The organism is Stenotrophomonas sp. YJH_SMC_81 (assembly GCF_059370875.1).
Genome location: NZ_JCAFUB010000002.1, coordinates 111,513 through 335,030, shown reverse-complemented (window position 1 = coordinate 335,030; position 223,518 = coordinate 111,513). Strand labels below are relative to the sequence as shown.

At 66.9% G+C, this 223,518-nt stretch carries 208 protein-coding genes, 3 tRNA genes and 2 riboswitches (1 of these 213 cut by a window edge); of the genes, 91 read left to right on the top strand and 120 right to left on the bottom strand.

Features of this window, described 5'->3' with window-relative positions; genetic code table 11:
• The 5 genes from AC5P8U_RS05135 to AC5P8U_RS05115 form a co-directional block, all read left to right on the top strand.
• Positions 1-11, top strand: the end of a protein-coding gene (locus tag AC5P8U_RS05135) for an ABC transporter permease (protein WP_072167216.1). The gene continues 1,288 nt to the left of window position 1, outside the view; 11 of the gene's 1,299 nt are visible here — the last part of the coding sequence; its start codon lies off the left edge, out of view; the stop codon is at positions 9-11.
• A gap of 20 nt (positions 12-31) precedes the next feature.
• Entirely contained in the window at positions 32-1,249 is a 1,218-nt protein-coding gene (locus AC5P8U_RS05130) for an ABC transporter permease (protein ID WP_072167217.1), read from the top strand.
• A gap of 16 nt (positions 1,250-1,265) precedes the next feature.
• On the top strand, positions 1,266-1,637 hold the full coding sequence (locus AC5P8U_RS05125) for a PDZ domain-containing protein (protein ID WP_172412113.1): 372 nt from the start codon (positions 1,266-1,268) through the stop codon (positions 1,635-1,637).
• 123 nt (positions 1,638-1,760) lie between these two features.
• Positions 1,761-3,107, top strand: a complete 1,347-nt coding sequence (locus AC5P8U_RS05120; RefSeq protein WP_072167219.1) for a sigma-54-dependent transcriptional regulator — start codon at positions 1,761-1,763, stop codon at positions 3,105-3,107.
• Positions 3,104-4,456: a sensor histidine kinase gene (locus tag AC5P8U_RS05115; RefSeq protein WP_005419497.1), complete on the top strand. Its 1,353-nt coding sequence runs from the start codon at positions 3,104-3,106 to the stop codon at positions 4,454-4,456. Before AC5P8U_RS05120 ends, AC5P8U_RS05115 begins: the two co-directional genes overlap by 4 nt.
• Before the next feature lie 56 nt (positions 4,457-4,512).
• Here AC5P8U_RS05115 and AC5P8U_RS05110 read toward each other — a convergent pair whose 3' ends face one another.
• Together AC5P8U_RS05110 and glmU are read right to left on the bottom strand one after the other, a co-directional pair.
• Positions 4,513-5,046, bottom strand: a complete 534-nt coding sequence (locus tag AC5P8U_RS05110; protein ID WP_072167220.1) for a GNAT family N-acetyltransferase — start codon at positions 5,044-5,046, stop codon at positions 4,513-4,515.
• Complete coding sequence (glmU, locus tag AC5P8U_RS05105) at positions 5,015-6,382, bottom strand: bifunctional UDP-N-acetylglucosamine diphosphorylase/glucosamine-1-phosphate N-acetyltransferase GlmU (protein ID WP_072167221.1); 1,368 nt, start codon at positions 6,380-6,382, stop codon at positions 5,015-5,017. Before glmU ends, AC5P8U_RS05110 begins: the two co-directional genes overlap by 32 nt.
• Positions 6,383-6,465: 83 nt before the next feature.
• Between glmU and AC5P8U_RS05100 the strand changes: the two genes are divergently transcribed.
• Positions 6,466-6,849: a GtrA family protein gene (locus AC5P8U_RS05100; RefSeq protein WP_061479886.1), complete on the top strand. Its 384-nt coding sequence runs from the start codon at positions 6,466-6,468 to the stop codon at positions 6,847-6,849.
• 19 nt (positions 6,850-6,868) lie between these two features.
• Here AC5P8U_RS05100 and AC5P8U_RS05095 read toward each other — a convergent pair whose 3' ends face one another.
• The 10 genes from AC5P8U_RS05095 to AC5P8U_RS05050 form a co-directional block, all read right to left on the bottom strand.
• Positions 6,869-9,073, bottom strand: coding sequence for a putative glycosyltransferase family protein (locus AC5P8U_RS05095; protein ID WP_111007815.1), 2,205 nt, complete (start codon positions 9,071-9,073; stop codon positions 6,869-6,871).
• Positions 9,074-9,145: 72 nt separating this feature from the next.
• Positions 9,146-9,568, bottom strand: a complete 423-nt coding sequence (locus AC5P8U_RS05090; protein ID WP_005419509.1) for a F0F1 ATP synthase subunit epsilon — start codon at positions 9,566-9,568, stop codon at positions 9,146-9,148.
• Between the two features lie 113 nt (positions 9,569-9,681).
• Positions 9,682-11,088 (bottom strand): F0F1 ATP synthase subunit beta, encoded by a 1,407-nt coding sequence (atpD, locus tag AC5P8U_RS05085; protein ID WP_005419510.1) that lies wholly within the window; start codon positions 11,086-11,088, stop codon positions 9,682-9,684.
• 37 nt (positions 11,089-11,125) lie between these two features.
• The gene (atpG, locus tag AC5P8U_RS05080; RefSeq protein WP_005411129.1) at positions 11,126-11,989 is read right to left on the bottom strand and encodes a F0F1 ATP synthase subunit gamma; all 864 of its coding nucleotides are present in this window, start codon (positions 11,987-11,989) and stop codon (positions 11,126-11,128) included.
• A 97-nt stretch (positions 11,990-12,086) separates the two neighbouring features.
• The gene (gene atpA / locus AC5P8U_RS05075) at positions 12,087-13,634 is read right to left on the bottom strand and encodes a F0F1 ATP synthase subunit alpha (protein ID WP_005411130.1); all 1,548 of its coding nucleotides are present in this window, start codon (positions 13,632-13,634) and stop codon (positions 12,087-12,089) included.
• A 44-nt stretch (positions 13,635-13,678) separates the two neighbouring features.
• A complete protein-coding gene (locus AC5P8U_RS05070; protein WP_005411131.1) occupies positions 13,679-14,206 on the bottom strand; it encodes a F0F1 ATP synthase subunit delta in 528 nt (175 codons plus the stop codon).
• Between the two features lie 2 nt (positions 14,207-14,208).
• On the bottom strand, positions 14,209-14,679 hold the full coding sequence (locus tag AC5P8U_RS05065; RefSeq protein ID WP_005419512.1) for a F0F1 ATP synthase subunit B: 471 nt from the start codon (positions 14,677-14,679) through the stop codon (positions 14,209-14,211).
• A gap of 106 nt (positions 14,680-14,785) precedes the next feature.
• Positions 14,786-15,091 carry a F0F1 ATP synthase subunit C gene (gene atpE, locus AC5P8U_RS05060; protein WP_005411133.1) on the bottom strand — a complete coding sequence of 102 codons (306 nt, stop codon included), beginning with the start codon at positions 15,089-15,091 and terminating at the stop codon, positions 14,786-14,788.
• A gap of 73 nt (positions 15,092-15,164) precedes the next feature.
• Complete coding sequence (gene atpB, locus AC5P8U_RS05055) at positions 15,165-15,965, bottom strand: F0F1 ATP synthase subunit A (protein WP_447897175.1); 801 nt, start codon at positions 15,963-15,965, stop codon at positions 15,165-15,167.
• Between the two features lie 31 nt (positions 15,966-15,996).
• On the bottom strand, positions 15,997-16,362 hold the full coding sequence (locus tag AC5P8U_RS05050; protein WP_014648497.1) for a hypothetical protein: 366 nt from the start codon (positions 16,360-16,362) through the stop codon (positions 15,997-15,999).
• 458 nt (positions 16,363-16,820) lie between these two features.
• Here AC5P8U_RS05050 and AC5P8U_RS05045 point away from each other — a divergent pair, with 458 nt between their 5' ends.
• Positions 16,821-17,639, top strand: coding sequence for a hypothetical protein (locus AC5P8U_RS05045; RefSeq protein ID WP_005419516.1), 819 nt, complete (start codon positions 16,821-16,823; stop codon positions 17,637-17,639).
• Between the two features lie 642 nt (positions 17,640-18,281).
• Here the strand turns inward: AC5P8U_RS05045 and lpdA are convergent.
• From lpdA to AC5P8U_RS05030, 3 genes are all read right to left on the bottom strand, one after another.
• Complete coding sequence (gene lpdA, locus AC5P8U_RS05040; RefSeq protein WP_072167222.1) at positions 18,282-20,090, bottom strand: dihydrolipoyl dehydrogenase; 1,809 nt, start codon at positions 20,088-20,090, stop codon at positions 18,282-18,284.
• A gap of 106 nt (positions 20,091-20,196) precedes the next feature.
• Entirely contained in the window at positions 20,197-21,918 is a 1,722-nt protein-coding gene (gene aceF / locus AC5P8U_RS05035; RefSeq protein WP_447897173.1) for a dihydrolipoyllysine-residue acetyltransferase, read from the bottom strand.
• Between the two features lie 167 nt (positions 21,919-22,085).
• Positions 22,086-22,601 (bottom strand): DNA-deoxyinosine glycosylase, encoded by a 516-nt coding sequence (locus AC5P8U_RS05030; protein WP_447897172.1) that lies wholly within the window; start codon positions 22,599-22,601, stop codon positions 22,086-22,088.
• A gap of 186 nt (positions 22,602-22,787) precedes the next feature.
• On the opposite strand from AC5P8U_RS05030, the gene AC5P8U_RS05025 reads away from it, so the two are divergent.
• From AC5P8U_RS05025 to glpK, 3 genes are all read left to right on the top strand, one after another.
• On the top strand, positions 22,788-23,423 hold the full coding sequence (locus AC5P8U_RS05025; protein ID WP_005419535.1) for an OmpW/AlkL family protein: 636 nt from the start codon (positions 22,788-22,790) through the stop codon (positions 23,421-23,423).
• A 193-nt stretch (positions 23,424-23,616) separates the two neighbouring features.
• On the top strand, positions 23,617-25,101 hold the full coding sequence (gene glpD / locus AC5P8U_RS05020) for a glycerol-3-phosphate dehydrogenase (RefSeq protein ID WP_088496545.1): 1,485 nt from the start codon (positions 23,617-23,619) through the stop codon (positions 25,099-25,101).
• Between the two features lie 102 nt (positions 25,102-25,203).
• Positions 25,204-26,703 (top strand): glycerol kinase GlpK, encoded by a 1,500-nt coding sequence (gene glpK / locus AC5P8U_RS05015; RefSeq protein WP_049413243.1) that lies wholly within the window; start codon positions 25,204-25,206, stop codon positions 26,701-26,703.
• 177 nt (positions 26,704-26,880) lie between these two features.
• Here the strand turns inward: glpK and AC5P8U_RS05010 are convergent, their stop codons facing one another.
• Both AC5P8U_RS05010 and AC5P8U_RS05005 read right to left on the bottom strand, forming a co-directional pair.
• Entirely contained in the window at positions 26,881-27,675 is a 795-nt protein-coding gene (locus AC5P8U_RS05010; protein ID WP_049413241.1) for a MetQ/NlpA family ABC transporter substrate-binding protein, read from the bottom strand.
• A 26-nt stretch (positions 27,676-27,701) separates the two neighbouring features.
• Positions 27,702-28,673 (bottom strand): helix-turn-helix transcriptional regulator, encoded by a 972-nt coding sequence (locus AC5P8U_RS05005; RefSeq protein WP_061479894.1) that lies wholly within the window; start codon positions 28,671-28,673, stop codon positions 27,702-27,704.
• Positions 28,674-28,753: 80 nt separating this feature from the next.
• Between AC5P8U_RS05005 and AC5P8U_RS05000 the strand changes: the two genes are divergently transcribed.
• Positions 28,754-29,356 carry a LolA-like protein gene (locus tag AC5P8U_RS05000; protein WP_188240593.1) on the top strand — a complete coding sequence of 201 codons (603 nt, stop codon included), beginning with the start codon at positions 28,754-28,756 and terminating at the stop codon, positions 29,354-29,356.
• A gap of 106 nt (positions 29,357-29,462) precedes the next feature.
• Positions 29,463-30,239 (top strand): DUF481 domain-containing protein, encoded by a 777-nt coding sequence (locus AC5P8U_RS04995; RefSeq protein ID WP_049413237.1) that lies wholly within the window; start codon positions 29,463-29,465, stop codon positions 30,237-30,239.
• 75 nt (positions 30,240-30,314) lie between these two features.
• Here AC5P8U_RS04995 and hemC read toward each other — a convergent pair whose 3' ends face one another.
• The 5 genes from hemC to mdoH form a co-directional block, all read right to left on the bottom strand.
• Complete coding sequence (gene hemC, locus AC5P8U_RS04990; RefSeq protein WP_072167227.1) at positions 30,315-31,226, bottom strand: hydroxymethylbilane synthase; 912 nt, start codon at positions 31,224-31,226, stop codon at positions 30,315-30,317.
• Between the two features lie 563 nt (positions 31,227-31,789).
• A complete protein-coding gene (locus AC5P8U_RS04985; protein ID WP_061478104.1) occupies positions 31,790-32,521 on the bottom strand; it encodes a LytR/AlgR family response regulator transcription factor in 732 nt (243 codons plus the stop codon).
• A gap of 10 nt (positions 32,522-32,531) precedes the next feature.
• Entirely contained in the window at positions 32,532-33,575 is a 1,044-nt protein-coding gene (locus AC5P8U_RS04980; RefSeq protein WP_181503449.1) for a sensor histidine kinase, read from the bottom strand.
• Positions 33,576-33,578: 3 nt separating this feature from the next.
• Positions 33,579-34,238: an alpha/beta hydrolase gene (locus tag AC5P8U_RS04975; RefSeq protein WP_334271766.1), complete on the bottom strand. Its 660-nt coding sequence runs from the start codon at positions 34,236-34,238 to the stop codon at positions 33,579-33,581.
• Positions 34,239-34,288: 50 nt separating this feature from the next.
• Entirely contained in the window at positions 34,289-36,214 is a 1,926-nt protein-coding gene (mdoH, locus tag AC5P8U_RS04970) for a glucans biosynthesis glucosyltransferase MdoH (RefSeq protein ID WP_072167230.1), read from the bottom strand.
• Between the two features lie 497 nt (positions 36,215-36,711).
• Here mdoH and AC5P8U_RS04965 point away from each other — a divergent pair, with 497 nt between their 5' ends.
• The gene (locus tag AC5P8U_RS04965; RefSeq protein ID WP_447897218.1) at positions 36,712-38,745 is read left to right on the top strand and encodes a TonB-dependent receptor domain-containing protein; all 2,034 of its coding nucleotides are present in this window, start codon (positions 36,712-36,714) and stop codon (positions 38,743-38,745) included.
• 60 nt (positions 38,746-38,805) lie between these two features.
• Here AC5P8U_RS04965 and AC5P8U_RS04960 read toward each other — a convergent pair whose 3' ends face one another.
• On the bottom strand, positions 38,806-38,976 hold the full coding sequence (locus AC5P8U_RS04960; RefSeq protein WP_181452461.1) for a hypothetical protein: 171 nt from the start codon (positions 38,974-38,976) through the stop codon (positions 38,806-38,808).
• 214 nt (positions 38,977-39,190) lie between these two features.
• On the opposite strand from AC5P8U_RS04960, the gene AC5P8U_RS04955 reads away from it, so the two are divergent.
• Positions 39,191-39,577, top strand: a complete 387-nt coding sequence (locus tag AC5P8U_RS04955) for a DUF2628 domain-containing protein (RefSeq protein ID WP_014648516.1) — start codon at positions 39,191-39,193, stop codon at positions 39,575-39,577.
• 77 nt (positions 39,578-39,654) lie between these two features.
• On the opposite strand, the gene AC5P8U_RS04950 is transcribed toward AC5P8U_RS04955, so the two are convergent.
• From AC5P8U_RS04950 to AC5P8U_RS04940, 3 genes are all read right to left on the bottom strand, one after another.
• The gene (locus AC5P8U_RS04950) at positions 39,655-42,186 is read right to left on the bottom strand and encodes a methyl-accepting chemotaxis protein (RefSeq protein ID WP_447897217.1); all 2,532 of its coding nucleotides are present in this window, start codon (positions 42,184-42,186) and stop codon (positions 39,655-39,657) included.
• A 211-nt stretch (positions 42,187-42,397) separates the two neighbouring features.
• Positions 42,398-43,291 carry an NAD-dependent epimerase/dehydratase family protein gene (locus AC5P8U_RS04945; protein WP_072167234.1) on the bottom strand — a complete coding sequence of 298 codons (894 nt, stop codon included), beginning with the start codon at positions 43,289-43,291 and terminating at the stop codon, positions 42,398-42,400.
• Positions 43,292-43,389: 98 nt separating this feature from the next.
• Positions 43,390-44,301, bottom strand: a complete 912-nt coding sequence (locus AC5P8U_RS04940; RefSeq protein ID WP_447897216.1) for a S41 family peptidase — start codon at positions 44,299-44,301, stop codon at positions 43,390-43,392.
• A gap of 50 nt (positions 44,302-44,351) precedes the next feature.
• Here AC5P8U_RS04940 and AC5P8U_RS04935 point away from each other — a divergent pair, with 50 nt between their 5' ends.
• Positions 44,352-44,816: a MarR family winged helix-turn-helix transcriptional regulator gene (locus AC5P8U_RS04935; protein WP_072167236.1), complete on the top strand. Its 465-nt coding sequence runs from the start codon at positions 44,352-44,354 to the stop codon at positions 44,814-44,816.
• 4 nt (positions 44,817-44,820) lie between these two features.
• Here the strand turns inward: AC5P8U_RS04935 and AC5P8U_RS04930 are convergent, their stop codons facing one another.
• Positions 44,821-44,955 carry a hypothetical protein gene (locus AC5P8U_RS04930; RefSeq protein ID WP_255299123.1) on the bottom strand — a complete coding sequence of 45 codons (135 nt, stop codon included), beginning with the start codon at positions 44,953-44,955 and terminating at the stop codon, positions 44,821-44,823.
• Positions 44,956-45,136: 181 nt separating this feature from the next.
• Here AC5P8U_RS04930 and AC5P8U_RS04925 point away from each other — a divergent pair, with 181 nt between their 5' ends.
• The gene (locus AC5P8U_RS04925; RefSeq protein WP_088496115.1) at positions 45,137-45,439 is read left to right on the top strand and encodes a KGG domain-containing protein; all 303 of its coding nucleotides are present in this window, start codon (positions 45,137-45,139) and stop codon (positions 45,437-45,439) included.
• 125 nt (positions 45,440-45,564) lie between these two features.
• Here AC5P8U_RS04925 and AC5P8U_RS04920 read toward each other — a convergent pair whose 3' ends face one another.
• Complete coding sequence (locus AC5P8U_RS04920) at positions 45,565-45,915, bottom strand: VOC family protein (protein WP_072167239.1); 351 nt, start codon at positions 45,913-45,915, stop codon at positions 45,565-45,567.
• Between the two features lie 396 nt (positions 45,916-46,311).
• A complete protein-coding gene (locus tag AC5P8U_RS04915; protein ID WP_072167241.1) occupies positions 46,312-46,830 on the bottom strand; it encodes an SLOG cluster 4 domain-containing protein in 519 nt (172 codons plus the stop codon).
• A gap of 174 nt (positions 46,831-47,004) precedes the next feature.
• On the opposite strand from AC5P8U_RS04915, the gene AC5P8U_RS04910 reads away from it, so the two are divergent.
• Complete coding sequence (locus AC5P8U_RS04910) at positions 47,005-50,355, top strand: autotransporter domain-containing protein (protein ID WP_447897215.1); 3,351 nt, start codon at positions 47,005-47,007, stop codon at positions 50,353-50,355.
• A 69-nt stretch (positions 50,356-50,424) separates the two neighbouring features.
• On the opposite strand, the gene cml is transcribed toward AC5P8U_RS04910, so the two are convergent.
• Both cml and AC5P8U_RS04900 read right to left on the bottom strand, forming a co-directional pair.
• Positions 50,425-51,612, bottom strand: coding sequence for a CmlA/FloR family chloramphenicol efflux MFS transporter (cml, locus tag AC5P8U_RS04905; protein WP_072167243.1), 1,188 nt, complete (start codon positions 51,610-51,612; stop codon positions 50,425-50,427).
• Between the two features lie 253 nt (positions 51,613-51,865).
• Positions 51,866-52,318, bottom strand: coding sequence for a PA2169 family four-helix-bundle protein (locus AC5P8U_RS04900; RefSeq protein ID WP_088496113.1), 453 nt, complete (start codon positions 52,316-52,318; stop codon positions 51,866-51,868).
• A gap of 467 nt (positions 52,319-52,785) precedes the next feature.
• On the opposite strand from AC5P8U_RS04900, the gene AC5P8U_RS04895 reads away from it, so the two are divergent.
• Entirely contained in the window at positions 52,786-53,427 is a 642-nt protein-coding gene (locus AC5P8U_RS04895; RefSeq protein ID WP_151354724.1) for a glutathione S-transferase family protein, read from the top strand.
• Positions 53,428-53,450: 23 nt separating this feature from the next.
• Here the strand turns inward: AC5P8U_RS04895 and AC5P8U_RS04890 are convergent, their stop codons facing one another.
• Together AC5P8U_RS04890 and AC5P8U_RS04885 are read right to left on the bottom strand one after the other, a co-directional pair.
• Positions 53,451-53,858 carry a hypothetical protein gene (locus tag AC5P8U_RS04890; protein WP_447897214.1) on the bottom strand — a complete coding sequence of 136 codons (408 nt, stop codon included), beginning with the start codon at positions 53,856-53,858 and terminating at the stop codon, positions 53,451-53,453.
• 49 nt (positions 53,859-53,907) lie between these two features.
• On the bottom strand, positions 53,908-54,327 hold the full coding sequence (locus AC5P8U_RS04885; protein WP_111008293.1) for an H-NS histone family protein: 420 nt from the start codon (positions 54,325-54,327) through the stop codon (positions 53,908-53,910).
• Positions 54,328-54,445: 118 nt separating this feature from the next.
• Between AC5P8U_RS04885 and AC5P8U_RS04880 the strand changes: the two genes are divergently transcribed.
• Positions 54,446-54,838: a DoxX family protein gene (locus tag AC5P8U_RS04880; protein ID WP_019660763.1), complete on the top strand. Its 393-nt coding sequence runs from the start codon at positions 54,446-54,448 to the stop codon at positions 54,836-54,838.
• 18 nt (positions 54,839-54,856) lie between these two features.
• Here the strand turns inward: AC5P8U_RS04880 and AC5P8U_RS04875 are convergent, their stop codons facing one another.
• On the bottom strand, positions 54,857-56,632 hold the full coding sequence (locus tag AC5P8U_RS04875) for a serine hydrolase domain-containing protein (protein WP_245885064.1): 1,776 nt from the start codon (positions 56,630-56,632) through the stop codon (positions 54,857-54,859).
• Between the two features lie 61 nt (positions 56,633-56,693).
• Positions 56,694-57,335: a hypothetical protein gene (locus tag AC5P8U_RS04870; protein WP_447897212.1), complete on the bottom strand. Its 642-nt coding sequence runs from the start codon at positions 57,333-57,335 to the stop codon at positions 56,694-56,696.
• Positions 57,336-58,179: 844 nt separating this feature from the next.
• Between AC5P8U_RS04870 and AC5P8U_RS04865 the strand changes: the two genes are divergently transcribed.
• From AC5P8U_RS04865 to AC5P8U_RS04855, 3 genes are all read left to right on the top strand, one after another.
• Complete coding sequence (locus tag AC5P8U_RS04865) at positions 58,180-59,043, top strand: SEL1-like repeat protein (protein WP_227836840.1); 864 nt, start codon at positions 58,180-58,182, stop codon at positions 59,041-59,043.
• 1,501 nt (positions 59,044-60,544) lie between these two features.
• Complete coding sequence (locus tag AC5P8U_RS04860; protein WP_065196868.1) at positions 60,545-60,949, top strand: hypothetical protein; 405 nt, start codon at positions 60,545-60,547, stop codon at positions 60,947-60,949.
• Between the two features lie 27 nt (positions 60,950-60,976).
• Entirely contained in the window at positions 60,977-62,113 is a 1,137-nt protein-coding gene (locus tag AC5P8U_RS04855; RefSeq protein WP_088496107.1) for an XVIPCD domain-containing protein, read from the top strand.
• Positions 62,114-62,201: 88 nt separating this feature from the next.
• Here the strand turns inward: AC5P8U_RS04855 and AC5P8U_RS04850 are convergent, their stop codons facing one another.
• From AC5P8U_RS04850 to dtd, 6 genes are all read right to left on the bottom strand, one after another.
• Positions 62,202-63,212 (bottom strand): phage portal protein, encoded by a 1,011-nt coding sequence (locus AC5P8U_RS04850; RefSeq protein WP_088496106.1) that lies wholly within the window; start codon positions 63,210-63,212, stop codon positions 62,202-62,204.
• Entirely contained in the window at positions 63,212-64,033 is an 822-nt protein-coding gene (locus AC5P8U_RS04845; protein ID WP_245885063.1) for a phage terminase large subunit family protein, read from the bottom strand. The genes AC5P8U_RS04850 and AC5P8U_RS04845 overlap by 1 nt, the downstream gene beginning before the upstream one ends.
• A gap of 188 nt (positions 64,034-64,221) precedes the next feature.
• Positions 64,222-64,297 (bottom strand) — tRNA-Ile (locus AC5P8U_RS04840).
• A gap of 40 nt (positions 64,298-64,337) precedes the next feature.
• Complete coding sequence (locus AC5P8U_RS04835) at positions 64,338-64,649, bottom strand: hypothetical protein (protein ID WP_088496105.1); 312 nt, start codon at positions 64,647-64,649, stop codon at positions 64,338-64,340.
• A gap of 265 nt (positions 64,650-64,914) precedes the next feature.
• Positions 64,915-66,768, bottom strand: a complete 1,854-nt coding sequence (gene rpoD, locus AC5P8U_RS04830) for an RNA polymerase sigma factor RpoD (RefSeq protein ID WP_088496104.1) — start codon at positions 66,766-66,768, stop codon at positions 64,915-64,917.
• Between the two features lie 90 nt (positions 66,769-66,858).
• Entirely contained in the window at positions 66,859-67,299 is a 441-nt protein-coding gene (gene dtd / locus AC5P8U_RS04825) for a D-aminoacyl-tRNA deacylase (protein WP_005419588.1), read from the bottom strand.
• A 61-nt stretch (positions 67,300-67,360) separates the two neighbouring features.
• Here dtd and AC5P8U_RS04820 point away from each other — a divergent pair, with 61 nt between their 5' ends.
• The 4 genes from AC5P8U_RS04820 to AC5P8U_RS04805 all read left to right on the top strand — a co-directional run bounded on the left by AC5P8U_RS04820 (position 67,361) and on the right by AC5P8U_RS04805 (position 71,616).
• Positions 67,361-68,281, top strand: a complete 921-nt coding sequence (locus tag AC5P8U_RS04820) for a lauroyl acyltransferase (RefSeq protein WP_005419590.1) — start codon at positions 67,361-67,363, stop codon at positions 68,279-68,281.
• Between the two features lie 87 nt (positions 68,282-68,368).
• On the top strand, positions 68,369-69,505 hold the full coding sequence (gene ribA, locus AC5P8U_RS04815) for a GTP cyclohydrolase II RibA (protein WP_088496103.1): 1,137 nt from the start codon (positions 68,369-68,371) through the stop codon (positions 69,503-69,505).
• A gap of 75 nt (positions 69,506-69,580) precedes the next feature.
• On the top strand, positions 69,581-70,081 hold the full coding sequence (locus tag AC5P8U_RS04810; RefSeq protein WP_005419594.1) for a PH domain-containing protein: 501 nt from the start codon (positions 69,581-69,583) through the stop codon (positions 70,079-70,081).
• Complete coding sequence (locus AC5P8U_RS04805; protein WP_069139680.1) at positions 70,078-71,616, top strand: PH domain-containing protein; 1,539 nt, start codon at positions 70,078-70,080, stop codon at positions 71,614-71,616. Before AC5P8U_RS04810 ends, AC5P8U_RS04805 begins: the two co-directional genes overlap by 4 nt.
• A gap of 131 nt (positions 71,617-71,747) precedes the next feature.
• Here AC5P8U_RS04805 and AC5P8U_RS04800 read toward each other — a convergent pair whose 3' ends face one another.
• Positions 71,748-72,806 carry a CDP-glycerol glycerophosphotransferase family protein gene (locus AC5P8U_RS04800; RefSeq protein WP_495213946.1) on the bottom strand — a complete coding sequence of 353 codons (1,059 nt, stop codon included), beginning with the start codon at positions 72,804-72,806 and terminating at the stop codon, positions 71,748-71,750.
• Here AC5P8U_RS04800 and AC5P8U_RS04795 point away from each other — a divergent pair.
• Entirely contained in the window at positions 72,805-73,611 is an 807-nt protein-coding gene (locus AC5P8U_RS04795) for a glycosyltransferase family 2 protein (protein ID WP_188240583.1), read from the top strand. The genes AC5P8U_RS04800 and AC5P8U_RS04795 overlap by 2 nt on opposite strands.
• Before the next feature lie 30 nt (positions 73,612-73,641).
• On the opposite strand, the gene AC5P8U_RS04790 is transcribed toward AC5P8U_RS04795, so the two are convergent.
• The 5 genes from AC5P8U_RS04790 to def form a co-directional block, all read right to left on the bottom strand.
• Entirely contained in the window at positions 73,642-74,898 is a 1,257-nt protein-coding gene (locus tag AC5P8U_RS04790; RefSeq protein WP_072167254.1) for an O-antigen ligase family protein, read from the bottom strand.
• Positions 74,899-75,050: 152 nt separating this feature from the next.
• Positions 75,051-76,760: an ArnT family glycosyltransferase gene (locus tag AC5P8U_RS04785; RefSeq protein ID WP_188240582.1), complete on the bottom strand. Its 1,710-nt coding sequence runs from the start codon at positions 76,758-76,760 to the stop codon at positions 75,051-75,053.
• Positions 76,761-76,782: 22 nt separating this feature from the next.
• A complete protein-coding gene (rsmB, locus tag AC5P8U_RS04780) occupies positions 76,783-78,114 on the bottom strand; it encodes a 16S rRNA (cytosine(967)-C(5))-methyltransferase RsmB (protein ID WP_065196856.1) in 1,332 nt (443 codons plus the stop codon).
• Between the two features lie 3 nt (positions 78,115-78,117).
• Positions 78,118-79,041 carry a methionyl-tRNA formyltransferase gene (gene fmt, locus AC5P8U_RS04775; RefSeq protein ID WP_072167257.1) on the bottom strand — a complete coding sequence of 308 codons (924 nt, stop codon included), beginning with the start codon at positions 79,039-79,041 and terminating at the stop codon, positions 78,118-78,120.
• Between the two features lie 120 nt (positions 79,042-79,161).
• Positions 79,162-79,674: a peptide deformylase gene (gene def, locus AC5P8U_RS04770; protein ID WP_005419619.1), complete on the bottom strand. Its 513-nt coding sequence runs from the start codon at positions 79,672-79,674 to the stop codon at positions 79,162-79,164.
• A 126-nt stretch (positions 79,675-79,800) separates the two neighbouring features.
• Between def and AC5P8U_RS04765 the strand changes: the two genes are divergently transcribed.
• The 9 genes from AC5P8U_RS04765 (at position 79,801) to AC5P8U_RS04725 (ending at position 89,340) form a co-directional block, all read left to right on the top strand.
• Entirely contained in the window at positions 79,801-80,931 is a 1,131-nt protein-coding gene (locus AC5P8U_RS04765; protein WP_072167258.1) for a LysM peptidoglycan-binding domain-containing protein, read from the top strand.
• Positions 80,932-81,041: 110 nt separating this feature from the next.
• Entirely contained in the window at positions 81,042-82,169 is a 1,128-nt protein-coding gene (dprA, locus tag AC5P8U_RS04760) for a DNA-processing protein DprA (RefSeq protein WP_072167259.1), read from the top strand.
• 43 nt (positions 82,170-82,212) lie between these two features.
• A complete protein-coding gene (locus AC5P8U_RS04755; RefSeq protein WP_005419622.1) occupies positions 82,213-82,686 on the top strand; it encodes a DUF494 family protein in 474 nt (157 codons plus the stop codon).
• A gap of 39 nt (positions 82,687-82,725) precedes the next feature.
• Positions 82,726-83,484: a pilin gene (locus AC5P8U_RS04750; RefSeq protein ID WP_053496977.1), complete on the top strand. Its 759-nt coding sequence runs from the start codon at positions 82,726-82,728 to the stop codon at positions 83,482-83,484.
• A gap of 49 nt (positions 83,485-83,533) precedes the next feature.
• A complete protein-coding gene (locus AC5P8U_RS04745; RefSeq protein ID WP_005419625.1) occupies positions 83,534-84,463 on the top strand; it encodes an RDD family protein in 930 nt (309 codons plus the stop codon).
• A gap of 193 nt (positions 84,464-84,656) precedes the next feature.
• Entirely contained in the window at positions 84,657-87,140 is a 2,484-nt protein-coding gene (locus AC5P8U_RS04740) for a DNA topoisomerase I (RefSeq protein WP_188240579.1), read from the top strand.
• A gap of 131 nt (positions 87,141-87,271) precedes the next feature.
• Positions 87,272-87,862: an L-threonylcarbamoyladenylate synthase type 1 TsaC gene (gene tsaC, locus AC5P8U_RS04735; protein WP_005419629.1), complete on the top strand. Its 591-nt coding sequence runs from the start codon at positions 87,272-87,274 to the stop codon at positions 87,860-87,862.
• Between the two features lie 43 nt (positions 87,863-87,905).
• Positions 87,906-88,595 carry a DUF4124 domain-containing protein gene (locus AC5P8U_RS04730; protein ID WP_188240578.1) on the top strand — a complete coding sequence of 230 codons (690 nt, stop codon included), beginning with the start codon at positions 87,906-87,908 and terminating at the stop codon, positions 88,593-88,595.
• 34 nt (positions 88,596-88,629) lie between these two features.
• Positions 88,630-89,340 (top strand): hypothetical protein, encoded by a 711-nt coding sequence (locus AC5P8U_RS04725; RefSeq protein WP_088496606.1) that lies wholly within the window; start codon positions 88,630-88,632, stop codon positions 89,338-89,340.
• A gap of 96 nt (positions 89,341-89,436) precedes the next feature.
• Here the strand turns inward: AC5P8U_RS04725 and AC5P8U_RS04720 are convergent, their stop codons facing one another.
• A complete protein-coding gene (locus AC5P8U_RS04720) occupies positions 89,437-90,213 on the bottom strand; it encodes an SDR family oxidoreductase (RefSeq protein WP_014038643.1) in 777 nt (258 codons plus the stop codon).
• A gap of 111 nt (positions 90,214-90,324) precedes the next feature.
• Between AC5P8U_RS04720 and AC5P8U_RS04715 the strand changes: the two genes are divergently transcribed.
• A complete protein-coding gene (locus AC5P8U_RS04715; protein ID WP_005419638.1) occupies positions 90,325-90,537 on the top strand; it encodes a hypothetical protein in 213 nt (70 codons plus the stop codon).
• A gap of 125 nt (positions 90,538-90,662) precedes the next feature.
• On the opposite strand, the gene sppA is transcribed toward AC5P8U_RS04715, so the two are convergent.
• The 4 genes from sppA to AC5P8U_RS04695 form a co-directional block, all read right to left on the bottom strand.
• On the bottom strand, positions 90,663-92,585 hold the full coding sequence (sppA, locus tag AC5P8U_RS04710) for a signal peptide peptidase SppA (protein ID WP_061478137.1): 1,923 nt from the start codon (positions 92,583-92,585) through the stop codon (positions 90,663-90,665).
• A gap of 115 nt (positions 92,586-92,700) precedes the next feature.
• Complete coding sequence (locus AC5P8U_RS04705) at positions 92,701-94,065, bottom strand: MATE family efflux transporter (RefSeq protein ID WP_005419642.1); 1,365 nt, start codon at positions 94,063-94,065, stop codon at positions 92,701-92,703.
• A 207-nt stretch (positions 94,066-94,272) separates the two neighbouring features.
• Positions 94,273-94,854, bottom strand: a complete 582-nt coding sequence (locus tag AC5P8U_RS04700; RefSeq protein WP_072167263.1) for a DUF3106 domain-containing protein — start codon at positions 94,852-94,854, stop codon at positions 94,273-94,275.
• Complete coding sequence (locus AC5P8U_RS04695; protein WP_072167264.1) at positions 94,847-95,851, bottom strand: hypothetical protein; 1,005 nt, start codon at positions 95,849-95,851, stop codon at positions 94,847-94,849. The genes AC5P8U_RS04700 and AC5P8U_RS04695 overlap by 8 nt, the downstream gene beginning before the upstream one ends.
• A 411-nt stretch (positions 95,852-96,262) precedes the next feature.
• Between AC5P8U_RS04695 and AC5P8U_RS04690 the strand changes: the two genes are divergently transcribed.
• Positions 96,263-98,440 carry a primosomal protein N' gene (locus AC5P8U_RS04690; protein WP_072167302.1) on the top strand — a complete coding sequence of 726 codons (2,178 nt, stop codon included), beginning with the start codon at positions 96,263-96,265 and terminating at the stop codon, positions 98,438-98,440.
• 82 nt (positions 98,441-98,522) lie between these two features.
• Here AC5P8U_RS04690 and AC5P8U_RS04685 read toward each other — a convergent pair whose 3' ends face one another.
• Both AC5P8U_RS04685 and AC5P8U_RS04680 read right to left on the bottom strand, forming a co-directional pair.
• Positions 98,523-99,143: a glutathione S-transferase family protein gene (locus tag AC5P8U_RS04685; protein ID WP_072167265.1), complete on the bottom strand. Its 621-nt coding sequence runs from the start codon at positions 99,141-99,143 to the stop codon at positions 98,523-98,525.
• A 133-nt stretch (positions 99,144-99,276) separates the two neighbouring features.
• A complete protein-coding gene (locus AC5P8U_RS04680; protein WP_049470953.1) occupies positions 99,277-100,056 on the bottom strand; it encodes an NYN domain-containing protein in 780 nt (259 codons plus the stop codon).
• Between the two features lie 123 nt (positions 100,057-100,179).
• Between AC5P8U_RS04680 and AC5P8U_RS04675 the strand changes: the two genes are divergently transcribed.
• The gene (locus AC5P8U_RS04675; protein ID WP_188240577.1) at positions 100,180-101,460 is read left to right on the top strand and encodes an NAD(P)/FAD-dependent oxidoreductase; all 1,281 of its coding nucleotides are present in this window, start codon (positions 100,180-100,182) and stop codon (positions 101,458-101,460) included.
• A gap of 80 nt (positions 101,461-101,540) precedes the next feature.
• On the opposite strand, the gene AC5P8U_RS04670 is transcribed toward AC5P8U_RS04675, so the two are convergent.
• From AC5P8U_RS04670 to AC5P8U_RS04660, 3 genes are all read right to left on the bottom strand, one after another.
• A complete protein-coding gene (locus tag AC5P8U_RS04670; RefSeq protein WP_111008368.1) occupies positions 101,541-101,993 on the bottom strand; it encodes a hypothetical protein in 453 nt (150 codons plus the stop codon).
• Between the two features lie 3 nt (positions 101,994-101,996).
• Positions 101,997-102,428, bottom strand: a complete 432-nt coding sequence (locus tag AC5P8U_RS04665; RefSeq protein WP_072167268.1) for a nuclear transport factor 2 family protein — start codon at positions 102,426-102,428, stop codon at positions 101,997-101,999.
• Positions 102,429-102,499: 71 nt separating this feature from the next.
• A complete protein-coding gene (locus tag AC5P8U_RS04660; RefSeq protein ID WP_111200433.1) occupies positions 102,500-102,766 on the bottom strand; it encodes a GIY-YIG nuclease family protein in 267 nt (88 codons plus the stop codon).
• 40 nt (positions 102,767-102,806) lie between these two features.
• Positions 102,807-102,896, top strand: a riboswitch (glycine riboswitch).
• 13 nt (positions 102,897-102,909) lie between these two features.
• Positions 102,910-103,013: riboswitch (glycine riboswitch) on the top strand.
• Positions 103,014-103,097: 84 nt separating this feature from the next.
• Between AC5P8U_RS04660 and AC5P8U_RS04655 the strand changes: the two genes are divergently transcribed.
• Positions 103,098-103,715 (top strand): trimeric intracellular cation channel family protein, encoded by a 618-nt coding sequence (locus AC5P8U_RS04655; protein ID WP_447897425.1) that lies wholly within the window; start codon positions 103,098-103,100, stop codon positions 103,713-103,715.
• Between the two features lie 206 nt (positions 103,716-103,921).
• Here the strand turns inward: AC5P8U_RS04655 and AC5P8U_RS04650 are convergent, their stop codons facing one another.
• From AC5P8U_RS04650 to AC5P8U_RS04625, 6 genes are all read right to left on the bottom strand, one after another.
• Positions 103,922-104,995: a 3-deoxy-7-phosphoheptulonate synthase gene (locus tag AC5P8U_RS04650; RefSeq protein WP_072167272.1), complete on the bottom strand. Its 1,074-nt coding sequence runs from the start codon at positions 104,993-104,995 to the stop codon at positions 103,922-103,924.
• A 295-nt stretch (positions 104,996-105,290) separates the two neighbouring features.
• On the bottom strand, positions 105,291-105,548 hold the full coding sequence (locus AC5P8U_RS04645; protein WP_005419663.1) for a hypothetical protein: 258 nt from the start codon (positions 105,546-105,548) through the stop codon (positions 105,291-105,293).
• 185 nt (positions 105,549-105,733) lie between these two features.
• On the bottom strand, positions 105,734-106,474 hold the full coding sequence (locus AC5P8U_RS04640) for a DNA alkylation repair protein (RefSeq protein ID WP_088496615.1): 741 nt from the start codon (positions 106,472-106,474) through the stop codon (positions 105,734-105,736).
• A complete protein-coding gene (locus AC5P8U_RS04635) occupies positions 106,471-106,971 on the bottom strand; it encodes a MarR family winged helix-turn-helix transcriptional regulator (RefSeq protein WP_072167274.1) in 501 nt (166 codons plus the stop codon). The genes AC5P8U_RS04640 and AC5P8U_RS04635 overlap by 4 nt, the downstream gene beginning before the upstream one ends.
• Positions 106,972-107,042: 71 nt before the next feature.
• Entirely contained in the window at positions 107,043-108,341 is a 1,299-nt protein-coding gene (locus AC5P8U_RS04630) for a sensor histidine kinase (protein WP_088496619.1), read from the bottom strand.
• A gap of 32 nt (positions 108,342-108,373) precedes the next feature.
• Positions 108,374-109,081, bottom strand: coding sequence for a response regulator (locus AC5P8U_RS04625; protein ID WP_447897426.1), 708 nt, complete (start codon positions 109,079-109,081; stop codon positions 108,374-108,376).
• A gap of 106 nt (positions 109,082-109,187) precedes the next feature.
• Here AC5P8U_RS04625 and AC5P8U_RS04620 point away from each other — a divergent pair, with 106 nt between their 5' ends.
• Positions 109,188-110,111: an aspartyl protease family protein gene (locus tag AC5P8U_RS04620; protein ID WP_447897427.1), complete on the top strand. Its 924-nt coding sequence runs from the start codon at positions 109,188-109,190 to the stop codon at positions 110,109-110,111.
• A 68-nt stretch (positions 110,112-110,179) separates the two neighbouring features.
• A complete protein-coding gene (locus AC5P8U_RS04615) occupies positions 110,180-111,340 on the top strand; it encodes a serine hydrolase domain-containing protein (RefSeq protein ID WP_061478147.1) in 1,161 nt (386 codons plus the stop codon).
• Positions 111,341-111,411: 71 nt separating this feature from the next.
• On the opposite strand, the gene AC5P8U_RS04610 is transcribed toward AC5P8U_RS04615, so the two are convergent.
• From AC5P8U_RS04610 to AC5P8U_RS04600, 3 genes are all read right to left on the bottom strand, one after another.
• A complete protein-coding gene (locus tag AC5P8U_RS04610) occupies positions 111,412-112,023 on the bottom strand; it encodes a DUF6445 family protein (protein ID WP_061478148.1) in 612 nt (203 codons plus the stop codon).
• 137 nt (positions 112,024-112,160) lie between these two features.
• Positions 112,161-113,810, bottom strand: coding sequence for a chaperonin GroEL (gene groL / locus AC5P8U_RS04605; RefSeq protein ID WP_005411226.1), 1,650 nt, complete (start codon positions 113,808-113,810; stop codon positions 112,161-112,163).
• 81 nt (positions 113,811-113,891) lie between these two features.
• Positions 113,892-114,179 (bottom strand): co-chaperone GroES, encoded by a 288-nt coding sequence (locus tag AC5P8U_RS04600; RefSeq protein ID WP_005411227.1) that lies wholly within the window; start codon positions 114,177-114,179, stop codon positions 113,892-113,894.
• Between the two features lie 311 nt (positions 114,180-114,490).
• Here AC5P8U_RS04600 and AC5P8U_RS04595 point away from each other — a divergent pair, with 311 nt between their 5' ends.
• From AC5P8U_RS04595 to AC5P8U_RS04575, 5 genes are all read left to right on the top strand, one after another.
• A complete protein-coding gene (locus tag AC5P8U_RS04595; protein WP_065196843.1) occupies positions 114,491-116,281 on the top strand; it encodes an endonuclease in 1,791 nt (596 codons plus the stop codon).
• Between the two features lie 68 nt (positions 116,282-116,349).
• The gene (cutA, locus tag AC5P8U_RS04590; protein WP_065196842.1) at positions 116,350-116,688 is read left to right on the top strand and encodes a divalent-cation tolerance protein CutA; all 339 of its coding nucleotides are present in this window, start codon (positions 116,350-116,352) and stop codon (positions 116,686-116,688) included.
• Positions 116,685-119,066 (top strand): protein-disulfide reductase DsbD family protein, encoded by a 2,382-nt coding sequence (locus AC5P8U_RS04585; RefSeq protein WP_072167278.1) that lies wholly within the window; start codon positions 116,685-116,687, stop codon positions 119,064-119,066. The genes cutA and AC5P8U_RS04585 overlap by 4 nt, the downstream gene beginning before the upstream one ends.
• The gene (locus AC5P8U_RS04580; protein ID WP_111007871.1) at positions 119,063-119,626 is read left to right on the top strand and encodes a TlpA family protein disulfide reductase; all 564 of its coding nucleotides are present in this window, start codon (positions 119,063-119,065) and stop codon (positions 119,624-119,626) included. Before AC5P8U_RS04585 ends, AC5P8U_RS04580 begins: the two co-directional genes overlap by 4 nt.
• 717 nt (positions 119,627-120,343) lie before the next feature.
• Positions 120,344-122,866, top strand: a complete 2,523-nt coding sequence (locus tag AC5P8U_RS04575; protein WP_495213942.1) for a PepSY domain-containing protein — start codon at positions 120,344-120,346, stop codon at positions 122,864-122,866.
• A gap of 44 nt (positions 122,867-122,910) precedes the next feature.
• Here the strand turns inward: AC5P8U_RS04575 and AC5P8U_RS04570 are convergent, their stop codons facing one another.
• Complete coding sequence (locus AC5P8U_RS04570; RefSeq protein ID WP_111008100.1) at positions 122,911-125,499, bottom strand: methyl-accepting chemotaxis protein; 2,589 nt, start codon at positions 125,497-125,499, stop codon at positions 122,911-122,913.
• A gap of 207 nt (positions 125,500-125,706) precedes the next feature.
• Between AC5P8U_RS04570 and AC5P8U_RS04565 the strand changes: the two genes are divergently transcribed.
• The 3 genes from AC5P8U_RS04565 (at position 125,707) to AC5P8U_RS04555 (ending at position 128,315) form a co-directional block, all read left to right on the top strand.
• Positions 125,707-126,432: a hypothetical protein gene (locus AC5P8U_RS04565; protein WP_188240571.1), complete on the top strand. Its 726-nt coding sequence runs from the start codon at positions 125,707-125,709 to the stop codon at positions 126,430-126,432.
• 54 nt (positions 126,433-126,486) lie between these two features.
• Positions 126,487-127,326, top strand: a complete 840-nt coding sequence (locus tag AC5P8U_RS04560; RefSeq protein WP_072167282.1) for an arylamine N-acetyltransferase family protein — start codon at positions 126,487-126,489, stop codon at positions 127,324-127,326.
• Positions 127,327-127,598: 272 nt separating this feature from the next.
• Positions 127,599-128,315, top strand: a complete 717-nt coding sequence (locus AC5P8U_RS04555) for an ABC transporter substrate-binding protein (RefSeq protein WP_061478210.1) — start codon at positions 127,599-127,601, stop codon at positions 128,313-128,315.
• Here AC5P8U_RS04555 and AC5P8U_RS04550 read toward each other — a convergent pair.
• Positions 128,299-129,210 carry a LysR substrate-binding domain-containing protein gene (locus tag AC5P8U_RS04550; protein ID WP_032954576.1) on the bottom strand — a complete coding sequence of 304 codons (912 nt, stop codon included), beginning with the start codon at positions 129,208-129,210 and terminating at the stop codon, positions 128,299-128,301. The genes AC5P8U_RS04555 and AC5P8U_RS04550 overlap by 17 nt on opposite strands.
• A 98-nt stretch (positions 129,211-129,308) precedes the next feature.
• Here AC5P8U_RS04550 and AC5P8U_RS04545 point away from each other — a divergent pair, with 98 nt between their 5' ends.
• Entirely contained in the window at positions 129,309-129,452 is a 144-nt protein-coding gene (locus AC5P8U_RS04545) for a hypothetical protein (protein ID WP_172412150.1), read from the top strand.
• A 7-nt stretch (positions 129,453-129,459) separates the two neighbouring features.
• On the opposite strand, the gene AC5P8U_RS04540 is transcribed toward AC5P8U_RS04545, so the two are convergent.
• A complete protein-coding gene (locus AC5P8U_RS04540) occupies positions 129,460-130,026 on the bottom strand; it encodes a GIY-YIG nuclease family protein (protein ID WP_164230137.1) in 567 nt (188 codons plus the stop codon).
• 133 nt (positions 130,027-130,159) lie between these two features.
• Here AC5P8U_RS04540 and AC5P8U_RS04535 point away from each other — a divergent pair, with 133 nt between their 5' ends.
• Complete coding sequence (locus AC5P8U_RS04535; protein ID WP_494534409.1) at positions 130,160-130,942, top strand: D-alanyl-D-alanine carboxypeptidase family protein; 783 nt, start codon at positions 130,160-130,162, stop codon at positions 130,940-130,942.
• 13 nt (positions 130,943-130,955) lie between these two features.
• On the opposite strand, the gene AC5P8U_RS04530 is transcribed toward AC5P8U_RS04535, so the two are convergent.
• Both AC5P8U_RS04530 and AC5P8U_RS04525 read right to left on the bottom strand, forming a co-directional pair.
• The gene (locus AC5P8U_RS04530) at positions 130,956-131,549 is read right to left on the bottom strand and encodes a TetR/AcrR family transcriptional regulator (RefSeq protein WP_065178823.1); all 594 of its coding nucleotides are present in this window, start codon (positions 131,547-131,549) and stop codon (positions 130,956-130,958) included.
• A 16-nt stretch (positions 131,550-131,565) separates the two neighbouring features.
• On the bottom strand, positions 131,566-132,162 hold the full coding sequence (locus AC5P8U_RS04525) for an NAD(P)H-dependent oxidoreductase (RefSeq protein WP_072167285.1): 597 nt from the start codon (positions 132,160-132,162) through the stop codon (positions 131,566-131,568).
• Between the two features lie 125 nt (positions 132,163-132,287).
• Here AC5P8U_RS04525 and AC5P8U_RS04520 point away from each other — a divergent pair, with 125 nt between their 5' ends.
• Positions 132,288-132,821 (top strand): hypothetical protein, encoded by a 534-nt coding sequence (locus AC5P8U_RS04520; protein ID WP_151355412.1) that lies wholly within the window; start codon positions 132,288-132,290, stop codon positions 132,819-132,821.
• 33 nt (positions 132,822-132,854) lie between these two features.
• Here the strand turns inward: AC5P8U_RS04520 and AC5P8U_RS04515 are convergent, their stop codons facing one another.
• Positions 132,855-133,682 carry an isocitrate lyase/PEP mutase family protein gene (locus tag AC5P8U_RS04515; RefSeq protein ID WP_072167287.1) on the bottom strand — a complete coding sequence of 276 codons (828 nt, stop codon included), beginning with the start codon at positions 133,680-133,682 and terminating at the stop codon, positions 132,855-132,857.
• A 165-nt stretch (positions 133,683-133,847) separates the two neighbouring features.
• On the opposite strand from AC5P8U_RS04515, the gene AC5P8U_RS04510 reads away from it, so the two are divergent.
• The 4 genes from AC5P8U_RS04510 to accC all read left to right on the top strand — a co-directional run bounded on the left by AC5P8U_RS04510 (position 133,848) and on the right by accC (position 137,228).
• Positions 133,848-134,576, top strand: coding sequence for a DOPA 4,5-dioxygenase family protein (locus tag AC5P8U_RS04510; RefSeq protein ID WP_111008097.1), 729 nt, complete (start codon positions 133,848-133,850; stop codon positions 134,574-134,576).
• Between the two features lie 291 nt (positions 134,577-134,867).
• On the top strand, positions 134,868-135,311 hold the full coding sequence (aroQ, locus tag AC5P8U_RS04505) for a type II 3-dehydroquinate dehydratase (RefSeq protein WP_053498267.1): 444 nt from the start codon (positions 134,868-134,870) through the stop codon (positions 135,309-135,311).
• A 59-nt stretch (positions 135,312-135,370) separates the two neighbouring features.
• Positions 135,371-135,850, top strand: coding sequence for an acetyl-CoA carboxylase biotin carboxyl carrier protein (gene accB / locus AC5P8U_RS04500; protein ID WP_019660824.1), 480 nt, complete (start codon positions 135,371-135,373; stop codon positions 135,848-135,850).
• Between the two features lie 10 nt (positions 135,851-135,860).
• Complete coding sequence (gene accC, locus AC5P8U_RS04495) at positions 135,861-137,228, top strand: acetyl-CoA carboxylase biotin carboxylase subunit (protein ID WP_065178826.1); 1,368 nt, start codon at positions 135,861-135,863, stop codon at positions 137,226-137,228.
• A gap of 133 nt (positions 137,229-137,361) precedes the next feature.
• Here accC and AC5P8U_RS04490 read toward each other — a convergent pair whose 3' ends face one another.
• Entirely contained in the window at positions 137,362-137,736 is a 375-nt protein-coding gene (locus AC5P8U_RS04490) for a hypothetical protein (RefSeq protein WP_072167288.1), read from the bottom strand.
• Positions 137,733-138,698, bottom strand: a complete 966-nt coding sequence (locus AC5P8U_RS04485) for a hypothetical protein (protein ID WP_072167289.1) — start codon at positions 138,696-138,698, stop codon at positions 137,733-137,735. Before AC5P8U_RS04485 ends, AC5P8U_RS04490 begins: the two co-directional genes overlap by 4 nt.
• A gap of 164 nt (positions 138,699-138,862) precedes the next feature.
• On the opposite strand from AC5P8U_RS04485, the gene prmA reads away from it, so the two are divergent.
• The 3 genes from prmA to fis all read left to right on the top strand — a co-directional run bounded on the left by prmA (position 138,863) and on the right by fis (position 140,984).
• Entirely contained in the window at positions 138,863-139,783 is a 921-nt protein-coding gene (gene prmA / locus AC5P8U_RS04480) for a 50S ribosomal protein L11 methyltransferase (RefSeq protein WP_072167303.1), read from the top strand.
• 42 nt (positions 139,784-139,825) lie between these two features.
• Positions 139,826-140,593, top strand: coding sequence for a DUF3426 domain-containing protein (locus AC5P8U_RS04475; protein WP_447897303.1), 768 nt, complete (start codon positions 139,826-139,828; stop codon positions 140,591-140,593).
• 115 nt (positions 140,594-140,708) lie between these two features.
• On the top strand, positions 140,709-140,984 hold the full coding sequence (gene fis / locus AC5P8U_RS04470; RefSeq protein ID WP_005419706.1) for a DNA-binding transcriptional regulator Fis: 276 nt from the start codon (positions 140,709-140,711) through the stop codon (positions 140,982-140,984).
• Between the two features lie 95 nt (positions 140,985-141,079).
• Here the strand turns inward: fis and AC5P8U_RS04465 are convergent, their stop codons facing one another.
• Genes AC5P8U_RS04465 through AC5P8U_RS04440 form a run of 6 tightly spaced genes read right to left on the bottom strand, consistent with a single transcriptional unit; the run spans position 141,080 to position 146,880 of the window.
• Positions 141,080-142,075 carry a phosphatidate cytidylyltransferase gene (locus AC5P8U_RS04465; RefSeq protein WP_061478167.1) on the bottom strand — a complete coding sequence of 332 codons (996 nt, stop codon included), beginning with the start codon at positions 142,073-142,075 and terminating at the stop codon, positions 141,080-141,082.
• Positions 142,072-142,701 carry a lysophospholipid acyltransferase family protein gene (locus tag AC5P8U_RS04460; protein ID WP_005419712.1) on the bottom strand — a complete coding sequence of 210 codons (630 nt, stop codon included), beginning with the start codon at positions 142,699-142,701 and terminating at the stop codon, positions 142,072-142,074. Before AC5P8U_RS04460 ends, AC5P8U_RS04465 begins: the two co-directional genes overlap by 4 nt.
• A 13-nt stretch (positions 142,702-142,714) precedes the next feature.
• Complete coding sequence (locus AC5P8U_RS04455) at positions 142,715-143,152, bottom strand: hypothetical protein (protein ID WP_095378195.1); 438 nt, start codon at positions 143,150-143,152, stop codon at positions 142,715-142,717.
• A complete protein-coding gene (locus AC5P8U_RS04450; protein WP_447897302.1) occupies positions 143,149-144,477 on the bottom strand; it encodes a phosphatase PAP2/dual specificity phosphatase family protein in 1,329 nt (442 codons plus the stop codon). Before AC5P8U_RS04450 ends, AC5P8U_RS04455 begins: the two co-directional genes overlap by 4 nt.
• Positions 144,477-146,228 (bottom strand): bifunctional alpha/beta hydrolase/class I SAM-dependent methyltransferase, encoded by a 1,752-nt coding sequence (locus tag AC5P8U_RS04445; RefSeq protein ID WP_072167295.1) that lies wholly within the window; start codon positions 146,226-146,228, stop codon positions 144,477-144,479. The genes AC5P8U_RS04450 and AC5P8U_RS04445 overlap by 1 nt, the downstream gene beginning before the upstream one ends.
• Positions 146,229-146,262: 34 nt before the next feature.
• Positions 146,263-146,880: a CDP-alcohol phosphatidyltransferase family protein gene (locus tag AC5P8U_RS04440; RefSeq protein ID WP_072167296.1), complete on the bottom strand. Its 618-nt coding sequence runs from the start codon at positions 146,878-146,880 to the stop codon at positions 146,263-146,265.
• A 206-nt stretch (positions 146,881-147,086) separates the two neighbouring features.
• On the opposite strand from AC5P8U_RS04440, the gene purH reads away from it, so the two are divergent.
• Complete coding sequence (gene purH / locus AC5P8U_RS04435) at positions 147,087-148,670, top strand: bifunctional phosphoribosylaminoimidazolecarboxamide formyltransferase/IMP cyclohydrolase (protein WP_227836826.1); 1,584 nt, start codon at positions 147,087-147,089, stop codon at positions 148,668-148,670.
• 61 nt (positions 148,671-148,731) lie between these two features.
• Positions 148,732-150,015, top strand: coding sequence for a phosphoribosylamine--glycine ligase (gene purD / locus AC5P8U_RS04430; RefSeq protein WP_445391303.1), 1,284 nt, complete (start codon positions 148,732-148,734; stop codon positions 150,013-150,015).
• 134 nt (positions 150,016-150,149) lie between these two features.
• Here purD and rpoH read toward each other — a convergent pair whose 3' ends face one another.
• From rpoH to rhlB, 6 genes are all read right to left on the bottom strand, one after another.
• Complete coding sequence (rpoH, locus tag AC5P8U_RS04425; protein ID WP_005411269.1) at positions 150,150-151,025, bottom strand: RNA polymerase sigma factor RpoH; 876 nt, start codon at positions 151,023-151,025, stop codon at positions 150,150-150,152.
• Between the two features lie 278 nt (positions 151,026-151,303).
• Positions 151,304-152,017, bottom strand: a complete 714-nt coding sequence (gene ung / locus AC5P8U_RS04420) for a uracil-DNA glycosylase (protein ID WP_088497438.1) — start codon at positions 152,015-152,017, stop codon at positions 151,304-151,306.
• Positions 152,014-152,856 carry a response regulator gene (locus AC5P8U_RS04415; RefSeq protein WP_005411271.1) on the bottom strand — a complete coding sequence of 281 codons (843 nt, stop codon included), beginning with the start codon at positions 152,854-152,856 and terminating at the stop codon, positions 152,014-152,016. The genes ung and AC5P8U_RS04415 overlap by 4 nt, the downstream gene beginning before the upstream one ends.
• A gap of 7 nt (positions 152,857-152,863) precedes the next feature.
• Positions 152,864-153,811: a permease-like cell division protein FtsX gene (gene ftsX, locus AC5P8U_RS04410; RefSeq protein WP_005419726.1), complete on the bottom strand. Its 948-nt coding sequence runs from the start codon at positions 153,809-153,811 to the stop codon at positions 152,864-152,866.
• A gap of 3 nt (positions 153,812-153,814) precedes the next feature.
• Positions 153,815-154,501, bottom strand: a complete 687-nt coding sequence (gene ftsE, locus AC5P8U_RS04405; RefSeq protein WP_005419728.1) for a cell division ATP-binding protein FtsE — start codon at positions 154,499-154,501, stop codon at positions 153,815-153,817.
• A 115-nt stretch (positions 154,502-154,616) separates the two neighbouring features.
• Entirely contained in the window at positions 154,617-156,341 is a 1,725-nt protein-coding gene (rhlB, locus tag AC5P8U_RS04400; protein ID WP_072167299.1) for an ATP-dependent RNA helicase RhlB, read from the bottom strand.
• Between the two features lie 509 nt (positions 156,342-156,850).
• Here rhlB and trxA point away from each other — a divergent pair.
• The 3 genes from trxA to AC5P8U_RS04385 all read left to right on the top strand — a co-directional run bounded on the left by trxA (position 156,851) and on the right by AC5P8U_RS04385 (position 160,941).
• The gene (gene trxA / locus AC5P8U_RS04395; RefSeq protein ID WP_005411275.1) at positions 156,851-157,180 is read left to right on the top strand and encodes a thioredoxin; all 330 of its coding nucleotides are present in this window, start codon (positions 156,851-156,853) and stop codon (positions 157,178-157,180) included.
• Between the two features lie 228 nt (positions 157,181-157,408).
• Complete coding sequence (rho, locus tag AC5P8U_RS04390) at positions 157,409-159,157, top strand: transcription termination factor Rho (protein ID WP_053498291.1); 1,749 nt, start codon at positions 157,409-157,411, stop codon at positions 159,155-159,157.
• Between the two features lie 209 nt (positions 159,158-159,366).
• Complete coding sequence (locus tag AC5P8U_RS04385) at positions 159,367-160,941, top strand: sensor domain-containing diguanylate cyclase (RefSeq protein ID WP_005419756.1); 1,575 nt, start codon at positions 159,367-159,369, stop codon at positions 160,939-160,941.
• 39 nt (positions 160,942-160,980) lie between these two features.
• On the opposite strand, the gene AC5P8U_RS04380 is transcribed toward AC5P8U_RS04385, so the two are convergent.
• The 11 genes from AC5P8U_RS04380 to AC5P8U_RS04330 all read right to left on the bottom strand — a co-directional run bounded on the left by AC5P8U_RS04380 (position 160,981) and on the right by AC5P8U_RS04330 (position 172,786).
• Positions 160,981-161,883, bottom strand: coding sequence for an energy transducer TonB (locus AC5P8U_RS04380; RefSeq protein ID WP_072169177.1), 903 nt, complete (start codon positions 161,881-161,883; stop codon positions 160,981-160,983).
• 80 nt (positions 161,884-161,963) lie between these two features.
• Positions 161,964-163,694 (bottom strand): bifunctional isocitrate dehydrogenase kinase/phosphatase, encoded by a 1,731-nt coding sequence (gene aceK, locus AC5P8U_RS04375; RefSeq protein WP_072169178.1) that lies wholly within the window; start codon positions 163,692-163,694, stop codon positions 161,964-161,966.
• Positions 163,695-163,840: 146 nt separating this feature from the next.
• Complete coding sequence (locus AC5P8U_RS04370) at positions 163,841-164,200, bottom strand: hypothetical protein (protein ID WP_005419760.1); 360 nt, start codon at positions 164,198-164,200, stop codon at positions 163,841-163,843.
• Between the two features lie 53 nt (positions 164,201-164,253).
• Entirely contained in the window at positions 164,254-164,670 is a 417-nt protein-coding gene (locus AC5P8U_RS04365) for a roadblock/LC7 domain-containing protein (RefSeq protein ID WP_061478181.1), read from the bottom strand.
• Positions 164,663-165,211 carry a GTP-binding protein gene (locus AC5P8U_RS04360; RefSeq protein ID WP_072169179.1) on the bottom strand — a complete coding sequence of 183 codons (549 nt, stop codon included), beginning with the start codon at positions 165,209-165,211 and terminating at the stop codon, positions 164,663-164,665. Before AC5P8U_RS04360 ends, AC5P8U_RS04365 begins: the two co-directional genes overlap by 8 nt.
• Positions 165,204-166,169, bottom strand: coding sequence for a hypothetical protein (locus tag AC5P8U_RS04355; protein WP_088497440.1), 966 nt, complete (start codon positions 166,167-166,169; stop codon positions 165,204-165,206). The genes AC5P8U_RS04360 and AC5P8U_RS04355 overlap by 8 nt, the downstream gene beginning before the upstream one ends.
• Positions 166,170-166,484: 315 nt before the next feature.
• The gene (locus tag AC5P8U_RS04350; protein ID WP_188240563.1) at positions 166,485-168,707 is read right to left on the bottom strand and encodes an NADP-dependent isocitrate dehydrogenase; all 2,223 of its coding nucleotides are present in this window, start codon (positions 168,705-168,707) and stop codon (positions 166,485-166,487) included.
• A gap of 315 nt (positions 168,708-169,022) precedes the next feature.
• The gene (locus AC5P8U_RS04345) at positions 169,023-169,535 is read right to left on the bottom strand and encodes a hypothetical protein (protein ID WP_072169182.1); all 513 of its coding nucleotides are present in this window, start codon (positions 169,533-169,535) and stop codon (positions 169,023-169,025) included.
• Between the two features lie 43 nt (positions 169,536-169,578).
• On the bottom strand, positions 169,579-169,872 hold the full coding sequence (locus tag AC5P8U_RS04340) for a LysM peptidoglycan-binding domain-containing protein (protein ID WP_049410686.1): 294 nt from the start codon (positions 169,870-169,872) through the stop codon (positions 169,579-169,581).
• Between the two features lie 284 nt (positions 169,873-170,156).
• Complete coding sequence (gene queF / locus AC5P8U_RS04335; protein WP_439426445.1) at positions 170,157-170,975, bottom strand: NADPH-dependent 7-cyano-7-deazaguanine reductase QueF; 819 nt, start codon at positions 170,973-170,975, stop codon at positions 170,157-170,159.
• Positions 170,976-171,466: 491 nt separating this feature from the next.
• Entirely contained in the window at positions 171,467-172,786 is a 1,320-nt protein-coding gene (locus AC5P8U_RS04330; RefSeq protein ID WP_006473586.1) for a M20 family metallopeptidase, read from the bottom strand.
• Between the two features lie 186 nt (positions 172,787-172,972).
• Between AC5P8U_RS04330 and AC5P8U_RS04325 the strand changes: the two genes are divergently transcribed.
• From AC5P8U_RS04325 to AC5P8U_RS04280, 10 genes are all read left to right on the top strand, one after another.
• Positions 172,973-174,217, top strand: coding sequence for an efflux RND transporter periplasmic adaptor subunit (locus tag AC5P8U_RS04325; protein WP_353762327.1), 1,245 nt, complete (start codon positions 172,973-172,975; stop codon positions 174,215-174,217).
• A 74-nt stretch (positions 174,218-174,291) separates the two neighbouring features.
• A complete protein-coding gene (locus AC5P8U_RS04320) occupies positions 174,292-177,525 on the top strand; it encodes an efflux RND transporter permease subunit (RefSeq protein ID WP_072168924.1) in 3,234 nt (1,077 codons plus the stop codon).
• Positions 177,526-177,556: 31 nt separating this feature from the next.
• Positions 177,557-180,679 carry an efflux RND transporter permease subunit gene (locus AC5P8U_RS04315; RefSeq protein ID WP_151354874.1) on the top strand — a complete coding sequence of 1,041 codons (3,123 nt, stop codon included), beginning with the start codon at positions 177,557-177,559 and terminating at the stop codon, positions 180,677-180,679.
• Between the two features lie 286 nt (positions 180,680-180,965).
• Entirely contained in the window at positions 180,966-183,035 is a 2,070-nt protein-coding gene (locus AC5P8U_RS04310) for a TonB-dependent siderophore receptor (protein ID WP_495213941.1), read from the top strand.
• A gap of 95 nt (positions 183,036-183,130) precedes the next feature.
• On the top strand, positions 183,131-185,308 hold the full coding sequence (gene yccS / locus AC5P8U_RS04305) for a YccS family putative transporter (RefSeq protein WP_495213940.1): 2,178 nt from the start codon (positions 183,131-183,133) through the stop codon (positions 185,306-185,308).
• Between the two features lie 140 nt (positions 185,309-185,448).
• A complete protein-coding gene (locus AC5P8U_RS04300) occupies positions 185,449-186,243 on the top strand; it encodes an SDR family NAD(P)-dependent oxidoreductase (protein ID WP_111200489.1) in 795 nt (264 codons plus the stop codon).
• Between the two features lie 98 nt (positions 186,244-186,341).
• Positions 186,342-188,231: an MFS transporter gene (locus AC5P8U_RS04295; RefSeq protein WP_061478191.1), complete on the top strand. Its 1,890-nt coding sequence runs from the start codon at positions 186,342-186,344 to the stop codon at positions 188,229-188,231.
• A 229-nt stretch (positions 188,232-188,460) separates the two neighbouring features.
• Complete coding sequence (locus tag AC5P8U_RS04290) at positions 188,461-188,748, top strand: CD225/dispanin family protein (RefSeq protein ID WP_005419784.1); 288 nt, start codon at positions 188,461-188,463, stop codon at positions 188,746-188,748.
• Between the two features lie 34 nt (positions 188,749-188,782).
• Entirely contained in the window at positions 188,783-189,061 is a 279-nt protein-coding gene (locus AC5P8U_RS04285; RefSeq protein ID WP_005419785.1) for a CD225/dispanin family protein, read from the top strand.
• A gap of 43 nt (positions 189,062-189,104) precedes the next feature.
• On the top strand, positions 189,105-189,530 hold the full coding sequence (locus AC5P8U_RS04280; protein ID WP_151355416.1) for a DUF2752 domain-containing protein: 426 nt from the start codon (positions 189,105-189,107) through the stop codon (positions 189,528-189,530).
• A gap of 583 nt (positions 189,531-190,113) precedes the next feature.
• Here the strand turns inward: AC5P8U_RS04280 and ampE are convergent.
• The 5 genes from ampE to AC5P8U_RS04255 form a co-directional block, all read right to left on the bottom strand.
• Positions 190,114-191,001 (bottom strand): regulatory signaling modulator protein AmpE, encoded by an 888-nt coding sequence (ampE, locus tag AC5P8U_RS04275; protein ID WP_072168916.1) that lies wholly within the window; start codon positions 190,999-191,001, stop codon positions 190,114-190,116.
• Between the two features lie 146 nt (positions 191,002-191,147).
• Positions 191,148-192,053: an NAD(+) diphosphatase gene (gene nudC / locus AC5P8U_RS04270; RefSeq protein ID WP_088497350.1), complete on the bottom strand. Its 906-nt coding sequence runs from the start codon at positions 192,051-192,053 to the stop codon at positions 191,148-191,150.
• Positions 192,054-192,172: 119 nt separating this feature from the next.
• Positions 192,173-192,565: an iron-sulfur cluster insertion protein ErpA gene (erpA, locus tag AC5P8U_RS04265; protein ID WP_252744863.1), complete on the bottom strand. Its 393-nt coding sequence runs from the start codon at positions 192,563-192,565 to the stop codon at positions 192,173-192,175.
• A gap of 31 nt (positions 192,566-192,596) precedes the next feature.
• The gene (locus AC5P8U_RS04260; protein ID WP_053497672.1) at positions 192,597-193,061 is read right to left on the bottom strand and encodes a bactofilin family protein; all 465 of its coding nucleotides are present in this window, start codon (positions 193,059-193,061) and stop codon (positions 192,597-192,599) included.
• A 4-nt stretch (positions 193,062-193,065) separates the two neighbouring features.
• Entirely contained in the window at positions 193,066-193,809 is a 744-nt protein-coding gene (locus AC5P8U_RS04255) for a DUF6776 family protein (RefSeq protein ID WP_005419791.1), read from the bottom strand.
• Positions 193,810-193,988: 179 nt separating this feature from the next.
• On the opposite strand from AC5P8U_RS04255, the gene AC5P8U_RS04250 reads away from it, so the two are divergent.
• The 3 genes from AC5P8U_RS04250 to AC5P8U_RS04240 are packed head-to-tail and all read left to right on the top strand — an operon-like array spanning position 193,989 to position 198,776.
• Positions 193,989-194,606, top strand: coding sequence for a DUF4126 domain-containing protein (locus tag AC5P8U_RS04250; RefSeq protein ID WP_252744862.1), 618 nt, complete (start codon positions 193,989-193,991; stop codon positions 194,604-194,606).
• Between the two features lie 44 nt (positions 194,607-194,650).
• Positions 194,651-196,540, top strand: a complete 1,890-nt coding sequence (locus AC5P8U_RS04245) for an EAL domain-containing protein (protein WP_495213939.1) — start codon at positions 194,651-194,653, stop codon at positions 196,538-196,540.
• A 1-nt stretch (position 196,541) separates the two neighbouring features.
• Positions 196,542-198,776 (top strand): ATP-binding protein, encoded by a 2,235-nt coding sequence (locus tag AC5P8U_RS04240; protein ID WP_111008327.1) that lies wholly within the window; start codon positions 196,542-196,544, stop codon positions 198,774-198,776.
• A gap of 1 nt (position 198,777) precedes the next feature.
• Here the strand turns inward: AC5P8U_RS04240 and bfr are convergent, their stop codons facing one another.
• The 3 genes from bfr to AC5P8U_RS04225 all read right to left on the bottom strand — a co-directional run bounded on the left by bfr (position 198,778) and on the right by AC5P8U_RS04225 (position 200,427).
• Complete coding sequence (gene bfr / locus AC5P8U_RS04235) at positions 198,778-199,248, bottom strand: bacterioferritin (protein ID WP_005419804.1); 471 nt, start codon at positions 199,246-199,248, stop codon at positions 198,778-198,780.
• Between the two features lie 142 nt (positions 199,249-199,390).
• Positions 199,391-199,600: a (2Fe-2S)-binding protein gene (locus AC5P8U_RS04230; protein WP_005411309.1), complete on the bottom strand. Its 210-nt coding sequence runs from the start codon at positions 199,598-199,600 to the stop codon at positions 199,391-199,393.
• A 203-nt stretch (positions 199,601-199,803) separates the two neighbouring features.
• A complete protein-coding gene (locus AC5P8U_RS04225) occupies positions 199,804-200,427 on the bottom strand; it encodes an RNA pyrophosphohydrolase (protein WP_005419809.1) in 624 nt (207 codons plus the stop codon).
• 121 nt (positions 200,428-200,548) lie between these two features.
• On the opposite strand from AC5P8U_RS04225, the gene AC5P8U_RS04220 reads away from it, so the two are divergent.
• A tRNA-Met gene (locus AC5P8U_RS04220) sits at positions 200,549-200,625 on the top strand.
• Between the two features lie 55 nt (positions 200,626-200,680).
• Positions 200,681-200,755, top strand: a tRNA-Gln gene (locus tag AC5P8U_RS04215).
• Between the two features lie 325 nt (positions 200,756-201,080).
• On the opposite strand, the gene rpsI is transcribed toward AC5P8U_RS04215, so the two are convergent.
• The gene (gene rpsI, locus AC5P8U_RS04210; RefSeq protein WP_005411311.1) at positions 201,081-201,473 is read right to left on the bottom strand and encodes a 30S ribosomal protein S9; all 393 of its coding nucleotides are present in this window, start codon (positions 201,471-201,473) and stop codon (positions 201,081-201,083) included.
• A gap of 2 nt (positions 201,474-201,475) precedes the next feature.
• On the bottom strand, positions 201,476-201,904 hold the full coding sequence (gene rplM, locus AC5P8U_RS04205; RefSeq protein WP_005414692.1) for a 50S ribosomal protein L13: 429 nt from the start codon (positions 201,902-201,904) through the stop codon (positions 201,476-201,478).
• A 196-nt stretch (positions 201,905-202,100) separates the two neighbouring features.
• Here rplM and coq7 point away from each other — a divergent pair, with 196 nt between their 5' ends.
• Positions 202,101-202,745, top strand: a complete 645-nt coding sequence (gene coq7, locus AC5P8U_RS04200) for a 2-polyprenyl-3-methyl-6-methoxy-1,4-benzoquinone monooxygenase (protein ID WP_072168912.1) — start codon at positions 202,101-202,103, stop codon at positions 202,743-202,745.
• An 82-nt stretch (positions 202,746-202,827) separates the two neighbouring features.
• Here the strand turns inward: coq7 and AC5P8U_RS04195 are convergent, their stop codons facing one another.
• Together AC5P8U_RS04195 and speD are read right to left on the bottom strand one after the other, a co-directional pair.
• Positions 202,828-203,148: a DMT family transporter gene (locus AC5P8U_RS04195; RefSeq protein ID WP_005419816.1), complete on the bottom strand. Its 321-nt coding sequence runs from the start codon at positions 203,146-203,148 to the stop codon at positions 202,828-202,830.
• A 168-nt stretch (positions 203,149-203,316) separates the two neighbouring features.
• Entirely contained in the window at positions 203,317-204,111 is a 795-nt protein-coding gene (gene speD / locus AC5P8U_RS04190) for an adenosylmethionine decarboxylase (protein WP_005411315.1), read from the bottom strand.
• A gap of 149 nt (positions 204,112-204,260) precedes the next feature.
• Between speD and crp the strand changes: the two genes are divergently transcribed.
• Positions 204,261-204,950, top strand: a complete 690-nt coding sequence (gene crp, locus AC5P8U_RS04185; protein WP_010482649.1) for a cAMP-activated global transcriptional regulator CRP — start codon at positions 204,261-204,263, stop codon at positions 204,948-204,950.
• A gap of 134 nt (positions 204,951-205,084) precedes the next feature.
• The gene (locus AC5P8U_RS04180; protein WP_072168911.1) at positions 205,085-205,846 is read left to right on the top strand and encodes a sulfite exporter TauE/SafE family protein; all 762 of its coding nucleotides are present in this window, start codon (positions 205,085-205,087) and stop codon (positions 205,844-205,846) included.
• Positions 205,847-205,943: 97 nt separating this feature from the next.
• Here the strand turns inward: AC5P8U_RS04180 and AC5P8U_RS04175 are convergent, their stop codons facing one another.
• The 10 genes from AC5P8U_RS04175 to AC5P8U_RS04130 all read right to left on the bottom strand — a co-directional run bounded on the left by AC5P8U_RS04175 (position 205,944) and on the right by AC5P8U_RS04130 (position 214,409).
• Positions 205,944-206,660 (bottom strand): haloacid dehalogenase-like hydrolase, encoded by a 717-nt coding sequence (locus tag AC5P8U_RS04175; RefSeq protein WP_005419826.1) that lies wholly within the window; start codon positions 206,658-206,660, stop codon positions 205,944-205,946.
• On the bottom strand, positions 206,657-207,451 hold the full coding sequence (gene trpC / locus AC5P8U_RS04170) for an indole-3-glycerol phosphate synthase TrpC (protein WP_005419828.1): 795 nt from the start codon (positions 207,449-207,451) through the stop codon (positions 206,657-206,659). The genes AC5P8U_RS04175 and trpC overlap by 4 nt, the downstream gene beginning before the upstream one ends.
• 74 nt (positions 207,452-207,525) lie before the next feature.
• A complete protein-coding gene (trpD, locus tag AC5P8U_RS04165; protein ID WP_049443905.1) occupies positions 207,526-208,557 on the bottom strand; it encodes an anthranilate phosphoribosyltransferase in 1,032 nt (343 codons plus the stop codon).
• Positions 208,558-208,573: 16 nt separating this feature from the next.
• Positions 208,574-209,161 carry an anthranilate synthase component II gene (locus tag AC5P8U_RS04160; RefSeq protein ID WP_005419831.1) on the bottom strand — a complete coding sequence of 196 codons (588 nt, stop codon included), beginning with the start codon at positions 209,159-209,161 and terminating at the stop codon, positions 208,574-208,576.
• Between the two features lie 2 nt (positions 209,162-209,163).
• Positions 209,164-209,943, bottom strand: coding sequence for an SIMPL domain-containing protein (locus AC5P8U_RS04155; protein ID WP_065197061.1), 780 nt, complete (start codon positions 209,941-209,943; stop codon positions 209,164-209,166).
• Between the two features lie 67 nt (positions 209,944-210,010).
• Entirely contained in the window at positions 210,011-211,486 is a 1,476-nt protein-coding gene (gene trpE / locus AC5P8U_RS04150; RefSeq protein ID WP_188240557.1) for an anthranilate synthase component I, read from the bottom strand.
• Between the two features lie 200 nt (positions 211,487-211,686).
• A complete protein-coding gene (gene yegS, locus AC5P8U_RS04145; protein ID WP_111008326.1) occupies positions 211,687-212,622 on the bottom strand; it encodes a lipid kinase YegS in 936 nt (311 codons plus the stop codon).
• Positions 212,623-212,876: 254 nt separating this feature from the next.
• Complete coding sequence (locus tag AC5P8U_RS04140; RefSeq protein ID WP_065178874.1) at positions 212,877-213,359, bottom strand: GNAT family N-acetyltransferase; 483 nt, start codon at positions 213,357-213,359, stop codon at positions 212,877-212,879.
• Positions 213,360-213,371: 12 nt separating this feature from the next.
• Complete coding sequence (gene rpe / locus AC5P8U_RS04135) at positions 213,372-214,049, bottom strand: ribulose-phosphate 3-epimerase (RefSeq protein ID WP_072168909.1); 678 nt, start codon at positions 214,047-214,049, stop codon at positions 213,372-213,374.
• 30 nt (positions 214,050-214,079) lie between these two features.
• Positions 214,080-214,409: a J domain-containing protein gene (locus tag AC5P8U_RS04130; RefSeq protein ID WP_495213938.1), complete on the bottom strand. Its 330-nt coding sequence runs from the start codon at positions 214,407-214,409 to the stop codon at positions 214,080-214,082.
• Between the two features lie 144 nt (positions 214,410-214,553).
• On the opposite strand from AC5P8U_RS04130, the gene AC5P8U_RS04125 reads away from it, so the two are divergent.
• From AC5P8U_RS04125 to AC5P8U_RS04090, 8 genes are all read left to right on the top strand, one after another.
• Positions 214,554-215,480, top strand: a complete 927-nt coding sequence (locus AC5P8U_RS04125; RefSeq protein WP_032954595.1) for a phosphoribosylaminoimidazolesuccinocarboxamide synthase — start codon at positions 214,554-214,556, stop codon at positions 215,478-215,480.
• A gap of 199 nt (positions 215,481-215,679) precedes the next feature.
• Positions 215,680-216,165 carry an Mpo1 family 2-hydroxy fatty acid dioxygenase gene (locus AC5P8U_RS04120; RefSeq protein ID WP_053497697.1) on the top strand — a complete coding sequence of 162 codons (486 nt, stop codon included), beginning with the start codon at positions 215,680-215,682 and terminating at the stop codon, positions 216,163-216,165.
• Positions 216,166-216,496: 331 nt separating this feature from the next.
• A complete protein-coding gene (locus AC5P8U_RS04115; RefSeq protein WP_495213937.1) occupies positions 216,497-219,325 on the top strand; it encodes a monovalent cation/H+ antiporter subunit A in 2,829 nt (942 codons plus the stop codon).
• Positions 219,325-219,717 (top strand): Na+/H+ antiporter subunit C, encoded by a 393-nt coding sequence (locus AC5P8U_RS04110; RefSeq protein ID WP_072168906.1) that lies wholly within the window; start codon positions 219,325-219,327, stop codon positions 219,715-219,717. The genes AC5P8U_RS04115 and AC5P8U_RS04110 overlap by 1 nt, the downstream gene beginning before the upstream one ends.
• A complete protein-coding gene (locus AC5P8U_RS04105) occupies positions 219,714-221,249 on the top strand; it encodes a monovalent cation/H+ antiporter subunit D (protein ID WP_072168905.1) in 1,536 nt (511 codons plus the stop codon). Before AC5P8U_RS04110 ends, AC5P8U_RS04105 begins: the two co-directional genes overlap by 4 nt.
• Positions 221,246-221,752, top strand: coding sequence for a Na+/H+ antiporter subunit E (locus AC5P8U_RS04100; RefSeq protein ID WP_005419867.1), 507 nt, complete (start codon positions 221,246-221,248; stop codon positions 221,750-221,752). Before AC5P8U_RS04105 ends, AC5P8U_RS04100 begins: the two co-directional genes overlap by 4 nt.
• Positions 221,749-222,033, top strand: coding sequence for a K+/H+ antiporter subunit F (locus AC5P8U_RS04095; RefSeq protein ID WP_005411334.1), 285 nt, complete (start codon positions 221,749-221,751; stop codon positions 222,031-222,033). The genes AC5P8U_RS04100 and AC5P8U_RS04095 overlap by 4 nt, the downstream gene beginning before the upstream one ends.
• Positions 222,030-222,419, top strand: a complete 390-nt coding sequence (locus AC5P8U_RS04090) for a Na+/H+ antiporter subunit G (protein ID WP_005419868.1) — start codon at positions 222,030-222,032, stop codon at positions 222,417-222,419. Before AC5P8U_RS04095 ends, AC5P8U_RS04090 begins: the two co-directional genes overlap by 4 nt.
• Before the next feature lie 83 nt (positions 222,420-222,502).
• Here AC5P8U_RS04090 and AC5P8U_RS04085 read toward each other — a convergent pair whose 3' ends face one another.
• Positions 222,503-223,468 carry a sodium:calcium antiporter gene (locus tag AC5P8U_RS04085; RefSeq protein ID WP_049415459.1) on the bottom strand — a complete coding sequence of 322 codons (966 nt, stop codon included), beginning with the start codon at positions 223,466-223,468 and terminating at the stop codon, positions 222,503-222,505.
• Positions 223,469-223,518 lie beyond the last annotated feature (50 nt).

Here is a 223,518-nt window from a genome sequence, read left to right as displayed (position 1 = left end):
AGTCGCAGTAAGCACCCGAACGAGGACTCCCATGGACATCCGCCCCATCCTCAGCACGCTGCGCCGGCACAAGACTGCCGCTGCCCTGATCGTGCTGGAAGTCGCACTGACCTGCGCCATCGTCTGCAACGCGCTGTTCCTGGTCAGCCAGCGCGTGGAGAAGATCAGCATGCCCAGCGGCATCGCCGAGAACGAACTGGTGATGCTCCGCGTCAGCGGCATCGGCAAGCAGACCGATGCCATGGCCCGCACCCGTGAGGACCTGGCGTCATTGCGTGCGCTTCCCGGCGTCAGCAACGTCACCATCATCAACCAGGTGCCTTTCCGCAACGGCTCGTCCAGCAGCAGCATCTCGCGCGAGGTCGACCAGGAACGGCCGACCACCAACGCTTCGATGTACACCCTCTCGGAGAACGGGTTGGCCACGTTGGGCATCAACCTGATCGCCGGCCGTGACTTCCTGCCCGGCGAGTACCAGAACTTCGAAGACGTCAGCAAGGGCGGCGCCAAGGAAAAGGCCATCCCGGTGATCTTCACCCAGTCCACTGCCGCCAAGATGGAACCCAACGGCAGCGCGCTGGGCAAGACCTACTACATGGGCAAGCAGCCGCTGCACGTGGTCGGCATCGTCGACACGCTCAGCACGCCCAATGGCTGGAATGACAACTGGACCAACTCGATGCTGCTGCCGGTGCGGCGCACCTTCGACGACGGTGGCACCTACATGCTGCGCACCTCGCCGGAACGCCGCCAGGAAGTGCTCGACGCCGGTGCAGTCGCGCTGGAGCGCAACGACCCCAACCGGCTGATGCGCGACAAGCTGACCTATGAAGACCAGCGCAAGGACTTCTTCAAGAACGACCGCGCGATGGTTGGCCTGCTGATCACCGTCAGCATCTCGCTGCTGGTGGTCACCGCATTGGGCATCATCGGCCTGGCCAGCTTCTGGGTGCAGCAGCGCAGCAAGCAGATCGGCATCCGCCGCGCGCTCGGTGCCACCCGCGGGCAGATCCTGCGCTACTTCCAGACCGAGAACTTCCTGCTGGCCTCGCTGGGGATCGTGCTGGGCATGCTGGCGGCCTACGCGATCAATCTGGCACTGATGAACCTGTACGAGCTGCCACGCATGCCCCTGTACTACCTGCCGCTGGGCGCGCTGCTGCTGTGGGTGCTGGGCCAGGTCGCGGTGTTCGGGCCGGCCAGGCGCGCAGCAGCGGTCCCGCCCGCAGTTGCAACGCGGGGCGCGTGAGATGCGTGCCTGCCGGATGCTGTTGATGGCACTGCTGCCACTGCCGGCGCTGGCCGGCGGTGGCAGCTCGCAGACGCTGGAATGGCGCCAGGATGATGCCCGCCTGGCGCTCCGCTCGACCGAGGGCCAGGTACGGGTGGAAGCCGCGCGTCCGGAAGCCCGCTTCGGCGTGCGCAGCGGCGACCGCATCCTGCGCCTGGACGATACGGCTGTGCGGCGGATCGAGCATCTTGCCGATGCACTGCGGCATTCCAGTGCCCCGACTGCGTACCTGTTGCTGCGCCGCGACAAACGCGAGCTCACCGTGCCGGTGGACGCCGCCTCGTGGCGGCTGGCGCTGGTCGCTCCGCCACCGCCGGCACCACCGCCTCCACCAGCGCGGCGCTGAAACCAGCCCGCCCTCGTCGCCACGGCTTTGGCTATGCTTGATGGGTGGCGCCGGGCTCTCCCGGCGTATGGATACGAACACGGCTCCATCGGCGCCGCCCATCCCTTTCTGCAGAACTGCTTGATGCCTTCGATCCTGATCATCGACGACAACGCCAGCGTGGGCACCGCGCTGGACGTGCTGTTCTCCCTGCATGACATCGACACCCTGCAGGCGCAGAGCCCGGCCGAAGGGCTGGCCCTGCTCGAGTCGCAGCCGGTCGACCTGGTGATCCAGGACATGAATTTCAGCGAGGACACCACCTCCGGCGAAGAAGGCGAAGACCTGTTCGCACAGATCCGCGCGCGCCACCCGGACCTGCCGGTGATCCTGCTCACCGCCTGGACCCACCTGAGCAGTGCGGTGGACCTGGTCAAGGCCGGTGCCGCCGACTACCTGGCCAAGCCCTGGGACGACCGCAAGCTGCTGACCACGGTCAACAACCTGCTCGAGCTGTCCGAGGCGCGGCGCGAGCTGGACCGCCGCCGCAGCCGTGAGCTGCGCCAGCGCAATGCGCTGGAAGAGAAGTACGAGCTGTGTGGTGCGGTCTTCGCCGATCCGGCCAGCGAGCGCGTCATCGCGCTGGCCTGCCAGGTCGCGCGCTCCGAACTGCCGGTGCTGATCACCGGCCCCAATGGTGCCGGCAAGGAGAAGATCGCGCAGATCATCCAGGCCAACTCGCTGGTGGCCAAGGGCCCGTTCATCACAGTCAACTGCGGCGCCCTGCCCTCGGAACTGATCGAGGCCGAACTGTTCGGTGCCGAGGCCGGCGCATATACCGGCGCCAACAAGGCACGCGAGGGCAAGTTCGAAGCCGCCGACGGCGGAACGCTGTTCCTGGACGAGATCGGCAACCTGTCGCTGGGCGGCCAGATGAAGCTCCTGCGTGTGCTGGAAACAGGGCGCTTCGAGCGTCTTGGCTCCAATCGCGAGCGCCAGGTCAAAGTCCGTGTGGTCAGCGCGACCAATGCCGACCTGCCGGCGATGATCCGCGACGGCACCTTCCGCGAAGACCTGTACTACCGCCTCAACACGGTGGAACTGGTACTGCCACCATTGGCCGAGCGCCCGGGCGACATCGTGCCCCTGGCCGAGCGCTTCCTGACCGCCGGCAAGCCACTTTCCAGCGCCGCCACCGCGGCCTTGCAACGGCACCCCTGGCCCGGCAACGTGCGCGAACTGCGCAACGTGATCCAGCGGGCCGAGCTGCTGGCGACCGGCAACCGCATCGAAGTGGCCGACCTGAACCTGCCGCGTGCCGCACCTGCGCCGCGACCGGCACCCAGTGCCGGCAATGATCCCGACCGTGCGCGCATCGAGGATGTGCTGGCGCGCAACCACGGCGTCATCGCCCAGGCCGCCGCCGAACTCGGCCTGAGCCGCCAGGCACTGTACCGGCGCATGGACCGGCACGGCATCCCACGCGAATGAAACGGCGCTCGTTCACCTTCCGCCTGTTCCTGCGCCTGCTGCCGGTGCTGGCGCTGGCCGCCGCGTTGCCGTGGCTGCTGGCCTACTGGATGGACCATGGCTGGGTGGTGACCACGGTGTCGGCGCTGATCCTGCTGTCGCTGATGTGGTGGACCCTGCGCCGTGCCACCGCGCCGGTACGTTCATTGATGCGCGCCTTGGCCGGCACCACCAGCAGCTACCGCGACGGTGAGTACAACTTCGGTGTGTACTGGCCGGGCAACGACGAACTGGGTGACCTGGTGCAGGCGCACCGCGAACTGGGCGACGTGCTGCGCGAGCAGCGGCAGGGCCTGGTGCAGCGCGAACTGCTGCTGGACACCATGGTACAGAACACCCCGGTGGCGATGCTGCTGATTGCTTCCGGCGGCGATGGCATCGCCCGCGTGGTGTTCTCCAACCTGGCCGCGCGCAAGCTGCTGCATGGCGGCTGGAAGCTGGAAGGCCAGCGCCTGGAAGAGGTGCTGGAACAGGTGCCGGTGGAGCTGCGCGATGCCATCGCCCGTGGCGGCGACAGCCTGTTTGCGGTGCATGCGGAAGGCGAAGACGGCGATGAGGACGACGAACAGGTCTATCACCTTTCACGCCGATCTTTCCAGCTCAACGGCCGCCCGCACGACCTGCTGCTGGTACGCCTGCTCACCGCCGAACTGCGCCGCCAGGAAGTGCAGACGTGGAAGAAGGTGATCCGGGTGATCAGCCACGAGCTCAACAACTCACTGGCACCGATCGCCTCGCTGGCCCACTCCGGTGGCGTGCTGGTGCAGCGCGAGCGCTTCGATCGGCTGCCGGAGATCTTCACCACCATCGAAGACCGCGCGCGCCACCTGGAAGGATTCATCCGTGGCTATGCGCGCTTCGCCAAGCTGCCGCAACCGCAACTGCAGACCGTGCACTGGGCGCCCTTCCTGTCCAGCCTGCGCCAGCAGATTCCGTTCAGCATGGAACGTGAACCGGACGAGGAACTGAGCAGCCGGATCGACATCGCGCAGTTCGGGCAGGCGCTGTTGAACCTGCTGAAGAACGCGCATGAAGCCTGTGCCGAAGCCGATCCGCCCAATGATGACGTGCAGGTGCAGCTGACGCGGTTGCCGCAATGGCTGCGCCTGGATGTGCTGGACCGTGGCAAGGGCATGAACGAGCAGGTGCTTCAGAACGCGCTGATGCCGTTCTACTCGACCAAGCGCAACGGTACCGGGTTGGGACTGGCACTAACCCGCGAGATCGTGGAGGCGCACGGTGGGCGGGTGTCGCTGCAGAACCGCGGTGATGGCGGGCTGTGCGTGTCGATCCTGTTGCCGGTGGGGTGAGCGGGCCAATCGGGTAGATCCACGCCATGCGTGGATGTGCCGACCGGGGTCGGCACCTACCAGACCCGCCGCATCGCCACCCGCAGGTGCATCGGAAACCCGAGCGCAGCCTCTTCGGCCATGACGGCGCGCAGGCCATCGTTCCACTCCGCCTCCGGCACTTCAACGAATCCTTCGCTGGCATAGAAGGCTGCATTCCACGGTACATCGCTCAAGGTGGTCAGCACCGCTGCAGCAAAGCCGGTGGCCCTGGCCTGCGCCAAGGCATGCCGCAGCAATGCACGGCCATGGCCACGACGCGCGTGCGCTGGATCCACATCCATCTGCAGGACATGGAACTCGCCTGCCAGGTCGCCGGCCAGCAGGTAGCCGGCAATGCCGCCGCCGGCGCCATCCACCACCCAGAGCTGTCCACGCTCACGGCCTTCCTGCAGCGTCGGCAGGTCCAGGCCGTGGCCGGCAAACACCGGATAGGCCTCGTGGCCCCTCAGCAGTTCACCGGCACGCTGTTCGATCGTCGGCAGCACACCCAGCTCATCGGTGCGCGGCACCCGTGGCTCAGGACTTCTTGACCGGGCGCTTCCAGCCATCGATGGTTTCCTGTCGTGCACGTGCCAGCGTCAGCTTGCCGTCCGGCGCGGTGCGGGTGATGACCGACCCGGCAGCGATGGTCGCGCCCTCGCCGATGGTGATCGGCGCCACCAGCGAGGTGTTGGAGCCGATGAAGGCGTTGTCGCCGATGGTGGTGGTCGACTTGTTCACGCCATCGTAGTTGCAGGTGATGGTGCCGGCACCGATGTTCACCCTGCTGCCGATCACCGCGTCACCCAGGTAGGTGAGATGGTTCGCCTTGCTGCCGACGCCGAGGGTGACCTTCTTGGTTTCGACGAAGTTGCCGACGTGTACGCCATCGGCCAGCACGGTACCCGGCCGCAAGCGTGCGAACGGGCCGATCTGCGCGGCACCTTCGGTGACCACGCCTTCCAGGTCGCAATGCGCGCGCACTTCGGTGCCGGGCCCCAGGTTGACGTCCTTCAGCCGGTTGAACGGGCCTACGGTAACGCCGTCACCGAGCACGACGTTGCCTTCAAGAACAACGTCGACATCGATCAGCACATCGCTGCCCACGGTGACGGTGCCACGGATATCCAGGCGTGCCGGGTCGCGCACGCGCGCGCCCTGAGCGCACAGAGCACGCACCGCACGGCGCTGCCAGGCGCGTTCCAGCTGCGACAGCTGCCACGGATCATTCGCGCCCTCAGCCTCCTGTGCATCGGCGACCAGGGCCATCTCGGCCGGGGTGTACTCATGCGCGGCGAACGCGAACACATCGGTAAGGTAGTACTCGCCCTGCGCATTGCTGTTGGACAGCTGCGACAACCAGCGGCGCAGCGCGGTCGACTCTGCGGCGATGATGCCGGTGTTGATCGTGCGCACGCGCAGCTGGTCGTCGGTGGCGTCCTTCTGCTCGACGATGGAGCCCACCTTGCCCTCTGCATCGCGCAGCACGCGGCCGTACCCGCTCGGGTCATCGACATCGGCCACCAGCACTGCCAGCCGGCCCGGCTGCGCGAGCAGGTCGCGCAGGGTCTGCGCGCGGATCAGCGGCACATCGCCGTACAACACCAGCACCTGCGCAGCGTCGGGAACCTGCGGCATTGCCTGCGCCACTGCGTGGCCGGTACCGAGCTGCTGGGCCTGTTCGGCCCACTGCAGGTCGGGCTGGCCGGCGAAGTACCGACGCACCGCCTCGCCACCATGGCCGTAAACCACGTGGATGGCCGCCGGCTGCAGCTCGCGGGCCGCATCGATCACGTGCGCCAGCATCGGCTGGCCGGCGATCGGCTGCAGCACCTTTGGCAGCACCGACTTCATGCGCTTGCCGGCGCCGGCGGCGAGGATGATGACGTGCAGGGCTTGGGTCATGGGAGCAGCAGTCCGTAGTTCGTTGCCGGTGATTCTAGAGCGTGGGCCGTTAACATGGGCATCCCTCCTCCTTCACCATGCCGATGAGCCTGCTCCGCCAGGGAAGCACCTACCTTGTGATCGGGCTCGTGCAGCTGCTGGTCGATTGGCTGGTGTTCGTGGTCGCCACCGCGCTGGGCATGCCGGTCGCGCCGGCCAACATCGCCGGTCGCCTGGCCGGCATGCTGCTGGGCTTCTGGCTCAACGGCCGCTACACCTTTGCCGAGGCCGGTGCCGGCAAGCTGGGATGGAAGCGCTTCGCACGCTTCTTCGGGCTGTGGCTGCTGCTGACGGCAGCGAGCACGCTGCTGGTCAGCCTGGTCGACCAGGCGCTGGGCCTGCAGTACACGTGGCTGGCCAAGCCGCTGGTGGAAGGCGGGCTGGCGTGCGTGTCGTTCCTGTTGATGCGCCATGTGGTGTATCGCTGATCGCGGTCAGCGGTCAGCGTCACGGCTCTGGCACAGGCGCGCCGAGTCCCTCACGCCACAGCTGCAGCGCGCTGTAGCGCAACCGCACCTGATGCTGCCCGGCCGGCACGCACAACGCATGGAAGAGGCCATTGCCGCGCAGCAGCGGCAGTACCTGGCCATCCTCAAGCTGCGCCTGCCAGCCACGACCGGTGGTTTCGTTGATCACCACCCATGCTGCGTGGTCGGCCACCACCGTCAGCTCGATGCGTCCCGGCTGGTAGTGCAGCACCTGCACCGTGGCCTCGCCGGCATCCTGTTCGGCACAGTGGCTGCTGGCGGCTGCCGGCAGCCATAGCTGCCGGTTGAAATCGGTCTGGTTGAACAGCGGCGCAGGCGGTAGACGCTCCTCATGGCGGCGCACCTGCCGCGGATTCAGTACACGTGGCAGCACGCTGTCACGCCGCGCAAGTTCCACCTGGTCGCCGTGCGCGCTGGAGCCCGGAAACGGCTCCTGAGCCAGCAGCCAACGCACGCCCAGCAGGTCGTACAGGGGAGCAGCGGTGTCTGGCATCCAGGCAGTGGGGACCTTCTGCTGGAAGGTATCCACCGGCTCGCCCGGCATCCCGGTCATCTGCAGATAGTCGCTTGCCAGCAGCGGGTTGTAGCCGTTTGCCAGCGCAATGGCATGCACCGCCGCGCCGTTGGTGAGTCCGCCGATGCCGAAGACCACCGCGCGCTCGGGTATGCCGACATGCCGCTCTGCCGCCAGCAGCGCATAGGCGCGCTGCGCAGGACCTGCACGATCGGCGGTGAGCACCGACTTTGTGCCGCTGCCCGCGTTGAACCTGGTGCCGACGTTGAACAGCAGCAGGTCCAACAGCACCAGTACCAGCACCCAGCGCGCAGGCGCCTGGTGGCGGCGCAGCACCCGCACCGCGGCTACGCCCAGCGCGGCGCTGACCGCAAGCCAGGCGAAAGCGAGCGGATGACAATGATCGATCGCCAGCCATGCAGCGCACGCACCCAGCACTGCGACGACCGCCACGGACACCCGATGCAATCGCAATGGCTGCCGCTGCAGGGCAACCTGCAGGGCATTGGCACCCAGCCACGCCGCCGGAGGCACGGTAAGGAACAGCGCATCGGATGGGCGCCGGAACAGGTCCAGCCCCGGAAGCCAGCCAAACAACCAGGGAAACAGCGGCGTCGCGCCACCCACCGCGACCATGATCGCCAGCGTCAGCGCACACAGCGCGATGCGCGTCGCCGCCGGCTTGCGCCGCAGCACCTCACCGCCCCAGAGCAGCCACAGCGCCAGCGGCACTGCCCCCACATAGAGGTAATCGGCGCTGATATCACCGAAGGCCCAGCTGTCGCCGCGCCCCTGCGAGAACACGTTGCCCGACAGCAGTGTCACCAGTGTCTGCCAGTGGATGGCACCCGGCAGCGCGGCTTCCAACGTCAAGCCATTGCGATTGGTCTGGTCCAGCCAAGCCAGCGTGGACAGCCACTGCGGCGCACTGACAACGCCGGCGAGAATGGCCACCACGCCCAGCTGCCACAGCAGGCGCATGCGCTGCCCCTGTGCCAGCACGACAGCAGCTACTGCGTAGATCACGCACGCGAGGATGATGAAATAGGTGACCTGGGTCAGTTGAAGCGTACACATCCCGCCGGCCACACCGGCCAGCAGGATGTCGCGCATCCGTCCCCGCCGGCGGACCTGCTCCAGGCCCAGCCACAGCCAGGGCAGCAGGCAGTAGCTGATGATCATCGGCGTGTGCTGCAGGCGCGACGCGGCCACACCTCCAAACATCAGCGTGAGTGCGAACAGCAGCTGCGCCGGCGGCGGCATGCCCTGCACGCGGCTCAACCGCAGTGCACCCAGGCCGCCTGCCAGCACATGCAGCAGCACCACCACCGTGAACAGGTGCAGGGAGCCCGGCGCCAGCAGCATCGGCAGCAGCATCGTCGGCTGCAGCGTCATCATCTGCGGATCGGCCACCTGCGGGTAGCCACCGTAGAGATACGGATTCCACCAGGGGGCCTGCAGGTGACGCAGCTGCTCGGCACTGAAACTGACCGCCGGGAAGAACTGCTGCACGGCATCGAAGGGGATGGTCTTGATGCCACTGAGCCATGGCAGGCACAGAACGATCCACGCAATCAGGAACACGCCTGCCGGTGTGCGCCACGGCCGCTGCGAGCTGCCGCCTTCAATCGCTGTCGAGTAGTGCTGCATTCCCTGCTCCTGTGGCGAACAAACAAAAACGCCGGCAGCTAGCCGGCGCCTGTGCTTGATGACGCGCGAACCTCAGTGCTTGAGATTCTTGCGCAGGCGTTCCAGTGCCTGCAGCTGGACGACGGCTTCAGCCAGCTTCTGCTGGGCTTCGGCCACTTCCATCGCTTCGCCGCGGTTGGCCAGGATGCGCTCGGCTTCTTCCTTGGCCTTGCGGACCGAGGCTTCGTCGATGTCCTGCGCGCGGATCGCGGTGTCGGCCAGCACGGTCACCACCTGCGGCTGCACTTCCAGGATGCCGCCGGAAATGGCGAAATCCAGCTGCTCGCCGTTCGGCGTGGTCACCACCACCTTGCCCGGCTTCAGGCGGGTGATCAGCGGCGCGTGCTTGGGCGCGATGCCCAGTTCGCCCAGCTCACCGGTGGCCACGACCAGGGTCGCTTCGCCACGGAAGATTTCCTGCTCGGCGCTGACGATGTCGCAACGGATCGTGCTCATGCAAATCTCTTCGCTGTTCGCGGTGGCGCAATGCCACCGTGGGGGTCCACCGGCGCGGGCGGTTGCCCGGCGCCGGCGTCAGGTCGGCCAGGATCGCTCCTGCCCGTCCCGGATCAGGCCTTCTCGGCCATCTTCTTGGCCTTCTCGACCGCTTCTTCGATGCCGCCGACCATGTAGAACGCCTGCTCCGGCAGGTGGTCGTACTCGCCATCGACGATGGCCTTGAAGCCACGGATGGTGTCCTTCAGCGGCACGTACTTGCCCGGCGAACCGGTGAACACTTCGGCCACGTGGAACGGCTGGCTGAAGAAGCGCTCGATCTTGCGGGCGCGCGACACGGCCTGCTTGTCCTCTTCGGACAGTTCGTCCATGCCCAGGATCGCGATGATGTCCTTCAGTTCCTTGTACTTCTGCAGGGTCTGCTGGACGCGCTGGGCGGTGTCGTAGTGCTCGTGGCCGATCACCAGCGGATCCATCTGGCGGCTGGTGGAGTCCAGCGGATCGACGGCCGGGTAGATACCCAGCGAGGCGATCGAACGCGACAGGGTGACGGTCGAGTCCAGGTGGGCGAAGGTGGTCGCCGGCGACGGGTCGGTCAGGTCGTCCGCGGGAACGTAGACGGCCTGGATCGAGGTGATCGAGCCGTTCTTGGTCGAGGTGATGCGCTCCTGCAGGACGCCCATTTCCTCGGCCAGGGTCGGCTGGTAACCCACCGCAGACGGCATACGGCCCAGCAGTGCCGACACTTCGGTACCGGCCAGGGTGTAGCGGTAGATGTTGTCGACGAACAACAGGACGTCCTTGCCCTTGCCGTTCTCGTCCTTCTCGTCGCGGAAGTACTCGGCCATGGTCAGGCCGGTCAGCGCGACGCGCAGGCGGTTGCCCGGCGGCTCGTTCATCTGGCCGTACACCATCGCCACCTTGTCCAGGACGTTGGAGTCCTTCATTTCGTGGTAGAAGTCGTTGCCCTCACGGGTACGCTCACCCACGCCGGCGAACACGGACAGGCCGCTGTGCGCCTTGGCGATGTTGTTGATCAGCTCCATCATGTTGACGGTCTTGCCGACGCCGGCGCCGCCGAACAGGCCGACCTTGCCGCCCTTGGCGAACGGGCACATCAGGTCGATGACCTTGATGCCGGTTTCCAGCAGCTCGGTGGCCGGAGACTGGTCTTCATACGACGGGGCAGCGCGGTGGATTTCCCAGTTGTCGCTGGCAGCGACCGGGCCGGCTTCGTCGATCGGACGGCCCAGCACGTCCATGATGCGGCCCAGGGTGCCGGCGCCGACCGGCACCGAGATGCCGCGGCCGGTGTTGACGGCAACCAGGTTGCGCTTCAGGCCGTCGGTGGAACCGAGGGCGATGGTACGCACCACGCCGTCGCCCAGCTGCTGCTGGACTTCGAGGGTGATCTCGGTGTTTTCGACCTTCAGTGCGTCGTACACCTTCGGCACCGATTCACGCGGGAATTCGACGTCGACGACCGCGCCGATGATCTGAACGATCTTGCCCTGACTCATTGCTGCATCCTCTAATGTGTGCTTTGAACGAACGCGGTCAGACTGCTGCCGCGCCGCCGACGATTTCGGAGATTTCCTGGGTGATCGCTGCCTGGCGCGCCTTGTTGTAGACGAGCTGCAGAGTGCCGATCAGCTTGTTGGCGTTGTCGCTCGCCGCCTTCATCGCGACCATGCGTGCGGCATGCTCGGAGGCGACGTTTTCCAGCAGTGCCTGGTACACCAGCGACTCGATGTAACGCGTCATCACGTGCTCCAGCACGGTCGCGGCATCGGGTTCGTACAGGTAGTCCCAGTCGTGGTGAGCGACCTGCTTCTCGGCCGGCGGCAGCGGCAGCAGCTGATCGAAGCTGGCCTTCTGCACCATGGTGTTCACGAAGCGGTTGTAGACCAGGTACACGCGGTCGATCTTGCCTTCGGTGAAGGCGTCGAGCATGACCTTGATCACACCGATCAGCGATTCCAGCTTCGGCACGTCGCCGATGTGGGTCACGCTGCCGACCATGTTGACCTTCACGCGGCGGAAGAAGGTCGAAGCCTTCTGGCCGATGGTCACCAGGTCCACTTCGGCACCCTTGTCCTGCCATGCCTTGGCTTCGCCCAGCATCTTGCGGAACAGGTTGTTGTTCAGGCCGCCGGCCAGACCGCGATCGGAGGAGATCACGATGAAACCGACCCGCTTGACCTGCTCACGCTCGACCAGGAACGGATGCTGGTAGTCGGTGCTGGCCTGGGCCAGGTGACCGATCACCTGCTTCATCGCCTGCGCGTACGGACGCGAGGTCTTCATCCGATCCTGCGCCTTGCGGATCTTGGAGGCCGAGACCATTTCCAGGGCGCGCGTCACCTTGCGGGTGTTCTGCACGCTCTTGATCTTGGTTTTGATTTCGCGTCCGCTTGCCATCTCTTGTTTCCCGTGGCGCGGGGCTGATGCCCCGCGTTGTTCAACCGTTTGTCATCTGGTCCAGCGGAGCCTGGGGCTCCGCTCTACAGGACCGCGATTACCAGCTGCCGGTGGTCTTGAACTCGGCGATGCCCTTCTTGAAGGCACCTTCGATGTCGTTGTCCCAACCGCCGGTAGCGTTGACCTTGCTGACCAGCTCGCCCTGGGTGTTGGCGAAGTGGGCGTGCAGGCCTTCTTCGAACGCCAGCAGCTTGTTGACCGGCACGTCGTCGAGGTAACCCTCGTTGACGGCGTAGATCGACAGCGCCTGGTTGGCGATCGACATCGGCGCGTACTGCTTCTGCTTCATCAGCTCGGTGACGCGCTGGCCACGCTCCAGCTGCTTGCGGGTCGCTTCGTCCAGGTCCGAGGCGAACTGCGCGAAGGCAGCCAGTTCACGGTACTGGGCCAGCGAGATACGGATGCCGCCCGACAGCTTCTTGATGATCTTGGTCTGGGCCGAGCCACCGACGCGCGACACCGAGATACCGGCGTTCACGGCCGGGCGGATGCCGGCGTTGAACAGGTCGGTTTCCAGGAAGATCTGGCCGTCGGTGATCGAGATCACGTTGGTCGGAACGAAGGCGGACACGTCGCCGGCCTGGGTTTCGATGATCGGCAGCGCGGTCAGCGAACCGGTCTTGCCGGTGACCTTGCCTTCGGTGAACTTCTCGACGTATTCCTCGGACACACGGGCAGCGCGCTCGAGCAGACGGGAGTGCAGGTAGAACACGTCACCCGGGTAGGCTTCGCGGCCCGGCGGGCGCTTCAGCAGCAGCGAGATCTGGCGGTAGGCGACAGCCTGCTTGGACAGATCGTCGTACACGATCAGCGCGTCTTCGCCGCGGTCCATGAAGTACTCACCCATGGTGCAGCCCGAGTAGGCGCTGATGTACTGCATGGCAGCCGATTCGGAAGCGGTCGCGGCCACCACGATGGTGTGGGCCAGCGCGCCGTTCTCTTCCAGCTTGCGCACGATGTTGGCGATGGTCGACGCCTTCTGGCCGATCGCAACGTACACGCACTTGATGCCGGTGCCCTTCTGGTTGATCACGGCATCGATCGCCATGGCGGTCTTGCCGGTCTGGCGGTCACCGATGATCAGCTCGCGCTGGCCACGGCCGATCGGGATCATCGAGTCGACCGACTTGTAACCGGTCTGCACCGGCTGGTCGACCGACTTGCGCCAGATCACGCCCGGAGCAACGCGCTCCACCGGAGCGGTCAGGTCGGTGCCCAGCGGGCCCTTGCCGTCGATCGGCTCGCCCAGCGCGTTCACGACGCGACCCAGCAGTTCCGGACCGACCGGCACTTCCAGGATGCGGCCGGTGGTCTTGGCGACATCGCCTTCGCGCAGGTGCTCGTAGTCACCCAGGACCACGGCGCCGACCGAGTCGCGCTCCAGGTTCAGGGCCAGTGCGAAGGTGTTGTTCGGCAGTTCGATCATTTCGCCCTGCATCACGTCGGCCAGACCGAAGATGCGCACGATGCCGTCGGACACGCTGGTCACGGTGCCTTCGTTGCGCGATTCCGCGGCCAGCTTGACCTTCTCGATGCGGTTCTTGATCAGTTCGCTGATTTCGGAGGGGTTGAGCGTGGTTGCCATCGTCAAGTCCTAGTGCCGGCAGCGGGGCCGGACGTTAAATGAATTCAGTTAGCGAGCGCGGTCTGCAGACGGGCCAGCTTGCCCTTCAGCGAACCATCGATGACCACGTCGCCGGCGTCGATCACGGCGCCGCCGATCAGCGAGGCATCGACCGCGGTGGTCACGTCGACCTCGCGGTTGAAGCGCTTGCGCAGCGCGACCTTGATCGCGTCCAGTTCACCGGCCGACAGTTCGGCAGCCGAGGTGACGGTGGCCTTGACCACGTGCTCGGCTTCGGCGCGCAGGGCGTCGAACATGCCGGAGATTTCCGGCAGCAGCGGCAGGCGATGCGATTCGGCCAGGATGGCCAGGAAGCGCGAGTAGGTCTCGCCGTGGGACACCGGCGCCAGCAGGGCGACGGCGTCGTCACGACCCAGCTCCGGGTTGGCGAGCAGGGCCGCCACGCGCGGGTCGGCGGCGACGTGGGCGGAGAACGCCAGGGCGTCCGACCACGGCGCGAACGCGCCTTCGTCGCGCGCGGTCGCGAACGCGGCGCGGGCGTACGGGCGGGCAAGCGTGAGGGCCTGGCTCATCCTTAGATCTCCGAGGCCAGCTCGTCGAGCAGCGCCTTGTGGGCGTTGGCGTCGATTTCGCGCTTGAGCAGCTTTTCGGCACCGGTCACGGCCAGCGCGGACACCTGCTTGCGCAGATCTTCACGGGCACGGTTGGCGGCGGCGTCGATTTCAGCCTGGGCCAGTTCCTTCTGACGGGTGGCTTCGGTGATCGCTTCGTTGCGGGCAGCATCAACGATCTGGTTGGCACGCGCATGGGCCTGATCGATGATCTCGTTGGCCTTGGTGCGGGCTTCCTTCAGCGCTTCGTTGACCTTCTCCTGCGCCTGGGCCAGATCTTTCTGGCTGCGGTCGGCAGCAGCGAGGCCTTCAGCAATCTTCTGCTGGCGCTCTTCGATCGCGTTCATCAGCGGCGGCCAGATCTTGGTCGCGATGATCCAGATCAGACCAGCGAAGGCCAGCGCCTGCGCAAGAAGGGTGAAATTGATATTCATGGTTAGCTCGATCGCTGGTTTCGGGGTGGACGCGCCGCCGAAGCGGCACATCCGGCCTTCATCCGAAACCGGGTGCATCAGCACCCGGTCGTCTCAAACCGCTGTATCAGCCGGCCAGAGCCTTGGTGACGGCGCCAGCGAAGGCAGCCGACAGCGGGTTGGCGAAGGCCAGCAGCAGGCCAACGGCGACCGAGATGATGAACGCGGCGTCGATCAGGCCGGCGGTGATGAACATGCGGACCTGCAGGACCGGGATCAGTTCCGGCTGGCGGGCGGCCGACTCCAGGAACTTACCAGCCATGATGGCCAGACCCAGACCGGCGCCCAGCGCGGCCAGGCCGATCATGATGCCGACGGCAAGGGCGGTGGAGCTCTGAATCTGCGCGAAGTTGGTCAGGACGGCGAAGTACATGGTTATCTCCAGGAACTTAAGTTGCTAAGGGTGATGAAACGGATGAAGGTTGAAACGCGTTGAAGCTTGAAACTCAGTGAGCGTCTTCCGACAGGCTCAGGTACACGATCGACAGCATCATGAAGATGAAGGCCTGCAGCGGGATCACCAGCAGGTGGAACAGCATCCAGCCGAGGCCGAACACACCACCGGCAATGGCACCGAAGAAACCGGCACCACCCAGCACCCAGATCAGCAGGAACACGATTTCGCCGCCGAACATGTTGCCGAACAGTCGCATCGCCAGCGAGATCGGCTTGCTCAGCCACTCGACGATGTTGAGGATCAGGTTGAACGGCATCATCCACTTGCCGAACGGCGCCGTCAGGAATTCCTTGATGAAGCCGCCCAGGCCCTTCGACTTCAGTGCGAAGAACAGCATCAGGAAGAACACGCTGATGGCCATGCCCAGGGTGGCATTGACGTCAGCGGTCGGCACCGGCTTCCAGTAGTGCACGCCCGCCCATTCCAGCGGCTTGGCGATGAAATCGGCCGGGATCATCTTCAGCAGATTCATCAGCAGAATCCAGAAGAAGATGGTGATGGCGATCGGCGTGACCAGCTTGCTCTTGCCGTGGTAGGTGTCCTTGGCCTGGCGGTCGACGAACTCCAGGCAGATCTCGACGAAGGCCTGCCACTTGCCCGGCACGCCGGCGGTGGCCTTGCGGGTGCCCAGCCAGAACGCGACAACGATCACCAGGCCCAGCAGGACCGCAGTGAGGAAGGTATCGACGTGGATATGCCAGAACATACCCTCACCCTTGCCGACCGGCGCGGTCAGGTTGTGCAGGTGATGCTGGATGTAGCTGGTAGGGGTTAGAGCCTCGCCCGCCATGTGTCCGGAACCTTCAGTTAATTGAATTCTGTCAACGCCTGGCCATCGCCAGGACCTGGAACATCAAGCCGACGGCGATACCGGCCAACAGCGCCAATGCAGGCAGCTTGAAGACCAGGAACCCCACCAGCAGGACGCCGAAAACCACGACCCACTTGGCCACGATCGCAATGATCAGGCGAGCCATCGCCGATCCTGCGGCCACCGCACCGCCCCCCAGCGCCATCCTTGCCGCCACCCAGCCACCGGCCGAAATGGCCACACCGGACGCCAGCGCGCCGAGGGCATATTTCGGACCGACCAGCAGGAAGGCCAGGGCCAGGACAGCGACCGCGGCCAGCGGGTAGACCGCGGCGCGCAGCATCAGTCGCCGACCCGCATCAACGGAGTTCAGCACAGGACGTCCCGCGTGGTTGCAAGTGGAAGGCTGAGGCGGCTACAGCAGGGGGGGGCCTCATCGAGCCGCCAAATTATAGCAATGGGACAATTTGCGAGACAACCGCTGCCTGTTCATCCCGGGAAGCCGCAAGTTGCGGTAACGGTTACATTTTTGCGTACCACCCGGGGGACAATGACGTCCACATGATGCTGCACCGCAGTATTGAACTTTGGTCGCAGGCGAGGAACTTTCGCCGGATGCGCAGGTCCGATCTTTCGACCTGCCTGCAGCATCCTCGTCGGCTCCACCCCGCAGGTCCCACGATGGCCCCGAAGCCCGTCTCCGGGGCCATCTTTTTGCATCGCCGCGACAGCACTGAACCGTGCACATGCCGTGGACCATACGTTCACGGATGGTGGACGGGCCGGTCCGGCACAGTGGTCTTCATTCTGATGAACCACTGCAAGGACTCTTCGATGCGCCCCGTACCCACCCTGCTCGCTCTCTCCCTGATCGCCGCCGGCGCCTCGTTCGCCACCGCTGCCCACGCCGCCGAAGGCGACGACCGCTTTGCCCTGCGCTTGGGTGCGATGAACATCGACTCGGACAACACGCTCCGCGGCAAGACCAATGTCGCCGGGCAGGACATCGGCTTCTCAGAGGACTTCAAGCTGGGTGGCAAGGAGTGGGAGCCGCGCATTGACGGCATGTTCCGCATCAGCAACCGCCAGCGCCTGCTGTTCAACTATTTCAAGTACGACAAGGACCGCCGTGAGACCCTCGGCCAGGACATCTCCTTCGGTGACGTCAACGTGCCGTCCGGCAGCTTCGTCAAGGGCGAACTGAAGTACCAGGTGGCCAGCCTGGTCTATGACTACTCGGTGGTGGACACCGATACGTTCGACCTCGGCCTGCAGCTGGGTGCCGAGTACGCCAAGGTCAGCACCAAGGCCTACGCCGATCTGGGCACCGTGTACGAAGGCCAGTTCCTCAACGAGAAGACCGACGGCGTGGCGCCGGTGGTCGGTGCGCGATTGAGCTTCACCCCGTCCGAGAAGTGGATGATCACCCTGCAGGGCCAGTACCTCAACACGCGCTGGGGCAGCTTCGATGACTACAAGGGCGATCTGAGCCGCGCCAACGCCATCGTCGATTACCGCTTCACCAGGAACTTCGGTGTGTTCGCCGGCTACGACTGGTTCAAGCTCGATGCGGACAAGAAGGGCAGCGACGGCACCATCGGCCTGAAGCAGGAATTCAAGGGCCCGGTGGCCGGCGTCAGCTTCGTGTTCTGATCCCTCGTCCCTTCCACGCTCTCTCTCCTGGCGCGGCCTCCGGAACATCGGGGCCGCGTTTTTTGTGGCATCGTCGAGCAGAGAAGCAGGTTGGTCGAGCGCGGGGGGAGAGGGGCTTGCGTGCGAATGTCCCCCGGCGCCGGCCTACGGCCGACGCCTCTTTCCTTTACTTCGCACACAAGCCCCTCTCCCCCCGCGTATCAGGCATCCACGCGGCCTTTGCAGTGGCAGTGGCTCTACTTTCAGCAAGCCGAGCCGCTGCGAGCGGTGGCAGTTGCCGCAGATGCAAGCTGGGTCGAGCGCTGGAGGGAGCGGGGCTGCGTGCGAATGTCCCCCGGCGCCGGCCTGAGGCCGACGCCTCCTCCTTTACTTCGCACACAGCCCCACTCCCTCCGCGTGTCATGCATCCAGGCGGCCTGAGCACCGACTCTCGACTTTCCGCAAGCCGAGCCGCTGCGCGGGTGGCAGGCATTTGGACAAAGTAAAGGAGGAGGCGACCGCCGCAGGCGGGCGACGGGGGACATTTGTCCAAATGCCTGCCACCCGCGCTGCGGCCCGAACGCTCGCAATGAGAGTGATCGAGGCTCAACAAAAAAACCCCGGCAAATGCCGGGGCTTTTCATTTGGAACGGCGCAGGCGCCTTACTTCTTCTTCGGCATGTACAGATCGGTGATCGTGCCGTCGTAGATTTCCGAGGCCATCGCCACCGATTCGCTCAGCGTCGGGTGCGCATGGATGGTGTGGCCGATGTCTTCGGCTTCGGCACCCATCTCGATGGCCAGGCCGATCTCGGCCAGCAGGTCACCGGCATGCACGCCAACGATCGCGCCGCCGATGATGCGGTGGGTCTCCTCATCGAAGATCAGCTTGGTGAAGCCCTCGGTGCGACCGATGCCGATCGCGCGGCCGCTGGCGGCCCACGGGAACTTGGCCACGCCGACCTTCAGGCCCTTGGCCTTGGCTTCGGTCTCGGTCACGCCCACCCAGGCAATTTCCGGGTTGGTGTAGGCCACCGACGGAATCACCCGGGCCACCCACTCCTTCTTGTGGCCAGCGGCCACTTCGGCGGCCAGCTTGCCTTCGTGCGTGGCCTTGTGGGCCAGCATCGGGTTGCCGACGATGTCGCCGATGGCAAAGATGTGCGGCACGTTGGTGCGCATCTGGCGATCAACCGGGATGAAGCCACGCTCGGTGACCTGCACGCCGGCCTTCTCGGCATCGATCTTCTTGCCATTCGGCGAACGCCCGACGGCCACCAGCACACGGTCGAAAGTGCCCTGCGCCAGCGCCGGCGCCTGGCCTTCCTCGGCCGCCTCGAAGGTCACGGTGATGCCCTTGGCATCGGCAGTGACGCCCGAGGCCTTGGTCTTCAGGTGCACTTCGATGCCCTGCTTCTTCAGGCGGTCGGCCAGCGGCTTGACCAGGTCCTTGTCGGCGCCCGGCATCAGCTGGTCCATGAACTCGACCACGGTGACCTTGCTGCCCAGTGCGCTGTACACAGTGGCCATTTCCAGGCCGATGATGCCGCCGCCGACGACCAGCAGCGAGCCCGGCACTTCGGCCAGCTCCAGCGCGTCGGTGGAATCCATCACGCGCTTGTCGTCCCACGGGAAGTTCGGCAGCTTCACCGCCTGCGAACCCGCGGCGATGATGCACTTCTGGAAGCGCAGCAGCTGGGTGCTGCCGTCTGCGGCGGTGATCTCCAGTTCGTTGGCCGAGATGAACCTGCCGACGCCCTGCACATTGCGGACCTTGCGCTGCTTGGCCATGCCGGCCAGGCCCTTGGTCAGCTGGTTGACGACCTTTTCCTTGTACTGGCGCAGCTTGTCCAGGGTGATGGTCGGCTTGCCGAACTCGACGCCGAAATCGCCGGCGTGGGCCACTTCGTCGATCACCGCGGCGGCGTGCAGCAGCGCCTTGGACGGAATGCAACCGACGTTGAGGCAGACGCCGCCGAGGCTGGCGTAGCGCTCGACCAGCACCGTGTCCAGGCCGACGTCGGCGGCGCGGAAGGCGGCGGTGTAGCCGCCCGGGCCGGAGCCCAGCACGACCATTTCGCATTCGATGTCGGCCGGCTTGCCACTGGACAGCGCCGGCTTCGGTGCCACCGGCTCGGCCGGGGCGCGGTGCGAGGGGGTCACCGGCGGCTTGCTGGCCGGAGCGGCCGCAGCCGGAGCCGGCGCAGCGGCCTTGGCCGGGGCATCGGCGGTGCCTTCAGCGTCCAGCACCACGACCACGGCGCCTTCGGACAAGGTGTCGCCCAGCTTGACCTTGATCTCCTTGACCACGCCGGCCGCCGAGGACGGCACTTCCAGGGTGGCCTTGTCCGACTCCAGGGTCACCAGGCCCTGGTCCTTCTTCACCGTGTCGCCGACGGCGACCAACACTTCGATCACCGGAACATCGCTGTAATCGCCGATGTCGGGAACCTTGACTTCAATCGTGGCCATGGTGGTTTTCCTTGTGCCCGGCCGGCAGGGCCGGCGGGCTGTCACTGCATCTGTTCACGCGGCCGCGCCAGGGGCAGCGGCCGCACGGTGGGGGCGAAGCGATGCCTTACAGCAGCACGCGGCGCATGTCGGCCAGCACCTGCGACAGGTACGTGGTGAAGCGTGCGGCCAGGGCGCCGTCGATGACGCGGTGGTCGTAGCTCAGCGACAGCGGCAGCATCAGCTTCGGCGCGAACTCCTTGCCATTCCAGACCGGCTGGATGGAGGACTTGGACACGCCCAGGATGGCCACTTCCGGTGCATTGACGATCGGAGTGAACGCGGTGCCGCCAATGCCGCCCAGCGAGCTGATCGAGAAGCAGCCGCCGCTCATGTCGGCCGGGCCCAGCTTGCCGTCGCGCGCCTTCTTGGCCAGTTCGCCGGTTTCCTGCGCGATCTGCACCACGCCCTTCTTGTCCACGTCGCGGATGACCGGCACGACCAGGCCGTTCGGCGTATCGGCGGCAAAGCCGATGTGGAAGTACTTCTTCAGGGTCAGGTTTTCACCGCTGGCGTCGATCGAGGCGTTGAATTCCGGGAACTTCTTCAGCGCCGCGGCGCTGGCCTTGATCAGGAAGGCGAGCATGGTCAGCTTGATGCCGGCCTTCTCGTTTTCCTTGTTCAGCGCCACGCGCAGGCCTTCCAGGTCGGTGATGTCGGCCTGTTCGAACTGGGTGACGTGCGGGATCATCGCCCAGTTGCGGGCCAGGTTCGCGCCGGAGATCTTCTTGATGCGCGACAGCGGCTGCACTTCCGTCTCGCCGAACTTGCTGAAGTCGACCTTCGGCCACGGCAGCAGGTTCAGGCCACCGCCGGCAGCGACGGCAGCACCACCGGCAGCTGGCACACCACCGCTAAGCGCGGCCTTGACGAACTTCTGCACGTCACCCTTGGTGATGCGGCCCCCCTTCTCGGTGCCGTTGATCTGCAGCAGGTCCACGCCCAGCTCGCGGGCGAACACGCGCACCGCCGGGGTGGCGTACGGCACCTTGGCCGGCAGCACGCCATCGGCGTTGAACTGCACCGGCGGGCTGGACGGGGTGCCGGCCGAGGCGATCTCGCGCGCCGCCAGCTTGTCCGGCTGTGCCGGCACAGCGACCGGCTCGACCTTGGTGGCGGTCTCGGCGGCAGCCGGAGCAGCGGCAGCCGCCGCCTTGGTCGGTGCCGGCGCGGCAGCGCCTTCGGCTTCAATGATGGCAACCACGTCGCCCTGCGACAGGTTGTCGCCCACCTTGACCTTGATCTCCTTGACCACACCGGCCACAGACGACGGCACCTCCATGGTGGCCTTGTCGCTTTCCAGCGTGACCAGGCCCTGGTCCTTCTTGACCGTGTCGCCGACGGCGACCAGCACTTCGATGACCGGAATGCCGGCGTAGTCGCCGATGTCCGGCACCAGCGCTTCCACTGCGCCACCGCTGGCGGCCGGAGTGGCCGGAGCGGCCGCCGCAGCAGCGGCGGGGGCCGGCGCGCTCTGGGTGGCGGCAGCCGGGGCAGCGGACTTGGCCGGTGCCGGTGCGGCGGCGGCCGGCGCGGCGGCTTCGCCTTCGGCCACTTCGATCAGCGCCACGACCTTGCCTTCGGACAGGCTGTCGCCCACCTTGACCTTCAGTTCCTTGACCACGCCTGCCACCGAGGACGGCACTTCCATGGTCGCCTTGTCGCTTTCCAGCGTCACCAGGCCCTGGTCCTTCTTGACCGTGTCGCCGACGGCGACAAGCACCTCGATTACCGGGATATCGCTGTAGTCACCGATATCGGGGACAAGTGCTTCCTTGATTTCGGCCATGGGGATAACTCCGGCAATCTGGTGTAGGGAAACGTCTATTGTGCGGCCAGCGGGGTCCAGCGCCAACCGTTACAGGTGTTTTCAGTACGCACGCAGCCGGGACAGGCTGTTGCCCACGGGTCCCGGCCGCGACCAGTCGGTAGCGTATTGTCCGGACGATGTCCGCTTCATGTCGCCAGTGCGTCTGCAACCGGCTGCCAGGCCTGGCGCAGGCGCGGCAACGACCACGCCGCATTGGCCGGGCTGGTCGAGGGCAATGCAACCACCTGTGGCGGGGCCTCCAGCTGCGGCAGCACCCAGCGCTGGAACGCCTGCCATGATGCACCGCCATTGCAGCCGATCAGCGTCAGCTCAGGCAACGTGGCGATCAGTTCCGGCAGTGCATTGGCCACTTCCGTGCCACGCACGATGTCCGCATCCAGGCTGCCTCGGCGCTCGCAGCGACCGATCACATCCCACAGACCGATGCCCGCGGCATCCAATGCCTGCAGCCGCGCGGCGTAGGCCAGATCCGCCTCGAAACCACAGATGTCGGCCATCAGCGGCCAGAAGCGGTTGCGCGGATGGGCGTAATAGCGCTGCTCCTGCAGGGACGCCACGCCCGGCATCGAGCCCAGCAGCAGCACCCGGCACTCCAGGTTCACCTGCGCTTGCAGGCCAATGCACAACGTTGCTGTGCTCACATCTTCTCCAACTGCATGAATGTCCTCGAGCGCCAGAAACCCCATGAATAAAGGCATTCCGTACCCGTCGCTGAACAAGAAAAACTATTTTTTAACGTGCGTCGGATTCGATTCATGTTGGGGCGACTACGGTGTGCTCGCCCCGCAACCGGGGGCCCAAAACAAGAAACATTAGGAGATACCCCCATGCGCTCCATCCGTATCCTGAGTCTCGCCCTGCTGACCTCCGCCGCCTTCGCGCCGGCCGCTTTCGCCCAGGACAGCAGCAGCACCGACACCGCGTCGGGCAAGCATTTTGCCGTTGTTGGCGGCATCTCGCTGCTGGAACCGAAGAACGACCCGATCTCCGGCGTGAAGAAGACCGATGGTGGCCCGGCGCCGACCGTCAGCTTCAGCTACTACATCAACGACAACTGGGCCGTTGAGCTGTGGGGCGCCGCTGACAAGTTCGACAACAAGTTCAAGGGCCCGAACAACGCCCGCCTGGGCTCGGTCGAGCAGCAGCCGGTCGCGCTGAGCGGCCAGTACCACTTCGGCCAGGCTGACAACGTGTTCCGTCCGTTCGTGGGCGTCGGCTACTACCAGTCGAGCTTCAGCAACGAGAAGCTGGGCAACGGCGCTGACACCGACATCCGCTTCAAGGATGCCAAGGGCGTGATCGGCACCGTCGGCGTCGACATGAACATCAACTCCACCTGGTTCGCCCGTGCTGACGCCCGCTACATGCGCGCCCGCCCGGACATCAAGGTTGGCGGCGAGAAGATCGGCGAAGCCAAGATGGATCCGTGGACCGTCGGCTTCGGCATCGGCGCCCGCTTCTGATCCAGGCTGCACCCGCTTCACTGATGCAACGCGACGGGCCCTTCGGGGCCCGTCGTCGTTTCCGTCACCGGCGTTCCGCGTGTAGAGCCGAGCCCGCGCTCGGCTGCTTTTTTGTAGAGTCGAGCTTGCCCGGCTGACCCGAAAAGCAGCCGAGCATGGGCTCAGCTCTACACAAACAGGACGCGAAGACACGATGGACGACGTCGACCTGCTGGTGATCGGTGGCGGCATCAACGGTGCCGGCATCGCCCGTGACGCCAGCGGCCGCGGCCTGCGCGTGCTGCTGTGCGAGCAGCACGACCTGGCCGCGCATACCTCCAGCGCCAGCAGCAAGCTGATCCACGGCGGCCTGCGCTACCTGGAACAGGGCGAGCTCGGGCTGGTGCGCAAGGCGCTGGGCGAACGCGAGGTGGTACGCCGGCAGGCGCCCCATCTGGTCCATCCATTGCGCTTTGTGCTGCCGTGGGAACCCCATCTGCGCCCACGCTGGATGCTACGCGCGGGACTGTGGCTGTATGACCACCTGGGCCGTCGCAGCCCGGCATTTCCCGCCTCGCGCGCCCTGGACCTTCAGCGCGATCCGCTCGGCCCCTGGCTTTCCCCGGATCTGCGGCAGGCCTTCAGCTACGCCGACGCGCAGGTCGATGACGCGCGACTGGTGCTGCTCAACGCCCTGGATGCCGCGCAGCGGGGCGCACAGGTGCGTGTACGCAGCCGCTGCATCGACCTGCAGCCCTTACAGGGCCGGTGGCAGGCCGTGCTGGAATCCGCTGATGGCCAGCAGCAGGTGACCGCGCGCGCCGTCGCCAATGCGGCAGGGCCGTGGGCCGGCGGCCTGCTGGAACGGATGGAGGCACGCAGTGGCGGCCCCGCGCTGCGGCTGGTACAAGGCAGCCACATCGTCCTGCACCGGCCCTGGCCCGATGACAGCGCGTGCCTGCTGCAGCAACCCGATGGACGCGTGGTGTTCCTGTTGCCCTTCGCCCACGACCACCTGCTGGTTGGCACCACCGACACCGACTATCGCGGCGACCCGGCGCGCTGCAGCGTGCTGCCTTCAGAGGTGGCGTACCTGTGCGAAGCGGCCAATCGCTACCTGCATGAACCCATCGCGCCGGAAGATGTGGTCTGGCAGTTCGCCGGTGTCCGCCCGCTGCTGGCCGATCCCGATCCGCGCGCGGCAAGACTCAGCCGCGATTACCGCCTGCAGCTGCAGGTGGACCCGGCACCGGCGCTGCATGTGCTGGGCGGCAAGCTGACCACCTACCGGGTGCTGGCCGAGGAAGCGCTGGAGCTGCTGCGGCCCGCCCTGCCGCAGATGGGAGCGGCGTGGACGGCAAACGGAGACCCGCTGCCAGGCAGCGACTGGGGCGACGCCGCGCAGGCGGGCGCGCATCTGCAGGTATCGGCACCCTGGTTGCCCGCAGGTATCGCGCGACGCTGGGCCGGGGCCTATGGCAGTCGCAGCGCGGAACTGCTGCAGGGTGTACGGGGCCTGCACGATCTTGGCGAGGCGTTTGGCGGCGGCCTGCATGCCCGGGAAGTGGCCTTTCTGCGCGAGCAAGAGTGGGCGCGCACTGCCGAGGACGTGCTGTGGCGAAGGAGCAAGCTGGGGTTGCGGCTGGACGCTGCGCAGGTGACACGGCTGCAGGCGTGGATGGAACACTCCACTGTGTAGAGCCGAGCCATGCTCGGCTGCGTTGTGCAAATGCAGCCGAGCATGGCTCGGCTCTACAGAGAGAAAGGTAAGTTACCCTGACTGCTCTACCGGAGACGCTGCATGACGCCCCGCTACGTGCTGGCCATCGACCAGGGCACCACCAGTTCGCGCGCGATCCTGTTCGACCGTGCCGGCGACATCATCGGCAGCGCGCAGCGCGAGTTCGCGCAGATCTTCCCGCAACCCGGCTGGGTCGAGCATGACCCGCGCGAGATCCTTACCAGCGTCTATGCCACGCTGACCGAACTGCTCAGCCGCGGGCAGATCGACCCGCGTCATATCGCCGCACTGGGCATCACCAACCAGCGCGAAACCACCGTGGTCTGGGACCGTGCCACCGGCCAGCCGATCCACAACGCCATCGTCTGGCAATCGCGGCAGAGCCACGCCATCTGTGAACGCCTGAAGTCCGAAGGCCATGAAGCGCTGATCCGCGAGCGGACCGGCCTGCTGATCGATGCCTATTTCTCTGCGACCAAGGTGCGCTGGATCCTCGACCACGTGGAAGGTGCGCAGCAGCGCGCCGAACGTGGCGAGCTGCTGTTTGGCACCATCGACAGCTGGCTGGTGTGGAACCTCAGCGGCGGCCAGGCGCATGTGACCGACTACAGCAACGCGGCGCGCACGCTGTTGTTCAACATCCACACGCTGGACTGGGATGACGATCTGCTGGCCCTGCTCGACATCCCGCGCGCGATGCTGCCGCAGGTGCGCGACTCCAGTGCGGTGTACGCACACACCCGGCCGCAGTTCTTCTTCGACCACCCGATCCCGATCGCCGGCATCGCCGGTGACCAGCAGGCGGCACTGTTCGGCCAGGCCTGTTTCCAGCCGGGCATGGTCAAGAACACCTATGGCACCGGTTGCTTCATGTTGATGCATACCGGCGCGCAGGCGGTGCGGTCGCGCAACGGCCTGCTGACCACCATTGCCTGGGGCCTGGACGGGCGCGTGGAGTATGCGCTGGAAGGGTCGATCTTCATCGCCGGCTCGGTGGTGCAGTGGCTGCGCGACGGACTGCGCATGATCGAACGCGCCAGCGACAGCCAGGCACTGGCCGCGCAGGTGCCCGACAGCGGCGGCGCCTATCTGGTGCCGGCGTTTGTCGGCCTGGGTGCACCCTATTGGCGCAGTGATGTGCGCGGTGCGATGTTTGGATTGACCCGTGGCACGCGCAAGGCGCACTTCGTGCGCGCCGCGCTGGAAGCGATGGCCTACCAGACCCGCGACGTGCTCGATGCCATGCAGTCCGATGCCGGTATCGCGCTGACCGAACTGCGCGCCGATGGCGGTGCGATCGGCAACGACTTCCTGGCCAGCTTCCAGGCAGACATCCTCGGTGTGCCGCTGCTGCGGCCGCGGTTGACCGAAACCACCGCGCTCGGTGCGGCCTATCTGGCCGGCCTGGCCGTCGGGTTCTGGTCCAGCCGCGAACAGATCGCTGCACAGTGGGGCCTGGACCGGCGCTTCGAGCCACAGATGGAGGTGTCGCGGCGCGAGAAGCTGTATGCGGGATGGCAGCAGGCGGTTGCCGCCACCCTCGCCTTCCACGTCGATTGAAACTGCAATGCCCTGCCCTGCTGCGGCACGTGGAGTGACACGGTAGAGCCGAGCCATGCTCGGCTGCCGTTGGTGAAATGCCGGAAACAGCAGAGCCGAGCGTGGGCTCGGCTCTACAGGGAAGGCAGTGTCGACCAAGGTCGACACCCACCATTCAAATCAACAGATCAGCCGCAATCAGAACGCCGGCAGCACCGCGCCCTTGTACTTGGTCTCGATAAAGGCCTTCACCTGCGGGCTGGTCAGGGCCTTGGCCAGCTTCTGCACACGGGCGTCGTCCTTGTTGTCCGGGCGCGCGACCAGGAAGTTCACGTACGGCGAATCCTTGCTCTCGATCGCCAGCGCATCCTTGGTCGGGTTGAGGCCGGCGTCCAGCGCATAGTTGGTGTTGATCAGGGCCAGATCGACCTGGTCCAGCACGCGCGGCAGCATCGCCGAGTCCAGCTCGCGGAACTTCAGGTTCTTCGGGTTGGCGGTGATGTCACGCTGGGTCGACAGCGCGTTGGCCGGGTCCTTCAGTTCGATCACGCCGGCCTTGTGCAGCAGGATCAGCGCGCGGCTGTTGTTGCTCGGATCGTTCGGGATCACCACGTCGGCACCGTCGCGCAGCTCGGCCAGCGACTTGACCTTGCGCGAGTACGCACCGAACGGCTCGATGTGCACGCCGATCACCTTCACCAGGTCGGTCTTGCGGTCGCGGTTGTAGGCATCCAGGTACGGCTCGGTCTGGAAGTAGTTGGCGTCCACCTGCTTCTGCACCAGCTGGTCGTTGGGCTGCACGTAGTCGTTGAATACGCGCACGTCCAGGTCCACGCCTTCCTGCTTGAGGATCGGCTTGACCACCTCGAGGATCTCGGCATGCGGCACGGCCGTGGCGGCCACCACCAGCTTCTGCGAGGGCTCGCCGGACTTGCCGCAGGCGGTCAGGGCCAGCGCAGCGGCGAGCAGGGACAGCAACAGGGTCTTCTTCATGGGGGACGGGGTTCTCGGGGGGAGTGTCAGGATTTTTCGTAGTTGCTCAGGGCCAGCTCAAGCAGCGCCTTGGCCTGCTCGCGCAGCATGATCGGCTCGATGATCTCGGCATCCGAACCATAGTGCAGCACGTCCATCAGCAACTCTCGCGAGACGCTGTACGGCACCTTCAGTTCGTAGCGGCCATCGGCCAGGAAACGACCCTGCTGCTTGGAATGCCAGTGCTCGTCGGCCACCCAGCGCGCAGCCTTGGCGCTGAACAGGATGGTCGCCCAGCCCTTCGGGGCACCCGAAAAAATGCCATAGCTGGCGCCGAGCTGCTCGTCCAGCTCGCTGTCGGCGACATCGCGGGCGGCATTGTCGATTACCCGTGCCTTGTGGATGCGGTCCACCGCGAAACTGCGCAGCGCCTCGCGGTCGTGGTCCCAGGCATCCAGGTACCAGTTGTCGCGATAATGGGTCAGGCGCTGCGGCGAGACGGTGCGCTTGGTCGGCTCGTCGGTGGAGCGGGCGCGGTATTCGAACGCCAGCTGGCGGCGCTCCAGCACCGCCGAGGCCACGCTGCGGAAGCTGCCTTCGTCGAACTTGCGGCCACGGTGCGGAATCACCCGCACGCGGTCGACCGGCCAACTGGAAACACCGGCCTGCGCCGCCAGCAGGCTCTCGATGCGCTGCTGCAGCGGGGCCAGCACCGACGACAGCACGCCGCCGCCGGTACGCGCCAGCAGGTGCTGCGAGGCCAGCAGGGCATGCAGCTCCTCCGAGCTGAGCCACAGGCCGGGCAGCTCGAAGCGGTCGCTCTCGTCGGCCTGGTAGCGGAAGCCGGCCTCGCCGTCGCCCTCGATCGGTGCCATCAGCGCATCGCGCAGGAAGGCCAGGTCGCGATAGACGGTGGCACGGGAACAACCGAGCTTGTCCTGCAGGGTCGCCACCGTCACCGGATAGCGCGCGGACTTGAGCAGACGATGCAGGGCGGTGATGCGTTCGTATCGGTCCATACCCCCGATTATGTCCGAGTCGCGGGTCTTGTGTGGAACGTTTGGGCTATCGTGGTCGCCCCCACCCCATGGAATGCCCGATGCGCCGGTTGCCTGCCCTGTCCCTGCTGGCCTGCCTGCTGCTGGCCGCCTGCGATCGCGCGCCGGCGCCGGCGGGCCCCGAGGCCCCGGTACCCGCCGCCGATCCGGCACAGGCGGTGCTGGGCGCCAGCCAGCGTTTCGCCGCCCTGCGCAGCTTCCACGCCGAACTGGAGGTGCTGGGCGCGCCGCAGCGGGTACGCAGCGCCATGGACTTCGTTGCACCCGACCGTTTCCGGGTGGAGACCCCGGCCGGGCCGCAGACCATCATCGGCGACACCCTGTTCCTGCAGGCCGACGGTGCGATCCGCCAGGTGCCGGCCCCGCCCGGCCTGCTCGAGCAGTGGCGCAACCCGCTGCCGGCCGACGCCCTGCCCGCCGACCTGAAGGCCGAAGACCTCGGCAGCCAGGCGCTGGATGGGGTCGAGACCCGTCACTACCGGCTGCGCGGCAGCCAGCCCGGCGAACGCCTGGAGTACTGGGTGGATGCCCAGGGCCTGCCACGCCAGATCGTGCGCAGCGGCAGCAGCAATGGCCGCAGCTTCCAGCTGCGCCTGCGCTATTCGCGCTTCAACGACCCCGCATTGCGTGTCGATCTGCCCTGAATAGGCGATCGCGGCAACGTTCGCTGAAGCACGCTTTGGATCGATTCGGACCGCCATCACGCTTCCAGTATCATCACCGGCTGTTAACCGTTCCGGAGAAGCCTCGATGTCCCTGCGCGTGTCCCTGCTGATCCCCCTGCTGCTGTGTGCGCCGCTTGCATACGCGCAGGATGCCTCCGAACTGGCGGCGATGTCCTCGCCGTGGAGTGGCAGCGGCGGCGAGCTCGGCTTTGCCTCGGCACGCGGCAACAGCAGCACCGAGAGCTTCAACGGCCGCCTGCGCCTGCGCTACACCGACGGCGACTGGGTGCACAGCATGGACCTGTTCGGCCTGCGCTCCAGCTCCAAGGTGACCGAGACCAATGACGACGGCACCACCACCCGCCGCAGCAACACCACCGCCAACCGCTACACCGGCAGTGCGGGCAGCGCGCTGCAGCTGGGCGAGCACCGCCAGCTGACGGCCACGGTGCGTACCGAGCGCGACGACTTCGCCACCTACGACCGCCAGAGCTCGTTCGGTCTGGGTTACGGCACCCGCCTCTGGAACACCGAGCGCTTTTCGTTCGACGCGCAGATCGGCCCCGGCGTGCGCCGTACCCACAGCACCGAGGATGACCGCACCCGTACCGGCATGATCGGCCGTGGCCTGTTCGACCTGAAGTACTCGCTGACCGACAACACCGACCTGGTGAACACGCTGCTGGTCGAGTCCGGTTCGTACAACACCTTCGGCCAGAACGACTTCGGTGTCTCGGTGAGCATGAACGAGCACCTGGCGCTGAAGGCCGGCTGGCAGGCGCGTTACAACAGCGACGTCGCTGTCGACAAGCGCAAGACCGATACGCTGACCACGATGAACGTGGTCTACAAGTTCAAATAAGCAGAACGGGCGCCCAGGGCGCCCGTTCTTCTTCCGGTAGTGCCGGCCGCTGGCCGCGGCACTACCTGCGATGGCTCAGACGTTCAGCAGTTCGCCAGCACCATCGTCCAGCAGCAGCTTCGCCACCTGCTGGCCCAGCGCTTCCGGATCGCGGGCCGGACCCACCGCTTCGGCACGCACGGCGCGGCCATCACTGGCGCTGCCGACCAGGCCCTGCAGGTGCAGGTCGTCGCCCTGCCACTGCGCGATCGCCGCCACCGGCACGTGGCAGCTGCCATGCAGCGCGCGGTTCATGGCCCGCTCGGCTTCCACGCAGGCGCGCGTGGCGGCGTCATCAAGCGTGGCGAACAGCGCCATCAGGCGCGTGTTGCCTCCGTCGCACTCCACCGCCACCGCGCCCTGCGCCGGCGCCGGCAGCCACTGCGGCGGTTGCAGGCGCGCGACGATGCGCTCGCCCAGGCCCAGGCGCTCCAGGCCGGCCACCGCCAGCACGATGGCGTCGTAGCCACCGTTGTCGAGCTTGGCCAGGCGAGTATTGACGTTGCCGCGCAGGTCCAGCAGTTCCAGGTCCGGGCGCAGCGCGCGCAGCTGGGCCTGGCGGCGCAGCGACGAGGTGCCGACCCGCGCGCCGATCGGCAGCGCGTCCAGCGAGGCGTACAGGTTGGAGACGAAACCATCGGCCGGGTCGTGCCGGGTCAGCATCGCCGGCAGCGCGAAGGGCGCATCCAGTTCCATCGGCACATCCTTCAGCGAGTGCACGGCGCAGTCGGCCTCACCCCGCAGCATGGCCAGCTCCAGTTCCTTCAGGAACAGGCCCTTGCCACCGATGGCGGCCAGCGAGCGGTCCAGCACCTCGTCACCGCGGGTGCTCATCGGCACCAGTTCCACGTGCAGGCCGGGGTCGGCCTGGCGCAGGCGGTCGGCGACGTGTTCGCTCTGCCAGAGGGCGAGCGGGCTCTTGCGGGTAGCGATGCGGACAGTTTCCATCCGGTCATTATCGCGCCTTCGGCGCGGATACGGCCAACGGCGGAGCCCCTCGTGGCTGGTGCATCGGCTGGATCTATCGCGCTTGGCCGGGCGGGGTGGGTTCGCGGGGGACGCCGTGAATCCGTCCGTGGAGGCTTGGCCGCGGCATCCATGCCGCGGACACCCCCGCGAACCCACCCCACCCGGCCTTTGACAGGTTCCGTGTGCGCCAGCCACGGAAGATCAAAAAAAAAGAGTGCAGAAACAAAGGCAACAGCCGACGGCTTCCGGGGTCAGATCCCTTTTCCGCAGGAAAAGGGATCTGACCCCTCTTCCCCCCTCGATAACAACAATGCCTTTGCCGTCCGTCACCGGGAAATTCGCGAGGGTGAGGCGGGATGGGCGGGCGGGACCGTTGGCGCCATGGATGGCGCCATCGAGCCCCCATGGATGGGTTTACGGCGTGTCCCGCCCGCCCATCCCGCCTCACCCAACACGCAACAACACAGAGCCGACAACCCGCTGTTGCTGTTGCTGTTGCTGTTGATTTCGCAGCAGTCGCGGCCGCAGGCCGCGCGGAACACTCACAGATGCCGCAGTTCCTGCTTCAGCGTCGCCACGCACCGGCGGCTGACTTCCAGCGGCTGCTTGCCATGCCGCAATACCGCCTGCACCTGCCCGCCCGAGCCCCGACGCAGCTCCACCAGCTCGTGGCGTGCCACCAGGCAGTTGCGATGGATGCGGATGAAACGACTGGCGAACTCTTCTTCCAGCGACTTCAGCGATTCCTCGATCAGGTCCTCGCCGCGCGCGTGGTGCACCACCACGTACTTCTCCTCGGCCTGCAGGTAGTGGATATCGTCCAGCGGAATCAGGCGCAGGCTGCCGCGCAGGCGTGCGCACAGCACGCTGCGTGCCTGCTGCCCGCTGTGCTCCTGTGGCCGGCCACCGCGGCCGGCCAGGAACGTGCGCGCACGCGCGATCGCCGCCGCCAACCGTTCGGCACGCACTGGCTTCATCAGGTAGTCGATCGCTGCGGCCTCGAACGCCGACAGCGCATGCGCATCGTAGGCGGTGCAGAACACCACCGCTGGCCGGGGTTCGAAGCTGGCCAGATGGCGGGCCGCTTCCAGGCCATCCAGCCCGGGCATCGCGATATCCAGCAGGACCAGGTCCGGCTGCAGCTCCGCGCACGCATGCAGGGCCTGCTCACCGTTGCCGGCCTCGGCCACCACGTCCACGCCGTCCTGTGCCGCCAACAGGCTGCGCAGGCGCTCGCGCGCCAGCGGTTCGTCGTCGGCGATGACTACCCTCACGATCGTTCCCTCACTGGATCGGCACTGTCACCTGGCAGGCATAGTAGCCCTCGCTCCAGCCAGCCGTCATCCGCGCGGTGCTGCCGAAGCGCCAGGCCAGCCGATGGCCGATGCTGTGCTGGGCATGGCCGGCGCCGCGTGCCAGCGCCAGCCCCGGCGCCTGCGGATCGGGTGCCGGGTTGCGTACGCGGATCTGCAGTTCATTGCCCTCGCGCGCCAGCTGCAGTTCGATGGTGCCGCCGTCGGGCAGGCGCGAGATGCCATGCAGCACGGCATTTTCCACCAGCGGCTGCAGTACCAGCCTTGGCAAGGGCAGGTCCCATGGCAGCGGCTCGTCGCGCTGCCAACGCACCTGCAGGCGTTCGCCCAGGCGCAGCGATTCGATCGACAGGTAGCGCTCTGCCAGTTCGCATTCGTCGCGCAGGGTGGAATCGCCCTCGCCCGCCCCCAGCGCGGCACGGAACAGATCGGACAGGTCCAGCACCGCGCGCTCGGCGACTGCCGGGTCACGATGCAGCAGGCTGGCGATCAGGTTCATGCTGTTGAACAGGAAATGCGGGCGGATACGCGCCTGCAGCGCGTCGGCCTGCGCGCGCGCGTTGGCCTGCACCTGCGCGGCCCAGCGATCGCTTACGTAGAAGTAGCGCAGCGCCAGCGCGGCGATCAGCGCCGTAGTTGCCGCGCTGCCGAGGGTGAAACGCCAGAAGCTGATGCCACTGGCGAAGTTGTCGCCCAGCACCGCGTACAGCGCGTGCACGATGCCGGCGCAGACCACCGCGATCAGGGTGGCCAGCACGGTCGCCGCAATGGCGCCCAGCACCGGCGGCAGCCGCGACAGGGTCTGCCGCAGCATGCACAGGCTGGCGGTCACCGCCAGCGCCAGCCACAGCGCGAATCCGCTGGCCGACAGCAGTTCGCCGAAGGTCCAGTGACGGCTGCCGTCCGGCGCCAGCGCCAGTACCACCACCACCAGCTCGGCCAGGCCGAGCATCGCCGCCAGCCGTGGCAGGCGGCACAGTTCCGGCATCCACGGCGGTGTGCTGGCCGGCGACATGGCTCAGGCGGCGCCCAGGCGTTCCTGCAGCCAGTCACCCAGTGCCTGGATCTCCTCGGCACAGACCTGGTGAGCCATCGGGTAACTGTGCCACGCCACATCCAGGCCCAGCGTACGCAGCGCCTGCGCGCTGTGCGCGGCGACGGCCTGCGGGATCACCGGGTCGCCACTGCCATGGGCCATGAACACCGGCACCTGCACCGCGCCGTCAACACGCGTGGCGCTGTCGGCTTCGGGCAGATAGGTGGACAGCGCGATCAGGCCGGCCAGTGGCGCGGTACGCGAGAGCGCGGCCGTCAGGATGATCGCCCCACCCTGCGAGAAGCCTGCCAGGAAGATCTTCTCCGGCGCGATGCCGCGCTCGATCTCGCGCGCGATCAGTGCGTCCAGATGCACCACCGATTCCTGCACGCCGGCCATGTCGGCGCGCGAACGGAAGTCCATGCCCACGATGTCGTACCAGCCGCGCATCGGCACGCCGCTGTTGATCGTGATCGGCCGCACGGGTGCGTGCGGGAACACGAAGCGCAGCGCCGGCCAGTGCGGCCGCACCAGTTCCGGCACGATCGACGCGAAATCATGGCCGTCGGCGCCGAGGCCGTGCAACCAGATCACCGACCACTGCGGCGAGGCGCCGGTTTCCTGTTCCACCGTTTGCAGCATGATGCGGCTCCTTCAAGTTCGAGCCGCATTATGCCGCTGGCGCGGGGCAATCAGTACAGCGGCGGTTGCTCGGCCGCTTCCCGCCGCAGCTGCGCGGCGCGTACCAGCACCGGTGGCGGAATGTTCTCTTCCGGAATATCGAGCAGGCCGAGGCGATGCAGGAAAGCACCGGGGCCGCGCGAGGAGGTCAGCGCCACCACCGGAACGGCCAGAACCATGCCGATCACCACCGGCGCCATCCAGGCCGCCAGCGACGGCGATACCGCCCAGGCCAGCACGCCCATGAAGGCGCCGAACACACCCAAGCCACCGTAGCCACGGATCAACGCCATCCACGAGATGCCGCCGTCGTCACGCTGCTGCGCATCCCAGCCGGAATCGCGCCCGGACAACACTTCGGCCACGCCGCGCGACTGCACGTACATCACCACCGGCGCCATCAGCGCGGCGAGCACGGTTTCCACCAGCATCGATACGAAGGCACGGATCGGACCGCCACAACCGCGGCGGTCGACCGGGTCCAGCAGCATTGCCAGGTAGCCGAGCACCTTGGGCAGCAGCAGCACCGCCATGGTGGCGGCGAACAGGCGCACCACCTGCTCTTCATCCTGTGCGCGCCAGTACACGCTGGGCGACAGGTGCAGCAGGGCGTTGAAATCGATGCCTTCCTGGAACAGCGGGATGGCGATGCCGATCAGCATCAGCATGGCCCACATCGGTGCGGTGAAATAGTGGCCGATGCCGATCAGCATGTGCGTGCGGCTGATCCAGTGCAGCCCGCGGCTGCCGACCACCTTGCCGTGCTGCAGGTTGCCTTGGCACCAGCGACGGTCGCGCACCAGCAGGTCGGTCAGCGTCGGCGGGCCTTCCTCGTAACTGCCACCGAGGTAGGGCACCATGTGCGCGGCCCAGCCGCCACGACGCATCAGCGCCGCTTCGACGAAATCGTGGCTGAGCACGTGGCCGCCGAACGGCTTGCGCCCCGGCAGCGCCGGCAGGCCGGCGTGGTCGGCGAAGGCACGGGTACGGATGATGGCGTTGTGGCCCCAGTAATTGCTCTCGGCACCGTGCCACCAGGCCACGCCGCGGGCGATCACCGGCCCGTACACGCGGCCACCGAACTGCTGCATGCGCGCGAACAGGGTGCGGCCGCCGATCACCGACGGCAGGGTCTGGATCAGTCCGACGTCGGCGTTGTGTTCCATGCCGGCCACCAGGCGCACGATGCTGTCGCCGGTCATCAGGCTGTCGGCATCAAGGATCAGCATCTGCGGATAGGCACCGCCGAAGCGGCGGACCCAGTCAGCGATGTTGCCGGCCTTGCGCCCGCTGTTGTCACCACGTCGACGATAGAACAGGCGCGTCTGCCCCTCCGGCACACGCTCGCGCAGCTCGGCGAACACCTGTTCCTCGGCAGCGGCAATGTCCTCGCGGCGGGTGTCGCTGAGCACGAAGAAGTCGAAGCGGTCGAGCTGGCCGGTGGCCGCCACCGACTCGTAGATCGCCTGCAGGCCGGCCAGCAGGCGGCGCGGGTCTTCGTTGTAGGTCGGCATCAACAGCGCAGTACGGCTGTGCACGGCCGGCAACGGCTTGTCCGGGTCGATGCCGAGCCGATAGCCCCGGTCGAACACAGCGGTCAGGAAGCCGGCCAGGGCGCTGGCAAACGAGAGCGCGATCCAGGCAAACAGGCCGACGAACAGCACCAGCAGGCAGGCTTCGAGCACGCTGATGCCATTGGCCGACAGCACCCGCCACATCATCCGCGTAGCCACGGCGGTCATGCCGAGCGTGCCACCAAACAGGTACAGCCGGCGCAGGCCGATCAAGCGCGGCGAGGTGCGATGCCGCCGGACCTTCAGCGCGCCTTCGCGCAGGGTCTGTTCGGGCATCGGCAACGGCGATTCAGCGGGCAGCAGCGCCCAGCCGGCATCGAGCCGGGGCGTTCCTGCTTCCGCTTGGATGGTCTGCACCCCCATCGTCACTTACTCCGCGCCGTCGGCACGGCCGGCCATCCCGGCCGGGCTGCATGCACCAAGGTTCCCGGCGCGCTTTCCCGGCGCCCGCACTTGTCCTGGCTGTGTCGGCCTCACGCCGCACAGTCGATGTCTGTCACTACCGGAACCCACACGATCTCCAACGGGGCGGAATCGAAAATGCGGCCCAGTCTAGGGCCCAGAATGTAAGCCGGGTGCGAAGGTCTACACCGGGATTTGTCCCCATTCAGCAAATAGCAGGCGATCACGCCAGGGCATGGCCAGATGTCACTGCATCGCCCCCGGTACTGGATCGCAACAAACGCGAACGGTTATCATTTAATTAACCAGGCAGGTCACCGTCCTCCGCACGGCCGCGACCCACCCAGCTGCGCCGGTCCAGACCGCGCACCCGACGACCCACGGAAGGGGGGGGCTGCCTGCTGTCTGCCTGCGCCTGCTGCTTCCACCGGGTCACCCCACCTCCCATGGAAGCCGTCATGTCCCTGTCGTCCCGTTCCCGTTCCGCGCGCCTGCCGCGCACCCGCCTGGCCACCGCCTGCCTGCTGGCCCTGCCCGGCCTGGCCGCCGCAGAGGCCGCCGCCGATGCCTCCACCAAGGACCTGGATACCGTGGTGGTCACGGCTTCAGGCAGCCAGCAGTGGATCAAGGATGCCCCGGCCAGCATCAGCGTGATCAGTCGTGAGGACATCGAGCGCCAGCCGGTACCGGACCTGGCCGCCCTGCTCAGCCGCGTACCGGGCGTGACCGGCGGCCTCAGCGCCGTCGGCGAGCAGTCCAAGATCAAGCTGCGTGGCATGCCGTCCAACTACACGCTGGTGCTGGTGGACGGCAAGCGCATGGGCAGCTCGGCCTCGACCAACTATCGCCCCGACCTCGGCCGCCAGGACCTGAACTGGATCTCGCCGGACCAGATCGAGCGCATCGAAGTGGTGCGCGGGCCGATGTCGTCGCTGTATGGCTCCGATGCGATGGGCGGGGTGATCAACATCATCACCCGGCGCATCGGCGACGAATGGAACGGCAGCGCCACCCACAGCTACACCCGCCCGGCTGACGGCAAGCGCGGCGATACCCAGCAGATCGGCGCCACGTTCTCCGGACCGCTGGGCGAACGCTTCGGCCTGCGCATCGGTGCCAACAGCATGCGCCGTGATTCGGACCGCTCCAACGGCGGTGTCTACGGCAACGCCTATGCCGGCGAGAAGGACCGCAACGCCGATGCGTTGCTGCAGTGGAAGCTGAGCGACGCACAGGAACTGTCGCTGGAAGCCGGGCACGGCGTGCAGCAGGCCTTCATCGATGCGTCGCTGGAAAAGCAGGACGAAGGTGCGTGGGGTGCCAGTGAGCTCAAGCGCAGCTCGCTGGCGCTCAACCACGATGGCAAGTGGCGCTTCGGCAATTCGAAGATCAGTGCGTACTGGACCGAGTACAGGAACGACATCGGTGCTGCCGGCCGTTCCGAAGCGACCGATACGATCATCGAGGGCAGCCTGACCACGCCGTTCACCCTCGGCGTTGAACACCAGTTCGCCGTAGGCGGCCAATGGAAGCGGCAGGAGCTGACCAACACCGACACCATCGGCCGCGCGCCGATCGACTATGCCGGCAACGCGGTCAGCGGCTCCACTCTGGACGTGGACACCTGGGCGCTGTTTGCCGAGGACGAGCTGAAACTGCACCGCACCCTGGCCCTGACCGTGGGCGCGCGCCTGGACCATCACGAGCAGTTCGGCGGCCACGTCAGCCCGCGTGCGTACCTGGTCTGGCACCCTGCCGAACAATGGACGATCCGCGGTGGCGTCTCCAAGGGCTTCCGTGCGCCCAGCCTGACCGAGAACTCGGCCAGTGCCGCTACCCAGTCCGGGGGCCGCGGCTGCACCTCGCTGATTCCGCTGGGCTATACCCGCGGCGGGTGCTACATGGCCGGCAACCCGGACCTCGATCCGGAGACCAGCACCAATCGCGAGATCGGCATCAGCTTCGACAATGACCTGATCGATGTCGGCGTGACCTATTTCCACACCGACTTCCGGAACAAGATCGAGTACGCACCGCTGGGCCGGTTCAACGGCATCTGGTGGACGCGCATGAGCAACGTACAGCGCGCGCGCACTCGCGGCATGGAAGGCAACCTCAACGTCCGCTTCGGCGAGCAGTGGCGCTGGCGCACCTCGGCGACCTGGATGAAGGAAGCCAGGAACCTGACCACCGGCCGCAACCTGATCGATACACCGGAGTTCTCCGGCTATTCGTCGCTGGACTGGGCGCCCAGCACGGTGTTTTCCGGCAGCCTGTCGGCGCAGTACACCGGCAGGCAGACCGGCACCGCCACGACCTTCCTCAAGGCCTATACGCTGTATGACCTGACCGCGGCATGGAACGTCAACGAAGTGCTGACCCTGCGCGGTGGCGTCAGCAACCTGGCCGACAAGAAGCTGTATGCGGAAGGCTCCACCGACTACTTCGTCGCCGGGCGCAGCTACTTCCTGAGCATGACCGCGCGGTTCTGACCGGCGGCACGCGCCGTGATCGCGCTGGCGACATGCCAGCGCGATCGACGGTGTTGCGGGTTACTCGCGTTCCAGCGCGGCCGGTGCCGCATCCCGCGTGGCGGCCGTGCGCGCACGGTCCATCGCCACCGCCAGTTGCTGGCGTGCGAGCAGTTGTTGTGCCTGCACCACTTCAGGTGTCGGCAGGAGCACCGGTCCCGGTGCGTTTTCCGGTGTAGCAGCTGTGGTCATGCAACCTCCATGGACATCCCGCCGCCGCACGGGTTCAGCCGGGGCGGCAGCGGAACTGCGCACCCTATCCTAAAAACGAGGCGGGCGGGTGACGGCGCGGCGCTTGGCCGCAGGCGCGGGAACAAGGCAGGCGTCACATTCTTGACGCTAGCGCTTGGATCCTGAATAGGACTTGTCCTATCATGAAAACGTTTTCTCACAGGGATGTTTCCCAATGAATACCACCGACCTGTCCCAGTTCAGCCCGAAGTGGCAGTTCCGCTTCAACTTCTTCCGCCAGCACGGCGCCCCCAAGAACCCCGGCTTCAAGCAGGCCTGGAAGGCACTGTCCTTTGGTGACCGCCTGAAGATCAACCTGAACTTCTTCGCGTTGTTCTTCGGTGCCATCTACCTGCTGATTCTCGGCATGTGGCGCAAGGCACTGGTGGTGATCGGCATCAACATCGCGCTGGCCATCGTCAGCATGTTCCTGCCGGATGTCGTCGGGCGCATGCTGTTCATCGCCATGAACCTGCTGGTCGCCTCCAGCACCAACTACAGCTACTACCTGGAAAAGGTGGAAGGACGCGCCAGCTGGAATCCGTTTGAAGGAATGTTCTGAGCCATCAGACCTGCGCAGGATGCGCGGCAAGGATGCATGCGACGCCCGGCAGCCGCCGGGCGTCTTCGTTTCCGGCATCAGGCCGCGCGGCGGGCCATGCCCTCCGGCTCGGCCTGCAGGCGGAAGCGCGACACCGCCACTGCCAGCTGCTCGGCCTGCTCCTCCATCGCACGGGCGGCGGCACTGGCTTCCTCCACCAGCGCGGCGTTCTGCTGGGTGGTTTCGTCCATCTGCACTACGGTCTGGTTGACCTGCTCGATGCCGGCAGACTGTTCGCGCGACGCGGCCGAGATCTCGGCCATGATCTCGTTGACCCGGCCGACCTGACCGACGATGTCCTGCATGGTGCGCCCCGCACCATGCACCAGCTGCGCGCCGGCACCGACCTGGGCCACCGAGGCGTCGATCAGCTCCTTGATCTCCTTGGCAGCACCCGCCGAGCGCTGCGCCAGCGCCCGCACTTCACTGGCCACCACTGCGAAGCCACGGCCCTGTTCACCGGCGCGCGCCGCTTCCACTGCGGCGTTCAACGCCAGGATGTTGGTCTGGAACGCAATGCCATCGATCACCGAGATGATCTCGGCGATGCGCTGCGAAGACGCCTCGATCTGCTCCATGGTGTGCACCACCTGGCTGACCACCTGGCCGCCTTCGCTGGCCACGCCCGCTGCGGAACCGGCCAGCGTGTTTGCCTGCAGCGCATGGTCGGCGTTCTGGCGCACGGTGGAGGTCAGTTCTTCCATCGACGCGGCGGTTTCCTCCAGGTTGGCGGCCTGCTGCTCGGTGCGGCGCGACAGGTCACTGTTGCCGGCGGCGATCTCACCGGCGGCCAGGCGGATGCTGGCCGCCGACTGCTGGATCTGGCCGACGATCTGGGTCAGCTGCTGCACGGTGCTGTTGGCATCGTCGCGCATCACCGCAAACACGCCGTGGAAGTCGCCCTGCATGCGGGCACTGAGGTCACCGGCGGCGATCGCGCGCAGCAGCGTCGACAGTGCCGCCAGGTTGTGGTCGCTGACCTGCATCATTGTGTTCAGGGTCTCCACCATGCGGCGGAAATCATGTTCGAAGCGCAGTGCATCACCGCGCACGGCGAAGTCACCGGCGGCGGCGGCGGCGGCCAGTTGCTGGATCTGCTCGTTGATCGCGGCCAGGTTGCGCTTGGTGGTCGCCATTGCGGCAGTGAACACCGCCTTCTCGCCCGGCAGCACTTCCATGTCCACGCTGAGGTCGCCCACGGCATAGCGCTGCATCACTTCAACCAGGCGCTGGGTGACCGCGTTGCTGGAGGCCACCAGCTGGTTGCTGTCGGCCACCATGCGGCCGTACTCGCCCGGGAAGGCCGCAGCATCCATGCGATAGCTGAGTTCACCGGCATCGTGCCGGCGCGCCATTTCGGCCTGCGCAGCCATCACCGACTGCAACTGCCCACGCATGCCCTGCATTGCGTCCAGCAGGCGCCCCACTTCGTCGTTGCTGCGCGCCGGCAGCGTGCTGTCCAGCTTGCCGGCGGCGACATCACCGGCCACGCGTACCGCTTCGGCCAACGGGCGGATCGCCAGGCGGCGCAGCAGCACGTAGACGCCGGCGCTGAGGGTCAGCGCGGCGATCACGCCGACCAGCAGGGTCAGCCACAGCAGCTGGCGTGCCTCAGACACGATCACCGCATGCGGCATCACCACGCCCAGCGCGAAGCGTTGCGGGGCGTCGCCCACGCGCAGCGGCACATACACGCGTACGTTGCCGGCCGCGTCGGGGCTGAAGGCCTCGAACGGACGGTCGGCGGCGATGTCGGCCAGCATGCTGCGGGTCAGGGCATCGTTGCGCGGCTTGCCGATCTCGGCGGCATTGGCCGAGGCCAGCACCACGCCCTTGGGCGACAGCAGTTCGACGCGGCCAGCCCCCATCGGCTTCAGCGTTGACAGGTGCTTCTGCAGCGCTGCCAGCGAGAAGTCGACGGTGAACACGCCCAGGAATCTGCCGTTCTCGATGATCGGCGTGCTCAGGGTGCTCATGAGCACCTTCTGGCCGGCGATGTCATAGGCGTAAGGTTCGCTGACCTTGGGCAGCTTGTCGCGGCTGGGCACCATGTACCAGTCACCGGAACCGCTGGCAGTCTCGGTGTAGTCGGTCATCACCGACTGCTGCGGTTTGCCGTCTTGCCAGGCCCAGTAGCTCATGTAGCGGCCGGTGGCATCGTGTGCTTCGGAATTGACGAACTCCGCATCCTTGCCGTCGAAGGCATCGGCCTCCCACATGGTGCTCTTGCCCAGCCATTGAGGATGAGCACGCAGCTGTTCGCCGAGCACCGCCGCCAGGCTGGCGCGGTCGGGTATGTCACCACGGGCACGCTGGGCCAGCACGGCCTCGACCATGGCGTCATTGCTGGCGAAAGCCGTGCCCAGATCAGCCGCCACCTGGCGCGCCTCAGCGTTGGCCTCGCTGGTCATGGTCTGGCGCGAGGCGCTGATCAGACTGGCGCTGGCCTGCCGGTAGATCAGGAAGGCGGTCAGGCCGAAGCACAGCAGCGCGATCACGGCGGTGCCCAGCATCAACTTGTGGGCGATGCTGCCCGGGCGTTGGGCAGCGGCAGAGCGGGAAGAAGACATGGGAGGGTCCGCAAGGCAGTTCAGGACGACCGGCACCACGAGGGCACCGCGCAGGCGCGCGATCCGTCGCGCAGGCCACCGGCCGCCGGGGCGCGCCCGGCGCTGGAAGCGCACTGGGTTAGCGGCCGCCCGCCAACGAGGTTGAGGCGGTCGGCCTGCACATTCCTGAATCCGCTCAGGGTCGGCTCAACGCTCCCCCTCTGCGATGCCCTCACTCGGCCACGCGGTCCTTGATCCACTGTGCCCGCGGCAGTACCTCGATGCTGCCGACGGCATACTGCTGAAGCACGTCGTCGGGCCCGAAGCACGGTTTCCAGCCCAGCGCGCCGCGCAGGCGGGCACTGTCGTAGACACGGTCGATGCTCAATGGCAGCGGCCAGCCACGGCGTTCGAATTCGGCCAGCAGCTGTGGCGCGCGACGGGCCAGCACGCTACGCGGGTGGGTGGCCAGCTCCAGGCAGTCCTCGCGCCGGAACGGCGTCGGGGCACAGGCGAGGTAGCGCGCGAACCGGGCGCCTTCGTCGAGCAGCAGTGCAGCATGTGCGCTGGCCACATCGCGGGCGTCGATGCCGCGATGCAGGCGGAACATCGCCATCCGTTCGGGCGGTTCCGGGAAACACCGGCCCATGCGCAGCACGCGAACGCTGAAGCCCGGCGTGGCGGCGGCTTCGGCCAGGGTCTCTGCCTGCAGCTTGGTACGGTGGTAGATCGTGCGCGGCAGCGGCTCGGTGTCTTCGTCGATCCAACGGCAGCCACCGGCCACCACGGCATGGCCATACAACGCAGTGGTGCTGGTCAGCACGAAGCGCCGTGCACCGGCTTCGCGTGCCGCCTGCAGCAGGTGTGCGGTGGCCTCCACGTTGATCTGCTGGAACACCGCATCCGGCACCAGGCCGACATGCGGGGCATGCAGGGCCGCGGTATGGATGACCGCATCCACGCCCTGCACCGCGCGCGCGACGGCCTGCCGATCGCTGACATCGGCAATGATGCGCGTGGTGGCAAACGGACTGCGGTCCAGCCCCACCACTTCGTGGGCAGCCGCCAACGCACCGAAGATCGCGCGCCCGATGCGGCCGGAACTGCCGGTCAACAGAATCTTCATTGAGTCCATTCACTCGAAGCGCCCGGGAACTACCGGGATGCTTCGATTCTAGGCATGCAATCGCGCATCCGCGATAGGACAGCCATGCAATCGTGCGTTCATCTTGACGACTTCGCAGGCGCCAGCAGTTGCCGCGCGATGAACAGCGGATCGTCGCCGCCGGCCACATCAGGCCTCACGCCAGTACGTTCCCAGTTTCCACCGGTGCGCAGATTGATGGGTTGCCGGTCGGGAATACTGACCTGATAGCCATCGGGCAGCAGCACAGGATCACCAAACATATGCGCGGCACCGCCACTGCGCGTACCGACAATCCGCGCACGGCCCAGTGCCTGCAGCGAATAGGCGACAAACTCGGCCGCCGAACCGGTGCGGCGGTCGATCAGCACCACCAGCGGTTTCAGGTACGCAGGCAGGCTGGCAGGCGGCAGCGGGACCGGCGTGCGCCGGCCGCGCTGGTCCAGCTGCTGCACCGCGTCGATCTTCGCGTCCAGCAGCGTGCGTACCAGCAGGTCGGCACTTGCATCGTCGCCGCCCCCGTTCTGGCGCAGATCCAGCACCAGGCCATCGGTGTCGGCCAGCAGGGCAAGGGCCGCAGCGAACTTCGGGCGCGCCAGATCCAGCGGATAGAAGGTACTCAGGCGCAGGTAGCCAATGTTGCCCTCCATCACCCGCACCTCGCGCACGCCGGCACCATTGCCGCGGGCATCGGCGCGCCAGGCCATCAACCAATCGTCCTGGCCGGCCGCTGCGTCCACGCGTTCAACATGGAAGTGGCCATCGAACATGTCCAGATCCTGGTTCAGGCGTGCGCTGAACGCAACCGGATCCGAACAGCTGTCCGCATAGCGCTGCTGCACCGACCAGGTGCGCAGGGCATCGGCGATACGGGCGCCCTCCGCCTCGTCAAGGTACTGCGCCTGCACGGCGGTGGCCGCCGCGCGCAGCACTCCGTCCTGCGCCGGGCAGGCCCCTGCCAGCAACGCAACGAGCATCCAGGACACGGCCATCAACCACCTCCGCGTTGAAGATATATAAGCGCTTATATATCATCCCGGTCATGGATCTCCAACACGCCACGCTCGGCACGTTGCTGCGCGCCCTGCTCGACCAGCTGGACCCGGCGGTCGAGCAGGCCTACCGGGACCTGCAACTGGACTACCGGCCCCGCTACACACCGGTGCTGCGCACGCTGATGGCGCAGGGCCCCTGCCGGATCAAGGACCTGGCATCGGCCTGCGGGCTCAGCCATTCGGCGCTCAGCCAGACCGTGGCGGCGATGGTGCGCGATGGCTGGCTGCACGCGTCCAGCGGCGACGATGGTCGTGAACGCATCCTGCAGTTGAGCCCCCGCGCACAGCGCGCGATGCCTGCGCTGCAGGCGCAATGGCAGGCCACTGCCGTAGCGGCGCGCAGCCTCGATGCCGATCTGGGCCAGCCGCTGGAGCAGGTACTGCGCGACGCCCTTGCAGCGCTCGCACAGCGGCCCTTCGCGCAGCGCCTGCAGGACGCCCGCCGGCGCTGAAGCCTTACTGCTCTGCGGCCATTTCGATTTCGCTGGGGAAGGTCCAGCCGCCGTTGCCCAGGCGCAGCTCCATCGTGCGGCACTGCGCGGCCAAAGGGGCTGTATTGCCGAGCACGTACTCCTCTTCGGTCGAGCCCATCACGCCGGCCTGGGTGAAGGGTGTAGTTCGTCCTAGCCACTCAGGGCGATGCGCGCAGCGGCGTACCTGCGCCGTGAAAAGCAGTACGGTGCGGCGTGAAGGCAGCCGCACCGGTGCGGACACTCCGTTAGCCGGGCACCGGCAAGGATGAGCTTCCCTTCCATGCAACGGGAGCCTTCCCATGGCCGACCAGGACCACGGCACTTCCCATCGTGGCTTCGCCTCGATGGACCAGGACAAGCAGCGCGCGATCGCCGCAAAGGGAGGACGCGCCGCGCATGCGTCCGGCAATGCACACGAGTTCAGCCCGGCCGAGGCACGCGTGGCCGGCCGCAAGGGCGGCGAGGCGATCAGCCGCAACCGACAGCACATGGCAGCGATCGGCCGCGAAGGCGGGCACGCTCGCCACGCCAATGCACGGCAGCAGCGGCAAGCGGCCGAAGCGACGCCAACGAGGGACGGTTCACAACGCCAGCAGGGCTGACCGCGGCGCGTTCAGGCGCGCCTGGGCTGCCGGAGCAGCCCGGATGCCGCGAGCAGGGCCAGCACGCCGGTAGACGGTCATCGTCCCGCGCGCACCGTCAGGCGTGGCGAGGCACCATCCACCGCTCAGGCGTGGGCGAGGATGTTCAACAGCCGACCGAACGGATCGCGGACGAAGAAGCGCCGCACGCCCCAGGGTTCGTCGGCCGGGCCATATTCCAGCGCGATGCCGGCCGCGCGCATGCGCTGCAGCACGTCCTGCAGATTGTCCACTTCGATCGACAGGTCCGGCACCGGCGTGCCCGAGCCCCCTTCGCTGGCGAAGCTGACCTGCGCTTGCGCACTGCCCTGCCCGCCGTGGGTGACGATCCAACCATGGTCCATCACCACCGGCATGCCGAGCAGCTCGCCATAGAACGCAGCGGCACGTGAGGGATCGGGCGTGGCGATGTTGGCAACGACACGCTTGACGGCCATGTTCCACTCCACCAGGAAGAATGTGTCGAGACTGCCCGACCTTGCGCATGAACAGAAGAGCCCCGTCACGGACGGGGCCCGTCTTCAGCCGAGCATGGCTGGGCTTACACCGCGCCGCAGCGCTCCATGACACATCGATCGTATTCGTACTGGCATTCCATGGCATCACCACCACCGGACACACATGCCTGGTAAGCCTTCCAGCAGGGTAGATCGCAGGGCTGGACCGGTCCGGCCAGGGCCACCGAGCCGCTGCAGGCCAACGCGAACACAACACCGGCGATCACTTTCCCGAAAGTACGCATCGACATCGCTCCTTGATAAGCCCGGTGATCCCAGGCCGGGCCACCTTAGCGCTGCACACGGGACGCTGGGTGAAGGCCGATGCCGCTCGACTCAGCGGTGCAGCAACCCCAGCACACGCAGCTGCCCGGCCAGCTCATCAATGTTGCGCCACGGCAGGATCGGCGAATTGCCGCGCTCGTCCGGCGGGTTGTCCGGCAGCGCATCGGACCAGCCACCGGCCCCGACAAGCGGCAGCAGCGGCCGCTTGTGCAGCCAGGCCAGGCAAACCTCCGAGATCGTACCGGCGCGCCCGCCGATCACGATGCAGGCATCACCGGCCAGGGCCATGATCAGGTTGCGCGCATCGCCCATGCCACAGGGCACCACCACCGTGGCGGGCCAATCGGCTGCCGGCATGCCGCTTTCCGGGATCACGCTGAGCACTTGGCCACCGGCGGCTACCGCCTGCTCGGCAGCTACCCGCGTAGCGGCACTGCCACAGCCGCTGACCAGCGTGATGCCCTGCACGGCCAGGAAACGCCCTGCTTCAGCTGCGCGCTCGAACGCGTCGCTGCCAGGATCGGAACTACCCAATATCGCCAACTGTGGTTTACGCAATGCGTTACGCATGGACGGCTCCAAGGCCTCGGAAAGAAAGGTCGCGGTGCCCGGCCCGGCGGAACCACGTCATGCACCGATCACAAATCATTAACGCGTTCATAAAATTCCTTTCACATTGCTGGGGGATATCGCCACGCCTTGACGTTAACGGCCTTGATGTCCGTCAACCAAGGAAGTTGTCCGATGAATCACCCGCTGTACGGCCGTTCGTCCCGCTCCCTGTCGCACCGCCCGCTGGCGCTTGCCGTCGCCAGCTCGCTGCTGCTGGCCACCGCACTGCCAGCCATGGCCAGCGAATCACTCGAGGCCTGGCAGCGGCAGCGCCAGCTGCAGGCCGCGTGGGCGCAGCCCGCTGCCAGCACGGCACCCGCAGCGACAACCGCTGCGCCTGCCGCCAGCAGCACCGCCGTTCTTGGCAACCCGGGCGATCCCGCCAGCTGGCGCAGCGATGAATTCAACGCCGATTGGGGCCTGGCTGCGATGGGCGCGGATTACGCCTATGCACGCGGCCTGACCGGCAAGGGCGTACGCCTGGCGCTTTTCGATTCGGGCTCCGCGCTGGCGCATCCGGAGTTTGCAGGACGCAATACCTCCAGCATCACTATCGGTGCCCACTGCGCGACGCCGGGTGTGGTCGCGGGGACCGGTGCCTGCGGGCAGACCCGCGGCGAACAGCCCGGCTACAACTACTACGGCCTCGGTGCCGGCGTTCCGGCCGCACTCGCGGCACGCCTCATCGCGGCCGGCCAGCCCTATGGCTTCAGCTACGCCGACCACGGAACGCATGTACTTGGCACCATCGGCGCCAACCGCAATGGCACCGGCATGCATGGCGTGGCCTTTGGTGCGGATCTCACCGCCGCCCGCGTGTTCGGCGACACCTACTATGAGTGGCGCCTGGATCCGGACAACTACTATCGCCCGCGCGCGGTCTACCGCACCGATCCGGATGACGCCGCCACGCTGGACATGTATGCACAGATCCAGGCGCAGGGCGTGCGTGCCATCAACCACAGCTGGGGCATCTCCACGCGCAACATGACCGCCGCCGCGCTGGACCAGCAGTACGCCAACATCGGTGCCGACTACGGCGTGTACGGCAGCATCTACGCCAGCAATGGCGATACCCCGGGCTCCACCCTCATCCAGGTCTGGTCGGCTGGCAACGGCAGCGGCGCCGTCGCCGGCATCACGGCCGCCATGCCGCGCTGGAAGCCCGAACTGGAACCGTACTGGCTGGCCGTGGCCAACGTCCGCCGGCCCAACGCCGCTGCGGGCGAAACGGACTACGTGATCGATGGAAGTTCCAGCATCTGTGGCGTTGCCGCCAACTGGTGCATCTCGGCACCCGGCACCGACATCGTCAGCACCATCGTTTCCGGGGATATCCAGGGCCGCATCGAAAACACCTCCGCCTACGTGCGGCTGATCATCGACAGCGAGAACACCCAGTATGTCTATGGCACCAAGACGGGCACATCGATGGCGGCGCCGCACATCACCGGCGCGCTCGGCCTGCTGATGGAGCGCTTCCCCTATCTGGACAACGCCCAGGTCCGCGACGTGCTGCTGACCACCGCACGCGACCTGGGTGCAGCGGGCATCGATCCGATCTACGGCTGGGGCATGGTGGATCTGAAGAAGGCCATCGAAGGCTATGGCTCGCTGCGCGTGGACACCAACGTGGTGATGAACCAGAAAGCCGGCGGCCTGAAAGTCTGGGAAGGCGATGCCTGGGACAACTGGACCAACGACATCGGTGGCCCTGGCAAGCTGACCAAATCCGGTATCGGCTGGCTGCGCCTGAGCGGCAACAACAGCTTCAACGGCGCGGTACTGCAGGACGGTACGCTGGAATTGAACGGCGCCAACACGCTTGCATCGGCGGTCGAAGTACAGGGCGGCCAGTTGCTGCTCAACGGCAGCCTGGTCTCCACCGCACTGACCACTACCGGTGGCGTGAGCACGGTCAGCGCCAGCGGCGTGCTGAACAACAGCAACCTGGTGATCAACGGCGGCGTGGTGTCCTTCAACGGCACGCAGACCGGCGGCACCACCACGGTCGGCGCCAATGGCCTGCTGAAGGGCGTCGGCACGCTCGGCAATACCCGCGTGGACGGCCTCATCGCGCCGGGCAACTCGATCGGCACGCTGACCATCAACGGCAACTACGTGCAGGGCGCCACCGGCGTCTATGCCGCCGAGCTGGCCCCGGGTGGCCGCAGTGACCAGTTGCACGTGACCGGCACCGCCACCCTTGGCGGCACGCTGGTCGCGCTGCCGGAGCCGGGTGTGTACTACCTCGGCGAGCAGTTCAACTTCCTGCGTGCCGACGGAGGCATCAACGGCCAGTTCGCCAAAACCGACTTCAGCGCGTTCTCCCCATTCCTGCAGTTCAGCCTGGCCTACGGCACCAACGGCACGCGCATCGACGTCGCCCGTGGCGCTTCACTGACCACCGCCGCGCACACGCCCAACCAGCGTGCCGTGGCGGCCGCCGCCGACCTGCTGCCGATCGCCCAGGGCCTGCCCAAACCACTGACCCAGCTGTTCCCGCAGCAGGTTGGAGGCGTGCTCGATGGCCTCAGCGGCGAGCTGCATCCGGCCACGGCCATCGCCCTGGTCGAGGGCAGCCGCTACGTGCGCGATGCCGCGTTGTCACGCCGTGCCGGCGCCGCCGCACCCGGTAGCGACGTGGGTGACGCGACGGGTGCATGGGTGCAGGCCATCGGTGGCAACAGCAAGCTGGACGGTGACGTCAACACTGCCCGCACCGAAGCCAACAGCAACGGCCTGCTGGTCGGCATCGACCGCGAGTTCTCCGGCTGGCAGGTCGGCGTGCTGGCCGGTACGGGCCGCACCGACGTGAAGCAGCAGGAGCGTCGCGCCAAGTCGAAGATCGACAACACGCACTTCGGTGCCTACGCCAGCCACAACTGGGGCGGTTTCGGCCTGCGCGGTGGTGTGGCGTGGAGCAAGCACGAGGTGAAGAGCACGCGTGATGTCGCCTTCGCAGGCTTCAGCGACAGCCTGAGCGCGCGCTACGACGCCCGCACCCGCCAAGCCTTCATCGAAGCCGGCTACCGCTTCGGTGGGCCGGAAGCCGGGCTGGAGCCCTACCTGCAGGTCGCACGTGTCGAAGTGGACCTCAAGCGCGTCAACGAACGCGGTGGAGCAGCGGCACTGCAGGGCAAGGTGGACGATATCGGAACCACGATTGCCACTGCCGGTCTGCGCTTCGACAAGGGACTGAAGGCTTCGTTCCAGCAGGAGAGCTGGCTGCACCTGCGTGGTGGCGTCGGCTATCGCCGCGCTTCCGGTGATCGCAGCCAGGTCGCCAACCTGGCCTTCGCCAACGGAAGCGCGACGTTCGCGGTCAACGGCGCACCGATCGCCGACAACGCGGTGGTGGCCGAACTGGGCCTGTCGGCCTGGCTGACCGAGCGCCAGCAGCTGGAACTGGGCTACAACGGCCAGTACGGCAGTGAAAGCCGCGACCACAGTGCGAATGTGCGCTGGTCGGTGCGCTTCTAGTTCCCGTCACGTGTTCTCATGAAGGATTGGGCGGCCTGATGGCCGCCCTTTTTTTATCACCGGCCGAGGCTAGCGGCAGCCGCGCAACATCGCCGCGGCGACCAGGCTGGCCACTGGCAGCAACAGCCCATAGGCCACCAGCGGCCATACCGTATCGCCCGGCAGCAGCACCGTAGCCAGTGTTCCGAAGCAGGCCACGATCAGGCTCTGCATCGCGTAGTAGAGCGCCACCGCCATACCCGACGCATCGGCAAACTCACTCAACGCGCCGTTGGCAGCCACCGAAACCACCATCACCAGCCCCGCCGCGATGCCCCACATGGGCAGCACGACGCTGGCGAATGACAGTGGCAACTCCGCAGCGAGCGCCATCAACAACACACCCCCCACCATCACGCACAGGCCACGCACGAATGTGCCAGGCACCGCCCAGCGCGCGATGAACGTCTTCGCCATGCGCGACGTGAGGATCATCATCAGTGCCACCGTCGCGAACGCCAGGCTGAAGGTGATCTGGGAGTACTGCATGCGCTCGACCAGCACGCGCGGTGCGATCGAGAAGAACACGAAGAACGCGCCCATCGCGGCACTGAATCCCAGCGTGTAGACCCAGAAGGCACCACTGCGAAGAATTCTCTGCAGTGCCGGTCCAGCGTCTCTGCGCCCTGCGGGTCGGGTTTCCTGCCACAGGCGTTGCGCGCGCAGGACGGCGACCAGGCCAAGCACACCCAGCAGCACGAAGATCGCACGCCAGCCTGCTGCCGCAGCCACCAGTGCACCCAGCATCGGCCCCAGCGCCGGTACGAAGGCCAGCATCGAAGCGAACAGTCCATACAAGGACGCCCCCTGCGGTGTATCCGCGTATACGTCGCGGACCGTGGCAAATGTCGCTACCAGCGCTGCCGACGCGCCAATCGCCTGCACTGTGCGCCAGGCCAGGAAGAACCCGCTATTGCTGGACAGCGCCAGCGCGAACGAGGCAACGGTGAACAGCAGCGCCCCCAGCAACAGCACGGGGCGGCGCCCGATCCGGTCCGACAACGGGCCGAACAACAGTTGGCCGACGCCGAGCACCAGCAGGTAGATGCTCAGCGTCAATTGCACCCGCGCAGGCGATGTTCCCAACGCGCCGGGCATCAAGGGCACTACAGGCAGATAGATATCCATGGCCAGCGAGGCCAGGAGGTCGAACGGCGCCATCAGCGCAATGGCCGATGGCAGAGTATGGGCCCAACGCGGGGCCTGTCGATTGAACATGGGGAGTCTCCGCCCAGAGTGAGTCCGGCGGTGATCCATCCACTTCGCATGTATCGCAGGGATGTTCACCGCAACAACGTCTGCGTCGTTGTTGCGGCTCAGCGAACTGTCTGCGGACCGTTCCCGTTGTTCATGGTGCTCATTGTTGGCAGTGCGGAACCGGCAAGAGTGTAGCAGCGACCGATTCAGGGTGGCCGGGGCAGCGGTGCCGCCCCGGCCGCGGCGCCCCTGGGGAGTGGGACGCCGCTGATCGTCAGGCCGCCTTCATCGCATGCTTGCGCGCGCGCATCACGTTGTGGCACTCCTGCACTTCCGGCAACAGCTGGGTGACTTCCTGGCGTACCGCCGGCGGCAGCTCGTTGTCCTTCAGCACGTCCTTGAACGCGGCCAGCAGGCGGTCCTCCGATTCTTCCAGCTCGGCCACATAGCCGTAGTTGGTATCACCGAAGGCTGCACGCACCTTGCCGTAGAACTGCTGCATCGAGCCGACCACGGTGCCGTGCTCAGCCGGCTTGCCGCCGCTGGCGGCCACCGAGCCACTCAATGCGGCCACGATGCGACCCTTGACACCGGCAATGCGGGTGAACAGGGCCGACAGCTCGGCATCCTTCACCTTGGTCGCGGCCTCTTCATAGAACGACTTGCCGTCACGGGCGATCTCGATCAGGTCGTTGAGACGATGTTCGATGGTGGACTGGGTGCTCATGGCGTTGCTCCTGTATCGTCGTTTCGGGGGAGAAAAGCAGCCTCGACTGCGCTGCCTGTGGATCCACTCTGGACACGCTCGTGTGGTTCGCAGGTGAGCAACGATTGATACGTACATCACTTCACCCAACCCGCACTGACTTTTTCACGCGGCGGTGGCGCGTGGATCACATCGAGCGATCCTGGGCAGGGTCACCAAGGAACAAAGAGGATGATCAGCACGATCACCAAGACCGCAACGAGTGCTCCCATCAGCACGTTTCTCTGGCGCCAACTGGGCTTCGGTTTTCCGGGGGTATTCATGCCTGTTACCTGTCTCTGCGGATGACCCCGGCAGACTGATGTATCCAGGACAGTGCGTGCGTGCAGAACACGTGCAGGCAACGTGCAGGGCACCGCCCGCATGTCGATTCACGGCGCACTCGCTCGTCAGATCATCAAAGCCCTCCTTGACCGCGGACCGCTCCCATGCCTCCCATCCTCACCGCCTTCGCCACCTCCCCCGACCGCGGCCAGGGCCTGGCCCGTGACATGCGCGTGCGCTGGGCACTGGAGGAACTGGCCGTAGCCTATGACGTACAACTGCTCACCTTCACCGAAATGAAGCAGCCCGCGCACCTGGCACGGAATCCGTTCGGGCAGATTCCCACCTGGCAGGAGGGCGACCGGACCCTGTTCGAATCCGGCGCCATCGTCCTGCACCTGGCCGAACAGCACCCCGGCCTGCTGCCGCGCGATCCGGACGCCCGCATGCGCGCGATCATGTGGGTGTTCGCTGCGCTGAACACGGTGGAACCCCCCATCGTTGAGCGCTCCATGGCCTGGGTGCTGGAGCGCGAGCAGCCGTGGTACGCACAGCGGCTGCCGATGCTGGATGAGCGGGTTCGGGCGCGACTGGCGCAACTGTCGACATGGCTGGCCAAGGCGCCGTGGCTGGACGGCGATTTCAGCGTGGGCGACCTGATGATGGTCTCGGTGCTGCTGCGCCTGAAGAGCAGCGGGCTGCTCGACGAGTATCCGACGGTGGCCGCCTATGTGGCCCGCGCGACGCAGCGGCCCGCCTACCAGCGCGCCTTCGCCGCGCAGCTGGCGGTATTCCAGAACGGGTAGTTCCACGCCATGCGTGGAAACACTCAGCGCAAGCTGCGCCGGCAGGCGGCCTGCACCAGCATCAGCTGCGCCATCAGGATCAGCATTGCGCAGCCCGACAACAGCCAAGGGTCGATGTACCACTGCTCATTGAAACTGAAGTCGCCTGCGGAAATGCGTTTCCAACCGTTGAAGTGCTGCATCGCTGCGACCACGAACGCGAAGCCACCCGCTGTGTACGACAACCAGGGCACGATGAGGCTCCCCGGGCGCGCGAACAGCGTCAGCAGGCCGAGCACGCCGATGACCGTGCGCTGCACGCGGCAGTACGGGCAGACATAGGCCATCCCGCTCCATTCCACCGCCCAGGCCAGCAGGCTGACCAACATGCCCGCCACTGCGGCGGCGTGCAGGGCTTTCGGCGTGATCGTCATGCCACTCTCGTGTGCCATCCCGTGCTCCTTGGTTGAAAGACCCGGGCAGGGTAGCAGTGCTGCAGCGTCATCCCTTCTTGATGACGGTCCGCTTGCCGATGGTGCTGGTCCTGCCAGCGGTCGGCCTGGCCAAGCCAGGAATCAGGAAATCGGTGACCTTGTGGCCCATCGACACCTTGGACGCCAACCAGCGCGGCATGCGCCCGCGACCGGTCCAGGTCAGGCGCTTGTATTCCGGGTCGCGATACTTGGGCGCGACTTTGCCGGATTTACGGCGGACGGCTTTTCGGGCGGGCGCAGGTGTTTCCGAGGCTTGGCCGCCAAAGAGTTCTTCAAGGGTGTAGCCGGCTTCGGCGGCGGCGGCCTTCAGCATCCGCCGCACCGCACTGGCCGGACGGCGGCTGGAAATCAGCTGTTTCCGCCGTTCAGCGGCAACCACCAGGGCACCCAGCTCGCGAAGGCTGAGCGATTCAATATCGATCGTCATGCGGGAAAGGTCTACTGCAGCGCGGCAGCTGTCAAGGCGCCCTGCCCGGCGCGTAGACACGGGCTTCACCGCCGGTGGGCTCCGATCGCCTGCGTCGGCCATCTCCGAGGACCTCGACGTGAGCACTTCATCGCATTCGCTCGCCTACCTGCTTGCACGCATCCTGCTGATGGCCCTGTTCCTGGTCTCCGGGCTGGGCAAGCTCGGCGATCTCAGCGGTACCCAGGGCTACATGGAGGCAATGGGAGTACCCGGCATCCTGCTCTGGCCGACCATCGCGTTCGAAATCGGCAGCGGCCTGTGCATCCTGCTCGGCTTCCAGACCCGGCTGGTGGCGGTCGTGCTCGCAGGCTTCAGCCTGGTCACCGCTTTCATCTTCCACCACAACTTCGCCGACCAGACCCAGCAGATCATGTTCCTGAAGAACCTGGGCCTCGCCGGCGGCTTCCTGCTGCTGGCGTGCACCGGGGCGGGACGTTACAGCATCGATGGGCGTGGGCGGCGCGGATGAGCGCGCGGCATGCCGCCATCACCCCTGGCCCATGGGCGCGACGCGCCGCAGGCGCAGGTTGCGCCATGTCGGCTGGGAGCCGCGAAAATCCACCGCTTCGCCATCGCTGGTGAACAACAATCCTGGCTCCACCTCAGCAACCAGGCGGATGCCATCGATGTACAGCCAGCCGTGTCGTTGCTCCAGCACAACGAACATCGATGGTTTGCCCCATTGGTCAACGCGATAGCGTCCCAGCCAGGGTTGCCAATGGGGCGCCTGCGGCCCGGTGGGCCCATCGATGGGATCGTTCTGGTCCAGGCCATCCTCGCCGTTGCTGCATTCCAGGTACGCCGGCAGCATGTCCGTCGCCGCATGGTAACGGTACGTCGCAACCTCTCCATCGGTGTCCACAGTGAAAAGTTGATCGCCGTCGATGGCCGCAAAGCGGGTACCCTCGGCGTGCGCCCCTCGATGCAGTTGCAGCTCCCCGTTTCCGGCAACCCCGATCTTCGCCTTGCCGCTGCGCCCGATCCAGCTTCCCGCCATCTGCTGCATCTGGTCCTGGGTCAACCTGATCGGCGCCAGGCTTGATAGGGGCACACGCGGCTGACGGGGCCCGAAACGCGCCGACAACAGCTGATCGAGCAGACGCTCGCCGATGCCGTACCCCGCAGACGTCGCGCGATTGAACATCGCGGCAAATCCAGCGTTTGCCTGCCTGCAGTAGGTGAACACGCACCCGAATCCGAAGCCCCCGCCGCGGTGGTGCAGCAGCCGCACCGGTGTACTGCCGTAGAGGCGTTCGCTGCGCATGACACCGAGCCCGTAGTCGCCGCCCAGGCCGAAACCATGCATCTCGTCCCAGAGACGGGGCTCAAGCAGTTGCTGCGCACCGGATCGGCCGCCACCGAGCAGGAAGCCAAGATACTTCGCCATGTCGGCGGCACTGGTCCACACGCCTCCCGACACCACCAGCGGCGTCACCGGCGGTACCTGCGTATGGCCTTCCTGGGTTCCCAGTGCCCGCACCTTGCTTGCCAGGTAGACCGACGCATCGGCCGTACTGTCGTGCATTCCCAGCGGCTCGAAGATCCGGCGCTGCAGCCAGGCCGGATAGCTGATGCCCGCAACCTGCTCAAGGACATGACCGGCAAGGTCGAAGCCCAGGTTGGAGTAGCGATAGCGCGTACCCACCGGAAAGCGCAGCCATGTCTGCGAGATGCTGCGGACGTGCGCATCAAAGCCCGGCGACGCCGGTTCGTAGTTGTTGCCCAGTGGCGCCTCGTGCGTGAATCCCGCGCGATTGGCAAGCAGCAGGCGCAGGCTGATGCGCCCCTGTGGAGCATGCTCGAAGCGGCTGCGCACCGTGAACGACGGCAGATAGCGGGTAATGGGCGCGTCCAGATCAAGGATGCCGTCCTGCACGGCCAACAGCACCGCCACCGCCGCGAAGTTCTTCGAGGTGGACTGGATGCTGAACATCGTGCTGGCGTCTACGGGCACGCTGCCCTGGCCTGATACGTGACCGAAGCCTTCAGTCCAGCGCACCTGCCCGCCTTCGACCAGGCAGACGGCAACGGCACCGATGCCGCTGCCGTCCATGGCCGAGCGGATCACGCCGCGTTCCGCGTCGATCAGGCTCGCAGTGGTGACGGTTGGCTGCGTCACCGCAGCAACGCCGGTGGGCATGAGCGTGGCCGCCGGAACGGCAGCGGCGTTGGCCAGGAAGGTGCGACGACTGAGCGTACCAGGCATCAGATCACTCCACTTCAGGATGCCGCCATCTTCCCGCCAGCAGAAATGGCAGGCCATGTGTCATTCGGCACAGAGTGCGGTGATCGATGAAGCTGCACCTTCGCCGGCTGCGCAGGCCTCAGCCCGGAGGGTCCGGCAAGCGGATTCCCTGCGCCAAAACAAAGGCGCGGGACTCGCTCCAATAGGCCTGTGGCGGTTCCCGCAGCTCGGGTCGCGCCCAGTAGTCGTTGCCATGCAACGCGCTCATCACATGGCACCAGCCGTCACGCGGATCGTGAACCTGAAATCGCCCGCGATGATGGCGCGGATGATACGCGTAGTGACCAAGCGCCTCCTGGCGCGCTTCATCCGGCGAACGACCCGCCTGATGGACCAGCGTCCATGCACGCATGTGGCGTGCATGCGCGAGCGCGCCCAGGTACTCGTCCTCATCCAGCAGTGGCACCTGCTCACCGCGGGCCAGGCACAGTGCGTCCGATTCGGCTTCGTAGTCCAGCGACGGCTGCGCCAGTTCCGGGTGCTGCTGCCAATACCTTTCGCCCTTCATGTGCAGCATCGCCCAGTGCCAGGGCTCGTCGTGGAAGATCAGCGCGTACCCGTATTCGCGGCCGGGGCTCTGGTCGGGATAGCGCTTCCGTGCCTGTTCGAGCGCCTGCGCCTCGGGCACCTGGCCATGGTGGACCAGACACCAGGCGAACAGGTGCCGGCTGTCTTCGATTTCGGTGGTGAAGTCTTCCACCGGCGTTTCGGTGTTGGGCATGGTCGATCCCTGTGTGCGGATCAGATGGTACCGACGCTGCAGGGTGCGTGGGGGGCGGGGGCAATGAGATCTGCAACAAGTCGTGCGAGGTCGCGTGGGGGCCCATCACGATTCGAATCTGGAATCGACGGAGTATGGGACCTCTACAGCGCTTCCACGCGCCTCCACAGACCTTCCGGCCGTAGTCCACGCGGCTGATTCCCAGGCCCCGCGACCATCTTCGCTCATCTTTGTGCACCTCCTTCCGCTGACAAAAGGTCGCCGAGCGGTCGCCAATGGGCGCAATGAAGGGAATGCTCGGAGAGAACGGACTGGCCACCTTGCCGATCGGCAAACGGGCCTTGGATCCAGCGTCGCATGGTGTGGGCTGCCCGGATGTGCGGAAGCTCGCCGGCGGTGGGCTCAGGTTCCGCTGCAGATACACCAAGGCCAACGGTCAACGCGATCGCGTCGCGGCCGCACCACGAGGGAGGGCGCAACCTTCGCGGTGAGATCGCAACTGCGGCGGCCGCCGTCGGGCTAGCGAGAGAACAAGCCAATTGCTACCGCGGCACGGAATGGCCATTTTGCCACTCATGCGCTCGCCTTCCGAGGAAGGGTATTTGTCGCTTTACGTCCACCGATGCGTGATTGAGAACACCCAAGAGCCAAGCGTAGCCAGCTGCAACGAATTTCTGGTTGACAGTGAATTTCACCCCGCAATATGAAACCCCGGGAATCGAGAGGCAGGGGATCAGCGCCGAAATCAGTTATCACCACGGCCCGAGGTCCAGTCCATCGCAAAGCTCCGCCACGACAAGGGAAAAAGAATCAGGTGAAGATCAGTAGAAGTCTCACATATGGAATGTTCGTCATCGGCGTAGTCGCAACCATTTCCTGGTCGACCTGCAGACCATCCGATGTCACAGGAAGCAAAGGAGATGAGGTTCCTCCCAGTGAAAAAAGCACTTCGCCAACGCATGTCGCATCTGAATCAAGCATTCATCAATCCTTGCGTTCACCACACCAATCCATCGAATCAACAGTGGCTTTGGGTGGCAAGGCATTTCTGCTCAAGATCGAAACACCTCACTACGAAGGCGACGCCTCGGAATACATTGACAGGCGCATCACGGCTGCACGGGCGGGCGATGCCCAGTCGAGCTATGAGATCCATAACCGCATTGCCAGTTGCAAGCGAGCGCTTAACTCAGGTGATGCCGATGAGTACAAGGCCTACGCATCAGTGGGCCTGGGGGAGCAGTACTCAAGGAAAATCGATCAGGAGATTGACCACTGCCAAGGGCTGATAGGGCGAACGGAACTCGGAGATGAGAATTGGCTCTCTCTAGCTGCCGCCCAAGGGTCGGTCGAAGCGAGACTGATCTTCGCCAAAGACCCGAAAGCCATCATTGGAAACTTGACCGAAGCGCTCAAGGATCCGGAACGAATAACCAATTATCGAAGGGATGCGATTGATTATCTAAATGAGTCGGTTTCACAGGGAAGCGTCGACTCGATTGAAGCCCTTGCTGACATCCATGACCGAGGGATCATTGCCGATAAATCCCCTGAAAATAGCCTTGCATACTGGCTCGCATATCAGCGCGCGCACCCCAATAGCCAATCGACGGCATCCATTGCGAGACTCTCCAAACTGTTGCAGCCCAACCAGATAGAGCGATCCAACGAGATGTCTGAGGCTATATACAGATCCTGCTGCTTGTAACCCAACAGAAGTTTCCTACTCACCCAACATGGCGCACGATGAAAGCAATTATTTCGAAGAAATGGTTGATTGCAACCTCCCTGGTTGTCGCAATTGCTGCCCTTCCCGTGGCTTATGCGATTTGGCCCTTTGATCCTGCCCCCACCGTCTTTGGCCCAGTCAGCTGTGGTACGTGTCAGTTGCAGGCTCGAATTCCAGACAATGCCACGAAGGCGTTCCTGAATAGATACAGAGATGTAACAAACCAGCAGAGAAAGGGGGGATTCGAATTCTCAATTCAGGCAGGTTCCAAAGTCATCGTCTGCAACGCGACGCACTGCGCTACCTACGAGTTGACAGACAGCAATGACTGGAATGGAACCAACCAGGAGCCCATCACGCGTCCACCCTCCAGTCGCGGCGGCGCTGGCGCCGGCAGCGGAGGAGGTAGCGGTGGCACGGGCGGAGCCAATCTGGGTGGAGGCTGCCACGGCAACTGCGGAGGCAGCGGCAGCGGAAGGGTAACGGTCAAACCGATTACTCCTATTCGCCCGAGGTAGCTTTGGAAACGCAGAACAGATCAGGCAAGCGGGATCACCACGTCCCGCAAGTAGGGGGGGGGCATAGGCAATGGGTGTGCGCGCAGTGCACTACATCACCCTACCAAATGCTCGCAATCACCACTTTTGCCACTCAAGATCCCGCTGCTCGCGCCAGCCATCTGGCTCGCGTTCTAGTTCGTAGAGATCAAAGCTCGACCGACACCCATTGATGAGGAGCGCGTTCCGCTCATCCAACTGCGGTTCGACTAGCCTAGCGAAACTCCGGTCCTCGGTCACCGATACGACCAGACGATACTTTGGCCGCACCGTCCTGGTCCAAGCAAGCATCCGCTGCAAGTGACTCCAGAACGGGGCGAGCGTTGCTACCTCATGATGATCCAAGCATGAAGGTTGGGGTGCACACGCTTCCTGCCAGAATAATTGCCCTTGTCTCGAGAAGAGCACCGCCGATACTCGCCTCTCCATTCCAGCAACATGATCTACACCAGATGCCCAGTCCACCGTCCATCACCGACATCAGCTCAGATATGAAGCGGAACTGCTCATGATCCCAAGTCGCTCGAATGCTCAACTTGCGGCAACCTTACTTCGCAGTCCTATCAACGTTTTCCTCTTGCCCCCATAGCTCGCCCCTTCCAACTAAACGAACAATCTAACACTGCGCGAAATCTCCCAGATTCGCTATCAGGTGGGGGTTCCGACCCGTGCATCACAAGACGCTGTGCTAGATTCGGGACAGTGTTCCTGGCGCGAGAGGTACCTTCATGGATGCATGGCTCAACAAATGCGCTACTTCATTAAGGCGCGGAGATCGGAGTCACCTCCGGCTTGCAGCGTATCGCTGCCTCTCAATAGCCGTTTCAGCGTTGATACTGTCAGCGTGTTCGAGCGGTGCCTCACCAACCCCATCGCATAAATCTAATCAAAGACAGTCCGTCAAATCAGGGAGTGAAATTGGTATGGAGCGATTCAAGAACGACATCGAGCGCCTGTCTAGTGTACGTTTTGATGATGTCGACGCGTTAAATGAACAGCTCCACACGCATCTGGGAGAGCCGACACGCCAGGACGTGATGGACGAACGGATCGCAGAACACGGAATGTTGGGCGACCTTGAGGTCCGGAACATCAGGCTGAGAAGTGCTGCTGACGATCCTGCACTCGCGAACCTGATCTTTGAGATCGCACCACCAAGCATTGCGCTCAAGGAAATCATCTGGGAAAACTCGACCAAACATCCACCTCGGCCTGACGCGCCTGGCTCTCGCCCTTACTGGTCTGCGCAGGTGAACGATGCAAAGGTCGTGCTCGGACTCGATTCCGATAACGTGACGCTGACCTACATATCGATCAGTCAGCGCTGATCCCTGTTATTGCGAAGGAGCCGGAGCATGGAGCGTACTGAAGAATCTGGACTGCCACAGCCGCAGGAGGGAGGCCGCCCAGGAGCCACACGGCGTCCCGCATCGCCATTGGACGACCCCTCCTTGGCGCCGCTTCTAGCAAAATCCCCAACACTTCAGGCGGGCCTCACCCAGGCGAGGCGTGAAGGTATCGTTATCCAATGGGGGGCAGCCGGTGAAGGCACTTATCTTATACCCGGCGTCAAGATCGTTATTGACGAGAATGCGATTGGGCAAGGCTCAAGGATCGCAAGTTCTCTTGCTCATGAAGTTGGGCACCATCTCTTCACCGAACCCGAAAATCGAACTTCTAAGCAAGCCTATGTGAACAGCGAGCTGCGAGGAGAAGCCGCCGCGACTCTCAGCAATGTCCAGGTCCAGCGTGAGATCGTTGCAGCTGGCGGTCCAGATATTGGCGTTTCCGGCACAGGTAATCGTCCACAACAATACGGAACCATTGCGGCGGAACTCCAGGCCGGACGGATCAACCGTAACCAAGCACTTGGGCAGATCGCTGAGGTGTTCAAGACAGAGGCGCCGTCTGTTGGTCCTCATGCGACATACGAACTCTACTATGGCGACTACTACGATCGGGAAATAGCACCCACGCAACGGCGGCGTAGGCCAGATCCAGAATTTGACGCCGAGCGCATTGCGGTTGCGGGAAGAGTCGGTTCGGACAGCGACGACTCGCCCTCACGGCAGCGAGCATCCTCCTCAGCCCCTGAACTCGGCGATGCTGACCGCTCTCTCTACATGCAGATTAGGGCAGGTGTGGAACGCCTGGACGCAGAGCATGGGAAACCCTGGGACGAGTCGAGTCAGCGCATGTCTGCAAGCTTGCTGGTACTGGCGAAGGAGCAGGGCCTTTCACGGGTTGACCATGTTGTCTTGAACAACCCGACAGAGAACCTAGCTCGAGGTGAGAGGGTCTTCATAGTCGAGGGAGCAATGGACGATCCCGCCCATCGTCGAGGCCATATGAATACGATGGATGCGCTTCGCGCACCGGAGGCGGAATCGCTCCATCGCGCTGATGCGTTGAGCCAATCACAAGCAGCGAGCCTTGAACAACAACCGGCACAGCAGGCACATACGCGAGACGGGCCATCGTTCTCGAGATAAAGCCGTCACTGTGCTATCGGCGCCATTCATTCCACCGCCTTGGCCCAAAAGTGAGCGCCCACGCTGCAGCTCGGGCGCTCTCGAATCATCATGCGGTCGCCTCCAGTTCGAAGGGTTCGAAGCGGATCACGTCCTGGCCCAGCCACTCGTTAATAGCTGCCATGCGCGTCTGCAGCGGCGCCAGTTCCATCGCCGCCCACACGCCCGCCGCGTCGCGGATCGACCCAAGCCCGCCACTGTTCTGCGGCACGATACCCAGAAGCTGCGGTGGCACCCGGAGCACCGCCGACATGTCATCGCGGGTCACACTCTTGATCCCGGTGAACTCATCTCGGACCGCCACCTCACTGACCGGGATCACCTGCAAGCCGTCCTTCTTCCCATTGGGCGAGTGCACGAACAGGTTCTTGAAATTGCCCGGCCCGCGCGACTGCCGCAGCGCGTCGCGCAACGCGTCCACGTCCAAGCCCTCGGGTTGAGGGTCGGTCATGTAGAGGATGTAGCCGGCGTGCGAACCGTTGTTGTAATACTTCCGGCGGAATAGCGTGGCCGACTCGTTCAGCAGCGCGGCCTGTACGGCTGGCATCCACTCCGGCAGGCCGTAGATCTCCTGATCAGCATCTGCCTCTCGCAGCTGGAACACCTCACCGGCGGGAAACTCATGCTCTACCCGTCCGGCACGCACCGGGAAGAACTCACCGGGCTGCACGCCACGGCGCACGTACTGCGCCAGCGGCACCGCCAGACTGTGCGCGGCTCCTGACATGGGGCGGCGACGCTCGACATACCCCATGCCGAAGGTGGTGTAGTCCAGCGCCAGCTGCGAGAACGCCTCACGGCTCAGCAGCCGGTGCTGTCGGAACGTGCGCACCAGCATGTTGCGTTTGAATGTCAGGCCGCTGTGCAGGTACGGGTTGGAGCGCGTTGTGCGCGACAGCCCTTGCAGATCCACCGGTGGCTCGAAGTAGCGGCCATTGCGCCAGCATTCGAGGTAGTCGAGGAAGCCGCGTGATTCCAGCACAGGGCTGGCCTCGCCAAAGGTGAAGGCTTCGATACTCACCGGCGGCGCGGCGATGGCGCTCTGGTCGGTGTCGGTCATCAGAAAATCTCCATGGTGCCGCGCGCAGCCCGTCCGCCTTCCAGCGGCTCGCTCTGCAGCGCGTGCGTGAGTGCCCAAGCCAAGTCAGCATGGCCGGTGGTACGCGAGCGCCCGGCGGTGTAGGTCACCTGGCGCCCGCTCGGGGTGATGGTTTTCTGGATCGCCAGCAGTGACTGCGTGAGGTCGATACAGCCGGCGTCGTATTCCAGCCGTTCGTCATTGATTACGTCATAGGCTTTCAGCACCAGCCGCGCTTTCACCTCGGGCGAATAGTTGAAGACAGTCACGCCGGGGAAGAACTGGCGCACCAGCTGAGCAACGCCGGTGCCCATGCCGGTCGCATCCACGCCGATGTAGGTCACCCAATAGCGCTTGGTGATCTGCTCGATGAACGCCGCCTGGTCTTTGAACTCCATGCCCTTGAACTGGTGGCGTTCCAGCACGCGGAACTTGCCCCCAGGCACCAGCGGCGGGGCCACAACCACGATGCCCGCGCTGTCGCCGGTCTCAGCCGGGTCGTAGCCGATCCACACGGCGCGGTCGCCGTAGGGCCGGACGGCAAACGGCTTGTGGTCGTCCGCCCATTCGACCCAGCTATCGACCTGGCAGGGCTGCAGCATCGTGAGCGGGAACACACTGGCGCTGTCGTCCACGAACTCGCACATCAGCAGGTTGGCGAACTCCTCGGCGCTGTAGTCACGGCGCAGTTCCTCGATATCGAACAGGTCACAGCCACGGTCCGCCGCGTCCAGCACGGTCACGATCTGGCGCCAGATGGCGTCCTCGCAGGGCCTGCCACCCATCAGGCGCGCATGGCTCACGTCCAACACCGAGGGCAACCGTGGCGACAAGCAGGATGCGGCCGGGCACAATCGCCCACCACTACGGGCCGCTACGATCACGACTTGCCAGTCGTGAAACCACCTCGCAAGCGTTGAGTTTTCCCGCGAATTTTCCCGCCGGCACAAAAAAGGCACTTGGGCGTAAGCCTAAGTGCCTGTTTTTTTTATGGTGGGCCCACCAGGATTCGAACCTGGAACCAAGGGATTATGAGTCCCCTGCTCTAACCGTTGAGCTATAGGCCCTGCGCAGCGCCACAGTGTAGTGGAGGCCGCCCACGATCGGCTACCCGGCAGCAGCAAGAGCCTCAGCAACGCGCCCCAACCGCTTCTCCGCCGCTTCCGCAAACCACATCTGCCGCCGCAGATGTGCCTGGAACAGCGCCACCGTCCGCCTGGCCTCTTCCAGTCCCTTCTGGTTGCCGCCGCTGAAGCCGGCAAGCAACCCAGCTTCAGGCAGCGTCAGCAGCGCATACGTCGTCCGACGTGCAAACCCCAACGGATCCTCACACTCATCCCGCATCACCTCATCCCAGTTCAGCAGCGGCGGGAAATCGATTTGCACGGGCTCAGGCATATCGTGCTCCACATCATTCATGGCGTGACTCCAGATGCATGACGAATCAGTGCCGCAGGCCGCATGTGATGTACGTGACCTGCTGCGCGCTTGCATCAGCGCCGATGAAGATCGGCCTGCCTACGCGATGTGTTGAGCATCTGCACGGTCAGCGTGCGACCGCCGCGGGACGTAATCAAATGGCAGATGCGACATCGTCAGGATCCGACCGGCATGGCCGGGAGCTACTAAAGAAAAACCCCGCACCAGGCGGGGTTTCTCTCAACGCTTCAACAGCCGCTGGCTATCAATCGATATCCAGGAAGCTGCGCAGCTGCTCCGAACGGCTCGGGTGACGCAGCTTGCGCAGGGCCTTCGCTTCGATCTGGCGGATGCGCTCGCGGGTCACGTCGAACTGCTTGCCGACCTCTTCCAGCGTGTGGTCGGTGTTCATGTCGATGCCGAAGCGCATGCGCAGCACCTTGGCTTCCCTCGGGGTGAGGCCGGCCAGCACGTCGCGAACGGTTTCGGACAAGTTGATGTTGGTGGTGTTCTCGATCGGGGACTCCACGTTGGTGTCCTCGATGAAGTCGCCCAGATGGGAATCCTCGTCGTCGCCGATCGGGGTTTCCATCGAGATCGGCTCCTTGGCGATCTTCATCACCTTGCGGATCTTGTCTTCCGGCATGTCCATTTCCTTGGCCAGCTCCTCCGGCGTAGCCTCGCGGCCATACTGCTGGAGCATCTGGCGGGAAATGCGGTTCAACTTGTTGATCGTCTCGATCATGTGCACCGGAATACGGATGGTGCGCGCCTGGTCGGCGATCGAGCGGGTGATCGCCTGGCGGATCCACCAGGTGGCGTAGGTCGAGAACTTGTAGCCGCGGCGGTACTCGAACTTGTCCACGGCCTTCATCAGGCCGATGTTGCCTTCCTGGATCAGGTCGAGGAACTGCAGGCCACGGTTGGTGTACTTCTTGGCAATCGAGATCACCAGGCGCAGGTTGGCCTCGACCATTTCCTTCTTGGCCTTGCGCGCCTTGGCTTCACCGTAGGCCATGGCACGGCTGATTTCCTTCAGCTCTTCCAGGTCCAGCTGGGTCAGCTTCTCGATGTCGATCGTCGCCTGCTGTTCGGCGATGATCTGGTCCTTCACTTCGCGCAGGGCCGACGACCACTTCTGCTTGCGCTTCAGTGCGTCTTCCACCCACTCCAGGTTGGTCTGGTTGCCTTCCCAGGAACGGATGAAGTCCTTGCGCGGCATGCGCGCGGTGACGGTGGCCAGGTTCAGCACACGGCGCTCATGCGACTTGATGTCGGCCATCGTGTCGCGCAGCTGCTTGGTCAGCACGTCGGTCAGCGGCAGCGGCAGCTTCAGGGTGACGAACACCGCCGACATCTCTTCGCGCAGGCGCGGCAGGTTCTTCTTGTCGCCCTTGGTCGCGGCCTTCTTGAAAGCGTTGAAGGCATCGCTCAGTGCCTGCATGCGCGCGGCGACTTCCTCCGGATCCGGACCGGTCGGTGCGGCTTCTTCATCGCCACCGTCGACATCGTCGTCCTCGTCCTCGTCGCCTTCGGCGTCCGCATCGGCGCTGTCATCGGCAATGACCGCCGGCGGTGCCGGCTCTTCGTCGACCAGGTCGTTGAAGCCGACGATCACTTCGGCCAGGCGCTTCTTGCCTTCCTTGTGGGCTTCGTAGTCGTTCAGCAGCGACTCGACCGAAACCGGGAACTGACCCAGGGCGGCCTGGACCTGCGAAAGGCCTTCCTCGATGCGCTTGGCGATGGCGATTTCGCCTTCGCGGGTCAGCAGCTCGACGGTGCCCATTTCGCGCATGTACATGCGCACCGGGTCGGTGGTACGGCCACCTTCGGTGTCGAGCGCGCTCAGCGCGGCGGCAGCTTCTTCAGCCGCAGTGTCATCGACTTCGCGGTTGCCGGTGTTGCCATCGTTGAGAAGCAGGGTTTCCACATCCGGCGCAACTTCATGGACATCAATGCCCATGCCGTTGATCATGCCGATGATGTCTTCGATCTGTTCCGGGTCGACCATGTCGTCCGGCAGATGGTCATTGACTTCGGCGTAGGTCAGGTAGCCCTGTTCCAGGCCCTTGCTGATCAGTTGCTTGATTTCGGATTGGGCAGGACGTTCGTTGGCCATGTAGTGCTCGCGCCACCGGCTAGGGAGAAATAGGGAACGTAGCATTATACCAGCCCGGGGCCCCGCCTGCCGGGCGGTGGTCCCGCAGGCTCAGGGCCTGAGAAGGAAGGTCACGGGACCGTCATTGACCAGGCTGACGACCATATGGGCACCAAATCGGCCCGTTTCCACCCCGGGCGCGTGATTTTCACGACAGATCTCGACAAATCGATTGAACCCGCGTTCAGCCTCGTCCGGCGGTGCGGCGGTCGTGAAACTGGGGCGCATGCCCGAACGGGTATCGGCGGCCAGGGTGAACTGGCTGACCAGCAGCAGGCCGCCGCCGGTGTCGCGCAGCGACCGGTTCATCTTCCCGGCCTCGTCGGCGAACACCCGGTAGCCCAGCAGGCGCTCGGCCATCCGTCGCAGCTGGGCCTCGGTATCGCCCGGTTCCATGCCGACCAGGGCCAGCAGGCCGGGGCCGATCTGCCCCACCACTTCCTGGTCGACGTGGACGGCGGCCTGGCTGACGCGCTGGATCAGGACGAGCATCGTGGGCTTCCAATGAACAGGGCCGGCCACGATAGCAGCGCCCTTGGCTAAACTGGCGCCGATGAATCCGCAACGCAAAGCCCGGCTGGTCTACCGCGCCACCACCCTGTTCGCCCGCCTGCCCTGGCCAGTGCTGCGGGGATTCGCGCATGCCCTGGCGTGGACGTGGGTCCGTCTCAACGCTCGCGAGAGCCGCGTCACCCGTCGCAACCTGGAACTGGCCTACCCGGAACTGGACGGTCCGGCGCGCGACCGCCTGCACCGCGAGCTGCTACGCTCCACCGCCCTGCAGGCCATCGAGACGCTGCGGCTGTGGAGCCAGAGGCCCGCCGACAACCTGCGCCTGCACCTGAAGCAGCGCCACGGCGAAGCCCTGTACGACGCGGCGCTGGCCAGCGGCAAGGGCGTGATCGTGGCCGCACCCCACTTCGGCAACTGGGAGCTGCTGAACCAGTGGCTGGCCTCGCGCGGGCACATCGCCATCGTCTACAAGCCACCGGAGGACGAGGCCAGCGACGCCTTCCTGCAGCTGGTGCGGGGCGGCCAGAACGTGCAGCAGGTGCGCGCCGAGGGCCCCGCCGTGCGCCAGCTGTTCAAGGTGCTCAAGGACGGCGGTGCCACCGGCATCCTGCCCGACCAGCAACCCAAGGCCGGCGACGGCGTGTTCGTGCCGTTCTTCGGCGTGCAGGCACTGACCATGACCCTGGTCAACCGGCTGGCCGAGCGCACCGGCGCCACCGTGCTGTATGGCTGGTGCGAGCGCATCGGGCCGGACATGGAATTCGCCCTGCACATCGAGCCGACCGACCCGGCCGTGGCCGACCCGGACCCGCAGGTGGCGGCCACAGCGCTCAACGCCGGCATCGAGCGCATCGCCCGCCGCGACCCGACGCAGTACCAGTGGACCTACAAGCGCTATACGCTGCGGCCACCGGGCAGCGGCGAGGAAGACCCGTACGCGACCGAAGAGCATCCGCACTGACGGTCGCACCACGCGGGCCCGTCCGGCCCCTGCGACCGGCGGCCGCACCACGTTGAATACGACGCCGTCGCCCCCATAGAGACTGCGATGTCCGCCTCCCCCGGTCCTGCCATGCCTGCTGCCTCTTCCCTGTTCGGCGACCCCGCCGCGATCCGCTGCGAACGCGCGGTGGCCGAACTGCGTGCCGGTCGCCCGGTACTGCTCCACGATGGCCAGGGCCAGCGCCTGGCGGTGATTGCACTGGACAGCGCCACTGCCAGCAGCTTTGCCACGTTCGCCGCTGCCGCGCGCGAGCGCCACTACCTGTTCCTGACCGCCACCCGCGCCCGCGTGCTCGGCGTGGAAGCACCGGAAGGCGCGCGCCTGCCGCTGGCCGGCATTGACTTCGATACCCTGCCCTCGCTGGGTTACCTGCGCGAGCCCGGCCCCATGCCCGACGACTGGGCGGCCGGCGACGCCTTCGATGCCGGCGCGGTGGAGCTGGCCCGCCTGGGCCTGCTGCTGCCGGCGATGGTCGCGGTGCGCCTGGACGTGGATGACCACACGTTCGACGGTGCCGCCGAGGTGGCCCTGTGCGACCTGGCCGAAGGCGCAGCACATGCGGCCCACGACTACGAACTGGTGGCGCGTTCGCCGGTACCGCTGCGCGACGTCGGCATGACCACCTTCGCGGTGTTCCGCGGCGGCGTGGCCCAGCGCGACCAGGTCGCGATCATCGTCGGCGAACCGGACCTGTCGTCGGTGGTACCGGTACGCGTGCACTCCTCGTGCCTGACCGGCGACCTGTTCGGCTCGCTCAAGTGCGACTGCGGCGACCAGCTGCGGCGCGGGCTGCGCAAGCTGAAGGAACTGGGCGGTGGCGTGCTGCTGTACCTGGACCAGGAAGGCCGCGGCACCGGCATCGCCGCCAAGATGCGCGCCTATGGCTACCAGCACGACGGCCTGGACACCATCGACGCCGATGCGCAGCTGGGCTTCGGTGCCGACGAACGCCGCTACGGCAGTGCGGTGGCGATGCTGCATGGCCTGGGCATTTCGCGCGTGGCTCTGCTCAGCAACAACCCGACCAAGGCACAGCGCCTGCGCAATGCCGGCATCGAGGTGCTGGACTGCATTCCGGTCACCGGCGAGATCACCGCCGAAAACGAACACTACCTGCGCACCAAGGCCGATCGTGCTGGCCACCTGCTGGATGTCGATGCGCTGATCCAGGCTGCCCAGTAACGCAGCCGACCTGCTACCGTCTGCGCGGTGCGGCCACCGCCGCCGCCGCTCGCCCTGCCACCTGACGGAGCCCGCGTGACCGACGTCGCCCCTATCGCCCCGACCACCGAAGCCTGGCAATCGCTGCCGCAACGTGCCGCCCGCCTGGCCGCACTGGAAGGCGCCTTCGGCGGACTGTTCGTACCGGGTCTGCCACTGGCCGCAGCTGCCTGGTTCTTCGATCTGCCCGGCGGCCTGTGGACTGCCGCCCTGGGGCTGCTGATCGGCATCCTCTTCGGCGCCTGGCTCGGCCGCCGGCGACTGACCCGCACCCGCTGGCGCCTGGATGACCAGGGCCTGGGCCTGCGCCGCGACCTGATGTGGCAGCTGGAAACCCGCATTCCCATATCGCGCGTACAGCACCTGGACCTGCGCCGGGGCCCGTTGGAGCGCCGTGCCGGCCTGGCCACGCTGATCGTGCACACTGCCGGCACCCGCATGAGCGCGGTCACCGTCAACGGCCTGGATGAAGCCGACGCCGAGCGCCTGCGCGACACCCTCTCGCACCAGCTCGACCAGGACGCCGACGCCCTGTGAGCCTGCCGCCGCCCCTGCCCGCATCGCTGCCTGCCGGTGGCGAGGACCATCGCCTGCACCCGTGGTCGTGGTTGTTCGTGCTGCTGATGCAGCTGCGACACTACTTCCTGCCGCTGGTCGCGCTGCTGGTGTTCGGCCAGCGTGGCGAGCGCGACCCGATGTGGGCGCAGTTGATTCCACTGTCGGCGATCGCGGCACTGGTGCTGGTCTCGGTGCTGCAGTACCTCAGCTACCGCTACCGCATCGGCAGCGATGCCATCACCGTGCGCAGCGGGCTGCTGGCGCGCAACCGCCGTGAGATCCCGTTCGCCCGCATCCACAACGTGGAAGTGCGGCAGAACCCGTTGCACCGGCTGTTCGGTGTGGCCGAGCTGCGCCTGGAATCGGCCGGCGGCGTGCGGCCGGAAGCCGAGATGCGGGTACTGAGGCTGGACCAGGCGCTGGCGCTGGAACGGCTGGTGCGCCAGCGTGGGCAGGCACCGCAGCCCGCCGGCGTCGTCGCCACGCCCTCGATCACCGGGACCGACACCGAACAGGTGCTGCTGCGCCTGTCGAGCTGGGACGTGGTGCGCATGGGCCTGCTCTCCAACCGCGGATGGGCACTGGCGATCGCCGCCTTCGGCGTGCTGTTCCAGACCGTGCCGCGGCCGGTGATGGACGCGGCCATCCAGCGTGGCGGCAGGGAGGCCTTCGGCTACGCAAGCCACCTGCATCCCGGCGTGGCCGGCGCCTTCCTGCTGCTGGCCGCAGCCCTGCTGCTGGGCTGGCTGGCGCTGCGGGCGTTGTCGGTGGTGCTGACCCTGCTGCGCTATCACGGCTTCACTCTCAGCGAGCAGGATCGCCGGCTGACCGTCTCGGCTGGCCTGGTCAGCCGAACCCGCAGCAGTGTCGCGCGTCGCCGCATCCAGGCCTGGACGCTGCACGAAACCACCCTGCATCGCTGGTTCGGCCTGCGCCAGCTGCGCATCGACAGCGCCGCCGGCGGCCCTTCGCGGGACCAGGACCGCGCCCTGCGCGAGCTGGCACCGCTGGCCCCGGCAATGCGCTGCGAGCAGTTGGTGCAGCACCTGCTGCCTCAACTGCAGTGGCCACCGGCGCAGTGGCAGTCCATTCCACAGCGTGGCTGGTGGCGGCTGTGCCTGGGCGCGCTGCTGCTGGTTCCCCTGCTGGCCGCCGCCGCGTACTGGCGCTGGGGATCATGGGGCCTGATCGTGCTGGCCTGGCTGCCGCTGGCGCTGCTGGTGGCCCACCGGCAGATGGCGCGCATGGGCTGGTATCTGGATGACCACTACGTCGCCGTGCGCGGCGGCTGGTGGAAGCGCTGGTGGCGCTGGGCCGAGCTGGACAAGGTGCAGGGCCTGCGCCTGCTGCGCTCGCCACTGGACAAGCTGCTGGGCACCAGCAGCCTGCAGCTGGATACCGCCGGCGCGCATGGCGATGTGGCATTGATCCTGCACTACCTGCCGCAGGCGCAGGCGCAACAGGTGATGGATCAACTGGCGGCCGCGCTGGCGCGGCGCAAGCTGCGCTGGTAGGTAGTGCCGGGCGCTGGCCGGCAACCGCAGACATCCCCGAGGTTGCCGGCCAGCGGCCGGCACTACCGCGGCCGGGGGCCGCGCATCCACGCATGGCGTGGATCTACTGTAGAGCCGAGCCCACGCTCGGCTTACCGCTGCGACGGCCCCCAATACCCCAGGTCCTTGCGGATCTGCAGGTCGCGTACCCAGCTGCCGAACGGCTTGCGCCGCAGCACGCCCATTTCACCGGACAGGAAATCCTCGGTAGCCGCAATCACGCGCTCGCTGGACAGGCCATCGCGGTACGGATGGATGGCATCGGCGTAGCGCACGATCTCCGCCTGCAGCGCGGCGTCGGGATGCAGCGCGCGCTGCAGCATCGCCGGCAGCTGCACCGGGTCGTCGAAGTCGATCATGTGCGGCTTGGGCACCCGGTTGCGGAAGGTCACCACCGGCTTGTGCTGGACGATGAACTCCGAAACGATCGAGGACGTATCGGACAACAGCACATCGGCGGCGCGCTGTGCGGCCATCACCTGCTCCGGCTCGATGAAGCGTGCATTGGCACCGGCCAGCGCGCGGTAGCGTTCGAACAATTCCGGTGGGCACTTCGGGTGCAGGGTCAGCAGCCAGTAGCGGTTGCCCTCGGCGATGTCGGCAGCAATCTGCGCATGCAGGTGCGGGGCTGCGCTCAGGCGTTCGGTGAAGGTCGAACCGAACAGGATCACCGGGCGTCCTCCAGCGGCGGCGCGCAGCGCGGCGCTCTCGCCACCATCGTCGCGGAACAGCGGATCCAGCTTCGGCCAGCCGGTCTCGGCCACCGCGAAGTGGCCCTGCAGGGCCGCGATCTCACGGAACGGCCCGGTGGTGGCCGGCCCCTGCGTGCAGTACAGGTCGAACATGCCGCGCACCCGGAAGTGGCCGCGCGCACTGTCCCGCTTCTCCACGTTGAAGCCATGGAACAGCTGCACCTTGGCTCCCGAAAGGAAGGTCGGCACCCAGTTGGCGGCGCTGAACACCGCTCGCGGCCGCATTGCCAGCGCCTGCTTGAGGCCGATGTTGGGCACGCCCGGCAGCTGGCTGCCGGCCGCGCCGCCCTCGAACCAGGCCGCCACCTCCTGCCCGGAGACGTGCAAGGCCTGCGCCAACGGGGCGAGAATAGGCAGCGCATAGCGCTCCGTCGCAAACAACAGGTACCCGGCCATCATGTCCTCCACGACCGCTCCCATCGAACGGCCTCGCATCTCGGCCTGCATTATCGCGTTCAACGAGGCCGGCCGCATCGGCGACTGCCTGGCCTCGCTGGCCTTCTGCGATGAGATCGTCATCGTGGACTCCTACTCCACCGATGCCACCGTGGCCATCGCCGAGGCCGCAGGCGCCCGCGTGCTGCAGCGCCCGTTCGACGGCTTCCGCAGCCAGAAGGCGTACTGCGTCGAGCAGGCCGGCCACGACTGGGTACTGTGCCTGGACGCCGATGAGCGGATCAGCCCGGAACTGCGTGCGGCCATCGAACAGGCCCGCGACGGTGGCTTCGCCGGCCATGCCGGCTATCGCTTCGCACGCCTGTCGGAGTACTTCGGCAAGTTCCTGCGCCATGGCAATGCCTACCCGGACCGGGTGATGCGCCTGTTCGACCGCCGCCGTGGCGGCTGGCGCGGCAAGCGCGAGATCCACGAGGCCGCCAGCGTCGATGGCAGTGTGGGTACCCTGCGCGGCGACCTGGTCCACTATCCCTACCGCTCCTTGCAGCAGCAGCTGGCCAAGACCGAGAAGTACGCGCGGATGATGGCCGAGCACGAGTTCGCGCGCGGTAAACGGGCCACGCTGGGCAAGCTGGTGCTGGCACCGGCCTGGCGGTTCTGGCGCGGCTTCGTGTTCCGTGGCGGCTTCCGCGACGGCTGGCATGGCCTGGTCTACGCTTATGTGCGCGCCAACTACGTGCGCCAGAAGACCATCATGCTGTGGATGCTGGGCAACGGCCAGGCCGTGGCCGACCCGCCGAACCCCTGATCGCCGGGCCCTGCCCGGCGCGCCGATGCGTCACGCCCCGGTGACTGCCCGGTGGCGCGCGCCTTCGACGATCGACAGGCCGGTCAGCAGGCCGACCAGGGTCACATAGAAACTGGCCGTCATCTGGTGCGCGAACATCGACTGGGTCAGGCCGCACAGCGCATAGGTGATCACCAGCATGATGCCGGCTGCGGCCGGCCCCCGGAAGGTCGTCCGTCCGCTGCGGCGATGAAGCCGCACGAACACCCCTAGCGGGATGCCATACACCGCCAGCAACAGCAGCAGGCCCGGTACGCCCTGGGTCGCTGCCCATTCGGCAACATCGTTGTGTGCATGCCCCAGGTGGCAACGCAACTCTTCCGGATTCTCACGGCAGACCGGCACGCGCAGCATCGCGCTGTCGAAATGCCCGATGCCAACGCCCACCAGCGGGTGATCGAGGAAGGTCTCCCAGGCCACCTGCAGGCGTTCCACGCGGGCACCGGCGGAAGAATCACTGTCGCCCAGTTCCATCCGCTGCACGTCACTGTGAAGCTCGCTCAGGCGCACCTGGTGACGCAGCTCCGGTACCGACAGCAGCAGGGTCGCACCGATCGCCAGCATGCCGGCCAGCACCGACAGGCGCGCCGCACCGGTGCGCCAGCGCAGGCTCAGTGCCAGCACCACCAGCAGCGCCAGGAGGGCGGCGAACACGCCGCGGCTGCCGGTCAGCACGATGGTGCCGCAGCCGGCGGCCATGCCGAGGATCACCAGCGACCAGCGCCGCGACGGGCGACAGAACACCAGCAGCACCATCAACACCATCACGATGTCGGCCAGCACGATGGCGTTGGTGAACAACTCTGCGCGCGCGGCGCCACCCAGCACCTGCCACAGCGACATCGCGAAGGTGGCGAGCAGGCCTGTCAATGATCCGTACCAGAGCCACCGCAGGTTGGGACGCAGCGCGCAGACCCAGAGCGCGATCCACGGGATCACCACGAATCGCGAGCGGTTGTCGACGTCACGCAGGCCCTGCTCGAACAACACCACCGACAGTACGCCGAGCGCCAGCACCGCCAGCATCAGCCAGGCCAGCACTTTCACCGGCTGACCGGCCATGCCGCGCGCGCGCCACAGCAGCTCCGGCGCCAGCAGCGTGCTGAGCAGCAGCAGCAGGCCATACGGCAGCAGGTTGATCGGCACGGTCAGCACCAGTGCCGGCAGGCAGAACAGGCCCAGCTGGGCCAGGCCGCGGGCCACCCCGTGACGCCCGCCGGCGGGAACGCCCAGCGGGTCGCCGGCCAAGGGGTTCAGGTTGTCCGGTGAAGCTGGCACGTCGGGAAGTATCGCTGCAATCTGCGGGAAGAACGGGAAGGACCAACGGGGGCCGTCCCAGCCTGCTGTTTTACTGCCTTTGGGCCCGCTTGGGCAGACTGGACAAGCCGGAATCGTGGTGGCTAGTCATGTTCCTGCAAACGCCGTTCACGTTCGCGCTCCTCTGCAGTGACCACGCAGGGCACCTTCACCGCTGCTGCCGGCACCAGCCACCAGCGCCGCCGGTTGGCCACGCCGGCCAGTTCAGAACGGTTGCGGTCGACGCACGACAGCATCGCGTATTCGTGCACCAGCAACCAGCGGCGTCCGGGCGCCAGCCGCTGCCAGCGCGTGGCCGCAATCAGCTGCTCGTCCCAGTCCGTCTCGAAACCGAAGGTCGCTGCAGGACGGTCGGCCAGCAGCAGATGCTGCTCCTTCCAGGCCACCAGCCCCAATTCGGCATCCGGGCCCAGACGGCTACCAACCGTGCGCATCAGGCCGCGGGCGGAACTGGAATCGTTCAGCAGCGGATAGCCGACCAGGCTGTACAGCACCCAGACCATCCCCAGGGTCGACACCAGCGCCAGATGCCGGCGACGGCCGCAGGCCAGCAGGCTCAATCCGCCCCACACGCCCATCGCCAGGATCGTCCAGGCCAGTGCGTCGACAGCGCCGGGCGCCAGCCCGCGGCTGTGGGTCAGGCGCAGCTCGAAGGCCGGCTCGCCCAGCACCGCCATCGCACCGGCCAGGGCCAGGCCCAGTGACAGCAGGCCGGTGAACACCCCCACCACGGCCTGAACGTCGAGCCGCCTCAGCAATCCAGGCAACAGCGGCGCCAGCACCAGGCAGAACATCGGCAGCGCCGGCAGGATGTACACATCGCGCTTGCCGGCCGGAATCGAGAAGAACAGCACCACCATCAGCCACCAGGCCAGCGGCAGCAGGTAGCGCGGGTCGCGACGGCGCAGCCGGCGGCGCCACGCCGGAATCGCCCAGGGCAGGGCCAGGAACGCCGGGATCCACATCAGCGGCATCGTCGCCAGGAAGTACCAGGCGGGCTGGTGGTGATCCCAGGAATGGGCGTAGCGCCGCGCCGTCTGCTGGAACAGGATGTCGTCCATGTAGGCCCGGTACTCGTCCGAGCCGGTGGCAAAGCCGGCCAGCAGCATCGGCGCCAGCCACAACGACACCGCCAGCAGGAAGGCCAGCGGCGCCAGCCAGAAACGCGTGTCGCGCGCATGCAGTCCCACCCGTGGCCACTGCAGCGCCGCGGCGATCGCCGCAGGCACGAGCATCAGCAGCGCCAGCATCCCCACGCCCTTGGTGATCACGCCGATGCCAGCAAAGAACCAGCCCAGCCACCACCAGCGCCAGCTGGGTCCCAGCAGAAGGTGGCGCAGCAGGCCGTAGTTGGCCAGGGTGATGAACAGCAGCAGCAGTGGGTCGATCTGCGCCTTCTTCGCCTGGAAGGTGAACTGCAGCGCGAACAGCAGCGCCCAGCCGGCGTACAGCCCCACCCGCCGCGTCCACAGGCGTCGCCCCAGGTCGACCACGCACCACAGCGTGCCCAGGGCCGCCAGCAGCGACGGCAGCAGGAAAGCGACGCGCCACTGCCCGACCAGGCTGTACAGCGTGGCCTGCCACCACATCAGCATCGGCGGCTTGTCCGAGTACAGCTCGGTGCCGCGATGCGGGAACAGCCACTGCCCGCTGTCGAACATCTGCTTGGCCACCAGCGCGAAGCGCGGTTCGTCCGACGGCCACGGATCACGAAGGCCCAGCCCGGCCCCCAGCACCAGCAGGGCCATCACCACGAACAACCACGTCTCGCGCGACGCGCGGGATTTCAGCATGGGACTCGGAACGTCAGCGGGGTCAGGCTGTTTTTAGCAGACGCGCGTAAAAGAAACCGTCAGCATCGTTGTCACCCGGCAGGCGCTGGCGCGCAATCCCCTCGCAATCGAGGCCGAATGTGTCATCCAGAGGCTGTGCCGCTGCGTCCGGATGCCACTTCAGGAAGGCTCGCACCTGATCGACGTTCTCGGCGCGCAGGATCGAACAGGTGGCGTACAGCAGCACGCCTCCCGGGCGCAGCATCGACCAGCAGGCCTCCAGCAGGCGGGCCTGCACGCCGACCAGCGCATCGATGTCCTCGGCGCGGCGGTGGAACATCACGTCCGGCTGGCGGCGGATCACGCCGGTGGCCGAGCACGGGGCATCCAGCAGGATGGCGTCGAACGGCGTGCCGTCCCACCAGGCCCCGGGATCGCTGGCATCGGCCACCCGGGTCTGCGCGCCCTCGCCCACACCGGTGCGGGTGTAGGTATCGCGGGCGCGCGCGAGGCGACGCGCATCGATATCGAGCGCCAGCAGGCGCAGACTGGGGTCACGTTCCAGCAGGTGCGCCGACTTGCCACCGGGCGCCGCACAGGCGTCCAGCACGCGGGCGCCGGTCGCGGGCGCCAGCGCGTCGGCTGCGCATTGCGCCGACAGGTCCTGTACCGACAGTGCACCGTCGGCAAAACCCGGCAGCTGGTTCACCGCAACGGGGGCTGCCAGGCGCAATGCATCGGCGCAGAGCGCGCTGGGTTCGGCGGCAATGCCCGCCTCGGCCAGTGCCGCCAGTGCCTTGTCACGGCCACCGTGCTGGCGGTTGGCACGCAGCCACAACGGTGCCGGTTGCAGGCTGGCGCTGAAAATCGCGTCGGCCTGTGCCGGCCAATCGCGCTCCACCGCATCGGCCAGCCATTCCGGGAAGGCATCGCGCGCCGGCTGCTCCGGGAAACCTTCGCGCTGCGCGCGGCGCAGGATCGCATTGACCAGGCCGGCCTGGCGCTCACGGCCCAGCGCACGCGCGGCATCGACCGTGGCCGACAGCGCCGCATGCGCCGGCAGTTCCAGCACGTCCAGCTGGGCGAAGCCCACCATCAACAGGGTGCGCAGGTCGGCGTCGCGCGCCGACAGCGGCTTCTGCATCCACGACTGCAAGGCAGCGTCATAGGTACTGCGGCGACGCAGGACCGCAAAGCACAGCGCTTCCAGCAGGGCACGATCGCGGCTGTCGGCCAGCTTCGGCAGCGCCCAGGCCAGTTCGGCCTTCAATGAACGGCCCCGGGTGAACACCTGTGCCAGCACACGCGCGGCCAGCATGCGCGTGGCCGCGCCCGGCGCCGCCTTGGCCACGGAGAAATCGTTCTGCTTCGACACCGCTTATGCTCCCACGCGCAGATCACGGCGGGCGTTGAGGTAGTCGGCGGCGGTGATCGCCTTGCCGCCTTCGCGCTGCAGCGTACGCAAGCGCAGTGCGCCCTGGCCACAGGCGATGTCGATGCCATCGCGGCTGGCCGCCAGCACCGTGCCCGGCGCTTGGCCGTGGGCCTCATCCAGCGCCACTGCGCCATGGATGCGCACGCGTTCGCCAGCCAGCGTCGCTTCGGCGATCGGCCACGGATTGAAGGCACGCACGGTACGCGCCAGCACATCGGCGCCCTGCGCCCAGTCCAGACGGGCTTCGGCCTTGTCCAGCTTGTGCGCATAGGTCACGCCCTGCTCCGGCTGCGGCCGCGCGATCGGCTTGATGCCGGCCCGCAGCAGGCCCAGGCCGTCGGACAGGACCTGTGCACCCAGCTCGGCCAGCTTGTCATGCAGCTGACCACCGGTATCGGTGGCAGCGATCGGCAGTTCCTGGTGCAGCAGCACCGGGCCGGTATCCAGGCCCGCTTCCATCTGCATCAGGCACACACCGGTCTTTGCGTCACCGGCCTGGATCGCGCGCTGGATCGGCGCAGCACCGCGCCAGCGTGGCAGCAGCGAGGCATGCACGTTCCAGCAGCCGTGGGTCGGGATCGCCAGTACCGCCTTGGGCAGGAGCAGGCCGTAGGCCACCACCACCATCAGGTCCGGCTGCAGGTCGCGCAGCTGCTGCTGTGCAGCCTCGTCCTTCAGTGATTCGGGCTGGTAGACCGGAATGCCACGGGCCACGGCCTCGAGCTTGACCGGCGACGGTGCCAGGCCACGGCCACGGCCGGCCGGCCGGTCAGGCTGGGTATAGACGGCCACGACCTCGTGGTGGCGCGCCGCGGCGCGCAGCGACGACACCGCGAATTCCGGCGTACCGGCAAAGACAATCCTCATGGCTACCCCACTTGCAGGATGGATTCGTGCAGGAAAGAAAACGGCGCCGTCGGCCGGCGCCGTGCAGCCCGCGCGCGTCGCGCAGGCACGGGCCACCCGAAGGGCGGCCCGGATGGGCGATCACGCCACGTGCTTGCGCTGCTTGGCCAGCTTCTTGCGGACCATCTCGCGCTTGAGCGGCGACAGGTAGTCGATGAACAGCTTGCCGTCCAGGTGGTCCATCTCGTGCTGGATGCAGGTGGCCAGCACTTCACCGGCCTCCAGCTGCTGTTCCTGGCCGTTGCGGTCCAGGTACTTCACGGTGATGGTGTCGGCGCGGGTGACGTCGGCGAAGATGCCCGGGACCGACAGGCAGCCCTCCTGGTACACCCGGCCCCCGTCCCTGGCGACGATTTCCGGGTTGATGAACACATGCGGTTCATTCTTTTCTTCGCTGACATCGATGACCATGAAGCGCTTGTGCACGTCCACCTGGGTGGCCGCCAGGCCGATGCCCGGGGCGTCGTACATGGTCTGGAACATGTTGTCGATCAGTTCCTGGAAGGCCGGCGTGGTGACTTCGGCGGCGTCGATCAACGCAGCCTTGGTACGCAGGCGCGGATCGGGGAACTCGAGAATGGGGAGAAGGGCCATGGCTGTTTCCGGATAGGGGGCCGGCACGCCGGCATACGTCGCAGATTCTAGCTCCAACGCTTGCCTTGCGCCCCGGTTTCTGGACTATAGTGCGCGGACCTGTTGGGGAATCAGGGCTTCACACCTATGTTGCTTCGTTTTCGTACGGTCGTCGCCGCGGCGATGCTGACCGTGGCTGCCTATGCTACCGCCGTGGAAGTGAATGGCGGGCACCCGGACACCTATGTGGTCCGAAAAGGGGATACGTTGTGGGATATCGCCGCACGTTTCCTGCAGAAGCCTTGGCTGTGGCCGGAGATCTGGCAAGCCAATCCGCAGATCGCCAACCCGCACCTGATCTATCCAGGTGACGTGCTGAGCCTGGCCTACCTGGACCGGGTGACCGTATCCCAGGCCGGCCCGCGCCAGGAGGCCCCGATCGACGCCATTCCGCTGGCCCAGGTCGAGCCGTTCCTGAAGCAGCTGAGCGTTGTCGACAGCATCAAGCAGCTGCCCTACGTGGTCGGCCTGGAGGACAGCCGCCTGCGCGTGTCCGGCGGTGACACCGTCTACGTGCGCCTGGCCGATGCCCAGGTGGGCCAGCGCTGGGCCGTGGTACGCCCGACCGTGCGGTACGCCCAGCCCAAGCCGACCGAAGACCTGACCGCCAATGGCGACGTGACCCCGGGCAGCGGCAACCTGTGGAAGGCCTACAACGCGCCCAACGCCCGCCGTGGCGTGCTCGGCTACGAGCTGGCCCAGGTCGCTACCGGCACCATCACCCAGATTGCCGGCGGCAAGGTCGAGGCCTCCACGCTGGTGCTGGACAAGAACGACGGCGGCCGCGAAGTGCGCGCCGGTGACCGCCTGGTGCCGGTCGAAGCCAAGCCGTACGACCTGCAGTTCATCCCTCATGTACCCGCTGCCGGTGTCGAGGGTGTGGACGTGCGCGTGCTGGCCGTCACCGACATGTTCAACGCCGGTGGCCCGCGCGACGTGATCGCGATCTCGGCCGGCCGTGCCCAGGGCGTGGACAACGGTACCGTGTTCTCGCTGTGGCGCCCGGGCCGCCATGTGGCGCACCGCATGAAGTACCCGGGCTCCTCGCGCATGGACGACTCGCTCAGCACCGGCGCGGGCCGGGTCTCGCTGCCGGACGAGTATGCCGCGCACGCGATGGTGTTCCGTACCTTCGACAACGTCAGCTACGCGCTGGTGATGCAGGGCGTGAAGCCGGTGCAGGTGGGTTACAACGCGCTGCACCCGGACGCAAAGTAACCGTTGCCGGGCGTGCCGGCCGCTGCCCGGCAGGCGTCTGCGGGAAAACCTGACGATCACATGCGAAGGCGCCCTAGGGCGCCTTTGTTGCGTGCGGCCGATAGTGGGGGATGACCACGCATGCATATGAGGCGCTGCTGCGCCTGTTGATGGCGGGAGGCGCACTGGCGCCACGACGGGCCCTGCTGCAGGCCGCGGGCGGTGCGCAAGCCGCCATCGCGCAAGGCCCGGCGAACTGGCGCGCGCACGGCTGCACGCCGGAGCAATGCGCCGCGCTGGAACGTCCCGACGCCCGGGCGTGTGCATCCGCCCTGCGCTGGCTGGAACAGGACAACCATCACCTGCTGCCCTGCACCGATCCGGCCTTTCCACCCTCGTTGCTGGAGGTGCCCAACCCGCCGCTGGCGCTGTTCGTCGCCGGAGACCCCAGCCTGGCCTGGCGCCCGTCGGTGGCGCTGGTCGGCAGCCGTTCCCCCACCCCGGGCGGGCGCGCACTGGCCGCGCGTTTTGCCGGCTGTTTCGTCGAGGCGGGCCTGGCGGTGACCAGCGGCCTGGCCGCAGGCATCGATGCGGCTGCGCACCAGGCCACGCTGGAGGCCGGTGGCTGCACCGTGGCGGTGATCGGCACGGGCCCTGACCGCGCCTATCCGGACAGCCACGCCCGGCTGCAGGCGCGCATCGCCGCCGAGGGCGTGGTGCTCAGTGAGTACCTGCCGGGTACGGCGGCCCGCCCAGGCCACTTCCCCGCGCGCAACCGGCTGGTAGCCGGGCTGGCGCTGGCCACCGTGGTGGTCGAGGCCGCGCAGCGATCGGGAGCGCTGATCACCGCGCGCCTGGCCGCCGAGGCAGGCCGCGAGGTCTGTGCCCTGCCCGGATCGGTGCTCAACCCGCGCGCGGCGGGCTGCCACCGCCTGATCCGCGAGGGCGCGGCGCTGGTCGAGCGCCCCGAGGAGGTTCTGGAACTGCTCGCCCCCGCCCTTCGCCAGCAGCTGCCGGGCTTGCAATCGCGGCTGGTCACCCCCACTGAACAGGCACTGCCGGCCCTCCTGCCGGCGCGCTGGGCCGACGACCCTGACTACCAGTGCTTGTGGCGAGCCCTGGACCACAACCCAAGCGGTATGGATTCACTGATCACGCGCTGTGGATTGACGGCGTCCCAGGTGTCCTCCATGCTGCTTGCCATGGAACTGGCGGGAATCGTGGTGTGCGTACACGGCCGCTACTGTCGAACTCCCTAGTTTCTTCACCTCCACAGCGTCGCGCGACGCAGGCCGAGGGGCAATGAAAGAGAGCATCCTGGATGTACTGCTGTACCTGTTTGAACACTATTTCAGCGAAGATGCGGACCTGATCCGTGACCGCGATTCGCTGCAGAACGGCCTGATCCAGGCCGGTTTCAGCCCCACCGAGATCAACAAGGCGTTCGACTGGCTCGATGCCCTGGCCGCCCAGCGGCCGAGCGTGGCCCAGGCGCGGGTCGACGGCCCCGTGCGCATCTACCATGGCCCCGAGCTGGACAAGCTGGATGTGGAATGCCGCGGCTTCCTGCTGTACCTGGAACAGCACGGCATCCTCGACGCCGACCAGCGCGAGCTGGTGCTGGACCGGGCGATGGCCCTGGACCAGGACGAACTGGACCTGGACGACCTGAAATGGGTCGTGCTGATGGTGCTGTTCAACCAGCCCGGCTCCGAAGCGGCCTATGCCTGGATGGAGACGCAGATGTTCATGGACGAGCCAGAACCCCTTCACTGACCGTACACTTGGGGGCATAGCGCATTCAGGAGCGTCCCCGTGAGCGAGTGGTTCCATGCAGAAGGCAACCGGCAGCAAGGCCCGCTGCCGGCGGAACAGTTGGTCGAGTTGTTCCGAAACAACCAGATCTCCCTGGACACCCTGGTCTGGCGCGACGGCCTGCCGCAATGGCAGCCGTTGCGTACCGTGGTCGACGAGCTGGGCCTGATCGTGCCGGCACTGGACGTTGCTGCGCCGGCCCAGCAACCCGAGCCGGAACCGGAACCGGTGGCCCCCCCTCCGCCGCAGCCGCCTGTGCTGCCGCCGTCCACGCCCTATGCCACCCAAGCGGCAGCCGGGGTTCTGCCACCGCCGAAGAAGAAGCTCTCCGGTTGCGCCCTGACCGCGATCATCGGCGGCGGCCTGCTGCTGGTACTGGTACCGATCATGGCCATCCTCGCGGCGATCGCCCTGCCCGCATACAACGACTACACCGTGCGTGCCAGGATCGCGACCGCGGTCAATGCCCTGCAGCCGCTGAAACAGCAGGTGCAGCACTTCGCCGACGATGAAGGCCGCTGCCCCGGCGCCAACGATGCCGGTTTCCCGGCCCCGGGTGACTTCACCCAGGCCGGCCTGTCGGCGGTGAACATCGGCCGCTTCAACAACGGTCACTGTGGCATCGAAGCAACGCTGGCCGTGCCCGGCAAGAGCCTCGATGGCGACCTGCTGTGGCTGGAATATGATCGCGACAGCGGCCGCTGGGAATGCAGCGGTGAAAGCGACGACAAGTACCTGCCGACGTCGTGCCGCGGCTGAGCCACGCGCACGGCAGCACCTCCAAGGACGATCCAACAGGGAACATGCAATGACTGAGTGGTACTACGCCGTAGGACAGCAACGCCAGGGCCCGCTGTCGGTCCAGGAGATCCGCCAGCGCTTCCAGCGCGGCGAACTGAACCTGGACACCCTGGTCTGGCGCGAAGGCATGGCCCAGTGGGCTGCACTGCGCCAGGTGGTCGATGAACTGGGCCTGCAGACGCTGGCCGACGCCAGCACCGCCACTGCCAGTGGCGGCTTCGACCTGCGCAGCGACTACGCCGCCATCGACAACGGCACTGCGCCGCTGCCTGGCACGGGCGCGCTCAGCAGCTCGCCCTACAACGCCCCGGCCGCCGCCGCTGCCGGTGGCGCGCGGCCGGTGATCGGCGGCGAGGTGGTCTACGCCGGCTTCTGGAAGCGCGTCGCGGCCTACATGATCGACTACTTCGTGCTGGCCGTGCCGGGCGGCATCATCGGCGCCATCATCGGCGTGGTGCTTGGCGCCAGCATGGGCGCGGTGGGCAGTGGCGAAACCTCCATCGAAATCGTCGCGCAGCTGGCCAGCGCGCTGATCAACATGGCCATCGGCGTGGCCTACTACACCTGGTTCCATTCCTCGCAGGGCGGCGCCACGCTGGGCAAGATGGCGGTCGGCATCAAGGTCGTGCGCAGCAACGGTGACCGCCTGACCCGTGGCCGCGCCTTCGGTCGCTACTGGGCCATGCTGCTGAGCAGCTTCACCCTGGGCATCGGCTTCCTGATGGCCGCCTTCACCGAGCGCAAGCAGGGCCTGCACGACATGATCTGCGACACCCTGGTGGTCGACCGCTGGGCCTACACCGACCAGCCGCAGCTGCAGCGCCATGAGCTGGGTACGGTCACCATCGTGATCCTGGTACTGACCGGCCTGCTGACGGTCGCGGGCCTGGTGCTGCTGGTGGCTGCGGTCGGCTTCATCGCCAAGATGGCCTCATGAACGGCCATCCTCACGTCTGGCTGCTTGACAGGGGCTGGCCGGGCGTGATTCCTCTAATAAGGTGAAACCTGAACGCCCGGCACACTACCGGGCGTTCAGCGTATTGATTTGTCCGTGGCCGCTTCACTAATGCGGCCGTTTGCTCCACCCTAGCGGCCCCTTCCCTGCGGCTCGCCCCACAGACACTGCTGCCATGCCCAAGCACCTGCTCATCGTCGAATCGCCGGCCAAGGCCAAGACGATCAACAAATACCTCGGCAAGGACTACACCGTCCTGGCCTCGTATGGGCATGTGCGTGACCTGATTCCGAAGGAAGGCGCGGTCGACCCGGACAACGGGTTCGCCATGCACTACGACGTGATCGACAAGAACGAGAAGCATGTCGATGCGATCGCGAAGGCCGCCAAGGGCGCCGACGACATCCTGCTGGCAACCGACCCGGATCGCGAGGGTGAAGCGATCAGCTGGCATATCGCCGAGATCCTGAAGGAACGCGGGCTGGTCAAGGACAAGCCGATGCAGCGCGTGGTGTTCACCGAGATCACCCCGCGCGCCATCAAGGAAGCGATCAGCCAGCCGCGCGCGATCGCCAGCGACCTCGTCGACGCCCAGCAGGCCCGCCGCGCGCTGGACTACCTGGTCGGCTTCAACCTGTCGCCGGTGCTCTGGCGCAAGGTGCAGCGCGGCCTGTCCGCCGGCCGCGTGCAGAGCCCGGCGCTGCGCATGATCGTCGAGCGCGAGGAAGAGATCGAAGCCTTCATCGCCCGCGAGTACTGGTCGATCGCTGCCGAGTGCGCGCACCCGTCCCAGCACTTCAATGCCAAGCTGGTCAAGCTGGACGGGCAGAAGTTCGAGCAGTTCACCGTCACCGATGGCGACACCGCTGAAGCGGCGCGCATGCGCATCCAGCAGGCCGCGCAGGGTTCGCTGCACGTCACCGACGTGGCCAGCAAGGAGCGCAAGCGCCGCCCGGCGCCGCCGTTCACCACCTCCACCCTGCAGCAGGAAGCCTCGCGCAAGCTCGGCTTCACCACCCGCAAGACCATGCAGGTGGCGCAGAAGCTGTATGAGGGCGTGGCCATCGGCGACGAAGGCACCGTCGGCCTGATTTCGTACATGCGTACCGACTCGGTGAACCTGTCGCAGGACGCGCTGGCGGAAATCCGCGACGTGATCGCCCGCGACTACGGCATCGCCTCGCTGCCGGACCAGCCCAACACCTACCAGACCAAGTCGAAGAACGCCCAGGAAGCGCACGAAGCGGTGCGCCCGACCTCGGCCCTGCGCACGCCGTCGCAGGTCGCCCGCTTCCTTACCGACGACGAGCGGCGCCTGTACGAGCTGATCTGGAAGCGTGCGGTGGCCTGCCAGATGATCCCGGCCACGCTCAACACCGTCAGCGTCGACCTGTCGGCCGGCAGCGAACACGTGTTCCGCGCCAGCGGCACCACCGTGGTCGTGCCCGGCTTCCTGGCCGTGTACGAGGAAGGCAAGGACAACAAGAGCGCCGAGGACGAAGATGAGGGCCGCAAGCTGCCCGCGATGAAGCCGGGCGACCGCATCCCGCTGGAACGCATCCTGGCCGAACAGCATTTCACCCAGCCACCGCCGCGCTACACCGAAGCGGCGCTGGTGAAGGCGCTGGAAGAGTACGGCATCGGCCGTCCCTCGACCTACGCCTCGATCATCCAGACCCTGCTGTTCCGCAAGTATGTGGAAATGGAAGGCCGCAGCTTCCGCCCGTCCGACGTGGGCCGCGCGGTGTCCAAGTTCCTGTCCAGCCACTTCACCCAGTACGTGGATTACGACTTCACCGCCAGGCTTGAGGACGAGCTCGATGCCGTCTCGCGCGGTGAGGAAGAATGGATCCCGCTGATGGCCCGTTTCTGGGAGCCGTTCAAGGAACTGGTCGAAGACAAGAAGGAATCGGTCGACCGCGCCGAGGCCAGTGGTGCGCGCGAGCTCGGCACCGACCCCAAGACCGGCAAGCCGGTCAGCGTGCGGCTGGGTCGTTTCGGGCCGTATGCTGCCATCGGCAGCACCGCCGAGGACGCCGAGGAAAAGCCGAAGTTCGCCTCATTGCGCCCCGGCCAGTCGATGCACACCATCTCGTTGGAAGACGCGCTGGAACTGTTCCTGATGCCGCGCGCGCTGGGCGAGGACAATGGTGAGCCGGTCAGCGTCGGCATCGGCCGCTTCGGCCCGTTCGCCAAGCGCGGCAGCACCTACGCCTCGCTGAAGAAGGAAGATGACCCGTACACCATCGACCTGGCCCGCGCCGTATTCCTGATCGAAGAGAAGGAAGAGATCGCGCGCAACCGGATCATCAAGGAGTTCGAGGGCAGCGACATCCAGGTGCTGAACGGCCGCTTCGGCCCGTACATCAGCGATGGAAAGATGAACGGCAAGATCCCCAAGGATCGCGAGCCGTCATCGCTGACCCTGGCCGAAGTGCAACAGCTGATGGAAGAAACCGGCAAGCCGGTGCGCAAGGGCTTCGGCGCCAAGAAAGCCGCCGCGAAGAAGGCGCCGGCCAAGAAGGCTGCAGTGAAGAAGGAAGCAGCGCCGAAGAAGGCCACGGCCAGGAAAGTGCCGGCCAAGAAGGCGGTGAAGAAAGCTGCCGCAAAGAAGGCACCGGCGAAGAAGGCTGTCAAGAAGACCGCTGCAAAGAAGTAGATCCACGCGATGCGCGGATGAGGGGTAGTGCCGGCCGCTGGCCGGCAACACCTGGAAGCCTCGGATGCCGGCCAGCGGCCGGCACTACCGAGCGGGCGCGTTCCACCCCTTCTGCACGCAGCGGGGGGATAATGGAGGCCCACGCCGGGCCGGTCGCCGTCATGAAAGAACTCACCCTGAACTCTGCTGTCGCCACGCTCCGCGCCGGTGGCGTGATTGCCTATCCGACCGAAGCGGTCTGGGGCCTGGGCTGCGATCCGTCACATGAAGCCGCGGTGCACGCGGTGCTGCGGCTGAAGCAGCGCCCGATCGAAAAGGGCATGATCCTGGTCGCCGCCGAACTGTCGCAGCTGGAGGGCTGGGTCCGCCTGCAGGCATTGCCCGACGCCCGCCAGCGCGCGGTGCTGGCCAGCTGGCCGGGCGCCAACACCTGGATCCTGCCGGCTGGTCCGCACGCGCAGCCCTGGGTCACCGGCGAACACAGCGGTATCGCGGTGCGCATCAGCGCCCACCCGCTGGTCGCCGCCCTGTGCCGCGCCTGGGGTGGCCCGCTGGTCTCCACCAGCGCCAACCTGGCCGGTGAACCACCGGCCCGCAGCCGTGCCGAGCTCGATCCGCGCCTGCTGCGCCTGCTCGATGGCCTCCTCGACGGCGAGACCGGCGGCCTGGCCCAGCCAACCCCGATCCGCGACGCGCTAAGCGGCAACGTGCTGCGCTCCTGAACCGACGATTGCACTGCCGCGGACAATCACGCACCCTGCCGCCATGAACCTGCTGCGCACCGCCCTGGGCCTGTGCCTGTTGCTGCCATGGACCGCACCCGCCGCCGAGGACGTGCGCGTGTACCGCTGTGTCGCCAGCAACGGCGCCGTGGCCCTGCAGGACAAGCCATGCAGCAGTGGCCGGCAGGAAGTGCGTGACCTGCAGCGCCCGCGCGACCCGGCCCCCCGGGTGGTGCGCAGCGACGCGGCACCCGCCCGGCCGGACGAGGTTCCGGTGATGCGTGATCGTGAGGTCCGCCACGTCTACCTCCAGCCACCACAACCGTTGTACGAGTGCGTAAGCGACGACGGTCGCCGCTACACCAGCGACAACAACGAGGGCAATCCGCGCTGGGTGCCGTTGTGGACCAGCGTCTGGCTCCCGCATGGGCACCACGGCCCGGTCCATCCCGGCCCACGCCCCGCCTTCGGCACGCCGGTCGCCCCCCCCATCGGTGAAGGAACCGGCTACCGGCCGCCAGCGGTAGGTGTCGGTGTACAGGTTCCGGCCGGCAGCGTGCTGGTCCGCGACAGCTGCCACGCGCTGCCGCCACAGGAAGTCTGCGCGCGCCTGCGCGACCGCCGCTGGGAACTGGACCGCCGCTACAACAGCGCGCTGCAGAGTGAACGCACCGCCATCAGCAACGAACAGCGTGGCATCGACGCGCGCCTGTCGCGCGACTGCGAACGCTGAGCGCAGCACCTGCCGTGGCATGTACGCTGTGCGCATGAAGAACCTGATCTGGCTGGCCCTGGGCCTGTTCGCCGGCAACGCAGTGGCCGACGACGGGGTGATCTACCGCTGCACCTCCAGCAACAGCGATGTGCCCACCCTGCAACGTACGCCCTGCCCTGGCGGCAGCAAGCAGCAGGTGGTGCGGATTCCGGCCGCTGCCAGTGCGTCGCCCACGCCGGCCCCTGTGCCGTCGCCACCCGAACCGGCGGCGGCGGGTATGCCGCCGGCTTCCGCGCCCAGCCCCCGCCGCCCCGGCGAAGGACGCACGATCATGGAAGCCGGCATGGTCGAACGCGAAGGCGGCGATCTGATACTCGACAGTGCATCGCTGCCACGCCAGGCCGATGCCGCGCCGGACAGCAATGCGCCGCCGAAGCCGCCGCTGCCGCCCATCTTCCAGTGCACCGACAGCCAGGGCGGTGGCTACCTGCACGAATACGAGGCTGCCCCCGGCCGCTGCGAACTGATGACCGTGCAGGGCCTGGGCGGCGCCACACCGGTCAACGCTGCAGGCTGCGAAGTGGTGCGCGACCGCTGCGAGGAACTGCCGGACGCGCAGCGCTGCAGCAGCTGGCAGCAACGCTTCCGCGACGCACGTGGCCGCGAGCGGTTCGCCTCGCCGGAGAACCGCGACAAGGCCCGGGGCGAACGCGAACGGTTGCAGGGCGTGCTGGAGGCCAGCAACTGCCCGGTACCGGGGTGACTGCCATGCGGTAGTGCCGGCCGCTGGCCGGCAATCGCAGGATCTTCAAAAATGGTTCCAGTTGCCGGCCAGCGGCCGGCACTATCCGCTGGAAGATCAGAACCCGTAGCGCAGGAAACCACCATCCACGGCGATGCACTCGCCGGTGACATAGCTGGCCGCCGGCAGGCACAGGAAGCCTACCGCGGCAGCCACTTCCTCCGGCTCGCCGATACGACGCATCGGCGTGCGATTGATGACTTCCTCGTAGTAGTCCGGGTCCGACAACGGACCGGACGTGCGCCGCGTGCGGATGTACCAGGGCGCCACCGCGTTGACCCGGATGCCATCCTCCGCCCACTCGACGGCCAGGTTGCGCGTCATCTGGTGCATCGCGGCCTTGGTCATGCCATAGACCACGCCACTGCGTACGTGGGTCAGGCCGGACACGCTGCCGACGTTGACGATGGACGACGACGCATGCCGCGCCAACAGCGGATGCGCGTAGCGCGACAGCTCGAAGGCCGAGAACAGGTTGGTCTCGAAGATCTTGCGCCATTCGTCCTCGGAATACTCCGTGGCCGCCTTGGTGACGTTGCCACCGGCGTTGTTGACCAGGATGTGCAGGCCATCGCTGTGGTCTTCCACCCAGTCCAGGATCTGCCGGCGGTCCTCGTCATCGGAGACATCGGCAGCCAGCGCGTGCACCTGGTGCTGCGGATACACGTCCAGCAGTTCGTCGCGCGCCGTCTCCAGCATATCGATGTCACGGCCCACGATCATCAGGTCGGCACCGAGGCCGGCCAGTTCGTGCGCGATGGCCAGGCCGATGCCGGCGCTGGCGCCCGTAATCAGGGCAGTCTGGCCGTCCAGGCGCCACCGTTGCTGGGTCATGTGTCCTCCGGGGCCGCGCCCGCTGTGTTTCGATGCCGCAAGGATACGCGCTCACGGCAGGGCGTTGCCGGAGATGCGACACTGCGCGAACGCCCACCGCGGAGTACCGCCATGCGCATCCTGATCCTGTTCTTGTCCCTGCTGGCCATCGTGCAGCTGGTGGCCTGCCAGCGTCCGCCGACGCCGAACCCGGAGAAGCCACCGGTACCCAAAGCGATGTCGCATGCGATGCAGGAGCCGCTGGACCGCGCCAAGGGCGCGCAGAAGGCCGTGGATGAAGCCGCCGCACGCGAGCGCAAGGCCGAGGCCGACGCGGCGCGATGACGAGTGGCCTATGGGGTCAGAGCCCTTTGCGAAGCCAAGGGATCAGACCCCATGAACGAGAACGCCCGGCCAAGGCCGGACGTTTCGCTGTCCAGTAGTTCCACGCCCTGCGTGGATGGCTTCCGTCAGAACCCGCAGAAGCAGTAAGCAAGCGCCTTCACCGGTGCGCCATTGCCCTTCTCGCGGGCCGCGTTCTCGACGAAGCGCAGCTGCGTGTCCACTTCCGGCATCGTGCGTGCCAGCATCATCCGCGCCATGCCCGAATCGGACAGCATCCAGGCACCGGCGCGGCTGCCGGCGAAACCGCTGACGAACTGTGCGAACGGCGTGGCCGCCTTCTCGATGTAGCGCACGCGATAAGCGTCGGCCTTGCCCAGCTTGGCACGGCTGGCAGCGTCGGCCACGGCATCCTTCAGGCCACCGAAGGCATCGACCAGGCCGCGTTCCTTGGCCTGCGCACCGCTCCACACGCGGCCGCGAGCCACCTCGTCCACCGCCTCGACCGGCTTCTTGCGGGCGTCGGCGACGCGGCCGGTGAAGTCGGCGTAGCCCTTGTTGATCACCGACTGGATGACCTGTCCCACGGCCGGGTCCATCGGGCGGGTGACATCGAATGCACCGGCGAAACGGGTGGTGCCGACACCATCGGTGTGCACGCCGATCTTGTCCAGCGCGCGGCTGAAGTTCGGCACCATGCCGAAGATGCCGATCGAACCGGTGATGGTCGACGGATCGGCGTAGATGCGATCGGCATTCATGCTGATCCAGTAGCCACCGGAGGCAGCCAGGTCGCCCATCGACACCACCACCGGCTTGCCGGCAGCCTGCAGCGCCACCACTTCACGGCGGATCTGCTCGGAGGCGAACACCTCGCCGCCCGGCGAATCGACGCGCAGCACCACGGCCTTCACGTTGTCGTCGTCGCGCGCGGCGCGCAACAGCGCTGAGGTCGACTCGCCGCCGATGCGGCCGGCCGGCAGGTCGCCACCGCTGATCTCGCCGGCAGCCACCACCACGGCCACCTGCGGACGCGAGTCCACCGGGTTGCGGCGCGCGTCGAGCAGGGCCAGGTAACGCCCGAAGTCGACGTTGCGGAAACCACCGTCGGCGTCTTCGTCGGCCACGCCGCGCTCGATCATCAGATCCTCGAACTCCTCGCGGGTCTTCAGCGCGGTCACCAGCTTCTGCTGCAGCGCGAACTTGGCCAGGTCGCCACCGGCGGCGGCAATGCCTTCCGGCAGCGTGTCGATGCCGGCAGCCAGCTGCGCCGGATCCAGGCGGCGCGCCTTGGCGATGTCGCCCAGATAGCGCTGCCACACATCGTTCATCCAGAACAGGTCGGCTTCCTTGGAGGCCGGCGACGCGGCGTCGAGCACGTACGGTTCGGCCGCGGACTTGTACTCGCCCACCTTGAACAGGTGCACGTCCACGCCCAGCTTGTCCTGCAGGCCGGTGCGGAAGTACTGGCGGTAGCGGCCGAGGCCTTCGAGCACGACCGAACCCATCGGGTCCAGGTAGACCTCGTCGGCCTGCGCGGCCAGCAGGTACTGCGACTGGCCCATGCTCTCGCTGTAGGCCACCAGCTGCTTGCCGGAGGCACGCAGATCCTGCAGCGCGGCGGCCACTTCGCGCAGCGAAGCGAAGCCGGACGGCTGCAGCTTGTCCAGCTCCAGCACCACGCGCTCGATCTTCTTGTCGTCCTTGGCCGACTCGATCACCCGCAGCAGATCGCGCAGCTGGATCTCTTCGGCACCGTTGTCACCCACTGCCTTGGCCAGTGCGCGGCTGACCGGATCGGCACTGAACTGCTCGACCAGGCGGCCCTCCGGCGCGATCACCAGGGTGGTGCGGTCCTGCAGCGACTTGCTGGCACCGGCGCCCATGCCGGCGGCGATGACGAACATCACCAGCAGCAGGAACAGCAGGCCGAAGAACACCAGGTTGAGGATCAACCGGCGGGTGAAGTTCATGACGTCCCACAGCCCGATGAAGAAACTGGCGACGGGGTTGCGACGCGCCGGGGGCAGCGGGGGCACGGGTTGATTCATGGAACGCTCCGGATGGCTTCTTGCCGTGGTACCAGCATAGCCGGTGCCGCGTGATGCAGCATCGGACACAAGTCAGGGGATCGCCCGTCACGGGTGAACGTGGCGGGCACGAAGATCAGGACAGCGCGGACTGCCCGATGCGCTGGCTGCTGCGGCGCAGGCGCCAGCCCATCAGGATGGCAGCGGCAGTCAGGCCGACGATCAGGCCGATCCACATGCCCTGCGGGCCCATGCCCAGCCCCAGGCCGAGCCCGGCGCCGAGCGGCATGCCCAGGCCCCAGTACGCGAACATGGCGATGAACATCGGCACGCGGGTGTCCTTGAGGCCGCGCAGCGCGCCCGCCGACAGCACCTGGATGCCGTCCGGGAACTGGAAGGTGGCCGCGTACAGCAGCAGGGTCGAGGCCAGGCCGGCCACTGCCAGGTCGTTGGTGTACACACCGACGATGGCATCGTGGCCGAACAGCAGCACCGCCGCTGACAACGTCTGCGTGCCCATGATGATCGCGTAGCCGGCCCAGGCCGCACGCCGCACGCCGAAGCCGTCACCACGGCCGACCGCATGGCCGACGCGCACGGTGGTGGCCTCGGCCACGCCCATCGGGATCATGAAGCACAGCTGCGCGACGTTGATCGCGATCTGGTGTGCCGCCGCTTCATTGGCGCCCAGCCGGCCGATCAGCAAGGCGGTGACGATGAACAGGCCGCCTTCCATCAGCACGGTGATGCCGATCGGCAGGCCGGTGCGCAGCAACTCCCAGATCGCCTTCCAGCGCGGTCCCTCGAAGTGCGAGAACAGCTGCAGATGGGCGAAGCGCTTGGTCCGCCACAGATACAGGGCGAATGCGGTTGCCTGCAGCCACATCATCACCGCCGAAGCGATGCCCAGGCCCTCGGCCCCCAACTCCGGGAAGCCGAGTTTGCCATTGGCCAGCACGTAGCCCATCGGTGCCAGCACCAGCAGGCCACCGAAGCCGAGCAGCATGGTCGGCAACGTCCAGTGCATGCCCTCGCTGAGATAACGCATGCAGAAGTACAGGGTCAGCGCCGGGCCACCCCAGCGCACCGCATGCAGGAACGCGGTCGCCCCCGGCACGATGTCCGGCGCGATGCCGAAGGCCGGCAGCAGCGGCGGCACCACGGTGAGGAAGGTGAACATGATCAGCCCCAGCCCCAGCGCCAGCCACAGTGCCTGGCGGAACAGCGGGCCGATCTCGCGCTCGCGGCCGGCGCCGTGCAGCTGCGACACCGAAGCGGTGAGCGAGATCAGGGTGCCGATCGGAATCAACATCGGCAGCCACAACAGCGCCGTACCGATGGTGACTGCGGCAAGGGTCGCCGTAGCGTGGTGGCCGGCAATCACGTTGTCGACGAAGGAGATCAGACCGGTGGACACATGGCCCAGCACGAGCGGCAGGGCGAGCAGACCGGTGGCGCCGACTTCCTTGCTGAAGCGCGGCGTGGAGGTTGCAGTAGACATAAGGTGCTTGACGCGAACTGCGGTTGCGCGCGAAGGGCACAGGCACCGGGTTGCGGGCGCTCATCTTACGCGGGCGGCGCCTGCATTCCCATGACATGGCGTGAATGCTGGGTTTCAGCCGCCCCACACAAAAAAGGGGACGGAGGGGATTAAGTCGTATCAGGCCCGTTAGTGCCGGATGCGACTTAATCCCCTCCGTCCCCTTTTCTACTGGCCGGCCTGGCGCTTCAGCCAGCTGTCGCGCTCGGCGGCGGGCACGGCGAGGAAGGCGCTGCGTACCGTGTCGCGTTCCTGCGGCGGCGTGCGCTGCGCGACCAGGGCCAGCTGGGCCAGCTGCGCCGGGTTGAGCTGGCGCAGCACGGCCAGCGCGGTCTCGCGTTGCTCCGGTGGCACGAATCCGAACAGTCCGTGCAGCTTGGGGAATTCCAGGCCCAGCTGCGGGCCCAGCCGCCATCCGTCGCGGAACGCCTGATCCTGCGCCTGGAATTGCTGCCGCATGCGCTGCTGTTGATCGGCCGGCAGCGAATTGAAGCGCGCAGCCGCCTGACGGATGCGCTCGCGCTCTGCTTCCGGCAATGCGCGCCAGGCGGCGTAGTCGGCACGGCGCTGTCGCTGCTGCTGCGTATCCAGCTGGGCGAATTCCGCAGGTGCTGTTGCAGCGGCCGACGCCGGCGTGGCCGGCGAACTGCCCGGAACTGGTGGCGGCAACGGCACACTCAACGGCTGCGGTGCGGCGGACAGCGACAGCGGCAGGGCCAGCAGCAGGCTGGCGAGCACGGACTTATTCATCGGCGGCAGCCGTTTCCAGCGTGGCACTGGCCGGCTCCGGCCGGCTCGGCTTGGCTTGCGATTCATCCACCGGCAGCGGGCCGCCCGCGGCAATCCACGCGTACAGGTCGGCATCGGCGACCAGCGGGTAGTCGCGGTCTGCCAGCATCGCTGCGTCATCATTGGCTTGCGCCTGGCCCGCGTCCGGTGTGGCGTCGACCTTGCTCGGTGGCAGGGCTTCCACGGTCACCGGACCGGCTTCGCCCACCACGCCCTCCGGCAAGGGTGCATCGCTGCCGAACGAATGTCCCTGCAGGTAGCGCCAACCCAGCGCCGCGGCCAGCAGCACCGCCACGGTCGCCAACAGGATCAGCGGACCGCGCCAGCGCGGCTTGGCACTCGCCCGACGGCGCTTGGCGTTGGCGGCCGCACGCTCGTCCCGCTGCGGTGCGCGCCAGCTGGAGGCCGGTGCTTCATTGTGGGTGGTGGGTGCGGCCGGCTGCTGCAGTTGCTGCAGGCGCGCGGCCGGCAGGTCACGGACACGCGCCTGTACCTGCTCGGCCAACTGGCGCCAGGCCACGGCATCGGGCCGGCCCTGGGCGTCACGCGGGCAGGCATCGGCCAGCAGGTGCTGGTAGCCGGCCTCGTCCTGGTCGAGCACGCGCATGGCGATGCCCTCGTCCAGGCTGCCGCCCACCCGCAGCAGCAGCGCCAGTCGTGGAAGTGGCGGCATCGCGCCCAACGCGGCCAACGACGGCGCCCACTGCCCGCCCGCCGGCTCGCGCAGCGCCTGGCGCTGGCCCAGCAGGGTCCAGAAGCGGGTCGGCCATTGCGCCATCGGCAGGTCGCTGGCGACCGCCGCAAACGCGCGCATCACTGCCACCAGGGTCTGCTCGGCACGCGCGGCATCGCCGCACTGCAGTTCAGCCACCACCAGGGCGCGGCGTTCGACGCCACGCAGGAACGCCGACAGCGCGCCGGCCGCGGTCGAGGAAACAGGGGCGGGCACAGCCGTCATCGGTCACTCCAAAGGTCTGCCGGCATGATAGCGGCAGCCCATCGGCACCCGTAGGACTTGCGCCCACAGGCACTTCGTGCTGCAGGTTGTGCACAGCACCACGCTCCCCGCGCGGGAAATTGCGGCATGCAGCTGAATTCACTCTGTTTCAGCAATGTTTCACACTCAAGTTGTTGATTTTGAATGCCTTTCAAGTGTGGCGATTTTTTGACCAACACAAGCGTGAGCTCGTCGCCATCGGCCTCCTGGGTTGCCGTCGACCGGTAACGCACAACGTTATCCACAGAACATGTGGATAAGACTGAATCTCCAATGGACACCGATATTTAGGTGACATTTATGATTCAGCGGTCGTCGCCCGGGCACGTCTCCCCTGCCATTCGCGCGCGCATGGCCCGTTACACTGGCCCGATGCTTTCGCCCATTCCGACCCTGCAGGTCGCCCTGCCCGTCCCCCTGCCGCGCCTGTTCGACTACCTGTCGCCGGAGGGCGATGGCCCCACGGCCGCGGTCGGCTGCCGCCTGAAGGTGCCGTTCGGCAACCGCGAGCTGGTCGGCGTGGTGGCTGGCCACGGCCAGACCGACGACGGCCAGGGACTGCGCCAGGCGCTGGCCTGGTGCGACCGGCAGCCGCTGCTGCAGGGCGAACTCTGGCAGAGCCTGCAGTGGCTGGCGCGCTACACCCATGCGCCGCTGGGTGAGGTGCTGAGCACCGCCCTGCCCGGACCGCTGCGCCATGGCGAGGCCCTGCCCGACACACATCACTGGGGTTGGCAGCTGACCACCGAAGGCCACGCCCAGCGCGAAAAGCTGCGCGCCGGCAGCCGTCCGCGGCAGCTGGCCGAGCTGCTGGCCGGAGCGATCGTGGATGAGGACGTGCTCGGCGAACGCATGGCCGACTGGCGCACCGCTGCACGCAGCCTGGCCAAGCGCGCGCTGGCCGAGCGCGTGGCGATGACGGTGGCACCGCAGCATGCGCAGCCGCTGCCCGGCCCCACGCTCAACCCGGACCAGGCCGGGGCGGTGGCTGCGATCAACGCTGCCGACGGCTTTCAGCCGTTCCTGCTGGACGGCGTGACCGGCAGCGGCAAGACCGAGGTCTACCTGCAGGCGATCATCCATTGCCTGGCGCAGGGCAGGCAGGCGCTGGTACTGGTGCCGGAAATCGGCCTGACCCCGCAGACCCTGGCACGTTTCCGCGGCCGCCTGGGCATCGCCGTGCACGCCTTGCATTCGGGGTTGAACGACAACGAGCGCGCGCGCGTCTGGGCGGCCGCCTCGCGTGGCGAAGCACGGGTCATCGTCGGCACCCGCTCGGCGGTGTTCACGCCATTGCCGCAGGCTGGCCTGCTGATCGTCGACGAGGAACACGACGGCAGCTACAAGCAACAGGACGGCATCCGTTACCACGCGCGCGATTTCGCCCTGGTCCGGGCCAAGGCACTGGGCATTCCGGTGCTGCTCGGCAGTGCCACCCCTTCGCTGGAAACGCTGCATAACGCCTACGCCGGGCGCTACACGCACCTGCGCCTGAAGCAGCGCGCCGGCGATGCACGGCCACCGCGCGTGCGCATCCTCGATGTACGCAAGCGGCCGCTGCACGATGGCCTCTCGGCCGATGTGCTGGCCGGCATCGGCGAACACCTGCAGCGTGGCCAGCAGGTGCTGGTGTTCAAGAACCGCCGCGGCTATGCACCGGTGCTGCTGTGCCACGACTGCGGCTGGACCGCGCCGTGCCAGCGCTGCGATGCGCCGATGACCGTGCATGGTGGCGGCCGACGCCTGCAGTGCCACCACTGTGGCGCGCGCCAACCGGCGCCGTTGGCATGCCCGGCCTGCGGCAGCCTGGCGCTGCAGCCGCAGGGCATCGGCACCGAACGCCTGGAAGAACACCTCACCGCCGCCTTCGCCGATTTCCCGGTGGTGCGCATCGACCGTGGCACCACCTCACGCCGCGATGCGCTGGAACAGCAGCTGGCGAAACTGGGCGACCAGCCCGGCATCCTGGTCGGCACGCAGATCCTGGCCAAGGGCCACGACCTGCCGAAGCTGACCCTGGTGGTGGTGGTCGGCATCGACGAAGGCCTGTTCTCCGCTGACTTCCGCGCCAGTGAGAAACTCGCGCAGCAGCTGATCCAGGTGGCCGGTCGCGCCGGGCGTGCACGTGACCCCGGCGAGGTCTGGCTGCAGACCCATCACCCGGGTCACCCGCTGCTGGAAACCCTGGTGAGCGGTGGCTACCACCCGTTCGCGCAGGCCGAGTTGAACCAGCGGCAAGCCGCAGGGTTCCCCCCGTTCGCGCACCTGGCGTTGATGCGCGCCGAAGCGCAGCAGGTGGAGCATGCCAATGCGTTCCTGCTGGCTGCGCGGCAGCTGCTGGGCGAGCAGAACGTGGTGGAGGCGTACGGCCCGATGCCAGCGCCGATGCCGCGGCGCGCGGGCTACCAGCGCACACAGCTGCTGCTGTCGGCGCCGCAGCGGCCACCCTTGCATGGCGTGCTCGCGCAGCTGGTGCCGCAGCTTTATGCGCTGCCGGAAGCGCGCAAGGTGCGCTGGTCGCTGGATGTGGATCCAACGGACCTGTATTGATCCCGTAGAGCACTGCCGAGCATGGCTCGGCACTACCTTAGAGCCGAGCCGTGCTCGGCTGCGTTTCAGTACCGGGCAGTGCTTACGTCAGCGGCGACATCACGCCGCGCTGGTAGGCCGGCCGCTCGCGCAGGCGCGCATACCAATCCGCCAGGTGCGGAAGCTCCGGTCGCTGGATCGGCAGTTCGAACCAGGCATAGACCAGCGAGCCCAGCGGGATGTCGCCCATCGCGAACGTCTCGCCCGACAGCCACGGCTGCCTGGCCAGGGTGGCGTCGGCCATCGCCAGGTAGTCACCGGCGCGCACGATGGCGGCATTGATCCGCGCTTCGTCGCGGTCGGCCGGCGCGGTGCGCATGATGCCCCAGACCAGGTCGCTGTACAGCGGCGCCATCCGCGAAGTGCTCCAGTCCATCCACTTCTCGGCCTGGGCGCGTTCCATCGGGTCCTCGGCGTACAGGGTGCCCAGCGCGTAGCGGGCGCTCAGGTAGCGCACGATGGCGTTCGATTCCCACAGCGGCAGGCCGTGGTCTTCGATCACCGGCACCAGGCCGTTGGGATTCATCGCCTGGTACTCCGGCGTCTGCGTGCCGCCGTGGCTGCCACCGACCTCGATGGATTCGTACGGCAGGCCGATTTCCTCAGCACACCACAGCACCTTGCGGACGTTGCTGGAATTGCGGCGGCCCCAGATCTTCAACATGCGGGTTTCCTTTGCTGGCAATGCGAGCGGCAACGATACGCCTGATCGTTACGGGTGTGTGCGTGCCGGATGCGGGATCTTGCGTCTGTAGCATGCCGGCCAGCGGCCGGCACTACCGGTTCTTTTGCCGGCACTACCGGTTCTTTTTTGGCAGCGCGCGCACGTAGGAGGACTTGCCATCCTTCTTCAGCTCGAACAGGCCGATCGCCGCCAGCAGGTCGCTGAGCTTGCCGTAGCCATAGTTGCGCGGATCGAACGAAGCCTGGTTGCCGATCTGGCTGCCGACCGGGCCGAGGTGCGACCAGCCATCCTCACCCTCGGCCGCGGACACCGCACGGCGCAGCATCTTCACCAGCCGGGTGTCACTGCGCATTTCCGCACCGCTCTTGCGCGGACGCGCATCGTCGTTGGCCACCGGCTCGTTCGAGGCCTGCTCGCTGGACGCCTGTTCGGCATCCGGCACGCTGGCATGGGTCTGGCCCAGTGCCTCCAGGTAGGTGAACTTCGAGCACGCATTGACGAATGGCTCGGGCGTCTTCTTCTCGCCGAAGCCATATACCTTCACGCCATCGGTCAGCAGGCGCATCACCATCGGGGTGAAGTCCGCATCGCTGGAGACGATGGCGAAGCCATCAAGGTTGCGCGCGTACAGCAGATCCATGGCATCGATCACCATCGCCATGTCCGAAGCGTTCTTGCCCTTGCTGTAGGCGAACTGCTGGATCGGGCGGATCGCATACTCATGCAGCACCGCTTCCCACCCCTTCAGTCGCGGGCTCTTCCAGTTGCCGTAGGCACGGCGCACGTTGGCCACGCCGTAGCGGGCGACTTCCGCCAGGACCTCGTCGATCTTCGAGGCCGGCGCATTGTCAGCGTCGATCAACAGGGCGATGCGCTTTTCCGGTTCGCTCATGGGCTCCTCACGGGCCGTTGCCTGAACCCGAGTATCGCCGATCCGGGCCGGCGCTGACGTGACAGGTGGCCGCCGTGCGAAGATGCCAGGCGCTTCCCCCGATGCCCCCACTGGAGTGAGTCGATGAGTCGCGAACGCGTTCCCCACCTGGTCGTTGTCGGCGGCGGTTTTGCCGGTCTCTGGGCCACCCGTGCCCTGGCCCGCGAGCGCATACGCATCACCCTGGTCGATCGCCGCAACCATCACCTGTTCCAGCCGCTGTTGTACCAGGTGGCCACCGCCGGCCTGTCCGCGCCGGATATCGCCGCACCGCTGCGCCACATCCTCGGCCACCAGCGCAATGTGGAAGTCCGCCTCGGCGAAGTGGTGGCCATCGACAAGCAGGCGCGGCAGATCCGCATGGCCGATGGCAGCACGCTGGACTACGACAGCCTGCTGCTGGCCACCGGCGCCACCCACGCCTACTTCGGCAACGATCAGTGGGCCGATGATGCGCCCGGCCTGAAGACGCTGGACGATGCCATCGCGCTGCGCCGCAAGCTGCTGCTGGCGTTCGAACGCGCCGAGGCTGAACCGGATCCGGCGAAGAAGGCGGCGTGGCTGAGTTTCGCCATCGTCGGTGGTGGTCCCACCGGTGTCGAACTGGCCGGCACCCTGGCCGAGATCGCGCGCCACACGCTGCGCAACGAATTCCGCCACATCGACCCGGCCAGCGCCAGGGTGCGGCTGGTCGAGGCTGGGCCCCGCGTGCTGTCCTCGTTCCCGGATGTGCTTTCGCTGAAGGCGCGCCGCCAACTGGAAAAGCTGGGGGTGGAAGTGCTGACCGGTACCCCGGTGAGCGACATCGACAGCCAGGGCTTCAAGCTCGGCGAACAGTTCGTACCGGCGCGCACCGTGGTCTGGGCCGCCGGCGTGGCCGCTTCACCGCTGGCGCGCACGCTGGACGTGCCACTGGACCGCGCCGGACGCGTGCCGGTGCAACCGGACCTGACCCTGCCCGGTCACCCGGAGCTGTTCGTGGCCGGCGACCTGGCCGCACTGAGCCAAGCCGACGGCAAGCCGGTACCCGGGGTGGCACCGGCCGCCAAGCAGATGGGCAAGTACGTGGCCGAGGTGATCCGCGCGCGCCTGCACGGCAAGCCCGAGCCCGGCCCGTTCAAGTACGCCGACTACGGCAACCTGGCCACCATCGGCCGCATGGCCGCGATCGTGCACCTGGGCCGGCTGCAGCTTTCCGGCGTGCTGGCCTGGTGGTTCTGGCTGGCCGCGCACGTGTTCTTCCTGATCGGCTTCCGCAACCGCATCGTGGTGCTGCTGAACTGGGCAGTCGCGTACTGGAGCTACCAGCGCAGTGCGCGGATCATCTTCGGTGATGATCAGGATGACCGGCGGCCGAGGCGGTAGGGCTGCACGCAACGGGGTCGGATCCCTTTCCACAGGAAAGGGCTCTGACCCGGTCAACACCCTCCACGCATGGCGTGGATCTACTGGTTCATCGGGCCACCGGACACCCGCCGTTTCGACCAGGTCCGGCAGAAGTCCTCCTTCCTCGCGGTGTCGGCAATCTGCGCGGCACTCCAATGCCGGGTGATCCAGATCGTCAGTGCGGTACTGCTGAGATGCCAGCGCAGCATGCCGCGCTGCGGTTGCCGCCACAGGTAGCGCCGGGCAATCCAGAAGGCCTCCCGCTCCACTTCAGGCACCTTCTTCATCGCGTCCTTGTCGAAGAACTGGGCGGTAAAGCGCCAGGGGTTCATCGGCTGGTATCCCGCCCGTGGCTCGCTGCTACACGCAGCCACACCACTGGGCGCACGGTCGGCCGGCTTCGGCCGACCGCCTGCCAATGCCAGCCCGAGCAGGTACAGCAGGCCAGGCAGCAGCGCGATGCCGGCGACCAGCACGACGACGGAGATCCATGCTTTGCCGGCGGCACGCATCGCTCACTGTGCCTTCGGCTTTGGATACCACAACGCGTTGACGATGACCCAGCGCTGGTCGAAGCGCCCCATGTGGAAGTAATCGACGAACCAGGGGGTCTCCAGCCGCACCGAGGCCGCGTTGCCGGTCACGTCCAGCACCGTGCAGAGACGATCCCATTGATCCTTCGGGGTCTTCAACGCGCCCTGCTTCGTCAGCGAGACCAGTTCTTCCTTCGACATCCGGCGCAGGCCCAGGCGTTCGTCGGGTGTATCGCCGAGCACAGCGCGCTTGGCCAGGTCCGGATGCAGGGAGCGGGCGACGCGCTGCGGGTCGGCCTCCAGCTGGCCGTCGACGTAGTCGTGGCAGGTGGCTTCGATGGCCGCGAGGGTGGCCGGGTCGGCGGCAGGGCTCGTTGCTGCGGAAAGAGCGAACAGCAGGGCGATCGTGGACATCCGGGTCTCCAGCTCTGGGCGCGGGGCGATCATCGCATGGGCCGGGTAGCCCATCCACGCGTGGCGTGGATCTACAGGACCGGCGCCTGCAGCCAGGCCAGCTTGCGTTCGCGGGGCTGCTGCTTGAGTTGCCACTCGGCGCGTGAGGCGGCGGCCCGGTCCGGGTATTCGCGCACGGCCAGCACGCGCAGCGGTGGCCGGGCCCGGGTGTAGCGCGCGCCCTTGCCGGCCTGGTGGGCGGCGAAACGCGCGTCCACGTCGGTGCTGATGCCGGCGTAATAGCTGCCATCGCGGCATTCGAGCAGGTACAGGAACCACGGGCGGGCGGAAGGGGCCATGCCTGGATTATGCCGTGCTGCACTGCAGCGGATATACTGGCGCCCGAATGCAGGAGAGAGGCGCCGCGCTGGCGCCCGCCGAAGGCGCAGGCTCCCATGATCGCTCAGGCCGGTGGGCTGGAATCCCACCAACCATGCATTCGACTCGCCGAGCTGGAGAGAGGTCACCGGGCATGCCCGGGACGATCCGCCGAAGGGGCACGCGGCCAACGCCGCTGAACTCTCAGGCAAAAGGACAGCGGGAGCGGCACCGGTCATCGTCATCCCGTCATTGCGCAGGCAGTGGTGGCAGTTGCGCATGGCCGGCCCCACCGCGCCCGGAGCCTGTTCCATGCTGCTGTCCATCATCTACCTGATTGCCATTTCCGCCGAAGCCATGACCGGTGCACTGTCTGCCGGCCGCCGCCGCATGGACCTGTTCGGTGTGGTCATGATCGCCTGTGTCACTGCCCTCGGTGGTGGATCACTGCGCGACATCCTGCTCGGCCACTACCCGCTGGGCTGGGTGAAGCATCCCGAGTACCTGGGGTTCACCGTATGCGCGGCGCTGATCGCCACTTGGGTGGCACGCTGGATGCACCACTTCCGCCGCACCTTCCTGGCACTCGACGGACTGGGCCTGATCGCCTTCACCCTGATCGGCTGCTCGATCGCGCGGGAAGCCGGCCATGCGATGCCGATCGTGCTGATCGCCGGCATGCTGACCGGGGCGTTCGGCGGCGTGCTGCGCGACATCCTCTGCAACGAGGTGCCGCTGATCTTCCAGAAGGAGCTGTACGCGATCATCGCGCTGCTGACCGGCGCGGCGTATCTGTTGCTGCTGCAGTGGGGCGTGGCCGACGCCACCGCGATCCTGTGCTGCCTCGGCGGCGGCTTCGCGCTGCGCCTGATGGCGATCCACTACCGCTGGGAAATGCCGAAGTTCGTGTACCACGACGAAGTGCATTGAGGTTCGCGTTCGCCTGGGGTTCCATGCTGGGCGCGGATCGACTGCACCACCCCGGCGATGTACCTGGCGCTGTCGCTCATGCGCAGCGCCAGGCGCATCGCCGGTGCAGATGGGCCGGTCTCCAACTCCGGCCGGCCCTGATCGCGGCCGCACCCCCGCAGGCGCTGGCCGCCATCCACACACGTGCCGCCATCAGGCGGCTTCATTCACGCCGCTTCGGACACCTTCACTTCACGACGGGCACGCACGGCCGCAGCCAGTCGCTCCAGCACGGTCACGGTGGTGTCCCAGTCGATGCAGCCATCGGTGATGCTCTGCCCGTAGACCAGCGGCTGGCCTTCCACCAGTTCCTGGCGGCCCCCGACCAGATGGCTCTCGATCATCACGCCCACGATGCGCTGTTCGCCGTCTTCCATCTGAGCGGCGATGTCGTCGATCACCTTCGGCTGGTTCTCGGGGTTCTTCAGGCTGTTGGCATGGCTGGCATCGATCATCAGGCGCGCCGGCAGCTTGGCCTTGGCCAGCACCTGGCAGGCCTCAGCCACGCTGCCAGCGTCGTAGTTCGGTTGCTTGCCACCGCGCAGGATCACATGGCAATCCGGGTTGCCGGTGGTCGACACGATGGCAGTGCCACCCTGCTTGGTGACCGACAGGAAATGATGCGGGTTGGATGCCGCACCCACCGCGTCGGCGGCGATCTTCACGTTGCCATCGGTGCCGTTCTTGAAGCCGACGGGGCACGACAGCCCCGAAGCCAGCTCGCGATGCACCTGGCTTTCGGTGGTGCGTGCGCCGATCGCGCCCCATGCCACTAGGTCGGCGATGTACTGCGGCGAGATCACATCGAGGAATTCAACACCGGCCGGCAGGCCGAGCTTGTTGATGTCGCGCAGGAGGCCACGGGCGACGCGCAGGCCCTTGTCGATCCTGAAGCTGCCGTCCAGGTCCGGGTCGTTGATCAGGCCCTTCCAGCCCACCGTGGTGCGCGGCTTCTCGAAGTACACGCGCATGACGATTTCCAGCTCGCCAGCCAGCGCGTCGCGCAGCGGCTTCAGGCGCTGGGCGTACTCGATGGCGGCCTTCGGGTCGTGGATCGAGCACGGGCCCACCACCACCGCCAGGCGGTCGTCACGGCCGTGCAGGATCTGGTGCAGGGCCGCGCGCGAGGCGCTGACGGTGTCGGAAGCCTCATCGTCACAGGGCAGCATCGCCAGCAGCTGGGCGGGCGGTGTCAGCGGTTCGATGGTGCGGATACGCAGGTCGTCGGTGTGCGGGGGCATTGCAGGAGATCTCCGGAACGTTGGGGGTCCCCAGCGTGGCGGCATGAAAAAAGCCGCCAGGTTCGCTGGCGGCTTTCGGGAATGCGTCTGAAGCTTTCTTCAGGGTGAGCGCAGTCCTTCCTCCGCCAGTGGCTTCGGAAAGTAATACCAGTAAAAGCGGGTGGCGGCTGCGTTCATGGGATCTATTGATAGCACAGCTTTTGCGCAGTGCAAAATGTTTCATCCGCAACTGGGCGCGCGGTTCAGTGATGCGCCTGACCGCGCAGCCCACGCGGTGGCCGCCGTGCAAGGTCGCTCATCTTCCATGCACTTCCACGTCCAGCAGCAGGCCTTCGTGGATGTCGGCCCAGCGCTCCAGCACGCGGTCCAGCTCCTGCCGGGCCTCGTCCAGCTGCTCGGGATTGAGCAGGGAACGGGTGGTGTAGAGATCGGACACCAGCCGGCGCAGTACCGCTTCCGGGATGGCCACCGAGGGCCCTTCCATCTGCGGCAGCTGCAGTGCCGGCGTATCGCCCTGCGGGCCGTACAGCGTTACCTGGAGCGTGCTCTGCATGATCAACTTCCCTGCGGATGGACATGGGCAATGTCCTGTTTACCGCGTCCGGGTGACAGACGCATGTGCCGTGCGCCTCCGGAGGCGCTGTTACAAGGTGGCCAGAGCGGTGTAGAGCTCGATGAGGGTGTAGGACATGGAAGGCCTTCCTTGAGGTTGATGAGGTTGCCGGCCAGCGGCCGGCACTACCGCAACGAGCGCATGGCGCGTTTGCGGATGTAGGCATTGGCATCGCCAGGGTGCTGCTGTTGCCATCGTGCGCACAGCTCACGCAGCCACTGCGGTTGAGTCTTGCCGGCATCGTTGAGCCAGTTCCCGACCGAGTCCTGCACGTAGCGCTCCGGGTCGTTGGCCATTGCTTCCAGCATCGGCAACGCGAGTTCTGGATGCTGCTTGAACAGCGCGATATGCGTGGACCACACGCCTCGTGGGCGCAGCGCTTCGCAGGCGAAGCGGCGCAGGTAAGGCGATGCTTCCTGCGTCCACACCTGCAGGTACTCAAGCGCCTGCAACGGTGCGGCAACGATGTCGCTGCGCAGCGCCAGCCATGCCCATTCGCGCACGCCGAAGTGCGGGTCGTCAGCCAGCGGACGCATCGCCCGCAGCTTGGCCGGCAGCGCCGCGCCGGCATCGCTGCCAATCAGGTAGCAGGCCCAGCCACGCACGGTGTCTGATGCGTGTGCCTGCCAGTGCGCGGGATCACCCTGGCCGGCTTCGTGCAGCAACCGCGCCGCCAGCGCCATGCGCTGGGTGATGCCCTTGCCGGAGGCGTCGCGCATACGTTGCAGCGCTTCCGGCTCGAGCACAGGTGCCACCCCCTGCAACAGCGCGGCGAAATCCACTGCCAGGCATTCGGCCAGATGCGTGGCAGCGGCACCACCGCTGTTGAGTGCACGCAGCCGTTCCGCGGGAATGGGCGTGCTCATGCGGCGGCTTCCCGCCCGGTGTCCGTGTGCTGCCAGACCTTGTGCAGCAGTTGTGACAGCTGCTGCCGTTCATCAGCATCCAGGCCGTTGAACAGGCCGCTGATCCATTGAGTGTGCCGCTCGAACAGCGACTCGGCCAAACGCTTGCCCGGTGCGGTCAACACGATCTGCAGACGACGGCCATCCTCGTCATCGCTGCGACGCTGCAGCAGGCCTTCGCGCTGCAGGCCATCGAGCAGGCCGCTGATGGTGGCCCGGGTCACGCCAGCGCGCTCGGCCAGCGCGTGCGGCGCCAGTGCGCCGCCGGCCCCGTGCAGCAGGAACAGCACGATGAAGCGACCCTCGCTGAGCCCGTGCGGTGCCAACCGTGCAGCGCAGTCGCGATCGATCGACGAGGACAACGAGAGCAGCTGGAAGCACAGGCGCAGCTGCGCGATGTTGGCGTGGCCGCGCCGCTGCGCTTCCTCCAGCAACGCCTGATGCTTGGCTTCGATCATCCTTTCCTCACTTCATGATTAGGCGCCTAATCATATGGAGGGGTGGCCAGTGGAAGCAAATCGGAGTTGACTCAGGAAGTGCGTCCCAGCAGCAGCCGCGCGATCAGCCCCCCGCCCTCGCGGTGCAACAGCTGAAGTTCGCCCGCGTGGCGCTTCGCCACGTTGGCAGCCACGGCCAGTCCAAGTCCGGCGCCCCCGGTGGCGCGGCTACGCGAGCCCTCGCTGCGCTGGAACGGTTGCAGCAGGCGTGCGCGATCGATCTCGGCGATGCCAGGGCCGCGGTCCATCACGTCCAGCTGCACTCCATCACCCGCCGTGGCGACCCACAGCTCCACGGCGCCCGCGTAGCGCTCGGCGTTGTCGATGAGATTGTCGACCGCGCGCCGGAGCAGCAGCGCATCGCCATGCCACGGCAACGTATCCGGGCCCTGAAGGGAAATGTCGACCCCGCGCAGCAGCGCCGCCTGCACGCAGTCCTCCAGCAGCGCTGAAAGATCCAGCATCCGCATCTGCAACGGCTGCAGCTCACCGCGTGCGTAGTCGAGCACCTGCTCGATCATCGTATCCATGCGCTCGATGTCTGCCACCATCCTGGCGGCCTGTGGCGCGGGAGCGAACTCCGCGCGCAGGCGCAGGCCGGTCAAGGGCGTGCGCAGGTCATGCGCCACGGCCGCCAGCATATGCGTCATGTCCCGTGCCTGGGCGCGCAGACGTTCGCGACCGGTGCTGATCGCTGTGGCCAGTACCTGCACTTCGCGTGGACCGTCATCAGGCAATGGCGTTTCGGCCTGCAGGTCGACCCGTGCGCTGGCTTCAGCCAGGCGTCGCAGCGGGCGCCCCAACCGGATCGACGCCCACGCCGCCAGAGGGGCCAGCAGGATCGCACCGCCCAGCAGGGCGAGCATCACCTGGCGGCGCCAGGCCGCCAGGTCACTGTGGTCGCTGCCGACCACCCGCCATCGGCCATCGGCTTGCCGCATCCCCAGTTCGAACGGCGGCCACTGCATGGCGGTCAGCAACGCGGCCTGCGATTTCAGCACGCCAGCACGAGCGGAGGCGTCCAGTACCGCGCCACCCTCGATGACCTGCACATCGGGCGCCCTGCCCTGCCCCGTCCACACCAGGCGTACATTTCTGGCCGGCAGGTCCATCTGCAGCGCCGCCAACTGGGTGAGCCAGTCACTGGCGCTGCCCCGGGGTGGCGCGTCCTGCGTCGACATATGCAATCCCAGTGGCGCCGGCGCCTGTTCCCCACGCAGCACCTGCATCGCATGGTCCAGCCGCATCGGTGGCGGCGCGGGCCGGGGCATCCACCCCACTACCGCAACGCTGACCAGGGTTGCCAGCAGCAGGCTGGCCAAGGCCAGCATCGCGATCCAGCGGGTGGTTGACCACCGGCTGCTCACAACACCCCTACCTCCGCGTTGAAGCGGTACCCTTCGCCACGCAGTGTCTGCACAAGGGCTTCAGCGCCGGACGCGGCCTGCCCGAGCTTGCGGCGCAGGCGGCTGATCGCAAGATCGACGGCACGGTCCACGCTGTCGCTGGCTTCGCCGCGACTCAACTGCAGCAGCTGTTCGCGCGCCAGCACCCGCCCGGGACGTTCAGCCAGTGCCAGCAGCAGAGAGAATTCACCGCGGCTCAGCACCAGTTCGGCGCCATCCGGCGCGAACAGGCGACGCTGGTCAGGCAGCAATCGCCAGCCATCAAACCGCAGCTCGCTGACCACCTGTGCGCGCAGCTTGTCCTGCCTGCGCAGCAGCGCGCGTACCCGCGCCAACAGCTCGCGCGGGTCAAACGGCTTGGCCAGGTAGTCGTCCGCGCCCATCTCCAGGCCGATCACGCGATCCGGCGCGGCCCCCATCGCCGACAGCATCAGGATCGGGATCGCCCGCGCCTGCAGCCGGCGGCATACCGACAGGCCATCCTCACCGGGCATCATCCAGTCGAGGATGATCAGGTCAGGACGTTCAACCTGCAGCAACACGTCCAGCGCTGTTGCATCCGCCGCCACACGCACCTGGTAGCCGTGCAGCAGCAGGTGGTCGGCGATGGCGTCACGAATGCTGGCATCGTCATCGACGACGATGACGCGGATGGGAGTGTTCATTGCCTCAGTATCCCGCACCTGTGTATCAGGACGGTATCAATGCCGATATCGCGGTGATACGCCGCTGCGCGCCAATGGCCGCCCACGATCACTGCGGAGTCTCCCCTTGCGCCTGTTCCTGCTGCCCCTGTTCGCCATCCCCTTGCCGGCGCTCGCCTCCGATGCCGCCGAGCACGTCCTGCCGATGTGGATGCAGGGCGGTCATCCGGCAGTGGCCGTCTCGCTGGACGGGCGTTCAGAGCCGCTGCGCTTCGTGGTCGACAGTGCCGCCGGGGCAACCCTGGTCGATGCACGCGTAGTGCGGCGCTACGGTTTGCAGGATGCGGAAGCGGCAGTGTCGCAGGCCCAGGGCGCGAGCGCGAAGGCGGCGCAGTTGCAGCGCATGCGCAGCACAGCGTGGCAGCTGGGCAGCTGGCAATTGAAGGCCAGCGGCATGCAGGTCGACCTGTCATCGCTGGCGAAGGGCGATGATCCGGCCATTGACGGCTTGATCGGCAACGACCTGACCGGGCGCTGGGACACTCGTTGGGACTTCGGCCGCAATCAACTGGCGCTGTGGACACCCGGCGGCTTGGACCTGGAAGGGCCGGGTTGCCAACCCAATGCGCTGCCCGGCCGCGATGACGGCCTGCGCCAGTTCGGCTTCATCTCGCTTGCCTTGGGTACGCCCGGCGTGGATGCCATCGCCGTGGTCGACACCGGTGCCGCGCAGACCGTCCTCAACGCCGAAGCAGCCCGCGCACTGGGCCTGCGCACCGACGGCAGCGATGCTCGGGTGCGTGCACGTGAAGAGGGCACCGAGGGGCTGGGTGGCGGTGCGCAGGCAACCTGGCTGTACACCCTGCCCGGCATGACCGGCGGCAACTGGCAGCACCCGCCGATGGAGGTCCGGATCAGCGAACTGCCGGTGTTCAGGGCGATCGGCCTGGAGGCGCGACCGGCCTTAATCCTCGGTGCCGACGCGATGCGCGGTGGCCAGGTGGACATCGGTGCGGGTGCCGCGCGGATCTGCCTGCGCCGACCCGGCTGACATCCGGCGCATGACGGCGGGAGCTGGCAGGCGTAGCATCGCGCCACGTCCCGCCAGGAGTTCCACGCATGCGCCGTGCTGTCCTGCTGTTGCTGACGCTGCTCCCGCCGGCCGTGCTGGCCGCGCCGCCGCTACCCTCGCCCGCGCGCATCGATGCCGAAGCACAGCGGCTGATGCAGGCGGCGCATGCGCGCGGGATGGCGCTGGCGGTGATCGATGGCGGCAAGGTGGTACACGTGGCCGCCTACGGCGAACGCAACGCCGCAGGCGAGCCACTGCGCACCGATACCGTGATGTACGCCGCCTCGCTGACCAAGATGGCGTTCGGCCACCTGGTCGCACAGCTTGCCCAGGACGCGCGGATCGAGCTGGACGCCAGCATCGCCACGGCGCTGGACAAGCCGCTGCCGGACTACCCGCCAGAGCCGAAGAAGTACGCCGACTACAGCGTACTGGCCGATGATGCGCGCTGGCGCCAGCTCACCCCGCGCCTGCTGCTCAACCATTCCAGTGGCTTCGCCAACTTCGGCTTTCTCGAACCGGATGGCCGCCTGAAGTTCCACTTCGATCCGGGCAGTCGTTATGGGTATTCCGGCGAAGGGCTGATCCTGTTGCAGTTCGTGATCGAGCGTGGACGGCTGGGCCAGGACGTGGGTGCATTGATGCAGCGGCAGGTATTCGACCGCTTCGGCATGGTCCGCACCAGCATGATGTGGCGTGAGGATTTCGCCGCCAACCTGGCCGATGGCTGGACAGCGGAAGGCACGGCCGAGCCGCACGATGAACGCAGCCGCGTGCGTGCGGCCGGTTCGATGGATACCACCATCGCCGACATGGCGCGCTTCGCCGCCGGCTATGTCCGCGGCGATGGGCTGTCGCCTGCAATGCGCAGGGAACTGGTGCGGCCGCAGCTGCCGATCACCACCGCCAGCCAGTTCCCCACGCTGCAGCCGGAGCTGCCCGTGGCGCAGCAACGCAAGGATCTGGCCGCGGGTTTGGGCGTGGTGACGTTCCGCGGCCCGCAGGGCGCAGGTTTCTACAAGGGCGGCCACGACGATGCGGTCGGCAACACGCTGGTGTGCATCGAACGGCACAAACGCTGCGTGGTGATTCTGGGCAACGATGTACGGGCGGAAGCTGCGTTCCCGGCACTGGTGGCATTCGTACTGGGCGATACCGGCGTGCCGTGGCAGTGGGAGTATGGCGCGGCGAAGGCATTCGTCGAATGAGGGTGCGATGACGCCTGCATGGCGAACGCGGCTGGGAGAGGAGCATCCACGCCAAGCGTGGATGGCACTCTTCAACGCGCCTGCTCGAAGAACATCAGGTATACCAGCCGGCCATTCTCCGGTCGATCACCGAACGCTGGCCCGGCGGTGTGCCAGAACCAGGGCCGCAGCAGCACCAGCCGGTTGAAGCGCATCGGAATGCGCATGGTCATTTCCCACTGGCTGTCGTCGTTGCTGTCGCGCTCGATGATGTCGCGATGCATGTCGCCGCCGTTGGCGTAGCCCAATGCGGCCAGCTCCGCCGCGTCCAGGGCCATGCGCTCGGTGCCGGTACGGCGATGGCGGAAGAACTCGGTGCCGCCCTCGCAGTGCTCCGGTGCACTCAGGTAGAGAATGCCCGACCAGTGCGAGTGGTCGGCGTGTACCTTGGCGCGGCCGATGTCGCCGGCGAGGGTAAGGCGGAACTTGCCGTGCGACTGCAGCGGGTTGACCGGCCGCAGCGGTTCGTTGACCAGTCGCGAGACCGCACCGGACAGTCCCTCCAACTCCAGCCGCTGCTGTGAATTGCGGCCGGGGAATGCGCCCTCCTGGACGGGATAGTCCAGGCCCAGTGCCGCCTGGCGCAACCCCTGCGCATCGGCGGGAGAAAGGAAGTCGTCAACGACGATGAACGAGGTAGGCATGGTTACCGAGCGTAGCGATGCACTGCGGCGACGGCAACCGGGCAACGAAAAACCCCGCCTTGCGGCGGGGTTCTTCTTTACATCACATCGGGAAGGCGTGCCGACCGAGGCCGGCAACGACCGCCGGAGGCGTGGACTTAGAAGTCCATGCCGCCCATGCCGCCCATGCCACCCATGCCACCAGCGCCGCCCATGGCCGGCTCGTCCTTCTTCGGAGCTTCGGCAACCATGGCTTCGGTGGTGATCATCAGGCCGGCGATCGAGGCCGCGTTCTGCAGGGCCGAACGGGTCACCTTGGTCGGGTCCAGGATGCCGAACTGCAGCATGTCGCCGAACTCGCCGGTGGCCGCGTTGTAGCCGAAGCTGCCGGTGCCTTCCTTGACCTTGTTGATGATGACCGACGGCTCGTCGCCAGCGTTGGCCACGATCTCGCGCAGCGGGGCTTCCATCGCACGCAGGGCAATCTGGATGCCGTGGTTCTGGTCTTCGTTGGCACCCTTCAGGCCGGCCAGCGCGGTGATCGCGCGGACCAGGGCAACGCCGCCGCCCGGGACCACGCCTTCTTCAACGGCTGCACGGGTGGCGTGCAGGGCGTCGTCGACGCGATCCTTCTTTTCCTTCATTTCGATTTCGGTCGAGGCGCCGACCTTGATCACCGCAACGCCGCCGGCCAGCTTGGCCACGCGTTCCTGCAGCTTCTCGCGATCGTAATCCGAGGAGGTGTCCTGGATCTGGGTCTTGATCTGCGCCACGCGTGCATCAACGTTGGCCTTGTCGCCGACGCCGTCGATGATGGTGGTGTTCTCCTTGGAGACCTGCACCTTCTTGGCGCGGCCCAGGTCCTTGATGGTGGCCTTTTCCAGCGACAGGCCGACTTCTTCGGAGATCACGGTGCCGCCGGTCAGCACGGCCATGTCTTCCAGCATCGCCTTGCGACGGTCGCCGAAGCCCGGGGCCTTGACGGCCACGACCTTGACGATGCCACGGATGGTGTTGACCACCAGGGTCGCCAGCGCTTCGCCTTCAACTTCCTCGGCCACGATCAGCAGCGGCTTGCCGGCCTTGGCGACGCCTTCCAGCACCGGCAGCAGGTCACGGACGTTGGAGATCTTCTTGTCGTGCAGCAGGATGAACGGGTCATCCAGGTCAGCGGTCTGCGACTGCTGGTTGTTGATGAAGTACGGCGACAGGTAGCCGCGGTCGAACTGCATGCCCTTGACCACGTCCAGCTCGTTGTCCAGGCCCGAGCCTTCTTCAACGGTGATGACGCCTTCCTTGCCGACTTCCTTCATCGCGTCAGCGATGATCTGGCCGATCGACTCATCCGAGTTGGCCGAGATGGTACCGACCTGGGCAATCGCCTTGTCGTCGGCGGTCGGCTTGGAGATGTTCTTCAGCTCGGCGACGGCAGCCGAAACGGCCTTGTCGATACCGCGCTTGAGGTCCATCGGATTCATGCCGGCGGCAACGGCCTTGGCGCCTTCGCGGATCAGGGCCTGGGCCAGCACGGTGGCGGTGGTGGTGCCGTCGCCGGCATCGTCGTTGGTGCGCGACGCGACTTCCTTCACCATCTGCGCGCCCATGTTCTCGAACTTGTCAGCCAGTTCGATTTCCTTGGCGACGGAGACGCCGTCCTTGGTGATGGTCGGGGCGCCGAAGCTCTTTTCCAGCACGACGTTGCGGCCCTTCGGGCCCAGGGTGGCCTTGACGGCATTGGCGAGAACATTGACGCCGCGCACCATGCGCGAACGGGCGTCTTCACCGAAACGAATATCCTTGGCAGCCATTGCATTTACCTCATTGGTAGCGCCGGACGAGGCCCGGCGGCTGGGAGTTTGGGATCAGGTTGAAACAGGTCGCGCCGAAGCTCAGCCGATGACGGCGAGCACGTCGTCTTCGCGCAGGACCTTGTATTCGACGCCTTCGCTCTTGTACGAGCTGCCGGCGTACTGGCCGTAGATGACCTTGTCGCCGACCTTCAGCGACGGCGCGCGCACGTTGCCGTTGTCCAGCGGCTTGCCCGGGCCGACGGCCACGACCTCACCCTTGGTGGACTTTTCCTTGGCCGAGTCGGGGATGACGATGCCACCGGCGGAGATTTCGTCGGCTTCGATCGGCTTGACCACAACGCGGTCGTGCAGCGGCTTGATGCTCATAGGAGACCTCTTAAGTGATTGATTGGTCTAAAAAAGTCCGGCGATGTTAGCACTCACCCCAGGCGAGTGCCAGAACCGCACGTGAAGAAACCCGACAACGTCGGGAGCAGGGCAGAGATGGAGCCCTGCCGCCCCCTTTCAAGGGCGGAATGAAAAAATTTTTTCGCCCGCGCGCCTCGGCCAGGGCGTCGGTCCAGATCAATTTCGGTGACAAGCGTCGCACTGTCAGATATCTGACGTTCATTTACGACAAAGTGTCACTGGATCGGCCTTAGGCTCGGTCAGGCATTCCCAATCACAAGGAGTAGTCGATGCGATTGCTGTCCCCGCTTGCCGCCGCCTGCCTGCTGGCGCTGGCCGCTGCGCCGGTCCAGGCCGAGGTCTTCATCAATGAACTGCACTACGACGACAGCACCGCCGCCGGTGACGTCGGCGAAGCGATCGAGGTCGTAGCCACTGCCGGTGAGGACCTGTCCGGCTACCGCCTGTACCTCTACAACGGCAGCAACCCGTCGGCCGCCACCGTCTACGCCAACAATCCGGTCCCGGCCGGCACCGCCGCCGGCTGCGGCAGCGCCACCATCGCCGTGGTCAACTATCCGACCAACGGCCTCCAGAATGGTCCGAACGACGGCATCGCCCTGGTCGATGCCAGCGGCAAGGTGGTCCAGTTCCTCAGCTACGAGGGCGCCATCACCGCCTCCGGTGGCCCTGCCGCGGGCATGACCAGCCAGAACATCCCGGTGGCCGAAAGCAACAGCACCGCGCCGGGCACCTCGCTGCAGCTGACCGGCAGCGGCAGCCAGTACGCCCACTTCACCTGGGCCGAATCGGCCGGCCAGACGTTCGGCAGCTGCAACAACGGCCAGACCTTCAGCGGCGGCGGCACGCCAGGCCCTAACACGCCGCCGTCAGTCTCCACCACCACCCCGGCGCAGGGCAGCAGCACCTTCCCGGCTGCCGCCGACCTGGAAGTGGTGTTCAGCGAGACGGTGAACCTGGCCAGTGGCGCCTTCGCCCTGAGCTGCGGCACCTCCGGCACCGTGCCGCTGACCTTCCCGGCCAGCGGCCGCAGCGTGAAGCTGTCCACCAACACCGCGCTGGTGGCCGGTGAAGCCTGCCGCTTCGACATCCGCGCTGCGCGCATCACCGACCTGCAGGGCGCGCATCCGGCCGCCGACAGCCGCATCGCCTTCACCGTGGCCAGCACCGGCGGCAATCCGGACCCGGGCAACCCGGGCGTGCCGGCCGGCTACTACTCCAGGGTCAACACCAGCAGCCCCAGCCAGCTGCGCTGCTCGCTGCACGCCACCATCAAGGGCCATACCGCCTACCCGTACAGCGGCTCGGGCACCAGCACCTGGACCATCCTGGAAATCGCCGACGAGGATCCGAACAACCCGAACCGCATCCTCGATGCGTACCGCAACCGCAGCTACGCCAAGGTCAGTGATCGTGCGGGCACCGGCAGCGGCCTGACCTACAACCGCGAGCACACTTGGCCGAACTCGCTGGGCTTTGCCACCACCACCGGTGACAAGGGCCTGCCCTACGCGCCGTACACCGACACCCACATGCTGTACCTGACCGACGCGCAGTGGAACGCCGACCGTGGCAACAAGCCGTTCGCCAAGTGCGATGCCAGCTGCGGCGAGCGTGCCACCGAAGCCAACAATGGGCAGGGCGGCGGCAGCGGTGGCTACCCGGGCAATTCCAACTGGGTGCGCACGCCGGACGGCAACACCGGCACCTTCGAGGTGTGGGGCAAGCGCAAGGGCGACATGGCGCGTGCGGTGATGTACATGGCGATCCGCTATGAGGGCGGCAAGGATGCGGCCACCGGTCAGTCCGAGCCGGACCTGGAGCTGACCGACGACCGCAGCAAGATCGTCAAGACCAGCAGTTCGCCGGCCTACATGGGCCTGCTGTCGACGCTGATCGACTGGCACCTGTCCGATCCGCCGGATGATGCCGAGCGTGCCCGCAATGACGTGGTCTACAGCTTCCAGGGCAATCGCAACCCGTTCATCGACCACCCCGAGTGGGCGACCCCGGCCCTGTTCACCTCGGCCAAGCCAGCCACCTGCCAGCTGGCCAACTGACCGCGCAACGCAGCGGTCCACTGCCGCCGCCGGGCCCTGACCCGGCGGCGGCCCTATACTCGGCGGTCATGCCGATCGTCGATCCCGTCCTGCTGCTGTTGACCACCTGCCCGGACCGGGCCAGTGCAGAGCGCATTGCGCACGCGCTGGTCGGCGAGCGCCTGGCCGCGTGCGTGACCCGCCTTGATGGCGCGCAGTCCACCTACCGCTGGCAGGGCGAGGTGACCACCGATGCCGAGCTGCAGCTGCTGGTAAAGACCACCGCGAGCCGCATCGATGACGCAATCGCCCGGATCGTCGAACTGCATCCGTATGAACTCCCGGAGTGCATCGCGGTCGAAACCCGGGCCGGCCTGCCGGCGTATCTGGACTGGATCCGGGCACAGACCCGGGAGGACACTGATTGAAGACTCTGTTTGCGCGTGGCGCTGCCTTGTGCGCCCTGTTGTGGCTCTCGCTGCCCGCCTTGGCCCTGGATGAGAAGGACCTGCTGCCGGTGGACCAGGCGTTCGCGCTGACCGCCACGGCCCCCGAACGGGGCCAGGTGCAACTGCAGTTCAAGATCGCACCGGGCTACTACCTGTATCGCCACCGCACCAGCGTCAAGGCGGATCCGGCATTCAATGCCGGCACGCTGCAGATGCCCAAGGGTGACAGGCACCACGATGATTTCTTCGGCGAGGTCGAAACCTATCGGGAGCGCCTGCAGGCCACCCTGCCCGGCACGCCGACGGACGCCGCCGGCACCATCAGCCTGGAAGTCCGCTACCAGGGCTGCGCCGATGCCGGCGTCTGCTACCCGCCGCAGAAGCGCGTGGTGCAGGTCACCCTGCCGGGTGCCGGTGCGGCGGCCGCGGTGCCTGCCGCGCGTACCGGTGCCGCCAGTCCGTTCAACAACCCGCTGGCCGGTGCCGGCAACAGCGGTGGCCTGCGCCTGCCGGGCGCGGCCAACAACAGCCAGGCGCTGCCGCTGCCGTCGGAACAGGCGTTCGGCTTCGATGCCATCGCCAGCGACGGCAACACCCTGCTGCTGCGCTTCAGCCCGGCACCCGGCTACTACCTGTACCGCGACCGCACTTCGCTGAAGCTGGAAGGCAGCGCCGGCGTGCTCGCCGACAAGCCGCGCTGGCCGGCCGCGCAGTCGCATCGCGACGAGCACTTCGGCGATGTCTCGGTGTACTTCAACCAGGTGGAAGTGCCGCTGCCGCTGCGCCGCACTGTTACTGATGCGGTCGACAGCACCCTGGTGGTGACCTTCCAGGGCTGCCAGACCGATGGTATCTGCTACCCGCCGATGACCCGTCGGGTGAAGCTGTCGATTCCGGCCGGCAAGCTCACCGCCGGCACCGGCCAGGCGCCAGTGCGCGAGGAAGCCGTCAATGCGCTGCACGCTGCCGGTGCGCCGCGTGAATCCGCCAATGGCGTACCGCTGCGCCTGCTGCCGACCGTACCCAACGACGGCAACGCCACTCCCGCCGCCACGGGCGGCCAGGGCGCAGGCAACGCGTTCGCCACCGACGCGCGTGGTGACAATGCGCTTCGCACGCGTCCGCCGGCGACCACCCCGAACCCGGACCGTTCGTTCGTCTGGGTGCTGCTGCTGGCGCTGGCCGGTGGACTGGTGCTGAACCTGATGCCCTGCGTGCTGCCGATCCTGTCGCTGAAGGTGCTGAGCCTGGCGCAGAGCGGCGAAAGCCCGCAGCGCGCCCGCAGCCACGCGCTCTGGTACACGTTGGGCGTGCTGGTCGCGTTCGCCGTGATCGGCGCATTGATGGTCAGCCTGCGCGCGATCGGCAACGCCGTCGGCATCGGCTTCCAGTTGCAGCACCCGGGCGTGGTGGCGGCACTGGCCTACATCATGTTCGCGGTGGGCCTGAGCCTGTCCGGCGTGTTCACCCTCGGCGGCGGCATCGGCAACCTTGGCCAGTCGCTGGCCAGCCGCAGCGGCCCGGCCGGTGACTTCTTCACCGGTGCGCTGGCCTGCGTGGTCGGCAGTGCCTGCGTCGGCCCGTTCATGGGCGGTGCGATCGCCTACGCCTTCATTGCCCCGCCGCTGAAGGCGATGACCGTGTTCCTGTTCCTCGGCCTGGGCCTGGCGCTGCCGTTCCTGCTGATCGGCTTCGTGCCAGCGCTGGCACGCCGCCTGCCCAAGCCCGGCCCGTGGATGGAAACGCTCAAGCACGTGCTGGCCTTCCCGATGTACGCCACTGCGCTGTGGCTGCTGTGGGTGCTGGGCAAGCAGCGCGGCGTGGACGGCATGGCGCTGGTGCTGGGTGGCCTGCTGCTGTTTGCGTTCGGCCTGTGGCTGTTTGAACGCAACCGCTGGACCGGCTCGCGTGCGGGGACCCTGCTCGGCGTGCTGCTGGCGATCGGTGCACTGGTTCCGGCCTGGGGCGTGACCCAGCTGGCACCGCCGGCGAGGGCCGCACAGGCCGCCAGCGACAACGTGGTCGAGTATTCGCCGCAGCTGCTGGACCGCCTGCGCGCCGACAACCGCGTGGTGTTCGTCAACATGACCGCCGACTGGTGCGTGAGCTGCAAGGCCAACGAACGTGCGGTGCTGTCACGGCCGGAGTTCAAGGAACTGCTCAAGCGCACCAATGCGGTGTACATGCGCGGTGACTACACCAACGTCGACCCGCAGATCACCACGTTCCTGGAAGAGCACAAGGCGGTGGGCGTACCGCTGTACGTGGTGTACGGCCCCGGCGCGCCGCCGACCGTGCTGCCGACCCTGCTGACCCAGGCGGTGGTCGAGGAAGCGCTGCTGCGCACCGCACGATGAAGTGGCAACGGCCAGCGCTGCTGTGGACAGCGGTGCTGGCCGCCGGCCTCGGCCTGTGGGCCGGGCACCGCCTGGCCCCCGGCCCATCATCACCTGCCGCGCCAGCGACGGCTTCCAGGGCGACGGCCATGAAGCCCACGCTGCAGGTGGGCGATCAGTTGCCCGCGCTGACACTGCCGGACCTGGCGGGACAGCCATTGGTCCTGCGCGATCGCTTTGCCGGCCGGCCGCTGCTGATCAACGTCTGGGCCAGCTGGTGTGCGCCCTGCGTGGAAGAGATGCCCGAACTGGCGCGCTTCGCCGGTGCCCAGGGCGACAACGGTGTGCAGGTGCTGGGTCTGGCGCTGGACACCACGGACGACGTGCGCGGTTTCCTGCAGCAGGTGCCAGTGGACTACCCGATCGTGATCGAGACACCGGGCCCGCGCGATGCCAGCGTGCAGCTCGGCAACGCGCAAGGCCTGCTGCCCTACAGCGTGTTGTTCGATGCGCAGGGGCGAATGGTAAAAGCGAAGCTGGGACCGTTCGCCCACGGCGAGATCGACAGCTGGGTGAAGTGAGGGTGTTTTTTGCAGGGCTTGCAGCCCTGCACCCGGCTCAATGCAACGCCAACAGCCAAAGCGGGCATTCCGCGGGTTGGCGGGGCGATGTCGGAGTGGGGGGACGCTGCATGTACGTCCCCGTAAGCTTGGCAGCCGCTTGCTCGTGTGCGCTGTCCTGCGCACACGTCAAGACCGGGGTTGGGCGTCCTGCCCAACCCGCCCGAGGCATGCCTCGGGCCCATGCGGCTGACACCCCGCACTCCGACACCGCCCCACCTCTGACAGATCTTCGCGGCTGTTGGTAGGTGTCGACCTTGGTCGACACATCTGTCAGATATCGATATTCAGAACGGAATCAGACCCCGTGCCGACCAACGGTCGGCACCCACCAAAGCAGAACGCCGTTCCGACAGATCGCAGGAAACTGTCGAAGGCGGGGTGGCTCCGGTTGAGGGGGTGTCCGCGGCATGGATGCCGTGACCAAGGCTACAGGGACGTACTTGCGCCGTCCCCCGCAACCGCCCCCCCCCGCCTCCTCACAGGAAACCCGCTGTTGCTTCGGCTGTTGCTTCTGAGGTTGCCGGCCAGCGGCCGGCACTACCGCGGGTGCCGGGTGCCGCCCGGCCGGTACCTCCAGCTTGACCGCAGCCGGGGCGCCACGGAGAATTACGCGACTAATTCTCATTTGCTGTTGCGCAGGATGCGGGCGGCAGCCTCCCGGGCCCCTCTCCTTCGATGTTCAAGAACGTCCTGTTCCAACTGCACTGGCTGCTGGGCATCACCGCAGGTGCCGTCCTGGCCGTGATGGGCCTCAGCGGCGCCGTGCTGTCCTTCGAGGACGAGCTGCTGCGCGCTGCCAATCCCGGCTTTGCCGAGATCGCCGAGCACCATGCCGACGGGCAGCCTCCCCTTGCACTCAGTGAACTGGTGCCGCTGCTGCAGGCCGGCAGCGAACGCCCCCTGCAACGCCTGCGTATCGATGCCACCGGACAGCGGCCGTCGGTCGCGCGCTTTGCCGGCGGCAAGGACCACTGGGTGTACTTCGACCCGTACAGCGGTGAGCGCTTCAGCGCCCTGCGCGGCCAGGCGTTCTTTGACTTCGTCGAGGACCTGCATCGCCACCTTGCCGCGGGCGAACGCGGCAAGTGGATCACCGGCAGCTGTGCCATCGCCCTGCTGTTCTTCACCCTGTCCGGCCTCTACCTGCGCTGGCCACGACGCTGGTGGCACTGGCGCAGCTGGCTGGCAGTGGAGTGGAAACGCAGCGGGCGCGGCTTCCTGTGGAGCCTGCACTCGGTAGTCGGCACCTGGGTGCTGCTGATCTACCTGATGAGTGCGCTGACCGGCCTGTGGTGGTCGTTCGACGGGTATCGCAGTGCGGCCAGCACGCTGCTGGGCGTCCCACCGGCGGCCAAGCACCAGGTTGCCACCGATGCGTCGCTGGACCTGCACCGCATTGAAGCCACGCTGTACGCGCTGCCGGGCGTGCGCGCCGGCTTCATTGACCTGCGCCTGCCGGAGAAGCCCGGGCAGGCGCTGAACGTGCGGGTGATGGCCGGTGATCCGTCGCAGCGCGGCGGCCACCACGATCGTGCGCATGACCTGCTGCAGCTCGATCCGGCCAGCGGTGCGGTTCTCGATGCCCGCCCGTACGCACGCCAGGGCGCGGGCGGACAGCTGGCCACCAGCGTGTTCGCGCTGCATTCGGGCAGCTACTTCGGTGTACCCGGGCGCGTGGTGGTGATGCTCAGCAGCCTGGGCATGAGCCTGTTCTTCATCACCGGCTGGATGCTGTACCTGGACCGCCGCCGCAGCCAGCGTGCCGCGCGCGGGCTGCGCCAGGCGCTACCGATGCCGGCCAGCGACGCCGGCAACGCAGCGTGGCTGGTGGTGCATGCCAGCCAGAGCGGACTGGGCGAACAGCTGGCGTGGCGCGCGGCGGCCCAGCTGCAGGCGGCCGGCCATGCGGTGCAGGTGCTGCCGCTGGCGCGCATCGATGCCGCGCTCCTGCTGCGTGCATCGAGCGCGCTGTTCGTGCTGAGCACCTTCGGCGACGGCGAGCCGCCCGATGCCGCCCGGCGCGCAGCGCGGCAGTTGCTTGCACAAGCGCTGGACCTTTCGGGCCTGCAGTTCGGCCTGCTCGCGCTGGGTGACCGCCAGTACCCGCACTACTGCGGCTTCGGCCGCCGGGTCGATGGCTGGTTGATCGGAAACGGCGCGCGTGCACTGTTCGAGCGCGTCGACGTCGATGCCGCCTCGGTCCCGGCGCTGCGCCGGTGGCAGCAGGAGCTGGGTGCGCTCACCGGCATCGTCACCGATGACAGCGTGCTGCCTGCGGCTACGCAGATGCATGAGTGGCGCCTGCTCGGCCGCGACCGCCTCAACCCTGGCAGCGTCGGCGGAGCCATCTGGCGTATCCGTCTTGCCGCACCGGCCGACGTGCAGTGGCAGGCGGGTGACATCCTGCACATCGCGCCCCGCCACAATGCCCAGCACGCCGGTGCCGTGTTGAAGGCGCATGGGCTGGATCCGCTGCAGCCCCTGCTGGTCGATGGCCATCCGCGCACGCTGCTGGCGCTGGCCAGTGAACGCGAGCTGCCCGAGGCCGATGCTGCGCTGGCGGTGCAGGATGCCTGCCTGTGGCTGGCCGAGCTGCCGCTGCTGCCCAGTCGCGAGTATTCGATCGCCTCCTGCACGGATGATGGCATGGTGGAGCTGGTGGTGCGGCTGGTGCATGACGCCTCCGGTCGAGCCGGGTTGGGCTCGGGCTGGCTGTCGTTGCATGCGCCGATCGATGCCGGCATCGTCGCCCGCGTGCATCGCAACCCCGGTTTCCATCGCGTCATTGGCGCGCCGATGGTGCTGATCGGCAACGGCACCGGCATCGCCGGGCTGCGCAGCCTGTTGCGCGAAGCCGTCCGTGCAGGCGAACACGGGCACTGGCTGTTGTTCGGCGAACGCCAGCGTGCACACGATTTCCTGTTCGCCGACGAGATCGAAGCGTGGCAGGCCGATGGCCATCTCGCCCGGGTGGACCTGGCGTTCTCGCGCGATGGCGACGGCGGTTATGTGCAGGATCGCCTGCAGGCGGCCACCGGAACGCTGCGCGACTGGATACAGCGCGGTGCGGTGATCCATGTCTGTGGGTCGTTGCAGGGCATGGCCGAGGGCGTGGACCAGGTGCTGCGAACCGCGCTGGGTGATGAAGCGGTGGAAACGCTGCTGGAAAACGGGCGCTACCGCCGCGACGTGTATTGATTCCTGCCGCCGAACGCTGGTGTGAGCCGAGCATGGGCTCGGCTCTACAGTGTTCCTGCAGCCGATGTAGCGCCGAGCCTACGCTCGGCTGACCAGGCCGCCGCGGCGCGCGCCTGCGGCATCGACTGCAACCGGAACGCGCCCACCGCGTCGGCCAGGGCACGCACCTGGACCTGCATCTGCGCCGTGGAGGCACCGGCCTCTTCCACCAGGCTGGCGTTGCGTTGGGTACTGGCTTCCATCTGCACGATGGTCTGGTTCACCTGTGCGATGCCGGCATGCTGGTCCTGCGACGCACTGCGGATACCCGCCAGCAGCTCGGCCAGCTGCTGCACGCTGCCGACGATCTCGCCCATCGTGATGCCGGCCTGTTCGGCCTGCTGGTTGCCCTGTCCCACACGCGCCACCGAATCCTCGATCAGGCCCTTGATCTGCTTGGCCGCCTCTGCGCTGCGTTGTGCAAGCAGGCGCACTTCCGCGGCCACCACGGCGAAACTGCGGCCCTGCTCACCGGCACGCGCCGCTTCCACCGCAGCATTCAGCGCCAGGATGTTGGTCTGGAAGGCGATGCCGTCGATCAGCTGGGTGATGTCGCCGATGCGGCGTGATGCCTCGCTGATGCCCTGCATGGTCGCCACCACCTGACCGACAGCCTCGCCGCCGCGCTGCGCCACCGCAGCCGCACCCTTGACCAGCGCGTCGGCACGGCCTGCGGCATCAGCATTGCGACCGACCGTATCGGTCAGTTCGTGCATGGAAGCGGCGGTCTCTTCCAGGTTCGCGGCCTGCTGCTCGGTGCGCTGTGACAGATCTTGATGACCGGCAACGATCTCGCCAACGCCGGTATCGATACTGGAGGTGGCGTGCTGGATGCGGGTGACGATGCGGCCCAGCTGAGCGACCGTCGCGTTGGCATCATCGCGCATGCGCGCGAACACGCCCTGCAGCTCACCCTCCATGCGCACACTGAGGTCACCACGGGCCAGCGCGGCCAGCAATGCCTGCAGGTCGCCGAGGTTGGTTTCAAACGTCGCCAGCAGGCGGTTGATGCTGGTCGACAACGTGCGCACGAAGCCCTGCTTGCCCTCCAGCGCGATGCGACCGTGCAGGTCGCCGTGTGCTGCAGCATCGACCAGCGCAGCGACCTCGGTTTCCAGCAGGGTCTCCAGCGCACGACTGCGCCATTCCACCGCTACGCCGAGGAATTGCCCTTCATCGATGACGGGGTTGGCAATCAGCTGGTAACGCGTGCCAGCATGGCCGATCTCGCGCTCTTCGCGCTGGCGCACGCCGGCCAGGCTGGCCAACGCCGGATGCAGGCGTACCGCGTCGCTGCCCACCAGCGCTTCGTTCCGCAGGTCAAGCAGCTGCAGCAGTGCCGGGTTGGCGTAGGCGACCTGCCCTTCCGCATCGATCACCATCAAACCGGTCTGCGCACTGTCCAATGCCTGGCGCACCCGGGTGTTGCCGCGCGCCACGGCACGCTCGGTCTCGATACGCGCGCGCAGGCGCTGCTGCATGTCGACCAGGCGCTGCGCCAGCTGGCCGATCTCGTCGTTGGCGTTGTAGACGCGCAGGGTGGTGTCCAGGCGGTCGTCGGCGATGTCGCTGGCGAAGTGCAGGGTGTCCTGGATCGGCTGGCGCACTGCACGCAGCACCAGCACGAGGCTGGTGATCAGCACACCGGCGACCAGCAGCACGGTCAATGCAAACAGCACGCTCATCGTGCGCGCACCAGCCTGCTGGCGGGTCTGGGCACGGGCCAGTGCCGCGGCTTGTGCCTGCTGGAATGCGGCCAGCGCAGGCGCTACGCCCGCAGCGGTATCCAGCAGCGACTGCGCTTCCACATCCAGGCCGACACGGGCAGCGGTATACCCCAGCAATGCGGTCTGATACGCCTCCATTCCGGTGCGCAGGGTGTCCTGCGCATCCGCGGGCAGGCCCGCCAGCGCGAGATCGAACGGCAGCTTTTCTTCGCTGGCGCGGTCGGCGTGGGTGGAATCACCGTCGAGCAGCAGCAGTGCCTCCTGCCGCCGCATCTTCTGCAGGGACAACGCCAGCGCATCCCGCTGCTGCGCATCCACCTGCCCCTGCAGCGTGTCTGCAGCCTGTTGCAGCTGCGCGGCGAGGCCGGCCTCACCACGGCCCATCTCGTCGACCCGTTCGAACAGGGCGGCAACACCCTGCGAGAACGCGCCTGCAGCTTCGGTCAGCGCCTGCAGGGCCTTGCGCCGGCCTGCATCCATCGGCATCGTGCGCAGCGCCCGCAGATCGTCCTGCAGCGCCTTTTGCGTGGCAAGCAGCTGCGCGCGGTCGGCATCATCGAAACTGCGTGCATACTGGATCTGCAGGCGGCGCGCTTCGGCCACCCGCGTGGCCAGGCGCGCGGCGAGGTCACTGCCGCGCTGGTAGCTGGCCTGGCTGCGCGCAGCCTGCGTGCTGGCATGCCCGGTCCAGGCGTAGACGGCTGCGATTGCGACCAGTCCCAGGCCACAGACCCACAAGGTCGCCTTGAGCTTGTTGGCTACGCTCAGCCGATGCGGTTGCAGCCACAGCAGCAGGCCGGAGGACGCCGGGCGCAGCGCCGCAAGCCGCGTGCGCAGGGACCGGAGGTGGGGGACAACGGCCGACATGACAGGCTCCAGGTAGAGGGACGCACCTGTATCGGCCGTATGCGAAGAAACTTTAGGTCCAATCTTCTTCCTCGCGGATCCGATCTCGCTTCTTGTACCGGCAACAAGCGACGATGCGATGACAGAGAACATCTCCATTTCTCATCTCCTGAGAATCCCGACTGATAGAACTACGTTTCACACAATTACCTCGGAGCAACTGCAGCCATGCTCATCAGCACGGTACTGAGTCAGATTCAGACGCTTGGCATCCCTGTCGGGATCGGTACTGTCATAGTGGTCCTCGCAACCATCGTGCGCTGGTTCTTCGGACCTCCTATGGACAGCTTCCACCGCTGGAGAGAGTCAAAGCATCGGGATCGCGAGTACTTGCTGAAGATCGCGGATCATTCAGAGGATGATCTGGAAGCAAGCTGGGTAAAGGAGTCCACATTGCAGGAGGCATTTCGAGGGCGCTATGGCCTCCTGGTCGGGCGCGAGGAGCGCCGGGCCTACTTCAGCCTCATGCGCTGCTACTCGCCAAGCATCAAATGGCGCCATATCAGGGGCATAAGTACACTGGCACGGCGCAGCATGGATGGCACCAGCATTGAATTTCACATGCCCAAGCGAGAGCGCCGCTGGCGATACGCTGCCGGTGCTACTGGCATGATCTTCTATCTGTTCGGCAGCATGCTTTGGGTTGAAGGCCTGCTTTCCGCCATGCATGGCTCTTGGGCGGGAATCGTTCTGGGGGTTCCGGTCGCAGTACTTGGCGCTTTCACAACGCGCGTATCCCTGTTCCCTCTGCAGAGCTACGATGCAATTGGGAAAGTTATCCAGCCTAACGAGCGTAATGAGTTTCTTTTGATCCCAATCCCCGAGGCAAAAAACCAGAGCCCCTCCTCTCTCAAGCCGGCATCAATTGACGCTATGCCGCGCCGCCGCGCTTGACCTCAACCCCGGTTGGGGGAGCACAGTGGACGTTCCTCCCCGCCCGGTGCCGCCATGACGACGCTCGATGTCCCCCGCTACCTGCAGCGCCTGCAGCTGGATGCACCGCCACCGCGGACGCTGGCCGGCCTGACCCTGCTGCAGCAGCGCCACAACGCAGTGCTGCCGTTCGAGACCCTCAGCTGCCTGCTGCGCGATGCGGTACCGATCGACCTGGACAGCGTGCAGCGCAAGCTGCTGGACGAGCGCCGTGGCGGGTACTGCTTCGAACTCAATGGGGGCCTGCTGTCGCTGCTGCAGGCGCTGGGCTTCGATGCGCAGCCATTGACCGCGCGCGTGCTGCTGGCTGCCCAGGACGGCGAACTGACCGCACGGACCCACCTGCTGCTGCGCGTGCAGGTGGACGGCGATGACTGGCTGGTGGATGCCGGTTTCGGCAGCCTGACCCCGACCGTGCCGCTGCGGCTGCATGATCCGCAGCCGCAGGCCACGCCGCACGAACGCTATCTGCTGCAGCGGCTGCCTGGCGAGGGGGATTTCGTGCTGTACGCCGAATCCGGTGACGGCTGGCGGGCGATGTACCGTTTCGACCTGCACGTGCCCGCACCGATCGACAACGTGGTGGGCAACTGGTACGTGTGCACCCATCCCGACTCCAGCTTCCCTGGCCAACTGCGCGCGTCGCTGACCGGGCCGGACTGGCGACGCACCATCGGCAGCGGCAACTACACCGAGTACCGCCCCGGCCAGGCACCGGACAAGCGTCCGCTGCACGATGTTGCCGACGTGCGCGACGTGCTGCAGCAACGCTTCGGCATGCAGTTGCCCGAAGACCCGCGGCTCGATCCGGCGATCAACGACTGGCTGCAGCGCTCACGCGCCGCGACCTTGTAGAGCCGAGCCCATGCCCGGCTGAGCTTGGGCGGCTGGGTCAACAGCAGCCGAGCATGGGCTCGGCTCTACGGAACCGTGCGCGCCTGCAACGCAATCCGGTTGCCTTCACTTTCGCAGATCTCGGCCACGCTCCAGGCTCACCTCCAAGTCCATGCCCACACCTGCGGCCTCGTCGGCAAACGGAAGGTAGGCCATCCTGCAGTCGTGCAGCATGACACTCCTTGCAGGGCAGCGCTGGCATGCTGGGTGCCCCTTTTCTCGCGGAGTCCTGCATGTCCCTGGCCGATCACCAAAGTGCGCTGGCACCGCAGGGCTTCCTGCGCGTGGCGATCAACCTGGGCAACCCGGTGCTGGCGCAGGGCGATGCGCACTCGCCGCGCGGACCGTCGGTGGAGCTGGCCGCGATATTGGCGCAGCGCCTGGGTGTGCAGGCACGCTTCACCTGTCACGATGCCGCAGCCTCGGTGGTCGCTGCGGCAGGCGAAGACGGCTGGGATCTGGCCTTCCTGGCCATCGATCCGGCACGTGCCGACCGCATCGCCTTCAGTGCTCCGTACGTGGAGATCGAAGGCACCTATCTGGTGCGCGAGGACAGTCCCGCGCAGCAGGTGACCGACCTCGACCGCGAGGGGCTGCGCATCGCGGTGGGCCGCGGTGCAGCCTACGATCTGTTTCTCAGCCGCGAACTGCGCCACGCCACGATCGAACGGGCCGAGACGTCGGCGGCTGCGATCACCCTGTTCGATCTGCAGCGCCTGGATGCCGCCGCCGGCGTGCGCCAGCCGCTGCAAGCATGGGCGCGGGCGCATCCCGGCCACCGCGTGCTGGCTGACCGTTTCACCGCGATCCAGCAGGCGGTGGCGGCGCCGGCATCCCGCCCCGCCGACGCGCTGCAGGCGCTGTTCGAAGAAGTGGAGGCGATCAAGGCCGGCTCGCTGCTGGAGGAGGCATTCGCGCGCGCCGGGCAGGCGGTCACGCTGGTGCGATGAGTGTAGCGTCCGCCATGTGCCGCACGTGTTCGGCAGCCTGCGCGTGCAGCCAGTCGCGGAAGGCAAGAAAGCCGCGGTGGCGGGCCGAACGCTGCGGGTAGACCAGCCAATGCGGCCAGGCGGTTTTCAGGCGCAGGTTGGACAGCGCAACCAGTTGGCCGGAATCCAGCAACAAGCGCGCCCGCGTCACCCGCCCCAGCGCCACGCCCACCCCGTCCAGCGCCGCACGGTGGTGTGCCTCCGAATCATCCAGCACCGCTACGAAGCGCGACGGCGGGGTCTGCCCGCTCAACGCGAACCAGGCCCCCCACGCGCCATCGGGGTCCCCCAGCAGTGGCCACTGGTTCAGTGGCACCCGGTCGATCCCTCCCATGCGTTCGATCAGCGCCGGGCTCGCCATTGGCAGCAGCCACTCGTCGAACAGCGGCTCAACCACCAGGCCCGGCCACTGCCCGCTGCCCAGCCGCAGCGCGGCGTCGAACTGGCGCTGCCGCTCGAAATCAATCAGGCGCTCACTCGACTGCAGGTTGATCTCGATCTGTGGGTGCTCAGCCACGAAATGCCCCAGGCGCGGCACCAGCCACGCCGACGCCATCGACGGCACCGCACTGATCGTCAGCACGTGCTCGGCGCGGGCCGCATAGGGCTGGAAGGCTTCGTTGATCGCATCCAGATGCGGGCCGACCTGGTCGAGCAGGCGCTGCCCCTCCAGGGTGAGGGCGACGCCACGCGGTTGGCGGACCAGCAGTGGCTGCCCGAGCCGCTCTTCCAGCTGGCGCATCTGATGGCTGAGCGCACTGACGGTCAGGTTCATCGATGCCGCTGCCCGTGACAGGTTGCCCAGCCGCGCGGCGGCCACGAAACCCTGCAGGGCATGAAGGGGCGGACGGGACATCAGGCTTGAATTCCTCTCAAGGCATGCTTGCGGAAATGTCGCTTTTTGCCCGCCCATGCTGCCCGTATCGTGCAATCCACTCAAGTGGAGGCACGCTCATGAACATCTTCGGCAGCCTGTTGTTCCTGCACGGCCATGTGGCCAACGCCGAGCTGGCACGCCAGCTGGCCAGCCCGTCCACCACCGCCCCTGCGTGCGCGGCGCAACCGGCCACGCCGGTTCAGCAGCCGGGGACCCGTTGAACGCGGCTCAACCTGTATACCAGCGTTGGACGTATTCAGGCAGCCAGGGCATTGGATCGATACCCAGTGCCCGGCAACCGTCGAGCGTGTCACGCAGCACGCCCTCACCGGGGCCACCGGGAATCCGCAGGCCTTCTTCTTCCGGAAGCTGCACCACGGCCCAGTCGTGCAGCCGGTCCATGCGCAGGCGCATCGCCGCCTGCAGCCATGCCTTCAGCGGGTAACAGCGATAGCCTTGTTCACCCAACGCAGCAATTGCGAGCGACAAGGCCTGGTTGGCACCACGTACCCATTCAGTACGACCCCCAGCCTTGTGCTGGATCGTCATCGGTGCCGGTGCGCGGTGCGCCTTGAACGGCGAACGCAGCTGCAGCTCCAGATCACGTGCATCACGCTCGCCCTCCGCTTCCACCAGCGCACCGGCATCGAGGTCGAAGAACTCGAACCAGCGCCGATGCAATGCGCTGATGCGTCCGAGCGGATCACGTGAAAAGCCGATCTTCGCGTAGTCCTCCCACGCACACGGGAAGACGTAGGTAAAGACACGACCGTCGATGCGGATATCCGATTGCATGTGCGCAGGCTGCCTCCACCTCAGCCCGGGCGCAACCGGGCGCTTCCGTGCACGCTGCAGCGCTCCGGCAGTGCGGCTTCGTGCAGCCGGCACGAACTATTCTTGCTGACTGTCGCTGCCATCTCCGCCCGCCATGCCGTCTGCTGCGCCCGCCCCCCTACCGATTTCGTCCATCACCCTGGAAGCGGCAACCTCTGCGGTGATTCACCAGCACAACGCTGAAACCGCGCGGCAACCGGCATCGCTGACCAAGCTGATGACCGCCTACGCCGCCTATGCGTGCGTCGAAGAGAACGGACGCTCGTGGGACGACCCGGTCACCATCGCCGCCGACGATGTGCATGCCGTGGCCGATGATGAAACGCGCATGGGCCTGGTGCCCGGCGAGGCAATCACCCTGGCGCGCCTGCTGGAAGGGTTGATGGTGGTGTCCGGCAATGACGCTGCATTGGCGATCGCGCGCCACCTGGACGGATCGCAGGCCGCATTCCTGGAACGCATGAACCGGCACGCACGCCAGCTCGGGCTGCGCAGCACCTGGTTTGCCAGCGTGTCCGGCATCACCACACCGCACCATGTCTCCAGCGCGCGCGACATGGCGGTGCTGGCCGCCCGCCTGTTGAACGATCATCCGCAGATCCTGGCGATCACCGCGCAGCGCGCGTTCGCCCATGGCAGCTTCAACCGCAGCAACCAGAACGCCCTGCTCGGCGAAGACGGCGTGGACGGCTTGAAGACCGGCTACACCCAGGCCGCAGGCTTCTGCCTGGCCGCCACCGCGTGCCGGCCAGTACCCGGGCGGGACCAGCCGGTACGGCTGATCACCGTGGTGTTGGGCTCTGCAAGCCGCGACGCGCGCGACGCACTGGTGCGCGACCAGTTGGCCGCGGGATTCGCCGCCCTGGCCGGCGGCTGACCGCGCGTGCGGCTCAGCGCCGCTTGACCGTCGCCACGATCAGCCGCTGCAGCTCGGCCACGGCACCGGCCTTGTCCAGCGCGCCGGCAGCCACACCCTCTGAAAGGGCTTCAGCCGCACCGAGGATGGCCCAGCGCCCGGCCAGCGACACCGTGCCGTCGGCCGCGAACGGGCCCAGCCAGACCTGGCAGTTGTCGATGAAATCCTGCTGGTAGCGCCGCCGCACCTCATGCAGTTCCGGCGCCCCCACCAGCGCGGCGAGGATGCCTTGCACTTCACTGCCCTGGCTGAGGACGCAGTCGATGTAGCCGGAGGCGATAGCCGCCGCCCGATCGACCAGTTGCGCCCGGGCGCGACCGATACGCTCGTGGAAGACCACGGTCTGGCGTCCGTCATAGTCATCGTAGAGCGCCGCCAGCAAGCCATTGCGGGTCACGAAGTGATCATAGGCCACAGGCTTGGTCACGCCCGCCGCTTCGGCCAGCCGCCCCAGCGTCAACGCTCCGGTACCTTCTTCGCGGACCAGTGCCCAGGCCACATCCAGCAACTGGCGGGTGCGTTGCTCCCGGGTCATTCGGCGGCGCGTGGGGGTGGCGTTGGCGGGCATCGGCGGAGCACGGCGATCAGCGCATCGGAACACCAATTTTACGGCCGATCGCCAGCGCGGTCTGCAGATGCGCTTCAGCGGCACCGGTATCGGCGTCCAACAGCAGGTGGGACGACAGCACGCGCGCGCCGCAATAGTCGAAGATGCCCATGTCGATCTGGGTCCTCATTGCCGCGTCGTAGCCACGACGTTCGACCATGGCTGCGTCGGCGCCGCCCAAGCCGACCAGATGCACATTCAGGCGCTGCAGCTTCTTCACCAGCCTGCCCTGCGCATCCTGTGCGTAGGCCCAGTCGTTGGTGAACACACGGTCGATCCAGCCTTTCAGCAGCGCCGGGAACGACCACCAGTACAACGGGAACACCAGCACCAGCGTATCGGTGGCATCCAGCCGCGCGTGCTCGGCAGCGACATCGGCCGGTACCGCGCCGGTGCTGCGGAACAACGCCTGGTCCTGCGGGTTGAAGCGCGGATCGAAGCCTTCGGCCATCAGGTCGGCATAGGCCACGGTGTTGCCGGTGTCGGCCGCGGCAATGGCATCACCGATGCGACGCGCCATCGCGTGGGTCAGCGAACCGGGCTCAGGGTGGGCGATGACAATGAGGCTGTGCATGGAGATCTCCAGGAATCGATACTTACTAATGGTAAGTAGCGATTCCGGGGAAACCAGCGCCACCGGTGGGACGCTGTTTTCGCGTCCAACGTATAGTGCAACGATGCCCTGTGGGACATCCGGACATGGATCGACGCCTGCCCCTGGCGATACTGACGCTGCTGCTGTCGCTGTTGCTGCCATCCGCCTTCGCGGGTGAACTCAGTCCCAGTGACGCGAAGGCCCTGCGCGAAGATGTGCGCGCCCTGATGACTGCCTACGCCCGCGGCGACGCGGACTTCCTCATCGAGCGTACGCATCCCAGCCTCAAGCGGCTGGCCGGCGGCGATGAGGCCTTCCAGGCGATCACCCGCGATGCGTTGAAGAAGCAGCACAGCGGCGGCGTGGTGGTCATCAGCGAGGACGTCGGTGTGCCGACCCGGACCTATGCGGCCGGGGAGGAAGAAGTCTGCTTCGTGCCACGCCAATCCCTGGTACGGGTGCGTGAAACCCCGATGCGCAGCACCACGTTCATGGTGGCCGTGCGCCGCATTGGCGGTTCCGGGTGGACATATCTGGACGGCACGGGGCTGCAGGACAATCCACGCCTGCTTCGCCAACTGCTGCCAGCGTTGGAACCCGGCGTGATCCTGCCCAAGCGGGAGATCGAGGCGTTGTAGTCGCCGGCCCTTCCCGCCATGCAGGGCGCGGGGCTACTGGAACAACGCGTTCAAGGCCGCCCCGGACGCCGCCTGCTGCAGGCCATCGAAGCGTCCGTCCTGCACGATCGGCTGGGTCGCCTGCATCAGTCCAGCCCACGCGGCACGCGCCAGCGCACCGCCCAGGCTGACCCGGCGAACGCCAAGTGCGGCGATGTCCTGCAGGCTCAGTGCTGTGGGGCCAGCGACCAGCAGGTTCACCGGCTTGGAGCCCGCGGCGGCGACCACCGCACTGATCTGCTCGCGCGTACTGATGCCCGGTGCATACAGCACATCGGCTCCGGCCTCGGCATAGGCACGCAGGCGCCGCAGGGTGTCCTGCAGATCCGGTACGCCCACGAAGAAGTTCTCCGCTCGCCCGACCAGCAGCACGTCGCCGCCCGCGCGGTCGATGGCCGCACGCGCCGCGCGCAATCGCTCGACCGCCTGCTCGATGGGCCTCAGTGGTGCATCGGCCAGGCCGCTGGCGTCCTCGATCGACAACGCCGCGATGCCGGTATCGAGCGCCGCGGTCACCGCCTCCTCCACCGCCTGTGGCGTAGCGCCGAAACCATCACCGAAGTCGGCATTCAATGGCAACGGGGTCGCCGCCGCCATCAGTCGCAGGTGCTCCAGCGTGGCCTGCAGCGATACCGCGCCGTCCGGCCGCCCCTCACTCCAGGCGCAGCCGGCACTGGTCGTGGCCAAGGCCTGGAAGCCCTGCCGTTGCAGATAGCGCGCACTGCCGACGTCCCACGGATTGGGCAGCACGAAGCATCCTGCTGCATGCAACTGGCGGAAGCTGGCGCGCTTGCGCAGGGTGTCGGCATCAGGCGAGGCCATGGCGGGCTCCGGGGCGGCAAACCTGCACCCTAGCCCGCCGTTCGGTCGCGCTCAAGGCGACGAAGGCAGCCGTGCATGAAGTGATGCCGGCTGCTTATTGGACGCCACCGGCAGCCGTGCCCGAGCGTGGACGCCTGCCCCCCCAATGCCGCCACGGAGCACCTCATGCACCCGGACCCGCAGCCCCTCATCGACCCGGGCGACGATGACGCCCACTGGGCCGACGTGCTTTCGCCCGCCCGCCGGCGCCTGATCGCGTCGGCCGGCCTGGCCGCCGGCGGCCTGGCCAGCGCGTCCACCGCCACCGCCGCCGCGCGCGTCGGCAGCGCCGTGAACACCACCGAACCCGGGCGACCCGGCTTCCGCGCCATGGTTCCGCCAGCGTCCAAGGGCCGCAGCCCCTGGGGCCAGGCCACGGCCAGCGAACCGACCCCGCGCCCGGCCAGCGTGCGCCCCGGCGAGGCCACGTTGCCCACCGCCCCGCGCGCCTACACCGACATCAAGAGCTACCACGCCCATATCTATTTCGATGAGGACAGCTTCGAGAAGGCAGCCCTGCTGCGGCGCTGGGCCGCCGAGCGCTTCCCGGTGGAGCTGGGCAACTGGAACCTGGAGCCGCGTGGCCCGCACGTCACCCCCTCTTTCTACTTCGGCTTCACCAACGACCTGCTGCCGGTGCTGGTGCCCTGGCTGCAGCTCAACAGCCTGGGGCTGACCATCCTGATCCACCCCAATACCGGCGACGGTCGCGCCGATCACCTGTACTACGCGTTGTGGGTGAACCGCGCTCAGCCGGTGAACGCCTACAACTGGCCGGCGCCGCAGCCGGGGGAACAGGAGCCGTTGGAGGAGGTATTCCCGAACGTGGTGCCGACGGTACCGTTGGAGACCTGAGCGATCAGCTGACAGGCAACTCCCTGGTAAGGGCACAGCGGCTGCGCCCTACGCCTCCTCATCCACGCAGGTGCGGCTCTGCCGATGAGCGGCCCGGGCGTGATCGTCGGCCTACGTGCTCGCAACCACCGCAAGCACGCCGTTCAGCGCGCCTTGATCCAGCGCCCGCCGTACGGCGACAAGCCCTGCAGCGAATTTCAAACGGACGATTGAAACGCTGCAAACTTCGCCGAACTGGACAGCATCCGCCGGTTCCGCCAGACTGCCGCCCTTTCCCGTCTTCCGGATCCCATGGCGAAGCTGCTGGTCCTGCACGGCCCCAACCTCAACCTGCTCGGCACCCGCGAGCCGGAGGTGTACGGCCACACCACGCTGGCCGACATCGACCAAGCCCTGGCCGCGCAGGCATCCGCTGCCGGGCACGCCGTGGAGAGCCTGCAGTCCAATGCCGAGCATGTGCTGGTCGACCGCGTGCAGGCTGTGCGCAACGACGGAACCGCTTTCATCCTGATCAACCCCGCCGCCTTCACCCACACCTCGGTGGCCCTGCGCGATGCGCTGGCAGCGGTGGCGGTGCCGTTCATCGAGATCCATCTGTCCAACCCGCATACCCGCGAACCCTTCCGCCAGCACAGCTACTTCAGTGACAAGGCGGTGGGCGTGGTGTGCGGCTTCGGTGCCGACAGCTACCGCTACGCGATGGACGCGGCGCTGCTGCGCGTATCCGCCACCTGATTGTCGACCCGGGCGCCCACGGCGCTCTCCTCACCTAGATAGAAACCAAAGAGGCCCTCATGGATCTGCGCAAAATCAAGAAGCTGATCGACCTGCTGGAAGAGTCGAACCTGGCTGAAATCGAAATCAAGGAAGGCGAAGAGTCGGTGCGCCTGTCGCGCGCTCCGGTCGCTGGTTATGCCGCGCCGGTCGCAGCTCCGGTGTACGCCGCCCCGGCGGCGCCGGCGGCGCAGGCGATGCCGATGCAGTCGCCGACCGAAGCGTCCACCGGCGGCACCGCCAAGCCGGGCCCGGCGCTGCCGGAAGGCCATGTGCTGCGCTCGCCGATGGTCGGCACGTTCTATGCCTCGTCCGCCCCGGACAAGCCGGCCTTCGTCACCGTGGGCCAGCAGGTCAAGGAAGGCGAAACCCTGGCCATCATCGAAGCGATGAAGATGTTCAACCCGATCGAAGCCGACACCTCCGGCACCATCGTCGCCATCCTCGGCGAGAACGGCCAGCCGGTGGAGTTCGACCAGCCGCTGTTCGTGATCGGCTGAGGGGCGCGCCATGCTCGACAAAGTCGTCATCGCCAACCGAGGGGAGATCGCGCTGCGCATTCTGCGCGCGTGCCACACCCTCGGCATCCGCACGGTGGCCGTGCATTCCACGGTCGACCGCAACCTCAAGCACGTGGCCATGGCCGACGAGTCGGTCTGCATCGGTCCGGCGCCGTCGCCGCAGAGCTACCTCAACATCCCGGCACTGATCGCCGCCGCTGAAGTCACCGACGCCCAGGCCATCCACCCGGGCTACGGCTTCCTGTCGGAGAACGCCGACTTCGCCGAGCGCGTGGAAGAGTCGGGCTTCATCTTCATCGGCCCCAAGGCTGACACCATCCGCATGATGGGTGACAAGGTCGAAGCCATCCGCGCGATGAAGGCCGCTGGCGTGCCGTGCGTGCCCGGCTCGGGCGGCCCGCTGGGCGACGACATCGTCGCCAACACCAAGATCGCCCGTGAGATCGGTTATCCGGTCATCATCAAGGCGGCCGGCGGCGGTGGTGGCCGTGGCATGCGCGTCGTGCACGCCGAAGCTTCGCTGAAGACCTCGATCGAAACCACCAAGAGCGAGGCCAAGGCCGCGTTCGGCAATGGCGAGGTCTACATGGAGAAGTTCCTGGAGAACCCGCGCCACGTGGAGATCCAGGTGCTGGCCGACGGCCAGGGCAACGCCATCCACCTCGGCGAACGCGACTGCTCGATGCAGCGCCGCCACCAGAAGGTGGTGGAAGAAGCACCGGCACCGGGCATCACCGCCGAACAGCGCGAGCAGATCGGCAAGGTGTGCGTGGAAGCCTGCATCCGCATCGGTTATCGCGGCGCCGGCACCTTCGAGTTCCTGTACGAGGACGGCCGCTTCTACTTCATCGAAATGAACACCCGCATCCAGGTGGAGCATCCGGTCACCGAAATGGTCACCGGCATCGACCTGGTGGCCGAGCAGCTGAAGATCGCCGCTGGCCAGAAGCTGTCGATCAAGCAGAGCGACGTGGTGCTGACCGGCCATGCCATCGAATGCCGCATCAACGCCGAAGACGCTGAGACCTTCGTGCCGAGCCCGGGCACCATCACCGGCTTCCATCCGCCGGGGGGCCCCGGCGTGCGCGTGGATACCCATATCTACAGTGGCTATCGCGTGCCGTCCAACTACGACTCGATGATCGGCAAGCTGATCGTGCACGGCCCGGACCGCGAAACCGCCATCGCCCGCATGCGGGTGGCGCTGAGCGAGATGGTGGTCGATGGCATCAAGACCAACATCGCCCTGCAGCAGCGGATCATGCGCGACAAGGGCTTCCAGGCCGGTGGACAGAACATCCACTACCTGGAAAAGCGCCTTGCCGAGCGCAAGAACAAGCCGATCGCGCTGACCTGATCGTCAGCCGATGCTGGACAAGGAAAGGGCGGGGATATCCCCGCCCTTTTCTGTTTTCCTTCCGGCAGCGCCGAGCCGTTCCCGGCTTGCGGGCGAGTGCAGCCGAGCATGGCTCGGCTCTACTGATGCTGCTTCAGCGCGCGTCCGCCGCCGTCGCCGGAATCTGCGAATTGGCCAGCGGCCGCACGCCATTGGGCGAGGCTGGATCGACGATCACCATGGTCTCGGTCGAGCCATCCGGCCACACTACCTGGAAGGTGCTGCCAGCCGGCAGTGAAGCGAACGGCATGCCCGTCTGCGCGCGATAGACCGCAGCGACCTGGCTGGCGCCGGCGCGGCGCACGTCTTCCTGCGCCTTCACCGTGGTCAGTTCCACCTTCGACAGATGCCGGTACCGATCCTCGTAGGTATCGATCATCAGCAGGCCGACCGCACCGGCAGAGTAGGCCACGAACAGCGCCACCCAGAACCAGAACTTGGCCCCATGCAGGAATCGACGGTAATTCATCGCCCGTCCCTCTTTCCAATCAATCGCTTGATCCATTCCTTCATTTTCCCAGCACCTTGCCGCGATACCGCAGCGTCATACACGAAATCCCGGAAATCCTGCGCTCCATCCTGCGAACAGATCCCTCCGTTCGCACAAAAACTGTTGACCAGCACGCTGTCCGCTCCACACGGTAGACCGAGTTCGCAGGCCGCAAGCCGCCATGCAAGCTCACTGAGCTGTTCGCCCGCCACCAGGCCGTCGAGTGCGCTGTCACCGGCGGCACGCACGCCCATGCCCGGCGCGATCGCCATATAGGCCTCCGGATCACGCGAAGTGCGCACGCGCTCGACCAGGTCGCGGCGGTACTCGGCACTGTCATGCAACGGCTCACCCTCGGCGAACAGCGATGCTTCTGCGGCCAGATTGCCCTGCGCGGCCGCCTTGCGGCGTTCGGCCAGCACCAGCGCAGCGCCCAGCTTGTCGCCCGGAACGAAGCCGCCACACCGCTGCGCCACGCGCTCGCGGGCCTCGATCATCGCCGGCGCCGCGGTCAGGCCCAACCCGCTCAACACGTTGTTGTCCAAGCGGTAGCCACCCGGATCGAGCGCGTACTGCGCGCAATAGTCATACACGCGGCTGAGCATCCAGCGCGCTTCATGGTTGCCGGTATCGGCCTGTACGCGCAGGCGCTGGGCGAAGGCATACAGATCGCTGGCGTCTTCGATGTCGGCGCGGAGGTCCAGCGGCAGGCCCGACGGCAGCGTGTTGCCGCGCTCGACGGTGGCCAGCCGGCGCGCCAGGGCTTCCGGCACCACCGGCAACGCCGCTCCGCTGTCGCGGCTGGGCACGACGGTCGGCAGGTCCGGCGACGGTGATGCCACGCCCGCCGCATGGCCGCTGGCCCGGTACCCGGCCACGCCCAGCACGGCCACCGCCGGCAGCACGAGCAACCAGGTTTTCAGGGTCGGGGCGAAGGCCATCGGCGGCGGTGAGCGTTCACGGCGCACAGGAAAGTGCCGAGTTTAGCAAGGCCCGGCAGGCCTGTCTGAACTGCCCCCGTTCATCTCAAGATGGCATCTCACGCGATACGGAGACGCTCCGATGGTCTAGCATGGCCCCCTTTCCCGTGATTGCCCCCACCGCCATGCCGTTCCTGGAACTGACCCTGCGCTGCACCGAAGCCACCCAGCCCCGCTATGAAAATGCGCTGGAGGACGTCGGCGCACTGGCTGTGACCCTGCTCGATGCCGAAGCCGACACCAGCAACGAACAGGCCATCCTCGAACCCGGCGTGGGTGAAACGCCGCTGTGGGACACCCTGGTGCTGAGCGCACTGTTCCCCGCCGACAGCAATGCGCTTTTGCTGCTGGCCGCGCTGGAATCGTTCGATCCGGAACTGGACTGGAGCAACGGCAGCTTCCGCGCCGTCGAGGATGAAGACTGGGAACGCGCCTGGCTGGACCAGTTCCAGCCGATGGATTTCGGCAGCCGTACCTGGATCGTGCCGTGGAACCATGAACTGCCGGACGCCGCGCAGGCCGCCGATGCCGCCGTGGTGCGGCTGGACCCGGGCCTGGCCTTCGGCTCGGGCACCCACCCGACCACCGCCCTGTGCCTGCGCTGGCTGGACCAGCTGGCCGTGGACGGCCAGTTGCAGGGCCAGCGCGTGCTCGACTTCGGCTGCGGCTCGGGCATCCTCGCCCTGGCCGCGCTGAAGCTGGGTGCCGCCGAAGCGGTCGGCGTGGACAACGATCCACAGGCGCTGGTCGCCACCGCCGACAATGCCGAGCGCAACGGCGAGCAGGCGCGCATGCACGTGTACCTGCCGCAGGACGAACCGGTCGCCACCTACCCGATCGTGGTCGCCAACATCCTTGCCTCGGCACTGGACGCGTTGGCCGAGCTGCTGGCCGCGCGCGTCGCTGCCGGCGGCCGCATCGCCCTGTCCGGCATCCTGCATGGCCAGGAAGGCGAACTGCTGCAGCGCTACGCCGCGTGGTTCGACGACCTGCAGGCGACCCAGGATGGCGACTGGATGCGCATCACCGGCATACGCCGCGCCTGATCGTGATTGAATGACCGCTGGATCCGAGCCCGCACCCTGAGCATGTCCGAGCCGAACCCGCCGCGCCGCCCCTTGGCCACCTTCCTGCGCCCCACGTCGGAAGGCGAGGCTGCACCTGCGACCGATTCACGCACGCCCGACCCGGCGATGCAGGACATCCCGCCAGCCCAAGCCCGCGCCCCCCTCGAAGCGGCGCTGCCACCGATGGCGGAAACGCGACCGAGCGATGACATCGTCAACCCCGACGAAGCGGCCGTGATCGAACCCGTCCTTGCCGTTCCGGCCCCGCAGGCCGTGGCTGGGGATGCACCCAGTTTCCTGGGCACCTCGCGGCCACGCGCACTGCCGACGCCACGCTGGCACTGGGGGCTGGTCGCCGGACTGGCACTGCTGCTGGTCCTGCAGAGCGTGCTGGCCGATCGAGCGCGACTGGCCGCCGACGCCGGCAACCGCGCCTGGCTGGGCGCACTGTGCGGCGTATTGCGCTGCAACCTGCCGGCCTGGCATGAACCCACCGCGTTCACCATGACCAGCCGCGAGATCCGCCCCGTGCCGGGCCAGGCCGGCGTACTGCAGGTGCAGGCCAGCATCCGCAACGATGCGCGCTGGGCACAGGCCTGGCCGGATCTGCGCCTGTCGCTGTCCGATGCCGATGGCCGGGTGATCGGCAGCGGCGTGTTCGCACCGGCGCAGTACCTCGGCGAGAACCCCGGCGCGGCCGTGCTGGAACCTGGCCAGAGTGCACGCATTGCGTTCCGCGTGCAGGAACCCGCCGCATCCACCGTCGCATTCACCTTCGACTTCCTCTAAGCAGGATAGAGGCGACCAGCCGTGGCAGGTCGGGCACGCTCGCGCTAGACTGGCCGCCACCACCTCGTCCGGCCGCGCGCTCCGCGCGCACGGGCCAACCGAATCGGGAATCCCCTTGAACGCTGTCCTCTCTCGTCCTGACAACAGTCGTGGCGCTCCCCGGCCACCGCTGCGTGAACACGTCGCCCAGTCCGTGCGCCGCTACCTGCGTGACCTTGATGGCTGCGACGCGGACGATGTCTACGAGATCGTGCTGCGCGAGATGGAAATCCCGCTGTTCGTGGAAGTGCTCAACCACTGCGAAGGCAACCAGAGCCGTGCCGCGGCGATGCTGGGCATCCACCGCGCCACCCTGCGCAAGAAGCTGAAGGAATACGGCATCAGCGCGTAAGCGCGCGTGGGTCGTGCCGGCCGCTGGCCGGCAATCCCATGAACGATGGCAGGACCGGTGGATCCACGCCATGCGTGGACCGAAGCCCGGCAGAATCAGCCGCCTCCGCCCGCCTTCCAGTAGTACCTCACCACATGGAAGAACACGGGCGCGGCGAAGCACACCGAATCCAGCCGGTCGAGCATGCCGCCATGGCCCTCGATCATGTGGCCCCAGTCCTTGATGCCACGGTCGCGCTTGATCGCCGACATCACCAGGCCGCCCCAGAACCCCATCAGGTTGATCAGCAGCGACAGGCCGAACGCCTGCAGCGGCGTGAACGGGGTGATCCACCACAGCGCCGCTCCCAGCGCGCTGGCACTCAGCACGCCGCCCACGAAGCCCTCCACCGTCTTCGACGGCGACAGCTTCGGGGCGATCAGGTGCCGGCCCAGCAGCTTGCCCCAGATGTACTGCAGTACATCCGAGGACTGCACCACGATCACCAGGAAGGCAAACAGCAGCACATTGCGCGCCGGGTCATGGCCAGGTACGTGCAGGTTGAGCAGCAGCGGCACGTGCGAGATGCAGAACACGCAGATCATCAGCCCCCACTGCACCTTCGCGGTGCGCTCCAGGTAGTGCGTGGTGTCACCACCGATGGTCGACAGGATCGGCAGGAACAGGAACGCGTAGACCGGAATCAGCAGCGTGTACATGCCGTACCAGTCGATCCACACCAGGTAGTACTGCCACGGCAGCACGATGTAGAACGCGGCCAGCAGCGCGTAGTAGTCGCCCGAGCGGGTCGGTGCCAGAGTGATGAACTCGCGCAGCGCGAACAGCGAGATGATCGCAAACAGTACGATCACCCCCGCGCGACCAAAGAACAGCGCCAGCCCGACCACGATCGCCATCACCCACCAGGCGCGGATGCGCGACACCAGGTTGGCGATCACTGCACTGGGCTGCCCACGCTGCCGCCAGCGCAGGGTCTCGGCCACCAGCGTGGCCAGCACCAGCACCGCGCCGACGCCGGCAAACAGCAGGCCGGTCTGCTGGCCCACGCTGCGCGCGGCCAGGTCACCGGACACGTCCATCAGATAGCTCATGCGCGCCCTCCATTCGGCGCCAGGTCCAGCAGCGCCTGCCGGCTGCGGGCCAGGAATGCGGCCTTGTCCTCGTCGGCCTGCAGCCGCAGCGGCGTGCCGAACGTGGCCGTGCACAGCAGCGGCAGCGGCAGGAACCGGCCCTTCGGCATCACCCGCTTCAGGTTGTCGATCCACACCGGCACGAACTCAAGCTCCGGTCGTTGCCGCGCCAGGTGGTAGATGCCACTCTTGAACGGCAGCAGCGGCTCATCGCCCACATTGCGCGTGCCTTCCGGGAACAGGATCAGCGAGCACTCTTCGTCGACCGCATCGCGCAGCACCTGCAACGGGTCCTGCTGGCGATGCCCGGCCTCACGCTCTACCAGTACACCGTTGAATACCGCATCGATCAGGTAGCGGCGCAGGCCGTCGCGCTGCCAGTATTCGGCGGCGGCCACCGGGCGTACCTGTCGCCGCAGCGCGGGCGGCATCGACGACCAGATCAGCACGAAGTCACCATGGCTGGCGTGGTTGCCGTAGTACACGCGGCGCTCGCTGGACGGCGCACAGCCGATCCACAGCGCACGGGCGCCGGTCACCACGTGGATCGCGCCACTGCAGGCGCGTGCAATCAGTTCGGCGAACATCGGTCCCTCCCGTTCACGTCTGCGGCCACACTACGGCCAGTACCAGTAGTGCGGCCTGCACTGCCGTCAGCAGGTACTGGCGCAGCAGCAGCCGGCGCATGCCGGCCCAACGCACGTCCCAGCCGCGCAGCGGCGCATCGGCCGGTGTGCGGCGCAGGCCACTGTCCTGCAGCAGCTGGTCGGTACGGCGTGCAGCGGCTTCGCCATCCAGGCCTTCATCGCGCAACAGCTGCAGCAGGCTCGCGTCCAGCCCGACCCGCCATGCATGGTAGGCCTGCATGAGCCCAGCGCCCACACTGAGCAGCAACAGCCCGGCGGCGATCATCGCCAGCCCCGGTTCGATGCCCAGCAGCAGCAGCGCCACCAGCAGCAGCCCCAGTGACAGCAGTGCGGGCCAGCGTCCCTGGCGCAGCAGCAACTGCATGGTCGCCAGATCGGGAACGGCACTCATGCGCGCCCTCCAGCCGCTGCGGTGATGGCTTGCAGATGCTCCGGGCCCAGCACGATGCCGGGGCGTGCCGCACGCACGATGGCGACCGCCGCCTCGACTTCCACGGCACGGCCCGTGCGCAGCAGCCACGTCGCCACGCTGGCGGCACTGCGTGAGTAACCCAATGCGCAGCACACCAGCAGCGGTCCCTGTACCCGCAGCCGTTCGATGGCCTCGGCGGCCTCGCGCAACTGGTGCGGCGTGGGCACCACCAGATCCAGCATCGGCACGCTGGCATACGCCGCGCCCGGCGCGCGGCAGGACAGCTCGGCGCAGGCATCGATCACGCCCACCAAAGGTGCCGGCAATACCGTGCAGGGAATCCGGCCCAGCCACACGCCGTCCAGCACCGGCACCGGCTGCGGCGCACGCCGTGTCCACAGCCGCGAGTTGATCCAGGCGGCGCCCAAGTACGGTGCCAGCAGCCAGCGTGCCGCCATGGTCAGGCGACCATCGGCGCGCTTCTGGAACACCGCCGTACCCAGACCGGCATACGCCAGCGCCACCAGCAGCAGCGACACCACCGGCCACAGCAGCCACAACGCCGTACCCCGCAGCAGGACCACCGGCACCAGCAGCACAGCGGCCCCCAGCAGGTACAGCGCAGCCAATCGCCACCGCTTGGCATGCCGCACGATGCGCCAGGCACGCAGCGGTGGCGTGCCCTGCTCCGGCCACAACCACACGCACAGCCAGCCGGCCAGCAGGCCGGTCGGGATGTCGATGAAATGATGCTGGAACGTGGTCAGCACCGAGACGCCGATCAGCAGCGCCCACACATGCAGTACCCAGCGCCAGGCACCGTGCAGGTACTGCGCGAACTTCACCCACAGCACGATCAGAAGCACGATGTGCAGCGATGGCGCCTGGTTGAACGGCTTGTCGAAACCCAGCAGCACATCGAACAGCCAGCCGAACACGCCACCGATCTCCGGCCGCTCGAAACTGAAGCGCAGCGGCCACAGCAGGAAACAGGTCACCGCGATCAGCTGTGCACTGAACAGCCGCAATGCGTGCCGGTCCAGTTCGAGGCGCTGCCGGCACAGGAAGAACGAGACCGCGTAGAACAGGTCGATTGACCAGTACGGCACGATCGTCCATGGCACGAACGGAATCTGCGTTTCCCAGCCGAACGCCATCACCGGCAGTTCGGCGTGGCGGCCGGCCATCCAGTTGGCGAAGCCGTAGCTGGCAAAGAAGAACGGGCCCAGCAGGGCCAGCCACAGCAGCGCGCGCCGCCAGGGGCGCCCCGCCGTGGCAAGCGGAGTTGCAGCCAGCGTCGCCATCACGCGGTCCGGCGTGCCAGCGACACAGTGAAGATGCCGAAGTCATCGATGCGCTGCGTCACTTTCTCGAACCCGGCCAGGCGCACCAGTTCATCCATTTCCTGCTGGGTGCGGCGGCGCATCACCCAAGCAGCGCCACCACGATGACTGGTCAGCGCGCGGGCGATGAACTCCAGCTGCGGGTGCCAGGGCTGGCCGGTGTAGGCCAGGTAGCCACCCATCGGCACCGTTGCGGCGATGCCCTGCAGCGAGCGCAGCACGGCGTCGTTGTCGGGGAACAGTTCGTACAGGCCCGATACCACCGCCAGCGTCGGCGCCGGGTCGACCTGCGCCAGCTGCACCGGATCGAACGCATCGCCCTGTTCGAAACGGGCGATGTCGGACGCACCGAGGCGCTCGATCAACGCCTGGCCCTGGGTCACGTTCAGACCGCTGAAGTCGCGCAGCACGATGCGCTCGGCGCGTTGCTCGCCCTGGCCCAGCGCTTCCAGTACATAACGGCCATGGCCAGCGGCCACGTCCAGCACGCGCACCGGCATGCCCTGCCCACGCAGGCGCTGGGCGGCATCGCGCAGCAGTTCCTGCAGGTGCCGACCGCGAATGCGGATGCCGCGCCAGCCGATCGCATCCAGGTAGTTGCGGTCGACCAGGCGACCCAACGGGCCTTTGCCACGTGCTTCGTCGCGATAGATGTAGTCCAGCGTGCTGCCCGAGTCGAAACCGGTCTGCAGGCCCAGTGCAATGCCTTCGGACAGTCTGCCGCCAAAGCGCAGGCCACCGCGCACCACGCGCCAGCGAAGATCGGCCAGGCTGTTGCGCTCGGGCGGCCAGGCCAGGATTTCAGACTCTTCAAATGTCGGCCCATGGCGGTGCGCATCGCGGCGCGACAGCTCGCGCAACGGCTCGGCGAAACGCGCCTGGATGAAGCTGCGGATGCGCGCCAGTGCCGGTGCCCGATCACGCTCGCCCAGCGTGTCGTGGAAGAAGCCCGGCAGATGCACGCGCTCCTTGATCGGGCTGGACAGGCGCTCGTAGAAGCGGTCCTGCGGGCCACGGTGCACGACGAAGTCCGAGCCGGACACCAGCAGCTGCACCGGCACGCTGATCGCCTGCGCATCGGCGACGATGCGATCGGCCGCCTCGTACAGGCCCAGCAGCACCCGCACCGAGATTGGCCGGGTGATCAGTGGATCGGTGCGGTAGCTTTCCACCCGCGCCGGATCGTGGGTCAGCCATTGCGGCTTGACGTAACTGTTGACGAAGAAGTTGCCGCGCAGCTTCTGCATCAAGGCCAGGCCCGGGCGTGCGAACGGCACGTACAGCTTCACCTTGAACGCCGGCGAGGCCATCACCAGCGCGCGCAGGCGTGGCGCGTAGTCGTGCACCCAGGTGGCGGCGACCACGGCACCCACGCTCTGCGCGATCACCACGATGTCTTCCACCGCGATGCCATGCTCGGCGCCGATGTGGGCGATGAAGCTGTCCAGGTCGCGCACCAGCGCCGGAAAGCCCGGTGCATCGCCACGCGCGCCCGGCGAACGGCCATTGCCGCGCGCATCCCAGGCGAAGAAGGCGGTGTCAGGCAGGTCCAGCTCATCGACCAGATGGGTAACACGCCCGGAGTGCTCGTGCCCGCGGTGCAGCAGCACGATGGCCCGGGTGGCCGGGGTGGCGGTGGTGCCGGCCCAGTACCGGTAGAACAGCGGTACCTGGTCGAAGCTGTGGAATTCCCGTTCCTGCGCCTGACGCATGCAATCTCCTGATTGTCTTTTTCTATCTGCTTGATTAATTTGGCGAAACTGCGGTTTCCCGCAGTCCGCGACGGACCCGGTTGATCATCGTCAGCACGCACAGCACCGCCATGGCCGCGGCCACGCCCGTGACCGTCATCGCGCCAACCCACTCAAACGCCAGCAGCAGGCCCAGCGCACCGATCACGAAGGCGCGGTCGCTCTTGCCCATCGGACCGTCATAGCGGCGGCTGGCGCCGACCATCAGCCCCAGCACGCCGGCGTATTCGCTCAGCGCCGCGGTCCAGGCCAGCAGCCACAGCGGCTCCGGGCGCACGCCCGGCACGCTGAGCAGGCTCAGGTACAGCGCCGCATCGGCGATCACATCGCACAATTCATTCAGATAGGCACCCAGCCGCGACTGCTGGCCGAATTCGCGGGCCAGCATGCCGTCCACCGCGTTGAGCGCCATACGCAGCAGCATCCACAGCGGCAGCAGCAGGTACAGCCACGGCTGGGCCGGCGCGCAGCACCAGACGGCGCCGGCCACCAGCAGCGAGACCACGGCAGCGACCACGGTCACCGCATTGGCGGTGATCCCCACGCGGTACAGGCCGCGTACGGCCGGACGCAGGAGGTCCTGAAAACGTCCTTTCAATGCATAGATCGACACGATCCGAACCCGCTGATCCTTGGCAGTTCCCGCACAGCCTACCCGATTGGGGCAGCGCGCCCCATCGAATTGATTGCGGCCCCCCCGGCCAGACGGTGCTGAAGGCGGCCACAGGCCATCGGTGCGGGTTGATTACCACCACCAGCGCCCGCCACCGGCCCCCACCGCCTACAATATCGGCCCCGCTCCGCTGCCGATTCCGTCCCATGACTGCTGATCTGTTGCCCGTCCGCCGGGCCCTCCTCTCCGTTTCCGACAAGACCGGTCTGGTCGAGCTGGCCACTGCGCTGGCGGCACGCGGCGTGGAGCTGCTGTCCACCGGCGGCACCGCCAAGGCGATCCGCGAGGCGGGCCTGGCGGTGAAGGACGTGGCCGAGGTCACCGGTTTCCCGGAAATGATGGACGGCCGGGTCAAGACCCTGCACCCGATGGTGCACGGCGGCCTGCTGGGCCGCTCCGGCCTGGATGACGCGGTGATGGCCGAGCACGGCATCGGCGCCATCGACCTGCTGGTGCTGAACCTGTACCCGTTCGAATCGGTCACCGCCAAGGCCGACTGCACCCTGGCCGACGCGGTCGAGAACATCGACATCGGCGGCCCGGCCATGCTGCGTTCGGCGGCCAAGAACTTCGCCCGCGTGGCAGTGGCCACCGACCCGTCGCAGTACCCCGAGCTGCTGGCCTCGCTGGAGGCCAACAGCGGCCAGCTGACGGCTGCCACCCGCTTCGCGTTCTCGGTGGCCGCGTTCAACCGCGTCGCCCAGTACGATGCGGCGATCAGCAACTACCTGTCGGCGGTCACCGCCACCGACGCCGCCGTGCCGGCCCGTGCCGAATACCCGGCGCAGATGAACTCCACCTTCGTGAAGGTGAGGGACCTGCGCTACGGCGAGAACCCGCACCAGAGCGGCGCGTTCTACCGCGACCTGTACCCGGTCCCGGGCACGCTGGCCACCTTCCAGCAGCTGCAGGGCAAGGAGCTGAGCTACAACAACCTGGCCGATGCCGATGCGGCGTGGGAATGCGTGCGCCAGTTCGATGCGCCGGCCTGCGTCATCGTCAAGCACGCCAACCCGTGCGGCGTGGCCGTCGGCGCCGGCAACGGCGATGCCTACGAGCTGGCCTACGCCACCGACCCGACCAGCGCCTTCGGCGGCATCATCGCCTTCAACACGCCGCTGGACGCCGCCACCGCCAAGGTGATCCTGGACCGCCAGTTCGTGGAGGTGCTGATTGCCCCGGACTACGAGCCGGCCGCGCTGGAGTACGCGCAGAAGAAGGCCAACGTACGCGTGCTGCGCATCCCGCATGGCGACGGTCTGAACAACTTCGACAGCAAGCGCGTCGGCTCGGGCCTGCTGCTGCAGTCGTCAGACAACCGCGGCATGACCCGCGACGAGCTGAAGGTGGTCAGCAAGCTGGCGCCGACCGACAAGCAGTTCACCGACCTGCTGTTTGCCTGGAAGGTGGCCAAGTTCGTGAAGTCCAACGCGATCGTCTACGCCAAGGACAACCGCACCATCGGTGTCGGCGCCGGCCAGATGAGCCGCGTGTACTCGGCCCGCATCGCCGGCATCAAGGCCGCCGACGCGAACCTGGTGGTCGAGGGTTCGGTGATGGCCTCCGATGCGTTCTTCCCGTTCCGCGACGGCATCGATGCCGCCGCTGCCGCCGGCATCAAGGCGGTTATCCAGCCGGGCGGTTCGATGCGCGATGCCGAAGTGATCGCCGCCGCCGACGAACATGGCCTGGCCATGGTGTTCACCGGCGTGCGCCACTTCCGCCACTGATCCGCATCACCAAGCCGGGCCCTGCCCGGCTTTTCTTTTCCGTATCCGAGAACCCTGTCCCATGAAGATCCTCGTCATCGGCTCCGGCGGCCGCGAACACGCCCTGGCATGGAAGCTGGCCCAGTCCTCCCGTGTCACCGACGTGATCGTGGCGCCCGGCAACGCCGGTACCACCAGCGAAGACAAGTGCCGCAACGTGGCGGTGAAGGTGACCGATATCGACGGCCTGCTGGCGCTGGCCCAGGCTGAAGGCGTGGCGTTGACCGTGGTCGGCCCGGAAGTACCGCTGGTGGCCGGTGTGGTCGACCGCTTCCGCGCCGCCGGCCTGCGCATCTTCGGGCCGACCGCCGCCGCCGCGCAGCTGGAAGGCAGCAAGGCCTACGCCAAGGACTTCCTGGCCCGCCACAACATCCCCACCGCGTTCTATGCCGTGCACACCGACGTGGACGCTGCCCTGGCCTACATCCGCGAGAAGGGTGCACCGATCGTGGTCAAGGCCGATGGCCTGGCCGCCGGCAAGGGCGTGATCGTCGCAATGACGTTGGCCGAGGCCGAAGACGCGGTGCGTGACATGCTCTCCGGCAACGCGTTCGGCGATGCCGGCGCCCGCGTGGTGATCGAGGAATTCCTCGATGGCGAGGAAGCCAGCTTCATTTCGATGGTGGACGGCGTGCATGCGCTGCCGATGGCCACCTCGCAGGACCACAAGCGCGTCGGCGACGGCGACACCGGCCCCAACACGGGTGGCATGGGCGCGTACTCGCCAGCGCCGGTAGTGACGCCGGAGGTGCATGCACGCGTGATGCGCGAAGTGGTGAACCCGACCGTGCAGGGCATGATCGCCGACGGCATCCCGTTCACCGGTTTCCTCTACGCCGGCCTGATGATCGATGCCAGCGGCGCGCCGAAGGTAATTGAATTCAACGTGCGCTTCGGCGATCCGGAAACCCAGCCGGTGATGCTGCGCCTGCAGTCGGACCTGGTCGAGCTGGTGGAAGCGGCGATTGATGGCCGCCTGGACCAGGTAGAAGCGCAGTGGGATGCGCGCCCGTCACTGGGCGTGGTGCTGGCCGCGAAGCCCTACCCGGAAGCGCCGATCACCGGTGACGTGATTTCCGGCCTGGGCGACGTGCCGGCCAGCGCCAAGGTGTTCCATGCCGGTACGGCATTGGATGCGCAGGGCCAGGTGGTCAGTGCCGGTGGCCGCGTGCTGTGCGTGGCCGCACTGGGCGACAGCGTGCGCGACGCACAGGCCAATGCCTATGCCGGCGTGGCCAAGGTGACCTGGGCCAACGCGTTCCACCGCACCGACATCGGCTGGCGCGCGATCGCACGCGAGGGCTGAGGCCGCGCCGCGGCCACGCATGGCGTGGCTCTACTGACACTGGGTAGATCCACGCCATGCGTGGATGGGAACGCCACCAAAAAGGAAAGGCCCGGCAATGCCGGGCCTTTTCCTGGCTTCAACGCCATCCCGCCTTACGCGGTGAACAGCGCCTTCATCTTCTTCAGCGCGTTCGCCTCGACCTGGCGGATGCGCTCGGCGGACACGCCGTACTCGTCGGCCAGCTCCTGCAGCGTCACCTTGCTGTCGGCATCCAGCCAGCGACGACGGATGATGTCGCGCGAACGCGCATCCAGTTCGGCCAGGCCTTCGCGCAGCAGCTGCATCTGGTTGTCTTCGCTGTCCTCGCGCTCGTAGGCCATCGACGGGTCTTCGTCATCGGCAACCAGGAACGCAGCCGGCGACGGCGGGGCGTGCTCGTTGTCCTCGTCGGTCGGCGCATCGAAACCGATATCGCGACCGGACAGGCGCGATTCCATTTCCATGACCTCGCGCTCGGACACGTTCAGGTCCTTGGCCACCGCGCTGACTTCCGCCGCGTTCATCCAGCCCAGGCGCGTCTTCGACTTGCGCAGGTTGAAGAACAGCTTGCGCTGCGCCTTGGTGGTGGCGACCTTCACGATGCGCCAGTTCTTCAGGATGAACTCGTGCATTTCGGCACGGATCCAGTGCACGGCGAAGGAGACCAGGCGCACGCCCATGTCCGGGTCGAAGCGCTTGACCGCCTTCATCAGGCCGATGTTGCCTTCCTGGATCAGGTCGCCCAGCGCGAGGCCGTAGCCGTTGTAGCCGCGGGCCACGTGCACCACGAAGCGCAGGTGCGAATGCACCAGCTCGCGGGCGGCGTCCAGATCGTTGCCGTCGCGGAAGCGACGGGCCAGGTCCTGTTCGTCATCGACCGACAGCACCGGGATCTGGTGCACGGCACCGATGTAGGCGTCCAGCGAACCGAGCGCACTGGGAATCGGGAGATTGTTTGCCACAAGGGCAGTAGAGGTGTTCTGGCTCATAGGCACCCATCTTAGCAGTCCGGGATTTGGACTGCTAAAGGAGGAAAAAGTTCCAGCATCCTATTGATGCAACACTGGTCCCAAACAGAGCCCTACCGTAGCGCGATTTGATGACAGTGGCGAGCATGCTTTTCGGGATTCACAATCCCTTGGAATTCAAGCAATTACCTGGCAGAAACCTGCCGATTTCAGTCAAGCGGAGCTGAACGGGCCGTTCTGAAGGCCCATTCAGGCCCGGAGACGTTGCCCGATGTTCAGGCCCAGCAGCCCGCCGGTGCTCAGAGCGCCGAACGCGGCGGCAGCGACCAGTCGATCGGGGCCTGGCCGCGGCGCTGCAGGTACTCGTTGGCCATCGAGAAATGCCGGCAGCCGAGGAAGCCACGATGGGCCGACAGCGGCGACGGGTGCGGCGACTTCAGCACGCGATGGCGACGGGTGTCGATGACCTTGCCCTTCTGCTGCGCATAGGCGCCCCACAGCAGGAACACCAGGCCTTCGCGTTCGCGGTTGAGCACGTCCACCACGTGATCGGTGAAGCCCTCCCAGCCACGCCCCTGGTGGGCACCAGCCTTGCCCTCTTCCACCGTCAGCACGGCATTGAGCAGCAGCACCCCACGTTGCGCCCACGGAATCAGGCAGCCGTGGTCCGGGCGCGGGATGCCGAGATCGCTCTCGATCTCCTTGTAGATGTTCAGCAGCGACGGCGGCACCGGCACGCCCGGCGGCACCGAGAAACTCAGGCCATGCGCCTGGCCGCGGCCGTGGTACGGGTCCTGCCCGAGGATCACCACCTTCACCTGCTCGAACGGCGTGGCGTCGAACGCGGCGAAGATCTGCGGGCCGGGCGGGAACACCGCCGCGCCACTGGCCTTGCGCTGGCGCAGGAAGCTGGACAGCTCGCGCATCTGCGGCTGCAGCAGGTAATCGCCGACATGCTGCTTCCAGCTCGGTTCCAGCTGGATCGTCGGGGTGTCGGCTACTTCATCCATCATCGGATCAGGGGTCCATCGTTCAATCGGGCCAGGCGCAGCTGGAACAACACCTTGGTGACCAGCAGCCGCTCTTCGATCGGCTTGAGCACCAGGTCATTGGCACCGGACTGCAGCAGCCCGGTCTGGTTGTGCGGGTTGCCATCACCGGTCATCACCAGCACCGGCAGGCGGCGCTTGCCGTAACCGAAGTCCACGCGCACGCGCTGCACCACGTCGCGCCCGCTCAGTTCGCCCTTCAGGGTGACATCGGTCAGCACCAGGTCGATGCGGTGGCGGCTGCGGCCCAGCGACTCGGCAGTGAGCAGGGTGAATGCCTCTTCGGCGCTGACCACGTGCAGTACGTTCAACTGCTGGCGCTCGAGCATGCGCTTGGTGGCCTCGGCCACCACGCGGCTGTCTTCGATATAGAGGATGGTGGCGCCGGGGATGGTCTGCGGCTGCACATAGCCACGGATGAAGGTCGCCAGTGCCTCATGGCCCAGCGCCTTGTCGAAATAGTCGGTGACGTACTCGGTGAAGCGTCGCTGCTCCAGGTGCTGCTGGGCATCGCCGGACACAACGATCACCGGCACATAGGCCTGGCCGGCGGCTTCGCGCACCATCCGCGCCAGCGCCAGGCCGTCGCCATCGCGCAGGGTCAGCGAGGTCGTCACCAGGTCCACCGGGCCCTGCGCCAGCGCCTGCTGCGCATCCTCGATGCTGTCGCAGCCGATCACCTCCACGCCCGGCAGGTCACGCTGCAGGACATCGGCGATCAGTTTGCGGACCAGCTTCGAACCATCGACCACCATCACCCGCGTCGCGGGCCCTTCAAGGTGCTTCAGCGCTTGCGGTTGCATGCCGGTCTCAGGTGTCGGTCGGACGGGTCTGGCGGAGGAAGTGGCCGGTCACCAGCCAGGCGCCCAGCCAGCCCAGCAGCAGCGTGCCGACCAGGACCAGGCCGCCGTGCAGCAGGTCCAGGCCATGCAGCACGAACGGGCTGCCGTAGCTGCGCGAGAGTTCGGCCAGCGGCACGCGCAGGGCGGCACCGGCGGCGCCGATCAGGGCCAGCGCTACCGCGCCGGCGCCCAGCCCGTACCACGCGCCCAGGTACAGGAACGGGCGGCGGATGAAGCCATCGCTCGCGCCGAGCAGCTGCAGCACGCCGATCTCTTCGCGACGGGCCTGGATGTCAAGGCGCACGGTGTTGCCGACCACCAGCGCGGCGCCCACGCCGAGCAGCACCGACAGCACCTGCACCAGACGTGCACCGAACGCCAGCCAGGCGTCCAGGCGCTGGCGCCACAGCGCATCGTGCTGCACCAGATCGGCCTCGGGCAGGCTTTCCAGCGCGCGCGCCAGGCGTGCGTCGTCCTTGCCCTGGCCCGGGGTGATCACCAGCAGCGAGGGCAACGGATTGTCGTTGAGCGCATCGATCGCCTCACCGAGGCCGGCATCACGCAGTTCCTGCAGGCCCTGCTCGGGTGTGCGCACATTCACTTCGGCCACGTCATCGCGGTCGCGCAGCTGGCCGGCCAGGCGAAGCGCACCGGGACCATCGATGTTGCCCTTCAGGAACACGTTGATGTCGCGCGACTGCTGCACGCTGCCGGCGAACTGCTTGAGGTTGTCCAGCGCGATCGACAGCCCCAGCGGCAACGCCAGGGCCAGCGCCATGACCATCACGGTCAGCAGGGTCGCCCACGGCTTGCGGCAGGCGCGGCCCAGGCTGAACACCACGCTGTGCACGTGGTGCTGGAACCAGACGCCCACGCGCGACGGGGCGGCGGCTTCGCTGTTTTCGTTCTTCGCCATCGGTTACTCCGCCAGGTCCTGCGGCGAGATGTCATCCACCAGCCGGCCGTGGTCGAGGATCAATACGCGCTTGCGCATGCGGCGCAGCAGCGGCAGGTCGTGGCTGACCACCAGCACGCTGGTGCCGCGCGAGGGCAGCTCGGCGAACAGGGCCATGATCTCCGCTGCCAGGGTCGGGTCGAGATTGCCGGTCGGCTCATCGGCCACCAGCAGCTTGGGCTCGCCGACGATGGCGCGGGCGATGCCGACGCGCTGCTGCTCGCCGGCCGACAGCTGCGAGGGCAGTGCCTTCTCACGATGGCCCAGGCCCATGCGCTCGAGCACTGAACGCACGCGCTTGTTGATGTCGCCACGGCGGGTACCACGCAGGATCAGCGGCAGCGCCACGTTCTCGGCAATCGAGCGGTCCATCAGCAGGCGGTGGTCCTGGTAGACCGCCCCCACCGCGCGTCGGTGGCGCGGCACGTCGCCGCCGCGCACCTTCAGCAGGTTGCGCTCGTCGAACACCACCGCGCCACGGCTGGGCCGCTCGTCCAGGTGGATCAACTTGAGCAGCGTACTTTTACCCGCACCGGAATGGCCGGTGACGAACAGCATCTCGCCCGGCGCGACCTCGAAGCTGACATCGGTCAGTGCCTCGTGGCCACCGGCGTACTGTTTGCTGACATTGTCGAAGCGCAGGACACTCATGCCCCGATTATGCAGGACCGGCGCGACGGCGTGGAGATGGTCACGGGATCGGTAGTGCCGGCCGCTGGCCGGCACGCCCATGAAGCCACCCGACCAACGGTCGGGTGCTACAGGATCAGTTGCCCGACAGCATCCGCCGGATCTTGCGGCCGATGCGGGTCAGGAACGAATCGCCGGTATCGGCGGCGGTACGCACCGGCTTGGCCACCACCTGCACCGGGGTCACCGGGCTCGCGCCGTTGCCGGCGTTGGCCTGCACGCCCTCGGCACCCTCGACCGGACGGCCATGGCGACGACGACGGCGCTTGCGCGGCTTGTGTTCACCATCCACGGCACCTTCCGGTGCGCCTTCGGCGCGCGGCGGGCGCGGCGGACGCGGGGCCTGGGCAGCGGCGCCTTCAGCACCGGCGACCGGGGCCGCAGCCCCCTGCTCGCCTTCCACGCGCGGCTTGCGCGGGCCGCGCGAACGGCGTTCGCCGCTGCGCTCGCCGTCACGGCCACCACGACCACCACCACTGCCGGAACGACCGCCACTGCGGCCACCACCCCGACGCTCTTCCTCGGCGGCGCGGGCTTCGCGCGCTTCACGGAAGATCTGGCCGACGCTTTCGTTGTCCTCGCCTTCCTCGCCTGCAGCCGGGGCCGGGCGTTCCGGGCGCGGCAGCGGGGTCAGCAGTTCCTTGGTGACCGGCTCGGAGGGAATCTTCTGCTCGATGTAGGCCTCGATGTCCGGCAGGCCCATCGCGTAGCGTTCGCAGGCGAAGCTGATCGCATCACCTTCTTCACCCAGGCGCGCGGTACGGCCGATGCGGTGCACGTAGTCTTCGGCATCGAACGGCAGGTCGTAGTTGTAGACGTACTTGATGCCGTCGATGTGCAGGCCGCGCGCGGCGACGTCGGTGGCCACCAGGATTTCCAGCTGGCCCTTCTGGAAGCGGTTGAGCAGGCTCTCGCGCTTCTTCTGCGGCACGTCGCCGGACAGCACGCCGACACGGTAGCCGGCCTTTTCCAGCGAGCGGGCAACGCGCTCGACGAACACCTTGGTGTTGACGAACACCATGGTCCGCGCGCCTTCGCTGCGCGACAGCAGGCCCAGCAGCAGCGGGATCTTCTCGTCGTCGGCCGGGAAGTAGATGCGCTGGCGCACGCGGGCAGCGGTGATGGTCTCGGCTTCGACCACCAGCTTCTGCGGCTCGTTCATGTGCTCGTAGGCCAGCTCCAGCACGCGATGGCTGAGGGTGGCGCTGAACAGCAGGGTCTGGCGGATGGTGCGTTCCGGCATGCGGCGCAGCAGGAAGCGGATGTCCTTGATGAAGCCCAGATCGAACATGCGGTCGGCTTCGTCCAGCACGCAGATCTCGCAGGCATGCAGCGAAACCACCTTGTGCTGCTTGACGTAGTCGATCAGGCGGCCCGGGGTGGCGATGATCACGTCCACGCCCTGCTGCAGCAGCTCGCGCTGCTTGTCGTAATCCACGCCACCGTAGACCAGCGCGAAACGCAGGCCCAGGTCGGAACCGAACTTCACCGCATCCTTGTGGATCTGGATGGCCAGTTCGCGGGTCGGGGCGAGGATCAGGGCGCGGGGGTCTTCCGGCTTGCGGTCGGCCAGCGCCGGACGGGTCAGCAGGCGGTTCACGACAGCGACCAGGAAGGCCAGGGTCTTGCCGGTACCGGTCTGGGCCTGGCCGGCAACATCACCACCGGGCAGCGCGACCGGCAGGGTCAGCGCCTGGATCGGGGTGCATCGGGTGAATCCGGCTCCTTCAAGGCCGGCCTGCAGGGCCGGGTGCAGCTCGAAGGAGGAGAAGGTCAAATCGGTCAGCGGTTTGTCGCTCATGAGTCCGTCTTGGTATGGCCGCCGGCCCTTGGGGCGGCTGGCACTTCAGCGTCTAGGGGAACCGTCGCAAACTGCGGCCCCTGCGGCGGGTTGGCAGGCCGGGACCCCTCGGTCCGTGCGCCGCACAATGTCCCAGTTTAACGCACTCGGGCAGGCAAACCGGAATGCGACGTCTCATGGCATCCAGAGACGTGACCTTCACCCAGCCACACCGGACTTGAACGGCCTGCACGGAGGCGCTGGTGTCGCCCACTGCCAGCCCCATCTTCAGGAAGACAGTGAAATCCGACACATACCGGCCATCGAAGCGATCACGATACGCTGGGTTCCAGACGGCGCCTGTCCCTGCCCCGCGATAGGGGTACACTGCCGGCCGTGAGCGTCCAGGCATCCCGCCGAACGCACCGCGGCAGTGCGCCGCGAGGCAACGACGAGGGTCGCGCCACCGGGCAAGGCCCAGTTCACCCACCTCCGGCATGGCCGGGTGCAATCCAAGACGAGAAACCAAGATGAGCGACAAGGTTGTACATGTCGGCGACGCCGACTTTGATAGCGCAGTGCTGAATTCCAAGGAACCGGTGCTGGTCGATTTCTGGGCCGAGTGGTGTGGCCCCTGCAAGATGATCGCCCCGGCGCTGGACGAGCTGGCCGATGCCTACCAGGGCCGCGCCAAGATCGCCAAGGTCAACGTTGACCACAACCGTGCGCTGGCCGCGAAGTACCACGTGCGTTCGATTCCGTACCTGGTCGTGTTCAAGGATGGCGAGAAGGTCGGCGAGCAGATCGGTGCGGTGGGCAAGGCCCAGCTGGCCGGCCTGCTGGACAAGGCCTTGGCCTGATCCTGCCGGTCTCCGGCAGCCGCCGAGCGCGGCTGCCGGCGGGCGCACCACGCCCATGATGAATGCTGTTCCCGGCGACCCTTGCATGGCGCCGCAGGCCGATGATAGTGTCGGCATATCCGGCCGCGTTCGCGTGCCGCACCCTCTGGACGCAGTTTCTTCCAGACCCATTCCCAACGTTCGCCGCCCCAGCCGGGCGCTCGCACCGTCAAGCGAGGAATAACGCTCTTGTCCGATAACACTTCCGAAACCGGCAGCGCTGATGCGCCCGCCGAAAAGCGCGTGCGCAAGCCCCGCGTGAGCAAGGCCGCCGCCCCGGCAGCCGCAGAAACCAGCGCCGCTCCGGCGCAGCCGACCCTGCCGCTGGCCGCCGCGCCCGAAGCACCGGCGCCGGCCGCAGCACCTGCGCCGAGCGCGCCCGCCGCCGAGGCCCCTGCCAGCAGTGGCGGTGGCGAGGGTGGCGAGGGCCGCGAATCCGGCCAGCCGCGGCAGCAGAATCACCAGGGGGGTGGCCAGAACCAGGGCCAGAACCCGTACAACCAGAACGGCCAGCAGGGCCAGGGGCAAGGTCAGGGCAACCGCCGCGACCGCTTCCGCAACCGCCGCGACCGTGACCGCAACAACCGCTTCCGCGACGATGGCATGTCCAATGACGGCGGCGAACAGCAGCCGTTCGTGCCGCGCCCGCACGCCAACGTGCCCGAGGGCTTCCCGGTGTACTCGCTGAGCGACCTCAAGCGCATGCCGGCACAGAAGCTGCTGGAAATCGCCGAGCAGCTGCAGATCTCCGAAGGCGTGGCCCGTGCCCGCAAGCAGGACGTGATCTTCGCCCTGCTGAAGGTGCTGACCCGCCACGGTGACGGCGTCGCCGCCGATGGTGTGCTGGAAATCCTGCCGGATGGCTTCGGTTTCCTGCGCGCGGCCGAAGCCAGCTACCTGGCCGGCCCTGACGACACCTACATCTCGCCCAGCCAGATCCGCCGCTTCAACCTGCGCACCGGCGACCACATCTCCGGCCGCATCCGCTTCCCGAAGGACGGCGAGCGCTACTTCGCGCTGAACATCGTCGACACCATCAACGGCGAGCCGATCGAAGCGTCGAAGAACAAGGTGCTGTTCGAGAACCTGACCGCACTGTTCCCGCGCCGCCGCTTCACCCTTGAGCGTGGCAACGGTTCGTCGGAAGACATCACCGGCCGCATCCTCGACCTGATGGCGCCGCAGGGCAAGGGCCAGCGCTCGCTCATCGTGTCGCAGCCCAAGGCCGGCAAGACGATGATGATGCAGCAGGTCGCCACCGCCATCACCACCAACCATCCGGACGTGCACCTGATCGTGCTGCTGATCGACGAGCGCCCGGAAGAAGTGACCGAAATGCAGCGCACCGTGCGCGGCGAGGTCATCAGCTCGACCTTCGACGAGCCGGCCGCGCGCCACGTGCAGGTGGCCGAAATGGTCATCGAGCGCGCCAAGCGCCTGGTCGAGCACAAGAAGGATGTGGTGATCCTGCTCGACTCGATCACCCGCCTGGCCCGCGCCTACAACAACGTGGTGCCGAGCTCGGGCAAGGTGCTGACCGGTGGTGTGGACGCCAACGCCCTGCACCGCCCGAAGCGCTTCTTCGGTGCCGCGCGCAACGTGGAAGAAGGCGGCAGCCTGACCATCATCGCCACCGCGCTGGTCGACACCGGCTCGAAGATGGACGAGGTGATCTACGAAGAGTTCAAGGGCACCGGCAACAGCGAAGTGCACCTGAGCCGTCGTATCGCTGAAAAGCGCGTGTTCCCGGCCATCGACATCAACCGTTCCGGTACCCGCCGCGAAGACCTGCTGATCGAACCGGAACTGCTGCAGAAGATCTGGATCCTGCGCAAGCTGCTGCATCCGATGGATGAAATGGCCGCGATGGAATTCCTGCTCGACAAGATGAAGAACACCAAGTCCAACGACGAGTTCTTCGGTTCGATGAAGCGCTGATCCGCGCCATTGCATCGAAAAGAACCTGCCGCCCGCTGCGGCAGGTTTTTTTTTGCCTGCAGGGCGACCTGCTTCACTTTGCCGCCGCTGACTTTTGGCGATAATTCGCCCCATACCCTGCCCGGCCCCAAGGGCGTGGCCACCGATTCCCGCTGTCGCCCCTTCCGGAGAACCGGTCGGGTCCAGCCTCCTGCCGGATCCGTCGACGCATGCGAACGCTGTCCCCCCGCCTCAACCTGGGCAAGCTGATCCTCGCCCTGGCCCTGCTCAGCGCCATCATTGCCCTGGCCAATACCCTGCTGGCCAGTTACCGCGTGCAGCGCGACCAGCTGGTCGGCAACACGCTGGAGGCCAACCGCGTCTATGCCACCAAGCTGGCCGAGACCACCCAGAACTTCCTGCTGGCCGCGCAGCAGGAGCTGGCCTACGCCGCCACCCGGCTCGGCCAGAATGATCTCGATCCGGCACAGGCCCAGGATGAAGCCAGCCGGCTGCAGCTGCAGACCAACAGCTTCAACTCCTCGCTGGTGGTCGACGCCGACGGCCTGGTGATCGCCACCTCGCCGCAGACCCTGCAGCTGCAGGGCGAGATCCTGCACAGCGCCGGCAACAACGCCGCACTGGCCGCGCGCCAGCCGATGATCAGCGATCCCTACCAGTCGACCACCGGCAAGCTGCTGGTCTCGCTGTCGCACCCGATCTTCGATCGCCAGGGCCGCTATCGCGGCTACGTCAGCGGCACCCTCTACCTGCGCCAGCGCAGTGCGCTGCACACGCTGCTGGGCAAGCACTACTACCGCGACGGCTCGTACCTGTACGTGGTGGACCGCAATGGCCGCCTGCTGTACCACGCCGATGGCAAGCGGGTCGGCGACTACGTGGTCGGCAACCCGGCGGTGAAGGCAGTCGTGCGCGGTGAACGCGGTGCGCAGCAGGTCCGCAACAACCTGGGCGTATCGATGCTGGCTGGCTATGCACCGGTGCCGGCCACCGGCTGGGGCATCATCGCCCAGCGGCCGACCGAGGCCACGCTGCAGCCATTGTCACGGTTGATGACCGCGGTGATCTGGAATGCGATCCCGCTCGGCCTGCTGTCACTGCTGGTCACCTGGTGGTTCGCCCGTCGCATCTCGATGCCGCTGTGGCAGCTGGCGCGAAACGTGCAGGGTGGCGAGGACACCGGCAACGCGATCAGCCACGTCAGCGGCATCCGCGCCTGGTACTTCGAGGTGGCCCAGCTCAAGCAGGCGGTGCTGCACAGCTTCAACGCGCTGCAGGACCGCATCGGCACGCTCAGCCGCGCCAACCGTACCGATCCGCTGACCGGCCTGCTCAATCGCCGCGGCCTGCAGCAGGCGCTGGATGCGCTGCAGGTGCAGGGCATTCCGTTCGCGATCCTGGCGCTGGACATCGATCGCTTCAAATCGATCAACGACAGCCACGGCCATGACGTCGGTGACGCCGCCATCGTCCATATCGCCGACCAGATGCGCCGCTACTCGCGCGACAGCGACATCCTCTGCCGCGCCGGCGGCGAGGAATTCCTGCTGCTGTTGCCGGGCATCAGCACCGACTCGGCGCGCCAAGCTGGCGAGCGCCTGCGCCAGCACATCGCCGATCACCCGTTCGAGCCGGTCGGCACCATCACCGTGTCACTGGGCGTGGCCCACTTCCCCAGCTTCCATGTCGATGCCGAGCAGGCGCTGCGGCTGGCCGACAAGGCCCTGTACATGGCCAAGGAACAGGGCCGCAACCGGGTGGTGGTCTACCCGTACGCGGACTGAAAAGCGGCCGGCCTGGCCGACCGCTTCACCGCGCCGGGCTCAGCGCTGCGCCAACGGTGTCAGCAGGCGCAGGCCGCGCTGGGTGCCATCGACCATGTACACGCCCCCGGCCGGCAGCAGATCACTGCCCGCCTGTTCGACGGCATCCGGCCTGCGCCACGGTGCGGCCTGGCGCGGGCCGGGGATGTAGGCACGCCAGCGGCCATAGCGCTCCGGCTGGGCATTGCCGTTGCTGCCGGTGTCGCTGTTCAGGGCGAAGTTCACCGGCACGCGCACGGTCCAGAAGTCGCGCGTGCTGTTCTCGCCGGTGGTCGGCGGGATGAAGGTCCACTTGCGCGCGCCGCTGATGCTGGCCTTGGCGAGCAGGTCACGCATCTTGGCCAGGGTCCGCTCCGGCGCGACCACGGTCATGTTCACCTGTTCGGCAATGACGTCGGCCACGGTCCCATCGCGGGCTACCTTGACCAGCAGCAGCACATCACCCTGCCCACCACTGCGGAAGACATCCTCGGGGTAGCGCGGTGGCGGCATGCTCTTCCGGGTCACCGAATCGGTAGCCTTCGGGTCATACTCACTGAAGTCGACACTGGTCATGCTGACCTGGTAGCTGCCGTCCTCCTGCTGCTTGCCACGCAGGCGCACCCGCAGTGGTGCGTGGACCGCCACCGGCTTGCCATCGCGCAGCGTCGGCTCGAACTGCCAGCCACGGATGGTGCCCTCCACGAATGAGGCGATACCCGGTGCGAGCATCGCCTGCTGGTCCAGGACCAGCGCGCTGACCGAACCATCGGCCGCCACGTCGATACTGCCCGACAGCGCCATGCTCATCTCGGCGGTGGCACGCACGGCGCGCGCGTTCTGGGCGACGGCCTCGGCTGGCAGCAGGGGGGCACCGGCGGAGAACGCCAGGGCCAGGGCAAGGAACAGGGGGGAACGCATCATTGCCGGATCCGTGGTGATGAAGTGAGCACCGAGCGTACCGCAGTCCTGACCGGACCGGCACGTGCTTCACGCCACGCCGTTCAGGCCAGGCGATGGGCCGCCGCGTAGGGCGGCGTATCCGGATAGTTCCCCTCGGCGAAGCGCGCCTGCAGGTCCTGCCACCACGCCGGATCGAACAGGTGCCGGTAGTGCTCCCTCACCGCCGCCAGTTCGCTGGCGGGCAGGCCCATGAACGGGCCGAAGCGCTCGGGAAACACGTCGCGTGGACCGACATGGAACCAGGGTTCATCGGCCATGGCTTCCTCCGGCGTACGCGGCTGCGGCCAGGCGCGGAACACGCAGTCGCTGACCAGGCACAGCTCGTCGTAGTCGTAGAACACGGCCCGGCCATGCCGCGATACGCCGAAGTTCTTCGGCAGCATGTCGCCGGGGAAGATGTTGTTGCGCGCCATGTCGGTGATCGCCTGCGCGTAGTCGAGTACCGCTGCGCGCACCGCCTCGCCCCCCTGCTCGCGCAGGTACAGGTTCAATGGACGGAAGCGACGCTGTACGTAGCAAAGTGCGACTTCCACATGGTCGCCATCGACCCGCACGGTCTGCGCGCATTGCTGCAGCAGCTCCTCCAGCAAGGCCGGCGCGAAGCGGTCGCGCGGGAAGCGCAGGTGGCGATACGGCTGCGCATCTAGCAGGCGGCCGACGCGGTCGAGGTTGAACACCAGCGCGTACTTCTCTTCCACCTGCTGCCGCGACATCGCCTTGGGCCACGCGAAGCGGTCGCGGATCAGCTTGAACACCAGCGGATAGCTGGGCAGGGTGAACACTGCCATGACCATGCCAGGTGTGCCTTCGGCGGGCACCAGCCGCTCCTGCGGATGCTCGTTGAAGTGGCGGAAGAAGGTCCGGTAGCGCTCGGTCTTGCCCTGCTTGGCACGGCCCAGAACGGTGTAGATCTCATCGATGGGCTTGCTTGGCAGCAGGCTGCGCAGGAACACCACCGCATCGCCCACCGTGGCGAGGTCGGCCTGGAAATAACTGCGCGACACGCCGAACAGGTGGGCGACGTCGCGGCGCCGGGTGAGCACCGCGTCGGCACGCAAGCCACGCTCATCGTTGACCAGCGCGATCACGCAGGGTGAGAAGCGGTGCTCGCCGAACACGCGGCCCACCAGGTAGGCACGGCGCTCGCGATAGAACACGGTGTCCAGCAGCTCGATGCTGCGCACCGGCGTATCGCCCCAGTGGGCCAGATCATCCTGCAGGCGCACGGCGATGGCCGCCGCGCAGCGCAACTGGTGCGCATACGGAATGTCGAAGCGGTAATCGGCCAACACGCGCTGCAGGGCCTCCACCGGCCGCGTCGGTGAAACCGCGTAGGTATGCCGCGCGACCGGATGGGTGATCGCATCGGACGGCTCGACGTCAAAGGCGATAAACTCCAGCGCCGGATCCACGCCACGGGTGGAGAACAAGCGCCGCGACAGGGTGTTGTAGAACGTCTTGTACAGTTCGGCGTCGATCAGCCCCCGCAGCAATTCGCTGTAGCGTGCATGCACCTGCAGCCACAGTGCGCGCTCCCCGATCGCTTCGCCGGCAAGGCGCCGCAGTGCATCCATCTGTTCGGCAATGCACAGGTCGTACAACGCGATGCGCTCGACTGCATCCCGGCGTGCGCCCGCCCAGTCGCGCTGCTCGAAACGCTGCCGCGCGCGGGCGGTGATCGCCGCAAAGCGGGCGTGGTACTGCTCGAAGCCAGCGTGGATGGCACCAGCGATGCGCGACGCCAGCTCGGCATCGATATCAGGCTCGGACATGCAGGACTCAGCCGGGAGGACCGGCTTCACCATACGCTGGCGTGTGCAATGGCGTCGAGTGCGAAGGTAGTGCCGGCCGCTGGCCGGCAGCACCTGGACCGTCGATGGATCGATGCAGACGCCGGCCAGCGGCCGGCACTACCGGCTCAGATCGCCAGTTCGGCCTCTACGTCCTGCACCTTGCGTCGGGCCAGTGCAAGGTTGGACTTGGTCCGGTCCAGCACGATGTAGAAGAACAGGCCCTTCTTCTTCGCGACCGGTCGCATGATGTGGTACGCCTTGCCCAGCGAGATCAGGATATCCTCGATGCTGTCATTGAGGTTCAACGAGGCAGCGGTCTTCATCTTGGCCCGGATCACTTCGGTGTTGCCGGCGGCGGCCACTTCCATGTCCATGCCGGCACCGGCTTCGCCCAGCAGCATGCCGCTTTCGTAGTCGACCAGCGCCACTGCCTGCGCGCCGTCGATGCCCATCAGTGCGTTCAACGATTCATTCAATCCAGCCACGTCGCACCCCTTGTCGATGTTGGTTCGAGCCCCTCGTTCCCCTGCGGCCGGGCTCACGATCCGCCGAGTTCGGCCAGGATCGCCTGGCCACATTCCCTGCTCTGCCACAGCACCTGCCCGATCACGCTGCGCTGGTCGCAGGCCGCCATCAGCAGCAGCGGCGCACGCCCTTCGGCCTGGATCGCCAGCATCAGCACCTTCCCGCCCATCGCTTCCAGCATCAGCGTCTGCAGATCGCCCAGCACCAGTTCGCGCCCCACCGCTGCGGCCAACGCCAGCATCGCGCTGGTCATCGCCGCCAGCCGTTCGCCGCGCCCGTCGGCACCGGCACTGACCAGGGCAAAGCCATCGACGCTGGCCAGCACCACCGTGCGCACGCCTTCCACCCGCTGCTGCAGGTCCTGCAGCAGCGGCTGCAGGCGCTCACGCTGGCCCGCGTCGGGCAGTACCGCCATCTGCCCGTCACCCATGCGCAGCCACCAGTGCGTGCGCTTCCATTTCGCTCATCAGTACATCCATCAGCAGCAGTCCCTGTTCGCGGTCACGGGCATCGACGGCCAGCAACGGCAGTGGCTGGTCGTCAAGGCAGGCGTGCGTGGCCCAGTCATCCAGCGCCGCCTGTGGTGCCTGGTCCAGGTGGCTGACGGCCACGACCAGTGCCAGGGATGATGCGAACGGCTGCAGCACCTGCAGGTAGTCCTGCAGCTCGCTGGCAATGCCGGCGCGCCGTGCGTCCAGCAGCAGCACCGCGCCCCGTGCACCCTGCAGCAGGATCGGCCACAGGAAATCGAAACGCTGCTGGCCGGGCGTTCCGTACAGACGCAGGCGTTCTCCGTTGGGCAGGTCGATGTCTGCATAGTCCAGCGCGACGGTGGTGGAGGCCTTGTCGGCACCGAGGCGATCACTGTTGGCCACATCGGTGTCGACTACCGCGCCGGCCGCGATGCTGCGCACCAGCGTCGACTTGCCGCTGCCCATGCCGCCCAGCACCACCACCTTGTGCTCACGCATTGCGCTCACTCCCGCGCAAGTGCCGCCACAGGCGGGCAAGCAGTCCGTTGTCGGTGCGGGTGCCACCGGTCGCCATCATCGGCGTCGCCGGGGCGGCCTGCAGCTGCGCGTAGCCACACAGGTAGGCCGCGTGGATGAAATCGCGAACGGCCGCCGCCGGCAGCTCAAGCAGCATCGCGCATTCTTCAACCGTGCACGCGCGCTTGAGCAGCAACGAGCAAAGGCGGAATCCATCGTGGTCGTGTCCCAGTACGCGGAAATCCGGCCAGCGCAGCAGCTTCACCGAAGCGCCGCGCAGGCGTTCGTCCAGTGCCTGCCAGTGGCGGCTGCGTTGCGCCCATTGCCACAACAGCGGCCGCAGCGGCTGGCGTGTTCGCTCACCAGCCAGCGCCTGCAGGCGCATTGGCGTCAGTGCATCCAGCTGCAGGCGTTCGAAAGCATCGGCCAGGCGCTCCACCAGCGCGCTCGCGGGTTCCTGCAACAGCACGGCCTGGTCGTGCTCCAGATCCATCAGCAGCAAAGGCTCGCCCGCATCACTCAACAGTGCCTGGCCATGGCGCAGCGGCAACCGCTCGCGCAGCAGGCGGGTAATGGCGTGTGCGCCATCGGCCAGACGTATCAGCGCGGGTGCGGGCATGGCCAGGGGCTCCGGTGCCAACTGCATGCGACGCAGCGCGCGGCCGATGGCACCGTCGTCGAGAACATCCTGGTGTCCGTCGCCGTCGCGCAGTTGGCCGCCGTTGTCCTCGATCCAGCATTGCAGGCGCGGTCGCTGCTGGCGCATGCGCTGGGCCGCGTTGCGCAGTGCCGGGGTATCGCGGATGACCAGCAGGTCGCAATCGTCCAGGTCCCGGCTGCGGCGGACCTGGCCGTCCGGCAGTGCCGACGCCAGGCGCAGCCGTTGCAGCAGGGCCTGCTCGCCCTGGATATCGGTTCCCACTACCAGCACGCGTGCCATCCGTGTCCCCGGGCGACCACCTCCCCGGTGGTCTCGCGTCGCCAAGGCTAGGATATAGCCGACGAAGACCGTCGTGATCGACTACTCAGATTGAAGGCGGTTGCACGCCCCCTTCTGTCGGTTCTGCGACAGCCATCGCGGGCAAGTTTCATGCCCCGTTGACGGCAGTCCGACAGCTGACGGATGTCACGGTTTCATCGCCTGGGGTCAGATCCCTTTTGCGCGCAAAAGGGATCTGACCCCCCACGGCCCCGGAAAAAGAAAACCCGCGCCGAAGCGCGGGTTTCCATGTTGCAGCAGGCGAACGGCGCAGGATCAGCCGCGCAGCTGCTCCAGCGCGGCGTTGAAGGTCGCGCTCGGGCGCATTGCCTTGCTGGCCTTGGCCGGGTCCGGGCGGTAGTAGCCACCGATGTCCACGGCCTTGCCCTGCACCGCGATCAGCTCGTCGACGATCTTCTGCTCGTTGTCGGTCAGCGCCTTGGCCAGCGGGGCGAAGCGTGCCTTCAGTGCAGCATCCTCGTCCTGCGCGGCCAGGGCCTGCGCCCAGTACAACGCGATGTAGAAGTGGCTGCCACGGTTGTCGATGCCGCCGAGCTTGCGCGACGGCGACTTGTCGTTGTCCAGGAACTGGCCGTTGGCTTCGTCCAGCGCCTTGGCCAGCACGCGGGCGGCGGCGTTGTCATAGCGGTTGCCCAGGTGTTCCAGCGACGCGGCCAGGGCCAGGAACTCACCCAGCGAATCCCAGCGCAGGTAGTCCTCTTCGACGAACTGCTGCACGTGCTTCGGGGCCGAACCACCGGCGCCGGTCTCGAACAGGCCACCACCGGCCATCAGCGGCACGATCGACAGCATCTTGGCGCTGGTGCCCAGCTCCATGATCGGGAACAGGTCGGTCAGGTAGTCGCGCAGCACGTTGCCGGTCACCGAGATGGTGTCCTCGCCCTTGCGGATGCGGTCCAGCGAGAACGCGGTCGCTTCCACCGGCGGCAGGATGCGGATGTCCAGGCCGTTGGTGTCGTGGTCCTTCAGATACTGCTCGACCTTGGCGATGACCTGCGCGTCGTGGGCGCGGGCGGCATCCAGCCAGAACACGGCCGGGGTGCTGCTCAGGCGGGCACGCTCGACGGCCAGCTTGACCCAGTCCTGGATCGGCGCGTCCTTGGTCTGGCACATGCGCCAGATGTCACCGGCTTCCACGGCGTGCTCGAACACCACGGTGCCGGCATCGTCGGTGACCTTGACCACGCCATCGGCAGCGATCTGGAAGGTCTTGTCGTGCGAGCCGTACTCCTCGGCCTTCTGTGCCATCAGGCCGACGTTGGGCACCGAACCCATGGTGGCCGGGTCGAAGGCGCCGTGCGCCTTGCAGTCGTCGATGACGGCCTGGTACACGCCGGCGTAGCAGCGGTCCGGAATGACGGCCTTGGTGTCCTGCAGCTTGCCTTCGGCGTTCCACATCTTGCCGGAGTCGCGGATCATCGCCGGCATCGAGGCGTCGACGATGACGTCGCTCGGCACGTGCAGGTTGGTGATGCCCTTGTCCGAGTTGACCATGGCCACGCCCGGGCGCTGTGCGTACTCGGCAGCCAGGTCGGCTTCGATCGCAGCACGGGTGGCTTCCGGCAGCGACGGCAGGCGCGCAGCCAGGTCACCGATGCCGTTGTTGGCGTCGAAACCGGCCTGCTTGAGTACGTCGGCGTGCTTGGCCAGCACGTCCTTGTAGAACTCATTGACCGCCACGCCGAACATGATCGGGTCGGAGACCTTCATCATGGTCGCCTTCAGGTGCAGCGAGAACAGCACGCCCTGGGCCTTGGCATCGGCGATCTGCTCACCGAGGAACGCGGCCAGTGCCTTGCGGCTCATCACGGCGGCGTCGACGATCTCGCCGGCCTTGACCGCGGTCTTTTCCTTCAGCACGACGGCGCTGCCGTCCTTGCCGTGGAAGGTGATCTTCAGCGAACCGGCGTTGGCCAGGGTGGCCGACTTTTCGCTGCCGTAGAAATCGCCGGCGGCCATGTGCGCGACGTGCGACTTCGAATCGGCCGACCAGGCGCCCATGCGGTGCGGGTGCTTGCGCGCGTAGTTCTTCACCGACAGCGGTGCACGGCGGTCGGAGTTGCCTTCGCGCAGCACCGGGTTCACCGCGCTGCCCTTGACCTTGTCGTAGCGCGCCTTGTAGTCGCGCTGCTGGTCGTCGGCCGGGGTTTCCGGGTAATCCGGCAGCGGGTAGCCCTGGTCCTGCAGTTCCTTGATGGCCGCCTTCAGCTGCGGCACCGAGGCGGAAATGTTCGGCAGCTTGATGATGTTGGCGTCCGGGGTGGTCGCCAGCTGGCCCAGCTCGGCCAGGTCGTCGCTGACCTTCTGCGCGTCGGACAGCAGTTCCGGGAACTGCGACAGGATGCGGCCGGACAGCGAGATGTCACGGGTTTCCACCACGATGCCGGCCGTGGCGGTGTAGGCGTCAACGATCGGCAGCAGCGACTGGGTGGCCAGGAACGGTGCTTCGTCGGTCAGCGTGTAGAGGATCTTGGACATGGGGGACTTGGACTCTGTAGCAATGCTCAGGGGAAGGCCGGCGCCAGCGCCGGGCCACGTGCAACCGTGTCGCGCGCGAGGCGGGGCCCCACGCTTTCCCCCGTCGCCGTCAGGGTGGGCGCGCGGCGGGGAAACCCCTGCATTGTCGCGTTTTCAGTCGCGCGGGGCAAAGCCACGCCATACGCGGCGGTACTGGATGCCGGCAACGCTGTGATCCATCGACGCCTGGATGAAGCCAACCATCGCCCAACAAAAAAGGACGCAGCCTCGCGGCTGCGTCCATCGTGAGCCCTGCCGGGAGAGAGTCGGCTGGACTTACTTGACCTCGAACTCCTGCGGCGTTCCGGCCGCCTTGCCATCGACGGTGACTTCGGCGCGGTACTTGCCGGCCGGCCAGCCCTTTGCATTCTTGAAGGTGACGTTGGTGGTTTCCGCACCGCTGGTGTTCAGCGTGGCATTCTGTTCGCCGGCCACCTGGCCGTCCTGGTAGGTCAGCTTCGCGCCAACGGCGACGTTGTTGGCAGCACCGTCGGTCTTGACCGAGACGATGATGTCGTCCTTCGGCGCGAACAAAGCCGTCGTCGCAACCGACTTGTCGGCGGCTGCGGTCTTGCCGACCGTGACCGACGAGACGCTGACAGCAGCGGCTTCGGCCATCGGCGGCGGCGCGCCGGTCATCGGGGCCGGTGCTGCCGGTTCGGCCGGAGCAGTCGCTGCCGGAGCGGCATTGTTGTCGGTCGACTCTTCTTTCTTCTTGCAACCGACCAGGGCGACGCTGCCCAGCAGGGCGGCGATCAGGGCGGTCTGGAGCGGGGTGGTCTTGATCATTCGGGGTTCCTCCCAGGGATTGTTGGACGGCACTCTGGCCGGCTTACTTCGGCGGCAGTTTCAGGGTCTGGCCCGGGAAGATCTTGTCCGGGTCATCAAGCACATCGCGGTTGGCTTCGAAGATCTTCTTCCAGGCATTGGCGTCGCCCAGATGCTGCTTGGCGATCTTCGACAGCGAGTCACCCTTCTGCACGGTATAGGTGCCGCCGCTGACAACGTCTGCGGTGCTGTCCACCGAAGCGCTGACGCCGGAGAAGTCCGCCTTCGGTGCCTGTTCGGCGGTACTGTCGACGCTGCTGCTGACGCCGGAGAAATCGGCTTTCTTCTCGGTACTCATCCACAACTCCCGTCTGCATGACTACGTAACTGGCACGGTGCCATGGCGGTTGTTAAATGGGGATGGTGCAGATGTGAAGCCGCCCCCGGGGCGGCTGAACAATCGGGGGAATGGACGCCCGGTAGTGCCGTCCGCTGGCCGGCTGTGCCACGGGATCCGGCCTTGGCCGATTGCCGGCCAGCGGCCGGCACTACCCGTAACCGCCTGCGAACCATGGTAGTGCCGTCCGCTGGCCGGCGCTCGCCGGGCATGGCCCGGCACAAGGGGGTAACCGACTGCGGCGGTTACTGCCGCAGCTCGCGGTAGGTCGCAGCCGGGGCGGCGATGCCGGGGCTGGCACGCCAGGGGTTGATGTCCAGGCCACCACGGCGGGTGTAGCGAGCCTCCACTTCCAGCCAGTGCGGCCGGCAGCGCGCGGACACCTCGCTGAAGATCCGCTCAACGCACTGCTCGTGGAACTCCGCATGCTCGCGATAGCTGACCAGATAGCGCAGCAGGCCGGCGCGGTCGATCTTCGGCCCACGGTAACGCAGGCTGACCGTGGCCCAGTCCGGCTGGCCGGTGACCGGGCAGTTGGACTTCAGCAACGCCGAAACCAGGGTCTCCTCCACCACCTCGCCCGCATCGGCGGCAAGGAAGTCGGCCTGCGGCGGGCCGTAGCAATCGATCTCCACGTCCAGCCCGTCGATGGATTCGCCGAGCGGCGTCTCTCGCAGCTCCGGCAGGCCGAACTCGACCTGGACCGGCGCACCGGCGCAGGCCGACAGATCCGCCACCAGGCGCTCGCGCAGTGCCTCGGCGCTGTCGACGCGGGTGCTGTTGAGGGAGTTGAGGTACAGCTTGAACGACTTCGATTCGATCAACTGCGGCGAGGTGCACGGCACCTGCACGGTGGCGACGGCCACCTGCGGCTTGCCGCGCGGATCGAGCCAGCTCAGCTCGAAGGCATGCCAGCGGTCGTGGCCGACGAACGGCAGCGCGGCGTCATCGAGGCCGATCTCGACGCGGGCACCGCTACGGGGGATCGGGAACAGCAGGCCGGGATCGTACTGCGACGGGTAACTGACCTCGCGACCGAGGCTGGAATCCTGTGGGGTGTTCATGGTGGGCATTGTATCGCGCGGAGGGCGGGCCTTCGGCCGGCCGGCCAACGGCGGAGCCCCCTCCGTGGTGGGGTGTTGGGTCGTCGAAAGCCTGGATTCCCGGGAGTGGGCCGGGCGGATGGGGCTGGCGGGGACGCCGTGAATCCGTCCCTGGAGGCTTAGCCGCGCCATCCATGGCGCGGATACCCCGCCAGCCCCACCCGCCCGGCCCCCCGACACATTTCTGCCGCCGATCCACCACGGGAAAGATCAGAAAATCAAAATCCGATCCTTCGGACATTTTCGATGTCTGCCATCCACGCATGGCGTGGATCTACCGGCAAGCCACGGGATCGGGTCTGGAGGAAAGCCCCCTGAGTCAGGGGGCGGCCGCGAAGCGGCAGGGGTCTGGAAGCTGGTAAGGGGGGCCCACCGTTCGCGCAGCGAACTGTGGGAGCGACAGCGCGCATGCGATGTCGCGTACCCAGGGCTGCAAGCCCTGCCGGTAACCCTTACCCCGCAGGAGTGCCGGCACCGTGCAGGTAATCCAGGCTCACCTGCAGCAACGCCCGCAGTCCCACATCCAGTGCCTTCTCATCCAGCAGGAACTTCGGCGAATGGTTGGCCGGCGCCGTCGCCGGGTCGATGCCCACGCTGGTGGACCCGACGAAGAAGAACATGCCCGGCACTTCCTTCGCGTACAGCGAGAAATCCTCCGCACCCATCTGCAACGGCGGCTCGTACACATTGTCCTTGCCGACCACCGCCTGCAGGCTCGGCAGCATCTTCGCGGTCAGCGCCGGGTCGTTCACCGTGGCCGGGTTGCCCTCCGATTCGTAGATGTCGGTCACCGCCTTCGCACCGTGCGCGGCGGCCGTGTGCTCGGCCACGTTGCGCAGGTCGGCAAAGATCTGCTGGCGCATGCCTTCGTCGAAGGTGCGGATGGTGCCGACCATCTCCACTTCATCGGGAATGATGTTGTAGCGGATGCCGCCGTTGATCGCGCCGAAGGTCAGCACCGCCGGTTGCTTGGACAGGTTGGCGCGGCGGCTGACGATGGTCTGTGCGGTGCCGACCAGATCGGCGGTGGCGACGATCGGGTCAACACCGTTCCACGGTGCCGAGCCATGCGTCTGGCGACCGATCACCTTGATCCCGAAGCGATCCGAGGCGGCCATCAATGGGCCGCCGCGCACCGCGATCTGGCCGGCCTGCACGCTGGAGAACACATGCAGGCCGAACACGGCCTCCGGCTTGAAATCGGCAAACAGCCCTTCCTTCAGCATCAGTGCCGCACCGCCCTCTTCCGGCGGCGGCGCGCCTTCCTCGGCCGGCTGGAAGATCAGCATCACCTGGCCCGGCAGGTCCTTCTTCATTGATACCAGCGCTTCGGCCACGCCCAGCAGCGTCGCGGTGTGCGCGTCGTGGCCACAGGCATGCATCACGCCCACGGTCTGCCCGCGGTACTGGTCGGTGGCCTTGGAGGCGAACGGCAGGCCGGTCTGCTCGGTCACCGGCAGCGCGTCCATGTCCGCGCGCAACGCGATCTTCGGACCCGGCTTGCCGCCTTCGATGATCGCCACCACGCCGTGGTGGGCGATGCCGGTCTTCGGCTTCAGGCCCATCGCACGCAGGCGCTTGGCGACCTCGGCCGAGGTGCGCGCCTCGCGGTTGGACAGCTCCGGGTGCTGGTGGAAATCACGGCGCCATTCGACCACCCGGGCCTGCAGCCGCTGCGCGGCGGCGGTCACTTCCGGGCGTTGCCCGTCCTGGGCATGGGCAAGCGCCGGCAGGGCCAGCAGCAGGGCGGACAGCAGCAGCGAACGGCGCATCGCAATCTCCACAGCAAGAGGGTTCCAGCTGAATGTAGGGCAACACCGGCGCCACGGGAACCTCCGGCGCCGCATCCGGTCTTAGCGCCCGTCCCATCCGTCATGCAGGAAACGTGATGTGGCACAGGTATGCTTTGCGCATTGTCCCGGCGTCCCGTCCGGTCCAGCCCTCTCGGAGTCCTCGTAATGTCACGTGTTTGGAAGATCGTGCTGCTGGTCGTGGCGATCCTGGTGCTGGCCGTGGTCGGCCTGCGCGTCATCGGCGGGGGCAAGGACAAGGCTGGAAAACCTGCTGCGGGCGCGCGCCAGGGCGGCGAAGATCCGAATGCCGGTCCAGTGCCGGTGACCGTGGTGGAGGCCATGCGCCAGGACGTGCCGGTGTATGCCAGCGCGCTGGGTACGGTGACCGCGATGAACACCGTCACTGTCAGCCCGCAGGTCGGCGGCCAGCTGATGAGCCTGAATTTCCGTGAAGGCCAGGAAGTGAAGCAGGGTGATGTGCTGGCGGTGATCGATCCGCGCACCGCCCAGGCCAGCTACGACCAGGCCGCGGCAGCCAAGCGCCAGAACGAGGCCCTGCTGGCCACCGCGCGCTCCAACTACCAGCGCTCGAACGCGCCGGAGTATCGCCAGTACGTCGCCAAGACCGATCTGGATACACAGCGAAACCAAGTGGCACAGTACGAAAGCGCCGTGGCCGCCAACGAGGCCAGCATGCGCTCGGCGCAGGTGCAGCTGCAGTACACCCGGGTCACCGCGCCGATCTCAGGCATCGCCGGCATCCGTGCGGTCGACGCCGGCAACGTGGTCAGCGCCGGTACCGCGCTGGTCACGCTGACCCAGATCCATCCGATCCACGTGCTGTTCAACCTGCCCGAGCGCCAGCTCGGCGATGTGCGCCAGGCGCAGGCCGCCGGCACGGTGCCCGTGGCGGCGCTGGACCGCGCCGATTCGCACGTGCTGTCCGGCGACGGCAAGCTCGATGTGGTCGACAACCTGATCAGTGCCGACAGCGGCACGTTCAAGGCGCGCGCCGTATTCGACAACACCGACAACGGCCTGTGGCCGGGCCAGTTCGTCAACGTGCGCATGCAGCTGCGCACCATCGGCGGCGGCGTGGTCATTCCGACCCAGGCGGTGCTGCGTGGCCCGGACGGCGAGTACGTCTATGTCGTGCAGGGCGACAACACGGTGAAGATGCAGACCGTGCGCAGCGGCGTGGAAGTGGGCGACAGCCAGGTGCAGATCGCCGAAGGCCTCAAGGGCGGCGAGCGGGTGGTCAGCGAAGGCCAGTTCCGCCTGAAGCCGGGCAGCAAGGTCACCGCGCTGAAGCCGGGCGAGACCCCGGCCGCGCCGACCGAGGCCGAACTGAAGGCGGCCGAACAGAAGAACGCGGGCGGCGGTGGCCGTCGCGGTGGTGGCCCGCGCTGAGCGCAGGCCACGGTTCTCCCTCGCGCCGGCGGACCCGCCGGCGCCGACATTGAAGTGCCAGCAAGGATCAGTCCGTGGGCTTTTCGACGATCTTCATCCGCCGCCCGATCGCCACCTCGCTGTTGATGGCGGGCCTGTTGCTGCTGGGCATCCTCGGTTACCGCAAGCTGCCGGTGTCGGCGCTGCCGGAAATCGATGCGCCCAGCCTGGTGGTCACCACCCAGTACCCCGGCGCCAATGCCACCACCATGGCCTCGCTGGTCACCACCCCGCTGGAGCGCCAGTTCGGGCAGATCTCCGGGTTGGAACTGATGACGTCGGACTCGTCGGCCGGGTTGTCGACGATCATCCTGCAGTTCTCGATGGACCGCGACATCGACATCGCCGCGCAGGACGTGCAGGCGGCGATCCGCCAGGCCACCCTGCCCTCGTCGCTGCCCTACCAGCCGGTCTACAACCGGGTGAATCCGGCCGACGCGGCCATCGTCACCCTGAAGCTGACCTCTGACACGCGCCCGCTGCGCGACGTCAACAACTACGCCGATTCCATCCTGGCCCAGCGCCTGTCGCAGGTGCAGGGCGTGGGCCTGGTCTCGATTGCCGGCAACGTGCGGCCCGCCGTGCGCATCCAGGTCAATCCGGCGCAGCTGTCGAACATGGGGCTGACCCTGGAACAGCTGCGCAGCGCGCTGACCCAGGCCAACGTCAATGCGCCCAAGGGCTCGTTGAACGGCAAGACCCAGTCCTACAGCATCGGCACCAACGACCAGCTGGCCAGCGCCGCCGAGTACCGCGACACCATCATCAGCTACAAGAATGGCCGCCCGGTGCGGCTGTCGGACGTGGCCGAGGTGATCGATGGCGTGGAGAACGACCAGTTGGCCGCCTGGGCCGATGGCAAGCCGGCGGTGCTGCTGGAAGTGCGCCGCCAGCCGGGCGCCAACATCGTGCAGACCGTTGAGCGCATCCGCGCGATCCTGCCGCAGCTGCAGGGCGTGCTGCCGGCCGACGTGCACCTGGAAATCTTCAACGATCGCACCGAGACCATCCGCGCCTCGGTGCATGAGGTGCAGTTCACCCTGATCCTCACCATCGGCCTGGTGGTGGCGGTGATCTTCGTGTTCCTGCGCCGCCTGTGGGCCACGATCATCCCGTCGGTGGCAGTACCGCTCTCGCTGGCCGGTACCTTCGCGGTGATGGCCTTCGCCGGCATGTCGCTGGACAACCTCTCGCTGATGGCGCTGGTGGTGGCCACCGGCTTCGTGGTCGACGATGCGATCGTGATGATCGAGAACATCGTGCGCTACATCGAGCAGGGCAAGAGCGGCAAGGAAGCGGCCGAGATCGGCGCACGCCAGATCGGCTTCACCGTGCTGTCGCTGACGGTCTCGCTGGTGGCGGTGTTCCTGCCGCTGCTGCTGATGCCCGGCGTCACCGGCCGCCTGTTCCACGAGTTCGCGTGGGTGCTGAGCATCGCCGTGGTGCTGTCGATGCTGATCTCGCTGACGCTCACCCCGATGATGTGCGCCTACCTGCTCAAGCCCGACGCCCTGCCCGAGGGCGAGGACGCGCATGAGCGCGCGGCAGCGGCCGGCAAGCAGAACCTGTGGACGCGCACCGTCGGCCTCTACGAGCACAGCCTGGACTGGGTGCTGGGCCACCAGCGCCTGACCCTGGCCGTGGCCGGTGGCGCGCTGGTGCTGACCGTGCTGCTGTACGTGCTGATCCCCAAGGGCCTGCTGCCCGAACAGGACACCGGCCTGATCACCGGCGTGGTGCAGGCCGACCAGAACATCGCCTTCCCGCAGATGGAGCAGCGCACCAGGCAGGTGGCCGAAGCGCTGCGCCAGGACCCGGATGTGACCGGCGTGTCGGCCTTCATTGGCGCGGGCAGCATGAATCCCACGCTCAACCAGGGCCAGCTGTCGATCGTGCTGAAGGAACGCGGCGAGCGCGATGGCCTGGATGAGATCCTGCCGCGCCTGCAGAAGGCGGTGGCGGGCATTCCGGGCGTGGCGCTGTACCTGAAGCCGGTACAGGACGTGACCCTGGATACCCGCGTGGCCGCCACCGAGTACCAGTACTCGCTGTCGGACGTGGATTCGGCGACGGTGGCGACCCAGGCCACGCGCCTGACCGAAGCGCTGCGCAAGCGCCCGGAACTGGCCGACGTCGACAACAACCTGTCCAACCAGGGCCGCGCCCTGGAGCTGAACATCGACCGCGACAAGGCCAGCGTGCTGGGCGTGCCGATGCAGACCATCGACGACACGCTCTACGATGCGTTCGGCCAGCGCCAGATCTCGACCATCTTCACCGAGCTCAACCAGTATCGCGTGGTGCTGGAAGTGGCACCGGAGTTCCGCACCAGCACCGCGCTGATGGAACAGCTGGCGGTCGCCTCCAACGGCGCCGGCGCATTGACCGGCACCAATGCCACCAGCTTCGGCCAGGTCACCTCCTCCAACTCGTCCACCGCCACCGGCATCGGCGCGCAGAACACCGGCATCACCGTCGGCGCCGGCAACATCATTCCGCTGTCGGCGCTGGCCGAAGGCAAGGTGAGCAGCGCACCGCTGGTGGTCAGCCACCAGCAGCAGCTGCCGGCGGTGACGGTGTCGTTCAACGTGGCGCCGGGCTATTCGCTGTCCGAAGCGGTGCGAGCGATCCAGGAGACCAAGGACAGCCTGGACATGCCGGCACACCTGCATGCCGAATTCATCGGCAAGGCCGCTGAATTCACCGGCAGCCAGACCGATGTGGTGTGGCTGCTGCTGGCCTCGCTGGTGGTGATCTACATCGTGCTGGGCGTGCTCTACGAGAGCTACATCCACCCGATCACGATCATCTCCACCCTGCCGCCGGCCGGTGTCGGCGCGCTGCTGGCGCTGATGCTGTGCGGGCTGAGCCTGTCGGTGGATGGCATCGTCGGCATCGTGCTGCTTATCGGCATCGTCAAGAAGAACGGCATCATGATGGTCGACTTCGCCATCGAAGCCCGCCGCGCCGGCGCCAACGCGCACGAGGCGATCCGCCGCGCCTGCCTGCTGCGCTTCCGCCCGATCATGATGACCACCGCCGCGGCCATGCTTGGCGCGCTGCCGCTGGCGCTGGGCACCGGCATCGGTTCGGAGCTGCGCCGCCCGCTGGGTATCGCCATCGTTGGCGGCCTGCTGCTGTCGCAGTTGGTGACCCTGTACACCACGCCGGTGATCTACCTGTACATGGAGCGCTTCTCCGAGTGGCTGGCGCGCCGCCGCGAACAGCGTGCGCTGCGCGACGGTTCGCTGCAGGAGCCGCAGGCATGATCCACGCCCCGCTGCCGTGGGGGGCCGCACGATGAACCTGTCCGGCCCCTTCATCCGCCGCCCGATCGGCACCGCACTGCTGGCCATCGGCTTGTTCATGGTCGGCCTGATCTGCTACCTGCGCCTGGGCGTATCGGCGCTGCCGAACATCGAGATCCCGGTGATCTTCGTGCATGCCAGCCAGTCCGGCGCCGACGCGGCGACCATGGCCTCGACGGTCACCGCGCCGCTGGAACGCCATCTCGGCCAGCTGCCGGGCATCGATCGCATGCGCTCGTCGAGCTCGGAAGGCAGCTCGCTGGTGTTCATGATCTTCCAGAGCGGCCACAACATCGATTCGGCGGCACTGGATGTACAAACGGCGATCAACTCGGCTCAGGCCGACCTGCCCTCGGGCATGGGCTCGCCGATGTACCAGAAGGCGAACCCGAACGACGACCCGGTGATCGCCATCGCGCTGACCTCGCAGACGCAGTCGGCCGACGAGCTCTACAACGTGGCCGACTCGCTGCTGGCGCAGCGCATCCGCCAGATCAGCGGCGTCGCCTCGGTCGACATCGCTGGCGCGTCGACGCCTGCGGTGCGCGTGGATGTCAACCTGCGCCTGATGAACGCGTTGGGCCTGACCGCCGATGACCTGCGCAACGCAGTGCGCGCGGCCAACGTGACCTCGCCCACCGGCTTCCTCAGCGATGGCAACACCACCACGGCGATCATCGCCAACGACTCGGTGGCGCGCGCCGCCGACTTCGCCGACCTGGTGGTCAAGACCCAGGGCGACGGCCGGGTGATCCGGCTGAAGGACATCGCCAACGTCTACGACGGCCAGCAGGATGCCTACCAGGCGGCGTGGTTCGACCACAAGCCGGCGGTGGTGATGTACGTGTTCACCCGCGCCGGCGCCAACATCGTGGAGACCGTAGACCGGGTCAAGGCGCAGATCCCGGCCCTGCGCGACTACCTGCAGCCGGGCACCACGATGACGCCGTACTTCGACCGTACGCCGACCATCCGTTCGTCGCTGCATGAAGTGCAGGTCACCCTGCTGATCAGCCTGGCGATGGTGGTGCTGACCATGGCGCTGTTCCTGCGCCGGCTGGCCCCCACCCTGATCGCGGCGGTGACCGTGCCGCTGTCGCTGGCCGGCGCCGCGCTGGTGATGTACGTGATGGGCTTCACCCTGAACAATCTGAGCCTGCTGGCGCTGGTGATCGCGATCGGCTTCGTGGTCGACGATGCGATCGTGGTGATCGAGAACATCATGCGCCACCTCGACGAAGGCATGCCGCGCATGCAGGCGGCGTTGACCGGTGCGCGCGAGATCGGCTTCACCATCGTCTCGATCACCGCCTCGCTGGTGGCGGTGTTCATCCCGCTGCTGTTCGCCAGTGGCATGATGGGCGCGTTCTTCCGCGAGTTCACCGTCACCCTGGTGGCGGCCATCGTGGTTTCGATGATCGTCTCGCTGACATTGACCCCGGCGCTGTGCAGCCGCTTCCTCAGCGCGCACGACCACAGCGCGCCGCCGTCGCGTTTCGGCCGCTGGCTGGACGCCGGCCACGAGCGGATGCTGCGCATCTACACCGTGTTCCTCGATTTCTCGCTGCGCCACGCGCTGCTGCTGTCGCTGACGCCACTGATCCTGATCGGCGTCACCATCTTCCTGTTCGGCGCGGTGAAGAAGGGCGCGTTCCCGCCGCAGGACACCGGCCTGATCTGGGGCCGCGCCAACTCCAGTGCCACCGTGTCGTTCGAGGACATGGTCGCGCGCCAGCGCCGCATCACCGACATGCTGATGGCCGACCCGGCGGTGAAGACGGTGGGTGTACGCCTGGGCAGCGGCCGCCAGGGCTCCAGTGCACAGTTCAACATCGAGCTGAAATCACGCAGCGACGGCCGCCGCGAAACCACCGCGCATGCGTTGGCGCGCCTCAGCGCCAAGGCCGATCGCTATCCCGACCTGCAGCTGCGCCTGCGCGCGATCCAGGACCTGCCCAGCAACGATGGCGGCGGTTCCAGCCAGGGCGCGCAGTACCGCATCTCGCTGCAGGGCAACGACCTGGCCGCACTGCAGGAATGGCTGCCCAAGCTGCAGGCGGAACTGAAGAAGAACCCGAAGCTGCGCGACGTCGGGACCGACGTGGACAATGCCGGCCTGCGCCAGAACATCCAGATCGACCGCGCAAAGGCCGCGCGCCTGGGCATCACGGTGGGCGCCATCGACGGCGCGCTGTATGGTGCGTTCGGCCAGCGCCAGATCTCCACCATCTATTCGGACATCAACCAGTACAGCGTGGTGGTCAATGCCCTGCCCTCGCAGACCGCCACCCCGGCGGCGCTGGATGAGGTGTACGTGCGTGCGCGCAACGGCGACATGGTGCCGATCACCGCGGTGGCCACGCAGATGCCTGGCCTGGCCCCATCGCAGATCACCCACGAGAACCAGTACACGACGATGGACCTCAGCTACAACCTGGCTCCCAACGTGAGCATGGGCGAGGCCAAGGCGATCATCGACGCGACCGTGGCCGGCATGCGCATGCCCGGCGACATCCGCCTGGCCGACGATGCGGGCTTCGGCTTCAACTCCGATCCCAGCGACATGCTGATCCTGGTGTTCGCCGCAATCCTGACCGTGTACCTGGTACTGGGCATGCTCTACGAGAGCCTGATCCATCCGGTCACCATCCTGTCCACGCTGCCGGCGGCCGGTGTCGGTGCGCTGCTGGCCCTGTTCGGCACCAACACCGAGCTGTCGGTGATCTCGATGATCGCGCTGGTGCTGCTGATCGGCATCGTCAAGAAGAACGCGATCATGATGATCGACTTCGCACTGGTGGCGCAGCGCGAGCATGGGCTGGCGCCGCGCGATGCCGCACGCGAGGCCAGCATCGTGCGCTTCCGCCCGATCATGATGACCACGATGGTCGCGATCCTGGCCGCAGTGCCGCTGGCGATCGGCCTGGGTGAAGGGTCCGAGCTGCGCCGCCCGCTGGGCATCGCGATGATCGGCGGCCTGCTGTTCTCGCAGAGCCTGACCCTGCTCAGTACGCCGGCACTGTACGTGATCTTCTCCTGCCTGGCCGAGCGCTGGCGCGCCCGTCGCGCGCGCAGGCGCGAAGCGAAGCTGCTCAAGCGCGCGCAGCGGGCGTAGTAGAGCCCATCCACGCATGGCGTGGATCTAGTTCTCGATACTGCGAATCTGCCGGCCAGCGGCCGGCACTACCACCGGCGCGGAGGGTGGGTGCGGACCGTTGGTCCGCACGCCTCCCGGTTTGACGTGCTGTAACGAAAAGAGAACAATTCCCCTCCAGCCATGGTCCTGCGCCCCTTCGCGGCGCCCCGCTGCCCTCTCCGGCAAGCCTGCGTGATCCCAGCCATCAACCTTTCCCCCCATGCGGGCGGATGGCGCGTGGCCGTTCGCCGAGGATGACTGAACCATGTTCCTGCACCCACTCTGCCGCCCGGCCCTGCTTGCCGTTTCCCTGTCACTGGCCTGCGCCGCGCATGCCCAGTCCGTTCCCGAGCGCACCCATCGGAACCGCAGTGCCACCGATCTGGATGCGGTGAAGGTCACCGCCGAACGCACCCACGCCGATACTGGCGCCCTTGGTGATCGCGTGCTGCGTGATACCCCGTTTGCGATCACCGCCGTGGGCCGCGAGCAGATCGAGCAGCGCCAAGTGGTCTCGCTGGGCGAAGCGTTCCTGCTCGACCCTTCGGTCACCACCCAGGTCAGCGCCTATGCCAGTGGCTGGAGTTCGCCGATCCGCAACCGTGGCATCGACCTGAACTTCGACAGCTATCGGGTCAATGGCCTGCAGGTCTCCTCGTGGGGTACCGAGTGGCCGCTGGAAGTGATGGAACAGGTCGATCTGCTGAAAGGCCCGGGCGGATTCCTTTACGGTTTCGGTGCCCCCGGTGGCATCGTCAACTACATCACCAAGAAGCCGACCGACACGCCCACCTTCTCCGCCCAGCTGGGCTGGCGCGAGCAGGGCATCGTCAGCGGCGGGATGGACGTCGGCGGCCGCTTCGGCAACGAGCAGATGTTCGGTTATCGTTTCAACGCCTACCGGGAAAAGGGCGAAACCTTCAACGGTGGCCACGTCGATCGAAAGGTGGGCGCACTGTCGCTGGACGCGCGCCTGAGCGACGCACTGATCTGGACCTTCGACGGCGTGTTCCAGTCACGCGACCTGCGCGAGGAATCGCCGCAGTACTACTTCCGCGGACTGACCTCGTTGCCACGACCGATCGCCGGGAATTCCGGCAACAGTGTCCCCGGCACCTACTACGACACTCGTTCCAGCCTGTTGTCGACCCGCTTGGACTGGCAGATCAACAGCGACTGGAAAACCAGCCTGAGTTATGGCGTCACCACCTCGTGGAATGACGTCAACAAGATCTTCGCCTACATCGATTCGCCCAATGGCGACTATGACGTCAACGTCTATGAACTGGGTGGCAAGAGCGAGTGGAAGCTGGCGCAGGCGATGCTGCAGGGCAGCTTCCACACCGGTCCGCTGCAGCATCAGGTGGTGGCAGGCATCAGTCACCAGACCGGGCTGGGCTGGGACCGTCCCTACGAATGGAGCCTGATCGGCCGCGCCAACCTGTACCAGCGCCATGCCATCCGCCATGACGCCGTCGGTTCACGGGTGATGACCCGCGGCGACGAGACCGTGCAGCAGGCCGTGTTCGCAAGCGATACCGTCGATCTCGGCAGCGGCTGGTCGGTGCTGGCGGGCTGGCGCTACAACGATTACGAGACCAAGGGCCGCTACCACACCTATCCGGTCACACCGACCTATGCCGTGATGTTCAAGCCCAGCGAGGCGGTCACCCTCTACGCCAGCTACATCGAATCGCTGGAAGCGGGCAGCCGCGTAGGCAACAACTACATCAACGCCGGTGATGTGCTCGACCCGACCCTCAGCAAGCAGTACGAGATCGGCGCGAAGGCCGAGGCCGCGCGCTGGAACGCGAACGTGGCGGTGTTCCGGCTGGAGCGTGGCGCCAACATCGATGAATTCACACCGGCCGGCAAGCGCCTGGTGCAGGACGGCATCACGCTGTACGAAGGCATCGAGGCCAGTGCCGACCTGCACCTCAGCGATGTCCTCACGGTTGGCGGAGGCGTCACCTGGCTGGACCCGACCTACGACAGGCTGTCCCCGGCCAGCGCTGCACAGGAGGGCAACCGTACCGCCGGTGCGGCGCGCTGGAGCGGGGTCGTGCACGCCACCTACCAGCTGCCGTGGGTGGATGGCCTGGAAACATACGCCGCGGTGCGCTACTACGGCGATGTCTGGTACGACGCCGACAACACCCTGAAGCTGCCCGATTACACACTGGTCAATGCAGGCATCGGCTACCGCCTGCTCGCCTCCGGTCATCCGGTGACCGTGCGCGCCAGCGTCGAGAACCTGGCCAACCGGAGGTACTGGTCCAACGCCGGCACAGGCCTGCCACGCACGTTCGCTGTGAGCGTGCGGTTCGACATGTAGGGCCCGGCAGCACCGTGGGTGCGGACCGTTGGTCCGCCCTCCATATTTCACGCGCAGCCCGCAATAATGGTGGAAGACCCTTCCACCGAGCCTGCATGTCCGCCCGCCAATCCCGCCTCAGCCGCCTGTGGGCCCACGAAAAGGCCAGCTACGGCCTGCGCGTGTTCATCGCGCTGACCGCGGCCGTGGCCGTGTGCTGGCAGTTCGACGCGCTGACCGCCCTGCCCGGCGTATTCCTCGGCATCATCGCAAGCGCCATCGCAGAAACGGACGACAACTGGTGGGGCCGGATCAAGGCCGTGGTGTTGTCACTGTTGTGCTTCTGCATTGCGGCAGCCTCGGTGATCTGGCTGTTCCCGTGGCCGTGGATCTTCATCGGCGCGCTGGCACTGTCCACCTTCGGCCTGACCCTGCTTGGCGCGCTCGGTGAGCGCTACGCATCCATTGCCCAGGCCACGGTGACGCTGGCGATCTACACCATGATCGGCTTGGAGCAGCATGGCGCCAGCGACCTGCACAGCGCGCTGGACGCGGTCAGCCATCTGCTGGCCGGTGCAGCCTGGTACGGGCTGCTGTCGATCCTGTGGACTGCGCTGTTCGCCAACCGGCCGGTGCGCGAACGCGTGGCGCGGCTGTACGTTGAGCTGGGCCGCTACCTGCAGCTGAAGGCTGCGCTGTTCGAGCCGGTGCGCGAAGCCGACCTGCAACGTCGCCAGCTCGACCTGGCGGAACAGAACCGGCGCGTGGTCGGTGCGTTGAACGAGGCCAAGACCGCGATCCTGGCCCGCTTCGGCCGTTCCGGGCGGCCGGGCGTGAACTCCGGCCTGTACCTGCGCCTGTATTACATGGCACAGGATTTCCACGAGCGCGCCAGTTCCTCGCACTACCCGTATGGCGCGCTGGTGGACGCCTTCTTCCACAGCGATGTGCTTTACCGCTGCCAGCGCCTGCTCGACCTGCAGGGCCAGGCCTGTGCCCGCCTGGGCGAGGCGATCCGGCTGCGTCGTCCGTTCGTATACGGCGAAAGCAACCAGCAGGCCGGGCGCGACCTGGCCGACGCGCTCGCCTACCTGCGTGACCAGCAGCGCCCGCAGTGGCAGCGCCTGCTCGGCTCGCTGGACCTGCTGGTTCACAACCTGCGCAGCATCGAGCGCCGCCTGCTGGATGCCGAACGTTCCGAAGCCAGCCTGGACAACGTCGACACCCGCCTGCGCGACAGCAACCCGCATACCCTGCGCGAGATGGGCGTGCGCATCCGCCAGCAGCTCACGCCCGGCTCGGTGCTGTTCCGCCATGGCCTGCGCATGGCACTGGCACTGATCGCCGGCTTTGCAGCGATCCGGCTGTTCAATGCGCAGAACGGTTCATGGGTACTGCTGACCATCGTGTTCGTGTGCCGGCCCAACTTCGGCGCCACCCGCCAGCGCCTGGCACAGCGCATCGTCGGCACCGTCGCCGGACTGGTGATGACCTGGGCACTGCTGCAGCTGTTCCCGCAGCTGCACGTACAGCTGCTGATCGCACTGCTGTCGGCACTGTTGTTCTTCTTCACCCGCACCGACCGCTACCTGGTGGCATCAGCCGCGATCACCGTGATGGCGCTGACCTGCTTCAACCTGATCGGCGATGGCTTCGTGCTGATCGTACCGCGCATGGTCGATACGCTGTTGGGCTGCGCGATCGCAGCGGCGGCAGCGTTCCTGATCCTGCCCGACTGGCAGGGCCGCCAGTTGCATCTCGTCCTGGCACGCGTGCTGGACACTGCCGCTCGCTACCTGGATTCGGTGCTGGGCCAGTACCGCAGCGGCATGCGCGACGACCTGGCCTACCGCATCGCCCGCCGCGACATGCACAACGCCGACGCCGCGCTGTCCACCGCACTGTCGAACATGCTGCGCGAACCCGGCCACGTGCGCCGCAACCTGGATGCCGGCTTCCGCTTCCTGGCGCTGTCCAACACGCTGCTGGGGCATCTGTCGGCGCTGGGTGCGCACCGCGACCAGGTGGACAGCTACGCAGGCGATCCACTGGCGCTGGCCGCGGGCGATCGCGTGCGCAAGGCACTTCAGCAGCTGGCGACGGCGCTGACCGCGCGGCAACCCGTCGCGGACGATGACAACGACGCCGACCGCGCGGTGGCTGCCGAGCTGGAGCAGATCGACGAGGCGATGCCGCCGAAACTGCAGTTGATCCGTACCCAGATGGCGCTGGTACTGCGCATGCTGCCGAAGGTGCGTGCCGCGGCCAATGAGGCGGTGACCAACCTGACCTGATCCCTCATCGCTGATCGGGCATCCCATCCACGCATGGCGTGGATCTGCTGCGCCGCGTGCAACGGCGCGTTGCACCGGGCGATGCAGTTCGATCACGCCGCCACGCGGATACTGGGCAGCTCCCGCCCCGGATCATCACCATGAAAATCGAACTCAGCGGCCGCACCGCGCTGGTCACCGCCTCCACCGCCGGCATCGGCCTGGCCATCGCCCAAGGCCTGGCCAGCGCTGGTGCGCGGGTCATTGTCAATGGCCGCAGCACCAGCAGCGTCGAGCGCGCCCGCCAGCATCTGCTCGCGGCCGTGCCGGGAGCCGACGTATTGGGTGTCGCCGCCGACCTCTCCGATGCGGCCGGTGTCGATACGCTGCTGGCTGGGCTGCCGAGGGTCGACATCCTGGTCAACAACGCTGGCATCTTCGGCCCAGAGGATTTCTTCCAGACCGATGACGCCACCTGGGAGCGCTACTGGCAGACCAACGTGATGTCCGGCGTACGCCTGTCGCGTGCGCTGCTGCCAGCGATGGTCGATGCCGGCTGGGGCCGCGTGCTGTTCATTTCGTCCGAATCGGCGCGCAACATCCCGGTCGACATGATCCATTACGGGGTCAGCAAGACCGCGCAGCTGTCACTGTCGCGCGGCTTGGCCAAGCGCGTGGCCGGCAGCGGCGTCACCGTCAACGCGGTGCTGCCTGGCCCGACCCTGTCCGATGGCTTCGCGGCGATGTTCGAGGATGAACGCCGGCGCAGCGGCAAGCCGCTGGAGCAGATCGGCCGCGAGTTCGTGATGGCACACCGGCCGTCCTCGGTGATCCAGCGCACTGCCACGGTCGAGGAAGTGGCCAACATGGTGGTGTACCTGGCGTCGCCGCAGGCTTCGGCCACGTCCGGTGCGGCACTGCGCGTGGATGGTGGCGTGGTCGACGATATCGTCTGAGTCCGACGGCAGGTGTGCGGACCAACGGTCCGCACCCACAGGTCCGCACCCACAGCGGATGGGCAGGAATGCTAGGCTGCGCCGGTCAAGGAGGTTCCATGTCCGGTCACAACCAGTTTGCCCTGCTCCGCCAGCGCCGTTTCCTGCCGTTCTTCGTGGTACAGGCGCTCGGTGCTTTCAACGACAACGTGTACCGGCAAGCGATCATCAGCATGTTGCTGTTCATGGCCGTGCCAGAGGAGGAACTCGGGCTGTACGCCACGTTGGCACCGGCCATCTTCATCCTGCCGTATTTCCTGTTCTCGGCACTGGCCGGGCAGATCGCCGACAAACTGGAAAAATCGCGGTTGATCGTGATCACCACCACCATGGAGATCGTGATCATGTCGCTGGCGGCGGCCGGCTTCCTCACCCAGAGCCTGCCGGTGTTGCTGGTCGCCCTGTTCTGCACCGGCATGCAATCGACCCTGTTCGGCCCGGTGAAGTATTCGGTGCTGCCGTCGGTGCTCAGGCCCGAGGAACTGACCGGCGGCAACGGCCTGGTCGAGATGGGGACCTCGATGTCGATCCTCTCCGGCATGATCGTCGGCGGCCTGGTGTTCACCGTGGCCGGGAGCCACGGCACGGTGGTGGCTGCGTGCGCGATCATCGCCCTGGCGATCTGCGGCAACATCGCCGCGCGCCTGATTCCCAGGGTCGATGCAGGCGACCCGACCCTGAAGATCAACTGGAACCCGTTGCCGGAATCGCTCGCGGTACTGCGCATGGCGCGCCAGCAGAAGGCCGTGCGCAACTCGATCCTGGGCGTGTCCTGGTTCTGGTTCGTTGGCACCGTGCTGACCTCGCAGCTACCGGCCTACGCGGTGACCAACCTGGGCGGCGAGCCGACCCTGTACATCTTCGCGCTGGCCCTGTTCTCGGTGGGCACCGGCGTCGGCTCGCTGCTGTGCGAGAAGCTGTCAGCCCGTACGGTGGAAATCGGCCTGGTACCGCTGGGGGCGTTCGGCATGACCGCGTTCCTGCTCGACCTGTACTTCGCCCGCAGCGGCGAAGCGACGGTGCACGGACTGACCATCGCGCCGTTCCTGCAGCAGCCCGGCAGCATCCGCATCGTCATCGACCTGATCGGCATCGGCCTGTTCACCGGCATCTTCGTGGTGCCGCTGTTCGCGCTGATCCAGAGCCGCACGCCGAAGGCGCAGATGTCGCGCGTGTTCGCCGCACTGAACATCCAGAACTCGGGCTTCATCGTCGCTGCGGCGTTGCTGTCGCTGGCCGCGCACACGCTGCTGCACTGGACCATTCCGCAGCAGTTCCTGGCGCTGGCCATCGCCAACGCGCTGGTGGCGATCTACATCTTCACCATCGTCCCTGAATTCCTGATGCGCTTCCTCAGCTGGCTGATGGTGCGCACCCTGTACCGGCTGCGCCCGCACGGCATCGAGGCCAACGTGCCCGACGAAGGCGCCGCGCTGCTGGTCTGCAACCACGTCAGCTACATGGACGCGCTGATCCTGTCGGCGACCATTCCGCGCCCGGTGCGCTTCGTCATGTACTACAGGATCTTCAACATCCCGGTAATGCGCTGGATCTTCCGGACCGCCAAGGCAATCCCGATCGCCGGTGCGCGCGAAGACCCGGCACTGATGCAGCGGGCGTTCGACGAGATCGACGCTGCGCTGGCCGAAGGCGAACTGGTCTGCATCTTCCCCGAGGGTGCGCTGACCCGCGACGGGGAGATGGCGCCGTTCAAGTCCGGCGTCGAGAAGATCCTCGAGCGCCGGCCGGTGCCGGTGGTGCCGATGGCGCTGCGCGGCATGTGGTCGAGCATGTGGAGTCGCCGCGACAGCCGCCTCGGCCGCATGCGGGTGCCGCGCCGTTTCCGCGCTACCGTCGAGGTCGTGGCGGCACCGGCCGTCGATGGCCACGCCACCCGCGCCCCGGTGCTGGAGGCGCAGGTGCGGGCCCTGCGTGGCGATCACGCCTGATCGGCCCGGCGGCCGTCGGTAGCGCTTCCAGGCGATAGCCCCAATCCCCGGAATGACGGCCTCTGTCTCATGACATAGGCCCGTCAAATAGCGCCCAGTCAAGGGCCACACACACCACCATCTGACTGTAAACGCATACATGCAGCGCAGGTTGAGGTAGATTACGCACCCACAGGGGGGAGGTTCGGCCAATGCACCAAGGCCGGCCACCAAGGAATGGAGTCTTGCTTTGAATCAACCGCCACCGCTCAGCCGTCCCGTCTACATCCCCAACCATCTGGTCTGGGCGATCCTGACGACGCTGTTCTGCTGCCTGCCGTTGGGCGTGGTGTCGATCGTCTATGCCTCCCAGGTCGATGGCCGCCGCGCGGCCGGCGACCTGCCGGGGGCCTACAGCGCGTCGCGCAAGGCGGGCTGGTGGGCGGTGGCTTCGGCCGTGGCCCTGCCGGTCCTGTTGCTGTTGTGGTTCGGGCTGTTCGGCGGCTTGGCCGTACTGGGCGCTCTTTCCGACCAATGATTCACCACCACCACCCATCAAGGAGCTTGAACCCATGAATACCGCCACTCCGCAGGTCCCGAACAATCTGGTCTGGGCCATCCTGAGCACCCTGTTCTGCTGCCTGCCGGCCGGCATCGTGTCGATCGTCTACGCCGCCCAGGTCAACGGCAAGCTGGCCGCTGGCGACATCGCCGGTGCCCAGGAATCCTCGGCCAAGGCCAAGAAGTGGGCCATCTGGTCGGCCATTGCCGCCGTCGTGGTCGGCGTGCTGTACGGCATCCTGATCGTCGCTCTCGGCGGCATGGGTGCGATGAGCAACAGCGGCTACTGATCCGCGTGGACGGATCCGGCGCCTGCGCCGGATCCGTTGCTGCATGTCCGCCCTGCCCACCCGATCCCGAATGGCCCGCTGGGCACCACTGCTGGCCGCCACCGGCCTGGCCGCCGGTGCCGCACTGGTGCTGCGCAACGTCAATCCGTATGCCGCCGGCAATCCCTTGCCGAGCTGCCCGCTGTACGCGCTGACCGGCCTGTACTGCCCGGGCTGTGGCAGCACCCGCTGCCTGTATTCGCTGGTCCATTTCGACCTGCCCGGCGCGATGGCGATGAACCCGCTGCTGGTCATCAGCCTGCCCTTCCTCCTGCTGATGCTGCTGAACGTCGCCGGCATCCGTCCGCGTGTGCTCGATCCGCTGATGCGGATACTGGGCAATCCCATGTTCTGGCTCTGGGTGCTTCCCGGCTATGCGCTGCTGCGCAACCTGCCGTGGGCGCCATTCACCGCGCTGGCACCGATCTAGGTTTCCAGCCGACGGCGCAGCCCCTCGTGGTGGGCGGCGTTTGAAGGCAGAAGCCTTGGGGTCGGCCGGGCGGGATGGGTTTGCGGGGGACGCCGTGAATCCGTCCGTGGAGGCTTGGCCGCGGCATCCATGCCGCGGACACCCCCGCAAACCCATCCCGCCCGGCCACGGACAGTTTCCGTGTGCGTCCACCACGGAAAAGAAAGAGAAGATCAAAAGCGGAAGCGGATCGCTTCGCTCTGCATCCACGCATGGCGTGGATCTACCGTGTCGACCAAGGTCGACACCCACCGGCAGTCGCAGTTGACCCACCGTCACCGGGAAACTGTCGGGGGTGGGGCGGTGTGGGGCCGCAGGACCGTTGGCGCCATGGATGGCGCCATCGAGCCTCCAGGGGTGAGGGCGCTTTGCTTGCGAAGCACTGCTTCGCAAGCGCCTGAACGCACAGCCGCCAGCGGCTGGGCCGGTTTGGGGGTTTACGGCGTGTCCTGCAGCCCCACACCTCCCCGCCCAACCGTCAGCAACCCAGAGCCGCTGTTGCTGTTGCCTCTGCAGGTGCAGGGCTGCAAGCCCTGCAAAACAACTACGTCACCCAGCCTGCAATCACCAGCAACGCCAGGATCGCCAGCCACAGCAGCAGCATCCGCCACACCAGGCTCATCGCATCACGCAGGTCCGGCAGCCGCTGCCACACCGGCAACAGCCCCGCCTCGGTGTAATCGTGCGCGTCCTCGCGCAGCTCGGCGTTGACGCTGGCCCGCGCCACCGCGCCCAGAAACCCGATGGTGCCGACCAGGCGTTCGCCATGGGCCTGGCGCCAGGCCTTCCACGCCGTATCGAAGTTGCCGACCAGCGCCATCGAGAACGCCATCAGCTGCGCTACCGGCCACTCGATCCAGCCCAGCAGGCGCTGCGCCAGCGCCAGCGGCTCCACCGGCACGCGTGCACGCATCGGGCTTTCCGCCATCAGCGCCAGCAAGCGGTAGCCCAGCGCACCGGCCGGGCCCAGCAGCAGGAACCAGAACAGCACCGCGAACCAGCGACGCAGCGCATTGAGCACGGTCGCTTCGACCAGCGACGGCACGTCTTCGCGCAGGCTGCCACCGGCGGCCTGCAGGTTGCGTACGGCTGCCTGCCGCGTCGCGGCGTCGTCCGCATCGATGATGGCTTCGATATCGCGATCCAGGTCGCGCGGCCCCCAGCACCAGGCCAGCACGGCCACACCCAGCAGCAGCGACGGCAGGCCGAACAGCACTCCGCGCAGCAGCCACGCCAGCAGCCCCATCAGCAGCAACGGCGGCAGCAGCGCCAGCGCCACTCCAGCCGGTCCCTGCCAGGCCTTGCCACCACGCGCGTCCAGCCAGCCCAGCCAGCGCCGGAAGCCGTCGAAACGGCGCATCGAGGCGGCAGCGGCCGGGGCAACGTGGCCCAGGGCCAGCGCCACCAGCACGGCGGCCAGAGTGGTGAACATGGCAGGTCTCCCTACGAAACAGAACGCTCGGCGCCGCTACCTTACCTGTCGCAGTGGTGCCCTCGCGGGTGAACCGGACTGTAACCCGGGCCGTGTTCAGGTGGCGGCAATACAGCTGCCACGATCGGCCCGGCCGAAACGCCGGCTCAGCCCCGCTGCTGGCGGTACCAGTGTTCGATCAGGCTCCGCGAAATCGAGATCGGTGGCGACAGGCGGATGCCCTGGCCGTCGTCCTCCACATCGCGCGCCAACGCGGCGCCGACCTCGTCGGCACTGAACCAGCGCGCGTCTTCCAGCTCGCCATCCACGGTCGGCAGGTCGTCATGCGCCTGTGCACGGAAGCCGACCATCAGCGCGCCGGGGAACGGCCACGGCTGCGAACCGAGGTACTGGCAGGCGGTCACCCGCACCTTGCTCTCCTCATGGACTTCGCGCACCACGGTCTGCTCGAAGGTCTCGCCAGGTTCGACGAAGCCGGCCAGCACCGAGTAACGGCGCGGGGCCCAGTTCGACTGTCGGCCCAGCAGCAGCCGGCCCTGGTTTTCCACGGCGACGATCACCGCCGGATCGACGCGCGGATAGTGTTCGGTGGAACACTGCGCGCAACGGCCGACGAAGCCGCCACGGGCAAACGCCACCGCGCCGCCGCATACGCCGCAGAAGCGGGTGCGCGAGTGCCAGTAGGACATGCCACGGGCATAGCTGAAAGCGGTGGCATCGGCCATCGGCCACAACAATGCAGCCTGGCGCAGATCGAGTCGGCGTGGCGCGCTCACGGTGACATGGGTGGCTTCGACCGAGAACCATGCCTGATCACCGCGAAGCCCCAGGAAAACTGCGGCGCCCGGGCCACCGCCGACGTCGGCGCCGGTCAGCGCCAGCGGCTGGTCGTCATCGCCGGTGAAGGCGCTGCCATCGTGATCGAGGACGAGGATGCGCGCGCCCGGCCACAGGCGCGCCAGTGCATCGGCATCTTCGCGCAGGGCATCGGCGCGCTCCAACGGTTCGCCAACGAAGGCAAAACCGGAAAGCGGCGAAGGAGTATTGGGCATCCGCCAAGCGTGCCGCCAATCGATGCAGGTGGCAAGCCGCAGGCTTTGCGGAAACCGTCTGTGGGTGTGGAGCTTGCTCCACACACCTTGTCGCGCGGGACACAGGCCCCGCGCCCTGCTTACATGCTGAAACTGCTGCCGCAGCCGCAGGTGGTCTTTGCGTTCGGGTTGCGGATCACGAACTGGGCACCCGTCAGGCTCTCGGTGTAATCCACCTCCGCGCCCATCAGGTACTGCAGGCTCAGCGGGTCGACCAGCAGGGTCACACCGCTGGTCTGTACCGCCAGGTCATCCTCGGCACGGTTCTCGTCGAACTCGAACCCGTACTGGAAGCCCGAACAGCCGCCTCCCTCGATGTACACACGCAGGGCCAGGTCGGGGTTGCCCTCTTCCTGGATCAGGGATTTGACCTTGGCGGCCGCCGACTCGGTGAAGTTCAGCGGGCGCTCCAGCGATTGGTAATCGGGCGCGGCAACCGAGGTGGCGCCGGGCAGGGAGACTAGCGTGCTCATGCTGCCAGCATGGGGGTGCCGACGACGGCTTTCAAGCCATCGCCTCGGCCAGCTTGCGACGCGCGGCGGTATCGCCCTTGCCATCATGGGCGTCTTCGCCTTCCGGCGCCGGCAAGGCTGCCATCGGGGCGCTGGCATGGATCAGGCGGCCGTTCAGCTGCGCGCCCGCGTTCATCTCCACCACCTGGTAATGGACGTTGCCATTGACCCGTGCGCTCGGGGTCAACTCGACCTTCTCGGTAGCGTGTACATCGCCGTCCAGGCGGCCACTGATGACCACCACCTGGGCCCGGATCTCACCTTCGATCACGCCGTGCTCGGCAACCGTCAGGGTCGCACCACTGGCGCCTTCGGCGGCGATCACCTTGCCGTGGATGCGGCCTTCCACATACAGGCCACCACTGAATTCCACATCACCGCGGATCACCACCTGGTTGCCGATCAGGGCATCCACCACCAGCTGGCCTTCACGGTTGGATTTGCTGCTTCCGAACATCTGCCTACTCCCCTTTGCTGGCCGGCGCACCGGCCTGTTTCCAGTCGAATACCTGGGTGGTACCCCCCGTACCACTCCCCAATGTCACCCGCACGCGTTGCGGGGTGAAGTCAGCCGGCAGCATCACGCTGCCGGTGAGCTGCTGGAAGTACCGGAACGAGTAGTCCTGTCCCGGCACCTTGCTGCGCTGGTGCAGATCATCCCAGCTGATCGTGGCCAGCTTGCCGTTCTTCACGCCTTCCACGGTGAAGCGCATCTGCCCCTGGCTGATGGCCCCGCGGTTGAGGTTCTGGGTCAGCACGGCGGTGTACTGCCAGGTGCCGGCCGCTTCCGGGCTGAACTCGATCGAATGGGTGTTCAGGCCCTTGCGCTGGCTGGTCGAGCCGACCAGCCGCTCATAGAAGGCAACATCGGCGCGCAGCCCGGCGATTTCCTCATCGCGCTCGGCCAACGAGGACTGCACCTCGGTATTTGCGGCACGGCTGATGCGGTCGGAGGCTTCCAGCGTGGCCTGCTTCTGGCGCAGCTCGGTCAGCTGCGCCTGCAGCGCCTCGGCACGCTTCTCGGCGGCCTGCAGGCGCTGGCCCTGGGCATCGCGCGGGGTGGCCATCCAGCAGCCGCCAAGCACCGCCAGCACCAGGCTGAGCAGCCAGATGCCGCCGATCACCAGCAGGCGGCGACGGTCGGCAGGCGGTTGCGGCGCGCCGGGCAGGCGGACCTGCACGCGCATGGGAGGACGGTTGGTCATGGGTGGTTTCCGGGGTATCGCAAGGGCGACACCGGTACGGCCCCTGTGGCAAACGACGGGCTAGTGTATGACAGGACGGGTGGGTTTCCTGCGCAGCGGCCGGCCACGGTCGGTGGCGTTCAGGCACGCCATCGTCGATAGTGTGGCCCCCTGCACAGTTCCGTCGCCGGAGCATCGCCATGACCGAAGCCCACCTGTTCGTGATCGGCATCCTGCTGGCCTGGCTGGCCGGTATCCGCGTCTACCTCACCGTGTTCGGTGTCGGCCTGGCCGGGCTGCTTGGCTGGGTCGATCTGCCCCCCGCCCTGCAGGCCACCGAATCATGGTGGGTGCTGGGCACCTCGGCGGCGCTGGCGGTGGCCGAGTTCTTCGCCGACAAGATCCCTGGCGTGGATTCGGTGTGGGACCTGGTGCAGACGCTCGCGCGCGTACCCGCCGGCGCATTCCTTGCGGCGGCCACGCTGTCGCCGGATGGCCAGCTGGGCACCGGTGCGCTCGCCGCCGGTGCCGGCGTCGCCCTGGCCAGCCATGGCCTGAAGGCCGGTACCCGCGCCCTGCTCAACACCTCGCCGGAACCGGCCAGCAACTGGGTCGCCTCTGCGGCCGAAGACACCGTCGTGATCGGTGGCCTGGCCCTCGCCCTGGCACACCCGTGGATCGCGCTGGTCGTGGTGCTGGCCTGCAGCCTGGCCGGTGCGCTGCTGGTGTGGCTGGTCTGGCGCGCCCTGTGGAAGGGCGTGCGCTGGCTGGCGCGCGGTGCATCGGCAGCACCGCCAGGGCACACCGGTACCGGCTGAGCGCCGGGCTTGTCGCATAATGGACGCGAACACCAGGAGCACCGATGGCCGCAAACGAATCCCCCGCGGGCGCCCGCCCGGGACGCGCTGAAACCCCTCCGGCCGACCATTGGCAACGCTGGGCCCCCGAGACGGCGTCTCCGGCCGTGGTCCCACCGATGGCGGCGAGCCCATCCCCTGTCGCGGCCGATGCGTCCACGCCGGCCAACAGCGCGCCGCCGCCGCTGCCCGGCCCGGTCGCACTGGCCGACGCCGACAACAACGATCTGGCCCCGTCGCCATCGGACTCGCCCTACCGCGTGCTGATCGTTGAAGACGATCGCGCGCAGGCCCTGTTCGCGCAGAGCGTGCTGCACGGCGCCGGCATGCAGGCGATCGTCCACAACGATGCCGATGCCGCGCTGCAGGCCATCAAGGAGCACCGCCCCGACCTGATCCTGATGGATCTTCACCTGCCCGGCCTGGACGGCATGCGCCTGACCGCGCTGATCCGCCAGCAGCCCGGCCTGCAGCTGCTTCCGATCGTGTTCCTCAGCGGTGATCCGGATCCGGAGCGCCAGTTCGAAGTCCTCGACAGCGGCGCGGACGACTACCTGAGCAAGCCGATCCGGCCCCGCCACCTGATCGCAGCGGTGGCCAACCGCATCCGCCGCGCACGAGCCCAGGCCGCGACCCTGCCCGGCGCCACCGGCGCACCGGCCACCAGCAATCCGGAAACCGGCCTGCCGACGCGCCACCACGTGCTGCAGCAGCTCAACACCGCACTCGCCCACCGCGATCAGGGCGGCGTGTTCTTCATCGAAGTGGCCAGCGCGCTGGGCCTGCGCGAACGCTATGGCTATGCCGCGTTTGAACGGCTGATGGTGCAGGCCGGGCAGCGCCTGGCCGAAGCCGGCCATCCGCACCTGCTGGCACGCCTGAACGACAACAGCTTCCTGCTGCTGGCCCGCAGCGCCGACGAGGACGCCCTTGACAGCATCGCTGCCAGCCTGCGCGAGCAGCTGTCGGCACGTGCCTTCGTGATCCGCGACGACGAATCCGTGCACCTGCGCGGCGTAGTTGGCTACGCACCGCTGTCACCGGGCTTCGACGATGCCAACAGTGCGTTGGAAGCCGTCGAGCGCACCACCCTGCAGGCGCGCCTGCTCAGCGCCGGGGTGGCCGGCCATGTGCACCGCCAGGCAGTCACCGAACAGGAACACCTGGCGCTGCTGGAAGGACAGCTGGAACTGGCCTATCAGCCGATCGTCGCTGTTGCCGGTGGCAACACCGCGCAGTACCAGTTGCTGTTGCGCCTTCGCCAGGCCGACGGCACCGTGCTGGCGGCCGGGCAGGTAATCCCGGCCGCGGAAGCCGCAGGCCGCATCGCCGATCTCGATCAGCAGGTGATGGACCACGCGCTGGGGCTGCTGGACCTGTACCGCCACGCGACGCAGCCACTGAACCTGTTCGTCTCGCAGTCGCTGCGCACCCTGCAGCGCGACGCCTTCGCCGACTGGCTGCTGGAATCACTGCAGCAGCGCGACCTGCCGGGCAGTGCACTGGTGATCGACGTGCGCCTGCCGGACGCACTGATCCACACCGTGCCGCTGCAGCAGTTCTGCCAGCGCATGGCCAGTGCCGGGGTGCGCTTCTGCCTGAGCCAGTTCGAACCCAGCGGCGAGGCCGATGCCCTGCTGAACCAGCTGCCGCTGTCGTTCGTGCGCATGGCTACGCGCTTTTCCAGCAGCCACGCCAATCCGGCCACGCGCGAGGAGCTGCGCAAGGCGATCGATCAGGCCCATGCCGCCGGGCTGCAGATCATCGGCCAGCAGATCGAGGATCCGCAGGCTGCGGCGGCGATGTGGGTCGGCGGCGTCGACTACATCCAGGGCAACATGGTGCAGTCGGCCGGCAGCGACCTGAACTTCGACTTCCACAACGCGGTGCTCTGACGTGCCGCTGTGGGGCGTGCTGCTGGTTGCCCTCGCCGCGGCCACCATCGCGCTGATGGTGCTGGGCCTGCGGCTTCGTGCGCGCGACCGTGCGCTGGCGCAGCTGCAGCGCACGCACGGCGCGCTGGCCGCTGAACGGGACCAGCTACGCCATACCACTGAACGCCAGGGCCAGCTGGAACAACAGCTGCTGCAGGCCAAGCAGGCCGCCGAGGCGGCCGTGCTTGCCAAGGGCGAGTTTCTGGCCACGATGAGCCACGAGATCCGCACCCCGCTCAATGGCATCCTGCCGATGCTGGAGCTGATCGCACGCGGGCCACTGGGCGAGGACCAGCGGCAGATGCTGGCCACCGCCTCGGCCAGCTCGCAGCAGCTGCTGCGCATCGTCGACGACATCCTCGACTACTCCCGGCTGGAAGCACAGGCGCTGGAGCTGGAAATCACCAGCTTCAACCTCCGCGATCTGCTCGACGGCGTGGTGCAGCTGATGCAGCGCGCCGCCGACGCCAAGGGCCTGGCACTGGGCCTGCAGCTGGATCCATCGGTGCGCCTGCCGGTGCGCGGCGACCCGGTGCGCCTGCGCCAGGTGCTGAGCAACCTGCTGGCCAATGCGATCAAGTTCACCGCCCGCGGCCAGGTGCAGCTGCGTGTGCTGCGCCTGGGCGAAGGTGCCGCGCAGCACCAGCTGCGCTTCGAGATCATCGATACCGGCATCGGCATCGACGACGCGCTGCAGGCACGCCTGTTCCAGTCTTTCAGCCAGGCCGACGCATCCACCACGCGCATCTACGGCGGCACCGGCCTGGGCCTGGCCATCTGCAAGCGCATCATCGACCTGATGCACGGGCGTATTGGTGTGCAGTCCACGCCCGGCCAGGGTGCTACGTTCTGGTTCGAGATCCCGCTGCTGAAGGTTCCTGGCGACCTGCCGGCGATGACGCGCGCGCCGGCACCGCTGCTGCTGTTCAGTGCCGATGCAACGCTGCAGGCACGCATCGAGCGCATCGCTGCCCACCATGGACTGCAGGTGGAGGTGCTGGCGCAACTGGACAGCGTGGTCGAGCGCCTGCGCGCTCCCGCGCGGCCCGGAAAACCGGCACCCGCCTGGCTGCTGGTCGATGCGCGCGCACGCCGCAACGGCGAGGCCACGCTGCAGCTCGCACTGGGGGAACGCGACGACGACGATGCACTGCAGGTACTGTGGCTGCAGGAGGATGCGATTGCGCAACGCCCCCGCCAGCGCCAGTTGCCCTCCCACTTCGACGACGCCGCCCTGCATGCACTGCTGGCGGCACCGGTCGCCTCTGCCCGCCCCGCTGCGCTGCTGGCCAGCGCGGAACACGAGCAACCAGCTGCCACGCTGCCGCCGCTGCATCTGCGCGTGCTGGTGGTGGAGGACAATACGGTGAACCGGATGGTGGCCGAGCAGCTGCTGCGGGTGTTCCAGTGCGAGGTGCGCAACGCCGCCGATGGCGAACAGGCCCTGGCCGCCCTTCGCGAAGGCGGGCTGGACATCGTGCTGATGGATTGCCAGATGCCGGTGCTGGACGGCTACGCCGCCACGCACCGCTGGCGCGCCGAAGAAGCGGAAACCGGGCGTGCGCGACTGCCGATCATCGCGATGACCGCCAATGCGATGGCCGGCGACCGCGAGCGCTGCCTGCAGGCCGGCATGGACGATTACCTGTCCAAGCCGATCGCGCGCGCAACGCTGCATGCGCTGCTGCAGCGCTGGGGTGGCGGTAAAGCCGCAGCACCTGCACGGCCTTCTGTGGAGCCGGGTGATGCTCGCCTGACGGCCAATTGCAGTCGCACGCCATCAGCCGAGCATGGCGCGGCTCTACAGAATCCGGAAAAGCAGGTGGCGCCAGCACCACAACCGGTGCTCGACCGCGATGTGCTGGATGAACTGCACGCGGTGATCGGCGATGCTGCCACCCAGATCGTCACGGCATTTCTTGAAGATGCGCCAGCGATGGTGCAGCAGTTGCAGCTGGCCGCGCGGAACAGCGATGAACCGCGCATGCAGGCCGTCGCGCACAGCCTGAAATCATCAAGCGCGAACGTGGGGGCGTTGTCGCTGTCGGCGATCGCGCAGCGGATCGAGCACGAGACCCGTAGTGGCAGCCTGCAGCGCCCCGCAGTGGCGGTGGCGCTGCTGGTTGCGGAATTCGCCCGGGCGCGCGTTGCACTGACGGGCTACCTGGCACAGCATCGCGCCGGCCAGGACCGCTGATTCACTCTTCCAGCTTGCTCAGCAGGTACTTCGGCTCGCCGATACGCTCGATCAGGTCGAGCTGGGTTTCCAGCCAGTCGATGTGTTCTTCCTCCGAGTCGAGGATCTTCACGAACAGCTGGCGGCTGACATAGTCGCCAACCGAATCGGAATAGGCCACCGCCTCGCGCAGGGTGACCACGCCATCGCGTTCCAGCGACAGGTCGCACTGCAGGATTTCGGTGGGGTTCTCGCCGATGCGCAGCTTGCCCAGCGCCTGGAAGTTCGGCAGGCCTTCGAGGAACAGGATGCGGTCGGCGAGCATGTCGGCATGCTTCATCTCGTCGATCGATTCCTTGTACTCGTGTTCGGCCAGTTCCTTGATGCCCCAGTTCTTCAGCATCTTGGCGTGCAGGAAGTACTGGTTGATCGCGGTCAGCTCGTTGTAGAGGACCTTGTTGAGGAATTCGATGACCTTGGTGTCGCCCTTCATGGGGATGCTCCTGCACGCTGAAAACGCAGGCACTGTAACGCCTTGCGTGCGGTGGTGAAGGAACGCGAATCGTGCGCATTGGCCTGCGCGGTTGCAGGTGAAGGACGCGAAAGCGCGGCGTCAACAGGCCGCGAGGAAACGATCAGGCGACCTGGGCGAGGCCCAATACCGGCAGCGGCAGATCGTGCGTCGCGCGTGCCTTGGCCAGCAGGTCGCCGGCCATGTCCAGGCACGAACCGCAGGTGGCACCGCAACCGGTACGCATGGTCAGTTCCGCCACCGTGCTGACGCCATGGCTGGCGGCTTCGCGGATCTGGTGGTCGGTGACTCCGTTGCAGATGCAGACGTACACAGGCGGGGACCGGGCTGACAGGCCAGAAGCGGCCTGTTGCGTATTCCAATGGAAACGAGAATGGTTGTCAATCAGAGACCTGAACCATTCTCGATACCGTTCAGAGTCGGATTGACCGGCCCGGCGGGCAGCCAGGTCCTGCTGGAAACAGCCGGGGGGGACGCGTTGTGACGAATCGGCCCACAGCCTGCGTGGCCTCCCATTCAAACCGCCCCGGACTCCCCCTTGGCCTTGCGCGGCCAGTAGCCGCCGCGCTTGGGCGTGCGCTTCCGGGGCCTGTCGTGGCCGGCTGCGTGGCCCGGCATCCAGGCCTCGGCGGCACTCTTGGGCATGGCGCTGACGCCCTGCCCGGCCACCCCACGCGCCAACGGCGCCAGGTGTCGCAGCGCGCGCGCATAGACGCCACGCTTGAACATCACCACGTGCTCCACCGGGTACCAGAAGTCCACCCACCGCCAGTGGTCGAACTCGGGCGAGTCGGTATGGTCCAGCTGCACATGCGATTCATCGCCGGTCAGGCGCAGCAGGAACCAGACCTGCTTCTGCCCGATGCAGACCTGCCGCTCATTGCGGCGGATGGCCCGTGCCGGCAGCTTGTAGCGCAGCCAGCCGGGCGTCGCCCCGAGCACTTCCACGTGCTCAGGCAGCAGGCCGGTCTCTTCCTGCAGTTCACGATACATGGCCTCGACAGGCGTCTCGTCGGTGTTCATGCCACCCTGCGGGAACTGCCAGCCGTCCCGGCGCACGCGTCGTGCCCAGAACACCTGGCCGTCCTGCCGCATCAGCACGATGCCGACGTTCGGTCGATAGCCGTCCGGATCGATCACGATGCGGACTCCTAAGAAAATCTACTGGTCGGGACTATCCCATGCCCTCTGTCGGCCCACAAGCGCGGCACAAAAGTGTTGACAGGGCCGATACACATCCGCAGAATAGCGGGCTCACCAAGGCTATGTAGCTCAGCCGGTTAGAGCACAGCACTCATAATGCTGGGGTCGGTGGTTCGAGTCCACCCATAGCCACCACATTGAAAATCAAGTTGTTTTTCAGTGTGAAAAGTGAGAAAATAGTTGCACGTTTTGCCCCGTCGCCAAGCGGTAAGGCACCTGACTCTGACTCAGGCATTCGGTGGTTCGAATCCATCCGGGGCAGCCAAATTAAAAGCAAAAGGCCAGATCAGAAAGATCTGGCCTTTTGCTTTTGATTTGGTCGCGCATTCCACCTTATCCCCGCGCCTGTCGGCGCGCCCCCTTGAACAACAAGGGGGCTCTTCTCCAGAGAGAGGCCCGGGGTCGGATCCTTTTCCCAAGGAAAGGGCTCTGACCCCACCCCTTCCGAGATGCGAAACCATGGGTAGTGCCGGCCGCTGGCCGGCAACCCGGAAATGCATCCCCCCCGAAACGACAAAAGCCCGGCCGAAGCCGGGCTTTTGCTTTCCCATCCAGCGGGCTCCTGAAGGAGCCCAACCAGGCGCGGTAGATCAGCGCTTGGAGAACTGGGTGGCGCGGCGGGCCTTGTGCAGACCAACCTTCTTACGCTCGACTTCACGGGCGTCACGGGTCATGAAGCCAGCCTTGCGCAGCTCGGACTTCAGGGTTTCGTCGTACTCGACCAGAGCACGGGCGATGCCCAGACGGATCGCACCGGCCTGGCCGGTGGTGCCGCCGCCAGCGGCGGTGACCAGGATGTCAAAGCTTTCGGTGTTCTTGGTCAGCTCGAGCGGCTGGCGCACGATCATGCGCGCGGTCTCACGACCAAAGAACTCGTCCAGCGGACGACCGTTGACGGTGATGTTGCCCGAACCCTTGCGCAGGAACACGCGAGCGGTGGAGGACTTGCGGCGGCCAGTGCCGTAGTTTTGAGTGATAGCCATGATTAGATATCCAGAACCTGCGGCTGCTGTGCGGCGTGCGGATGCTCAGTGCCGGCGTAGACCTTGAGCTTGCGGTACATCTGGCGACCCAGCGGGCCCTTCGGCAGCATGCCCTTGACGGCGATCTCGATCACGCGCTCCGGGTGGCGCTCCAGCGCCTGGGCCAGGGACTCGGTCTTCAGGTTGCCGATGTAACCGGTGAAACGGTGATACATCTTGTCCTGCAGCTTCTTGCCGGTGACGGCAATCTTTTCTGCATTGATGACGACCAGGTAGTCGCCGGTATCAACGTGCGGGGTGTAGACCGGCTTGTGCTTGCCACGCAGACGGCGGGCCAGCTCGGTGGCGAGACGGCCCAGGGTCTTGCCCTCGGCGTCGACGAGGTACCAGTCGCGCTGGACGGTCTCGTTCTTGGCAGTGAAAGTGCTCATGAAGAACTCTATGTTAGGTCGGGCTCATTGCGGCGAACGGCTCGCCGGAACTCTGCCACGCGTTGTGAAAGGTGAAGCGTAAGAGGCGGGATTGTACGCAGGTCAAGCCCCCGGTGCAAGCCGGCCATGTCCCGGGTTGGCAGGGGGCCGGAGCCGGGGGAGAATCGAGGGGTCTTCCGTCCCACCGCGTACCGCCATGACCGTGCTCCGCCAGACCACACCGCTGGACCACCTGCTGACCGAAGCGCAGCGCGCCTTGGACACGGTGTTCGGCAACCCGCCGGCGGCCCGCCCCTACCCGGCCGCGGACACCAGCGAGCCGGGCATGGACAACGCTGAACGCCGCCACGCGGCCGGGCTGATGCGGATCAACCACGTCGGCGAAGTCTGCGCACAGGGCCTGTATTTCGGCCAGGCCGCCGTGGCCCGCGACCCTGCCACGCGTGAACACCTGCTGGAAGCGGCCCAGGAAGAGACCGACCACCTGGCGTGGTGCGCCACCCGGCTGGGCGAGCTGGGCAGCCGCCCGAGCCTGTTCAACCCGTTGTGGTACGCCGGCAGCTACACCATCGGCACCCTGGCCGGGCTGCGCGGCGACGGCTGGAACCTCGGTTTCGTGGTCGAAACCGAGCGCCAGGTGGAAGCCCATCTGGACGAGCACCTGGTCGACCTGCCGGCCGGCGACCTGCGCAGCCGTGCGGTCATCCAGGTGATGAAGGAAGACGAAGCCCGCCATGCGGAGCACGCCGAGCAGGCCGGCGCACGCCGCCTGCCGTTCCCGATCCCGGGCGTGATGGCGCTGGCCTCCAGGGTGATGAAGACCATCGCCTACCGCATTTGAAGGGTCGCCCGCACCAACGGTGCGGGCCTACCAGGAGGTGCGGGGGGCGACGGTGGGGCCCGACCGTTGGTCGGGCCATCCATCAGTTGGGCGACACCAGCTTCAGGCCGATCACGCCGGCCACGATCAGGCCCACGCAGGCCAGGCGGGCCGGCGACGCACTGTCATTGAACAGGTAGATGCCGAGCACAGCCACGCCCATGGCACCGATGCCGGTCCAGATCGCATAGGCGGTGCCGACCGGGATGCTCTTCATCGCCTGGCTCATCAGGTACAGGCTGATCAGGGCCGATACCACCGTGGCAACGGTGGGCAGGGGTTTGCTGAAGCCTTCGGAGTACTTCATTCCGAGGGCGAAACCGATCTCGAACAGGCCGGCCAGCAGCAGGTAGATCCAGGGCATGGGTGGGGGCTCCTTACCTTTCTTGAGAAAAACGAAACGGCCCGGTGTTTTCACACCGGGCCGTGGGTCGGTACATCACCGTGGAACTGTAACGTGTGTGGGGCACTGGTTCCATGGGGCGGGTCGTCCCGCCTGGGTGGCGATGCCTGCGGGCATCGCACATGGGACTTACTCGGACAGGTTCCGGCCGTGGAACAGCTCTTCGATCTCGCGCTTGAGCAGCGCTTCGATCTTCATGCGTTCCTTGAACGACAGGTTCTTGGCCTTTTCCTCGAACAGGTACTGGTCCAGGTCGAAGTCCTTCAGGTGCATCTTCGTGTGGAAGATGTTCTCCTGGTAGACGTTGACGTCGAACATCTCGTAACGCGACTTGATGTTCTTGGCCAGGAAGTTCTGGATCGAGTTGATCTTGTGGTCGATGAAATGCTTCTTGCCCTTCACATCGCGGGTGAAGCCACGGACGCGGTAGTCCATGATCACGATGTCCGACTCGAGGCTCTCGATCAGGTAGTTCAGGGCCTTCAGCGGGGAAATGACGCCACAGGTGGCCACGTCGATGTCCGCGCGGAACGTGGCGATACCTTCCTGCGGATGGGTTTCCGGGTAGGTATGCACCGTGATGTGGCTCTTGTCCATGTGCGCGACCACGGCGTCGGAGATCAGCTCCTTGCCGGCCAGCTTCTTGTCGATCACCGGTTCTTCGGAGATCAGGATGGTCACCGAGGCACCCTGCGGATCGTAGTCCTGGCGGGCCACGTTCAGGATGTTGGCGCCGATGATCTCGGCGACATCGGTCAAGATCTGAGTCAGCCTGTCGGCGTTGTACTCTTCATCGATGTATTCAATGTAACGCTGACGCTCCTCTTCGGTGCGCGCGTAACACACGTCATAGATGTTGAAGCTCAGCGCCTTGGTGAGGTTGTTGAAACCCTGCAGCCTCAGGCGAGGCAACGGCTTGACCACGGCGGTCGATTCCTGTGTAAGAAGGGAAAGGGGGAATTATGGGGCAAACTGCCCCCGGGGGGAACGTGAAGACGCAAGAGTTCTGGCACACTGTTTGCCCTTAACAATTGCGCTGGTTAAGCTCCGCTATCGACCCCGTGAATCCGTTCATGCGCAGAGGGAGCGCTCCTATCGTGTCAACCGTGCGCCTAGCTAGCAGTCCACTGGCCCTGGATATCGCCACAATCGATCGTTTCCTGGCGCACAGCCACAGGCGGCGATATCCCACCCGTACCGACGTCTTCCGGCCCGGAGACCCGGCGGGAACCCTGTATTACGTCATCAGCGGCTCGGTTTCGATCATGGCCGAGGAAGATGACGATCGCGAGCTTGTGCTGGGCTACTTCGGTGCCGGCGAGTTCGTCGGCGAGATGGGCCTGTTCGTCGAATCGGACCGCCGCGAGGTGATCCTGCGGACCCGTACCGCCTGCGAGCTGGCTGAAATCAGCTACGAGCGCCTGCATCAGCTGTTCCTCGGCCCGCTGTCGGCCGATGCCCCGCGCCTGCTGTATGCGCTGGGCCAGCAGATTTCCAAGCGCCTGCTCGACACCAGCCGCAAGGCCAGCCGCCTGGCATTCCTGGACGTTACCGACCGGATCGTGCGCACCCTGCACGACCTGGCGCAGGAACCGGAGGCGATGAGCCACCCGCAGGGCAGCCAGCTGCGCGTCTCGCGACAGGAACTGGCGCGACTGGTCGGCTGCTCGCGCGAAATGGCCGGCCGCGTGTTGAAGAAGCTGCAGACCGACGGCCTGCTGCATGCCCGCGGCAAGACCGTGGTGCTGTACGGCACCCGTTGATTGCAAGGCAACCCAACGCTGCCGAGCCATCCTGTAGAGCCGAGCCGACGCTCGGCTGCGGTACGTCAAAGGCAGCCGCGCAAGGGCTCGGCTCTACACGGCCCCTGCGCGGCCCGCTGAGCTAGGCTCGGTACATGGAGCTGAGCAGCGAATTCTGGTGGTTCATTCTCATCGGCCTCGGCGCACAGCTGGTGGACGGTGCATTGGGCATGGCCTTCGGCCTGGTGTCCTCGTCGGTGATGCTCAGCATGGGCCTGCCCCCGGCACAGGTCAGCGCCAGCATCCACACCGCTGAAGTGTTCACCACTGGCGCCTCGGGGGTGTCGCACCTCGCAGCCGGAAATGTCGATAAACGCCTGTTCGTGCGCCTGGCCCTGCCCGGCGCAGTGGGCGGTGCCGTGGGCGCGTACGTGCTCACGCAGCTCCCGGGCGAGATCATCCGGCCACTGATCTACCTGTACCTGCTGGTGCTGGCGATCATCATCCTGGCCCGCGCCGCTGGGCGCTTTATGCCCAAGGGCGAGATCCGGCGGGTGCCGGTGCTGGGCTTCTTCGCCGGCCTGCTCGACGCCAGCGGCGGCGGTGGCTGGGGGCCGATCGCGACGTCCACCCTGCTCGCCCGCGGCGGCCAGGCGCGCACCACCATCGGAACAGTCAACGCAGCCGAGTTCGTGGTCACGTTGACGGTGTCAGCGACCTTCCTGTTGTCGATGGGCGTGCAGCATCTGCAGATCGTCGCCGGCCTGCTGATCGGCGGCATGATGGCCGCGCCGGTGGCGGCGATCCTGGTCAAGCGGGTGAAGGAGCGCTGGGTGCTGGTGGCCGTCGGCGTGCTGGTGCTGGGCATCAGCCTGTTCCAGATCGGGCATGCGGTGTACGGGCACCTCTACCGCTGAAGCATCCCCTGTAGAGCCGAGCCATGCTCGGCTGAGGACGCACGGATCCCGCAACGAAGAGCAGCCGAGCATGGCTCGGCTCTACAACAGGCGCGGGTCAGGCCTTGTCGCCGCCGCGATCCACGCATCCCCAGTTGAGGATGCGGGTGCCGGCCGGCAGCACGCGGCGGAAAAACGCCACCCGCCCCGGCTTCGGGTTCACCACCACCGGCGCCTTGGCCGCCAGCAGCAGCGGCAGGTCGGCGGTGCTGTCGGAGTAGGCGATATCGATGTCGCCATAGCCGCGTTCGCGCAGCATGCGCATCTTCTCTTCGTTGTGGCAGTGCCGGGTCGGGCCAACACCGCCCAGCCGCGGGCCGACCTCGGTACCGATCACCGGTACGTCCTGATGGGCGACGAAGGCCAGGATCGCGCGGGCCAGCTCCGGCGGCGCGCCGGTGGCAACCACCACGCGATCGCCCTTGGCGCGGTGCGCGGCGAACACCTCCAGCGCCTGCGGCAGCAGCTTGGCGCGCATCTGCGCCTGGTTGCGCAGCACGTAGGCGTCGATCACCTTGTTGAAATCGCGCGCACGGTGCAGGCCGAAGCTGCCGATCCACACATAGACCGAGATGCCCGCGCGACGGGTCGGCAGCATCGCCACCATCGGCCCGGCAATCGGCGTGACCAGCAGCGCCGCCAGCATGCGCAACGGGTTGCGCTTGATCAGCGAGGCGAACAGGTGGGTACCCGAATCGCCGTCGTAGAGGGTGTGGTCGAAGTCGAAGACCACCAGCGGCGCATCCTCGCGCGGCGTCGGATAGTGCGTTGTCATGTTGCGAAGAATAGCTGACGCAGGCCCTCGCCCGGCTCTTCCACGCGCATGAAGGCCTCGCCGACCAGGAAGGCATGGATGCCTGCATCGCGCATCAGCGCCACGTCCTGCGGGCCGAGGATGCCGCTCTCGGTGACCAGCAGGCGGTCACGCGGCACCGCCTGCTGCATGTCCAGCGTGGTCTGCAGCGACACCTCGAAGGTGCGCAGGTTGCGGTTGTTGATGCCGATCATCGGCGCCGGCACCTGCAGCGCGCGCTCCAGCTCGTCGATGTCGTGCACTTCCACCAGCACGTCCATGCCCAGCGACAGCGCCAGTTCCGACAGCGTGGCCAGCTGGGTGTCGTCCAGCGCGGCGACGATCAGCAGGATGCAGTCGGCGCCCAGCACGCGCGCCTCGTACACCTGGTAGGCGTCGATCACGAAGTCCTTGCGCAGCACCGGCAGCGTGCAGGCTTCACGGGCCTGCTGCAGGTAGGTATCGGCGCCCTGGAAGAAGTCCACGTCGGTCAGCACCGACAGGCAGCTGGCACCACCGAACTCGTAGCTGACCGCGATATCGGCCGGCCGGAAATCGGGGCGGATGACGCCCTTGGACGGGCTGGCCTTCTTCACCTCGGCAATCACCGCCGGGTCGCCGTTGGCCACGGCCGCCTGCAACGCGCGTACGAAGCCACGTACCGGCGGGGCGCTGGCCACGGCGGCCTGCAGCTCCTCGAGCGGGCGCTGGGCGCGGCGCTGGGCCACTTCTTCGGCCTTGCGGGCCAGGATCGTCTGCAGGATGTCGCTCATCGTCTTCGATTCGGTGCGGGGGCGCTGAGGACGGCCATTATCGGCCATCGACGGGGTCAGGCTGAACCGCGCGCTCAGGCAACCAGCGCGCGGGTGGTCTCCACATACTGTTGCAGGCGCTGGCGGGCGCTGCCATTGGCGATGGCAGCACGGGCACGGGCCAGGCCATCACCGATGTCGCTGGCCACGCCGGCCACGTACAGCGCGGCGCCGGCATTGAGCGCGACGATGTCCAGCGCCGGGCCGGGCTCGTTGTCCAGCACCGCGCGCAGCATCTGGATGGACTGCTCCGGGCTGTCCACGCGCAGGTTGCGGCTGGCCGACATGGCGATGCCGAAGTCCTCCGGGTGGATCTCGTACTCGCGCACCTTGCCGTCGCGCAACTCGCCCACCAGGGTGCCGGCGCCGAGCGAGATCTCATCCATGTTGTCGCGGCCCCAGACCACCATGGCGCGCTCGGTGCCCAGCTCGCGCAGCACGCGCGCCTGGATACCCACAAGATCAGGATGGAACACGCCCATCAGCACCGACGGCGCGCTGGCGGGGTTGGTCAGCGGACCAAGGATGTTGAAGATGGTGCGCACGCCCATCTCGCGGCGGACCGGCGCGACGACCTTCATCGACGGATGATGGATCGGCGCGAACATGAAGCCGATGCCGGTCTGCTCGATGGCAGCGGCCACCTGCGCTGGCTGCAGCTCGATGGCCGCGCCCAGCGCCTCGACCGCATCGGCGCTGCCGGACTTGGACGACACGCTGCGGTTGCCGTGCTTGGCCACGCGCGCACCGGCCGCAGCCGCCACGAACATCGCGCAGGTGGAGATGTTGAAGGTGTGCGAGCCATCGCCACCGGTGCCGACGATGTCGACCAGGTGGGTGCTGTCGGCCACCGGCACCGCCAGCGCGAATTCGCGCATGACCGTGGCGGCGGCGGCGATCTCGTCGATGGTCTCCTTCTTCACCCGCAGGCCGGTGAGGATGGCGGCGGTCATCATCGGCGACACGTCGCCGCGCATGATCTGCCGCATCAGGTCGACCATCTCGTCGAAGAAGATCTCGCGGTGCTCGATGGTGCGTTGCAGGGCTTCCTGGGGGGAGAAGCTCATGGGAATGCTCCTTGGATCAGGCCGCCGGGCGCTGCAGGAAATTGCGCAGCAGGGCGTGGCCGTGTTCGGTGAGGATGGATTCGGGGTGGAACTGCACGCCTTCCACCGGGAACTGGCGGTGGCGCAGGCCCATGATCTCTTCGATCGAGCCGTCCTCGTTCTCGGTCCAGGCGGTCACTTCCAGGCAGTCCGGCAGACTGTTCTTGTCCACCACCAGCGAGTGGTAGCGGGTGGCCTGGTAGCGGTCCGGCAGGCCGGCGAACACGCCCTTGCCTTCGTGGCGGATCGGCGAGGTCTTGCCGTGCATGATGTTGCCGGCGCGGATCACGGTGCCGCCGTAGACCTGGCCGATGCCCTGGTGGCCCAGGCACACGCCGAGGATCGGCGTGGTCGGGCCCAGCCGCTGGATCAGCTCCAGCGACACGCCCGCTTCGTTGGGCGTGCACGGGCCGGGCGAGATGACGATGCGCTCGGGCTTCTGCGCGGCGATCTCGTCCACGCTCATCGCATCGTTGCGCACCACCTTCACCTCGGCGCCCAGCGTCTGCAGGTACTGCACGAGGTTGTAGGTGAAGCTGTCGTAGTTGTCGATCATCCACAACATGGTCAGGTTCCGTCGCTTATCAGGAAAATGGCGTACACGTTTTCGGTGTAGGTGATGGGGCCGGCTTCGACCGACTCGGGCAGGCGGGAGCCCGTGGTCTCGATGCTGTTCATCGGTGCCTCGGGCGCGGGCGGCGAAGGCGGCGTCACCAGATCCCCACTGCTCGGCCAACTGCCGGCCTGGATGCCATAGGCAAAGTTCGGCGCTACGTCGGAAATGCTGTACAGGCCGCGCAGCCGGGTGCCGTAGGCCTTGGCCAGGCCCTGCGCGGATTCGCGGGTCCGGGCCGCCGCCTCACCCTTGAGTTCGCGGCGCAGCGCCACTTCACCCGAATAGGTTGGCGCCAGGCTGCTCACCTGTACGTTCTCGTCGGCCTTCAACGCACCCAGCACATCCTGCATCGCCTTCACGCTGGCGAAGCTCGCACGCAGCTGGCGCGATACGCGGGTACCGATGAAGACCTGCCGGTTCTGCTCATAGCGCGTCGCCGGGCCGATCCGCAGGTTGTCCGCACGCACGCTGCCGTCCACCGCCTTGTGCTGCTTGAACAGCGCCAGCGCGCGCGCCACGTTGTCCTGCACGCGGCGGCGCGCGGCGTCGGCGTCCATGTCGGTCTCTTCGATGTTCAACTGCAGGCCGAACCGGTCCGGCATCACCACCCGACGCGCCTCGCCCTTCACCAGCAGGTGCGGCTGCGACGGAATGGTATTGGCCTGCGCCCACGCAGACGGGGCCATCGTGGCCAGCAGCGACGACCACAGCAATGCGCTCAGCAGCTTCATGCGGTACTCCTTGTCTTCAACGGGAACAGCGGAAGATGCCGCGGCGCAGGCCACGGCACGGGGAGCGTCACAGGCCCTTGGCGGCCTGGGCGACGGCGCGGAACAGCGCACGGCCCTTGTTCATCGTCTCGTCCCATTCCTTGTCCGGGTCCGAGTCGTAGACGATGCCGGCGCCGGCCTGCACGTACAGGCGGCCATCCTTGATGACCGCAGTGCGGATCGCGATCGCGGTATCGGCATCGCCGTGCCAGCCGATGTAGCCGATGCTGCCGGCGTAGACATTGCGCTTGATCGGTTCCAGCTCGCGGATCACTTCCAGCGCGCGGATCTTCGGCGCGCCACTGACCGTGCCGGCCGGGAACGTGGCACGCAGCACGTCGGCGTAGCTCAGGCCCGGCTGCAGCTGCCCGGTCACTTCGCTGACGATGTGCATGACATGGCTGTAGCGTTCGATCACGAACTGCTCGCCCACTTCCACGGTGCCGGCCTTCGAGACACGGCCGGCATCGTTGCGGCCGAGGTCGATCAGCATCAGGTGCTCGGCGCGTTCCTTGGGGTCGGCCAGCAGCTCGGCTTCCAGTGCCAGGTCCAGCTCGGGCGTGGGGCCACGCGGGCGGGTGCCGGCGATCGGGCGCACGGTGACTTCGCCATCCTGAAGGCGTACCAGGATCTCCGGCGAGGAACCGACCACCTGCAGGTCGCCGACATCGAGGAAATACATGTACGGCGAGGGATTCAACGCGCGCAGCGCGCGGTACACATCCACCGGGCGCGCCTTGAACGGCACGCTCAGGCGCTGGCTGAGCACCACCTGGAAGATGTCACCGGCGCGGATGTATTCCTTGCTGCGCTGGACCGCATCGACGAAGCCTTCGCGGGTGAAGCCGGAGACGAAATCCGATTCGTCCAGCACGTCGCTGTTGAGCGGTGCCGGATAGCCGGCGCCCGGTGCACGCAGCTTCGCAGTCAGTGCGTCCAGGCGCGCCTGCGCCTGTTCGAAGGCACCGTCGACACGCGGGTCGGCGTGCACGATCAGGTACAGCCGGCCCTTGAGATTGTCGAATACCGCCAGCTCGTTGGAGTCCAGCAGCAGGATGTCCGGCGTGCCCAGCTCATCACGGCCGGCCGGCGGGGCCAGGCGCGGCTCGATGTAGCCGATGCACTCGAAGCCAAACCAGCCGACCAGGCCGCCGGTGAAGCCCGGCAGGCCTTCCAGCTTGGGCACCGAGTGGGCGCTGCGCAGCGCCTCGACTTCGGCGAAGGGATCGGCTACCTCGCGGGTGTCCACCACCTGGCCGTCTTCGCGCACGGTCAGCGTGTGGCCGTGGAACGCATACACGCGGCGCGCCGGCAGGCCGATGATCGAGTAACGACCAAAGCGCTCGCCGCCTTCGACGGATTCAAACAGGTAGGTATTGGGGCCGTCGGCGAGCTTCAGATAGACCGAGAGTGGCGTGTCCAGGTCGGACAGCACTTCGCGGACGACGGGAATGTGGGTGTGGCCTTCAGCGGCCTGCTGCTGAAACTGAGCGTGCGAGTTCAAGACGACTTTCCTTCCGGGACACAGCGTTATGGGGGCGGACGACGGCAACGGGCCACCATCGCCACCAACGGCGTGCGGAAGAAAGAGTATGCGGGGTCGTCAGGCTGGACACCCCTTGACTGTATCGCAGCTTGCGCGGCAGGGGAACCCTGGGAAACTGAACCACTGGACGCCCGCAGCGGCCGCGGGGACCGATGACTCTACCCCTGCCCGTCCAGCAACGGGCAACCGACCGGCAGGTGCATCCGCACCCTGCCCGGCACGCACTCGACGCGGAAGTGACGGGCCTGCACGGGTTCGCCGTCCAGGTTGAGCGTCAACGGACGCTCGGATTCCACCTGCAGCCACGGCAACCGCGCCCGTGTGGCCAGCTGTTCCAGTGCGGCCTGGGTACCGGACTTCAGCATCTGGCCGAGAGTGGCGGTGACCTCCCCTTCCAGTTCCGGAAGCACGGTCACATCCAGCAGTCCATCATCGATCAGTGCCTGCGGGCACAGCTGCTGGCCGCCACCGGCCTGGCGCCCGTTGCCGATGCCCAGCGCGATGAAGTCACCTTCCCAGGCGAAGTCCGGGCCGGACAGCCGCGCGGCGATCGGCTCGATGCGGCCCAGCTTGGCGATGCCGGTGATCACGTAGGCCAGCCCACCGAGCATCTTCTTCAAGCCGGCATCGGTCTCCACCGTCACCTGCGTGCCGAAGCCACCACTGGCGAGGTTGGCGCACCACCAGGGCGTGCCATCGGCATCCACGCGCAACAGGTCGATGGGCCGTGCCGGCACCTGGCCGATCAGCGCGAGGGCATCGCCGGGCTCGGTGGGAATGCCTGCCGACGTGGCGAAGTCGTTGGCGGTCCCCATCGGAATCAACGCCAGCGAAGGCAGCGCTTCTGCCGGTTCCTCACGATGGGCCAGCGTCTCGGCCACCGCGCTGAGCGTGCCATCGCCACCGGCGGCCACGATCACGTCCACGCCATGATGGATGGCCTCGGCAACGTAGCGTTCAGCGTCACCGTCTTCCCAGGTCACCCGCACCTCCAGCTGCACGCCCTGCCCGCGCCAATGGCCCACGGCGTCGCGCAACTCTTCGTTGCCTGCGGATTTGCCATTGAGGATCAGGCGCCAGCGCGGGGTGGTCATGCGGTACTTCCAGGTCAGGGCGGCACAGGCTAGCAATGCACTGTTTGCCCGCAGTGAATGTCACGCAGGTGTCATTCAGCTGCTGGAGAATGGAAGGCCATAGCAGGGACGACGGATGGAGGCAGGATCAGCCTCCCACGCATGCAGCGAGGCCACGCCAGTGATTGGCGTGGCTTTTTTTTTGGGGGGGGGACGCAGGGAGTGCGAACCAGGGTTCGCACCCACCGGGTTGCGGTTCGCACCCACCACACGCCTCACCCGTTGGCGAAATCGTGCAGCGCCTGCCCCTGCAGCCGGTACACGGTCCACTCGTCCTGCGGTTTGGCACCGGCGGCGGTGTAGAACTCGATGGCCGGAGTGTTCCAGTCCAGCACCGACCATTCGAAACGGCCGCAGCCTTCGGCCACGGCCTGGCGTGCGATGTACTTCAGCAACGCTTTGCCGGCACCGGCACCGCGCTTTTCCTGGCTGACGTACAGGTCTTCCAGGTAGATGCCCTTGCGGCCCAGCCAGGTGGAGTAGTTGTAGAAGTACACCGCATAGCCGATGGCCTCGCCGTCGGCCTCGCAGATCAGCGCGCGGGCGGTGGCGTCGGCGCCGAACAGGCTCTCGGCGATGCCGATCTCATCGGTCTGCACCGAATGCTCGGCCTTCTCGTAGATCGCCAGCTCGCGGATGAAATGCAGGATCAGGCCAGCATCGGCCACGGTGGCCGGGCGAATGTTCAACACGGCCACCGTACTCATGGCTCAGCCCCGTGCCGCAGCGACGTTGGCGCGCATCTGCGCGATCACGTCCTGGTAGCTGGTCCTGGCGTTGAAAATGGCCGAACCGGCAACGAAGGTGTCGGCGCCGGCGGCGGCGATCTCACCGATGTTGTCGGCCTTCACGCCACCGTCGATCTCCAGGCGGATGTCCTTGCCGCTGGCATCGATCATCTTGCGCACCACCTTCAGCTTGTCCAGCGCCGAGGGGATGAAGGCCTGGCCGCCGAAGCCCGGGTTGACCGACATCAGCAGCACCAGGTCCAGGTCATCCAGCACCCAGTCGAGGATGTCCACCGGGGTGGCCGGATTGAGCACGATGCCCGGCTTGCAGCCCAGCGAGCGGATCAGCTGGATGGTGCGGTGCACGTGCCGGCTCGCCTCCGGGTGGAAGCTGATGTAGGTGGCACCGGCCTCGGCGAAGTCCGGGATGATGCGGTCCACCGGCTCGACCATCAGGTGCACGTCGATCGGCGCGGTGACGCCGTGCTTGCGCAGGGCCTGGCAGACCATCGGGCCGATGGTCAGGTTCGGCACGTAGTGGTTGTCCATCACGTCGAAGTGGACCCAGTCCGCACCGGCAGCGAGGACGTTGTCGACTTCCTCGCCGAGGCGGGCGAAGTTGGCGGACAGGATGGAGGGGGCGATGAGGCAGTGGGACATGGCCGGGCCTTGCAACGAGGGGAAAGTGGGTCAGCGCTTGCGCAGGGTCTTGATGCGGTCGTAGGCGGCATTGATCCGCCGCGACTTCTGCTCGGCCTGCTGCTGCAGCTCGGGGGCGGCGCCGCCAAGCCTGTCGGGGTGGTACTGCGAGATCAGCTTGCGGTAGGCGCGCTCGATCTCGGCATCGGTGGCCTCGGAGGTCAGCCCCAGCTCCCGGTACGGGTTCTCGTTGTTCAGGCGGAACCAGTCCGAATCGAAGGCGTGGCCAATCAGCAGGCCGACCACCGCGCCGAACAGCGGATTGGGCCGGAACAGCAGGGCGCCGGCGATGAATCCGAGCAGTTTTCCGTACCAGCGCATGGCGCTCCGGGGTCGACCGACGAAATGGACGCTCATTTTACGTCACAGCGGGCCCGGACGGCTTTACACTAGGCCGCCCGCTGGTCAGCGGGCCCGCCGGGTCCGTTGGGCAGCAGCCGTATCGACAACGCCCCAGGAGTGCCCGTGCCAACCACGCTGTTGCAATCCGATCTCCCCGGCCTGCCCTTGCGCCATCGCGGCAAGGTGCGTGATGTGTTCGATATCCCGCGCGAGCGGCTGCCAGCCGGAACCCCGCCGGGCGACTACCTGCTGATGGTGGCCACCGATCGCCTGTCGGCGTTCGACGTGGTCCTGCCCGACCCGATCCCGGGCAAGGGCGAGATGCTCTGCCAGGTCTCCAACTTCTGGTTTGCCAAGACCGCGCACCTGATGCCCAACCACCTGACCGGCATCGACGTGGCCAGCGTGCTGCCCGAAGGCGTGGACCCGGCGCTGTACGCCAAGCGCGCGGTGGTCACCCGCAAGCTGAAGCCGGTGCCGGTGGAAGCGATCGCCCGCGGCTACCTGATCGGCAGCGGCTGGAAGGATTACCAGCGCACCGGCAAGGTCAGCGGCATCGACCTGCCCGACGGCCTGCGCCAGGCCGAACAGCTGCCCGAGCCGATCTTCACACCCTCGACCAAGGCCGCGGTCGGCGACCATGACGAGAACATCGATTTCGACGCGATGGTGAAGCAGGTCGGTGCGGAACTGGCCGAGCGGGTGCGCGACGCCACCCTGCGCATCTACAAGTTCGCCGCCGATTACGCCCGCGAGCGCGGCATCATACTGGCCGACACCAAGTTCGAGTTCGGTACCGACGCCGATGGCCGGCTGTACATCATGGACGAGATGCTGACGCCGGATTCCTCGCGTTACTGGCCGGCCGACGAGTACGAAGTGGGCACCAGCCCGCCGAGCTATGACAAGCAGTTCGTGCGCGATTACCTGGAGACGCTGGACTGGGGCAAGACCGCCCCGGGTCCGAACATCCCGGCCGACATCATCGAGCGCACCCGCGCCAAGTACGCCGAGGCGCTGCAGCGCCTAGCCGGGATCAGCGTCGACTGATCCGCCTGCGCCCCTGGCCGGAAAGGCGGGGGGCGCGTTCGGTAGTGCCGGCCGCTGGCCGGCGCTTCGGTGAACCTGCAACCAGGCATGGCCTGGTCCTGGTAGTGCCGGCCGCTGGCCGGCGACGTCGCGAACTCGGCTATGCTCTGGTTTGCCGGCCAGCGGCCGGCACTACCGTTGTCCGAGGAAGCGACGCAGCATGCAGACATCCACCGAGCTTGCGCGGCCGATCGACCGCTATTTCGCCAGCTACTCCGACGACCACCGCAACGTGATCAACCAGCGCATCCACGTGGTGGCGGTGCCGGCGATCCTGTGGTCGGTGGTGGCCCTGCTGTGGTGCCTGCCGCCGCTGATCACCTGGTTCCAGTACGGCATCTGGTCGGCGTTCGCGATGTTCAGCGCCTGGTGCTTCTACAACAAGCTGTCGCGCCCCCTGGGCATCGGCATGCTCGTCCAGTTCTTCGTATTCGGCTGCCTGTGCCGCCTGCTGGAGGCCGAGATCGGCCTGCATGCGCTGCGCTGGCTGGCGGTGGGCGTGTTCGTGGTGGCCTGGATCGCGCAGTTCATCGGCCACACGTTCGAGGGCCGCAAGCCCAGCTTCCTGACCGACCTGACCTACCTGCTGATCGGCCCGGCCTGGGTGATGGCCAAGTTCTATCGCAAGCTCGACTGGCGCTACTGATCGCCGGCGGCCGACAGCGGCCGTCGTTTCCTGAACGGGCGAATTCCGTCACCCACACTCCACGGCGGCCCTGCCAGCCTGCGCCGGTGACCCGCTCCCCGCCTTCCGTCCATTGACGGCAGCCCCTGTGCGACAGGGCCTGCGGTGTCCCTTCGTGGGCGTAGGGTGTCCCCCGAGGGCAACCGGAAGGGACCGCAGGAACGTGATGTTGCGGCGCAGAAAAAATGAATCAGCGAACGTTACATGCAATTGATCGCTGTTTGATGGGTTTCGGCGACATTTCGCAGCCTGTTATTCTCCCTGACCTGCTCGTGAATCATGGATTCCCTGCATGCTCCCCAGCCTGCCCCTGCTGCTGGCCCTGCCGTTCCTGATGGCAGCGGCTGTTGCGGCCTTCCCCCGTAGTTCGCGCTCGACTGCTGCCTGGCTGGCGGCACTGGCGCCGTTGGGCGGGCTGGCCATGCTCGGCTGGCTGACCCCGGCGGTGCTCGATGGCCAGGTGGTCCGCACCCTGGTCCCTTGGCTTCCACAGATCGGGCTGGACTTCACCCTGCGCCTGGACGGGCTGGCCTGGATGTTCGCCGGGCTGGTGCTGGGCATCGGCGCCCTGGTGGTGCTGTATGCGCGCTACTACCTGAGCCAGCAGGACAACGCGCACCGCTTCTACTGCTACCTGCTGCTGTTCATGGGCGCCATGCTGGGGATGGTGCTGTCGGGCAACCTGCTGTTGCTGATGATCTTCTGGGAAATGACCAGCATCAGCTCGTTCCTGCTGATCGGCTTCTGGTCGCACCGCCAGGACGCACGCGAAGGCGCGCGCATGGCGCTGGTGATCACCGGCGGCGGCGGCCTGGCCCTGCTCGGTGGCGTGCTGTTGATCGGCCGTATCGTCGGCAGTTTCGACCTGGATGTGGTGCTGGCCGCCGGCGAGCAGATCCGCGCCAGCACGCTGTATCCGTACGCCCTGTTCCTGGTGCTGGCCGGCATCTTCACCAAGAGCGCGCAGTTCCCGTTCCACTTCTGGCTGCCGCACGCGATGGCAGCGCCGACCCCGGTCTCGGCCTACCTGCACTCGGCCACCATGGTGAAGGCCGGCGTGTTCCTGCTGGCGCGGCTGCATCCGGCGCTGGCCGGCAGCGACCTGTTCTTCTATACGGTCAGCGGCATCGGCGCGCTGACCCTGCTGATCGGTGCCTGGAACGCGATCTTCCAGCACGACCTGAAAGGCCTGCTGGCGTACTCGACCATTTCCCACCTGGGCCTGATCACCCTGCTGTTCGGCCTGTCCACGCCGATGGCGGTGGTCGCCGGCGTGTTCCACATCCTCAACCACGCCACCTTCAAGGCCTCGCTGTTCATGGCCGCCGGCATCATCGACCACGAAACCGGCACCCGCGACATGCGCAAACTGGGGGGGCTGCGCAGGCTGATGCCGTTCACCAGCGCGCTGGCGATCATCGCCTCGCTGGCGATGGCCGGGATCCCGCTGCTCAACGGCTTCCTGTCCAAGGAAATGCTGTTCGCCGAAGCGATTACGGCCGGCGGCCCGGGCATCATGCGCACGGCGGTGTCGATCGCTGCGTTGCTGGCAGGCGTGTTCGGCGTGGCGTACAGCCTGCGCTTCGTGCACGACACCTTCTTCGGCACTGGCCCGCACGACCTGGACCGCGTGCCCCACGAGCCGCCGCGCTGGATGAAGGTGCCGGTGGAGCTGCTGGTGGTGATCTGTGTGGCGGTGGGCGTGGCACCCGCACTGACCGTCGCGCCGGTGCTGCACGCCGCTGCGGCCTCGATCCTCGGCACCGCCATGCCCGAATATAGCCTGGCGGTGTGGCATGGCTTCAACCTGCCGCTGGCGATGAGCGCGATCGGCGTGGTCGGTGGCGTGGCGCTGTACTTCGGCCTGCGCAGGCTGATCAACCTGCATGCCGTGACCAATGTCAGCACGGGCCGCAATGTGTTCCACGCCCAGCTGGACGCCGTGTCCGCGCTGGCCATGCGCCTGACCAGCGGCATCGCCAATGGCAGCCTGCAGCGCATGCTGCTGGGCCTGGTGCTGGTGGCGATCGTGGTTGCCGCTGCGCCGTTCGTGGCCAACCCAGCCTCGCCGAACTGGACCGCGCCGCAGCCGATTCCGCTGCTGGGCTGGGCCCTGTGGCTGGTGATGATGGCCTGCGCGGTCGCCACCCTGCGCATCTACAAGCAGCGCCTGCTGGCGGTGCTGCTGGTCGGCGGCGTCGGCCTGATGGTGGCGCTGACCTTCGTGTTCCTGTCCGCGCCCGACCTGGCCCTCACCCAGCTGCTGGTGGAGATGGTGACGCTGGTGCTGATGCTGCTGGGCATGAATTACCTGCCCGCGCAGTCCGGGCCTGAGCGGCCGCGCTGGCGCAAGCGCCGCGACGCGGTGATCGCGATCATCGCCGGTGCCGGGCTTGGCGCGCTGGCCTATTCGGCGATGACCCTGCCGCCGAACACCATGGCCGGCGAGCTGCTCGCCCGCGCGTTGCCCGAGGCCTACGGCCAGAACGTGGTCAACGTGATCCTGGTCGACTTCCGCGGCTTCGATACCTTCGGCGAGATCACCGTGTTCGGCATCGCCGCGCTGGTGGTGCATGCGCTGCTGCGGCGTACGCGGATGGCACCGGAGCAGATCATGCCCGGCCCGCCGATCAAGCTGCCGGTGCCGGCCGACCTGGCGCAGATCATGTTCCCGCTGACCCTGACCGTGTCGATCTTCCTGTTCCTGCGCGGGCACAACGCACCGGGTGGCGGCTTCATCGCCGGCCTGGTATTGGCAGTGCCGCTGCTGATCCAGTACGTGATCCAGGGCACTGCATCGGTGGAGTCGCGCTTCGGCTTCGACTACATCCGCTGCATCGGCATGGGCCTGCTGATCGCCCTGCTCAGCGGCAGCGCCTCGATGCTGTTCGGCGTGCCGTTCCTGACCAGCGGCCATCTCGACCTGCACCTGCCGCTGATCGGCGACGTACCGCTGGCCAGCGCGATCGGCTTTGACATCGGCGTCTATCTGGTGGTGTTCGGCGGTGCCATGCTGATGCTGTCGATGATGGGCACGATCAAGCCGTCGCGAACCCGCACCGCCCGCAAGGGTGAGATCGACCTGCAACGCCGCTCGGCACGCACCGGGGAGATGCACTGATGGAACTGGCCCTGGCTACCGCGATCGGCGTGCTGACCGCCATCGGCATCTACCTGCTGCTGCGTGCGCGCAGCTTCGATGTGATCCTCGGCATGACCTTCCTGTCCTACGCCACCAACCTGCTGATCTTCGCCGGCGGCCGCGTGGTACTGGGCAAGGCGCCGGTGCTGCAGGAAGGCGTGGACAGCCACCTGGGCAACTACACCGACCCGCTGCCACAGGCGCTGGTGCTGACCGCTATCGTGATCGCCTTTGCGATGACCGCGGTGAGCATTGTGCTGGCCATGCGCAGCCGCAGCGACAACCACAGCGACCACGTGGATGCCCACGAGCCGGATGACGACCTGCAGGATGAGCGCGTGCCGCCGCGCCGGGGCGAGGACCGCGCATGAACCACCTGGTGATCCTGCCGATCCTGATTCCGCTGCTGGGTGCGGCGCTGTCGCTGTTCGTCGAACACCGCCGCTATGGCCCCAGGGTGCAGCGGGCGGTGGCCTGGACCGCGCTGTCGGCGCTGGCGCTGGCGGTCGGGCTGCTGTTTGCCACCACGGCCAGTGGTGAAATCAACGTCTACCTGCTTGGCGACTGGCCGTCGCGGCTGGGCATCGCACTGGTGGCCGACCGGCTGTCGGCGTGGATGCTGCTGACCACCCTGCTGCTGGCCATTCCCTGCCTGCTGCACGCCTGCTCGGGCTGGGACCGCCGCGCGCCGCACTTCCATGCGCTGTTCCAGTTCCAGCTGGTCGGCCTCAACGGCGCGTTCCTGACCGGCGACATCTTCAACCTGTTTGTGTTCTTCGAGGTGATGCTGATCGCCTCCTACGGCCTGCTGCTCAGTGGCGGCCGCGGCCTGCGCATGCGCATCGGCCTGCACTACGTGGTGTTCAACGTCACCGCCTCGACCCTGTTCCTGGTCGCGCTGGGCCTGCTGTATGCCTCGCTGGGCTCATTGAACATGGCCGAGCTGTCGCAGCGCATCGCCGAGGTACCGCCGGCACAGCTGACCCTGGTGAAGGCGACCATGGGCCTGTTGCTGCTGGTGTTCTGCGCCAAGGCCGCGCTGATGCCGCTGTACCTGTGGCTGCCGGAAGCCTATTCGCGCGCACCGGCGGCCGTGGCTGCGCTGTTCGCGATCATGACCAAGGTCGGCCTGTACTCGGTGCTGCGCATCCAGATGCTGTGGTTCGGCGACGATGCCGGCGCGATGGCCGGCTATGGCCGCGACTGGATGTTGTGGGCGGGCGTCGCGACGCTGGTGCTGGGCGGCCTCGGCGCACTGGCCGCCACCCGCCTGCGCGTGCTGATCTCCTACCTGGTGATCGTGTCGGCGGCCACGCTGTTCATCGCCTTCTCGGTGGGCACGCCCCAGGTGCTCTCGGCTGGCCTGTACTACCTGCCGCACAGCAGCTTCGTCGCTGCCGCGCTGTTCCTGGTTGCCGATCTGATCCGCCGCCGTCGCGGTAGCGCCAGCGACCGCAAGGAAGTGGTCGCGCCGATGCCGGGCAAGGAGACGCCCGCCGTGTTGTTCCTGATCGGCGCGGTGTCGGTGGCCGGCCTGCCGCCGCTGTCCGGCTTCCTGGCCAAGGCTGCGCTGCTGGCCGGCATGCCGGTGCAGTACACCGCCCCGGTCTGGACCGCTGTGCTGGTCAGCAGCCTGCTGGTGATCATGGGCCTGACCCGGGGGGGCATCCGCCTGTTCTGGCGCGTGCCGCCGGTCGATCCGGAAGCGCCGGTACCGCGCAAGGCGCGGCTGCGCCGGGTCGAGCTGTACGCGGCCTGCATCCTGCTGGCCTACGGCATCGGCATGACCCTGGCCGCAGCACCGCTGATGCGCTACACCGACGCCACCGCCGCGCAGCTGCTGCACCCCAGCGAGTACGTGCAGCAGCTGCGTGCGACTGCACCGGAGATCCGCCAGCCATGACCGCCCAGCGCTCCCTGTTCCGTCGCCTGATTCCGTCGCCGATGCTGAGCATCATGGTGGTGGCGTTCTGGCTGCTGATGTCCGACAGCTTCACCCTCGGCCAGATCGTGCTGGGCCTGCTGCTGGGCGTGGTGGTGCCGCTGTTCGCCGCACGCCTGGACCGCGAGTTCGCCCGCATCGGCACCCTGCGCCCGTTGCCGAAACTGCTGTGCGTGACCCTGTGGGACATCCTGATGTCCAACATCCGTGTCGCCCTGCAGGTACTGGGGCCGGAGAAGAACATCCACCCCGGTTTCATCTGGCTGCCGCTGGACATCGCCAACATCCATGGCATCGCTGCGCTGACCAGCATGATCACGCTGACCCCGGGCACGGTCTCGGCCGCGCTCAGCGACGACCGCAAGTACCTGCTGGTGCACGTGCTGCACCTGGAGGACCCACAGGACCTGATCGATACGATCAAGCGCCGTTACGAGGCGCCGTTGATGGAGATCTTCCCATGACCGGTTTTGAAGTCATCCAGACCACCCTGGTGGTGTGCATGCACGTGGTCGGCCTGGCGATGCTGCTGGCCACCTGGCGGCTGTTGCGCGGGCCGACCGTGCCCGACCGCATCCTCGCGCTGGACACGCTGTCGGTGACCGCGATCGCTGAGCTGATGCTGTTCGGCATGTACCTCAACTCGCCGATCTACTTCGAGGCGGCGCTGATCATCGCCATGCTCGGCTTCGGCAGCACCGTGGTGCTGAGCAAGTTCGTGCTGCGCCGGGACATCGTCGAATGATCACCGCGATCCAGATCGTCCTGTCGATCCTGCTGCTGTTCGGCTGCTTCTTCATCCTGGTCGGCGCACTGGGCCTGGTGAAGCTGTCCACCTTCTTCAAGCGCCTGCACGCACCGACCAAGGCCAGCACACTGGGCGTGGGCTGCGTGCTGGTGTGCTCGGTGTGCTACCACATCTTCCTCGGCCAGGACCCGCAGCCACGCGAGCTGCTGATCACCGTGTTCCTGTTCATCACCGCACCGATCAGCGCGCACATGATGGCCAAGGCGGCGTTGTCGCTGCTGATGGAGACCCGCCCCAGCCTGCCGGGCAACGAGCCGGCCGCCGAGGAGCAGCTGCCGCCGCCGGAACCGGTGCGGGAAGAAGAAACCACGCAGAACCGGTAGTGCCGGCCGCTGGCCGGCAATGTGACGCCCGGTAGGTGCCGACCGCTGGTCGGCACGAACAGCAGCCGAGCATGGGCTCGGCTCTACAGCGCCGGTGCGCCGACCAGCAGCAGCTCCAGCACGAACCAGCCTACGAACGCGACCAGCAGGATCCCGCCTTCGCCACGACTGATCTTCAGGTCGCCGCGCAGCATCGGGTACAGCACCAGCGCAAACGCCAACAGCGCCGGCAGTTCCAGGCGCACGAACGAGGCCGGCAAGGCCAACGGCTGCAACACCGCCATCGCACCGATCACCAGCAGCAGGTTGACCACGCTGGAACCCAGTACGTGGCCGAGCACCATGTCACCATGCCCGCGACGCGAGGCGGCAATGGCGGTGGCCACCTCGGGCAGTGCGGTGCCGATCGCCACCGGCAACAGGCCGACCAGCAACGGCGTCCAGCCCAGTGCGGCACCGAAGTCGGCCGCAGCACCCACCACCAGGCGCGCGCCCCAGTACAGGGTTAGTGCGGCGATCAGCACGCGCAGCACGTTCAACGGCAGGCTGGTGCGGCTCAGCGCGGATTCGGCGATGGCTGCCTGCACCTCGGCGCTCTCGACGCGGCCGCGGCGCAGCAGCAGCACCTGCATGACGATGAAGCCCGCCACCAGCACGCCGCCTTCCCAGCGCACCAGGCGACCATCCAGGCCGAACAGGATCAGCAGCACGCCGGCCGCCAGCAGCGACCACCACAGCACCGCCTGCAGGCGCGCGCGCAGCAGCAGGGGGGCGGCGATGGCGGCCACCGCCAGGGTCAAGCCCAGATTGACGATGCTGCTGCCCACTGCATTGCCCAGCGCCAGCTCCGGTTGGCCGACCGCCAGCGCACGTGCGTTGACCGCCAGTTCCGGCAACGAGGTGGTCACGCCGAGCAGCAGCAACCCGGCAGTGAACGGGCTGGCCCCGAAGCGCTGGGCCAGGCCAGAGACGGCCTTGACGATGGAGTCCCCGCCCAGTGCCAGCAGCAGCAGGCCGAGCAGGAACCAGGCAATGGCAATGGCGATCATCGAGCACTTCCCAGCAGTGGTGGCGCGATTCTACGCTTGGCCCGAGCGCA

Excerpts from the sequence above, each read along its gene's own strand:
- AC5P8U_RS04345 (WP_072169182.1), bottom strand. The coding sequence starts at position 169,535 with ATGATCAAGACCACCCCGCTCCAGACCGCCCTGATCGCCGCCCTGCTG.
- AC5P8U_RS04100 (WP_005419867.1), top strand. The coding sequence starts at position 221,246 with ATGACCGCCCAGCGCTCCCTGTTCCGTCGCCTGATTCCGTCGCCGATG.
- trpD (WP_049443905.1), bottom strand. The coding sequence starts at position 208,557 with ATGAGCTTCTCCCCCCAGGAAGCCCTGCAACGCACCATCGAGCACCGC.
- lpdA (WP_072167222.1), bottom strand. The coding sequence starts at position 20,090 with ATGGCCACGATTGAAGTCAAGGTTCCCGACATCGGCGATTACAGCGAT.
- AC5P8U_RS04565 (WP_188240571.1), top strand. The coding sequence starts at position 125,707 with ATGCTCATCAGCACGGTACTGAGTCAGATTCAGACGCTTGGCATCCCT.
- AC5P8U_RS04835 (WP_088496105.1), bottom strand. The coding sequence starts at position 64,649 with ATGAATGATGTGGAGCACGATATGCCTGAGCCCGTGCAAATCGATTTC.
- AC5P8U_RS04300 (WP_111200489.1), top strand. The coding sequence starts at position 185,449 with ATGAAAATCGAACTCAGCGGCCGCACCGCGCTGGTCACCGCCTCCACC.
- atpE (WP_005411133.1), bottom strand. The coding sequence starts at position 15,091 with ATGTACTTCGCCGTCCTGACCAACTTCGCGCAGATTCAGAGCTCCACC.
- aceF (WP_447897173.1), bottom strand. The coding sequence starts at position 21,918 with ATGGCCGAAATCAAGGAAGCACTTGTCCCCGATATCGGTGACTACAGC.
- AC5P8U_RS05000 (WP_188240593.1), top strand. The coding sequence starts at position 28,754 with ATGCGCCGGTTGCCTGCCCTGTCCCTGCTGGCCTGCCTGCTGCTGGCC.
- AC5P8U_RS04315 (WP_151354874.1), top strand. The coding sequence starts at position 177,557 with ATGAACCTGTCCGGCCCCTTCATCCGCCGCCCGATCGGCACCGCACTG.
- AC5P8U_RS04085 (WP_049415459.1), bottom strand. The coding sequence starts at position 223,468 with ATGATCGCCATTGCCATTGCCTGGTTCCTGCTCGGCCTGCTGCTGCTG.
- dprA (WP_072167259.1), top strand. The coding sequence starts at position 81,042 with ATGACCACGCATGCATATGAGGCGCTGCTGCGCCTGTTGATGGCGGGA.
- AC5P8U_RS04950 (WP_447897217.1), bottom strand. The coding sequence starts at position 42,186 with ATGTCTTCTTCCCGCTCTGCCGCTGCCCAACGCCCGGGCAGCATCGCC.
- AC5P8U_RS04675 (WP_188240577.1), top strand. The coding sequence starts at position 100,180 with ATGAGTCGCGAACGCGTTCCCCACCTGGTCGTTGTCGGCGGCGGTTTT.
- AC5P8U_RS05065 (WP_005419512.1), bottom strand. The coding sequence starts at position 14,679 with ATGAATATCAATTTCACCCTTCTTGCGCAGGCGCTGGCCTTCGCTGGT.
- atpD (WP_005419510.1), bottom strand. The coding sequence starts at position 11,088 with ATGAGTCAGGGCAAGATCGTTCAGATCATCGGCGCGGTCGTCGACGTC.
- AC5P8U_RS05115 (WP_005419497.1), top strand. The coding sequence starts at position 3,104 with ATGAAACGGCGCTCGTTCACCTTCCGCCTGTTCCTGCGCCTGCTGCCG.
- AC5P8U_RS04285 (WP_005419785.1), top strand. The coding sequence starts at position 188,783 with ATGAATACCGCCACTCCGCAGGTCCCGAACAATCTGGTCTGGGCCATC.
- AC5P8U_RS04525 (WP_072167285.1), bottom strand. The coding sequence starts at position 132,162 with ATGCACAGCCTCATTGTCATCGCCCACCCTGAGCCCGGTTCGCTGACC.
- AC5P8U_RS04180 (WP_072168911.1), top strand. The coding sequence starts at position 205,085 with ATGGAGCTGAGCAGCGAATTCTGGTGGTTCATTCTCATCGGCCTCGGC.
- AC5P8U_RS04685 (WP_072167265.1), bottom strand. The coding sequence starts at position 99,143 with ATGTTGAAGATCTGGGGCCGCCGCAATTCCAGCAACGTCCGCAAGGTG.
- AC5P8U_RS04380 (WP_072169177.1), bottom strand. The coding sequence starts at position 161,883 with ATGATGCGTTCCCCCCTGTTCCTTGCCCTGGCCCTGGCGTTCTCCGCC.
- AC5P8U_RS04155 (WP_065197061.1), bottom strand. The coding sequence starts at position 209,943 with ATGAAGCTGCTGAGCGCATTGCTGTGGTCGTCGCTGCTGGCCACGATG.
- AC5P8U_RS04820 (WP_005419590.1), top strand. The coding sequence starts at position 67,361 with ATGAATCCGCAACGCAAAGCCCGGCTGGTCTACCGCGCCACCACCCTG.
- coq7 (WP_072168912.1), top strand. The coding sequence starts at position 202,101 with ATGACCGTGCTCCGCCAGACCACACCGCTGGACCACCTGCTGACCGAA.
- nudC (WP_088497350.1), bottom strand. The coding sequence starts at position 192,053 with ATGCCCAATACTCCTTCGCCGCTTTCCGGTTTTGCCTTCGTTGGCGAA.
- AC5P8U_RS04725 (WP_088496606.1), top strand. The coding sequence starts at position 88,630 with ATGAAGAACCTGATCTGGCTGGCCCTGGGCCTGTTCGCCGGCAACGCA.
- ftsX (WP_005419726.1), bottom strand. The coding sequence starts at position 153,811 with ATGGCGAAGAACGAAAACAGCGAAGCCGCCGCCCCGTCGCGCGTGGGC.
- AC5P8U_RS04575 (WP_495213942.1), top strand. The coding sequence starts at position 120,344 with ATGTTCAAGAACGTCCTGTTCCAACTGCACTGGCTGCTGGGCATCACC.
- AC5P8U_RS04745 (WP_005419625.1), top strand. The coding sequence starts at position 83,534 with ATGACTGAGTGGTACTACGCCGTAGGACAGCAACGCCAGGGCCCGCTG.
- AC5P8U_RS04445 (WP_072167295.1), bottom strand. The coding sequence starts at position 146,228 with ATGCGTCAGGCGCAGGAACGGGAATTCCACAGCTTCGACCAGGTACCG.
- rhlB (WP_072167299.1), bottom strand. The coding sequence starts at position 156,341 with ATGAGCGACAAACCGCTGACCGATTTGACCTTCTCCTCCTTCGAGCTG.
- AC5P8U_RS04175 (WP_005419826.1), bottom strand. The coding sequence starts at position 206,660 with ATGACAACGCACTATCCGACGCCGCGCGAGGATGCGCCGCTGGTGGTC.
- AC5P8U_RS04250 (WP_252744862.1), top strand. The coding sequence starts at position 193,989 with ATGACCGAAGCCCACCTGTTCGTGATCGGCATCCTGCTGGCCTGGCTG.
- AC5P8U_RS04540 (WP_164230137.1), bottom strand. The coding sequence starts at position 130,026 with ATGCAATCGGATATCCGCATCGACGGTCGTGTCTTTACCTACGTCTTC.
- AC5P8U_RS04550 (WP_032954576.1), bottom strand. The coding sequence starts at position 129,210 with ATGTCCCGTCCGCCCCTTCATGCCCTGCAGGGTTTCGTGGCCGCCGCG.
- AC5P8U_RS04925 (WP_088496115.1), top strand. The coding sequence starts at position 45,137 with ATGGCCGACCAGGACCACGGCACTTCCCATCGTGGCTTCGCCTCGATG.
- AC5P8U_RS04795 (WP_188240583.1), top strand. The coding sequence starts at position 72,805 with ATGTCCTCCACGACCGCTCCCATCGAACGGCCTCGCATCTCGGCCTGC.
- aroQ (WP_053498267.1), top strand. The coding sequence starts at position 134,868 with ATGGCGAAGCTGCTGGTCCTGCACGGCCCCAACCTCAACCTGCTCGGC.
- AC5P8U_RS04535 (WP_494534409.1), top strand. The coding sequence starts at position 130,160 with ATGCCGTCTGCTGCGCCCGCCCCCCTACCGATTTCGTCCATCACCCTG.
- ribA (WP_088496103.1), top strand. The coding sequence starts at position 68,369 with ATGTCCGCCTCCCCCGGTCCTGCCATGCCTGCTGCCTCTTCCCTGTTC.
- AC5P8U_RS04415 (WP_005411271.1), bottom strand. The coding sequence starts at position 152,856 with ATGCAACCGCAAGCGCTGAAGCACCTTGAAGGGCCCGCGACGCGGGTG.
- AC5P8U_RS04700 (WP_072167263.1), bottom strand. The coding sequence starts at position 94,854 with ATGAATAAGTCCGTGCTCGCCAGCCTGCTGCTGGCCCTGCCGCTGTCG.
- AC5P8U_RS04115 (WP_495213937.1), top strand. The coding sequence starts at position 216,497 with ATGCTCCCCAGCCTGCCCCTGCTGCTGGCCCTGCCGTTCCTGATGGCA.
- AC5P8U_RS04615 (WP_061478147.1), top strand. The coding sequence starts at position 110,180 with ATGCGCCGTGCTGTCCTGCTGTTGCTGACGCTGCTCCCGCCGGCCGTG.
- AC5P8U_RS05120 (WP_072167219.1), top strand. The coding sequence starts at position 1,761 with ATGCCTTCGATCCTGATCATCGACGACAACGCCAGCGTGGGCACCGCG.
- AC5P8U_RS04545 (WP_172412150.1), top strand. The coding sequence starts at position 129,309 with ATGAACATCTTCGGCAGCCTGTTGTTCCTGCACGGCCATGTGGCCAAC.
- AC5P8U_RS04465 (WP_061478167.1), bottom strand. The coding sequence starts at position 142,075 with ATGAGCTATCTGATGGACGTGTCCGGTGACCTGGCCGCGCGCAGCGTG.
- AC5P8U_RS04625 (WP_447897426.1), bottom strand. The coding sequence starts at position 109,081 with ATGAACACTCCCATCCGCGTCATCGTCGTCGATGACGATGCCAGCATT.
- AC5P8U_RS04910 (WP_447897215.1), top strand. The coding sequence starts at position 47,005 with ATGAATCACCCGCTGTACGGCCGTTCGTCCCGCTCCCTGTCGCACCGC.
- AC5P8U_RS04610 (WP_061478148.1), bottom strand. The coding sequence starts at position 112,023 with ATGCCTACCTCGTTCATCGTCGTTGACGACTTCCTTTCTCCCGCCGAT.
- AC5P8U_RS04490 (WP_072167288.1), bottom strand. The coding sequence starts at position 137,736 with ATGAATTACCGTCGATTCCTGCATGGGGCCAAGTTCTGGTTCTGGGTG.
- def (WP_005419619.1), bottom strand. The coding sequence starts at position 79,674 with ATGGCCCTTCTCCCCATTCTCGAGTTCCCCGATCCGCGCCTGCGTACC.
- AC5P8U_RS04360 (WP_072169179.1), bottom strand. The coding sequence starts at position 165,211 with ATGCGTGAGCACAAGGTGGTGGTGCTGGGCGGCATGGGCAGCGGCAAG.
- atpG (WP_005411129.1), bottom strand. The coding sequence starts at position 11,989 with ATGGCAAGCGGACGCGAAATCAAAACCAAGATCAAGAGCGTGCAGAAC.
- AC5P8U_RS04530 (WP_065178823.1), bottom strand. The coding sequence starts at position 131,549 with ATGCCCGCCAACGCCACCCCCACGCGCCGCCGAATGACCCGGGAGCAA.
- AC5P8U_RS04960 (WP_181452461.1), bottom strand. The coding sequence starts at position 38,976 with ATGACCACAGCTGCTACACCGGAAAACGCACCGGGACCGGTGCTCCTG.
- AC5P8U_RS04090 (WP_005419868.1), top strand. The coding sequence starts at position 222,030 with ATGATCACCGCGATCCAGATCGTCCTGTCGATCCTGCTGCTGTTCGGC.
- AC5P8U_RS04665 (WP_072167268.1), bottom strand. The coding sequence starts at position 102,428 with ATGTCCACGATCGCCCTGCTGTTCGCTCTTTCCGCAGCAACGAGCCCT.
- fmt (WP_072167257.1), bottom strand. The coding sequence starts at position 79,041 with ATGAGGATTGTCTTTGCCGGTACGCCGGAATTCGCGGTGTCGTCGCTG.
- AC5P8U_RS04255 (WP_005419791.1), bottom strand. The coding sequence starts at position 193,809 with ATGACCAACCGTCCTCCCATGCGCGTGCAGGTCCGCCTGCCCGGCGCG.
- AC5P8U_RS05110 (WP_072167220.1), bottom strand. The coding sequence starts at position 5,046 with ATGGCTGGAAGCGCCCGGTCAAGAAGTCCTGAGCCACGGGTGCCGCGC.
- AC5P8U_RS04930 (WP_255299123.1), bottom strand. The coding sequence starts at position 44,955 with ATGGGCTCGACCGAAGAGGAGTACGTGCTCGGCAATACAGCCCCTTTG.
- AC5P8U_RS04595 (WP_065196843.1), top strand. The coding sequence starts at position 114,491 with ATGCGATTGCTGTCCCCGCTTGCCGCCGCCTGCCTGCTGGCGCTGGCC.
- rpsI (WP_005411311.1), bottom strand. The coding sequence starts at position 201,473 with ATGGCTATCACTCAAAACTACGGCACTGGCCGCCGCAAGTCCTCCACC.
- rpe (WP_072168909.1), bottom strand. The coding sequence starts at position 214,049 with ATGTCCCACTGCCTCATCGCCCCCTCCATCCTGTCCGCCAACTTCGCC.
- AC5P8U_RS04940 (WP_447897216.1), bottom strand. The coding sequence starts at position 44,301 with ATGGCCGTGTCCTGGATGCTCGTTGCGTTGCTGGCAGGGGCCTGCCCG.
- AC5P8U_RS04955 (WP_014648516.1), top strand. The coding sequence starts at position 39,191 with ATGAATACCACCGACCTGTCCCAGTTCAGCCCGAAGTGGCAGTTCCGC.
- AC5P8U_RS04120 (WP_053497697.1), top strand. The coding sequence starts at position 215,680 with ATGCAGACATCCACCGAGCTTGCGCGGCCGATCGACCGCTATTTCGCC.
- rplM (WP_005414692.1), bottom strand. The coding sequence starts at position 201,904 with ATGAGCACTTTCACTGCCAAGAACGAGACCGTCCAGCGCGACTGGTAC.
- AC5P8U_RS04635 (WP_072167274.1), bottom strand. The coding sequence starts at position 106,971 with ATGATCGAAGCCAAGCATCAGGCGTTGCTGGAGGAAGCGCAGCGGCGC.
- AC5P8U_RS04095 (WP_005411334.1), top strand. The coding sequence starts at position 221,749 with ATGACCGGTTTTGAAGTCATCCAGACCACCCTGGTGGTGTGCATGCAC.
- AC5P8U_RS04330 (WP_006473586.1), bottom strand. The coding sequence starts at position 172,786 with ATGCGCCGTTCGCTGCTGCTGTCCGCCCTGCTGCTGGCCCTGCCGGCG.
- AC5P8U_RS04715 (WP_005419638.1), top strand. The coding sequence starts at position 90,325 with ATGCGCATCCTGATCCTGTTCTTGTCCCTGCTGGCCATCGTGCAGCTG.
- AC5P8U_RS05045 (WP_005419516.1), top strand. The coding sequence starts at position 16,821 with ATGCGCCCCGTACCCACCCTGCTCGCTCTCTCCCTGATCGCCGCCGGC.
- AC5P8U_RS04365 (WP_061478181.1), bottom strand. The coding sequence starts at position 164,670 with ATGGGTGACGGGCAGATGGCGGTACTGCCCGACGCGGGCCAGCGTGAG.
- ung (WP_088497438.1), bottom strand. The coding sequence starts at position 152,017 with ATGATGGATGAAGTAGCCGACACCCCGACGATCCAGCTGGAACCGAGC.
- AC5P8U_RS04640 (WP_088496615.1), bottom strand. The coding sequence starts at position 106,474 with ATGAGCACGCCCATTCCCGCGGAACGGCTGCGTGCACTCAACAGCGGT.
- AC5P8U_RS04890 (WP_447897214.1), bottom strand. The coding sequence starts at position 53,858 with ATGGCACACGAGAGTGGCATGACGATCACGCCGAAAGCCCTGCACGCC.
- AC5P8U_RS04245 (WP_495213939.1), top strand. The coding sequence starts at position 194,651 with ATGGCCGCAAACGAATCCCCCGCGGGCGCCCGCCCGGGACGCGCTGAA.
- AC5P8U_RS04755 (WP_005419622.1), top strand. The coding sequence starts at position 82,213 with ATGAAAGAGAGCATCCTGGATGTACTGCTGTACCTGTTTGAACACTAT.
- AC5P8U_RS04195 (WP_005419816.1), bottom strand. The coding sequence starts at position 203,148 with ATGCCCTGGATCTACCTGCTGCTGGCCGGCCTGTTCGAGATCGGTTTC.
- AC5P8U_RS04385 (WP_005419756.1), top strand. The coding sequence starts at position 159,367 with ATGCGAACGCTGTCCCCCCGCCTCAACCTGGGCAAGCTGATCCTCGCC.
- AC5P8U_RS04555 (WP_061478210.1), top strand. The coding sequence starts at position 127,599 with ATGTCCCTGGCCGATCACCAAAGTGCGCTGGCACCGCAGGGCTTCCTG.
- AC5P8U_RS04945 (WP_072167234.1), bottom strand. The coding sequence starts at position 43,291 with ATGAAGATTCTGTTGACCGGCAGTTCCGGCCGCATCGGGCGCGCGATC.
- AC5P8U_RS04705 (WP_005419642.1), bottom strand. The coding sequence starts at position 94,065 with ATGTCTACTGCAACCTCCACGCCGCGCTTCAGCAAGGAAGTCGGCGCC.
- AC5P8U_RS04975 (WP_334271766.1), bottom strand. The coding sequence starts at position 34,238 with ATGCTGCAAACGGTGGAACAGGAAACCGGCGCCTCGCCGCAGTGGTCG.
- accB (WP_019660824.1), top strand. The coding sequence starts at position 135,371 with ATGGATCTGCGCAAAATCAAGAAGCTGATCGACCTGCTGGAAGAGTCG.
- AC5P8U_RS04885 (WP_111008293.1), bottom strand. The coding sequence starts at position 54,327 with ATGACGATCGATATTGAATCGCTCAGCCTTCGCGAGCTGGGTGCCCTG.
- AC5P8U_RS04310 (WP_495213941.1), top strand. The coding sequence starts at position 180,966 with ATGTTCCTGCACCCACTCTGCCGCCCGGCCCTGCTTGCCGTTTCCCTG.
- AC5P8U_RS04900 (WP_088496113.1), bottom strand. The coding sequence starts at position 52,318 with ATGAGCACCCAGTCCACCATCGAACATCGTCTCAACGACCTGATCGAG.
- AC5P8U_RS04110 (WP_072168906.1), top strand. The coding sequence starts at position 219,325 with ATGGAACTGGCCCTGGCTACCGCGATCGGCGTGCTGACCGCCATCGGC.
- AC5P8U_RS04965 (WP_447897218.1), top strand. The coding sequence starts at position 36,712 with ATGTCCCTGTCGTCCCGTTCCCGTTCCGCGCGCCTGCCGCGCACCCGC.
- AC5P8U_RS04850 (WP_088496106.1), bottom strand. The coding sequence starts at position 63,212 with ATGACCGACACCGACCAGAGCGCCATCGCCGCGCCGCCGGTGAGTATC.
- AC5P8U_RS04520 (WP_151355412.1), top strand. The coding sequence starts at position 132,288 with ATGGATCGACGCCTGCCCCTGGCGATACTGACGCTGCTGCTGTCGCTG.
- AC5P8U_RS04920 (WP_072167239.1), bottom strand. The coding sequence starts at position 45,915 with ATGGCCGTCAAGCGTGTCGTTGCCAACATCGCCACGCCCGATCCCTCA.
- prmA (WP_072167303.1), top strand. The coding sequence starts at position 138,863 with ATGCCGTTCCTGGAACTGACCCTGCGCTGCACCGAAGCCACCCAGCCC.
- AC5P8U_RS04765 (WP_072167258.1), top strand. The coding sequence starts at position 79,801 with ATGTTGCTTCGTTTTCGTACGGTCGTCGCCGCGGCGATGCTGACCGTG.
- AC5P8U_RS04655 (WP_447897425.1), top strand. The coding sequence starts at position 103,098 with ATGCTGCTGTCCATCATCTACCTGATTGCCATTTCCGCCGAAGCCATG.
- AC5P8U_RS05100 (WP_061479886.1), top strand. The coding sequence starts at position 6,466 with ATGAGCCTGCTCCGCCAGGGAAGCACCTACCTTGTGATCGGGCTCGTG.
- AC5P8U_RS04860 (WP_065196868.1), top strand. The coding sequence starts at position 60,545 with ATGGAGCGATTCAAGAACGACATCGAGCGCCTGTCTAGTGTACGTTTT.
- AC5P8U_RS05095 (WP_111007815.1), bottom strand. The coding sequence starts at position 9,073 with ATGCAGCACTACTCGACAGCGATTGAAGGCGGCAGCTCGCAGCGGCCG.
- atpB (WP_447897175.1), bottom strand. The coding sequence starts at position 15,965 with ATGGCGGGCGAGGCTCTAACCCCTACCAGCTACATCCAGCATCACCTG.
- atpA (WP_005411130.1), bottom strand. The coding sequence starts at position 13,634 with ATGGCAACCACGCTCAACCCCTCCGAAATCAGCGAACTGATCAAGAAC.
- AC5P8U_RS04560 (WP_072167282.1), top strand. The coding sequence starts at position 126,487 with ATGACGACGCTCGATGTCCCCCGCTACCTGCAGCGCCTGCAGCTGGAT.
- AC5P8U_RS04515 (WP_072167287.1), bottom strand. The coding sequence starts at position 133,682 with ATGGCCTCGCCTGATGCCGACACCCTGCGCAAGCGCGCCAGCTTCCGC.
- AC5P8U_RS05130 (WP_072167217.1), top strand. The coding sequence starts at position 32 with ATGGACATCCGCCCCATCCTCAGCACGCTGCGCCGGCACAAGACTGCC.
- cutA (WP_065196842.1), top strand. The coding sequence starts at position 116,350 with ATGCCGATCGTCGATCCCGTCCTGCTGCTGTTGACCACCTGCCCGGAC.
- AC5P8U_RS04355 (WP_088497440.1), bottom strand. The coding sequence starts at position 166,169 with ATGGCACGCGTGCTGGTAGTGGGAACCGATATCCAGGGCGAGCAGGCC.
- AC5P8U_RS04160 (WP_005419831.1), bottom strand. The coding sequence starts at position 209,161 with ATGTTGTGGATGATCGACAACTACGACAGCTTCACCTACAACCTCGTG.
- yccS (WP_495213940.1), top strand. The coding sequence starts at position 183,131 with ATGTCCGCCCGCCAATCCCGCCTCAGCCGCCTGTGGGCCCACGAAAAG.
- AC5P8U_RS04105 (WP_072168905.1), top strand. The coding sequence starts at position 219,714 with ATGAACCACCTGGTGATCCTGCCGATCCTGATTCCGCTGCTGGGTGCG.
- AC5P8U_RS04855 (WP_088496107.1), top strand. The coding sequence starts at position 60,977 with ATGGAGCGTACTGAAGAATCTGGACTGCCACAGCCGCAGGAGGGAGGC.
- AC5P8U_RS04720 (WP_014038643.1), bottom strand. The coding sequence starts at position 90,213 with ATGACCCAGCAACGGTGGCGCCTGGACGGCCAGACTGCCCTGATTACG.
- AC5P8U_RS04740 (WP_188240579.1), top strand. The coding sequence starts at position 84,657 with ATGCCCAAGCACCTGCTCATCGTCGAATCGCCGGCCAAGGCCAAGACG.
- AC5P8U_RS04130 (WP_495213938.1), bottom strand. The coding sequence starts at position 214,409 with ATGCGCTGGTACGGAAAACTGCTCGGATTCATCGCCGGCGCCCTGCTG.
- AC5P8U_RS04475 (WP_447897303.1), top strand. The coding sequence starts at position 139,826 with ATGTCCGAGCCGAACCCGCCGCGCCGCCCCTTGGCCACCTTCCTGCGC.
- tsaC (WP_005419629.1), top strand. The coding sequence starts at position 87,272 with ATGGAGGCCCACGCCGGGCCGGTCGCCGTCATGAAAGAACTCACCCTG.
- AC5P8U_RS05005 (WP_061479894.1), bottom strand. The coding sequence starts at position 28,673 with ATGGACCGATACGAACGCATCACCGCCCTGCATCGTCTGCTCAAGTCC.
- AC5P8U_RS04995 (WP_049413237.1), top strand. The coding sequence starts at position 29,463 with ATGTCCCTGCGCGTGTCCCTGCTGATCCCCCTGCTGCTGTGTGCGCCG.
- crp (WP_010482649.1), top strand. The coding sequence starts at position 204,261 with ATGCGCAGAGGGAGCGCTCCTATCGTGTCAACCGTGCGCCTAGCTAGC.
- AC5P8U_RS04340 (WP_049410686.1), bottom strand. The coding sequence starts at position 169,872 with ATGAGTACCGAGAAGAAAGCCGATTTCTCCGGCGTCAGCAGCAGCGTC.
- AC5P8U_RS05010 (WP_049413241.1), bottom strand. The coding sequence starts at position 27,675 with ATGAAGAAGACCCTGTTGCTGTCCCTGCTCGCCGCTGCGCTGGCCCTG.
- aceK (WP_072169178.1), bottom strand. The coding sequence starts at position 163,694 with ATGTCCGAGCCTGATATCGATGCCGAGCTGGCGTCGCGCATCGCTGGT.
- bfr (WP_005419804.1), bottom strand. The coding sequence starts at position 199,248 with ATGAAGGGCGACACCAAGGTCATCGAATTCCTCAACAAGGTCCTCTAC.
- AC5P8U_RS04630 (WP_088496619.1), bottom strand. The coding sequence starts at position 108,341 with ATGCTGGCCTTGGCCAGCCTGCTGCTGGCAACCCTGGTCAGCGTTGCG.
- AC5P8U_RS04280 (WP_151355416.1), top strand. The coding sequence starts at position 189,105 with ATGTCCGCCCTGCCCACCCGATCCCGAATGGCCCGCTGGGCACCACTG.
- AC5P8U_RS04695 (WP_072167264.1), bottom strand. The coding sequence starts at position 95,851 with ATGACGGCTGTGCCCGCCCCTGTTTCCTCGACCGCGGCCGGCGCGCTG.
- AC5P8U_RS04800 (WP_495213946.1), bottom strand. The coding sequence starts at position 72,806 with ATGATGGCCGGGTACCTGTTGTTTGCGACGGAGCGCTATGCGCTGCCT.
- AC5P8U_RS04510 (WP_111008097.1), top strand. The coding sequence starts at position 133,848 with ATGCACCCGGACCCGCAGCCCCTCATCGACCCGGGCGACGATGACGCC.
- mdoH (WP_072167230.1), bottom strand. The coding sequence starts at position 36,214 with ATGGGGGTGCAGACCATCCAAGCGGAAGCAGGAACGCCCCGGCTCGAT.
- dtd (WP_005419588.1), bottom strand. The coding sequence starts at position 67,299 with ATGCTCGTCCTGATCCAGCGCGTCAGCCAGGCCGCCGTCCACGTCGAC.
- AC5P8U_RS04455 (WP_095378195.1), bottom strand. The coding sequence starts at position 143,152 with ATGAGTGCCGTTCCCGATCTGGCGACCATGCAGTTGCTGCTGCGCCAG.
- trxA (WP_005411275.1), top strand. The coding sequence starts at position 156,851 with ATGAGCGACAAGGTTGTACATGTCGGCGACGCCGACTTTGATAGCGCA.
- glpD (WP_088496545.1), top strand. The coding sequence starts at position 23,617 with ATGGACGACGTCGACCTGCTGGTGATCGGTGGCGGCATCAACGGTGCC.
- AC5P8U_RS04650 (WP_072167272.1), bottom strand. The coding sequence starts at position 104,995 with ATGCCCCCGCACACCGACGACCTGCGTATCCGCACCATCGAACCGCTG.
- ampE (WP_072168916.1), bottom strand. The coding sequence starts at position 191,001 with ATGTTCACCACTCTGGCCGCCGTGCTGGTGGCGCTGGCCCTGGGCCAC.
- AC5P8U_RS04680 (WP_049470953.1), bottom strand. The coding sequence starts at position 100,056 with ATGAGCGAACCGGAAAAGCGCATCGCCCTGTTGATCGACGCTGACAAT.
- groL (WP_005411226.1), bottom strand. The coding sequence starts at position 113,810 with ATGGCTGCCAAGGATATTCGTTTCGGTGAAGACGCCCGTTCGCGCATG.
- AC5P8U_RS04460 (WP_005419712.1), bottom strand. The coding sequence starts at position 142,701 with ATGTTCGCCGAACTGATTGCACGCGCCTGCAGTGGCGCGATCCACGTG.
- AC5P8U_RS04570 (WP_111008100.1), bottom strand. The coding sequence starts at position 125,499 with ATGTCGGCCGTTGTCCCCCACCTCCGGTCCCTGCGCACGCGGCTTGCG.
- AC5P8U_RS04485 (WP_072167289.1), bottom strand. The coding sequence starts at position 138,698 with ATGGCCTTCGCCCCGACCCTGAAAACCTGGTTGCTCGTGCTGCCGGCG.
- rpoH (WP_005411269.1), bottom strand. The coding sequence starts at position 151,025 with ATGAGCCAGAACACCTCTACTGCCCTTGTGGCAAACAATCTCCCGATT.
- accC (WP_065178826.1), top strand. The coding sequence starts at position 135,861 with ATGCTCGACAAAGTCGTCATCGCCAACCGAGGGGAGATCGCGCTGCGC.
- AC5P8U_RS04580 (WP_111007871.1), top strand. The coding sequence starts at position 119,063 with ATGAAGTGGCAACGGCCAGCGCTGCTGTGGACAGCGGTGCTGGCCGCC.
- sppA (WP_061478137.1), bottom strand. The coding sequence starts at position 92,585 with ATGAATCAACCCGTGCCCCCGCTGCCCCCGGCGCGTCGCAACCCCGTC.
- AC5P8U_RS04785 (WP_188240582.1), bottom strand. The coding sequence starts at position 76,760 with ATGCTGAAATCCCGCGCGTCGCGCGAGACGTGGTTGTTCGTGGTGATG.
- glmU (WP_072167221.1), bottom strand. The coding sequence starts at position 6,382 with ATGACCCAAGCCCTGCACGTCATCATCCTCGCCGCCGGCGCCGGCAAG.
- AC5P8U_RS05025 (WP_005419535.1), top strand. The coding sequence starts at position 22,788 with ATGCGCTCCATCCGTATCCTGAGTCTCGCCCTGCTGACCTCCGCCGCC.
- AC5P8U_RS04325 (WP_353762327.1), top strand. The coding sequence starts at position 172,973 with ATGTCACGTGTTTGGAAGATCGTGCTGCTGGTCGTGGCGATCCTGGTG.
- AC5P8U_RS04260 (WP_053497672.1), bottom strand. The coding sequence starts at position 193,061 with ATGTTCGGAAGCAGCAAATCCAACCGTGAAGGCCAGCTGGTGGTGGAT.
- AC5P8U_RS04870 (WP_447897212.1), bottom strand. The coding sequence starts at position 57,335 with ATGCCCAACACCGAAACGCCGGTGGAAGACTTCACCACCGAAATCGAA.
- AC5P8U_RS04350 (WP_188240563.1), bottom strand. The coding sequence starts at position 168,707 with ATGTCCAAGATCCTCTACACGCTGACCGACGAAGCACCGTTCCTGGCC.
- glpK (WP_049413243.1), top strand. The coding sequence starts at position 25,204 with ATGACGCCCCGCTACGTGCTGGCCATCGACCAGGGCACCACCAGTTCG.
- purD (WP_445391303.1), top strand. The coding sequence starts at position 148,732 with ATGAAGATCCTCGTCATCGGCTCCGGCGGCCGCGAACACGCCCTGGCA.
- AC5P8U_RS04875 (WP_245885064.1), bottom strand. The coding sequence starts at position 56,632 with ATGGCCTGCCATTTCTGCTGGCGGGAAGATGGCGGCATCCTGAAGTGG.
- AC5P8U_RS04450 (WP_447897302.1), bottom strand. The coding sequence starts at position 144,477 with ATGGCGACGCTGGCTGCAACTCCGCTTGCCACGGCGGGGCGCCCCTGG.
- purH (WP_227836826.1), top strand. The coding sequence starts at position 147,087 with ATGACTGCTGATCTGTTGCCCGTCCGCCGGGCCCTCCTCTCCGTTTCC.
- AC5P8U_RS04730 (WP_188240578.1), top strand. The coding sequence starts at position 87,906 with ATGAACCTGCTGCGCACCGCCCTGGGCCTGTGCCTGTTGCTGCCATGG.
- AC5P8U_RS04895 (WP_151354724.1), top strand. The coding sequence starts at position 52,786 with ATGCCTCCCATCCTCACCGCCTTCGCCACCTCCCCCGACCGCGGCCAG.
- AC5P8U_RS04660 (WP_111200433.1), bottom strand. The coding sequence starts at position 102,766 with ATGGCCCCTTCCGCCCGCCCGTGGTTCCTGTACCTGCTCGAATGCCGC.
- hemC (WP_072167227.1), bottom strand. The coding sequence starts at position 31,226 with ATGGAAACTGTCCGCATCGCTACCCGCAAGAGCCCGCTCGCCCTCTGG.
- AC5P8U_RS05070 (WP_005411131.1), bottom strand. The coding sequence starts at position 14,206 with ATGAGCCAGGCCCTCACGCTTGCCCGCCCGTACGCCCGCGCCGCGTTC.
- AC5P8U_RS04915 (WP_072167241.1), bottom strand. The coding sequence starts at position 46,830 with ATGCGTAACGCATTGCGTAAACCACAGTTGGCGATATTGGGTAGTTCC.
- erpA (WP_252744863.1), bottom strand. The coding sequence starts at position 192,565 with ATGAGCACGCTAGTCTCCCTGCCCGGCGCCACCTCGGTTGCCGCGCCC.
- AC5P8U_RS04645 (WP_005419663.1), bottom strand. The coding sequence starts at position 105,548 with ATGCAGAGCACGCTCCAGGTAACGCTGTACGGCCCGCAGGGCGATACG.
- AC5P8U_RS05125 (WP_172412113.1), top strand. The coding sequence starts at position 1,266 with ATGCTGTTGATGGCACTGCTGCCACTGCCGGCGCTGGCCGGCGGTGGC.
- AC5P8U_RS04980 (WP_181503449.1), bottom strand. The coding sequence starts at position 33,575 with ATGTCGCCGGCCAGCACACCGCCGTGGATGCCGGAACTGTGCCGCCTG.
- AC5P8U_RS05090 (WP_005419509.1), bottom strand. The coding sequence starts at position 9,568 with ATGAGCACGATCCGTTGCGACATCGTCAGCGCCGAGCAGGAAATCTTC.
- rpoD (WP_088496104.1), bottom strand. The coding sequence starts at position 66,768 with ATGGCCAACGAACGTCCTGCCCAATCCGAAATCAAGCAACTGATCAGC.
- AC5P8U_RS04295 (WP_061478191.1), top strand. The coding sequence starts at position 186,342 with ATGTCCGGTCACAACCAGTTTGCCCTGCTCCGCCAGCGCCGTTTCCTG.
- trpC (WP_005419828.1), bottom strand. The coding sequence starts at position 207,451 with ATGAGCGACATCCTGCAGACGATCCTGGCCCGCAAGGCCGAAGAAGTG.
- AC5P8U_RS04690 (WP_072167302.1), top strand. The coding sequence starts at position 96,263 with ATGCTTTCGCCCATTCCGACCCTGCAGGTCGCCCTGCCCGTCCCCCTG.
- queF (WP_439426445.1), bottom strand. The coding sequence starts at position 170,975 with ATGAACACCCCACAGGATTCCAGCCTCGGTCGCGAGGTCAGTTACCCG.
- yegS (WP_111008326.1), bottom strand. The coding sequence starts at position 212,622 with ATGACCACCCCGCGCTGGCGCCTGATCCTCAATGGCAAATCCGCAGGC.
- AC5P8U_RS04670 (WP_111008368.1), bottom strand. The coding sequence starts at position 101,993 with ATGCGTGCCGCCGGCAAAGCATGGATCTCCGTCGTCGTGCTGGTCGCC.
- AC5P8U_RS04865 (WP_227836840.1), top strand. The coding sequence starts at position 58,180 with ATGTTCGTCATCGGCGTAGTCGCAACCATTTCCTGGTCGACCTGCAGA.
- ftsE (WP_005419728.1), bottom strand. The coding sequence starts at position 154,501 with ATGAGTGTCCTGCGCTTCGACAATGTCAGCAAACAGTACGCCGGTGGC.
- AC5P8U_RS04600 (WP_005411227.1), bottom strand. The coding sequence starts at position 114,179 with ATGAGCATCAAGCCGCTGCACGACCGCGTTGTGGTCAAGCCGATCGAA.
- AC5P8U_RS04935 (WP_072167236.1), top strand. The coding sequence starts at position 44,352 with ATGGATCTCCAACACGCCACGCTCGGCACGTTGCTGCGCGCCCTGCTC.
- cml (WP_072167243.1), bottom strand. The coding sequence starts at position 51,612 with ATGTTCAATCGACAGGCCCCGCGTTGGGCCCATACTCTGCCATCGGCC.